The organism is Hymenobacter humi, assembly GCF_042665855.1.
GTDB lineage: Bacteria > Bacteroidota > Bacteroidia > Cytophagales > Hymenobacteraceae > Hymenobacter > Hymenobacter humi.
This window is the reverse complement of record NZ_JBHTEK010000001.1, coordinates 2,648,509-2,874,246: the sequence shown is the minus strand read 5'-3', so window position 1 is coordinate 2,874,246 and position 225,738 is coordinate 2,648,509. Positions and strand designations below refer to the sequence as shown.

Here is a 225,738-nt window from a genome sequence, read left to right as displayed (position 1 = left end):
ATCGCCTCGCAGTTCAACGACCCCGGCATGAACCGGCTGTACCGTGCCGTGCTGAAGATGCTGGAGAAGAAGACCGGCGCCACCTTCGCCTCCAGCCTTGAAACCAGCACTTCGGATTCGGAGAAGATTTACATCATCCCGCCGCACCGCACGCGCTACCTCTCCGAGATTGCCGAGACGAACCGCGCCTACGACCAGCGCGTGCGCGAGCAGGCTCAGATTGCGGAAGTAGCCGGTGCCTTTGCCAAGTTGGAAGAGCACTACCGCGCCGAGAAAAAGACGGCGACAGCACGGTGGAAGAGTTCAGCAAGAACAAGCAAACCCAGCTCCGCCGCCTCGACGCCGACAGCCAGGCCATTCTGGAAAACTGGGAAAGCACGCTGCAGAACTACCGCAACCCGGAGTACGTGTACTCGGTGCGGGGCAAGGAAATCCGGGTGCAGACGCACACCAAGTCGCTGTCGGGCAACATGATTCCGAAGGTGGCCACGCCGCGCTACACCGGCTGGGGCGACCGCCTGCGCTGGGCCATGCAGGAAAACTTCCCCGGCGAATTCCCCTACACGGCCGGCGTGTTCCCGTTCAAGCGCGAGGGCGAAGACCCCACCCGCATGTTTGCCGGCGAGGGCGGGCCAGAGCGCACCAACCGCCGCTTCCACTACGTGAGCATGGGCCTGCCGGCAAAGCGCCTGAGCACGGCCTTCGACTCGGTGACGCTCTACGGCGAAGACCCCGACCTGCGGCCCGACATCTACGGCAAAATCGGCAACGCCGGCGTGAGCATTGCCTGCCTGGATGATGCCAAGAAGCTCTACTCGGGCTTCAACCTGGCCAACCCCAGCACGTCGGTGTCAATGACCATAAATGGCCCGGCCGCCACGCTGGCCGCGTTTTTCATGAACGCCGCCATCGACCAGCAGTGCGAGCTATACATCAAGGAGCACGGGCTGGAAGCAGAAGTCGATGCCAAAATTGACCAGATTTACGCTGAGAAGAACCTAGCCCGCCCCCGCTACCAGGGCGAGCTACCCGACGGTAACGACGGCCTCGGCCTGATGTTGCTCGGCGTGACCGGCGACCAGGTGCTGCCGGCCGACGTGTACGCCACCATCAAAGCCAAGACGCTGACGCAGGTGCGGGGCACGGTGCAGGCCGACATTCTGAAAGAAGACCAGGCGCAGAACACCTGCATTTTCAGCACCGAGTTTGCGCTGCGCCTTATGGGCGACGTGCAGGAATACTTCATTCAACAGAAGGTGCGGAATTTCTACTCCGTGTCCATCTCGGGCTACCATATTGCCGAAGCCGGTGCCAACCCCATTACCCAGCTGGCCCTGACGCTCTCCAACGGCTTCACCTTCGTGGAATACTACGTGAGCCGGGGCATGAGCGTGAACGACTTCGCCCCTAACCTGAGCTTCTTCTTCTCCAACGGCATCGACCCCGAGTATGCCGTGATTGGGCGGGTGGCGCGCCGCATCTGGGCCAAGGCCATGAAGCTGAAGTACGGCGCCGACGCCCGCAGCCAGATGCTGAAGTACCACATCCAGACGTCGGGCCGCAGCCTGCACGCCCAGGAAATCGACTTCAACGACATCCGCACCACGTTGCAGGCGCTGTATGCCATCTACGACAACTGCAACAGCCTGCACACCAACGCCTACGACGAGGCCATCACCACGCCCACCGAGGAATCGGTGCGCCGGGCCATGGCCATTCAGCTCATCATCAACCGCGAGTTGGGCTTGGCCAAAAACGAAAACCCGCTGCAAGGCTCCTTCATCATCGAGGAGCTAACCGACCTGGTGGAAGAGGCGGTGCTGCTCGAATTCGACCGCATCACGGAGCGCGGCGGCGTTCTCGGGGCCATGGAAACCATGTACCAGCGCGGTAAAATCCAGGAGGAAAGCATGCACTACGAGATGCTGAAGCACACCGGCGAGTACCCCATCATTGGGGTAAATACCTTCCTCTCGTCGAAGGGCTCGCCCACGGTGGTGCCGGCCGAAGTCATCCGCGCCACGGAGGAGGAAAAGCAGTACCAAATCGACATGCTCACCCTGCTGCACCAGCGCAACGCCGACCAGGCGCCGGCGCGCCTCAAGCAGCTCCAGCAAGTGGCCGTGGCCAACGGCAACCTGTTTGCCGAACTGATGGAAACGGTAAAATACTGCTCGCTGGGGCAGATTACCAACGCGCTGTTTGAGGTCGGCGGCCAGTACCGACGGAATATGTAGGTTTCGTGTTTAACCTTATTCTGAATCGTTCAAAAATCCGTCAATTGACTATGTATCAAGCATGAAGGAATTCCATCTTAAAAGCTGGCTTGCAGGAATACTTTTAACAATAGCGCTTTTGCATGTAGTACTCTTTTTCACCCTAGTCAAAACAGCAGACAGGACAATATTTAACTTTTATACCCTAGTAGGCGGCTTCATATCACTGCTGGTATAATTCTAACTTTCATTCAGCTGAAATCAGTACGCGAACAAGCTGAATCAATTAAACAATCTGTTTCAAGATATAATAATATCCTTACGCTCGTAGAAGTATCCGGGCTTTATAATCTTCTTACTGAAGCTAGAGCATATATTATTAACCGTGAATTTAAAACCGGCCATCAGAGATTATCAACCTTAAAGCCAACCATCAGTACACTTTTAAATCGCATCAGTAGGCAAAATATTAAAATTGAGCAGCAAGAGGGCGAGCCTAGCTTAAACAACTTAATATTTGACTTTAGGCAAGATGTTCACAATTTGGATGTTAGCATTTTAAATAATGACAATTTTGAAAGTATCGATTTCACAATTGTCCTAAAGCACACCGATGATTTGCTAAACTATTTCTCAAATCTGACGGAAAACCTCAAATCCCTTGACAATGAATCTTGAAAACGTCGTTCTGCTCCTAGAACAATTAACCCAAAAGACTGAAAGCCAGAAATTGCTTTGGGAAAAAACCAGCAAAACCAATTCGTATAAAGCATCCCTAAAAACAGCAACAGTTTTAGTTACCGTCGATGACAGAAACAAAGCCATTACTGGAGCTCAAAATGCTACTTATTCTTTTACGATTTATGACGAGAATAATGACAAACTATTCGAGCGTAATGCAGGTGGAATATTCAGTATATTCCACCTTCCATCGAGTCTAGATGCTTCTATTGACGAGAAAATCATTTTGTTGTTCAACTCCATTGAAGACAGTAATGGTAGGAAAATAAGCCACATAATAGACGAATTAAGAGGTCTTTGATACCCGGTTTTTTTATTGAATTGCTTAATTAGCAAAAGTTACGCTCCGCCAAATTATATCCAAATTACCATCTTTAAAGCCCTGCTTTCCCAACCTTTGGAGGGCAGGGTTTTGCGCGTAAAGGCATGAGCAATACTATTACGCCTAGTTTCAAGGTGCTTCACTTGCATCGTGTTCCCTTACAAAGCAAACCCCCAACCTTTGCCGGCCCATGAAGCACCTTATTGACCTGGCCAGCTGGAACCGGCGCGAGCATTTTGCCTTCTTCTCTGCGTTTGAGGAGCCTTTTTCGGCCTGGTGGCCACCGTTGACTGTACCCGGGCCCTGGCCAAAGCCAAGCGACTCGGCGTCCCTTTTTCCTGTACTACCTGCACGCGGCCTTGCAGGCGGTGAACCAAGTGGAAGCCTTCCGCTACCGCATCGAGGATGGGCAAGTGTACTACTACGACCGCATCCACGCCTCGGCTACCATTGGCCGGGCTGACCAGACGTTTGGGTTTTCCTTTATTGAGCACCACGACGAACTGGCGGATTTTCTGCCGACAGCCAACGCCGAAATCGCGGCTGTGCAAGCCAGCGAGGGACTGCGCCTGAACGAGCAGACCGGCCGGCCCGACGTCATCCACTTCTCAGCCATTCCGTGGGTGCGCTTCACGGGCCTGAGCCACGCTCGCAGCTTCAGCCACCCCGACAGCTGCCCCAAGATTTCGGTGGGCCAGACCTACGTGGAAGGTGGGGCTACGCTGATGCCCGTTTCCGTCAACATTCACCACGGCCTGGCCGATGGCTACCATGTGGGGCTGTTTATGGCAGCTTTTCAGGAACTGTTGGGCTAAGGGCTTGAGAACGTCTAGCAGTGAAACTAAGAAAAACCGCCCGGAAGCTACAGCAGCTTCCGGGGCGGTTTTTCTCATGGAGTTTGCTAACCAATTTTGACCAATCGAGTGCTTACTTTTTCACGGTAGCGACGGGATGAGCCTGCTTTATGGCCTTTTCGTTGATTTGAGTTACCTGGCCGGCGGCAACCAGCCACTGGCCGCTTTTCTTGACGAGAACCATGGTTACCAGGTCCCGACTGGGGGCTTCTCTGTTCGTGCCCCGGTTAACGCCGTCGGGTGGGTACGCAGCCCCAATCGCCATTTCCTCGTTCGCCACTGCCACTTCCGGGGTTAGCATCCGCACGGTCGTGTTGGACGGTTTGAAGGGCACCCCCTTATACATCTTGAAAAGCTCCTCATGGCCCTTTATCAGCTGCGACTGGCCTTTCCAGTGCATCCCCACTGGGGTGATGAAGCTGATGTCCTTGGTGGTGTAGGTTGTCATTTCCTGAAAGCGGTGGTTGTTCAGGTTGGCGTCCCAATGAGCTACTACCGCCCGGATAGCCTTATCGTCGGCGGGCGCGAGCCTGGGCCGAGGCGAGATGACTGCATAACAAACCGCCGATGCTTAGCAACAATGTTTTCATGGCATTAAGGAAAAGGGTGAAAAAGCAATTGGCGGCCCTGGGCTACATGGCCGTAAAATCAATCTATTAAGTTTGAGCTGGTATGCCTCTTGCGGAGCTTACAGCCAGGAGGTTAGGCTTGGCTGCGTCATTATAATTTAGCAATATTTTTACATTAAACAAAATTAAATCAATTTCCATGTTAAGTTATTTAGGTTGAGCCTGGTGTACAGTCCTCTTCATTGTGTCATTTGGAAGTCGGTTCAGCCCTATTGCCAAACATCCACGGGCCCTTTGGCTTACTGAGTACTGTTAATTATTCATACGCCTGCTTTTCACATTCATGCATGACCATCACCATCGCCCAGCACTCTGCCCATCCCCTCACCGTCAACCGCCTCGGCTACGGCACGATGCGCCTCACCGGTCCGGAAATCTGGGGCGAGCCGGCCAATCGCGGGGAGGCGCTGGAGATACTCAAAACGGCGGTTGGAGCAGGCGTGAATTTTCTGGATACCGCCGACTATTACGGCGAAGATGTGACCAACCGCCTGATTGCGGAAGCCCTGCATCCGTACTGGCCGGGCCTGGTAATCTGCACCAAGGTGGGCGCCACCCGCCGGCCCGATAAAAGCTGGGTGCCCTACAACACGCCCGAAAACCTGCGGGCCAGCATCGAAAACAACCTGCGTACCCTCCGGCAGGAGCAGATTCAACTGGTGCATTTGCGCCTGATGGGGCACGGCGCGGTGCCGCTGGCCGAGCAGGCTCGGGGCCATGTTTGAGATGCAGCAGGAAGGCAAAATTCTGCATGTGGGCCTGAGCAACGCGACCCGCGCCGAACTGGAAGAAGGCCTGCAACTGGGCCCCATTGCCACCGTTGAGAACATGTACAGCTACGCCCAGCGCACCACCGTGCAGCTGCCCTACGGCGCCAACCCAGGCGGCGAAGAAGTGTTGGATTTGTGTGAGCAGCACGGCATTCCGCTCATTCCCTTTTTCTCGCTGATTCACGGCCTTCCCAAGGCCGGCGACAAGCTGGCGGCAGTTGCCAAAAAGCACAACGCCTCCGAAGCGCAGGCTCAACGTTGCCTGGCTGCTGCACAAGTCGCCCTGGATACTGCCGATTCCGGGCACGTCGAAGCTGGCGCATCTGCGCGAAAACCTGCAAGCAGCAGACATCCGGCTGAGCGCCGAAGACATGGCGTTTCTGGGCTAGGCGCGCCGGCCGTTATACTATTCCGTCTGTATTCATCGTTTGGCCGGCCACGGCGGAAGCATCCTTTCGCGTGCGCCGGGGTTGTTACCGAGTGGCAAGGCATTGGGTTCGGAAGCCTAACCGCGGGGCAGACAGGCCTTGCTATTTATAGAATACATGAAGGTCGACAATAGCGGAATTTTCGACAGGCGGTTAATTTAGTCCTTATGAAACGCAGCTTTTGGTATGGCATCGGCGCCCTGCTACTAGCGGGGACGTGCCCAGCAGGGCACTTGCAAGCTCAGTCCCTGTCGGGCGTGTGGCAGGGCGTAGAAACCGACACCGGCGAGCCCGACGCCGTGTGGCCGGCCGTGCTTCGGCTGCAGAAAAGCAAGGGCACCGACCTCTTTGGCGTGCTCTACCAGGAAGTGGGCGGGCAGCCCCACATCACGGTCACGTTTCAGATGCAGGGCAAGCGTACCGACAAGGGCATGCAGCTCGACCACATCCGCAAGCTCAACGAAACCGGCCGCACCCGCAACAGCTACTGGTGCGACGGCTCCATCACGTTCACCTACGACGCGAGCCAGGAAAAGCTGACCGGCCACGCCACCTACCGCCCGGTGGGCGATTGCGACGTGGGCACCTTCACGTTTTACCGCATCAAGCTGAAATCGCCGGCTACGGTGAAGGCCGGCACCGAAAGTACCATTCGCGTATCGGGCCGCAACGTGATGTGGTACGCCGACGCCGAGCTGAAGCAGCCGCTGAACACCGGCAACACCTACCGCACCCGGCTCAACAAAACCACCACCTTCTACCTCACGCAGGGCTACTACCCCACCAGCCAGAGCCCGGTGGTGCCCATCACCATCCAGGCAACTGGCACCGTAGCGAAGGCCACGCCCAAACCTGCGCCCCCAGCACCCGCCCCGCCACCTCCCGCGCGGCCAGATACCGTACGCCCCGATACCGCGCGGCCGGCGCCGGCGCCCCCGATTATCGCGCCTACGCCCGTGGTGCTGCCCACGGTGCTTTTCAAGGTGGGCACGCCCGAGCCTGCTGCCGGAAGGCCGCCCCGCCCTCGACCAGCTGGCCGCCGAGCTCAAGGCCCGGCCCGGCGTGCGCATTCGCGTTTCGGGCTACACCGACCGCGTGGGCGAGCACGACAAAAACCAGGTGCTCTCGGAGCAGCGGGCCACCGCCGTGAAGGACTACCTGGTGAAAGCCGGCGTGGAGGCCGACCGCATCAGCACCATCGGGTACGGCGACAGCCGCCCGCTTTTCACTTCGCCCAATGCGCGCAACCGGCGCGTGGAAGTGGAGGAAGTGAAGTAGCAAGGCCTGTATTTAGCTCAGATAGTGCCGAGCCCCCAAAGCCTTTTGGAATGTAGAGACGCATATTTGCGTCTGCTGGTCTCCGCTGTTCGCAATTGTCCGCAGGGTATGGTTCTACCACGAGACACAACTACGCGTCTCTATATCCTGATTGAGTCTCGGTGCCCCCAGCAACAATCAGCTACTCACAGCGCATGAAACCCGGTAGAATTATCACGTTTGCTCTTGCCCTGCTGGGCTGCGCCCGAACCGCAGCTCAGGCCCAAGCCGGCAGCCCCTGGATTAACAAGCAGTGCGCCGTGGTGCTGACCTACGACGACGCCATCGACGTGGACCTCGACAACGCCCTGCCGGCGCTGGACTCGGTAAAGCTGAGGGGCACCTTTTACCTGATTGGCTCGTCGCCGGTGGTGGCGCGCCGGCTCAACGAGTGGCGGCAGGCGGCCAAGCGCGGGCACGAGCCGGGCAACCACGCCCTGTTTCACCCGTGCGACGGCAGCCGGCCGGGCCGCGGCTTTGTCACGCCCGACAATGACCTGAGCAAGTACACCGTGAGCCGGGCCGTAAACGAAGTACGGGTCACCAACACCTTGCTCAATGCCATCGATGGCAAAACCAACCGCACCTTCGCCTACCCCTGCGGCGACCTAGCAATTGGCAACGTTCCGTTTTACGACCAGCTTAAAAACGACTTCGTAGCGGCCCGCGGCGTTACGTCCGGCCTCCAGGCGCCCGCCCAGGTCAACCTGGACAACATCAACAGCTACATGATAAACGGCCAATCGGGCCCGCAACTGATTGAGCTGGTGAAGCAGGCGCAGCAGTCGCACACGTTGGTGGTGTTCTTGTTTCACGGCGTGGGCGGCGGCCACAGCCTCAACGTGGACCTGCAGGCCCACCGCCAGCTGCTGCGCTACCTCAAAGCCCACGAAAAAGAAATCTGGGTAGCGCCCATGGTGGAGGTGGCCAGCAAAATCAAAGCGCTGCAGCAAGCTGAATCTGCCAAAAAGTAGCAGAACTTTACTCCTCCGCACCGGCTCAAGCGCAGCTGCTTTAGCTCAATTAGTTATTCCGTGAAAAAACTTCTCCTCGCCTCCGCCATCTTCTGCTCCTACGCCGCCTCGGCGCAAAAGCTTACTTCCACCGAGCGCAAAATCGTGGCTTCGGTGCAGCAGAACATGCCCCAGTCGGAGAAGCTGCTGGAACAGCTGGTCAACATCAACAGCGGCACGCTCAACGTGAAAGGTGTGCGTGAAGTAGGCACGGTGCTCCAGAAAGAGTTTGACGCACTGGGCTTCAAAACCGAGTGGGTGGCCATGCCCGAAACCATGCAGCGCGCCGGCCACCTGGTGGCCCAGCACAAGGGCAAAAAAGGCAAGAAACTGTTTCTGATTGGGCACCTCGACACGGTGTTTGAGCTGGACATGCCTTTCACCAAGTACACCCGGCTCAACGACTCGACCGCCACGGGCCAGGGCGTAAACGACATGAGAGGCGGCGACGTGGTGATACTGGCGGCCCTGCAGGCCCTGCAAGCCAACGGCCTGCTCAGGAATGCCGGCATCACGGCTTACTTCACCGGCGACGAAGAGCGCGGCGGCAAAGGCCCCGAAGCCCGCGCCGACTTCATTGCCCGGGCCAAGCAAGCCGACGTGGCCCTCGGCTTCGAAACCGCCACCAACCTGCACACGGTGGCTACCGCCCGGCGCGGCTCCAGCACCTGGCAGCTCAAAACCTTCGGCGCGGCGGCCCATTCCTCGGGCATTTTCAAGCCGGCGGTGGGTTACGGCGCCATCTACGAAGCCGCCCGCATCCTCAATTCGTTCCGCGAAACGCTGAGCCAGGAGCAATACCTCACCTTCAACCCCGGCCTGATGGTGGGCGGCTCGGAAGTGAATTACGACGAAGCCAAAGCGCGGGGCGAGGTAGTGGGCAAGACCAACATCATCGCGCCCACCGCCTCGGTTACCGGCGATTTGCGCTTTCTGACTGAAACCCAGAAAGAGGCCGCCCGCGATAAAATGCGCGCCATCGTGGCGCAGAACCTGACGAACACCAAAGCCGAAATCACCTTCTCGGACGGCCTGCCCGGCATGGCGCCCACCCCCGGCAACCAGAAGCTGGCCGCCCTGGCCGACCAAACCAGCCGCGACCTGGGCTACGGCCCCGTTGCGGCCGGCGACCCGGGCTCGCGCGGGGGCGGCGACATTTCCTACATCGCCCAGTACGTCGACTGCCTCGACGGCCTGGGCGTGTCGGGCAAGGGCGCCCACGCGTCCGGCGAAACCATCAACCTCAAGGAATTTCCGAAGCTAGTAGAGCGCGCCGCACTCATGATTTACCGCCTCACCCGGTAGTTGAGCCACGTTTTGCCCCACTTGAGCTAACTTATAAATCCCGTGACAATGTTGCCCAACGTGGACCCAGCACCCCACCGCCACTTCCTCATCCACAAGCCCTACGGTTGCCTTAGCCAGTTCGTCACCCAGTTTTCGGGCGAGGCTAAAAAGACCATGCTGGGACAGTTTTATGACTTCCCGGCGGGCACCATGTCCATCGGCCGGCTCGACGCAGACAGCGAAGGCCTGCTCCTGCTCACCACCGACGGCAAGGTGAGCGAGCACATTCGCAGCCGGAAAATCGAGAAAGAATATTACGCCCAGGTCGATGGGCTGATTGACGACGAGGCCCTGGCCCGGATGCAGGCCGGCGTGGAAATCGGCATTCACAACGAGAAGTACCAAACCAGCCCTTGCCGCGCCTTCCGGCTGGACCCGGCGCCGGGCTTCGCGCCCCGCTCCAAGAAAATCCGCGACGACCGACACGGGCCCACCAGTTGGGTGTCCATCACGCTCACGGAAGGCAAATTCCGGCAGGTGCGCAAGATGACGGCGGCCGTGGGCTTTCCCACGCTGCGGCTGGTACGGGTGCGCGTGGGCAGCCTGCACCTGGGCGCCCTGCAGGTGGGCGAGGTGATGGAGGTGGCCGGTTTCGAAGGTTAAGGATATGTTAAATAGGCTGCATGCATAACAATTTTAGCTCAACTTTCGTATCTTTGCACCGGAATTACCACTAGGCTATTTCACTTATTGATTATGAAAAAGAACACCGCCCTATCCGTTTCCTCGCTGCTGTTGCTGGGGGCGTAAGCTATCTGGCTGCCAAACTGGCCGACCTCGACCTGACTTTCGACTTTGCCGGCGACGACGACCACCACCACTATTGCTAAACGCTATTTTATCGGTATCCACTGTTAGTTGCCTATAAACTTGTAAAAAGCCCGGCCCATTGGCCGGGCTTTTTTGTTAAGAACCCGGCCATAACGGCCGGCCGCAGCGGTTCGGCGCGGCTTTTGGAACTTTGCCCCCGCAACGGCGTAACCCATTCACCTATTCTTTCACCGGCTGTGGGCGGCGCAGTGCCAGTCGCGCCCGCAGCTCAACTTACTCCTACCCTGCACATGAACCTCGATTCCCACCAAGCTCAGGTGAGCTACATCATTGGCCGCGACCTGGCCCGCAACTTTGCCCAGCAGGGCCTCGACCTGGACGTAGACACCCTGGCCGGCGCCCTGAAGGAAGGCCTGCAGGGCCTCCCCAGCCGCCTGACCCAGGAGCAAATGCAGGCCGCCATGCAGCAGCTGCAGGAGCAGATGGGCGGCGCCGAAGACGAAGACGACAACCAAAACCCCAACACCGTGAACAACAACAAAGCCGAAGGCGAAGCCTTCCTCGCCGAAAACGCCAAGAAGCCGGGCATCACCACCCTGCCCAGCGGCCTGCAGTACGAAGTGCTGACCCAGGGCACCGGCCCGAAGCCCAGCCTGAAGTCGTCGGTGACGACGCACTACCACGGCACCCTCATCAACGGCACCGTATTCGACAGCAGCTACCAGCGCGGCCAGCCCGCCACCTTCCCCGTCAACGGCGTAATTGCCGGCTGGACAGAAGCCCTGCAGCTCATGCCCGAAGGCTCGAAGTACCGCCTCTACATCCCCTCGGACCTGGCCTATGGCAAGCGGGGCGCGGGCCGCGACATTCCCGGCGACACCGCCCTCATCTTCGACGTGGAGCTGATTAAAGTAAATAACTGAGGGGCCGTGGTGGCGGGAGCAGCTTCCGCCGCCACGCGCACCGCGGCGCCCACCTGGGCCCGCCCCAGCAGCACCCTGGCTGTTTCTGAGCCCATGAAAGACCTCGAAGCCCAGCCCCCGCTGAACCATCTTTGCCCGTGGCCCCGGAATATTCTTCCGGGGCCGCTTTGCTGAGTACACCCCTCAGCGGAGGCTACCCGGAGCCCACCCCATTTCCTGAGCCGCTGCCGACCTTGCCCACCGTGCGCAGCGACGACGGCCGCGTGGAACTCTCCGATTCCACCCTCACCGTGCGCGGGCAGTCGTTTTTGCTGCTTGAGCTGGAGCGCGCCGAGCTCACGCCCGTGCGCTGGATACTTTGGTACCTGTTGGGCGGCCTGGGTTTGGCTGCGGTTATGATTGCCTTCCTGCAAAACTGGCTGCGCACCGGCCCCGCCATGACTGGCATGGCCCTCACGGCGCTGCTGCTGGCCTACGGCCACCGCGGCACCAACCGCCTGCGCCTGCACCGGCTGGGCCGCGAGATGCTCAACTTTGCCCTGCCCGGCGAAACCCCGCCCTGGCAGCGCCTGACCGCCGAGATAAACCGCCGCATCTTCCGGGTTCACGACCACGCCGCCCGCGAAGCCGCCGCCGTGCTGGCCGCCGCCGACGAAGCCACCCGCCAAGCTGCCCAGGCCGCTCAGGAGGCCGGGAACTTCGATAATTCCTCCGGATAACTCCCGGCCCAATAACCAGCCACACTCTCCGGAGCTGCGGTCACCAGCCGTTGCCGGCTCCGTGGCTGTTACCTTCGCCCGCCGAAATCCAGTACCCCACTCACGGCAGATTATTGCTATACCCCTACTATGGCCTCTAAAACTTCGCACACGGCCATTGCCGATGTGAGCACGGACTCGAAGCATTCCCACACTGCCATCTCCAGCGCGGGCCTGCTGATTGCCCTTGGCATTATTTACGGCGACATCGGGACCTCGCCGCTCTACGTGATGTCATCCATCATCAAGAGTGCCACCGTCCCCGATTTGATTGACTCGCACCTGGTGCTGGGCGGCATCTCCTGCGTGATTTGGACGCTCACGCTCCAGACCACCATCAAGTACGTGCTGCTCACGCTGAACGCGGACAACAACGGCGAGGGCGGCATTTTCTCGCTCTACGCGCTGGTGCGCCGCCGCGGCGCCTGGCTGTCGGCAGTGGCCATTATCGGGGGCGGCCCTGCTGGCCGATGGCGTGATTACGCCGCCCATTTCGGTGTCCTCGGCCATCGAGGGGCTCAAAGCGGTGTACCCCAGCCTCACGCAGGACATGGTGGTGTACATCGTGATTGGCATCATCGCGGCCCTGTTCTTTCTGCAAAGCTTTGGCACTCAAATCGTGGGCAAGGCCTTCGGGCCGATTATGCTGGTGTGGTTCAGCATGCTGGGGGTGCTGGGCATCACCTGGGTTTTTAAGAACCCCGTTATCCTGAAAGCCTTTAACCCCTACTACGCCTACGATTTGCTGGTGCGCTACCCGGGCGGGTTCTGGCTGTTGGGCTCGGTGTTTCTCTGTACCACGGGGGCCGAGGCCTTGTATTCGGACCTGGGCCACTGCGGCAAGGGCAACATCCGCATCAGCTGGACTTTTGTGAAGAGCACCCTGCTGCTCAACTACCTGGGCCAGGGCGCGTGGCTGCTGCTGCACGAGGGCGAGAAGCTCGACGGCCAGAACCCCTTCTTTGCCCTGATGCCGCAGTGGTTTCTGCTTATCGGCATTGGCATTGCGACCATCGCGGCCATTATTGCCTCGCAGGCCCTCATCACGGGCTCGTTTACGCTGGTGGCCGAGGCCATCCGGCTCAACATGTGGCCCAAGGTGAAGCTCAACTACCCCACCGACGTGAAGGGCCAGCTCTACGTGCCCAGCATGAACCGGCTGCTGCTCCTGGGCTGCATCGGGGTGGTGCTGTACTTCCGGGAGTCTACCAATATGGAAGCAGCCTACGGCCTGGCCATCACGCTCACCATGCTGATGACCACCATTCTGCTCACGGTGTGGCTGCGGTCCAAGAAGGTGGCCCTGCCGCTGGTCATTGCCTTCGCCACGCTCTACGGCCTCATCGAAGGCGCGTTTCTCATCGCCAACATGCGCAAGTTTCCGCACGGCGGCTGGGTGTCGCTGGCCATTGGGGGCACGCTGGTGGGCGTGATGTACGTCTGGCTCAAGGCGTTTTACATCAAGCGCCGCCTCACCGAATTTGTGCGCCTGGAGCCTTACGTGGACGCCCTGAAGCAGCTCAGCGACGACGAATCCATTCCGAAATACGCCACCCACCTCGTGTTCCTGACCTCGGCTGAGCGCAGCTCTGAGATTGAGCAGAAAATCATCTATTCCATCTTCCAGAAGCGCCCCAAGCGGGCTGATATCTACTGGTTTATCCACGTCGAGACCACCGACCAGCCCTACACCATGGAATACAAGGTGACGGAAGTAGCGTCCGACGACGTGTTCCGCATCAATTTCCGGCTGGGCTTCCGGGTGCAGCAGCGCATCAACCTCTACTTCCGCAAGGTGATTGAGGACCTGGTGCGCAACAAGGAAGTGGACATCACCTCGCGCTATGAGTCGCTTAGCAAGCAGCACGTTACCGGCGACTTCCGCTTTGTGGTGCTGGAGAAGTTCCTCAGCGTCGAAAACGACTTCCCGACCATGGAGAAGCTCGTGATGCAGGCCTACTTCTACATCAAGCAGTTCATTGCATCCGAAGATCAGTACTTCGGCCTGGATACGTCTTCGGTGAAGGTGGAAAAAGTACCCATGGTAATCGCGCCGGTAGCGGAGGTGGCTTTGAAGCGTATTCGGTAATCCAATAGCAGGTTATTCTCCGCCAATAAAACCGTCTGTCATGCTGAGCCTGCGAAGCATCTTATCACGTTCGCGGCGCTCGGGGAAATAAGTGGCACTGACGAAAGCAGCCGTGATAAGATGCTTCCTTCGTCAGCATGACAGATGGTAGGTTCAAAAACAAAAAAGCCCCGTGCTACCAGCACGGGGCTTTTTTGTGGCAGGCCATTAGCCTACTTCGTTGGGCCGAGCCAGCGAGCCAGCACGCGCTGCTGGGCAGCAGTTGGGCTGGCCACGGGCTGAATCTGGTATTTGCGGTCGGTATCGGCGATGGTCTTGAGCGTGATTTCGCGGGGCAGACCGTCGCGGCGAACCTGCAGCTTAATCTCCGTACCCACGGGGCTGTTGACGAGCTGCTTCATCGTCTCGTCGCCGGGAGCAGCGCCGTTGATGAGCAGTACCTCGTCGTTCACGTTCAGGCCCCCGGTCCAGGCAGCGCCGTCGCGCTTCACGGCCGCGACCAGCAGGCGGCCGGTGCGGTTCGAGAACGCCGCGCCCAGGGTCCCGTTCGGGTTCAGCGGCGACACGTTCAGGGCCAGGCCGGCGTAGCCCAGGGCCGTGGCGTAGTCCAGCGTTTTGGTGCCGTACACACTGTTCTGGAAGAACTCATCGTAGCGGCGGCCGGCCACCGTGGCCACGGCGTCCTGGAACTCCTTGTCGGTAAAGCCCCGGCCCGCCTTCTTGTAGTAGGTGTCGTAGAGCAGGCGGAACACGTCGTCGAGGTGCTTCTCGCCCTTGGTGGCTTCGGCAATGTTCAGGTCCAGTACCGCGCCAATTACCTCGCCTTTGCTGTAATAATCTATCTGGGAGTTGCGCGAATTTTCGTTGGGGCGGTATTGCTTAATCCAGGCGTCAAAGCTGGACTCGGCGGCCGACTGCACCTTGTTGCCAGGAGTATTCTCCACGCCGGCAATGCTCTCGCCGAGCTTGTTCAGGTATTCGTCGCGCGAGCTGTAGCCGGCCCGCTCGTTGATTAGCGCAGCGTAGTAGGACGTAATGCCTTCGCTTACCCACAGCATATGCGTGTAGTTTTCCTGGTCGTAGTTGAAAGGCCCCAGTGCCACCGGGCGAATGCGCTTCACGTTCCAGAGGTGGAAGTACTCGTGCGCAGCCAGGTTCAGGAAGGACTTGTAGCCGGCCTCGGTGTTGTAGGTTGTGCGCCCCACTTCCAGGGTGGTGGAGTTGAGGTGCTCCAGGCCGCCGCCGCCGCGCTCCAGGTTGTGCACGATGAAGAGGTAGCGGTCGAGCGGGTTTTGCCCCACCACGCGGTGGGCTTCCTCGCACACTTTCTTCAGGTCGGCCACCAGCTTGGCCTCGTCGGCCTGGTAGGTGCCGTACATGGCCACCTGGTGGGGCGTGCCATTAGCCGTGAATTCGAGCACCTTCTGGTTGCCGATTTCAATGGGCGAGTCGGCCAGTTCGTCGTAGCTGGCCGACTTGTAGGTGAACTTGCCCGTCCCGGGCTTCAGCGCGGTGCTCACCTGCGACCAGCCCGCGGCTGGCTGCACCACCACGGTGCTGCCCAGCATCTTGTTATCGGCCGGGTACATGAACACGCTGGTGCCGTTGAGGTAGCCGTGGTCGGCGTCAATAAACGAGGTGCGCACCGTCGCTCGAAGGCGTACACGCGGTAGCTCACCTGGAAGTTGGCCTGCTTGGGGTGGCGCACCCGCCAGGTGTTTTTGTTGAGCTTCTCCACCGCCAGGGCCTGGCCGCTGGCCGTGCGGGCCTGGAAGCCCTCCACGTTCTTCGAATACTCGCGCACCAGGTAAGAGCCCGGGGCCCACACGGGCATTTTCACGTCGGTATAGTCGGCCGGAAAGCCGCCCAACTCCATCTTCACTTCGAAGTAGTGGGTCTGGGGGGCGGGCATGGCCAGGGTATAGCGCAGCGTGGGCACCACGGCCGCCGGGCGGGCCTGGGCCGTGAGCCCGCCCGCCAGCAAAAGGGCCAGCGCCGTTTGGCAAAGGTGCATTTTTGAATTTCTGAGCATTTGCAATGTTATAAGATGAACCAAGGGCACAAAGTAAGCCCAGCGGGCTGCCTCCAACCTAGCAGATAGCTGGGCCGTTAGGAACTATCGTGGCGCCTGCTCTTGGCGCCAACTTTGCTCTGAATTGTATTATGCGTTACGTGTGGATGGTATTTGTGGGATTATTGGTGGCCATGGCCCTTGTGCTGCCGCGGCTCAATCGGTCGGCGCCTCCCGCCAAGCGCGCCATGTGGGCCAGGAGCAAGCCCGCAGCCCTGGCGGCTGAAGGGGTTTCGTCCTCGTTCACGGCGCTGCGCGAGGGGGCAAATGCTCCCCTGGCTGCCCGCGCCGACAGCGTTGTGGCGTTCGGGCTGGCGCAGCGGGGCACGCCCTACGTGTACGCGGGCACTTCTCCCCTCACTGGGTTCGACTGCTCGGGCTTTATTATGTACACCTTTGCCCGGTTCGGGGTGGATGTGCCGCATTCCACGGCCCTGCTCATCAACGTGGGCCAGCCCGTGGAACGCGCCGCAGCCCAGCGGGGCGACATCGTGGTGTTTACCGGCACTTCGCCCACCAGCACAACGCCAGGGCACGCGGGCATTGTGATAACCGAGCGCGGCGAGGTCCCGCTGCGGTTTGTGCACTCCTCCTCAGCCCGGCGCGAGTCGGGCGTAAAAGTGAGCCAGGTGGAGGGCACCGACTACGAGCGGCGCTTTATGCAGGTGCGGCGCGTGCTGGGTCCCGGCGCCATGCCCGCGGCCCGGCCCGGCGTCCGGCCGGGGGCGGCTCCTCGTAGCGCGGCTGCCATTGCGGCCTTGCCGGCCCGCACAGTGCCCGTGGAACCCGTAGCCGCGCCGGCCCCCACCCGACCCACCACCTTGCCCGTGAAGAAAGTGGCTAAATCTTCGGTGAAGAAAAGCCCCGCGGTGGCAGCCAAGAAGAAACCCGTGGCCAAAAAAGCGGTGGCCAAAAAGCCGGTGGCAAGGCGCAAGACGCCCGCCAAAAGGGCTCCTGCCAAAACCACCCGCAGCACAACAACGCGCAAGTAATTCAGCCCAAAGCGCCAGCACAAACGCCCTGTAACGAAGCGATGCCCGGCCTGCCTCTGCCGGCCCACTAAAGGGCGGCTGGGCAAACCGGGCATCTAATCCTTCAAATCTTACCAAGCGGCGAAACTGGGGTACAGTTCCGGCGTCCTAAGCGTAAGACCTGGCCGAATGTGGGCAGCCTTAGGAGCTACCCCACGAAGCTGTTGTTAGGCGCGTACTGCGGTGAAGCGTACGACATTCGACAGGCTTGGCAGGATTTGTTTGGGACTACTAGACATTTTGTACCTCCTTTCTTTACGTTCGACATAACACTCATTCGCGCGGCCCAGCACCTTAGGGCTGCTTGAATGAGGCCGTAGCACTCACTACTGGACGGTAAAGTTAATAGCCGGAAGTAAGGTTCAAAATCCAGGGCCATAATTTCCGGCAAACCGGCCCCCATTATGCCTTTATGGCTGATTTACAGCTATATTCTTTTCGCCTAATTTGAAATTTCCGCTAAGGTTTAGAGGGCCAGCTAGAACTTGGCCGTAAACTTGCCTATATGCCATCAAACGTTTGCGGTGCACGCTCCGAAAATTTTCCCTTACCTTTTCCTTCCAATCAAACCCCTTGCTCTTTAAGAAATGAAAAAAACCCTGCTCTTGCTAGTTGCCCTCGTGCTGGGCGTAGCCGGTATGGCTTCCGCCCAAACCATGTCTCCGCTTGGGATTTGGACCAACGCGGAGAAAAAGCCACGTTTGAAATTTACCGCTGCGGCAACAACCTCTGCGGCAAAATTGTGAGCCTCACCGTTCCAAACGACCCCGCCACCGGCAAGCCCAAGACCGACTCGCAAAACCCCGACCCGAAGCTCCGCAACCGCCCCCGCCTGGGCCTCGTGTTTATGCAGGGCTTTAAGTACGACGACGACAACAAGTGGGACGATGGCAAAATCTACGACCCCGAAAGCGGCAAGACCTACTCCTGCTACATGAAAATGGAGAGCGCCAATACCATGGAGGTGAAAGGCTACATCGGCTTTTCGCTCATTGGCAAGTCCCAGAGCTGGACCCGCGTAAAGTAAACGCCGCCCCGGTTGACCGGTACCATTTGCCCAGGCCGGCTCCCCATCGGGAGCCGGTCTTTGTTTGTAGCCGGCAGAAAAATGGCCGCCTCTCCCCTTGCGAGCCAGAAACTATTTACCCAAGCCCCTGTTCTGAATCGAATAACCGTCCACGTTTTGCTCAATTTCCTACAAAAACTGTTTCGCCCCCAGGCGGGTGCACCGGCCCAGTGGCACGCGGTGGCCCTCACGCCGGCGCAGGCGCAGCGGCACGCGCGCTGGGTGGAGCAGCAGGTGTTTCTCAACTGGCTGGGCCCCTACTTCAAGGCCTACCACCTGCGCAAAGGCGGGGCGGCGGGCACGCGGGGCTTTCAGGTGCAGTTGATGCAGGAAAGTGGCCGCCAGGGCGCCCTGCTCCTGTTCGACCCCAGCATCGGGCCCGGCAACTTCCGGCATTTCTATGAGCACCTGGGCGAGCGGCTGCTGGGCCTGGGCTACCACCGCGCCTGCGCCGACCAGTGCACCAAGCGCCACGACCACCACACCGAAACCGCGCTCAAGCAGCTCTTCAAGCCCAACCCCACCGACTGCCCCCACACCGGGCACTGCAACCAACGCTTCGGCTTGGTTACCATCGACTTGGTGGCCATGAACCTGCAGCCGCTGTTCATTCGCATCACCAGCAACCCCCTGCTCGAGCCCGGCTTTACGCCGGCGCACAGCTTTGATGAATTGTTGAAAGCGCTGCTGGAGGCCCCGCCGGCCGATGCCGCCGTGCAGGCCCGGATAAGCGAATACCACGATGTATTTTAGAGTCGCCTCGTTGCTGCTTACCCATCAAAAAAGCCGTCCCCTAGCAGGAACGGCTTTTTTGTTGAATGCAAACGGGCGTTTACTCCCGGATAAACCGGCCCTGGCCCAAAACCTCACCACTGGCGCCGAACACCCGCAGGTGGTAAAGCCCCGAGGCCAACCGGCTGGTATTGAGCTGTGGCTGAGACGCCTGCACGGGCTGGCGCAGCACCACGCGGCCCAGCACGTCGAGCACTTGAGCCGTGGCACTCCCGGCGGGCAGGTTGGCCGCCTGGAGCTGCTCGCGGGCCGGGTTGGGAAAGAACGTGAAGGGTAACTCATCCGCCTTGGGAAGCTGCAAAGTGTTGTCCCGGTTGAAAGTGGCGCCGCCAAAGTTGAGTATCCACTGGTCGGGGTCTACTTCCACGCCGGCCACGGTTCCGTTCACCGGGAATTGGTAGTCTTCCACCGGCTGGCCTTGGCGCAGCCGCACGGTTTTGGTGGTGCCGTCGGTGAATTTGAGCAGATAATCGACGTCCGTTTCAAAAAACGGGGTAACGGCCGGCACCGAGGTCGTTTCGGTCACCCGCAGCAAAAAGGTTGTGTCAAACTGGTTCCAGCGCACATTAAAGGTCGGGTAGCCCTTGCCCTTATACCATTGCTGAAAGAAATAGCCCAACGGCCGGCCCGCTTCGGCCTCAAACACGCGCTGCAAATCGGCGGTGCGGGCCGTGGAGCCGCGAAACTGGGTTTGGTACGTGCGCAGGGCCCGGAAAAACTTGGCGTCGTCGTTGAGCAGGTAGCGCAGCATGTGAATGACGCCGGCCCCTTTTTTATAGCTCAGCCGGGAGTCGAAGATGCGGCCCACGCTGGTGGTATCGTCCGCGTACACGCTGCCCGAGCTGGCCAGGGCCGAGTTGTGCGCGCTGTTCATCCAGGGCCGGGCGTTGGCGGGGTCAAAGGCCTGCAGCGAGAGGTACTCGCCATAGGAGGCAAAGCCTTCGTTGAGCCAGATATCAGCCCGCCTGGCGCAGGTCACGTTGTCGCCAAACCACTGATGGAACAGCTCGTGGGCCGTGAGCGTGAAGCTGAAGCCGTCCTGCGTGGTCATAGTCTGGTGCTCCATGCCGCCGAAGATGGGCGCGGAAGCGTGGCCGTACTTTTCGTCGGCAAAAGGATAGAGTCCGGCCAGCGCCGAGTAGTTTTCGATGAAGCCGGGCGTGAGGTCAATCTTGCTTTTCCAGTAGTCGAGGTAGCTTTGGTTGTACACGTAGTTGACCACGGCAATGCGCGGGCCGCCCGTGGGGTTGGCGTAATTGACGTACTCCACGTAAGGCGCCACCGACACCGAAATCAGGTAATAATCAATGGGGTGGCGGGATTTCCACTCGTAGCGGGCCTTGTTGCCGGGCAGCGGCACGGTGCGTACCAGCACGCCGTTGGAGCCGACCTTGTTGGGCAACGTGGTGGTCACCCACACGTCGGTGGAGTCGGCTTTGTCGGTGAGCACCTGCTTGCATGGGAACCACTCGTGCGCCGAAAAAGGCTCCGAGAGCGACCATGTCACGCTGTAGGGAAAGGTGGGCGCCCCGCTGTAGGTGTCGAGGTGCACCGAGCTGCGGGTGCTCAGCCCGTTGCCAATGGCGGCGGAGTTGCCGCTCGGCGCGGTACCGTGGTAGTAGATGCGGGCATCGGCCAGGGTATTGGCCGGGGCAAGTTGAGCCAGCTTGGCCGTGGCATCGGGCCCGGCGCGCCGGATGCCGGGCGACCTCCGGCCGTTGACCACCACCGAGTCGATGAGCAGCGTGGCCGTACCCGCCGGCGAGCCGGCCGGCGCCTGGTAGAGTTCAAAAGCCAGGGAGTCGAGGGCCTGGGCGCCCACCCGGATGCGCATCCACACCGAGCCGGCCACGTTCAGCGAGTTGTTTTCGAGGGCCAGGTCCAGCTTGTAGTACTTCACGTCGTACCGGTCCATTTTGCGGCGGTGCGGCACCGATGCCGTTGGGGACTGCAAGGCCGATTGCACCCGGGCCTCAGCACAGAGCAGGCCGGCATTTAGCTCAACCTGGCTCATGGCGCGGCCCGCGGCCGGCTTCGTGACCTGAGCCGCCTGCTGTGGGGCCGCCAGCAGCACCGTGAATAATAAAGCGTAGAAATAGGGGCGCATCGGGAAAAGTACGTTCACAACAATTCAATTTCCGGCCAAGTTAAGAAGCCAGGCCACGGGCCTTCGAAGGTAGGCTTAAGCGCCCCAATAGAAGGCCGACATCCCGCATTATGGTCGTGCTTCGGAACACTCGCCGCCGGCCAGAAGTTGACTTTAACATCCGTATATTTCGCCTTATTCCAGAATTAGTACGCTTATTTCGGTATCCAATGCCCTTTTGCCTTTTCCGGCCCGGTAGCCCGGCGCGGTTTGCTTTTCTGCTGCTGTGCTGCTGGCTGGCAATGGCGGGTACGGCCCGGGCAACGCACATCGTGGGCGGCGAGATGGAGCTGGTGCACACCACCGGCGACGCCTATACCCTGCAGCTCAACCTGTATTTCGACGCCGTGAATGGCAGCGCCACCGCCCTGGACGGGCAGCTCACGGCGAGCATCTTTGAGAAAGCCACCAACAAGCGCATGGCCAACGTGCTGCTGCCCTGGTCAGCAACACGTTTGTCAACTACACCAACCCGGCCTGCACCAAGCCCACGCTGAGCACTCGGAAGATGCTGTACAGCAAGACCATTACTCTGGCGGCCAACACCTACGACAGCCCCCAGGGCTACTACGTGGCCGTGGAGCGCTGCTGCCGCAACAGCTCCATCAGCAACATTGTGTCGCCCAACTCGGCGGCCCAAACCTTTTACCTGGAGTTTCCGGCCGTGGTGCGGCGCGGCCAGCCCTTTGTTGACTCCACCCCGCGCATTGCCCCGCCGCTGGCCGACTATGCGTGCATCAACGAGCTGTTTTACTACGACTTCGGGGGCCAGGACGCCGACGGCGACTCCCTGGTGTACGACCTGGTGACCCCGCTCAACGGGCATTCCGATTCCAACGAGCCCAAGCCCACCGCCGCTGACCCGGGCCCGTACCCGCCCATCACGTGGCTGCCACCGGCCCCCGCTACCCCGGGAGCGCCCGCGCCGCCTCCGCTTAGCACGCTCAACCAGATACCGGGCGCGCCTACGTTGAGCATAGCCCGGGCCACGGGGCGCCTCACGGTGCGGCCCACCAGCCAGGGCCTGTTCGTGTTTGGGGTGCGCTGCTCGGAGTACCGCAAGGGCGAGAAAATCGGGGAAGCCCGCCGCGATTTTCAGCTCATGGTCCTCACCTGCCCCACCAACACCAAGCCCAATCTGGCGGTGCTGCCCGCTCCTACTGGCAACGTACGCTACCGGCCCGGGCGCGACACCCTGCGGCTGGCCCCGGGCACGAACCATTGCGTGCGCCTGCGCTTCACCGACCCCGACCCCAACTCGCGCCTTACGCTGTCACTTAGCCCGGTCAATTTTTCGGGGGTAATGCCCAATTTCACAACGGCCTCCTCGGGCGCGGTGCGCATGGCCGGGGCGCCCGATACGCTCACGGCCACGCTGTGCTTTCCGGAATGCATGAACACGGCGGGCCGGGTGTTTCTGCTGGACGTGGTGGTGGGCGACGACGGCTGCAGCCTCCCCAAGCGCGACACAGTTCGGGTGGCCTTTGTGGCGGTGCCGCCGCCCAACTCCGCGCCCACCATTGCCACCACGGCGGGCCCGGCCCTGCCCCTGCGCGTGCGTGTAGGAGACCTGGTGAGCTTCGAAGTGAACGGCGCCGACCTCGACGACCCCGTGCGCCTCGAGATGGCGGGCAAGGGATTCAGCCCCGCCGACCTCGGGGCCACGCTCTCGCAGGGCACCGTGGGCAACCAGCAGCGCGGCCGCTTCACGTGGCGCGTCGATTGCCGGTCCGTAAGCAGCGACTCGGTGCGCACCTTCGAATTTACGGCGGCCACCTCGCCGTGCAGCACCCGGGAGGCAGTCACGGTGTCGGTGCCCGTCATTATCCAATACGCCAACCGGGCCCCGGCCCTGCTTTCTGACTTACCACCGCCCAGGCCCGGCGAGGCCATTCCGGTGGTGGAGCTGCCGCTGGGCCGCGTGTTCACGGCCACGTTCACCGGCACCGACCCGGACCGCGACGGCCTCATGCTCACGGCCACCGGCACTACCGAAGACGGCAAAGAAGGCTTTGATTTAACCACGGCCGGCATGCGGTTCGACACCCGGAATGGCTCGGGCGTGGCCAACGGTACCTTCACCTGGGACGTGAGCTGCCTGGCCGCCAACCTGCACCGCAGCCTGGTGGTGACCTTTCGGCTCATCGACGCCACGTGCACACCGCTGCCGCAGTTTCAGCGCGTGCGTCTGCAGGTGAAAAGCCCCGACTCGCTGGCTGTGAAGCTCTACAACGTCATCACGCCTAACCGCGACGGGCTAAACGACGAATTTAAGTTACCCGACCTGCCGCCCAATTTCTGCGACGTGCAGTTCACCAACATCAAAATCTTCTCGCGCTGGGGCCAGCAGGTATTTGAGTCGCCAAACCGGGATTTCCGCTGGCCCGGCCAAGGCACCGGCGGCCTCTATTACTACTACGTCACGTACACCGACGGACGCAAGTATCGGGGCTGGCTGGAAGTCAGGCCGTAAGCAATGCCCCGGGTTCGGTCTTTGGCCCAACCAAAAAGAGGCGCCGCTAAGCATGCTTAGCGGCGCCTCTTTAGCTCAACTCAGTACGGTTTCCCCTAATACATAAACAGGAACACGGCAAACAGCACGACCCACAGGATATCGATGTAGTGCCAATAGGTGCCCAGCAAACCCAGTTGGCGCCGATGGTAGGGGTTGCGAATGAAAACCAGGGTGCGCACGGCGTCGCGGTCGGCGTGCATGACGCGCAGCAGCAAGGCCAGCAAAAACAGCATGCCGCCCAGCAAGTGGGCCACGTGCAGGGCCGAAATCAGGTAAATAAACTGGCCGCTGCTGCTGCTGGCGGCACCCTGAAACGGCACTCCGCTCGTCATCACTCGCGCCAGCCCAGCACCTGCAGGCCCGCAAATATGCAGCCCAGCACCAACGTGGCCCCAAGGCAGCGCCCGAGGCTGCCCAGGTCATCCTGGGCGTAGAGGCGGGGCGCCTGCGCAATGGTGTAGCTGCTCACCACCAGCACGATAGTGCTCAGCGAAAAGTAGCGCGGCAGCGCGTGCAGGCCCGTGGGCACCCCGCTGCGCAGCCGGGCGCTCACGTACGCCACCACCAGCATCAGAAACATAACGGTGATGCCTAGCAGCGCCAGGTACAGCGCCATCGTCAGCGGAGGCATGCGCTCGATGCGGCCGAATGGCGAGGGACGCCGCCGGGCCCCAACCTGGTTTTTGTGTTCGTGTTCGGAGTTCATCGGGTGGGCAGAGGATGTACCCTACTCAACTAATCGCGGGGGAATTAGTTGCAGCTCCCACCGATTTGAACCGCCAACCTCCACAGCCCGGATGGCCTACCGAAAGAAGGAGCCAATTTTTCCCAGCACCGCGTTCAGGGTGATTTTGGGGGTGCGCTGTACGCCAAATGTGACGTAGGTTTTGCCCGCCACCCGCAAATCGAGCACCCAGCCCAGGCTCGCGGGCCAGGTCGTTGATTTGCTGCATGGGGTCGGGGCCCGGCGGCTTGGGCACTTTGGGCGTGCCGGGCGGCTTGGGCGGGCCGGCCGTGAGCTCGTCGAGCACCTGCTGGCTGGGAATATTGAGGATGAGGTAGGTGCCGGAGGCGGCAAGCTGCAGGGCGTGGCCGTTCCAGTGCACGACCAGCTGGGCCTCGATTTCGAGGGTACTAGGCACCTTGCTGGGAGGGGCTGGCCGGCAGTTGGGCTGTGGCAGTGCTCGCCGACTGCTCGCCGCGGGTGCGAATGCGTAGCGTGCCGTTCAGTTTCCAGGTGGCTGCCGAGCCGTTGGGGCTGGGCACCTGCACCTCCATTTGTTCGAAAGCGCAGCTAAGTTCCACGCCGCCCGAGAGCTTGTTGAGAAGAGAAGCGGCCGTATCGGCCCAGTTGGCAGCGGAAGAATCAGGCATGGGAGCGGGTGTTGAGGTTATAATGGCGAGTGTGGGTGGCGAAGCGCAAACGCCCCGGACAGCTGCAAAGTACGGCCCTGCGCCTGCTAACGCAACGAAAAGGCCGAGGTTGCCGGGCATGGTTCCGGCTTTTTTGCCGTGTACCTTGCCATTGATTAGCTTTTCCCGGATTTCTCCATGCTCCTTTCTCCCCTTCCGGCCGCGCTCACTGCAGCCCTGCTGCTCCTGACTGTGGGCGCCGGCCGGGCCCAGCCGGCGCCCGATACGGCGCGCCCGCCCCGGCCCGCAGACGTCTCCCTGCTCACCTTCGAGAAAATCGCGGCCGACTGCGCGCATCCGTTTGGGCTGCGTGAGGGCCAGCATCTGGAGTACCGGCTGCAGGATGGCAAAGGCAAAACCACCGGTACGTGGCGATACCGCGTGCTCAAAATCAGCACCGACACCAGTACGCCCAAAAAGTCCGACCCTGTTCAGACCACCAAGGTGTTGCTCAAAAGCGGCCTCTACGACCCCACCAACCACTTGATGGCCCAGCAGGACCTTACCTACTTCTGCCGCCGCGACACCACGTTTACCGATGGCCTGGGGCACATTAATTACGGCAGCCTGAAGTCTTTCCGCGACCGCCGCCTGGCTTACCAAGGCACGCCACTGGCCTGGCCCCACCAGCCGGCGGCCGGCAGCAACCTCGCCGATGGCGGCGTGGTCGTGCAGGTGAGCAGCCCCTCAGTGGCCATCGCCAAAGTCATAACCACCCTGCGCCAGCGCAAGGTGCTGGCGGGTGGCCCGGTGTCGGTGACGGTGCCGGCGGGCACGTTCAACTGCTACGCTGTAGAAAGCCAGCGCGAGGTTTCGACCGCCGCCCGGGCCGACCTCGTGCTCAAAAGCAGCGGCCGCGAAGTCGATTATTACGACCCGGCCGTAGGCATCATCAAAACCGAAACCTATGACAAGGGCGGCAAGCTGGTGCAAACCCGGGTGCTCACCAAGCGCTAGCCCTGCACCCTTGGCTCAACTAATCGAGGCCTAAATAATGGCCCAACCAGTTTCTCCTTGCGGCCCACGCAACAAGCTAAAGCCCTCGGTTTGGCCTAACACCACCACCGCGGTTTGGGCCGCTAGCGCCCAACCGGCCGGCGCCGACGTGGCGGGTGAAGTCAGCAGCTCGGTGGCCGAAGCCAGCACCAGCCGCCGAAGCGGCTTGCCCACCGCGCCCACCACCGCCTGAGCCGGCACATACCCTACTTGGCCAGTAGGCGTTTGCACCCGCAGCGAAGCGCCGTGCTGGCCTACGACCAGTAGCGGTAACTGCCTGGGCAGTCGCGCAATGGCCGGCAACGTTTTATCAATTCCCGGCATTTGGTGCAGCAGCGCTTCGGCCCGCAGGCGCACGAATTCGCCCCGGCGGTCGGGCCCTGCGGGCAGCGCCGAGAATGCCGCGGGCCGGCGCACAAAAGGAAACGGGTCGACGGCGCCCTGGCCGCTGCGGTAAATGCCAAAATGCAGGTGCGGCACGGTGGTGCGGGCATTGCCGGTGTTGCCCACTAGGCCCAGCGTGTCGCCGGCGCGCACCCGCTGGCCGGGCGTCACCAGCTGCTTGTCGAGATGGGCGTAGTAAATATGGTTGCGGTTGGCGACATCGGCTAGCCACACCACGCGGCCGCCAATGGGCGTTTCGCCGGTCCTGGTAATAAAGCCGGCAGTTGCGGCCACCACCGGGGTGCCGCGCGAAGCCATGATGTCGATGCCTTCGTGCTGGCGGGCGCCGGCGTCGCGGGCGGCTCCCCAGAAGCTGCCCACGGCGGCATCGGTCCGGCCCAGTACCGGGAAGATGCTCAGGCTGGGCTCACGGGCCACGCGCAAGGTGTATCGCCCGGCCGCCAGCAGCTCCGGCTGCACGCGCAGCAAGTGCTGCCCATCGGCATCGGCCTGGTACCGGAAGTCCAGGGCCACGGTATCGGCACTGGCCAGCGGCACGGGCAGGCGCCCAGGCACTACCTCAAAGGCATCCAGAAATACGCGCGCGGCGGCACCCGCGCCCAGGGAAAGCGTAACGTGCACCTGCTCGCCGGCCCGCACGGCATAGCAGTAGCTCGCCGCTCCGGGCTGCTCGGGGCGGAAATAGCCCGTTTCGGCAAAGGGAAGCGTTACGACCAGCGAATCACGCAGGGCCTGGTCGGCGGCCGCGAGCCAGGCGCGGCCGGCGGGACGGCGGTCGAGGCCCGCCTGCTTGAGCCTGGCGGGCATAGGCCAGGTGCGGGGTCGTTTTTGGAAGATGGCCTGCAGGCTCTGCTGCTTGCTGCAGGCGCTGAGTACCAGCACCGTTCCGCACACCAGCGGCCAAAACCATCCCCAAAGCGGCTGTTTCGCCAGCCGCTGAGTATTCTTATCCATCTTGATAACCATGGCTTTTAAACACCTTCGCGAGTCGGCTGGTTCGGAAGCCGCGGGGCCGCATCAGCCCAGCAACTCGCAGCCCTTCCCCGCTGCCCGAGCTGCCTGCCAGCTGCGGCAGCGGTAGTGCCTAAGCTGGGCTGCTACCTTTATGGCCCCGTTCCTGCCCAATCCTCTTGCCCATGAAGCTCATCGAATGCCCCCGCGACGCCATGCAGGGCCTGCCCGAATTCATACCCACCGCCACCAAAATCAACTACCTGAACGCGTTGCTTAAGGTGGGCTTCGATACACTGGACTTTGGCTCCTTCGTTTCGCCCAAGGCCATTCCGCAGCTGCGCGACACCGCCGAGGTGCTGGCCGGGCTCGATTTGACGGCCTCGAAAACCAAGCTGCTGGCCATCGTGGCCAACCTGCGCGGCGCCGAAACCGCCGTGCAGCACCCCGAAATCAACTACCTGGGCTTCCCGCTTTCGGTATCCGAAACCTTCCAGCGGCGCAACACCAACCAATCTACCGCCGAGGCCCTCACTGACGTGGCCGCCATGCATGAGCTGTGCGAGCGCACGGGCAAAACCCTCGTCGCCTACCTCTCCATGGGGTTTGGCAACCCGTATGGCGATGCCTGGAGCCCGGAAATAGTGATGGATTTCACGCAGCAGCTCGCGGCTATGGGCGTCCGCATCGTGGCGCTTTCCGATACCATTGGGGCATCCTCGGCGGCCACCATTGCCCCGCTTTTCTCCGCCCTCATCCCCGCTTTTCCGCACATCGAGTTTGGGGCGCACCTGCACACCACCCCCACCACCTGGCACGAAAAAGTGGCCGCCGCCTACGAGGCCGGCTGCCGCCGCTTCGACGGGGCCATTGGCGGCATCGGCGGCTGCCCCATGGCCGCCGACCAGCTCACCGGCAACATGGCCACCGAAAACCTGCTCAACTTTCTAGCGGAAGTTGGGCTGGAATCCGGGCTGGATTTAGCCGCATTTGCCCGGGCGCGGGAGGAGGCAGCTGGCGTATTTGCGTTTCATTAATACCTGATTCCATGGGCGCTACCGCCGACATCTTCATCCCCTGCTTTGTCGACCAGCTGTACCCCGCCACTGCCCTGAGCATGGTGAAGGTGCTGGAGCGCGTGGGGGTCACAGTGAACTACAACCCCAACCAGACGTGCTGCGGCCAGCCGGCTTACAACGCCGGCTATCACCCGCAAAGCCGCAGCGTGGCCGGGAAATTCCTGCAGGACTTTGCGGCCCCGTCCGAAGCGCCGCGCTACGTGGTGAGCCCGTCGGCCTCATGCGTGGGTATGGTCCGCAATAGCTACTCCGAGCTCTTTGCGGGCACGGCGCAACTCAGCGCCTGCCAGGCCGTGCAAGGCCGCACCTATGAACTAACCGAATTTTTGGTGGACGTGCTGGGCATCACGGCCATCCCCGGGGCCCGGCTGGATGGCAAGTACACCTACCACGATTCCTGCTCGGCTCTGCGCGAGTGCGGCATTCGGGCGGCCCCGCGCCGCCTGCTCGACGGCGTAGCGGGTCTAGAACGCATCGAAATGGCCGAAACCACCACCTGCTGCGGCTTTGGGGGCACGTTTGCCGTAAAATTCGAGGCCATTTCGGTGGCCATGGCCCAGCAAAAAGTAGAGCACGCCCTCGACACCGGCGCCGACTACCTAGTGAGCACCGACGTGAGCTGCCTCATGCACTTGGAAGCCTATATCAGGAAAGAGCAGCTGCCGCTCAAATGCCTGCACATCGCCGATGTGTTGGCCAGCGGCTGGTAAGCTCAGCCACCGCACCGCAAAAGAGCGGGGCGGCTCCACGCTCCCGTGAGGCCGCTCCGCTTGAGGTCATTGTAGCTCTAGTGGCTGAGTGGTTAGTTCGTCACGACCAGGCGCGAGTTCTGCGTGCCGCAGCGCACCACATAAACACCGGAGCTGAGCCCCGCCACCGACAGCGCAGCCGTGCCATCGGCCTGCACCGGCGCATTGGCTACCGCTGCCCACCCATATTGAAGAGCTGAATACTGGCGCTGCGTGCGCCCTGCACCAGGACAGTAGCGCCAGCCAGCGCCGGGTTAGGGCAACTTGCAGAGCGCCGAACTCTACGGATTCAGCCCAATCTCCCGACAAAGTAGCCACCGGTGAGTACGACGCTTTGCCGTCGGTATCGACCTGGCGCAACCGGTAATACACCGTGTTAACCGCGTAGCGGGCCAGGTTAGGGTCGGTGTACTGGTAGGTCTGGGCCTGGCTGCTGTTGCCTTTCCCTGACACCTGGCTCAACTCCGTGAACGCACGGCCGTCGTGGCTGCTTTCGATGGCAAAGAAGGCGTTGTTTTTCTCCGAAGCCGTAGCCCAACGGAGTACAGCGGCGGTTCCCTGCTGCTCGGCCGTGTAGCGGCTGAGCACCACCGGCAGCGGGGCAGCCGCACGGCTTTCGAGCGCACCAATATTGCCGGTGGCAGAAAGTTCGGGCGTGGGGTTGCCCACAAAATCGCGCGGACCGGGGCTGACGTTGAACTCAGCCTGCAGGTTGAGGGCAGCGCCCAGCACCGGGGAGGCGGGCAACGGCGAATAAGTGGCGGAGCTGCCCAGCAGCCTGCGGGTCGGCGCTCACGCCGGTAGCACGACCATTGGAGAGTTTTTCCTGCCCGGTGGCGGCGCGCCAGGCGTCCAGGTCGGCAAAGCTTGCGCCGCCCCACTGCATCACCATGGGGGCGCCGCTGCTCCAGTAGAGGTTGCCCTCCATCCGAAGACCGGAAGTGGTAACGCTCGTGACCAGGGGCATGCCGTCGGTGGTTTTCAGCACGTTGTTGCGCAGGGTGATGCCGCTTACGTCGCCGCTCATCACGTACAGGGCGCGCGGATACGAGCCGTTTGCGGGACGGCTTACCAGCACGGTGTTGTTGTGAATAGACGCCCGCTGTATGCCGCCGTTCGAGCCCGAAGACCACAGCGTAATGGCACCCTGGTTGTCCTTCTGGGCGTCGTTTTCGCTCACGTTGTATCGAATGGTCAGGTCCGTCATCGGCGGTGCCCCCGGGTATTGGGCCAGCAGGTAGCCCGGCCCGCCGTTGTCGTGCGAGTAGTTGTACTGCAGGATGGAGTTGGTGCAGCCGCCGTCGATATCGAAGCCGCCGCCGTCTTTGGTGGTGCCCGAGCTGTTGTGGTGCGACTCGCAGTTTTGAATCACCAGATTGTTGCAGCACCAGCCCCAGATGCCCACCGGCCCACCGCTTTGGTTGGCGTTGAGCCAGCCGTTGTGGTAGGCCTCGCACTTTTCAATCAGGGCGCCGTCGATGCCGGAGAGCACGATGCCGTTGCCGGTGTGCGTGTTCGTAACATCGGTGCGGCCCGAGTTGTCGTAGGCCTTGCAGTTGCCCACGTACCAGTCGTGGTGGGCGGCCAGGCTTTCGGCGTAGGACGCCAGGCCGGCTTCGCCGTTGGCGTAGGTGTTGCAGTTCGTGATGCGGACGTCGGTGTAGCCGCTGGCACCTTTCCAGCTGCCGATGAGAATGCCCGTCTTCTGGTAGCCGCTCACCTCGAGGCTGTCGAGGCGCAGGTGGCGCAGGTGCGTGTCGGCGGTACCGATGTAAAATATTACCCCGAGCCTGCTGTTGGAAAGCCGGCCGCTGCCCACGAAGGCCAGGCGCCGCAGCTCAATCCCGGCGTTGTTTTCGCCATAAAACCCGAACGAAGTGCCGCTGGAAATCGTGGCCCGCCCGGCCCCGTACGAGCTCAGCACGATGGGCTGCGCCGGGGTGCCCTGGCTGGCGGCCTGCAGCCAGATGCCACCCTGAAAAGTTTGCCCGCCTTCGAACAGCACCCGGTCGCCGGGCTGCAACGTGGCGTTGTTGACGCGCGCCGTGCTGCGCCAGGCCGTACCCACGGAGGTCCCCGCCAGGGCGTCGTTGCCGGTTGAGCTTACATAGTAAGTTGCCGCTGCAGACGGAAATATAATTGACAACACAAGGAGTGAGAGAAGTATAATTTTCGCCATAATCTAACTATTGTGAAAAACTCGTTCACAAAGCTACACTAAGCGCATCTTATTAAAATATTAATATTTACTCAGCTTTTTTAGAATTAATCAAGAATATTCAAGGAATATAGTTCAAAAGACAATTTCAAGTAAGTTATGCCATGTAATTGCACTCCTTCGGTTTGAGTGCAAAAAGCGAAATAGCCGTATTTGCATTGATTTTGAGCCAGTAACCTCGACTTGGCAGCTTTGAGACAACGGCTCAGAAATCCGCATTACCAACCTTTTATACATTGCTGTATTTCAATCAATTGCTGACAACCAATTTCACTTTAAAGCTGTTCAAGATATAGATTTTATTATATAACTGTTTTGCGATTGAACCTGCTTTTCAAAAGGGCTTCCTTACGGCCAATCCTTCTCACACATTTAAGGTGCTCAGAAGCTCAGCGGTACTGCAATCCTTCCACGGCACCGGATATATCCTGGGGAAGCAGGCATCTTTGCGCCTTGCAACGCTTAAACGGGTTTCGACTGGCGTTGCGCTCCTTTCCTTGACCTCTTTTGTGCAGTACTATTTATCAGGCCGCCTCTCCCAGCATCTGCTGTGGCTGGCCTGTGTGGCTGGGGCAGTGGGGCTGCTGGCATCACGGGCAGTGGTGGCGCTGGCGCCCCTGGTGGGCTTCGCGGCCGTGCTGGCTAATCCTGACCTGAAGGCGTCCCTGCCCCGGTACTTCCGCAATGGCGCGGCCCTGCGAGCGGCAGCGTTGTACGGGTTTGTGGTGCTGAGCGGCGTGTATACCAGCGAGTGGGCTACCTGGCGCCACGAGCTGTACCGCGGGTTGCCGTGGCTGGCGGTACCGCTCGCTTTTACGCTGGCGGTGCCGCTAGGGCGCGGCAGCGCCTGGTGGTGGGCAGCGTGTTTGTGCTGGGCGCCGGGGCCGTGGGCCTCGCTACCCTGGGCCAGTACCTGATGGACCCGGCCCGCGCCAATGCCGCATTTGGCATTGGGCAGAACATGCAGTCCATCACGCTCATGTTCCACATCACGTTCGGCGTTATCCTGGCTCTGAGCTTTTTCTGGGGGCTGCTGTTGCGGCGAGAGGCGCTGGCAGCGCCGTGGCTGCGGGTGGCGCTGCTGGTAGCTGCGGCCGCGGCGGCCCTGGTGCTGCACGTGTTGGCGTACCGCACGGGGCTGCTGGTGTTTTATGTGGGGCTGCTGGCTTATGCGCTGCGGGCCCTGGGGCAGCGCCGCTGGGTATGGGGGCTGGCCTTGCTGCTGCTGCTGGGGCTGGGGCCGTGGGTGGCGTTCCACTCGCTCGAATCGGTGCGGCAGCGGGTCGATGCCACCTTGTACGACGTGGAGCAGTACACCCAGGGGCACGACCTCAACAACTTTTCGCTGTCGCGGCGGCTGGTGGCGGTAGAAACAGCCCGGGTCATCATCGCGGAGCACTGGCTCTTCGGAGTGGGCCCGGCCGATACCCAGGCGGCCATGCGTGAACAGTACCAGTGGCGGGACTTTGGCCTGCGGCCCGCCAATCGGGTAGAAGTGCACAACCAGTACCTGCAGGCCCTGCTGGGCGGCGGGCTGGTGGGCCTGGCGCTGCTGCTGGCCGTACTGCTGGGGCCTTTTGCGCAGGCCCGGGTGCGCCGCAACCCCTACATCGGCTTTTTTGTCCTCATCCAGGGCACTGCCATGATGGTCGACTCCGTGCTGGCCCTGCAAATTGGGCTGAACTTGTTCGTCTTCGGCTATGGCTTCCTGATAGTGGCAGAAGAAACAGCCAGCAACGTGACTGCAGCTGCTAATCAGCTGCCGTCACAAGTGCAGCCAGCGCCAATAGTTAGCACACGACGAGAGCGATAAGTTTCACGACCAATAGGTTTCAGAACGAACACTGCTAAAAACAAAGCCACCGTGGAGCAGCACCCATATGGCGGATGATGCTCCACGGTGGCTTTGTTTTTAGCTCAATATCAGCTCAATATCATCGAACCTAAAGTGCCTTTCTGATTCGGTCTTTCAGGCCCGGGGTGGCTTCGAGCAGCGGCAGGCGGACGGCAGCGCCACACACGCCCAGGGCTTCCAGCGCGGCCTTCACGCCCACGGGGTTGCTTTCTTCATACATGAGCGGGTTGAGGGGCAGCAGGCTGAAAAGGCCCTTGCGCGCGGCGGCAAAATCGCCGGCCAGGGCGGCGCGGGTCATCTCGGCAAAGCGCTTCGGGAAGGCATTGGCCAGCACCGAAATGATGCCTTCGGCCCCGCAGGCAATGAGCGCGGGCGTGAGAATGTCCTCGCCCGAGAGCAGCAGAAAATCGGCGGGCGTGCGGGCCGCGATGGCCAGGCACTGGTCCATGTTGCCGCTGGCTTCCTTAATGCCGATGATGTTGGGGTGCTGAGCCAAGCGCAACGTGGTTTCTGCGGTGATGTTGGACGCCGTGCGGCCGGGCACGTTGTACAGGATAATCGGCACGGGGCTGGCATCGGCCAGGCGCTGGTAGTGGGCAATGAGGCCGGCCTGGGTGGGCTTGTTGTACGCCGGGCTGGCCGAAAGCACGGCCACGATACCGTCCAGGTCGGTGGTGCGGAGCAGCGCCTCGGCTGCCGCCGTGTCGTTGCTGCCGATGCCGTATACCAGCGGCACCCGGCCGGCCACCTGCTCCTTGGCAATGCGCAGCAGCTCAGTTTTTCGGCCGCGGTGGTCGTGGGCGATTCGCCGGTGGTGCCGTTCACCACAAGGTACTCCACGGTGCCTTCGATGCAGAAATCCAGCAGGCGGCGCCATCCGGCGTAGTCCACCGCAAAGTCGGGGGTGAACGGGGTGACCAGGGCGACGCCCGTGCCGTAAAACGCAGGAAAGCGCGAGCCAGAGTTGTTCATGCAGGAGGTTAGGGGTTAGTTTTGTACAAAGGTAGGGGCGAGTCGCACGCGTCCGGCATGCCGCCGCTGCCTGCCTCACCCATTTTTTAGCTGCCTGCTCCGGCGGACGCGTGCGACGCGGCCCAACACCCATGAAACTTTCCTCTGCTTCCCTCCTGCTGGCTGCCCTCGCCGTGGCTGCCTGCGATTCCAAAACCGCCACTACCGGCGAATCGGCCGTGAGCGCCGCCACCCTCGGCAACGTAGCCGCCGCCCCGGCCGAGGCCGGTACTTCCGGCACGCGGGCCACCGCTACCGACGAGGCCAACGCCACGCCCGCGCCCGACCCCACCACCATTCCGGCCAGCAGCGCCGGCAATGCCGCCGCCATTCTAGCCCGGCCGCAGGTGCCCATCCTGTGCTACCACCAGATTCGCGACTGGACCGGCCGCGACTCCAAAGGCGCTAAGGATTACATCGTTCCCGTAGCTCAGTTCAAGGCCCAGATGAAGATGCTGGCCGACTCGGGCTACCATACCATCCTTCCCGACCAGCTCTTCGCCTACATGACCACGGGCGCCAAGCTGCCGAGCAAGCCCATCATGCTTACCTTCGACGACACCGACCTCGACCAGTTCACGGTGGCCCGCCCCACCCTGGAGCAGTACGGCTACAAGGCCGTGTACTTTGTGATGACCGTGAGCCTCGGCCGGCCCCGCTACATGAGCAAGGCCCAGGTGAAGCAGCTCTCCGACGAGGGCAACACCATCGGCTCGCACACCTGGGACCACCACAACGTGAAGAAATACCAGGGCCAGGACTGGGTGACGCAAATCGAGAAGCCCACCAAAACGCTGGAGGAAATCACCGGCAAGAAAATCAACTACTTTGCCTACCCCTTCGGCCTGTGGAACCCCCAGGCTTTTCCTGAGCTGAAAAAGCGCGGGTTCGTGGCTGCCTTCTCGCTGGCCGAAAAGCGCGACCAGAACGACCCGCTGTTTACCATTCGCCGCATCATTGCCAGCGGCTACTGGACGCCGCGCACCCTGCACAACAGCATCGAGCAGTCCTTCTAGCAAGCAGCAGCTCCACTTCTTTTGGGACAAGCCCCGGCCGTTTTCGGCCGGGGCTTTTTCGTGGAGCCCCCAGGGCCGGCAGCTCAATTATCACTTCCTCACTACCCGCCCCCAATAACCCAACAACGCAACTTCGGCCGGGCGCCTATGCAATAAATTCTGGCTTTTCTCAGCAAAAAAACCCGGCGCACCGGGCTTTTCTGCCGTAAGCGAAAGGATTAACCATCCGCTTAAGTTGATATGTCAAGAACTATAATCGTTTCTAACCGACTGCCTACCAAAGTCCAACGCACCGACGACAGCCTCACTTTCCAGCCCAGCGAAGGCGGACTGGCCACGGGGCTGGGCTCCATCTACAAGGCCGACGGCAACGTGTGGGTGGGCTGGCCCGGGCTGTTTGTGCAAGACGAGGCGGAAGAGGGCTATGTGCGGGACCAGCTGCTGGAAGACAGCATGGCCCCGGTGTTTCTGACGGAGACCGAAATCACGGACTACTACGAAGGCTTCAGCAACTCCACGCTGTGGCCCACCTTCCATTATTTCGCGCAGTTTGCCACCTACGAGGATGCGCACTGGCAAGCCTATGTGGCGGTAAACGAGAAGTTTTGCCGGGCGGTGCTGGCCCAGGCCGGGCCCGACGACACCATCTGGGTGCACGACTACCAGCTGCTGCTGCTGCCCGAAATGCTGCGAAAAGCCCGGCCCAACGCCACCATTGGCTTCTTCCTGCACATACCGTTTCCCTCCTACGAGCTGATTCGGGTGCTGCCCTGGCGCGAGGAGCTGCTGCGCGGCATGCTCGGCGCCGACCTGATTGGCTTCCATACCTTCGGCTACATGCGCCACTTTCTCAGTGCCGTGTCGCAGCTGCTGGGGATGCCCAACCAGAACGGGCAGATTGAGACGCCCACCCGCACGGTGGTGGTCGATGCCTTCCCCATGGGCATTGACTACCAGCGCTATGCCGAGGCCGCGGCGTCGGAGGCAGCCAAGGTGCACTTTGCGGAGTACCGCGAGGCCCTGCACGATGTGCGCGTCATCCTGAGCATCGACCGGCTCGACTACACCAAGGGCATTGCCCAGCGGCTGCGGGCCTTCGAGCAGCTGTTGCTGCGCTACCCCGAGTGGCGCGGCCAGGTGAGCCTGCTGATGGTGGTGGTGCCTTCCCGCGACCAGGTACCGGAATACGCATCCCTCAAAGTGGAAATCGACGAGCCTGGTGGGCCGCATCAACGCCCAGTACCGCACCATCGCCTGGAACCCGGTGCACTACTTCTACCGCTCCTTCCCGCTGGAGGAGCCTGGCCGCGCTCTACCGCATGGCCGAGGTGGCGATGGTGACGCCCATGCGCGACGGCATGAACCTGGTAGCCAAAGAGTTTGTGGCCTGCAAAGCCGACCTTTGCGGTGTACTCGTGCTCAGCGAGCGGGCCGGTGCGGCGCGCGAGCTCTCCGATGCCCTCATCATCAACCCCACCGATATCGGCCAGCTGACCGAGGCCCTGCACGAGGCGCTGGTGATGTCCGAAGAAGACCAGGCAACGCGTATGACCAGCATGCAGGCCCTGGTGCGCAAATACGATATTTTTGCCTGGACCAAGCTGTTTATGGACCGCCTGGAATACGCCAAAAAGCAGCAGCTCAGCCTGGCCACGGCGTTCCTTACCCCGGCCAATTCCCAACAGCCTGGTGCAGGAGTACCAGGCCGCCGGGCAGCGCTTGTTGCTGCTGGACTACGACGGCACCCTCGCGCCCTTCCACCCCAACCCCCAGCGCGCCCAGCCCGACCAGGAGCTGCTCCTGCTGCTTCGGGCCCTCACCGACAACCCCCAGAACCGGGTGGTCATCATCAGCGGGCGCGACCGGGCCACGCTCGAAAAGTGGATGGGCCACCTGCCGCTCGACTTCATTGCCGAGCACGGGGTATGGCTGCGCAAGGCCGGCGACGAATGGAGCCTGTTTCAGGAGCTGCGGGCCGACTGGAAGACGGACATCCGGCCGGTGCTGGAGCTGTACGTGAACCGCACGGCGGGCTCGTTTATCGAAGAGAAAGACTACTCGCTGGTGTGGCACTACCGCCGCGCCGATTCTGAGCTGGGCGCCAGCCGGGCCCGCGAGCTCACCAGTCACCTCACCTTCATTATCTCAAACACCGACTTGCAGGTGATGGAAGGCAACAAAGTGGTCGAAATCAAGAATGCCGGCATCAACAAGGGCACCGCTGCCGCCCGCTGGCTCAGCACCCACCAGCCAGATTTTATCCTGGCCCTGGGCGATGACCGCACCGATGAAGACACCTTCCGCGCCATGCCGCCGGAGGCGTACACCGTGAAAGTGGGCAGTGCGCCCCGCTCATCGGCCCGCTTCCACGTGCCAGGCACCCTGGACGTGCGCAACCTGCTGCGCAGCTTGCTGTAGGTTACCGCCCCAGTGTGCCTTCTGCACAAGCGGGCAGAATGATGAAAGTCCGTTCTGCTCAAATGGCGCCCGCGCAGCCGGTTGAACCTCACCCCTGGCCCCTCTCCAAAAGAGAGGGAGCCTGCCTTAACCAAAACAGAAAGCCCCAGTTCAAATTTGAGCTGGGGCTTTCTGTTTAAAATTGAGCTAAAGCTTGCTCCGCCGTGGCTCCCCTCTCCGTGGGAGAGGGGCCCGCCCCGTAGGTAGGGGTCACGTGAGGTTCTGCTGCCAGCGCGAACACAAGACGAGCAGACCCTTGCTTGCCGCTTACACGAAACCTGGACGGTCGAGCTTTTTGGCGATTCGGTAGGCCGCATTCATCAGCCCAACGTGGCTGTAGGCCTGTGGGAAGTTGCCCCACTGCGAGCCGGTTTTGGCGTCGACGTCTTCACTGAGCAAGCCCAGGTGGTTGGTGTAGCTGATGAGCTTTTCGAATTCCCGAATGGCGTCATCGGTGCGGCCCACCACGGCCAGGGCTTCCACGTACCAGAAAGAACAGATGAGGAACGTGGTTTCGGGCGTGCCGAAATCGTCGGCGTGGCGGTAGCGGTAAAACAGGCCTTCGGGGGTTTTGAGCTCCTTTTCCAGGGCTTCGAGGTGGCGGCGGGCGCGGTCGGAGGCCGGGTCGAGGTAGCCCATCAGGATGAGCTGCAGGGTGCTGGCATCGAGGTGCGGCGAGCCGATGGCGTTGGTGTAGGCGCCCAGGCTCCTCGTTGTAGCACTGCTCGATGCGGCGGGCCGCTTCCTCGTTGAGCTCCGTGGCCATGGCTTCCATCCCTTTGTTGCCCAGGGCCTGGGCCATCTTGCGGGCGGCGTGGCTGCCGGCCCAGTGAAACAGGTAGGTATAGCAGTGGTACTGCGCCAGGTTGCGGAATTCCCACAGGCCCGCATCGGGCATGTCCATGGTGGCCCGAATCAGGTTCAGGGCCTCGTACATCAGCGTTTCGGGGTTGGTGCGCTCGGGGTCCACAAAGCGCTGGTCGACGTAGAGCGGCAGCAGCGCAACCAGCACCTGCCCGTACACGTCGTTCTGCACGTGGGTGTAGGCGTCGTTGCCGATGCGCACGGGCTGGTTGCCCAGGTAGCCTTCCAAATCCAGCTCGTGCTCCACCAGCTCGAGGCCCCGCTGATGCCGTACAGCGGCTGGTACTTGCCCTTCACCTTGGTCGAAATGTTGGCGATGTAGTGGAAATAGCGCTCCATCTCCTCGAAGTGGCCGATGTTGTTGAAGGCCGTGAGGATGTAGTAGGTATCGCGCATCCAGCAGTAGCGGTAGTCCCAGTTGCGGGTGCTGCCGGGCGCCTCGGGCAGGCTGGTGGTGCTGGCCGCGATGATGGCGCCGGTGTCTTCGTACTGGTGCACCTTCAGGGCCAAAGCCGAGCGAATGACCTGCTCCTGGTAGAAGTTGCCGATGCTCATGCTTTTCACCCACTTGCGCCAATAGTCGATGGTGCTGCGCAGGAACCGTTCGGCGGTGCTTTCCAGCGGGGCTTCCAGCGGCGCGCCGTAGGTGAGCACCATGTACTTGGGCTCGTTGAGGGCAAAATCTTCCTCATCGAGCACGTACGTGAGCGGGATGTTGGTGGTGAGCCGGATTTCTTCTTCGACCCCCAGAAAAGCAATGTGGTTGGAGCTGCGCCGCCTGGTGAGTTGCTTGCTGCCGTACTCGCCCACCGGCTCGCAGGTCACGCGCACCCGGGGCGAGCCGCTCAGGGGCTCCAGCTTCCGGATAAACATGAGCGGCTTGTAGTACCGCTCGTACTGCGAAAAGCGCGGCGCATAGTCCGTGACGCGGTAGCGGCCGTCCACGGTGCTGATTTCGGTGCACAGCACGTTGGTGTTTTCCAGGTAATACTGGTCGGAAGTAAACGCACTGCCCGCCGCGGGCAGCACGCTGAATTCGCCACCTTTGCGCGTATCGAGCAGGCTGCCGAACACAAAGCTGCTATCGAAGCGGGGCCAGCAGAGCCAGGCCACTGACGTGTCTTTTCGGATAAGGGCGAGGAAGGCACAGTTGCCAATCAGCCCCATTTCATAGGTGTGTTTCGTCGGATTCGGCGTGGGCAGCAAGGTTTCAGCAGTCATACTATGCGAGCGGGTAAGTTGAAGGGCCTTCCTAAGCAGCACAGCCAGGAGGCACTAACCAAAAAGACCCGGCAGCCACCTGCCGGGTCTCTTAGAAATACGCCGGAATGCGGCCGGGGTTATTTATTCGTTAGTGGACGACCATTGCTGATGGTCCTGGGATTACGGGTTGCCGCTTTATCCTGCTGTCTGTCATGCTTCCTTCATCAGCCTGACAGACGTCAGAACACCTCTTTCAACAGAAGTTATTTAGCGCCCGCCGCTTTCAGGTCGCTGTAGCCGCCGGCGTTGGTAACGGCCCTGATGCCTAGCTCCAGCATCAGCGCCGAGGCGCGGCCGCTGCGGTTGCCCGAAGCGCAGTACACCACGTAGCGGCCTTGGGGGTCGAGCTTCCGGAGCTGCTGCTCAAAGTCGGGCGCCCGGAAATCCAGGTTTTGAGCGCCCTGCAAGTGGCCGGCGGCAAACTCGGCGGGGTGCGCACGTCGAGCACCGTGGCGCTGGGGTCGGTGAGCAGCTGGGTCGCAATGGCCACGTCCACGGCGGGCAACGGCGTAGCTACTTTGGCGTTCGGTTTGGAGCCAGGGCCTTTCGCCGCCGGGTCCTGAATGGCCACTTTCGATTGGTGGAGCACCACCACAAACGGGTAGTCGCCCTTCATCTTGCTGTAGATGGTGGCCTCGTAGTCGGCACCCTGGTAGCGCACGGCCTCGCAGCCGGGGCAGGTCACGGGCTGCGGGGCCAGCTTCTGGCTCTTGAGCTCGCTGCGCAGCTCCCGCACGCACGAGGCCTCGGTAGTTTTGAGTACCACGTCCTGGCCCGGGCGCTGGGCCCGTACCACGAGGCGGGATTCGGCCACGGTACTGCCCGCGGGGGCCGGCGTGGTCCAGGAAACTTCGCGCGAGGTTGGCGTTGAGCAGTTATACGTCCACTGCGGGAGGTGCTTGCTCACGGCTTGCGGCGTGGTCAGGGCCGTGGATTCGGCTCCGATGGCCAGCAGGTCGGAAAGGCTCAGGCACTGGGCCTGCACCGAAAGCGATGTGGCTCCCTGGCAAAGGAGCAACAACAATAAAGTAATAATTCGCATGGATGGGAAAATAGAGGTACAATATCGGCAATTAAGTCGGTAGACAAAAATTCAGCCGGATTTGCCAGACCCCTATAATCTCTGAAAAACACTATATTATCCACTCCCGGCCCTGCGTTGCGCCATTTCAATTTATTGAGCTAAAACTTAAAATAAAGAGCCTTGCAGGCCGGGCCCGGTCGTGGCTGGCCCAGCACCTTCTTCCGTAGCAGGTGCTTCGTCGGCTGCCGGCGCTTCGTCGGGGTTGGGCAGGAGGGCCATGAGTTCTGCCTCCGAAATAATGGGCACTTTCAGGGCCAGGGCTTTCTCGCGTTTGGCGGGGCCCATGTTGTCGCCGGCCACCAGGTAGCTCAATTTCTTGCTGATGGAGCCCGTGATTTTGCCGCCGTTGGAAATGATGAGCTGCTGCAATTCGTCGCGGCTGTGCTGCTCAAACACCCCGGAAATCACAAACGTGAGGCCCGCCAGCCGGTCGGAGGCCGGCACGGGGCTTCGCCGGTCACGGCGAGCTGCACGCCGGCCTGACGCAGGCGCTCAATCAGCTCAATATTCTCGGGCTGCCGGAACCAGTGGGCCGCGGCCACGGCAATCACCCCGCCTACCTCGGGCACGGCGGCCATTTCCTCGGCCGAGGCGGCCATCAGCGCGTCGATGGTGCGGTAGTGCGCGGCCATTTTCTGGGCCACGGTTTCGCCCACGTAGCGGATGCCGAGCCCAAACAACACCCGCGGAAACGGCACCTGCTTGCTGGCCTCGATGCCGGCAATGAGGTTGTCGATGCTCTTCTCACCCAGGCGCTCCAGCGTCACCAACTCGGGCCGGCGGGCGGGCAGGTCGTAGATGTCGGCCGGCGTGGTTACGATGCCCAGGTCGAAAAATCGGCCCACGGTTTCGGCGCCCAGCCCGTCGATGTTCAGGGCTTTGCGGGACACGTAGTGCTCGAGCCGGGCCTTGAGCTGGGGCGGGCAGCCGCGCTCGTTGGGACAGCGGAAATGCGCTTCGCCTTCGGGGCGCACCAGCGGCGAGCCGCAGGCCGGGCACTCCGTGGGGTATTGGATGGGCACGGCGTCGGCCGGGCGGGCGCTCAGGTCCACGCCCGTGATTTTGGGGATGATTTCGCCGCCTTTCTCCACGTACACGAGGTCACCAAGGCGCAAGTCGAGCAGGCCTATCTGATTGGCGTTGTGCAGGGTGGCGCGCTTCACCACGGTGCCGGCCAGCGGCACGGGCGTGAGCATGGCCACGGGCGTGACGGCCCCGGTGCGGCCCACGTTGTAGATAACCTCGTTGAGCCGGGTGCGGGCCGCTTCGGCGGGGTACTTGTAGGCAATGGCCCAGCGCGGGCTTTTGGCGGTGTAGCCCAGCTGGTCCTGCTGGCGCAGGTTGTCGACCTTGATAACGATGCCGTCGGTGGCCACGGGCAGCTCGTGGCGCTGCTTGGCCCAGTAATGCACAAAGTCCAGCACCTCGGCGATGTTGGCGCAGCGCCGCCAAGTATTGGACACTGGCAGGCCGTAGCGCGTGAGGGCCTCCAGGGCCTCGCTGTGGCTGGTGAAGTGCCGGCCCGGCGTGAGCAGCGAGTAGGCATAAAACCGCAGCTTGCGGGCTGCCACCTGGGCCGAGTTCTGCAGCTTGAGCGTGCCGCTGGCGGCATTGCGCGGGTTGGCCAGCAGGGCCTCGCCGTTCTGCTCGCGCTCGGCGTTGAGCTCATCAAAAACCGGCAGCGGCATAAATACCTCGCCGCGCACCTCAAAGTCGGTGGGCTGGTCGGGGCCGGGGCGCAGGGCCAGCGGCAGGGTCTTGATGGTGCGCACGTTGGCCGTCACCACGTCGCCGCGGGTGCCGTCGCCGCGGGTCACGCCCTGCACCAACTGGCCGTGCTCGTAGCTCAGGCTCATGGCCACGCCGTCAATCTTGAGCTCGCACACGTAGCTGTAGGGGGCGCCTTCCAGGCCGCGCTGCACCCGCTCGTCGAACTCGCGCAGGTCGTCTTCCGAGTACGTGTTGCCCAGGCTGAGCATGGGGTAGCGATGCACGGCCGTGGGAAACTGCTTGGTGATGGTGCCACCCACGCGCCGGGTGGGCGAGTTGGGCTGGGCCAGGTCGGGGTGCTGGGTTTCGAGCTGCTGCAGCTCGGCCAGCAGGTGGTCAAATTCCTGGTCCGACACCTCGGAAATGTCGTGCTGGTAGTACTGGTAGTTGAGGTGGTGCAGCCGCTCGGCGAGGGCCGCGATGCGCTGCTGCGCGGAAGAAGAATCGGACATGAGCAGGGAGCCGGAGGCGGCCAAACGGGTCGTTTTAACGGATAGCGCAAGCTACGCCAGCGCTTCAATACGGGTTGTAAAACAAAAAAGGCCACCCGAGCGGGCGACCTTTCTAGTACTGTCAAAATCAGCAGCTAACGGCTAGTCCTGCACCAAAACACCGTCGGCCATAAAAGTGAGCTGCTGCTCGTCCTTCGTAATAGCGGCCACGTCCTGAGCCGACTTGCCGGCGTCCTTGGCGTAGTGCTGCAGGTCGTCTTTGGTTACGGTGCTGCGGTGGGCCCAGCCGCTCACCACCACGTTGTGGCCGTTGAGGTCTTTGGGCACAAAGAAGGCGTAGTCCTTGAAGCGCACGCGCATTTCCTTGCCGTCGGCCGTGGGCAGGGTCATCCAGCAGCCTTTGGCCTGGCACACTTCTTTGGCCTTGCCCACCAGCTTAACTTGAGCTGAATCGCGGGTGCCGAGGGCCGTGGCCAGGGCGCTCATGGGCACGGCACCTTCGGGGCCGATGGCCGCGCCGTAGGTCTGGCCGGGGGTAGCAGGCGGCACGGCGGTGCTGGGGCCTTCCTCGCCCTCTTCCAGGCGCTCGGTCGAGTCGTTCTCATCGCCCGGAGGCACTTCGGAGTTGTGGCCCTGCACCTCTTTCTGCGACCCTTCTACCGGCAGCACCGGATTGATAGGAGCCGACGGCACGAAGCGGAAATAAAGCAGAATGACGGCCAGAACGGCTAAAAAAGAAAGCAGGTATTTCATAAAGCAGGAAAAGAGAATGAAGCAATAAGCAGCTACAGAGCCGAAGGTTAATGACAGAAACGAAGGTCCCTGCCCTATCGGCCCGCTACCAATTAATGGGCAATCACCACGGCTTTGCCCAGCTTGCGCACGTAGGCCATGCGGCGCTCGGACCCACCGGCGCCGGTAAAGTCGAAGGCCACCGTGGTGGGGTCTTCGCGCAGGGCCGACCAGGTTTTGGTGTCGACTTCGGCGGGCTGCTCGGTGCCGGCGGGCACCGCCGGCGAGCTAAAGCGGCCGTCGGCAAAGAAGGAATTCATGCCCTGGAGAATGGCAATTTCTTTCTCGCGCACGCTGGCGGCCTGCGGGTCGGCCAGGGCGGCTTCGGTGAGCAGCGCGCGCGCCGGCAGCACCTCGTGGCGCAGGGTGTCGCCCTTGCTGCTGGTCACGATGAGGTGGGCCTGGGCATTGAGCACGCGGGCCCCGCGCAGCTGCAGAATGAAATTATCCTTGGTGCTGGGGTCCGAAAACGTGTGGGTGGTGCTCACGGTGTTGAGCACCGTTTTGCTGCTGATGCGCGTACGGTCGCCGGCCGTGGGCGGCGTGTAGGTGGTACGCGGGTCCACCGAGGAGTTGCTCACCTCCCGCTCGGTGCTGACGCAGGAAGCAAGCTGAAGCGTAAGCCCCGCAGCTACCAGGGCCAGGGCAGGAAATTTCAGAGAAGAGGTTTTCATATAAAGGTGTGGCTCAGAAAGTAAATCGGCGCACGAAGGTAAGGTGGGAAAAAGCTGGGCAAATATTAACCCGTAATATTTCTATGGCCCCGCAACGGGCATTTTTACGCTAAAGCCTGAGCAATGGATTTGCAATTACGTCGAACCGCGTTCAGAACAGCCCAACTTCTACCCCCAGCAACCAGCGCGGCAGCTCGGGCCAGGCCGCGTAGCCTTCGCCAAACGCCGCCGACAGCCGGTAGCGCCCCACCAGCGCGTAGCGGTCGATGCCCAGGCGGGCGCCCACGCTGCCGGTCCAGCGCCGCAGGTACGGCAGGCCGCGCTCAGTGGTTTCAACGGAGCCAACGCCGGGGCCGGGCTCGTCTTCGGTGGTGTGCTGGGTGCCGGCCACCCAGCCGCCCCCGGCCAGCAGGTCGAGGTAGCTGCCCACGGCGTTGCCGCGGCGGCCGGCGTTCAGGCGCAGGCTCGCTTCGGAATACAGCTGGTGCAGGCCCAGCCGCTCGCGGCGGTGCAGCGCGGGCGTGGGCACGGTTTTTTGGGCATTTTGAGCCAGCTCGTAGCGCTGATAAGCATAGCCCAGGTCCAGGTTCAGGGCCACGGCCTGGGTGAGGCGAAACTTGAGCCGCCCGCCCGCGCGCAGCTCCGACGACCCCAGCCCGTAGCGCAGCCCCGCCCCGCGCCCTGCCGGGCCCGCCACCAGCCCATAGCCCACGTAGGCATGCCCAAAATAGCTGCGGTTGGGCCCAAAGGCGGTTTTCACCGTGTCGTCGGCCACGTCGGCCTGCACCAATACCTGCTGGGCCCGGGCACTGCCGGCCAGTACGCCAGCGGCCAGCAGCACGACTCCTGTACCCAGCAGCCGGGTTCGGCCCGTCACAATTACCAAGTAAAGCTTGCTCATTCCGAATACGTCCCGGTATAGCCTTTGAAATGAACCCGCAGCACCTCCCCGCCCTGCAGCAGGCGGCGGGGCACCTGCACTACCAGGCGCTGGCTCACGGCGCGGGTTTCGTAGCGGTGCAGCACGCCGCGGCGGTCGGCCAGGTTCCAGAATAGGTAGGCGGGGTAGTTGGGCTCGGGCAGCGGCGCTGCCGGGGCACTGCCGGCCGGCACGGGCTGCTCGCGCCCCACCGAAGGCACCGTTCCCACGGCCGGGCCCTTTGGGTCGGGTGCCAACGGGGTCACGTGTACGGCTACGTCGCTTTGCTCCACCATCAGCGGGAGCATTACCGCCGGCCGAAGCGCCGCCTCGGACCGAATAATGACGGCCACCAGACTGTCGTGAGGCACAAAGTCGAAGGTCGGCCCAACGGCCACGGGCGGCGGGGACCCGGCGGGCGGCGCGAAATGTGCGAAGCGCGGCCGGCCATAGCCGTGCGCATAGTCAAAATATGGGTACAGCTCGGCCGATTTTTCCAGTCCCTGAAAGAGCTGCATAGCCGTGAGCTGGCGGTGCTGCTGCCACAGGCAGGCCGCGAGCCCCGCCACCAAAGGCGCCGAAAACGAGGTGCCTTCCAGCCGCTCGTAGCCCTTGGGCGTGGTGGTGAGCACGATGCCGAAAGCGGCCAGGTTGGGCTTGGCCCGACGGTCGGCGGTGGGGCCGTAAGAGCTGAAATCGACGTGCAGGCCCGTTTCCGGGTCGAGCCCGCCGATGGCAAGCACCGAGTCGGCGTCGGCGGGCGTGCCGATGCGCACCCAGTCATTGTCTCCGTCGTTGCCGGCGGCGCTCACCACCAGTATGCCCTTGCGGGCGGCCAGGTTGGCGGCGCGCGAAACCAGGCTAAGGCGCCCGTTCATCTGCTCGGGAAAGTAGCGCTGCTCGGTGTAGGCCAGCGAAGAATTAATGATGTCGACCCCGAGGCGGTCGGCCCATTCGGCGGCAGCCAGCCAGGCTTCTTCCTCGGCGTAGCGCTCCCGGCCCAATTGCTCGGTGCGAGCCAGGAAGTATTCGGCGGCCGGGGCCAGCCCCAGGGCCGGGCCGGGCTCCCCACTGCCGGCCGGCAAGCGGCCGGCAAGGCAGCCCATGACTTCGGTGCCGTGGCTGCCGCCGGCGTACACATTCTCGCGGTTTTTCAGAAAGTCGTGCGTGGCGACAATCCGCTTACTTCTCACCAGTTCCTGGAAAGCCTCGTGCTCCGGCAGGCCCCGAAACCCAACGTCGAACACGGCAATGCGCAGCCCCGCCCGTCGAGGCCGGCAGCGCGTAGGGCTGCCCCTTCGAGGTGCGCAGTTTGGCGCCGCGCCAGCAGGTAGTCATTGGCCGAAATCGACTTGCCTGCCAAGGAGTTGAGCCGGTTTTCTGCGGCAGCTTTCGCCGCGTGCGTCGCAATTGAGCCAATAGCCTGAGGCCAGGCCACGACGCAAGCTATGCCAGGAAGCCGCCGCAATGCAGCGGCCTGCTCCGGCGTGGCCCGGCAAGCAACGGCATTGAACCAGCGGCTCACCAACGTCACGGTGTCGACCGCGACGCGCACCTGGGCCAGATAGTCGGGCCGCACAGGCAAGTCGGTGACCTCGAAAGCCGGCAAATTCTGGCGGGCGCGGCGGGCCTGGGCAGCGGGCGTAAAGTACCGCGCGGGGTTAAACCGGACGCCGGTTTTATCGGCAAAAGTCACCCAGTACCGCGCCGATTGGCCGGGGCCCGGGCCCTGCGCGACGGCCGGCATGGGCAGCCCAAGCAGCGACAAACCCGACAGTAAACAGAGCCAGTACCTTTTCACAATAATCGTCTTACGGCTTCCTTTTCTTCCTAAACCCTACCTCCGCCCGGACCTGCGCTGCCCCTACGCAAGCCAAATGAACCTGCCGAACCCACAAGTGGCTTTGGACAGGTTCATTTGGCTTGCGGTGAGCTTAAGCAGGCTTACTCCGGCAAAGAAGGTGGTTTTATCTCTTTTAAACCGCTTGTTAAGATAAGCGATTGTAAACCGCTGCTAAAGACCGTATTTACTTAGCAAATAAATTAGTGAGGCCATGCTGGCGCCGCCCAGCTCCAGCTCGCGCCGGTTCACTTTGTCGAAGGTATCGGCGGCGGTGTGGTGAATGTCGAAGTAGCGCTGCGAGTCGCCGTCGTACCCGATGAGGGCCTTGGGCTGCACGGCCGTTTTGAGGGGGCCGATGTCGGTGCCGCCGTGGCCGACGGTGAGGTCGGAGGCGTGGTAGGGCTTGAGCAAGGGGCCCCACTTGGCAAGCTTGGCCACAATGGCCGGCTCGGCCTCGGCGCTGAAGCCGCGGGGTGTGAACCCCCCATCGGACTCGATGGCCGCTAGGTGCTTTTCCTTGTTCTGGGCCGCCAGGCGGGCGTACTCGGTGCCGCCGCGGTTGCCGTTTTCTTCGTTCATGAACAGGACGGCGCGCACGGTGCGCTCGGGCTTCAGGCCGGCGGCGCGCAGCAGGCGCAGGGCCTCCATGCTTTGCACCACGCCGGTGCCGTCGTCGTGAGCGCCCTCGGCCAGGTCCCAGGAGTCGAGGTGCCCGCCTACGGTGATGATTTCATCCGGAAACTTCGAGCCCTTGATTTCGCCCACCACGTTGTAGCTTTTCTCATCGGGCAAGGTCACGCACTCCATCTGCAGCTCAAACTCCAGGTCCTTATTGGCCTTGAGCAGGAGGCTGAGCTTATCGGCCGCCAGGGTGCTCAGGGCGGCGCCGGGTACTTTGGGCACGGCCGGGTCATAGTTCATGGTACCCGTGTGCGGGTAGTCGTCGTGGGCACTGGTGAGCGAGCGCACCAAGGCGCCCACGGCCCCGCGCTTGCCGGCCTCAATTGCGCCAATGCGGCGCTGGTCGCCGGCGCGGCCGTAGGCCATGCCGGGTTCAATCAGCGCGTCGTCGAAGGGGCGGTTGTAAAACACAAACTTGCCCTTCACCGCCTCGTCGGGCAGCTTGTTGAGCCTCGTCGAAGCTGTGCACTTCCACCACGCCGGCTTTCAGCTTGCCATTGGTGCCTACCGAGCCGCCCAGGGCGCACACGGCCACCTTGATTTCCTTGCCTTTGTTGCCTACTATCTCGCCCCGCTCTTTCGAGCCGCGCACCCAGTGCGGCACCATCACCTCCTGGAGGTACACGCGGTCGAAGCCGGCTTTTTCCATGGTGATTTTGCCCCACTCCACGGCCTGCTGGGCCTGGGGCGAGCCCGACAACCGGCCCCCGATGGTGCCGGTGAGGTAGCGCAGGTTTTCGTAGCTCTCGCCGCGCAGCAGGGCTTCGTCGAAGATTTTGCGCAGGGCCAGCGAATCGGTGCGGTCTACCCGGTCGGCCATCAGGTCCATTTTGGCTTTTGCCTTGCGGGCAGCCCGCTGGGCGTGGGCTGGCGCCAAGCCCGCCAGTACGGCCGCAGCGGCCAAGGTAGTGCGGCGGCACCAAGCCGCTGAATTCAGGTTCGTCATATTGCAGAAGTAGTACCCCAAACGCCGGGGCTAAGCGCGAAAGTACGGGCCCAACCCGGCTACTAGCGCATGGGCACGGCCTTGGCCACCGGCGCGGCTTTTTGTTTGGCGCCGTAGTGCCGCACGGTTACCGTGGGCTGGGCGCCTTCCACCAAGCGCACCGTGAACAGATAATCGTACTCATTGTCGCCGATTTCCTTCACCGATGAGGTGCCTCCCATTGCCTCAATAAGCGGCAGCAGCGTATTGGAATGGCCCACCACGACTACCGTCTTACCCTTGTATTCCTGCTGAATACGCTGCACCAGTGCCGCATTTTCCTTTGGGTTGTACACCAGCGGCTCGAGCCTGGTGGCCGCGGCCAGCGGGGCCAGGGTGGAGCGGGTGCGCTTGGTGTCGGTGGTGAACAAGGCGGTCGGCCGGTGCTTGGCCAGCTGCTTGCGCAACGCCAGCGCACGTACCTCGCCTACTGGCGAAAGCGGTGGGTCGGCGAGGCCCGGGGTGGTATCTTTTTCGGCGTGGCGCACGAGGTACACCGTCGTCACGGCTGTTTTGGCATTGCCTCGCCCTTTCGCGGGCCCTTGCTGCGCGTACGCCACGGAACCACCCAGGAAACCGGCAAATCCAGCCAGCAAAAAAACCAAAGGGCAAGGCGTAATTTCATCTTGGAGAGGCTTGAAAAATTAATATGCCAGCAATTTAGGCTACCCGCAACAAAGCGCAGGAGCAGATGCTGGCCGGCACCATGAAGCAGGACGCCGGGTTGTGGCGCTATGGTGGCACGAGGTAGAGGCGCAATATTTTGCGTCTCGTCGTTGAACAGTCTTATTTCACCGATACAAGCCCAACGGCGCGGTCCTGGTCGTTCAACGACGAGACGCAAAATATTGCGTCTCTACCTCGTAATGGCAGCTCCACCGGGCCCTATTCAGCCCAACACTGAAGCTGCTTTAGCTCAACAAATTAGCCCAGGCTGGCGGGGCCGTAGTCGCCGGATGGCACGGGCTGGGGCGGCGTTTCCTCCACGGTGGCTTCGGGCAGCGGCATCTGCCACTGGGCGCTGAGCAGTTCCAGGCCGTGGTTGGCCGTGAGGTCGAACTTGCAGGGCACCACCGAAACGTAGTTGTGTGCTAGGGCCCACTCGTCGGTGTCCGTGCCGTGGTCGAGGTTTACGAAGGAGCCGATAAGCCAGTAGTACGGGCGCTGGTAGGGGTCGAGGCGGCGGTCAAACTCCTCCTGCCACTTCGCGCGGGCCTGGCGGGCCAGGCGCAGGCCGGCGATGGGCGTGTCCGAGTTTTTGGGGATGTTCACGTTCAGGGCCGTGCCGGGGGCACGCCATTTTCCAGGGCCTGGCGGCAAATCTGGCTTACCCATTCGGTCACGTGCGAGAAGTCGGCCTGCGGGCCGTACTCGCAGAGGGAGAAGCCGATAGCCGGCAGTCCCTCAATAGCCGCTTCAATAGCCGCCGACATGGTGCCCGAGTACAAAACGTTGACCGAAGCATTGGAGCCGTGGTTGATGCCGGACACCACCAGGTCGGGCGTGCGGTCTTTGAGCACGTAGTGCTTGGCAATTTTTACGCAGTCGGCGGGCGTGCCCGAGCATTCGTAGGCTTCCACGTCGGGCCCGAAGACCGGGTTTTTGGTGAGCCGCAGCGCCTGGCCGATGGTGATGGCATGGCCCATGCCCGACTGCGGCGCATCCGGGGCTACCACCACCACTTCGGCGCCCAGCGCCTGCACGATTTCTACTAAGTGGCGGATGCCCGGGGCAGTGATGCCGTCGTCGTTTGAAACAAGAATCAGGGGGCGGGAAGGAGTCATGAAAGCAAAGTAAGGAGAAAAGCGAATCGGAACCGGCCACAAAGGTAGGCCCCTCGCCTACCGTGTTGCGCTGGCAATTGTTTAGGTCCCCACCGACAGGTTTTGCTCGCGTGTGCGTAATTAGCCTCCGGAAACCGCCACCACTTTTTGCCTAACCGCATGATTTTCACCAACCGTTACCAATACCACAACCTGGGTTTGCTGCTGCTGCGCGTCGGCCTTGGGGTAATGTTCATGATACACGGCTTCCCCAAGCTGGCTGGTGGCCCCACGGCCTGGGCCGGCGTGGGCGGTGTAATGGACGTGCTGGGACTGGGCTTTGCACCCACCTTCTGGGGACTTCTGGCGGCGCTGGCCGAGTTTGGCGGAGGCCTGCTCCTGGCCCTGGGGCTGTGGTTCCGGCTGGCGTGCGTGGGCCTGCTGATTACCATGATAATGGCCACGGTAATGCACGTGAGCAAGGGCCAGGGATTCAATGAATACGCTCACGCCCTGGAATCGGCCTTTGTCTTTCTGGGCCTGCTCTTTGCCGGGCCGGGCCGTTATAGCCTCGACGAGCGGCTGTTCGGCAGCCGGCTAAGGTAGCCGCCTATAGTTGAGCCAAAAACTCCCCTCCTTACCAACCGAAGGTCAGCGAAGCTAAAGAGGGGATGTTCAGCCGCAAGGCCGAACGGGGAGGGTTGAGCCGTTGAACCGAAGGTCGGCGCAGCCAACGACACCCGCACGTCACCCCAACGATTCCCGCCCAAGTCGTTCGCCCATCATTCAAGGGCTCAACCACCCCAGTTGCCGCAGGCGCGGCAACGTCCCCTCCTCAACTAAGGAGGGGAGTTTTGTTCTTTTGTACCCATGCTTACCCTCTTGCTTGCTTCGCTACTGATGACCATCACCCCGCCAGCCGCCGAATGGCGCACTCCCTTTGAAAGCGGCGGCGGCAACACCACCGCCACCCACGCCGAATGCATCGGCTATTACCAAAAGCTGGCGGCGGCCTACCCCAAACAGCTGCACCTGGCCGAGGCCGGCCCCACCGACTCGGGCCAGCCCCTGCACGAAGTGGTGCTTTCGGCCGACGGCGACACCGACCCGGCCAGCACTCGCCGGAAAAACCGGCGGGTGCTGTTCATTCAAAACGGCATCCACCCCGGCGAGCCCGAGGGCATCGACGCGAGCATGATGCTGGCGCGCGACCTGGTGCAGCAAAAGTCTTTGCAGAAGCTGCTGGCCAACGTCACGGTGGTCATTGTGCCGGTGTACAACGTGGACGGCATGCTCAACCGCAACTCTACTACCCGCGTGAACCAGAACGGCCCGGCGGCCTACGGCTTTCGGGGCAACGCCCGGCACCTCGACCTTAACCGCGACTACATCAAGCAGGATTCGCGCAATGCCCGCTCGTTTGCGGGGCTGTTTCAGAAGTGGCAGCCCGATGTGTTCGTGGAAACCCACACCTCCAACGGGGCCGACTACCAGTACACCATGACCCTCATTGCCACCCAGCACAGCAAGCTGGCGCCGGCCCTGGGCCAGTACCTGCAGGGCCAGATGCTGCCGGCGCTGTACAAGGGCATGGAGAAGAAAAAATGGCCCATGACGCCCTACGTGGACTTTGAGGGACAAACGCCGGAAAGCGGCCTGCGGGCTTTTCTGGAAACGCCGCGCTACTCCACGGGCTACGCGGCGCTGTTTAACACCATCGGCTTCATGCCCGAGACGCACATGCTCAAGGCCTTCGCCCCCCGCGTGCACGCCACCTATGATTTCCTGAAAATCATGCTCGAAACGGTGGGGCAGCAGTCGGCGGCTATAGCCACGGCCCGCGCCGCCGCTGCGGCCGAGGTTACTGCCCGAACTACTTTCCCCTGGCCTGGGCCCTCGACGAAACCCAACACGAAACCGTGCAGTTCCGCGGCTACGAGGGCCGCACGAAGCCCAGCGAGGTGAGCGGCCAGCCCCGCCTCTACTACGACCGCGCCGCGCCTTTCATCCGGCCCGTGAAGTACTTCAACATCTACAAGCCCACCGTCACCGCGCGCCGGCCCACGGCCTACCTTATTCCCCAGGCCTGGGGCGAAGTAGTGGACATCCTGCGCCGCAACGGCGCCACGCTGGAGCCGTTGGCTCAGGACGTGACCGTGCCCGTGGAAGTGTATCACTTTGAGGACTACAAAACCAGCCCTCGCGCCTACGAGGGCCACTACCTGCACAGCCAGGTGAAGCTGCGCACCGCCACCGAAACCGTCACCTTCCACAAGGGCGACTTGGTGTGCTACCTCAGCGGCACGGCGCCCGTGCGCTACCTCTTGGAAACCCTGGAGCCCCAGGCTACCGACTCCTTTTTCGCCTGGGGGTTCTTCGACAGCGTGCTGCAGCAGAAGGAGCATTTCTCGGACTACGTTTTCGAGGACGTGGCCGCCGACCTGCTGCGCCGCGACGCCGCCCTGCGCCAGCGCCTGGAGACCCTCAAGCAGCAAAACCCGGCCTTTGCCAGCAACGGCCCAGCCCAATTGGAATGGGTGTACCTGAACTCGCCCCACCACGAGCCCGGCTACAACCGCTACCCCGTGGCGCGCTGGATGGGCCAGGGCGAGCTTAGGTCAAAATAATCGCCTCGCCACATAACCTTCCTTGCAAAATCAGGCATTCGTTTCCTGCAGGTTTTCTTCCGAAATAGCTGCCTGGTGCCTGGACCGGAACGAATCGTAGACCACCAGCGCAAGCAGCAGCCCAAACAGAATGAGCGACGAACCCTGCGTGCCAAAGTCCAGCCCGTTCTTGTCGGTAGGCTTGGTGAGCAAATCGCCAAACGTGGCCCCGAACGGCCGGGTGAGCACAAACGCCACCCAGAACAGCAGCACCCTCGAAATGCTGGTGAAGTAATAGGCCAGCACCAGCACCGCCAGCAGGCTGCCAATCAGCAAGGCTCCGCCGCCAAAGCCCAGGCCGGAATCATCGGCCAGGAAGTCGCCCAAAGCCGTACCCAAAGTATTGGACACTAATATGGCGGCCCAATAAAATGTTTCTCCGGTGCGGCTTTTTATCTCGTTGACGGACAGCGATTTTTCGCGCATCCACCACAGGCCCAGCACCGCCCCCAGCAGCGTCACCAATATCAGCGAGCCCGTGGCGTAGCCCAGGCCCAGAGTGCGGTCCATGTAGTCGGAAATGGTGGTGCCGGCCGTGCTGGTGGCCAGAATGGTAGCCCAGTACAAAGCCGGAATGTAGCGCGACACGGCCAGCTGCCCCAGCAGCACCAGCACAAAAAGCCGACGAGGATGAGCGAGTGGTGCCGTAGCCCACTTTCATGGTTTGGGCCAGCAGGTCGCCAGCGGTTTCGCCTAGGGTGGTGGCGCAAATTTTCATCACCCAGAACAAGAGCGTAACTTCTGCAATCTTCTTCATGCAAATAGTGGGGAAAGCGTGAGGCAGCCAGCCGCGCATTGGCTTTTTAGCGGCTGCCCCTCCTACGCAAAACCAGTCCCTTAGGCTGTTCCGCTTATCCGAAAGCTGCTATCATCGGATTGCACGCACCGTTTTTATACAACAGGGCCCCGGCTTCGCCAATTGGCGAAGCCGGGGCCCTGTGCAGTTGGGGCGATGTGAGCCTAGCGCCGGCGGCGGGGCTTCTCGTCTTCGTCCTCGTCGTCCTCATCCCCAAAGGTGGGCATGGTGAACATCGACGACAGCAGGTCCTTGAACTGCGCGCCCGAAGTGAGGCGGTTGCGCGAAATCAGGCTGTGCTCGGCCAGGCCGTGGAGCAGGAATTCCATCAGGAAATAGGTGTGCTCCGGCGTCTCGTTGGGGTGCAGCTCGGTTACGATGTCGCGCAGGCCGGGTACCTGGTCCAGGGCTTTGCGGTAGTCGGCGGTGCTGGCGTCGTGCAGCAGGTCGAGGGTATTGCCGCTGCCGAACCACTCCTGAATGGCCTTGTAAGGCGAAGGGCGGTTCTTGAGCTTCTTGGACTTGTCGGGGTCCGGGAAATACTGCAGGAACAGCGTGCGGATGGCTTTGCCCATCAGCTTTTCGGCTACAATGCCGGCGCCCTCCTGCTCACCTTCGTACACCACTCAACTTTGCCGGTGATGGCGGGCACGGCCGAAATAAAGTCGCCTACGCGGACGTAGGTGTTCTTTTCGCCGTTTACCAGCGCGCGGCGCTCGGCCCCGGCTATCACCTGCTCGTAGGCCGAGATGGTGAGGCGGGCCGATACGCCCGACTTGGCATCCACAAACTCGGAGCCGCGGGCCTCGACGGCCACCTGCTCCACCAGGTCGTGCACGATTTCGTTGCTGGTCACCATGCCCTTCTGCTCGTCTTTGATGCGGGCCTCCTGCTTGGTGATGCGCTTGCCGATTTCGATGCTCTTGGGGTAGTGCGTGATAATCTGGGCGTCAATCCGGTCCTTGAGCGGCGTCACAATTGAGCCGCGGTTGGTGTAGTCCTCGGGGTTGGCCGTGAATACGAACTGGATATCGAGCGGCAAGCGCACCTTGAAGCCGCGAATCTGGATGTCGCCTTCCTGCAGAATATTGAACAGCGACACCTGAATGCGGGCTTGCAAATCGGGCAATTCGTTGATGACGAAAATGCCGCGATGCGCTCGCGGAATCAGGCCAAAGTGAATCACCCGCTCGTCGGAATACGGCAGCTTGAGCGTGGCGGCCTTGATGGGGTCGGCGTCGCCGATGAGGTCGGCCACCGATACGTCGGGCGTGGCCAGCTTCTCGGTGTAGCGCGAGTCGCGGTGCATCCAGTCCACGGGCGTGTCGTCGCCTTTTTCGGCAATGAGGTTTTTGGCGAACACCGACAGCGGCTGTAGCGGGTCGTCGTTGAGCTCGGAGCCGGCCACCACGGGCATCCACTCGTCCAGTAAGTTTATCAGCAGGCGCGCAATGCGGGTTTTGGCCTGGCCGCGCAAGCCCAGCAGGTTGATGTGGTGCCCGGCCAGAATGGCGCGCTGCAGGTCGGGAATGACGGTTTCGTCGTAGCCAAAAATTCCCGGAAATACTTCCTCCTTATTGCGGAGCTTTTGAATCAGATTTTCCCGCAGGCTCGGCTTTCACGCTGCGGGTTTTATAGCCACTGGCGCGGAGCTGGCCCAGGGTCTGTATGGTTTCGTGCTTCATGGAGTGCGTTGAAGGGAAAAGGGTTTCCCGGGTAGTTTAACCGTGAAAGGGGGATGGAGGTTCAGGCGGGCACCCGCGGCCGCCGCGGCACGCGAAGCGGCCTGAGCTGCCGCGTCATCTATTGCTTACGGAAGAGGCACAAGATGTAGTTGCTGTAGTAGGGCTTCGAGGAAAGGCATTGGCTTAAAATCACGGCGCATAGCTAGCTCAACTATTGTTTTTTCATTAATAATTATTGTATTTTAAATAAAGACATGCTCTTCCACGCTGATAACTTTCTGTGATAACATGAAAACGCCCCTGCATATTCTTCCCCTTGCAAGCGGAATACTGGTACTGGTCGTGGCTGGATTGACAGCATTTATTAGCGTGCAGAGCGCGCCTCAACAGCAGGCTCCAGCGGTGGCAGCCGTACGCCCCAGCACCCCGAAACGCGTGCTGCAAGGCGAAAAAATAGTGACGGTAATGTGCGCGCATTGCCACCGAAACCCGTCGACCAATACCCTGGCGGGCCGGCCCATGCCCGACCTGGGCACCGACTTTGGCAAGCTGTATTCGGCCAACATCACGACGGACCCCAAATTTGGTATCGGTGATTGGACCGACCAGCAAATTGTGACCATGGTGCGTACGGGGGCAGGCCCCGACGGCCGCCTGCGCGTGGCCATGCCGCACTTTGCTTACCTGACTGATGAAGACGCCGCCAGTATTGTGGCCTTTTTGCGGTCAAATAATGCCATGGTGCAGCCCACCGCCGAGCCCAGCCACCCCCAGGAATTGTCGCCCCTGGGCAAGAACCTGCTCAAGAACGTATTGAAACCAACTCCCTTGGTCAAACATCTGGCCGATGCCCCTCCGGCGTCCCAACCCGTGGCGCTAGGTCATTACCTGGTGGTGGGTCGCTACCAGTGCTACTACTGCCATTCGCAGGATTTTAGCACCAACAACGAAGCCAAGCCCGAGCTATCCAAAGGCTTCTTAGGCGGCGGCCACAAAATGCTCGACGATGAGCTAAATCTGCGCGTGAGCCGCAACCTCACCATGGAACCCGAAACCGGCCTTGGCAAATGGAGCGAAGCGCAGTTCAGCAAAGCGGTGAAATTCGGCATGGCGCCGTCTGGAATTCTGCACACGCCCATGCCCAAGTTCTCAACCATGACCGACGATGAGGTACACGCCATCTGGGCCTACCTGAAAACCGTCCCGAAAATCAAGAACGCCACGCCGGAAGATGGCTCAGTTGGTACAAAGTAAGAATGGCAGTAAATGGAAGGGCAAAAAAACGTCATGCCGAGCGGAGCCGAGGCATCTCGCCCGCATCGTTAAACCTCACCCCCGGCCCCGGTTCGCTTGAGTCGCGAAGCCAAAAGAGAGGGGAGCCTGATGTAAACCAAAAGAAAAAGCCCCGGCTCAATTGAGTTGGGGCTTTTTGCTTAAAATTGAGCTAAACCTTGTGCCGTGGCTCCCCTCTCCTGGGGAGAGGGGCCGGGGGTGAGGTTCCGGCGGGCAAGATGCCTCGGCTCCGCTCGGCATGACGTTCAGCTTAGTTTCGAAATTAGTTTAACAGAATAAGCGTTTCAGAACACCGGCTTCAGTCCAGGAAGCTACAGCGTCTTGCGGCGGTTCTTTTTGTAGTCTTCGAACACCAGGTGGCCCAGGCCCTGCAGGCCACTATAATAGGCTTTGCCTTGGTTCACTTCGGTGAACTCCTCCACGAATTTCTGCAGATACGGGTCGGAGGTAATCATGAACGTGGTGATGGGAATCTTGACGCGGCGGGCGGCGGCGGCGATGTTCAGGGTCTTGTTTACCACCTTGCGGTCGAGGCCGAAGGAGTTTTTGTAGTAGCCGTTGCCCTCCTTCAGGCAGGTGGGCTTGCCATCGGTAATCATGAAAATCTGCTTGTTGGGCGTTTTGCGCTTGCGGAGCAGGTCCATGGCCAGTTCCAGGCCGGCCACGGTGTTGGTGTGGTAGGGGCCCACCTGCAGGTAGGGCAAGTCCTTCACTTCAATCTGCCAGGCGTCGTTGCCGAATACGATGACGTCGAGGAAATCCTTGGGGTACTTCTGCTTCACGAGCTCGGCCAGGGCCATGGCCACTTTCTTGGCCGGGGTGATGCGGTCTTCGCCGTAGAGAATCATGGAGTGTGAGATGTCAATCATCAGCACGGTGCTGGTCTGGGACTTGTGCTCGTTTTCGCGCACTTCCAGGTCGCCTTCGGTCAGCATGAAATCGTCGCCGTCCATGCCGTGGTTGAGCTGGGCATTGCGGATGGATTCCGACATCTGAATCTGCTCGAGCGAGTCGCCGAAGCGGAACTCGCGCAGGTCGGTGCTTTGCTCGTCGCCCTGCCCGGTGTGGGGCGTGCGGTGGTTGCCGGTGCTGCTCTTTTTCAGCTTGCCGAAAATCTCTTCCAGCGCTGACTTGCGGATGCCCTGCTCGGTTTTGGGCGTAATCTTGAACGCGCCCTTTTCCTGCTCGTTCTCATCGATGTAGCCCTTTTTCTTCAGGTCGTCGATGAAATTGCCCATGCCGTAGTTGTCGTCGGTGAGGCCGTACTGCTTGTCGAGCTCGTTGAGCCACTGCAAGGCCTCGCCCACGTCGCCGGAGGTGATGGTAACCAGCTGCATAAACAGCTTAAACAACGACTCAAAGCCCTTTTCGGGCTGGTCTTCGGGAACAAAATCGCGGAAGCGGAAGCCAACGGCCATAAGTATCGGATATCAGAGGATAGGCCCGCAAAACAACCGCCGCGCTGGCAATGTTCAATCCGCGGGCCTGCTTTCAGGCAGCCCTAGCTTAGCAATCCAATCAACTCCCCACTCCCATGAAAGCCATTTGGAACAACACGGTCGTGGCCGAAAGCAACGACACGGTGGTCATCGAAAACAACCACTACTTCCCGGCCGACTCCATCCGCATCGAATTCTTCGAGCAGAGCATCGCCCAAACCACCTGCCCCTGGAAAGGCCGCGCCAGCTACTACTCCCTGCGTGTCAACGGTGAGCACAACAAGGACGCCGCCTGGTACTACCCCGAGCCCAAGGAAGCCGCCCAGGAAATAAAAGGCCGGGTAGCGTTTTGGAAAGGCGTGAAGGTGGAAAAGTAAGCGAAGCAGGCCGACACAAAACAGAACGTCATGCTGAGCGGAGCCGAAGCATCTCGCGTGCAATAGTGACTCAGTCGTTTAACGATTTGATTGCTACCACACGCGAGATGCTTCGGCTCCGCTCAGCATGACGTTCCTTTACTTACGGCTCGCTTAGCTAATCCATTTGAACTTGTATTCGAGCTTGGGCACGGGCATGCGGTCGGCTACGCGGCGCAGGCGGTTGGGCAGGGCCATGATGTAGTCGCGGGCCTTTTCGGCGGGGCCGTTGAGGTCGGTGATGTGCTCGATTTTCCAGTCCTTGATGAGCGAATCGAGGATGTCGGTGTAGTCGGAGCTGGTGTACACGCCGATGCGCTGGGCGGCATCGGTGAAGTGGCCAAAGGTCTTGCCCATTTCGATGCCCATTTCGCGCATGTAGTGGGCGGGCATCACAATCTTCTTGCGCATCATGTCTTCGAAGGCCAGCATCATTTCGCTGGGGTCAACTTCGAAGATTTTCTCCACAAACGTCTTGTACACACGGGCGTGGCGGTTTTCGTCGCCCGCAATCATGCCGCACATTTTCGAAAGCTGGTCGTCGCCAGCCTGGCGGGCCGCCTGGCCCACGCGGCGGTGCGAGATGTTGGTGGCCTGCTCCTGGTAGCTGGTGTACACAAAGGCGCGGTACGGGTCGTGGGCGGTGCCCAGGTCGAAGCCGTCGTTGATGAGGTACTGGGTGCTCACCTCAAACTCGCGCATGTTCACGCGGCCCGAGAGGTAGAGGTAGCGGTTGAGCAAATCGCCGTGGCGGTTTTCCTCGGCGGTCCAGCCCCGAATCCACTCGGCCCAACCGTTGTTGGGGTCGCGGTTCAGGTCGTCGAGCCTCGTGAAACCAAGCCTCGTAGTTGGGCAGCGCCTCTTCGGTGATGGTGTCGCCGATGAGCACGGCCAGCAGGTCGTAGCTCAGGTTTTCGGCTTTGGCCCGCAGCTCTTTTACTTCATCAAAAAGGTTTCCTGGCGGGAGTCGGGCAGGAAATCGGCCGGCTGCCAGCTGTCTTCCACGCTCTTGAGGAAGGTGCCCATGTTCGATTTCAGGAAACCCTCCATGTGCTGGAGGACTTCGGCACGGGAAGTCATTGTGGACGAAAGCATAGAATGGGGCTCGAAAACGTGAGGTAGTTGGGAAGGAAACGCTTTTCCTGGGGCAAAGGTCTGCGGTTGGGGCGCGGGGCGGGGTATAAAATTATGGCATTACCCGTATGCAGCGGCTCATTTACGCGAAACGGCGCCCTTTCTGGCATCGCCCCGCGTGGTTGAGCTACCGCGAATCACCGCACCAGCGGCTGGTAAAACCGCAACGTGCTATCGGCCGCCAACCGCATTCCGGGCCGCAGCACCACGACCGGGCCCCTACCCGCCTCGTAGCGAAAGCGCCGGTTGAGCCACTGCGCCGTTTCTTCGGAAAGCAGCCATTTGGTGTCCTGCGAGAATTGAGCCAGGTAGCGCAGGCAGGCGTCCTGCCCCGCCTTGCCGGACAGCTGCCGGCGCAGCGCCGCCTGCGAGGGGTCGTGCGATTGCCAACCCGACAGCAGCAAGACCGGGCCCGCCCCAACGGAGTACACCCGAAACGGCGACAGGCTTTTGAGCAGGTCGTTGGTGCCCGCCATCACGCGAATGCCCCCGCCGTAGCTCGCTTTATTTCAGCCAAAGCCACTTCGTGCCGGTGCTGCTCCAGCCCCAGCACTTGCCGGCGGTGCAGAGTTTTGACCCCGTAGAGCAGCAAAACGACCAAGGCTAGCCCTAGCCCAGGCGGCGCCAAACCACGGAAATTGGGCGGGCTCCCCGGAGCAGAAAAGCCAGGTTGGCCAGCAGCCAGAAGTTGAGCAGCGGCAGCTCCAGCCGCGGCGGCAGCTTGAGCAGCCCGGCCAGCAGCACAAAGAACCCAGTGAAGCCAAGCTGCACCAGCCAAAACCACCCGTGCCGCCCCGGCCGTTGCCAGACCACCACGGCCATGACGGCCAAAGCCAGGAGCAGTGGGAAGTAGTCGCGCACCAGCAGCGCCAGGCGCTGGCTCAGCTTAGCGGGGAAAGTGCGGGCAAAGAAATACCGCGCATCAAAATGGTAGGCACGGCCCAACTGGCTCGGATTGACCACGGTGGAGTCGCCCATTATCCACAAATCGATGGCGGCGGTGCCCAGGCTGTCGGCGGTGGTACGGGGCTGGGGCTGCAGTTGCTCAAAGTCCAGGATGCGGGCAAAGGCTTTGTCGCGCATCTGCACCTGGGCTTCGGCGGGGGTTTGAAGCAGTGCGGCGGTGCCCGTTGCCAGCGCCAGCCCCACGGCCGCGCTCACTACCAGCGGCAAGGCCCGGCGCCATTGGCCGGCCAGCAGCAGTACTGCCGGCAAGGTGGCACCAAAGGCCAGCACCGCCAGGCTGGGGCGCATCAGCCAGGCACAAGCCAGCCCCAGCAATCCGACCAGCATTGGCGCCTTCTGGCCCGGGCGCTGGGCCGCAAACAACAGGCAAGCGCCGGCCAGCACCAGCGCTACCCGCACGTAGCTGAACCACAGCCAGTGCTCGAGCAGGGCAACTGCAAAAAACAGGGTGAGCACTGCCGCTAATTGCCCTGGCCGCAGATGCGGGCGCAACATGGTTTCGAGCACGGTAAATATCAACACCGTGGCCGCCCCCAAAAGCCCGCCCAACAGCACCCCAACCCACGGCACGCCGGGCGAGGCCGCGTACGCGGCCGCCAGCAAATGGCTCAATCCATGAAAATACAAGGGAACCGAAGCTACCGGTTTCAGGGCAACTACCCCCGAGAAAAGCCACGTGAGCGACGTGTCATCGCTTGCCTCATAATAACTACCCAGCCCGGCTATCGTGCCCAGAATCAGGACCAGGGGCAGCAAAAAACGCAACAGGACGTTGAAACGAAAAAGGCCGGGCACAGCAGCAGGAAAGAATAAACCGCGAAGAAACAGGGCGCGGCCTTATCGGGCCTGCCAGAACCTCATTTCAAGGGAAATACGCGTGGCGTCCTCATTCAAATTGGCGGCGGCACCGTGCAGCAAATAGGGAGAAAACACCAGCACTTCATCGGGCCCCGGATTGGGCCGAATGAGGTCGAGCGGACGGGTCGGGCGGAGCACGCCGGGCACGGTGAAGGGAATACCGTTATAAATAGCCCCGCCAACCGTTCGCTCCACCGCGTTTTCGGGCCAGTGGTGACTCCCGGGCACCAGGGTGAGGGAAGAGCGAACCGTGCTGCCAGCCACCGGGAGGTAAATATTTAAAGCATCTTGGTAGCGAGGGAGCCAGGCGTCGCGGTGCAAAGGGTTGTGGTCGGACCGGTGAGGCCGCACGATGCGCAGGTGAAAAACCGCCTCCCGCGTGTGCGGATTGTACGCCCGCACCGCCTGACCGCAGGCGGCGCTTACCAGTGCCTCCAGCAAGGCTGGGGCAATGGGGAGTTGGCTCAACTCGTAGGCTTTTGTTTGAGCGATGACCGCATGGTGAAGTTCAGGGTCGTCCCCCACGACGTGGTGGTAGCGGGTCACATCAAAATCTGACGCTACCGGACAGCCAGCGGCACGAAGGGCTTCGCGCAACAAATGCATGAGGCCAGCCTGGAGCTGGTTCTGCGCAGTGGGCGCCAGCCCGGGCACCACGGCAAAGCCCACCGCGGCCCAGGCGGCCCGGGCACTCAGGTCAACGTCCTGGGCCAGGAGAATGCTGTCGCTCGCGTCGGACTTGCGGGGCCCTTCCACTTGGTTGGTCAAAGACCGCCCGTTCGGGTGCAGATAGTCAAAAGACGCCGGGTCGGCTGGCTCCATAGCAATGCGAGGTGGGTAGCTCCTCTATATTATTCCCAAAAATAGCCCTTATAGCGTATACAAATGGCTCCAGCCTGCCAGGGCCCAGTCCAGCGGCGAGGGCGGGCCGGTTTGGCGCAGCAGCCGAAACAGCTCGCGGGCTTCGGCGTGGCGGTGGCGGCGCACGGCCTGGCGCAGCTCCCAGCGCAGGCGCGTGGCCAGCGCCCCGCGCTCGATTGGGCCGTTGGCCAGGGCCAGGGCCTTTTTGCACACTTCGATGGTGGAGGCCAGGTACGGGTCGTGGCGCTGGTAGGCGCGGCTGCTCATGCTGCGCGGGTGCTTGCGCTTGCGCGTAGTCACTTCGTTTAAATAAAGAAACTGCCACTCGCGGCTGGCCCGCACCCAGAAATCGAAGTCCTCATAAGCCAGCGTTTCGTCGTAGCCGCCCAGCTGGTCGAGGCAGGCGCGCCGCATCATCATGGTGGGCGTGCTGATGAAATAGCGGCGCAGCACCTCAGCAAACACCCAGCCGCTGGCCGGGCGCGGCAGCAGCTCCCCGTGGCTAGCCAGGCGGTGGTGCAGGCTCAGCAGTTTGCCGTCTTCGGTAATCGGCTCGGCGTTGGAATACACCACCCCGACCATGGGCTCGGCCGCCTGAAATGCGGCCACCTGCTGGGCTACACGGTTGGGCAGCAGCACATCATCGGTGGCGAAGTCAATGACGAAATCGCCGCTGCTTTGGCGAAAGGCCAGGTTGAAGGCCCGGCAATTGCCAAGGTTTTCAGGCAGCAGCAACAGTTTCCAGGTGGGGTGCCGGGCCGCGTATTCTTGCAGAATGGCGGGGCTGCCGTCGGTGCTGGCATCGTCCACCAGCCATACTTCCAGGTTGGGGTAGGTTTGGCTCAGAATGGAATCCAGGGCCTCGCGAACGAAGGGCGCATGGTTGTGGCACAGGGCTACGATGGTAACCAGAGGTGCTGCGCTCAATGAAGAATGAGGAGTGAAGAATGAGGAATTGGGCATAGGGCAATGGCGACAAAAGAGGGGAAGAAAAATTCTTCATTCTTCATTCTTCATTCTTCATTCTTCATTCTTCATTCTTAAATAAAAGCCCCCGCAGGCTATCAGCAGCAGCCCGTAGCGGCCGGCGTGGGCCAGCACCGCCCCTTCTAGGCCAAAGCGCGGCAGCAGCACTGCCAGCAGCGCCGCAAACACCGCCGCCGAGCCAGCCTGCACCACCACGTACGGCCCCGTCCGGGCTTTAGCGGTGAGCTGAAAAATAAAAATCCAGCTCAGGAACTTGGCCCAGTCGCCCAGCAGCTGCGGGGCCAGCAGCTGGCGGGCCTCCAGCAAGTGCGGCGCAAACAGCAGCGGCAGCAGCCAGTTGCGGCACGCAAAAATCAGCCCCAACCCAACCGCCAGCACGGGCGCCAGCAGCGCCAGCACGCCCAGCAGGTAGCTACGCGCGGCCCGGGGCTGCCCCGCCAGGGCCGCCAGCCGCGGGTAAAACACGCTGCTCATCACGGCTGCAAACACCATGGTGTAGTTGTCGGAGAGCTTGGCTACGGCCTGCCACAAGTCGGTGCGGGCCGGGCCAAAGGTGGCCAGCAGGTAGTCGCGCAGCACGTAGTCGACGGCTTTGCCAAAAAGCAGGGTACTCACCGCCATCAGCAAAAACTGGCTCAACCCGCGTAAAGCCGTCCGGCTGACCGGCGCGCCCAGCCGCAGGTGCTGCAGCAAACCGGCCCGGGCGGCCAGCACCAGGGCCGGCACCACCGTCAGGCCCTGCGCCAGCAGGTAAGAGGAGAGCACCACCGGGAGTGGAAAGTGCAGCCAGAGTGCCGCGCCTGCGCCTCCCGTGCCCAGCGCGGCCAGCATCACCGATAAAGCAATGTACGCCCGCAGCTTACCGGCCGCGAGCAGCGCCGCCCCCAGCAGCCCCTGGCCCGTGAGCAGCGCCGTGCCCACCAAAAAGGCCGCCACGCTGCCCCACCCCCAGCCCACCGGCCCCCGCACCGCCAGCAGCACGCACCCGGCCAACAGGATAGCGGCGTTGAGGCCGACGGCGGAGCCCAGCCACATGCGGTAGCGCGGGCTGCCAGGCTGCAGCGGCGCCAGGTACTTCAACAGGCCCACGTGCACGCCGTCGTTGGGCAGCGTGGTGAACAAGGCCATCAGGTTCTGAAATTGAGCCAACAGTGTGAGCCCGCCCGCCGGCGCCAGCGTCGCAAACAGCTTATTGAGGATGAGCGCGCCCGCCGCTCGCGCCCCCACCGCCACGCCCGTTCCCAGCGAGCTGCGCACAAAGCCCCGCCAGATGCTGATGGAAGGCGGCAGAGAAGTGGCAGGAGCTTTGAGCACGGGTGGCACGGCAATCAAACAATAAGGCCCGGCAAATTACGGCACCCTGAGTCCCGCCTGCTTCTCCGTTTCGTTGCTGCGGGGCTACTTGGAGCGGTTTCGGGGTCGTTGTACGGGCTGGCCCTCGCCTCGTAACCTCTCTAATGCCACTTTACCCTCCCTACAGCGTCTTTTCCCAGCTCAGGCGCAGGCCCGCCACACCGCCCAGGTGCCGCTTGAAGCGCAGCAGCGAGGCATTGGGCCCCGAGTCGAGCGTCGAGGTGCCCAAGTCGAGCGCGGCAATGCCGCTGGCGCGGGCAAAGGCATGCAGGCCTTCGTTCAGGAGCACCACCGGGCTCAGGCTATTGCAGCGCAATGGGCTGGCCGGGTAAAAATTATACAGCACGTTCTCATGCACCCGGATGGCTACCGTGAGCGCAGCCCACTCCCCATTGGGCTGCCGCACCGAGAACAGGAAATGCTCCCACGGGAACTTGCGAAACAGCTCCTGCACGCGCTCGAGCGGCAGCGAAAGCTCCTGGCCCCGCTCCTGCCGGCAGGCCTGGATAAAAGCGTAGGCCGCGGGCAGCAGAAACGGCGGCTCCTGCTCGAAATGCAGGCCGTAGCGGCGGCACTTGTGCAGCCGGCGGCGCTCCGAGGGGTGCAGGTGGGCTTCGTAGCCGCGGCCGGGGTCGAGATGGTAATTTTGCTCGGCCAGGGCAACGCGGTAGTGGCGCTGCCGCAGGGCCTCGGCCAGCACGGCGGCGCCTGCGGGGTCGTAGGCAAAGGGATAGCTGCGCAGGGCCAGCATCCGGATGCCGCGCTGCCGCAGGGCAGCTTCCGCCGCGTCCAGCAGCCTGGTGCAGCTGCGGTACCGATACGCCGGGCGCCATTTGCACGGCTCCGAATGGGGCCCGGGCGGGGCTGTGGGCTACGGCGCTATCGGCCGAAAGCGTGCAGTGCAGGCTGGGCCACGGTGCGGCCGGCCACGGGGTCTTCCAGATACAAGCTGAGTACCGGCCCGGCCGCGGCCTGCAGAGCCAGGTGCGCGGGCCGCAGGTACAGAAACGACTCGAACGCCAGCGGCAGGCGCGGTGCGGCCGGGCCGCCAGCCCCGCTTTCGGCCACCCACACCAGCAGCCCGGGCGGGGGCATTCGCACGACGGCGTCGGCGCTAACAAAGGAATCTGTTAATTTCAAACTTAAATTTCGTCGCTCTCCCGACAAAGTACGGCACAGAACCGGCGCTAGGCCAGCGTTCCGGCCCTCCCATGCCGCGGATGCCTGCCCGTGGGCGGCATCCTGGCCGGGCGGCCGGGCGTATGACGCCCCAAGCGGCTGGTCCGCTTCTTTCATTTCCATCGCGCATGACCCCCACCAATTCTGTTCCCAAAGCCGTGCCGGACCAATCCGTTGAGCTGGACCCTGACGCCATGGAAGGCCCCGGCTACGGCATTACCGACCGGGAGGCCATCAAGCAGGCCCGCCAGCAAACCCAGACCCTGGGCCAGCGCCCCGGCGCGCTCATGGTGAAGGAAGGCGCCCTGCCGCCGCGCCTTTTCCTGATTTCGTACGACGAATCGACCCTTACGGAAGCCGAGTACCAGAACTACGACGACCTCTGGGCCAGCTTTCAGAGCCACCCCGAGCTCAAGCACTGGATAGACGTGCGCGGCTACGGCGACATTGGGCTGATGGAGCGCCTCCGGGACGACTTCGACCTGCACCCGCTGCAGATGGAAGATGTGCTCGGGGATTTCCAGCGGGCCAAAGTGGACATATTCGGCGACAACCGGCTGTTTCTGGTTTCGCGCATGACGGACTTTACTTCCGACCTGGAAATCGACGACGACCAGCTCTCGCTCTTCACCGGGCCCAACTACGTGCTCAGCTTCCAGGACGATTACGAAGACTGCCTCGACTCGCTGCGCGCCCGCCTGCGCAGCAACTTCAGCCAGATGAAGCGCAAGTCGTCGCTGTACCTGGCCTACGCCCTCACCGACGTCGTCATCGACCATTACTTCCCCACCATGGCCGCCATCGGCGACTACATCGAAGGGCTGGAAGAGCGGATTTTCTCGGAGCGCCGCGAGCGCCGCATGCTCAACCGCATTCTGCGCATCAAAAAGGACATCGTGCGCTTTCGGCGGCTGGTGTACCCGGAGCGCGACAAAATCTCTGAAATCCTGCGCATGCCCGAAGAGGTGATGCCCGACGAAATCAAGCTCTTTTTCAAGGATGCCTACGACCATGCCATGCAGGCCCTGGACCTGGCCGAAAGCTACCGCGAAAACATCACCAGCCTCACCGAGCTATTTCTCTCGGACCAGAGCAACCGCATGAACGAGGTAATGAAAGTGCTGACCATCATCAGCGCCATTTTCATTCCGCTCAGCTTCGTGGCCGGCGTGTACGGCATGAACTTCCAGCGCGAAGCTCCGCCCGCGGGCCCTAACCCGCTCAACATGCCCGAGCTGTATCAGCCCTGGGGCTATCCCGCCGTGCTCGGCCTCATGGCCCTGATGGTGGTGGGGCAGCTGTTCTACTTCTGGCGCAAAGGCTGGCTCTCAAAGCAGCGTTAGCCATGTGGCAAAGAGCCTCACCCCTAGCGCCTCTCCGGTGGAAAGGGGGAGCCAGCCGATTGTAGCGCGGACTTTTAGTCCGCGTCCGCGTGCCGTTTGGGTGTCGTTCGGGTTTCCGCCGGGGACGCGGACTAAAAGTCCGCGCTACGTACGCGCCACCGGAGATGGGCCGGGTATGAGGCCCTACCATGCACAACGATTATGAATCTGTTATAGCTGCCCCCTTACCTTCGCTACCCGCTCGGCTACCGTGCCGCTGACCAAGGTGTAGGGAATTCTATAAAAGTCGAGCTGCATGAGTATCATGCCGTGCTGGAAGCTGCGCAACGCCTCCGGCCCCCGCCAGCCGTCCTGCTCGAAGGGCACGGTGGGCGCGCACACAAACGTGTGGGCATACCGCTGCCCGCATACGGCCGCCATGGCCTGCAGCGTGGGGTCGCAGCGGTGGAAATAATAGTAGGAATACAGTGCGGTGGTAGCGGCATTGGTGTCGCAAAACAGCACCCCGCGGGCCTGGGCCGCGGCTTCATCTTCCAGCTCGGCGTGGCGCCGGGCTATGTAGAGCAGGTCTTCGTAGTCGAGGTTGCCGTGCTTTTGCTCGTGCAGGGTGCGGCCGTACTCGGGCACCCACGTGGTATCAAAGGCTTCGGCCAGGGCCGCACACAAGGTCGATTTGCCACTGCTTTCGGCTCCCAGCAGCACCACCCGCGGCACCGGGCCGGGCGGCACGGCACCCAGCTGCGCCGCTACCAGCGGGTGCAGGTATTGAGCAAATTGAGCTGGATTGTCGCGCACCAGCGTGCCCGATACGGGCACTTGCCGACGGGCCGCATCTACCGTCACGTGGGCCGCGCCCAGGTGTTCGGCAAAGCCCGGGCCGTACGCCTCGCTGCTGAACACCACCGCTACCCGAATGCCCTGGCGGCTCAACCACTGCCGCACGAATTCCCGGTGCGTGCTGTCGTCGGCTGCGTCTGGCGTCACGCCGTCAGCTTCGGCCGTGAGGGCCACTATGCGCAGCGGCGTGGCCCCGATGCGCGGCCCGTCGGCCAGGCTCGTCGCCCCGGTACAGGTCGCGCAGCCACTGGGCGCGCGTGGCGGCCGGCATGGTGCCCGAGTCGGGATTGGCATACACCAGTACCACCAGCTCGGCTACCTGCGCGGCGGCGGTTTCGAGCAGGAGCCTGGTGGCCGCGGTGGGGCGGCCAGAACTTGCCCACCACCAGGCCCGTGGAAAAAGAACTATTCATGAGCTAAACCCGACATCGCGCACCGGGCAGAAAAAAGAAAAGTTGAGCTACGGCAGCGCCACTTTGAGCTCGGTGCGGCGCGGCTCGGGGCCCACCAGGCGCACCAGGCGGTAGCTGTCGGTGGTGGCGTCGTAGGCGAGGCCTATGCCCGTGCCGGTGCTCGGCAAGGGGTCGCCGCCCAGCAAGCGGCCCTGCCCGTCGTACAGAAACACCTGCCCCGGCCCGGTCTCCGTCACGGCCACCACGAGGCGTCCTTTTCCAAAGTCAAAGAACTGCACGGGCTTCATGCCCGAGGTCACGAAGCGCTGGGTGAACAGCGGCGCCGGCCGCCCGGGCAGGTATACGTCGAGCCTGGTTGCCGTCTTCGCGCGTCACCACGAAGGTGCGGCCCTGGGCGTCGGGCACAAGGCGAAAGCGGGCCGTGCGGCTCCAGGTTGCCACCCGCTTCCGGGTGATAATGTCGCCGCTCAGGTTGAAGGTCACCAGGCTCGCCGTGCTGGTTCACGACGGTGAGACGGGTACGGCCCAGCGTGGTACCGGCCTGCACCAGTACGTCGCCGGCCAGCCGCCCGCCCACGCTCAGCGGAAAGCCGGGAAACAAGTTGCCCTGCCCATCGAAAGCGTACACGTAGCCGTTTTGGAGGGGCACCAGCACAATATCGCGCCCGTTCACGCTGAGCAAGGCGGGGTTGCCGGCCAACGGAAAATCGAGGCGCTTGGGCTGCCAGCCGGGAAACAAGCTGCCTTTGGCATCGAGCAGCATCAGGGCATTGCCGGCCGTGGTGGCCAGCAGGCGGGCCGGGGCGCCGGTGCGGCTGCCGGGGGCGGCCAGCAGCTTGGCCACGCGCACCGAATCGGGCAGGTTGAGCGGAAAGGGCAGCACATCACGGCCGTCGTTGGCGAGCAGGTGCAGGCGGTGGCCGGCGCCCAGCAGCAGGCCGCCCGGCACGCCGCCGCCGCTGGGCAGCAGCCCCACTCCCACGGCCGGCCCCGCCAGCGTATCCGACCACGTTACGGTGTTGTCGGCGCTCACAAAATGCAGCACCCGGGCCGAATCCTGGACCACTACGGCGGGAATGCGCGTGCCCATGGCCGGCAGCAGCGTAGGCCGGCCCACCAGCGGGTATTTGAAGGTGAGCACCCGGCCATTGGCCGCCGCGCCGCCGGCCACGGTTTGGGCCGGGCCCAGGTCGGGGTGCCGGAGCAGGAGCTGGGTAAAATACTGGGCCTCGGGGGCACGCTCGTTTTCGGCCGGCACCAGCGCAGCGCTATCTGGGGAAAGCGCTTAAACAAGGCCTCGTTGCGCAGCAGGCCCGCCCGCCGCTCCTCGGTGAGGGCGCCCAGCAGCGCATTCCAGCTGTTGCGGGTGTCGATGAAGACGCTGAGGCGGGCGCGGGGCAGCGTTTCCTGCAAAAAGAAACCTGCGACGGGGTTTGGGCCCAGGTACGGCCGGCCACCACGTCGGCCAAATATCCGTTCAGGGTTTGCTCGTCGGACAGTACCAGGTAGTTGCCCACCAGCACGCCGGCGCCCGGGCGGGCCTCCACGGCGTAGGGCTGGGCGGGCTCCAGCAGCGGGCCCAGCACGGCCTCTTCGGGAAAGCCCACGGGATTTATCTGGTAGGGCCCCACTTTGGTGAAGGCCGGCGAGCTGCCATAGAGCCGGCGCAGGCGGCCCAGCCACTGCGCGGTGCGGGCCGGTTTCGGGCAGCGCACAAACCCCAGGCGGCCCGGCCGGCTGCTGGCCGCACTGGCGGCCAGGTAGCACACGGCCATCTCGCCGCCGAAAGTGGCGCGCAGGCTGTCTAGGCCCGCACTACGCCCCAGTGTATCGGGTGCAAAGCGCCGGGGCGCCTGGGGCCAGGTCCGGGCTGGGTTGGCGCCGAGGTGCAGCAGCATGGCTGTGCGGGTGCTCATCAGGTCGCGTAGGCCCAGGGGCTGGGCGGGCTGGCCGCGCAGGCGCTGCTGCAGCGTGCCTCTGGCCGTTTCGGGGTTCGAGAAGCCTTGCAGGCCTGGGCCCGGCTGCCGGCCAGCTTCAGGCCCAGCAGGCCTTCTGAAACCAGCCCGGCGAGCTGGTCGAACTGCCCATGGGCATCGCGCCGGAATAGCACGTCCAGAAATTGCGGCAGGCGCCGGTAGTTCACCATCAGCGATGCGTCCAGGCCGCGCAGCTTCAGTATATCGGTAGAGCCGAACGCTGCCAGTACGGTCGGCGCATCGGGGTGGGCCAGCCGGCGCACCACGGCTTCTATCAGTCCCGGGCTGGCACTCACCAGCAGGTGGTTGCGGTAGTTGAATACCGTGAGGCTGAACTCGCTGCGCCGCTCCGTGAGCACGGTGAGCTCCTGGTCTTCGTAGTCGCGGGTGGCGAGGCGGTACCGCTCGTCGCGGCCCAGGGTTTCGAGCAGGCTCCGCACCTGCCGGTACTCGCTCACACGGGTCAGGGGTATCTGGTAAAGCACGTCAAACTCACCAGGCCCCGTGACGTGGAGGGAGGTAATGACCAGCTTGCGGCCCAACAGGGCCAGCAGGCCGCTGCGCCGCCGGCTGCTGCCGCCGGTCAGGCTATCGGCCAGGGCCAGGTGCCCGGCGCCCTGCTGGAAGTAGCGCACGGCGGTGAGGTTGTCCCAGAGGTCGGTTTCCTGCAGGTGGCGCACCAGGGCGGGGTGGTCGTGCGTGCTTACCACCAGCACCGCGTCGTTGGGCACCAGGGAATACGGGTCTACCGGTGCGGCCGCGAGGGTGCGCCGGTAATAGACATAAGTGGCCAGCGCCAGGAGCAGAAGCAGCGCCGTGTATAACGCCAGGTGCTTTCGGGACATGCGAAGGGAAGCGGATGACGGGCGACGAAAGTACGGCGTAAGGCAGGTTGCGGCTGCTACCCAGCTCAACAGCACCGCCAAAGACGGGCCTAAAGTCCCGAATATCCCCTGGGCGAGGGTGAGATTTCGCCCGCTGGCCCAGCCCTAAGAACGAAGTAGAGACGCAATATTTTGCGTCTCATCGCTGAACAACACCCACGTGGCGCACACGACAAGACGCAAAATATTGCGTCTCTACCTCGTTTCACAGACAAAACAAACTGACTATTTCTAGGAGCCTATCCAAATAGGATGTAAAATGAAACGTCGTGCATTATCTGGCGTCCGCTGGTCGAATCTAACGCCGGCGAAGCCAATCCACCGCTTCGGCTGTCATCCTGAGCAGCGCGATGGACCTTCTCACGTTTGCACGAATCGTTGAGCCGTGAGAAGATGCTTCGCAGGCGGACGCCAGATGAGCATGACAACCGATTGAGTTTAGTACTGGGGTAAAGATGCTTCGACAGGCTCAGCATGACGGCCTGTTATGTTTGGACACGCTCAAAGTTGAGCCAGCCCAACTGGCAGAAACCTGTGAGATAAGGGAAAAACCGGAATTAAGCCGCGGCCAAATTCAGGGTTTTACGGTCGCGTTTCGCGGGGCCCGCGGTCCACGGCGGGGCTTTTGCTTTTCTTTGACAAAAATCTTTGTTTCCCTATGACCGAACCTCAACCCTCACAACCTCATTTTCAACGGGCCATCACGCTCTTCGATGCCATTATGCTCGTCACGGGCAGCATGATAGGCTCGGGCATCTTCATCGTCTCGGCCGACATTGCCCGGCAGGTGGGCAGCGCCGGCTGGCTGCTGGTGGTATGGCTGCTCACCGGCTTCATCACCATGGCCGGCGCCATCAGCTACGGCGAGCTGGCCAGCATGTTCCCCAAGGTGGGGGCAGTACGTGTACCTGCGCGAGGCCTTCGGGCGCCTCACGGCCTTCCTTTATGGCTGGACGTTGTTTCTCGTCATCCAGACTGGGGTGATTGCGGCCGTGGCCGTGGCCTTCGCCAAGTTTACGGGCGTGCTGGTGCCGTATTTCAGCGTGAAGAACGTGCTGTTTCAGGCCGGCAGCTTCGAGTTCAGCAGCGTGCAGGCTGCTGGCCATCATCCTCATCATCGCCATCACGGCGCTCAACGCGCAGGGCGTGCGCACCGGCAAGCTCATTCAGAACGTGCTGGGCAGCACCAAGCTCATTGCTTTGGGCCTGCTCATTTTGTTCGGCGTGGCCCTGGGCATGAACCACGAAGCCATTCAGGCCAACTTCGCTGACCTCTGGTCGGCCACCCGCTCGCCGGCTCCCGGCGTGAGCGGCCTGGCCGTGCCCATCAGCGGCAGCGCCCTGGTCATTGCCATCGGCATGGCCATGACCGGCTCGCTGTTCTCGTCCGACTCCTGGAACAACATCGGCTTTGCCGGCGAAGAAATCCAGAACCCTGAGCGCACGCTGGTGCGCAGCATGGCCATCGGCACGGCCATCGTTACGGCCCTCTACATCCTAATCAACGTGGTGTACCTGCTGGTGCTGCCGCTGCACGGCTCGCCGGAAGCCACCACCCTGGCCGGCCGCGGCATTCAGTACGCCGCCGACGACCGGGTAGCCACCGCCGTGGCCGAGTCGGTACTGGGTAAGGCCGGCGCCTACATCATGGCCGTGCTCATCATGCTCAGCACCTTCGGGGCGAATAACGGCATCATCCTGAGCGGCTCGCGGGCTTATTTTGCCATGGCCAAAGACGGCCTGTTCTTCCCCAGCCTAGCCCGGCTCAACGGCGCCGGCGTGCCCGGCCGCGCCCTCTGGGCCCAGTGCCTGTGGGCCTGCCTGCTCTGCCTGAGCGGCTCCTACGGCCAGCTGCTCAACTACGTGATGTTTGCCGTGATTCTGTTTTACGTGGTTACCATTATCGGCATTTTTGTGCTGCGCCGCACCCGTCCCGAGGCGCCCCGCCCCTACCGCGCCTGGGGCTACCCGGTGGTGCCGGGACTGTACATCCTGCTGGCCAGCGCGTTCTGCATCATCCTGCTCATCGCGCCCGACACCGCCGAGTTCTCGCGCCGCGGCCTGGGCCTGGTGGCGCTGGGGCTGCCGGTGTACTTCCTGTTTGGCCGCGGTTTTGGCAAACGCTCGCAAGCCTAGCTCTATTTCCCCGACGCACTTCGCACAAAAAAGGCCTCCGCAGGGAGGCCTTTTTTGTGTCAAAATGTGCCGGTATGCGCGGCAGATAACTAGCGACGCTTTTTGCTGGCTTTGGCGCGGGGCGTGAGGGTCACGTTCACGGGCTTGGAGCCGCTCACGCGAACAATTTCGTCGTCGTAGCCGCCGTAGCCAAAAATCAGGCTGTGGTCTTCGCCGCCGGGTACTTCGATGGAGTAGTTGCCGTTGGCGTCGGTGCTGGTGCCTTTGCTGCTGCCTTTCACCAAAACCGTGGCGCCTACCAACGGGCGGCCGTTTTCATCGAGAATGCGGCCGGCCATCGTGACGTTGGCGGGTGCGGCGGGCTCGGGAGCCGCCGCCGGAGCTTCGGCTACGGGCTCGGGAGCCGGGGCGGGCGCGGGGGCGGCTTCCGTAACCGCAACAGCTGCTGGAGCCGCGGCCGGGGCTTTGGCAGCTACCACGGGCTTGGCCGCGGTTTTGGGGGCGTCCTCCTCCTCTTCCTCAGGCGTGGCCGCCGGAGCAGTCTTGAGGCCGGCGGCAATGCTATCGGCCGAGGTCGGGGCCGTGGCGGTCACGGCGGCATCGTCGAGCATGAACGTCGGCGTCACCGACGCCATGCCGCTGCCGCCGCCCTTGGGCAGGGCCACGTAGCCCACCACCAGCGCCAGCACCACCGCTACCAGCACGTACATCAGCCGGTTGTTGCCGCCCGACATCACGTCTTCGTCCTGCGCTTCGAGGTTGGGGTCGTACTGTTCTTGTTCAGTTTTGGGTAAATTTTCTGAATTCATAATTTCTATTTGAGGTTTTTGAAGGGAAATTAAAGCGGTTGTGAGCTGGCCAGTCCTTACAAAATTCAGAGTGGCAACAATGCCCCGCAAGTTAAGCTTTTGCCGGGTTATCCGCTTTCACGGTCGAGTTTTTTCGCAAGCACCAAAGTATGCACAGTCCTGCTGAGGCACCGTACCTCGTAAATACAGAAGCGGGGCCGGCGCGCAGGCAAAATACCTGGGTGCCGGCCCCGCTTCACGTGGGGTCGAGTATTAGCTCAACTGGCCTTACTCGTCGCTGATGGATTCGTTGCGGCCGGCAGGCGTGGGCGCGCCGGTAGCAGTTTTTTCGCCGAAGGGTTGGTCGCGGGTGCGCAGGTTGTGGTCCAGGCTCGATGCTGCCCTCGGCCTCGAAGCCGGGGCCCTGGGCCTGCTCGCCGGCGGCGTGGTGGTCGTTGCCACCCTGGGGGCTCGTTTCGGAGCCGCCAATGTGTAGGTTACCGAGCTGGTCTTTCTGGTTGTCGCGCTGGGTGTAGCCGTTGGCGCCGGTGTTGCGGGCAGCCGAGGGGTCGTTGCTGGCTTTGTTGTTGCTCTGGTCCTGCTTATAGGCTTTCTGCCGCTCCAGCTCTTCGTTTTTCGGGAAGTTCTTGTTTTCGGTAATGTCGGCGTTTTCGCCCTCGTTCGGGTCGGTTCCGTCGCCGGAGATATTGTCGGGAATCATAAGTAGTGGCGCTAAAGTGGTGGGATGCTAGTGTTCACAGGCTTACGCAACCCCAGCCATTCCGTTACGAAAAAGCCGGGCGCGTTACCCGCCCCGGCTTTTTCGCTGGCTCAACCACAGTTTAGCTCAACTTCTTGAGCTGGCTTATTTCTGGCTGTTCAGGGCCCAGTCGTAGGAGTAGTATTCCACGCTATAGGTGGCCGGAATGGTCTTGCCTTCCCGGAACTGGTTGACGTACGCCACGCCGGTTTTGCCACTAGCCTTAAAGTCGGCCTCGTACCATTTGAAAATCTGGGACAGCTGCACCTTCCGGGCCTGGTCGTCGACCCGAATAAAGGCCGGGTCCTGCAGCACTTTCCGGGCCTGTGCCGTGAGCTGGGCATCGAGCGAGGTGGCGGCGTAGGCGGTCCGGCTCAGGCGGGGGCAGCCTTTGGCGGCGCACACCAGCGCGAAGTGCACCCGCGGGTCGGCGTAGGGCTGGCGCAGCTTTTTGGCTTCCAGGTCGTTCAGCGTCAGCTTTTCGCCGGCCACGCTCACCAGGTTTTTATCGAAGAAGCCCGGCACTTTCTCTACCGATGCCAGCGGATAGCGCGCCACTACTTCGCCAATCACGAGCAGGTTGTAGGCGTTCAGGTAAAACGCTTCGCGGTCGGCGGGCCTGGCCGCGGCCGCATCGAATGCTTCGACGCGCAGGAGCAAGCCCTGCAGGTCTGCCGGGTTGCGCTTGATGGCGGCGTAGTTGACATTGCCACTGGCATCCACATACTTACTTAAAAAGGCTGATGTGGCTGCCGGAAAGCTGGCCGGAGGCGGCGTGGCCAGGGCCGCTCCACCGGGCAGGGCCAACAGCCCAAGCGCAGCGGCAAGCGTGAAAAAGCGGCGCAAATCCATAAGGAAGGTCATAAGCGTAAATTCAGGCAAGCGTAACAACTGACGCGTTGGAAGGTTGACACGTCGGCTGGTCAATCATTGGGCCACAAACGTAGGCAGCCCCGCTGCCGGATTGTGCGTCGGCCCCGGCTACATTTGACGGGTTGCTTCTCTTTCTTTGACTTATAACTACAACCATGCATCTGGTTATCATCGGCAACGGCATTACCGGCGTGACGTGCGCCCTGGCCGTGCGCCGGCTGCAGCCCGATGCCCGCATCACCATCGTCTCGTCGGAAAGCGCACACCACTACTCGCGCACCGCGCTGATGTACGTGTACATGGGCCACCTGCGTCCGCAGGACATCAAGCCCTACGAAGACTGGTTCTGGGACGAAAACCGCCTGGGCCTCGTGCACGCCACCGCTACGGCCCTCAGCACCGATGAAAACCTGCTGACCCTCGACAACGGCACCACCCTCAGCTACGACCAGCTGCTGCTGGCCACCGGCTCGGAAAGCACGCGCTACGACTGGCCCGGCCAGGACCTGGCCGGCGTGCAGGGCCTCTACAATCTGCCCGACCTTGAAGCCATGACCCGCGACACCCACGGCATCAGCCGCGGCGTGGTGGTGGGCGGCGGCCTCATCGGCGTGGAGCTGGCCGAAATGCTGCACAGCCGCGGCATCGAGGCCGTGGTGCTGGTGCGCGACGCCCGCTACTGGGGCAACGTGCTGCCGCCCGAAGAAGCCAACCTAATAGACCGCCAGTTTCAGGAAAACCACGTGCCTGTGCGCTACGGCACCGAGCTGCGCGATATTCTGGGCGACGCCCGTGGCCGGGTGCGGGCCGTGGTGACCTCTGCCGGCGAGGAAATTCCCTGCCAATGGGTGGGGCTGGCTACCGGCGTGACGCCCAACCTCGCCCTGGCCAAAACCGCCAATCTGGAAAACGACCGCGGCATCTTGGTCGATGAGTACCTGCGCACCAGTGTGCCCCACGTGTACGCGGCCGGCGACTGCGCCCAGCACCGTAGGCCCGCCGCCGGCCAAGTGCTCATCGAGCAGCTCTGGTACACCGGGCGCATGCAGGGCGAAACTGTGGCCCACACCATTTGCGGGCAGCCCACCCCCTACCGGCGCGGCGTGTGGTTCAACTCGGCCAAGTTCTTCAACCTCGAGTACCAGACCTACGGCCAGGCCCCGGCCGGCCCCACCCCGGGCCTGGAAAGCTTTTACTGGGAACATCCCTCGGCCCGGGCGGCGTTTCGCGTATACTTCCGCCAGGAGGCGCCCCACGCCGTGGTTGGGTTCAATGCCCTGGGGCTGCGGCTGCGCCACGACGTATGCGAACGGTGGATAGAGCAGCGCACGCCAGTGGCCGCCGTGCTGGCTCACTTGGGCGCGGCTAATTTTGACCCGGAGTTTTTTCCGCAGCACGAACCGGCCATGGTGGCGGCGTTCAACCACCAGTTTCCTCAGCAACACGTCACGCTGAAGCAGAAAAAGGCCTGTTTGCCCGCTTCACTCACTAGCATTTCTTCCGTGGACTTATCCAAACTATACCGCCCTTCGGCCCTCAACAGCTTCCAGTTCATCGCCCTCACGGGCCTGCTGATGAGTGCCGGGGCGCATTTGATTCTGCACTTTTTTGTGCGGCACACTCCCGCCGGCTTCAACTGGCTCTACGTCTGCTGGGCGGGCTTTTACGTGGTCGGCACCCTCATCAACCTGTTTGGCAAGCCCGACGAGCCGCACGAGCATCACCATTAAGCCTCGGCTCATTACTAAAAGACCGTCATGCAGAGCGCAGCGAAGCATCTTGCCCGCTTCGTTGAGCTAGCATTAATTACTACTGCGGTAAAGTTGCTTCGCTGCGCTCTGCATGACGGTCATACACGTGATGGTCATCTATCAGAATAGGCCTCTTATTTTATCCAGCTCAATAGGATAGCCCAACTACCTGGATTTAAAATTCACCAATGACCCCAACGCTCGCCACGCCGCCACTACCCGCTACCTCCTGGGCTGAAAAGCTTACGCTAGCGGTAGTAGCCGGCGGCTTGCTGGCCCTGCTCCTGGCCCTGGCCGATGCCGACCTGGACCGCCAAAAAACCTGGCTGTATCTGGCCCTGGGGCTGGTGAGCGCAGGCACGCTGGCCTGGAGCTGGCTGAAGTTTGGCCAACACCCGGCGGGGGTGCAGCAGAACAATCTGTGGCTGCGCTCCAGCACTGGGCGCGGCGCGGTGGCGTGGGTCACGGGCCTCGTGCTCACGGGCTTCTACGTGGTGCTCTATTGGTACAGCGGCGATAACGGCCAGGGCAACTTCGGCCTGCTCAACAACCTGGTGCACGGCCTCGACGGATTCAGCCAGTGGCTGCGCGCCCGGCCCGCCGACCAGTGGTTCCTCTACGGCACGTTCTACACCCTGGCCATCTTGGTTATGGGCGGCCGCGCGCTCTGGAAATACCGCCACTCGCGCTACCAGCTTATCCGCACCGGCTCGGTGATGTTCTTTCAGTTGGGGTTTGCCTTTATCATCCCCGGGCTGCTGCAGTTTTTCCAGCAGCCGGAGTATTATTTCAGCTACTTCTGGCCGCTGAAGTACGATTACCTGTTTCCGGGCACTGTCACTTCGCTAGTTCAGAATGGCGGCCTGGGCGTGTTCATGGTGTTTTGGGGCGCGGTGATGTCGTTTCTGGCCACGCCGGTGCTCACGTATTTATACGGCAAGCGCTGGTACTGCTCCTGGGTGTGCGGCTGCGGCGGCCTGGCCGAAACCGCCGGCGACCCCTACCGCCAGCTCTCCGACAAAAGCCGCGCGGCCTGGCGCTGGGAAGTGCGCCTCATCTACCCCATTCTGGCCATCATCACCGCCATCACCGTGCTGCTGTGGGTCAATTTTGCGATGAACAGCACCCTGCTCGGCGAAGTGGGCAACGTGGCGGCCAGGTGGTACGGCTTCGCCATCGGTGCCGTGTTTTCGGGCGTGATTGGGGTGGGCTTCTACCCCATTCTGGGCTCGCGGGTGTGGTGCCGGTTCGGCTGCCCCATGGCGGCCTACCTGGGCCTGCTGCAAAAGCACTTCTCCCGCTTCCGCATCAGCACCAACGGCGGCCAGTGCATCAGCTGCGGCAACTGCTCCAACGTGTGCGAGATGGGCATCGACGTGAAGCAATATGCCCAGCGCGGCGAGCCCATCATCCGGGCTTCGTGCGTGGGCTGCGGCCTGTGCAGCACCGCCTGCCCCCGCGGGGTGCTCAACCTGGAGAATGGCCCGCGCGAAGGCCGCTACCAGGGCTCGCAGCTTATACACGCGGACTCGCTGCGGATTCTATAGTACACGCTGCTTCAAATGCAGTTCTATCATGCGGGTGTCTTCGTCGCTCCAAACGAAGTTTCGAATGTTGTCTACTCGAATTACCGTTAATCCATCAGGCTCGCCATATTCAGTGTAGCACTGTAGCAACACTTCTTGCTCCGTAAGCTCACGTACATACCCATACAAATCTGCTCCCACCTGAGTAGACAAAAACACGAGTTGCTGCAATTGCATTGCACGGGTTAGTAGCAACGGGATAGTCAGGTATTCCTGCTCCATGAAAGCTGGCGATTTGATTCCGGCGTACACTTTGTCAAGGTTGTTCTCCTTAAGTTCAATGTTTCGGATGTAGCGGTCATCGAAGTCGAGTTGGAAAACTTCCTCCATGTGGTAAGACTGAATTCCTGTCTGCATTCCATCCCGGTTAATCACGCGCAACATGATTATTTCGTCGCTGTAATTGATGACGTAACCCACTGAAAATCTTCCATCGGACTGGCTGGTTCGTACTCCCAAAAGGCGCTTTTCATTCTGAGCACGCTTTAAAATTTCAACAAACAAACCGGACATATCAGAAAGGAATTAGTAAGTGATTTTAAATATGGCCAAAAGTGGGTTGAGGCCAAAATCATTAGCGCAATAGTACGACAAGGCGTCAATGACATCTACATATTCAAGTAAGCATTAATCAACTTCCCCGTACTGGCGCGAGTTTAGCGCAGCGTAACTCGTGTCAACCAGTGATGTGGAGGTTGTACCTCCACTGCCGCGCAGCGGCAAGGCAGCACCGCGCCATGAGGTTGTGCTAATGCACCGTTCTAAAGCGAGGCGCAGCCTCGCCCGAATGTGAAGTCACGAGTTACGCTGCGCTAAACTCGCGCCAGTGATGGGGCCGCGTAAACACGTCATTAAAGGAGTTCACGAAACTCATCTCCAACACAGGGTTTTCTGTACTTAACTAACTGAACCAGTTTTCTGAACTCAATCTGAACGGTGAAGCGGGTTTGCAGAGCTTGTCGGCACCTACAAGTAGCGGTTCAGGGAAACGAGCCAAATATTAGTACAAGCGGGCGCCGGGTTCCACACCCGCGAGAGGACGCAAGGCTGTCGCTGCCGCTTGGCCCTCCGCCTCAGAAATCCTGCAAGTAAGGGGTCATGTCCAGCGGCAGTTCGCGTTGGTGGCCGTTTTCTTGAATCGTCCGGATGAACAAGTTGCTGTTTCTTTTCAAGACCATCACGATGCCGTTCGAGCGGTGCAGGGTCGAGACGTTGAGGACGTAGTAGCGGACGTTGCTTTTTTCGTCGCCTGCTTTCGGATAATGAATTTCCGCCCGGCCGGACTGGCCATCAACCTGGTAAACAGTATAGTTGCTGTAGAGGAAATACCCATTCATCACTTTACTCGGCACGGCTTTTAAGTCGTCCAACAAAAAAGATTTTGCGGCCTTGCTTTTCGCAATGGACGGCTGCAGCTGCGCCATGTTCACGGGCACCAAAGACGTTAACTCCTTGCTCACCAAATCAAATTGGTACGGTCCGTGGGGGTCGTACTGGTGGTGGAACATCAGGTTAAGAAACGCCAGCGGGCGGGTGGGGTCGAGGTTCAACCGGCCGGTTATTGCGAAGGCGTTCAATTGGGACTCCCTTTTCCACCCGCTGGCTGCCGAATCCCGCGAGTAGATTTCCATCACCCGGGGCTGGCCCCGCACCAGCGGCGAAGAAGTGCCAAAGTCCGCGGCCATGAGGGCGAAGAGTTTGCCGTCTCGCGGCGTGATAGCCACGTCCGCGAGGAACGGTTTGGCTTCCAGTAAGTTGGTAATCGACGCGCCGTCTTCCGGAATCGACGCCACGTAATTGTGGTACGTGTTGTTGACGCCTTGGGCGTAGACACACTAGAGGCTTTTGCCATCGGCGGCATGGGTTAGCCCCGGATGACGCCCGTTTGGGGGCAAAAACGGGGTAATGGCCGCCGTGGTCAAGTCGAACTTGTAGACCCCGGTTTTGCCGTTATAGAAATAAGCAAACAACATTTCCGCGTCCGAGCGCGCAATCACATGACTGTAAAACGTTCCGACCCGTTGCCCATGGGCCCCAGCCAGCGTCGAGAAGAAGGCCACGGCGGCCAGAAGGGAGCGAAGGAACGGCATGACAAAGGGAAAAGGGCGGAAACCGGGGCCGCACCACGACGTGCGAGGGAAGCAAACTTAGGGCGCAGGAAGCCCCCGCACCAGGCGTTCGGGCACGGTTCCCGACGTTCCCCTCGACCTTTATCCCCTCGCCAATCGTTTCCCTTCAAGGACTTACGGGTGCAGAAAAGGACATTAGCCCTGGCGGCGTTGCGGGGGCCGCGGGCGCCAACCCCGGGAGGGCGACCACCAGGCTCCTCGTCAGGGTCAAGCACGCCCCTGCGCCGGGCCAACTCTTGGTTAAGGGAAACGGTGGTTTAAACAAGCAAAAGCTACTTGCCATGGCAACAACGGTTCTCAATGGCAGAGAGATTGAATCACAGTCCGGGCCACCAAGCCCTACTTCAAAAACGCCAGCAGCGCCTTATGAAACTGCGCCGGTGCCTCCAGGTGCGGAATATGGCCCACCTTGTTTAGCTCAACCAGCTTGGCACCTTTAATCTGGGCGGCGGTGCGACGGCCCAGGGCTGGGTACTGCCCCATTTGCGCCAGCACTTTGGGGTCTTTTGTCAGGCCTTTGCCCACCACGGTACGGTCTTCCTGCCCGATGATGAGCAGCGTGGGCACCGTGAGGCGGCTGAACTCATAGCTCACCGGCTGCTGGTAAATCATGTCGAAGGTGAGGGCGTTGGCGCGGGCTACTTTCGGGAAGTCGGGGCTTTTGGTTTGAGCGGCCAGGGGCAGCAGCCACTGGTCGTGGGCTGTGGGGTAGCCATTGGGGTAGTAGGTTGCGTGGTACTTGCGGATGCTGGCTTCGGTGCTTTTGCGCTCGGTAGCTTCGGCCTGGTCGATGCTCTGGAACGGCACGCCTACGCGGTAGTCTTCCAGCCCAATCGGGTTTTCGAGCACGAGCTTTTCGGTGGTTTCGGGGTACATCAGGGCGAAGCGGGTGGCGAGCATGCCGCCCATGCTGTGGCCCAGGACGACGGCCTTTTTAACGCCCAGTGTATCGAGCAGGTGCCGGGTGTTGCGGGCCAGCCTGGTGGAAGGAATAATGGATGTCGGCCTTGTCGGATTTGCCAAACCCAATCTGGTCGGGCACCACTACCCGGAACCCGGCCGCCGTCAGGGCCTTGATGGTTTCGCGCCAATAGGCTCCGAAGAAGTTCTTGCCGTGGAGCAGCACCACGGTGCGCCCGTTGGCTTTGGTAGCGGCCGGCACGTCCATGTAGGCCATGCGCAGGGCCTGGCCCTCCAGCTTCAGGGGCAGCACCTTCACTGGAAAGGGATACTCGTAGCCGTCGAGGATAGCATTGAGCACAGCAGGTTGAGCTGAAGCAGAAGCAGCTACCAGCAGCAAGGGTAGCAGGAGCAATAAGAAACGAGGCATAAGTTGATAGGTAGTGGACTGCCTACTACGCAGATGCCTAGTCTATGCTCAATTCACGGCTTGAAAGCGGCGCATTATTATCAGGGCTATTACCATCGATAGATAAGACATGTTCCTCAACAAAACACAAGAACGTCATGCTGAGCCTGTCGAAGCATCTCGACCGCGCAACTAATCTGATTTGGTATTGAGGTAGAGATGCTTCGACAAGCTCAGCATGACGTTCTTTTTTGTACCAAGGCTACTTCAGGAACAAGTCTATACTTTAATCACACCTGTCATGCTGAGCAGCGCGAAGCATCTTCTCACGGCTCAACGATTCGTTCGAACGTGATAAGGTGCTTCGCGCTGCTCAGCATGACAGACGATTAAGTGAGATGGTGAAGAGGTAGAGGTTCCTGGCCTCACCGACGTGCGGTTGGGCCAGCGCATCGTGACAGGCGGCTACTCCCAATGAGCCAGCCCTACGCCGGCAGTCCCTGCAGCACCTCTTTGGTTTTGCTCACGTGGTCGGTAGCGCCGGTCAGGGAGTTGAAGATGTACTGAATGACGCCGTTTTTGTCAATCACGAACGTGACGCGGCCCGGCAGCAAACCCAGCATGGCGCGGGGCACCTCGTAGAGCTTGCGTACTTCGCCGTTTTCATCGGCCAGCAGCTGGAAAGGCAGGTTGTGCTTGGCGGTGAATTTCTGGTGCGACTTCTCGCTGTCGGAGCTGATGCCCACCACTTCGGCGCCGAGGTCTTTAAAATCTTCGTACTGGTCGCGGAAGCTGCAGGCTTGGGCTGTGCAGCCGGGGGTATCGTCTTTGGGGTAGAAATAAAGCACCACGTGGCGGCCCCGCAATTGGGAAAGGCGGAAGGTTTCGCCGGTGGTGGTTTTGAGGGTAAAATCGGGAGCGGTTTGGCCTACCTGCAGCATGGTTGAGTTGATGAAATACAGCCGCAAAGCTGCGGCACCGCGCTGCTTTACGGCGGCGGCGGCATCTTTGTGTCCCGGTTAGCACATGCGAGCCGCACTTATTGTTTGCGGCGGCCCGGCTCCGCTCCTCTTTCATGGCTCCGCCCCGCATTAGCGTCATCATTCCGGCTCACAACGAGGCCAAAGCCATTGGGCTGGTGCTGGCCGAAATTCCGGTCGGTCTGGTGCAGGAAGTGGTAGTGGTAGACAATAATTCGACCGACGACACCGGCACCGCTGCCTGGGCGGGCGGCGCCACCGTGCTGCGCGAGCTCCGCCCCGGCTACGGCTACGCTTGCCTGGCCGGCATGGCCTACGTGTTTGGCAAAGCTCAATCCGAACAGCCCGACATCGTCGTATTTCTCGACGGCGACCACTCCGATTACCCCGAGCAGATGCCCGAGCCTGCTGGCGCCGCTGCTGGCCGGCGCCGCCGACATGGTCATTGGCTCGCGGGCGCTGGGGGTGCGGGAGCGCGGCGCGCTGTTGCCCCAGCAGCGCTTCGGAAACTGGCTGGCCTCGCGGCTATTGCGCCTGCGCTATGGCGGCACCTTTACTGACCTGGGGCCTTTCCGGGCCATCCTCGCTCCTGCCCTCCTTGGCCTGCACATGGAAGACAAAACCTACGGCTGGACGGTTGAGATGCAGGTGAAAGCCGCCCGCCAGGGCCTGCGCACCGTGGAAGTGCCCGTGCGCTACCGCAAGCGCATCGGCACCAGCAAGGTATCGGGCACGGTGCGCGGCACGCTCGGGGCCGGCTACAAGATTCTGTGGACCATTTTTCGGTACTGGTAAGCCCGCTCGCCTTCTCGCTCCTGTTACTTTCAGGCAATCATATTCCGTGTTTTTGGTCTTCTGTTTCTGTTCCTGATGCCGTTGCTGCCCCTTTTGCTTGTGGCGCTGTACGGGTTGTGCCTGCTCTTTATCGTCTGTTTCAGCCTGGGCCAGTGGCAGCTCACGCGCCTGGCCCGGCGCGCTTATGCCGCGCCGCCGGCCCTACTACCGCCCGCGCCGGCAGAGTGGCCCCGCGTGACGGTGCAGCTGCCGATCTATAACGAGCAAAACGTGGTGGAGCGGGTGATTGACGCCACCGCCGCGCTCGACTACCCGGCCGACCGGCTGCACATTCAGGTACTCGACGACTCCACCGATGCCACCATTGGGCTAGCGGCTGCTCGCGTGGCCCACCATACGGCCCAGGGCCTGCGCATCAGCCACGTGCGGCGGCCCAACCGTGAGGGCTACAAAGCCGGCGCCCTGCGCCACGGCCTGGAGGAAACCGACGGCGAGTTCATCGCCATTTTCGACGCCGACTTTGTGCCCACGCCGGACTTTCTGCGCCGCACCATCCCGTACTTTTTGCAGGATGAAAACGTGGGCGTGGTGCAAACCCGCTGGGGCCACCTCAACCAGGAAGAGTCCATGCTCACGCGCCTGCAGGCGTTTGGCCTCGACGCGCATTTTCTCATCGAGCAAGTGGGGCGCACCTTCGCCGGGTTCTTCATCAATTTCAATGGCACGGGCGGCGTTTGGCGCCGCAGCTGCATCGCCGATGCCGGCGGCTGGCACACCGACACCCTCACCGAAGACCTGGACCTGAGCTACCGCGCCCAGCTACGCGGCTGGCGCTTCGTGTACCGCCCCGAAATTGTGGCCCCCGCCGAGCTGCCCGCCGTGATGGACGCCCTCAAGTCGCAGCAGTTCCGCTGGACCAAGGGCGCCGCCGAAACCGCCCGCAAGCACCTGGGCACCGTGTGGCGCTCGCAGGAGCCGCTGGCTACCAAGCTGCAGGCCAGCTTCCACCTGCTCAACAGCAGCGTGTACGTCGTCATCATGCTCATGGCGCTGCTGAGCGTGCCGCTGGTGTTTGTGCGGGCCGACTACCGCGAGTTCCGGCTGGTGTTTCAGCTGGCGTCGGTGTTTTTGCTGGGGTTTGCGCCGCTCATTTATTACTATTACACGGCGTGGCGGCTGGCGCGGCCCCAGGGCGGGGCGCAGCTGTACCCGGGGTTCTTTTTGCTGTTTCTATCGGTGTCGATGGGCCTGGCGCTGCACAATTCCCGGGCCGTGATTCTGGGCTGGCTGGGGCAGCGTACGCCATTCGTGCGCACGCCCAAGGCCGGCACCACTACCAAGACCAAGCGGCGCTACCGCACCGGTGGCATTGGGCCGCTGGTGGTGATTGAGGGTTTGCTGGCCGCTTATTTTGCGTTTGGCCTCGGGGCCGGCGTGTACTTCGGCGATGCCGGGCTGCTGCCGTTCCACACGCTGCTCACGTTTGGCTTTGCGGCCGTGTGCTATTATTCGGTGCGTCACGCCCGGTAGGGCCACCCCATTTCGCTTGTTCCTTGGCTGTCCGGCTTCCTTCTTTTTCTCAACTTGCGGCGCTGCTGGTTTCGGGCGCGGCTTATGCGGGCCTGGCGTATGCCACCCCGCGCGCCGAGCTTGGGCAGTTAGTTGGGCTGTTTGCGGTGGCGCTGCTGGCCTATGCCTGGCTGCTGCGCAGCCGGCTGCCGTGGCACTGGGGCGTGGGGGCCGCCCTGCTCTTCCGGCTGCTGTGGCTGCCGGCCACTCCGGCTTTGTCCGACGACGTTTACCGCTTTCGCTGGGACGGGCTTTTGGCATCCCATGGGGTCAATCCCTTTCAGTTTCGGCCCGATGAAATCATCGCCGACGGCGCCCGTAAGGCTTTTCAAAACGAGGACACCCGCAACCAGGTGCTGCCGGAATTGCAGGAGTTGTATCGCAAAATCAACTCGCCCCATTACTACTCGGTGTACCCGCCCGTGTGCCAGTATGTGTTTGCGGCCGCGGCTTGGGCGTTCCCCTCTTCCGATACCGGGTTTGCCGTAAGCCTGCGGGTGCTGATTCTGGCCGCGGAAGTGGGCATTGCCTGGCTGTTGGCGGCCCTGCTGCCGGCCTTGGGGATGCCAGTTGAGCGCGGCCTGCGGTATTTGCTGCACCCACTGGTCATCGTTGAGCTGACTGGCAACCTGCACTTCGAAGGCCTGGTTGTGTTTTTCCTGCTGCTAGCATTGTGGCTGCTGAGCCGGGGCCGCTGGGCGGTTTCGGCGGTGGCGCTGGGGCTGGGTGTGGCTACCAAGCTGCTGCCGATGTTGGCCCTGCCCCTGCTGGTGCGGCGGTTGGGCTGGCGCCGGTTTGTGGCGTACGCGGCCGTGAGTCTGGGCACGCTTGGGTTGCTGTTCGGCCCATTTCTTTCCGTCGAATTATTCGTCAACATCAGCCGCAGCCTCAACCTGTACTTCCGCAGCTTTGAGTTTAATGCGAGTGTGTATTACCTGCTCCGCCCCGTTGGTATCTGGCTTACCAGCTACAACCAAATTGCCCTGATTGGGCCTGCCCTGGCGCTTCTCAGCGGGCTGCTGGGGCTGTACTTAGCGTGGCGCGAGAAGCACCCGCGCCTGGCCTCGCTGCCCCAAACGCTGCTGCTCATGCTCACGGCGTATTATGCCCTGGCCACCACTGTGCACCCCTGGTACCTCACGCTGCTCATTGGGCTGAGCGCGCTCTCGCGCTTCCGCTACCCCTTGGTGTGGGGCGGCATGGCGGTGCTTTCGTACGCGGCCTACCGCAGCAGCACCTACACCGAAAACTTAGCGCTTATAGCCTTAGAATACGCCGTCACCTTCGCGGTGATTGGGCTGGAACTCTACCAGGCCAGCGTTTCCTCAGACATTTCAGACCCGATAGAAGCCGCCTCGGTCAAGTAGCGCTGACTTCTCTTGTTTCCAGCCGGAGCCCATGGCTACTACTGGTTCTGGGCGCGCCACATGGGAAGGTCGTCTACCGTGTCCACATCGCGGAGCTCGGGCAGCAAAGCCACGCGCTGACCCTGCCGCTCGGCATCGGCCACGGTATCGGCCAGCACAGTCTCGGTGCTCCAGGCCTTGTTTTGGAACAGCTCGGGTTGGGGCTGGCGTAGGCCCAGCAGGTAGTAGCCGCCGTCGGTGGCGGGGCCCAGCACCACGTCGTGGCTGCTGAGCAGGTCGAAGGCCTGAGTTAAATGGTCGGAGCTCAAGCCGGGGCAGTCGGTGCCGATGATGGCCACCCGCTCGGCGCCCGCGGCAAAGCGGCGGCGAATGCGGCCGCCATGCGTTGGCCCAGGTCGCCGGTTTGCTGGCAGCGCGCAGCCATTTCGGGCCAGTGCTGCGCCTCGGCCGGCGTGGGCTCGGGGCCCGCGGTGCCGGCCAGCCAGACCGTGGTGGGCACGCCCGATGCAACTATCGCGCTGCGCGTAATGCCCAGCAATTCCTGGTAGATGGCCAGTGCTTCCTCGACGCCTACTCCCGCAGCCAGCCGGGTTTTCACCTGGCCCAACGCGGGCACCCGGGCAAATACCAGCAGGTGAGCACCCGGCGCGGTCTTTGGCTGGGCATCGTTCTGTGGCTTACTCATATACTTTGCGTCCATTCTTCAGCCACGGGCTCCATAGCACGGAGTACGGGTGCACGTTTTGGGTACGGCCCTGGGAATTGTACACGGGGTAGCCCTGGTTCACCCACTCAAACAGCCCGCCGTACAGGTTGCGGACATTCTGAAAACCCAGGGACTTGAGCCGCTCGCCCAGCCGCTCGCTGCGGTAACCCACCGAGCAATACACCACCACGGGCCGCTTGCGGTCCACGCCCACAAACTTCTCCTGGGCCAATGAATCGAAGTTCACAAAGCGGGCGCCTTGCAAATGGCTGACCTTGAACTCGGCCGGGGCCCTTACATCCAGCAGCAGCGGCCCCGCTGGCCGGCTCAACTCCTGCGCCAGCGCCGCGGGCTGCACCGTGGGCACGGTGTTGCGGTACAGCGTCTGCAGCAGGCGGGCGTAGGTGGGGCTGGTGGCGCCGGCTTTGCCAGGGTCGGCCTGGCCACAGGCGCTCAGCGCCATCAGGCTGAAGCAGGTAAGGGCGGCGTGTTTTAAAGACATGTAGCTAAAGGAGAAATTGAGCTGAACGCTGCTGAACAAGCCACTAGAAACGAATGCATCAGCCCCACCGCAACAGCTCAACGCGGGATTAGGTGCGGCGCACGTGAATGCTCACCCGCTCGCCTTCTTCGGAGGTGGTGGGCAGCACGTCGATGCGGTCGGCTTCGTCGAAATAAGCCGCCAGGCCACGCACAATGCCCACCGCCAGCCCGCTCATGCGGCGGGGCGAGACGTATTCTATCATCGCTCGTTGGGGCCCAGGCGGGTCACGTCGAGCACGGGCGGGGCGTTGTCGGCGTGCTCTTTGCGCACCTGCTTGTGCATGGTCTGCTCGGTGTTCTCTATCATTTCGAGGGTTCGCCACCCGGGCTCCACCAGTTTCTGATACATGTACATGAGGTCGGGCACCAGGTATTCGCCAAACTTCTCGTGCAGCTCGCCGGCCGAGAGGCCGGTCATCTCGGCGGCGTGGCCCACCAGGGCATACACGTGCTCGTCGGGGTACACCGATTTGTGGTCAAACTCCACGTTTTCGAGCCCGGAAAGCTCCACGAGCTTTATCCACGTGCTGTGGTCGTACTGGGTTTGCACGTAGCGTTTCAGCAGCATGATGATGGAACCGTGCATAGGATAGAAATTAGAGATAGAGTGTAAACAAAATTACCGCCTGCCGGCCGGGTGGGCTAACAGGCGGTAATACTACGTCGCCATTCCGGAGTATGCGAGCGGCAAAGCCAGAGCCTTGCCCCCCGCCGTTTGGTTAGGGCCTAGATATTGCCGACCACCGTCATGGTGCTCAGGGTGGGGTTCACGCTGCCGCCTTCGGGCTCCACGGTCATGGCAAAGGCCTGGGCGCTGGCGATGTCCTTCATGGGCTGCAGGCCCTGGCCGGTGGCCGTGGAGGCCATGAGCATGCCGGCATCCACGGGCTTGCCTTTGTCGAGGGCCCACAGCCTGGTACTGCTTGCCGGCGGGAAGGGCGGGCAGGCTTTTCACGTCGACGTACACCTTGTGCGTGGCGGGGTTGTAGAGCACGCGGGCCTTGGCCGAGGGCGCAGTCTTGGTGCCGGCCAGCGCCACGGCGCGGAACTCGTCGTTGCGCAGCACTTCGTTTTCCTGGCGCAGGGCGCCGAGCTGCCGGTTTATTACGGTGCTGGTTTGGGCAAAGCGGGCCTGGTCGTTTTGCAGGGCCACGAGGTCGGCGCTGGCGTCTTTCCAGCGGGAGTAGAACAGCGCGTTGGCCCCCAAACTCAGGATGAGGGCGACCGAGGCGGCCATGGCCCAGCCCGAGCGGCTAGCCGGAGCGGCGGCCACCGGCGCAGTCGACATGGGCCGCACTACCGCTTCGTGGCTGGTAGCAGCGGGTTGAGCTGAAATGACAGGCGCCGCGGGCGCCTGGGCCTGAGCCACGGCGTCCACATCGGCCCGCAGGGTGCTGGCGGGCTTGGCCGAAATCTGGGCCATCACATTGCCCAGCACGCGCTCCCGCATGCCGGCGGGCGGCGTGATGGCGTGGGCTTCGGCATAAAAGCCCAGCGCCGCTTGTGCTTGGTCCAACTCCTCCCGTACCTCGGGATGGCTGGCGGCTTGTGCTTCCACGGCCGCCTGTTCGGCGGGCGAAAGCTCCCCGAGAGCGTACTGCTCCAGGATGCCCGATTCTATATATTCTTGGATGTTTTCCACGGTAGGTTCAGCGAATAAGTTTGCTCAGGACTTTGATGGCAGTGCGGGCCCGGGTTTTCACGGTTCCGAGTGGAATGTTGAGTTCCTCTGCCACTTCACTCTGGGTGAAGCCCTCGAAATAAAGCAGGTCGATAATCTGGCGCTGTTCGGGAATCAGTTTTTGGGTAATTTCCTGCAAGCCAATGTGCTCGGGGCGAAAAGTGGTGGGCGCGGCCTGGCGCTGCGCCGTCAGACTATCGTCCAGTCCCTGGGTGCGACTACCTACGCGGTGCTGCCGTGAGCGGATTCTATCGATGCTGAGATTTCGGCAAATATTGAGCACCCAGGTGAAGAGCCGCCCCTTGCTGGAGTCGTAGGTGGCGAAGGCGTGCCAGATTTTGACCAGCGCCTCCTGCAGCACGTCTTCGGCCTCGTCTTCGGCTTTCACAATGCGGAAGATGACGCCGTAGAGGGCCGCCGAGTACCGTTCGTAGAACAGCGTCATCGCCGATTCGTCGCGGGCCTGCAGCCGCCGAACGAGTTCGGCCTCGGCGGCGGGTGGTAAGGAGATAAGGGAGGTATCGGGCACGGGAGTGTCAGAAAGTGAAGAATGGTACCGGAACCGGCGCCATGCGAAGCGCACGAAAATACAGTGTGCGTTGCAATTGTGGATTTGTGGTTCAGGCCAGCGTAACCGAACTACCCCTATATAAGTTGAAGTGATAAGCAAAGGCCTCCATCCGTTCAGCTTAATGGCCTTGGCTGCGGAGGTAATCTCTTTGCCGCATCGCCCATTTTTCTGCTCTGCCCACCCCCTCGTTTCCTCCGTCATGCCCATCGAATCCTACAACCCCCACACCGGGCGCGTGCTCCGCACGTTTCCCGCTTTCACCTGGGTTAAAACCGAGCGCATCCTCGACCAGGCCCACCGGGCTGCGGCCAAGTGGCAAACCACTTCGTTTGCCCACCGCGCCGATGTGCTGCGCGCCGCCGCCGCCCTGCTCCGCGAGCGGCAGGACGAGCCTGGCGCGCATCATGGCCCTGGAAATGGGCAAGCCCGTGACCGACGGCCGCGCCGAGGTGCTGAAGTGCGCCGCCTGCTGCGAGTACTACGCCGAAAACGCCGAAAAATTCCTGGCCGATGAAATCGTGAAGACCGACGCCAGCCGCAGCTTCATCAGCTACCAGCCGCTGGGTGTGGTGCTGGCCGTGATGCCCTGGAACTTCCCACTCTGGCAGGTGGTGCGCTTTGCCGCCCCGGCCCTCATGGCCGGCAACGTGGGCCTGCTCAAGCACGCCTCCAACGTGCCGCAGTGTGCCCTGGCACTCGAGCAGATATTCCACGACGCGGGCCTGCCGCCGGCCTGCTTCCGCACCCTGCTCATCGGCTCCGACCTGGTGGAAAAGCTGCTCACCGACGACCGGGTGCGCGCCGCTACGCTCACGGGCAGCGAGGCCGCCGGCGCCTCAGTAGCGGCCATCGCGGGGGCCCAAATCAAGAAAACCGTGCTGGAGCTCGGCGGCTCCGATGCCTTTATTGTGCTGGCCGATGCCGACGTGGCCCTGGCCGCCAAAACCGCGGCCCAATCGCGCATGATAAACAGCGGCCAAAGCTGCATTGCCGCCAAGCGCTTCATCGTGGAAAAGCCCGTGCTCCGCGAATTCATCGACCAGATGAAAACCCACCTGCTGGCCATGCGCCCCGGCGACCCGCTGGACGACTCCACGCAATACGGCCCCCTGGCCCGGCCCGATTTGGCCGACGAGCTCACCAAACAAGTTGAAGACTCCGTGGAGCAGGGCGCCAAAGTTGAGCTGTTTGGGGGCCAGGCCAAGCCCCACACGGCCCTCTTCCGCCCCATGATTCTGTCGAACATCAAGCCCGGCCAGCGCGCCTACGCCGAAGAGCTATTCGGCCCCGTGGCCCTGATTCTGGAAGCCAAAAACGCCGAAGACGCCGTGCGCCTCGCCAACGACTCCCGCTTCGGCCTGGGCGCCGCCATCTGGACGGCCGATGTCGAGCACGGCGAAGAGCTGGCCCGCCACATCGAAAGCGGCGCCGTGTTCGTCAACGGCCTGGTAAAGTCCATGCCCGAGCTGCCCTTCGGCGGCGTGAAAAAATCCGGCTACGGCCGCGAGCTGTCCTACCTTGGCATTCGCGAGTTCGTGAACCAGAAATCGGTGTGGATAGGCAAGGCAGAGCCCGTGAAGGATAAGACGGAGTAAGTTGAGCCTGGGTTAGGTTGAGCTGGTATAAGTTCGGTTGACCTTGAGCTAAACAAAAAACCAGAACGTCATGCTGAGCTTGTCGAAGCATCTTTACTGAAGATGCTTCGCAGGCTCAGCATGACAAACGACTGAGGTTAGTACTGCGGTAAAGATGCTTCGACAAGCTCAGCATGACGTTCTTTTCTTCATGACCTTACTCTAAAAAGCCTTCATCTCTGAACGCCCTCTCAAAAACACTCTAGCAATACCCCAGCAGCTTGTACGTTAGCCAGCCGGCGATTTCGTGCAGCAGGATGCTTAGGTTTTTCAGGGGCTCGGGGCTGGGCAGCAGCCAAAAGTCGGGCGTAGGCCGGCGGTCCTCACTCAGAAAGCCGGCCGGAAACGGCACGGGACGCAAGCCCACTTTCTCGAAGCAACCCAACGCCCGCCGCTCGTGGAAGGCGGACGTGACTAGCACGAGGGACTTGATATCGGGGTGCGCGGCCAGCAGGCGCTTGGTGAAAGAGGCGTTTTCGCGGGTGTTGCGGCTTTGGTCTTCCACCAGGATGGCGCGGTTGGGCACGCCGGCCAGGCGCAGCAGCGTAGCCAGGTCGGCGGCTTCGGTGTGGGCTTTCTCCAGCACGGCGCCAGAGCCGCCTGAGATGATGATAACCCGCACGCGGCCCGCCCGGTACAGCCACAGCGCATTGGTCAGGCGGTCGGCGCCATGCTGGAGGTACACCCGGTCGTGCGGCGACTTGTCGACTTCGGTGATGCCGGTGAGCAGCACGGCGGCGTCGGAGCGGGAAGGCAATGCCGACAGCGGCACCGGCGGCCGTTCCCAGGCCAGCAGCGCCTCGTTCACCAGGGCCGTGTTCGTGCCCACGAGTAGTAGCACCAGAGCCGCCAGCAGCCATTGGCGCTGGCGGGGCTGCCGGGCCAGCAGGGCCGCGAGCAGCAAAGCCAGCAGCCACACCGTGGGCAGCAGCACAACGTCAAGAAACTTGGAAAGCAGAAAGAACATCGCCAAAAATACGGCGATGCCGCAGTTAGGCGGTGTGCGACTTGAAGGCGCGCAAACGGTCAAGTTGAGCTACCATAGCCGCCGGGGTGTCGCAGGTTTCGCACTCCAGGAGCCGGCCCTGGCAATAGCTCACAAAAAACGGCGCTTCGCGTTGCGCCATCATTAGCTTGGCCACGGGGTTTTCGTCGGAGTTGAGCCGGACAAACAATATGCCCTGATAAGCCTGGTCATCAGCCACCTTTCGGAACCCCGGGGCCAGCAGGCCGCACGTGGCGCAATCTTCGGCGGTGAACTTGGCAAAGACCTTGAGCCGGTCGTGGGTGTATCTGCGCAAGCCTTCGTCGTTGGTATCGATTACAGCCGAATTGATTAGATTTTCTATCATGAAGAGGTGGCTCAGCAGGGAGAATGAGTTATACGCAACCGGACCTCTACAGTACCGGATTGCGAATAATTCCACCCTCCCGCTGCGCACTTAGGATTTCTTGGGCAGCATCAGCTCGCGGATGTACTTCACCGGGGCGCTGCCATAGCTCAGAAACTGCTCGTGGAAGGCTTTCAGGTTGAAATTTTTGCCTTGCTGCTTTTTCAGCTCCTCGCGCAGGGCGTAGATTTCGGTGTAGCCCGTGAAGTAGCTGCTCAGCTGCACCTGGCTCAGGGTGGCGCGCAGCCACTTGCCGCGGGCTTCGGCCTCTTCCTGGAAGCCGTCGCGCCGGAGCAGGGCCACCACGTCTTTCTCACTGGCGTCGTCCACCTGTATCATGTGGTCGATGACCGTGTTCAGGGTCACGCGCATGTTCCACTTATCCCAGAGCAGCCACATTTCGTCGGAGTTGTTGCCGTAGCCGTTTTCCAGCATCATGCGCTCGGCGTACACGGCCCAGCCTTCTATCATGGCGCCGTTGCCGAAGATGCTTTTCACCAGCGAAGGCGAGCGGTTGGCGTACACCAGCCTGCGTGTAGTGACCCGGAATGGCTTCGTGGATGTTGAGGATTTGCAGGGTGTAGTCGTTGTACTCGCGCAGGTAGCTTTCGGCCTGGGCGGCGGTCCACTCTTTGGGCAGGGGCTCCACGTTGTAGTAGGTGTTGGCGCCTTTGTCGTAAGGGCCGGGGGCCGAGATGCTGGCGCCCGCGCCGCTGCCGCGCATGTAGAGCGGGGTTTCGCGCACCACCAAGGGCTTGCTGGGGTCCTGGGTCAGCAGGTTGTGCTCGTTCACGAAGGCCACCAGCGTCGGAATCTGGCGCTTCACGGCATCCACGAAGCCGTCGCGCGGGGCGTGCTTCAAGGTGAGCTGATTAACCACGGCGGTAATCATGGCCAGCGTGTCGGCCGGGGCTTTCTGGCCGGGCAGGTACTTGGGGTACAGGCGGGCGGCCCGCACGGCCATGTCGTGCAGCAGCTCGGCCTTGTGCTTCAGGGCCTGCTCGTACACCTCGCCGGCCGTGAAATGCGACTGGATGTCGTAGGCAAATTTCTGGTCGAAAAGGGTCCGGCCGATGCGGAACGAGCGAAACGTCTTGGCGGATAGTACGTCCTTTTTCAGGAAGTCCATGTAGCCCTGCACCGCCTGCCGGGTGCTGGCAATGCGGTCGGTCAGCGTCTTTTTCTCCTGGGCGGTGAGCCCGGATTTGCGCACCGAATCCGCCAGGGCCGAGCCGAAAACGGCCAGGCCGCCGGCATTTTGCTTGAGGGCCAGCTCGGTGTGCTCCTTGGTGGGCGTGCTGATGTTGGCCCGGGCCGCGGCGTAGTACTCGGCCGCGTGGCTGATTTTGTCGGAGATGTTGCGCAGGCGCCGGTCGAGGCGGTAGTGGCGGCCGTTGAGCAGGTCGCCCACCGAGGCGCCGAGGTTGTAGCTGGCGGGGTTCCACTGCCAGTTCTTGAGCGTGTCGGCGTACCAGCGCTGGGCGCGCAGGCTCGTTGCGCAGCAGGCGCAGGTCAATCTGGTTGTTGGGCGAAAGGCTGTCGAGCGAAAACTTGCCCAACGCCGCGAGATATTGCTGGCTGAACGCGGCATCACGCTGGCGCTGCGCGGCGTCGGGGATGAGCAGCAGCGAGTCGTACTTATGGTAGCCCTGATACGACGCAGCTTCGGGGTTTTGGCGCCACAGGGCCTCAATAAACCGACCTTTGAAGGCATCAAACCGCTCGTCGGCGCCGGCGCCGGTGGCCGCGGTGGTTCCGGCCGCGTTGGTGTTTGTGGTAGTCGTCTTAGAATTATCGGCCTGGGAACAGCTGGCCACGGCCAGCGCCAGCAAGGGCAAGTAGCAAAGTTTCATGCAAAGAATTGAGCTAATGGTGGGAAGGCAGCGTGGAGCCAGAAGATTCACTTTAAGGGCCGTCGGTGATGCCGGGTCTGCAAAGACTAGCAGACGCGTTGGCAGCACAGATGGCCCGGCAAGATGAATGGTCGTGCGGCACGCCCTTGTGCCCTGTGACCAAACCAATCGGGTGCAGTAAAGGAACAGTTTAAATTCGAAACGATGCACTGCCGGGCCGTAGGTTTGCCTCCGCGCTAACCACTTCCGTACAAGCTGCTCATTCCCTCCCGACTTTGCCCATGAACACTTCTTCCCGCATCGAACACGACTTCTTGGGTGAGCGCCAGCTACCCGACACGGCCTACTACGGCATCCAAACCTTGCGCGCCCTCGAGAACTTCGCCATCACGGGCATTCCCATCAACACCGAGCGCCTGTTTGTGCAGGCCCTGGCTTTCGTGAAAAAAGGCGCCGCCCTGGCCAACCGCGACCTAGGCGTGCTGCCGGCCCCCATTGCCGAGGCCATTGTGGCGGCCTGCGACCGGGTAGCGGCCGGCGAGTTCGACAACCAGTTCTTGACCGACATGATTCAGGGCGGCGCGGGCACCTCCGTGAACATGAATGCCAACGAAGTCATCGCCAATGTGGCCCTCGAAATCATGGGCCACGCGAAGGGCGAGTACCAGTACTGCCACCCCAACAACCACGTCAACTGCTCGCAAAGCACTAACGACGCCTACCCCACCGCCTTTCGCATTGCGCTCAACAACAAGCTGGTGGGCTACCGCGAAACGCTGGGCCTGCTGGCCGACGCCTTTGCGCAAAAAGGCGTAGAGTTTCAGAACGTGCTCAAGATGGGCCGCACCCAGCTGCAGGACGCCGTGCCCATGAGCATGGGCGACGAGTTCCGGGCCTTCGCCACCAACCTGCGCGAGGAGCTGCTGCGCATCGACGATTCGCGCAGCCTCATCAACGAAATCAACATGGGCGCCACGGCAATCGGCACCCGCGTGAACGCCCCCGCCGGCTACCCCGAGCTCGTGACCGAGCACCTGCGCACCATCACCGGGCTCAACCTCGTGCTGGCCGGCGACCTCATTGAGGCCACCGTCGACACGGGCGCCTACGTGCAGCTCTCCGGCGTGCTCAAGCGCACGGCCGTGAAGCTCTCCAAAATCTGCAACGACCTGCGCCTGCTGTCGTCAGGCCCGCGCTGCGGGTTCTTCGAAATCAACCTGCCGCCGCTGCAGCCGGGCTCGAGCATCATGCCCGGCAAGGTAAACCCCGTGGTGCCGGAAGTGGTCAACCAAACTGCCTTCTACGTCATCGGGGCCGACCTCACGGTGACCATGGCCTGCGAGGCCGGCCAGCTGCAGCTCAATGTGATGGAGCCGGTGATTTCCTTCGCCCTGTTCACCTCCATTTCCTACATGACCAACGCCTGCCGCACGCTCAACGAAAAATGCGTGGTGGGCATCACGGCCAATGCCGAGCACACGGCAAACCTGGTGCGCAACAGCATCGGCATCGTCACCCAGCTCAACCCGGTTATTGGCTACGAAGCCGCCGCCGAAATTGCCAAGGAAGCCCTGCGCACCGGCAAATCGGTCTACACCATCGCCGTGACGGAGCGCGGGCTGCTTACCCAGGAAAAGTGGGACGAGATTTTCACGTTCGAAAACCTGATTCGTCCGGTATTCATTCAGTAATGCGTGATTTTTAGCGCTGCTGTTCTGTTCCACAGCTTCCTGTTAATCAGTTTATCCAACGTTTTATAATCGGCTTGTTTATTTAATTTCGGGCGGCTCAATCTGCCTGCTTCTTTCCCTACCCGCTATGACTTGCTTTCGCCTACTCCTACTCGCCGCTTTGCTGGGGCTCGCCGGCCCGTCCGTGGCCGCCCGGGTCGATACCGTCGCCATTGCCAGCGCGGCCATGAAGAAAACCTACCGCGCAGCCGTGGTGCTGCCGGCCAGCTACGCCAAAAACAAGAAAGCCTCCTACCCCGTACTGTACCTGCTGCACGGGGCGTATGGCCACTTTTCCGATTGGCTGACTCAAACGCCCAACAAACAGCTGGTGCAGTCCCTGGCCGACCAGCACAACCTGATAATTGTGATGCCCGAGGGCGAAACGTTCAGCTTCTACCTCGACAGCCCCGTGAACCCCACCAGCCAGTTCGAAACCTACCTCACCAAAGAAGTGATTTCGGCCATCGACGGCTCGTACCGCACCATCCGCGACCGCAAGGGGCGCATCATCACGGGCCTGTCGATGGGCGGTCACGGCGCCCTCTACCTCTCGGCCCGCCACCCCGACTTGTACAGCGCCGCCGGCAGCATGAGCGGCGCGCTGGATTTGATGACCATCAACCGCAAGCTCTCGCCGGCCGACGCCGCCCAGCGGGCCAAGCTCTGGGCGCCCATCCTGGGCTCCGAAATCGAAAACCCGGCCGTGTTCGCCTCCAATTCGGTCGTCAACCTGGTCGACCAGATGCACCGCAATGGCTTGCCGCTGATAATAGACTGCGGCGTCGACGATGGCCTGATTGACATCAACCGCGAAGTGCACCGCCGCCTGGTGTACAACCACACCCCGCACGACTACACCGAGCGCCCCGGCGCCCACACCTGGGAGTACTGGCAAAACGCGCTGCCGTACCGCTGCTGTTTTTCCAGCAGGTGCTGAAGGCCAATGGAGCCAAAGTGCTGTAGGAGCAGCGGCTGATTTCAGCTCAATTTTAAGGACCAGTCAGAAACTACTCACCTTCCCGGGGTGAGCAAGGCCCCGTCGTGTTTCAGGTACTGGAAGAGGCTTGCACTATAGAAAGTAGGCGCCCCGCCTAAGCTCGACTGGAACATGCGGGCCGAATCAACGTTTGCCTGCTGGCAGCGGCCGCTTTGGCACGCTGCTTATCCAGCTCCAACTTTGATATCTACGGTGATGCCCACTCAGCACTTGCACGAAGCCGAATTCAGCAACACGCTGGTCGACAAATTGCGCGGCGAAATAGCCGCCGACAACCGCCCGCGCCAGGTGGCCGGCTACACGTATTCGCGGGTAGAGCCCACTCCCGTGCGCGACCCGCACCTGCTGGCCTGGTCCGACGACCTGGGCGCCTACCTCGGCCTGGCCCGGCCCGCCGAGCGCGGCCCCACCGTGGATGCGCTGGCCGGCAACCTCGTGACCGACACCATGAAGCCCTTTGCGGCGCGCTACGCCGGCCACCAGTTTGGCAACTGGGCGGGCCGCCTGGGCGACGGCCGCGCCATTTCCCTGGGCGAGCTCGTGGCCACCGACGCCAGCATCTGGGAAATCCAGCTCAAGGGCGCGGGGCCCACGCCCTACTCGCGCCGGGCCGATGGCCGGGCGGTGCTGCGCTCCTCCCTGCGGGAATTTGTGTGCAGCGAGGCCATGCACTACTTGGGCGTGCCCACCACCCGCGCCCTGAGTTTGGTGGGCACCGGCGACACCGTGGTGCGCGACATGTTTTACAACGGCAACGCCAAGCCCGAGCCGGGCGCCATTGTGGCCCGAGTGGCGCCTACCTTCATCCGGTTCGGCAATTTCCAGATGATGGCCGCCGCCGGCGAGCCTCGATAACCTGCGCGACCTGGCCGACTACGTCATCACGCACCACTACCCGGAGCTGGGCGTGCCCTCGCCGGCCGTGTACGTGCAGTGGTTTGAAGAAATCTGTCGCCGCACGGCCGTGATGGTGGCCCACTGGATGACCGTCGGCTTTGTACACGGCGTGATGAACACCGACAACATGTCCATCCTGGGCCTCACCATCGACTACGGCCCCTACGGCTGGCTCGAGCCCTACGACCCCGACTGGACCCCCAACACCACCGACTTCAGCTACCGCCGCTACGCCTTTGGCCAGCAGCCCCAGATTGCGCTCTGGAACCTGGCGCGGCTGGCCGAGGCGCTGGCGCTGCTCGTCGCCGATGTCGAAGTGCTGCGGCCCGGCCTCGATTTGTACGTGAGTGCGTTCGAAAGCACGCGCCAGGAAATCATGCTCCGCAAGCTGGGCCTCACCGCCCTGCACCCCACGGAAGACGCACGCCTGACCGGCGACTTGCACGAGGCGCTGGCCGAGGCGGAAGTCGACATGACCATTTTCTTCCGGCAGCTTTCGCACATCGCCCCGGCCCTGGTAGCCGCGCCCGAGCAGGAAAGCAACCGGTTTCAGGAGCTGCTGGCCGCCGCGACTTACGTTCCGCTGCCCAACCCGGCGCACGCGCCCTTGCTCCAGTGGCTGCAGCGCTACCTGCAGCGCCTGCGCCAGGAAACAAACTCTGAGGCGGCCATCAAAACCCTGATGCTGAGCGCCAACCCTAAGTACGTACTGCGCAACTACCTGGCCCAGAACGCCATCGAAGCCGCCGAAAGAGGCGACCTGACGTACCTGAATAACCTCATGGAAGTGCTAAAAAACCCTTACAGCGAGCAACCCGAGCACGAGGAGTTTGCCGCCAAACGCCCCGACTGGGCCTGGGATATGCCGGGCTGCGCCACGCTTTCTTGCAGTTCCTAAGTTTCCTTAACATCTCAAACAACACTAAGAATCAGGAGCTTCAAAATCAGTTCAATTTCCGATACCAGAGCTGGGCTATTCATTGATTTGCCGAATTGCTCTTAGATAATTTCAGAAAAGACCTTCGTTGGACTACGGAGGTCTTTTTTTGTAGCCCGGTATAACCCGCAGCCTTTCCTACTTTCGCCTTCATGCGCTCCTCTATCCTGCTTTTATCCCTGGCTCTGCTGGCCTGCTCGCAGCAGCCCGAAACTGCCACCCAGCAACCCACTGCCCCGGCCAGGTCGACTCAGGCCGTCCCCTCTCCTTTTCCCGAAACCTTCGAAACGGGCAGCAAGGGGGCTTACAGCGAAGCCGATGAGCCCCTGGCTACCGGTTCCTGGCGCTTTGCCGAAGCCCTGGTGGGCAGTAGCGCCCAGGACCATAAAAGCGGGGAGCGCGCGGCCCGCCTGCACAACCTGGGCCGCATCCGCATGAATTTCGACGCCGCGCCTGGGGTGCAGCGCATCACCATCAGCGCGGCGGCCTACGGGCAGGACGGCCCCAGCACCTGGGAGCTGTGGCTGAGCCGCGACGGCGGCCGCAGCTACGCGCGCACCGGCCAGCCCGTCGAAACCAGCGGCCCCAAACTGGTACCCCATGTGTTCGCAGGTGTAGCCAACGAGCCCATCCGCCTGGAAATCCGCAAAACCAGCGGCCAGAACAGCCGGCTCAACATCGACGACATCCGGCTGGAAACGGCCAAAGGGCCCGCCGTGGCGGTGAGCACAGGTGCCACCGGTGGCTATTTCGAAAACCGTAATTCAACGCAGCCAACCGCTCCGGGCCAGCCCAACTCGCGCACTTCCCATCCCAGGCCGGGTACCGGTCAGGCATCGGCCCCCGCGGGCTCGTTCGCCCCCTCAACATCCGAAGACAACCTGGCCCTGGGCAACCCCAGCGGCGCCACCTCTGACCCCGCCAACGCCAACAACTACCTGCTGGTGCACCCAGAATTCACGACAGGCTACCACGCCGCGCGCGGCATCCCCACGTGGGTGAGCTGGCACGTGGGCCGCGGCGACCTCGGCCAGGCCCCGCGCCAGAACAACTTCCGCCCCGACGCTGCCCTGCCCCGGCAGTTTTACCAGGTCGCGCCGGCCAGCTACTCCCGCTCCGGCTTCGACAAAGGCCACAACTGCCCCAGCGGCGACCGCACCAGCGACCTCGATGCCAACTCGGCTACCTTCCTGATGACCAACATGGTGCCCCAGGCCCCGCACAACAACCAGCAAACCTGGGCCCACCTCGAAGAATATGGCCGCTCGCAGGTGCAGCGCGGGCAAGAGGTGTACGTCATCATGGGCAGCTACGGCCGCGGCGGCACCGGTGCCAACGGCTTTGCCCAAACCCTGGACCAGGGCCGCGTAACCGTGCCCGCCCGCATCTGGAAAGTCATGGTAATCCTCCCCGAAGGCCAGAACGACCTGCAGCGCCTCGGCTCTGACCCCAGCGTACGCGTGCTGGCCATCGACACGCCCAACGACAACGCCGTGAATCCCGACTGGCGGCAGTACCTCACTTCCGTCGACAAAATCGAAGCCGCCACCGGACTTGATTTGCTCAGCGCCTTGCCTCAAAACACCCAGGCCCGCCTGCAAAAGCTGGTGGATAGCGGCCGGGCGGAGTAGCGCGGATTTTTAGTCCGCGAGTTTTTTCAAACTACCCATTTTACTCGCGGATTAAAAGTCCGCGTTACGATGCACCGCCTTCTTACTTACCTCATAGCCATGGTGTGGCTGGCCAATGGCTTGCTTTGCAAACTGCTGGCGTTGGTACCCCGGCACGAGGCCATCGTGGCCCGCATTCTGGGGCCAGCCCACGCAGGGCTACTCACTCGCCTGATTGGACTGGCCGAAATCGGCATGGCGGTTTGGGTTATCAGCGGCGTGAAGAGACGTTGGTGTGCGGCGGCGCAGATTGCGCTCATTCTCTCGATGAATGCGCTGGAAACCTGGCTGGCGCCCGACCTGCTTTTGTGGGGCCGCGCCAATGCCTTTTTTGCTGGACTGTTCTGCTTGCTCCTTTATTACCATACCTTTGGCTCAGCCCGTCTCTCACCGCGCTGACCACCGAATGCTCTCTTGGCTGAAGACCCACCCTTTTGCGGTGGAAGCGTTTTTTGAGCACTCGCTAGTTCTCACCTTCGCCGCGCCGCTGGCCGAAATTCAAGCCTTGCTCCCCGCCCCGCTGGTAGCCGACACGTTCGACGGGCGCTGGGGCTTTGTGGCTGTGGCCCTGGTGCAAACGCGCCACTTACGGCCCAAGGGCTTCCCACAGTGGCTGGGCCAGGATTTTTATTTGATTGGGTACCGCGCTTTCGTCCGCTACCCATCGCCCACCGGCAAGCGACTGCGCGGCCTGTACATCCTGCGGTCCGAAACCGACAAAACGCGCATGTCCGTGCTGGGCAATGTATTTACCCACTACCGGTACCAAACCACGGACATTGCCCGGGAGGAAACCGCTGGGCGCTTCGCGGTGCACTCCCGGCAGTCGGACTTTGCCGTTGCCCTCGTCGCGCCGGGCCCGGAGGTTTCGCTGCCGGCGCAGTCGCCCTTTGCTACCTGGCACGAAGCCCGCCGCTTCGCCGGGCCGCTGCCGTTCACCTTCTCAGCCGACGCGGGTTCTTCGCGCATGCTGATAGTGGAAGGCGTGCGCGAACATTGGGAGCCGCAACCCGTGGCCGTCCTCAACTACCGGGTTGGCTTTTTTGACCGCTACCATTTCAGCAGCCTGGTTCTGGCCAATGCCTTCGCCCTGCGCAACGTGCCTTACTCCTGGAAAAAGGACGCACCGAAATATGGAACCGCTAAGAAAACCGCTCCAGGGCCTGAGGAATGTCGTCTGCTTCAACTGGCACTTTTACCTCCTTGCCTTGGGCTTTGCGCTGAGCCTGGGAATGCTCTGGATAAGCGGCCCGCCGGCCATTCAAAGCTACGCCGGCCTGTTGCTTGGGCTGGTGCTGGTCCCGGCGCTGAGCTCCCTGGCCGTTTCGGCTTACGTGTACGATTTTTCTGATTTATACCAGTTGGGCTGGCTGCCCTGCGCCCCCGCTGCTGGCTCCCGCCTGATGAGCGTGAGTGCTGGGTTCGATGAAATCAGCGCCGTGCTCCAGCTCAAATACGCTCCTGAGCAACTGCTGGCCGTTGATTTTTACGACCCTGCCCGGCACACCGAGGTTTCCATCAAGCGCGCTCGCCGGGCGCATGCACCATTTCCTGGCACCCGCCAGGTTGATGCCCGCGCGGCCCTCCCGCTAGTCGACAACTCGATTGACCTCACGTTCGCCTTTCTGGCCGCGCACGAAATTCGGGATGCAAGCGAACGCGCAGCTTTCTTCCGGGAAGTACGGCGGGTCACAAAAGCAGACGGGCACATAATAGTGACCGAGCACCTGCGCGATGCCGCTAATTTCCTGGCCTACACGATTGGTTTTTTCCATTTTCATTCGCGCTGCGCCTGGCTCTCCACCTTCCGCAATGTCGGACTACAAGTGGAGCAGGAAATAAAAATCACACCCTTCATCACCTCGTTTATCCTGAGCAAAAATGGAACTGCAGCTTAAGCTCATTGGCTTTTTATTGGTCATCCTGGCAGTGCTGCACGCCGCTTTTGCACGGTATTTCAACTGGCGCCACGAGTTTGCGGCCGTGAGCTTAATCAATCGGCAGATGATGTACGTGCACACGTTCTTCATCGCGTTCACGGTCCTGCTGATGGGCCTGCTTTGCCTAAGCTCCGCGGGCGAACTCATCAGCACGCCACTCGGCCGCAAGCTTGCGTTGGGCTGCGGTGCTTTCTGGCTGGCCCGCCTGCTCGTGCAGTTCTTTGGTTACTCCGCCGTTTTATGGCAGGGAAAGCGGTTTGAAACCGTCGTACACGTCACCTTTTCCGTGCTCTGGGCCTATTTAAGCGCTGTTTTCGTACTTATTGGGCTGGGTTGAGCCAAAAAGCGGCCCGGCTAAAAGCGGTGCGTCAGGGAAAGGCCACTACCACCTATTTTCCCTGGAAAAGAAACCACTCCCACTGCTGTGCGGCTGGCTTTATCCATGTTGCGGTGGTGGAGCAGATTCCAGGTACTCAGCGCCAGGGTGGCCGTGCCAGCCCCGATGTTTACAACTGAAACGGTGCGCTCCGGGGCGTGCGATACGCCAGCAGTAGGGTTCCACCCAATGCCGTAATGCGGCTTTTCGTCGGCGGGCAAATGGAAGGCGCCCATCATCACTTGCCCGGCTCCGCTGAGCAGGCCCACGTAGCCCGCGCCGCGTCCCACTCCCGGCAGGTTGAACTGGCTGGCGTTGGCAACGCCCAGCATGGTGTTAAAGCCGCTCCACACCGCCGTACCCACGGCGTAGCGGGTAGCTACCGGCTCCACGTTTTGCGCACTCGCACCGGGGCTTGATAGCCGTAAGTGGGCTGAATCAGGGCGCACTCCTGCTTGGTGAGGCCCGAAGTCTGCACCCATTTGGCCAGCGCGGGGGTGCGCATATCAGCAATCAGGTCGTATTGATGGGCTTTGTTGATGCGTTCGGCCACGGGGCGGCCGACGGTTTGGGCTACCAGAAAGCCTACGGCGCACAGGCGGCCGTCGCGGTCGATGAAGCACGGCCGGCGCTCCCCGGGGTGGTCGTAGTTGCGCGGAAACACGCCGGCAGTCCAGTAGGTGTGGAGCAAATCGAGCACGTGGGCGCGGCGCTGAGCCAGCGCGGGGCTCAGGCCGGCAGTCGGGCTGTGGCGCAACAGCCGCTCGGCATATGCCAGGTGGGCCTGCACCCGGGCGTCGTCGTTGGTGCTGGCGGTGGGCTGCTGGCCCGTGGCGGCCACGTAGCCCGCATTGCCCACGAGGGTGTTCACCTGGTCGGTGGCAAGGGGAGCGGGCTGTTGCTGGCAGGCGCTGAAGCTCAAACCCAGCAGCAGAAAGGCATAAAGTTTTTTCATAGAGGTAGCGGGGCATTTTGCACGGGAACATCCCGTGTTTGTGCCTGACCGCCAACTCTACGCTAAAGTTGCACGCATTATTGAGCTAAGTATGCAAAACTGAAGTGGCCTCAGGTTTCCGTCAGCACGGTCTTGAAGCCAGCCAGGGTGCCGTCCGCAGTGCGGCCCAGCGCATAGGCGTGCACCTGCGGCCCGGTGCCCACGCGGTACACTTTGGTGCCGTCCAGCTCCTGCTTCATAAACATCTGCAGGGCCTTGTAGCGGTTGGCCAGTTTTACGTCGCCCAGCACGCCGTCATCGGCCGTGTGGTTGCGCAGGAATTGGGTGAGCTCCACGGTCTCTACTTTGGTGCCGGCGGGCTCGCCCATGGCCTTCAGCAACGCGGCATCCGATAGCTCGCCACCGGGGGCAGCATACGCCACGGCTTCCAGCGGGGCATCCGATTCGCTTATGAAAATCAGGCCGTCCACCTGCTTTTTCAGCTCCGGTGGCACAGCGGCTCCGGAGGTGGCACCTGCGCTGGCTTTTGCTTCGCTCAGGCCGCTGCCTCCTCCACTTTGGCTGCGATGGCCGCCGCCAGCTCCTGCATGCGGGCCTCGGGCACTTTGATTTTGGGGTTGGCGAAGTTCATGTCCGACACCTTGTTCATCGGGATGAGGTGGATGTGCGCGTGCGGCACTTCCAGCCCAATTACCGCCACGCCGATGCGCTTGCACGGCACGGCGGCCTGTACCCTTTGGCCACACGCTGAGCGAAAGCGTGCAGCGCGGCCAGCTCATCCGTCGGCAGGTCGAAGATGTAGTCGATTTCCTTCTTGGGAATCACCAGCGTGTGGCCTTCCACCAGGGGCGTGATGTCGAGAAAGGCCAGGTGGCGGCCGTCTTCGGCTACCTTGAACGCCGGCAGCTCGCCGGAAACGATGCGCGAAAAAATAGAAGACATTTTTTAGCTGTTAGCTGATGGTTTTAGCTGTTAGCTTTTAATCGCAACAACTTAAAGCCGTTCTGAGAGCGTGAAAGATACCGCGAATAACGACAAAAGGCCCCTACTTTCCAGCAGAGGCCCTTCATTGCAAAGCTAACAGCTATCAGCTAAAGGCTAATAGCTCAATAAATACTATCGGCTGATTTCCAAAATCTGAAACTGCAGCTTGCCAGCCGGTACAATGATTTCGGCCGTGTCGCCAGCCGATTTGCCCAACAGGCCTTTGCCGATGGGCGACTTCACGGAGATTTTGCCGGCGGCCAGATTGGCTTCTTCCTCGGCTACCAGCGTGTAGTCGAGCACCATGTTGTTTTTCAGGTTCTTGAGCTTCACCTTGCTCATGATGAGGACTTTGGTGAAGTCCATGTTCGTCTCGTCGATGACGCGGGCATTGCCCACTACTTCTTCGAGCTTCGAAATCTTGAGCTCCAGCAACCCCTGGGCATCCTTGGCGGCGTCGTATTCGGCGTTTTCGCTCAGGTCTCCTTTGTCGCGGGCTTCGCGCAAATCTTCGGCAGCTTTGGCCCGGCCCCGGACTTTCAGGTCCTGGAGTTCCTCCTTCAGTTTTTGCAGGCCCTCGGGGGTGTAATAGTTGATGGTGGACATGATGGATGTAGCGGCTGGTGGGTTTGGCTAAAAGCAAGGAGAACGGCTGGCACTGCCAACCGTTCTCCCTCCTTAGGTTCACAGCAAAGATACGCAAAATGGGTTAGCTCCCTGCTACTGCCCCTTGGGGGCGCTGCCGAAAAGCCGCAATCTTGCGCACCAGCACCTCGTTGATGCGGGCGTAGCTCTGGTGCGTCCAGCCGCCGATGTGGGGCGAAAGCACGACGTTAGTGCCGGAAGCGAGAAAATCGAACGTCTGCTGCTGTTCGTGGGAAAGCGTGCCAAGCCGTTCATTTTCGAGCACATCCAGGGCCGCTCCGCGTACCTTGCCGGCCTGCAGCGCCCGCACCAGGGCGGCCTGGTTCAGCACTTCGCCCCTGGCCGTATTGAGCAGCCAAATCGGCGAGGTAAAGCCCGCGAGCAGGCGTTCGTCCACAAAATGATGGTTGGCCGGCGAATACGGAATGTGCAGGCTCAGCACCTCGGCGCGGGCCTGCAGCTCAGGCAGACTCACCAGCTTCGCGTAGTCATCGGCCGCACAGTTTGGGTCAATGTCGTGGGCCAGCACGGTGCAGCCAAAGGCGTTGAGTCGCCGCGCAAACGCCCGGCCCATATGCCCATAGCCCAGCAGGCCAATGGTTTTGCCGCCGATTTCCTCGCCCCGATTGGCTTCGCGCTGCCACTGGCCCTGGCGCACTTCGTGGTCGGCCCGGGCAATGTTGCGAAACAGCGCCAGCAGCAGGCCCACGGCGTATTCGCCCACGGCATCGCGGTTGCCCTCGGGCGCGTTGAGCAGCGTGACGCCGGCCGTGGTCATGGCGGCCTCATCAATATTATCGACTCCGGCGCCGGCCCGGGCCACGTAGCGTAGCTGTGGGCCGTGGGCCAGCAGGTCGGCCGTCACGCGCAGCTTGCTGCGTACCATCAGGCCCTCGTAGGGAAAGGCTGCGAGGGCAGCGGGTACTTCGGCGGCCGTCAGGGTCGGTTGATAAGAAATGGGCACCCCAATGGCTTGCAGCATCTCATGCAGCGACGGGTGCATCTCGTCGACTACCAGGCAGGTATTCACCATTTGCTAGCTTTTGTCAAGTTCGAATCAAATCGTGGAACTCTGTTTCCACACAGTTGATGTAGCGCTTTGTTAAACTCCATTTCAGTCAGCGGACCGAGGATGTTTCTGCGTGCCACCTCGCGGTCAGCTGTACCGCTCATGCGGGCAATGTAAAACTGAGGCGTGGTGCAAACGGCTCTCATAATGATGCATTTCTCATTAAATCCTGCTTCAACTACCTGACAGTTAAAAAGCGCATCAGCTAAGCCAAATTCTTCATCATCAAAATGAAGGTACCAAGCTCCGGAATCAGGCTCTGTCTCATCCAGATAATAATGCCCAATCAAATGCTTGGTCTCGTATTCATCGCCCCAAAAACAACCTGAAAGCAATAGTAGCGGCATAAACAGAGTCAAAGCTTTATAGAGCTTCATTTCAAAAGTTATGAGCTTGGCTATTCCGCAAAATCATTTAAATCGATGTCGGGCAAAGCGGCACTCAAGCCCGCGTTGTGCTGCCCAATCCGCTGAGTCAGCCCAACAAATTCGGCCACACCCAATTGCTCGGCCCGCTTCTCGAAAATGGCATCTGTCGTCGCCTCCGGCGGCAGGCCGAAGGGCTTCAGCGCATTGCGCAGGGTTTTCCGGCGGGTTTGGAAGGCCTGCTTCACAACGCGAAAAAACAGCTTCTCGTCGCAGTCCAGGTGCTCGGTTTCGTTGCGGGTAAGGCGCACCACGGCCGATTCCACTTTCGGTGGCGGCACAAACACGTGCGGCGGCACCGTAAACAGGTACTCGATTTTATAGTAGGCCTGCAGCAGCACGCTCAGGATGCCGTAGGTTTTGGAGCCGGGCGGCTCGGCCAGGCGTTGGGCTACTTCCTTCTGAATCATGCCCACCACTTCGCGCACCTGCTGGCGGTTGGCCAGCACCTGGAAAAATATCTGGCTGCTGATGTTGTAGGGGAAGTTGCCGATGATGGCCAGCAGCTGTCCGGGGAACATGGTGCTCAGGTCCTGGCGCAGGAAGTCGGTGGCGTAGATACGGTCGGCCAGCGCCGGGTAGTGGGCCTTTAGGTATGCCACCGACTCGGTATCGATTTCCACCACGCTGGTCTGGTAGGCCGGGTTTTCCAGCAGATACTGCGTGAGCACCCCCATGCCGGGCCCGATTTCGAGCACCTGGCCCACGCCATCGGGCAGCTGCAGGGCAGCCACGATGCGGCGGGCAATGTTGGGGTCGGCCAAGAAGTGTTGGCCGAGGTGTTTTTGGGGCGAACGGTATTCACGGTGGAGCTATTTAGTAAGAAACAAGATGCGGTGCCGGGCCGGCTCAACTCAAGGCAGGCGCCAGCCCAACAAGGCTAGTACGCAAGGAATCAAAGCAGTTTACCGAGACGGTAGCGCTGCTTCGAGGGGCTCAGCATGACGTTCCTATGCGTTCTGTCAAAACCTCGCCACCTAAACAGTACCTTGCGGCCTCAAATCTACGGCCTTCACTCCCGCTCATGTCCCTAGCCCTTGCCCACGTGGCCGCCGCGCCGGCCCATTCTTCGCAGGTATTCATCCTGTCGCACGGCACTACTGCCCTGCCCGCCGGCGCCGTCGGCGACCTTTCGGCCCAGGCCCAGCAATACGTAACCGCGGCCCTCGCCGACGACCAGAAGCTCGTTCACCTCAACCACTTCAGCCATCACCACTTCTTTGTGGTGCTCGCCAACAAGCCCACGCCCGAGCAGGTGGCCGAGGCCCTGCGCCGCAGCGGCCACGCCCTGCACGCCCAGCTCAAGAAAGAAAAAGTAGCCGAGCTCTACATTCACAACCTGAGCGACACCCCCGACGCCGCCCTGCAGCTCGCCGAAGGCTTGGCCCTGAGCGCCTACCAGTTTGAAGGCTACAAAACCGACGAGAAATCGCGCAAGGCCCCCAGCCTGACCACCGTTTCCATCGTCGGAGACGCTGCCACGCCCCAGGAAGTAGCCGCGCTCGACGGCCTGCTGCAAGGCGTGTTCCTGGCTCGCAACCTGGTCAATGCCCCGCTCAACAAGCTCAACGCCATCCAGCTGGCCGAGAGCATCGCCACCGCCGGCGACGAAGCCGGCTACACCACCGACATCCTCGACCTGCCCAAAATCGAAGCCCTGCGCATGGGCGGCCTGCTGGCCGTGAACCTGGGCTCGCCCGAGCCGCCCACCTTCAGCATCCTGGAGTGGAAGCCCACCGGCGCCCAAAATGCCAAGCCCTATGTGCTGGTAGGCAAAGGCGTGGTGTTCGACACCGGTGGCCTCAGCCTCAAGCCCACGCCCAACAGCATGGACATGATGAAGTGCGACATGGCCGGCGGCGCGGCCGTAGCCGGCACGCTCTATGCCCTGGCCAAAAACAACGTCCCGCTGCACGTCATCGGCCTGGTACCCGCCACCGACAACCGCCCCGGCGGCCTGGCCTACGCGCCCGGCGACGTTATTACCATGCACAGCGGCCTCACCGTTGAAGTAAAAATACCGACGCCGAAGGCCGCCTGCTCCTCGCCGATGCCCTGAGCTTCGCCAAGAAATACAACCCCGAGCCTGGTTATCGACTTGGCCACGCTCACCGGCGCCGCCGTGCGCGCCCTGGGCACCGAAGCCTCGGCAGTGATGGGCACCGCCGATGCCGCCACCAAGGAGAAACTTACCGCTGCCGGCTACCGCGTGCACGAGCGCCTGGTAGAATTCCCCTCTGGGACGAGTACGCCGACCACATCAAGTCCGACATCGCCGACCTGAGCAACCTAGGTAAGGGCGAGGCCGGCCAGATTTCCGCCGCCAAGTTCCTGGAGCGCTTCGCCGAAGCCTACCCCTGGCTGCACCTCGACATCGCCGGCCCCGCCTTCCTCACCGCAGCCGAGAGCTACCGCGGCAAAGGCGGCACGGGCACGGGCGTGCGCTTGCTGTATGAGTTCCTGACTAAGCAGCTGGCTAAATAATGGAGATGACAATTGTCATCCCTGAGTACAGTAGCTCGACAGGTATAAGGTATCTGTGGAGCGACGGTTTTGAAATAAAGGTTGAAGTAGTGGATAATGAAGTTGTTATCACCGGAAACCAAGCAGGACTGAAATCATTAGCAACTCACCTTCTGACCTTAGCTCAAGATAATGTACCCAGTGGATGTCATGTGCATTATGACGAGCACAATTCACTCGAAGCCGGTTCTAAAGACTTAATCTTAGCGCTTAGCTAAAAGCACGCAATACAATAATGCCCCCTCCCTTCCCCGCTTAGGTTTTTCGGTCGGCGACCTTGCCGGCATCGGTCCCGAAGTCATTTACAAAACGCTGCTCGACGAGCGGCTGCTCAGGATTTGCACCCCGGTCGTGTATGGCACCGCCACTGACCTCTTCCACGACTTCCCGGTTGCCCCTGATGCCGAGCCTCTCATGTTTCGTCAGCTGCGCGACGCCGCCGATATCGCTCCCGGCCGGCTCAACGCCGTGACCTGTTGGGAGGAGGATTTTGTCCTCGCGCCCGGCAAGCCTCGCCCGCCACGGGCCAGGCTGCCCGCGAAAGCCTCTTGGCCGCCAGCCGCGACCTCAAAGCCGGCAAGCTCGATGCCCTCGTCACGGCGCCCATCAGCAAGGACAACACCCAGGCCGACGACTTCCGCTACCCCGGCCACACCGAGTTCCTGACCACGTTTTTCGGAGCGCCAGAGAGCCTGATGTTCTTAGTGGACGAAGGGGGCTGCGCATTGCCACCGTCACGGGCCATATCCCGCTTAAAGATGTGCCCGGGCGCCTTACTACGGAGCTGCTGCGCACCAAAATCACCCTGCTGCTTAAGTCGCTCACGCAGGATTTCGGCATTCTCAAGCCACGTATTGCCGTGTTGGGTCTTAACCCTCACGCTGGCGAAAACGGCCTACTGGGCAGCGAAGAAGGCGACACCGTGGCGCCCGTCATCCAGCAGTTTGCCCAGGAAGGCCACCTGGTCTTCGGCCCTTTCCCGGCCGATGGCTATTTCGGCACTCAGCAATTTCGGCAGTTCGACGCCACCCTGGCGCTCTACCACGACCAGGGCCTGATTCCTTTTAAGCTGATGGCTTTTGAGCGCGGCGTAAATTTCACGGCCGGGCTACCGGTGGTGCGCACCTCCCCGACCACGGCACCGCCTACGGTCTGGCCGGGCAGTTCAAGGCCGACGAATCGTCGTTCCGCGCGGCAGTGTACCTGGCCTGCGAGGTGTGGCGGCAGCGCTGGGAAGACGCCCAGCCGCGCTCGGCCCGCTAGGAACAGCTCAAGTTTTCAGGGCACCATTAACGCTGGAGCAACGTATAGAAGCCAGCGCAATTTGCCGGAGAACAGCTGACCATCAGTGCAAAAAAGGCCCTTCCCGGCCGAAACTGCTCAGAAAGTTGGGCTTATCTTTTGGCAAAAAGCGGGAATTTCACTACTTTTGCCCCCTGCTATCAAGCCGACCGTGAAAAAGAAAGCCAATACGACCTCAATCTTGCCAAGCTGGCGCTGAAAACGCACCATTTTGAGTTTGAGCTGGGTCCCGACTTTTTCGCCTTATTCGACCAGCCCCTGGTGGAGCAAGGCAATTTGCACGCCGATGTTGAGCTAATCAAAACCGAACGGCTCCTCACCCTGAATTTTCACATCACCGGCACCGTGCGCCTGACCTGTGACCGCAGCCTCGACGAGTTCGACCAGCCGCTGGACATTGAGGAGCAGCTGTTGGTGCGCTTCGGCGATGAGAACAAGGAGCTGGACGACAACGTGCTGCAAATCACGCCCGAAACCCAGTCCTTGCCGCTGGCGCAGCACCTGTACGACTACATTGGCCTGGCGCTGCCCATGAAGAAGCTGCACCCGCGCTTCCAGGACGAAGCCGACGACAACCCTGACGCTCCCACCAAGCTCATCTTCAGCACCCGTCCTGCCGATGATGCGCCCGATGACGACGAGCCGGCCGACCCGCGTTGGGCAGCCCTGCGCAACCTGAATTAACCCGTCAGCGCCGCGAGTCGCTCCCTCTACTCCCAACTCATAATTTAAAACTCATAATTCATAATTCCCCATGGCTCATCCTAAGCGCCGCACCTCTTCCTCCGTTCGCGATAAGCGTCGCACGCACTACAAGCTGACCCCGAAGGCCGTTACCTTGTGCCCCAACACGGGCGAGCTGCACCTGCGCCACAAGGCCTATGTAGTAGACGGCGACCTGTACCACAACGGCCAGCTGGCCATCAAAAACTACTCGAAGGTGAGCTCTGCTCCCGCTGCCGATACTACGGGCGACGACGAATAGCGCGTCAGGTTGTTACTTCGCGGTACCTTACGGTCCGGCTTCGCTCCTTTTTAAGCCAGCGGGGCCGGACTTGTAGTTACTACCCTATCTCCTGACCTCCCCAAACACCTCCTACATGAAAATAGCCCTCGACGCAATGGGCGGCGATTTCGCCCCCAAGCCGCCGTGGCGGGTGCCCTGCTGGCCGCCGAACAACTTGCCGGCCGGGCCACCATCGTCCTCATTGGTCAGGAAGACGCCGTGCGCCCCTGCTCCAAGCAGCGGGTTCTGCCGCCGACGTCCTCGAATTCGTGCCGGCCACGCAGATTATCGAAATGGCGGAGCACCCGGCCAAAGCCTTTCAACAAAAGCAGGATTCCAGCATTGCCGTGGGCTACAAGCTGCTCCTGGCTGGCGAAGTTGAGGCGTTTTGCTCGGCGGGCAATACCGGCGCCATGCTCGTCGGCGCCATGTTTACGGTGAAGGCCGTGCCCGGCGTTATTCGCCCGGCCATTGCCAACTTCGTTCCCAAGCTCAAAGACAAGTTTGGCATCCTGCTCGACGTGGGCGCCAACGCCGAGTGCAAGCCCGAAATGCTGGAGCAGTTCGGCGAGCCTGGGTTCGCTCTACGCACAGTACGTGCTGGGCATCGACAAGCCCAAAGTAGGCCTGGTGAACCTGGGCGAAGAGGAAGGCAAAGGCACGCCCGTCACGCAGGCTGCGCACCAGCTTCTGAAGGCCAACCCGCACATCAACTTCGTGGGCAATATTGAAGGCCGCGACATGTTCAACGAGAAGGCCGACGTGGTGGTAGTCGATGGCTTCACGGGCAACATCCTGTTGAAGATGGCCGAGTCCATCTACGAAATGATGGACGAGAAGCAGATTCACGACCCGTTTTTCGACAAGTTCAACTACGAGGCCGTGGGCGGCTCTCCCATTCTGGGCATCAACGACAACGCCATTATCGGCCACGGCCGGAGCACGCCGCTGGCCATCTGCAACATGCTGGTGCAGGGCTTCAATATGGCGCAGTCTGGGATTGTCGAGCAAATAAAAGCTACATTTAAGTCATAAACCTTGCTTTCGGCGATGGGGAAAACTTCCGGCCCCGGCCGGATTTTTTAACCCTGCGGGGGTCCGCTGCCGATTTCGTGTACGCGAAATGGTTGCGCTTTTTTCGGCACCCATGCCCATTTCTCGCTTGCCCCGCCTACTTTTGCCCGTATGAAGATTACTGCTGCCATCACCGGCGTGGGCGCTTATGTGCCCGAATATGTGCTTACCAATGCTGAGCTTGAAAAGCTGGTGGATACCACCGATGAGTGGATTACGTCCCGCACCGGCATTAAGGAACGCCGCATATTGAAGGGTGAGAATCAAGGTGCCTCCGTTATGGGCATTAAAGCAGTCCAGCAACTGCTGGACAAAACCGGCACCAACCCGCAGGACATCGACCTGCTGATTTGCGCCACCACCACGCCCGACGTGCTGTTTCCGGCCACGGCCAACATCATTTCCAACGGCGTGGGCATCACCAAGGCCTTTAGCTACGACTTGAACGCAGCCTGCTCCAGCTTTCTGTTCGCGCTGGCTACGGGCTCGCAGTTCATTGAGGCGGGCACTTACAAGAAAGTAATTGTGGTGGGCGCCGACAAGATGTCGTCCATCGTGGACTACACTGACCGCGCCAACTGCATCCTCTTCGGCGACGGTGCCGCTGCGGTATTGCTGGAGCCCAACACCGAAGGCTACGGTCTGCTCGACCACGTGCTGCGCACCGACGGCAGCGGCGAGGCCTACCTGCACCAGAAAGCCGGCGGCAGCCGCCGCCCCCCGTCCCACGCCACCGTAGATGCCAAGGAGCACTACATCTACCAGGAGGGTGCCACGGTGTTCAAGTTTGCCGTGAAAAGCATGGCCGATGTGGCCGCGCAGGTAATGGAGCGCAACCACCTCAGCAAGGACGACGTGGCCTGGCTGGTGCCCCACCAGGCTAACAAGCGCATCATCGACGCCACGGCCAACCGCATGGGCGTGGGCCCCGAGAAGGTAATGCTCAACATTCACCGCTACGGCAACACTACCAACGCCACCATCCCGCTGTGTTTGGCCGACTACGAACGCCACCAAGCGCGGCGACAACCTGGTGCTGGCGGCTTTCGGCGGCGGCTTCACCTGGGGCTCCATCTACATCAAATGGGCGTACGATGGCGATAAAGTAGCCAAGCAATAGCTGTTAGCGACTAGCTATTAGCCGTTAGCTTTGTTCTTTCTTAACCCTGTAAGTTTAAACGATACTGCGGCGCAGCAAGCTGCAGCAAACCCCTTAAAATTCCCCACAAAAGCTAATAGCTAACGGCTATCAGCTTAAAGCTTAACAACCATGGCATCAACCGCCGATTTTCGCAACGGCCTCGTCCTTAATTACAACGGCGAGTTGCACGTCATCACCGAATTCCAGCACGTGAAGCCCGGCAAAGGCCCCGCCTTCGTGCGTACCAAGCTGCGCAACATCAAGACCGGCCGCGTTATCGACAACACCTTCAACGCCGGCGTGAAAGTGGAAACGGCCCGCGTAGAGCAGCGCCCCCACCAGTTCATTTACAAGGACGACTACGGCTTCACTTTCATGGACACCAGCACGTTTGAGCAGATTGTACTGCCCGACGCCATGGTGCCCTTTGCCGACCTCATGAAGGAAGGCCAGGAAGTAACCATCCTGATGCACGCCGAAACCGAGCAGCCCCTCACCGCCGAGCTCCCGACCACGGTTGAGCTGGTGGTGACGTACACCGAGCCCGGCCTGAAAGGCGACACGGCCACCAATACCCTGAAGCCCGCCACGGTGGAAACCGGCGCCCGCATTCAGGTGCCGCTGTTCATTGATACCGATACCAAAATTCGGGTCAAGACCAGCGACTACAGCTACGTCGAGCGCGTAAAGTAGCCTTTATTAAGCTGTTAGCCGATAGCAATTAGCTGTTAGCTGACGCTCCACAAAAGCTAACAGCTAGCAGCCAACAGCTAGCAGCTAACCAAGATGTCAAATACGCCCAAAAAGGACGCTGCCATGAAAGCCAAAGAAATACAGGAGCCTGCTCGATTTTATCGCCAAATCGGGCCTAAACAAGGTCAACATCGAAACCGAGGAATTTAAGATTTCGGTGCAGCGCGACCCCAACACCAAGCAGGTCGTCAGCATGTCGGCCCCCGCACACTCCCACGCTCCTGGCCCGGCAGCCGCTGCGCATGCTCCCGCGCCGGCCCTGGCTGCGGCTCCTGCTGCCGCGCCCGCTGAAGCATCCAGCAGCAGCCACAAATCGCTGAAAGCGCCCATGATTGGCACCTTCTACCGCAGCAGCGGGCCCGACGCTCCGGCCTTCGTGCAGGTAGGCGACATGGTGGAGAAAGGCCAGGTTATCTGCATCATCGAAGCCATGAAGCTGTTCAACGAAATCGAAGCCGAAGAAAGCGGCCGCATCGTGAAGGCCCTGGTGGAGAACGCCACCCCGGTGGAGTACGACCAACCGTTGTTTTTGATTGAGTAGCACCGTTTTGAATGAAGGATGAAGAATGAGGAATGAGGAATTGGTCGTTCGGTCAATTCCTCATTCCTCATTCTTCATTCCTCATTTTTTATTTCTAACTCCCACCCAATGTTCAAGAAAATACTCATCGCCAACCGGGGCGAAATTGCCCTGCGCATTATCCGCACCTGCAAGGAAATGGGCATCAAAACGGTGGCCGTGTACTCAACTGCCGATAAGGAGAGCCTGCACGTAAAGTTTGCCGACGAAGCCGTATGCATCGGCCCGCCCGCATCGGCCAAGTCGTACCTGAGCATGCCCACGCTGATTTCGGCCGCCGAAATCACCAACGCCGACGCCATCCACCCCGGCTACGGCTTCCTGAGCGAGAACGCCGAATTCTCGCGCATCTGCGCCGAAAACGGCATCAAGTTCATCGGGGCTTCGCCCGAGATGATAAACCAGATGGGCGACAAGGCCACGGCCAAAGCCACGATGATTAAGGCCGGCGTGCCCTGCATTCCGGGCTCGGTGGGCTTGCTTGAATCGGTGGAGCAGGGCAAGAAAATCGCCAACAAAATCAAGTACCCGGTTATCCTGAAGGCCACGGCCGGCGGCGGCGGGCGCGGCATGCGCATCATCCACTCCGACGACGAGTTCCAGAAAGCCTGGGACGACGCCCGCACGGAGTCGAAAGCCGCCTTCGGCAACGACGGCATGTACCTGGAGAAGTTTGTGGTGGAGCCCCGGCACATTGAGGTGCAGATTGTGGGCGACCAGTTCGGCCACGTGTGCCACCTCTCGGAGCGCGACTGCAGCATCCAGCGCCGCCACCAGAAGCTGGTGGAAGAGGCTCCCTCGCCGTTCATGACTGACTCCCTGCGCGAGAAGATGGGCAAAGCGGCCATTGCCGGCGCCTCGGCCATCGGCTACGAAGGCGTGGGCACGATAGAGTTTCTGGTAGATGCTAACCGCGACTTCTACTTCATGGAGATGAACACCCGCATCCAGGTGGAGCACCCCGTGACCGAGGAAATCATCAACTACGACCTCATCAAGGAACAAATCAAAGTAGCGGCGGGCATCCCGATTTCGGGCAAAAACTACTTCCCGAAGATGCACGCCATGGAGTGCCGCATCAACGCCGAGGACCCGCGCAACGGCTTCCGCCCGGCGCCGGGCCGCATCACCACGCTGCACATTCCCGGCGGCCACGGCGTGCGCGTTGATACGCACGTTTACGCGGGCTACACCATCCCGCCCAACTACGACTCGATGATTGCCAAGCTCATCACCGTGGCCCAAACCCGTGAGGAGTGCATCGTAAAGATGAAGCGCGCCCTGAGCGAATTCGTGGTAGAAGGCGTGAAGACGACCATCCCCTTCCACCTGGCGCTGATGGACAACGCGCAGTTCAACGAAGGCAATTTCACCACGGCATTTCTGGAGCAGTCGTTTGATTTCTCGACGATATAAAGCCTGTTTAAAAATCACAAAAACGCCTCGCTACTTTAGCGGGGCGTTTTTCTTAATGCTTAGCTCTGGGCTAAAGTATAGTGGACATCCGAAGCTTTGGCTCAATTTCGACTACTTCTCAACCTTTCTGAAAAAATGAACCGTCGGTTTCAGTTTGTACCTAAGGCTCTATTTTTTGCCACAATAATTGGCAGCGGAACTACCCTATTTGGCTGTGCAGAATCCTGCAATGGCAACATCGAAACCACGGTGCTCTATGCCAAGCCGGGGCCGAATGCAAAAGGCCGCTCTATCTACGTCAACGTGGTGAACAAGCCAGACCTGGGCATCAAGCAGCGCCTGATGTACGAGGGCAAGGAATTCGGCACTTTTGAGCACGTCGTCGTCATCAACGACCCCACCAACCGCTTTGCCTCGAACCGCACCATTTGCTTTTCGAAGTTTCGAAAGGAAGCGGCTACTTCTGGCGGCGATTTAACCGAAGAAGGCCTGCCCGTCATCACCGTCGAGTAGCGCCCGTTGAGCTGAAAACAGAGTGTTGCCGGTTTACTTCGATACTTGTTGGCCACGCTTTCGATACACTGCTGCTGGATGAAAAAATACTTATTGCTTGGCATATTGTTGAGTGGTGCTCTGCCGGCCCTCAGCCAGGGACGAGATACCGCTTTCGCCGTACACAAGCTGTTTCGCCAGAAACGCGGCAGCGCCAAGGGCATGGAGGCGGTGAAGGACAGTGCGGCAAGCAAGGCACTGTATGCCCAACGTGTGGGCAGGCCGCTCACCGCGCAGGAAGTCCGCCAGGACGTACTGGCGGGTGCGGCGTTCAGTATTGCGGGCATTTCGAAAGCCAGTTTCTACAGCGCCGAGAACGAAGCAGCCATCATCAGGCGCTACCACGACGGCTGGTCTATTCCGCCCGTTGTTCGGCGCAAGCTGAAGCGCAGGCACTTCCACCGGACCACCCGCGATGTCCTGAATCCGTAACACCGATTTGAACGCCTCCGCCGCTTCGCGTCGGGGGCGTTCAGCTTTCTGGCTACCTTTGCCCCACCAAATTCCCATCCCACCCTTAATTCCCAAAATACCCCTCCTTTATGGCACGAGTGGAAATGACGATGCCCAAAATGGGCGAAAGCATCATGGAAGGCACCGTCCTGAAATGGCTCAAGCAAGTCGGCGACAAAATTGAGCAGGACGAATCAGTGCTGGAAGTGGCCACTGACAAAGTTGATACCGAAGTACCGGCCATTTACGCGGGCGTGTTGCAGGAGATTTTGGTGCAGGAAGGCCAGGTAGTAGCCGTAGGCGCGCCCATCGCCGTGATGGAAACCGATTCGGCAGCTGCTGGCGCCCCTGCCGCTGCACAAGCCGCACCCGCCCCTTCCAGCAACGGCACTCGTCCCGACGCGGGCGTGGCCGAAGTTCCTTACCTCCCCGAGCCCGGCGACCCGCAAGCGGCTCAACAAGCTGCCATAGCAGCCGAGCACCAGCCCGGCCGCTTCCTCTCGCCCTTAGTGTTGAGCATTGCCCGCGAGGAAGGCGTAAGCATGACGGACCTGGAATACCTGCCCGGTACCGGTAAGGAAGGCCGCGTGACAAAAAAGACATACTCGACTACGTGGCCAACGGCAAGCCGGCCCTGAATGCTGGCGCGGCCAAAGCTCCGGTTGCTGCTCCTGCGCCGGCCCCGGCTGCACAGCCCCAGCCGGTAGCTACGCCTGCCCCTGCCGCACCCGCCGCAGCGGCCAGCCCCAAAGCCGCTCCGAGCGTGAGCGGCGGCCAGGAGCTGATTGAGATGGACCGCATGCGCAAGATGATTGCGCAGCGCATGGTGGACTCGAAGCGGATTTCGCCGCACGTGACCAGCTTTGTGGAGGCCGACGTGACCAACCTCGTGAACTGGCGCAACAAGCACAAAGACGCCTACAAGAAGCGCGAGGGCGAAAACCTCACCTTCACGCCCATCTTCATCCAGGCCGTGGCCCGCGCCATCCAGGACTACCCGATGATAAACGTGTCGATTGACGGCGACTACATCATCAAGAAGCGCGACATCAACATCGGTGTGGCCGTGGCCCTGCCCAGCGGCAACCTCATTGTGCCAGTCATCCACAACGCCGACCAGCTCAACCTGAACGGCTTGAGCAAGAAGATGAATGACCTGGCCAACCGCGCCCGCGCCAACAAGCTCACGCCCGCCGACCTCGAAGGCGGCACCTACACCCTCAGCAACGTGGGCTCGTTCGGCAACGTGATGGGCACGCCCATCATCATGCAGCCGCAGGTGGCCATCATGGCTGTGGGCGCCATCAAGAAGAAGCCCGCCGTGATTGAGACGCCGCAGGGCGACCTGATTGGCGTGCGCCAGTTCATGTTCCTCTCGCACAGCTACGACCACCGCGTGGTCGACGGCTCGCTCGGCGGCATGTTCGTGCGCAAAGTGGCCGACTACCTTGAGCAGTTCGACCCGAACACGGCTATTTAACGCGTGACCCTAAACCTTTAGAACGTCATGCTGAGCGTAGTCGAAGCATCTCACCTGTGGTAGTAACTCAATCGATTGGTTTACTGCAGCAGGCGAGATGCTTCGACTACGCTCAGCATGACGTTCTTTTTCATTTTGCCTATTCATGAAAAACGCTATTGTACTCGGGACGCTGGTGCTCGCCTTAGCCCTCATCGGCTATTTATACTACCGGCTCTCGAACACCGAAAAGGCGCTGCAATTGTCCGAGCAGCGCTTTACGGACTGTGAGAAAGTGACCTTCCAGCTCCAGAATCAATTGGCCACTTTACAGAAGCAAGAGGCTGAAAGGAAATCGAAATAGAGAAAGTTGAGCTAAAGCGAAAAGCCCCTTCCTGCAACAGGAAGGGGCTTTTCGCTTTAGCTCAACTTGCGCTTACAGTGCCTGCAGGGCTTGCTCCAGCGCGGTTATTTTCGCTTCGGCGTCGGCCAGCTTCTGGCGCTCGCGTTCCAGCACGTCGGGCTTGGCATTCTGAGCAAATTTTTCGTTGCCCAATTTCTTCTGCACCGATTCGCGGAAGCCCTGGGCATACTCCAGCTCTTTCTCCACGCGGGCGCGCTCGCCGGCCAGGTCGATGTGACCTTCGAGCGGGATGAAGAACTCGCTGCCGCCCTGCACGAAGCTTACTGAAGCGGCCGGGCCGGCGTCGGCCAACGTGACTTCGGATATGCTGCCCAGCTTGCGGATGATGCCGTTGTACTCGGTCAGCAGCGCGGGCTCGTCGGTCTTGGCCACCAGCGCCAGGGGCTTGTTGGGGCCGATGTTCTTCTGGTTGCGCACGGTGCGGATGCCGGCCACGATGGCCAGGGCCTTGTCCATGTTGGCCAGAATCTGGGCCGAATCGGTGGGAGCCGATGCCTTGGGCCAGGGGGCCACGGTCACGTAGTCGCGCGGGCCGCGCTCGGCCAGGCTCGTGCCACAGCTCTTCGGTGATGAAGGGCATGAAGGGTGCAGCAGCTTGAGCAGCGTTTCGAGGTAGGCCGTGGTGTGGCGCAGGGTTTCGGCGTCGATGGGGTGCTGGTAGGTGGGCTTCACCATTTCCAGATAATTGGCGCAGAAATCGTCCCACACCAGCTTGTACACCGTCATCAGCGCGTCGCTCATTCGGAACTTCTCGAAATGGTCGTCGAGCTCCACGATGGCAGCCTGCAGCTTGGCGTTGAACCACGTCACAGGCTTCTCGTTTATGAAGGGCAGGGCGGCGTCTACCTCCCATCCCTTCACGAGGCGGAAGGCGTTCCAGAGCTTATTAGAGAAGTTGCGGCCCTGCTCCACCAGCTTGATGTCGAACAGCAAGTCGTTGCCGGCCGGGGCCGAAAACAGCATGCCGGTGCGCACGCCGTCGGCGCCGTACTGAGCGATGAGCTCCAACGGGTCGGGCGAATTGCCGAGCTGTTTACTCATTTTGCGACCCTGGGCGTCGCGCACGATGCCGGTGAGGTACACGTTTTTGAACGGCACTTCCTTGCGGAATTCCAGGCCGGCCATAATCATGCGGGCCACCCAGAAGAACAGGATGTCAGGGCCCGTCACCAGGTCGTTGGTCGGATAGAAGTAGTTGATATCGGCATTGTCGGGGTCTTTGAACCCATCGAATACCGAAATCGGCCAGAGCCACGACGAAAACCAGGTATCGAGCACGTCCTCGTCCTGGCGCAGGTCGCTCAGCTGCAGGTCGTGGTTGCCGCTTTGGGTGCGGGCCTGCACCAAGGCTTCCTCCTCGGTGAGGGCCACCACGAAGGTGCCGTCGGGCAGGTAGTAGGCCGGGATTTGCTGGCCCCACCAGAGCTGGCGCGAGATGCACCAGTCGTGCACGTTCTCCATCCAGGCCCGGTACATGTTCTTGAACTTGGGCGGGTGCAGGCGCACGGTGTCGTTTTCGACCACTTCCAGCGCGGGCTTGGCCAGGTGCTCCATTTTCAGGAACCACTGCAAGCTCAATTTTGGCTCAATTACCGCCTTGGTGCGCTCCGAGGTCTGCACGATGCTGGCGTACTCTTCGATTTTATCGAGCAAGCCGGCCTCCTGCAAATCCTTGGCGATTTGCTTGCGTGCCGCAAACCGGTCCTGGCCTACGTAGAGCACCGCCTTCTCATTGAGCGTGCCGTTGTCGGCCAGAATGTCGATAACGGGCAGGTTGTGCTTCACGCCAAGCTCGTAGTCGTTCAGGTCGTGAGCAGGCGTCACTTTCAGCGCGCCCGTACCGAATTCCACCGACACGTACTCGTCGAAAATCACGGGGATTTCGCGGCCCAGCAGCGGAATGCGCACGGTGGCTCCGGCCAGGTGGGCGTAGCGCGGGTCGGTCGGGTTTACGGCCACGGCCACGTCGGCCATGATGGTTTCGGGGCGCGAGGTGGCTACGGTGATGTAGTTTCCGGTTTCTGGTTTCTCGTTGCTGGTTGTGTGTTGGGCTTCCGAACCAGAAACCGGCAACGAGGAACCAGAAACCACTTCATACCGCAGGTAGTACATCTTGGCCTGCACGTCTTTGGCTATCACCTCCTCGTCGGAGATGGCGGTGCGGCCTTCGGGGTCCCAGTTCACCATGCGCACACCGCGGTAAATCAGGCCTTTCTTATACAGGTCCACGAATACCCGGAGCACGGCTTCGGTCAGGTCGGGCTCCATGGTGAAGCGCGTGCGGTCCCAGTCGCAGGAGGCGCCCAGCCTGCTTGAGCCTGCTCCAGAATAATACCGCCGTATTTCTCTTTCCAGTCGAAGGCGTGGCTTAGAAACTGGTCGCGGGTGAGGTCCTGCTTCTCAATGCCCTGCTCCTTGAGCTGGGCTACTACTTTGGCTTCGGTGGCGATGCTGGCGTGGTCGGTGCCGGGTACCCAGCAGGCCTCTTTGCCCTGCATACGCGCGCGGCGCACCAGCACGTCCTGAATGGTATTATTCAGCATGTGCCCCATGTGGAGCACCCCGGTCACGTTGGGTGGCGGAATGACAACGGTGTAGGGGACCTTCTTGGGATTGGGTGAGGCCTTGAAAAAGCCCTGCTCCTGCCAACGCTGGTACCATTTGGCTTCAACGTCGGTGGGCGAATAGGTGGTGGCGAGGGACATACAGGATGTAGCAAAAAGCAGAAGCTGCAAAAATAGGCATTAGAAACCCGGGCCCCGAAAAAGAACCGCCGCGCTTTCTACTCCAGCCCAACTCGACAGGATTATCTCCTAATGTTTAATTGTTTTCATGGAATCTTCATCTCCGATAGATTCCACTTCTTATATCCTCTACCCGACTCATTACCAACGTCTTAAAACTCAAGCAAAAACGGTTTTTATCCCTGTAAATGAGCTTATTAACTTAAGCAGAACCGTCAAGGCACTACCCTTCTGACCTCTTTCCGTTTATTGTCAGGAAGTTGTCGCGACAAAGGAGGAAGCAGTAGGTTTAATCTCCTCTTTGTAACTTCCAAAAAATATTCCGGCTAGCCTCGGCAGTTGCTACACTCTCCTTTCAAGCTGTGAAGACCCTCTTTTCTTTTTTTAAGCCTGTCCCGGCTGTTTCTATTCCGGCCGCAGCCCCTACTAGTTTGGGCACTGTACGCATTGGCATGGGGCAGTTGTTGGTGGAAGGAGGTGAGCCAGCCCGCAATCTGGCCCGGGCGGTGGAACAGATTGCCCAAGCCGCTACCGAAAAGTGCGACTTGGTGCTGCTGCCCGAAACCCTGGATTTTGCCTGGACGCACCCCAGTGCGCTGTACGAAGCCCAACCCATCCCTGGCCCTTTCAGCGACCAGCTTTGCCAGGCAGCAGTCGAGCATGGCATCTACGTATGCGCAGGTCTCACCGAGCGCGCCGCTGATGGCCGCAACTACAACGCCGCGATACTTATTAACCCGCAGGGCGAAATCATTATCAAATACCACAAAATCAACCTCCTTTCGGTGGAACAGCCCTTTTATGCGGTGGGCCAAACCCTGAACGTGGTGGACACGCCCCTGGGCAAAATTGGGGTAAACATCTGCGCCGACAACTACATCGATGGCTTAGCCATTGGCCACACATTGGCCCGCATGGGAGCCGAATTTATCATTGCGCCTTCGTCGTGGACCGTTGATTATTCCATTACCGAAGAACACGACCCCTACCAGGAGAAGTGGGTTCGCCCTTTCTCGATTTTGGCCAAGCTTTACAACGTGGTGGTGGTGGGTACTACATCGGTGGGCTACATTGTGGGCGGCCCCTACGAAGGCAAAAAGCGTGGGCTGCTCCCTGGCAGTCGATGCCAATGGCATTCAAGCTCAGGGAACATTCAATGAATTTGCCGGTCAACTCGTAGTGGCCGAACTGGCCCGGCCCCACCGCCCGGAGCGCGGCACCGAAATCGGAGTTATGCTCCAGGCCAAGGGTTACCGGTTCGACCAGCTGCCGTAAGATTTTAGTTTCCTTGTTTCTCGTTCTTCCTTATTCTACCCTTTAATATTTCTTACATATATACCAACCACGTTGATTACTCAGTCCTCCCCTGCTGAAGTTGCGAAAACGATTCCTGCGCCCGGGAGTCCCCATTACCAGCGCTGTGCTCGCTGCATCATGGATACCACGGCGCCAGGCATCACTTTCGATGAAGCCGGGATTTGCAACTTTTGTGACCTGCACGACCGGCTCGAAAGTGCTTTTCCTTTAGGCGAGACGGGCCGGGCTACCGTGCAGCGGCTGGCGGATGACATGCGGCGGGCCGGCCGGGGCAACCGCTACGACTGCGTGGTGGGCCTGAGCGGGGGCCGCGACAGCACCTACACCCTGTGGTACTGCGTCACGCAGCTGCACCTGCGGCCCCTGGCCGTGCACTTCAACGATGGGTTTGGCAACCCCGTGGCGGGCGAAAACATGCTGCACACGTGCCGGAAGCTGGGCGTGGAGCTGCGTACCATCACCTCCGACTGGCGTGAGTCCAAAGACCTGAAAATCGCCTTTTTGAAAGCTTCCGTGCCCGATATGGAAGAAGGCACGGACCTCGGCATTGCTACTTCGCTCTACGGGGTGGCCGCCAAGGAAAATGTGCGGCACGTGGTCATTGGCCAGTCTTTCCGTACCGAAGGCATCGCTCCGTTGAGCTGGAATTATTTGGATGGCAAGTACTTGCGGGCCGTGCACAAGCAGTTTGGCACCGTGCCGCTGCGGCGCTGGCAGCCCGCCGACCCGGGGTTCAATCTGGGGGTGAAGGAGATGTTCTATTACGCGTTTGTGCGGCGCATCAAAACGGTTACCCTCCTGTATCATCTCGACTATGTGCGCAGCGAGGTCGATGAGCTGCTTTTGCGGGAGCTGGCGTGGCAAAACCCCGGGGCTCACTACTTCGACGACTTGTACCAGAGCCTTATTTATTACCTGAACCGGGTCAAGTTCAACATCGACCGCCGCCTGTTCAACTACTCCGCCCTGGTGCGGTCGGGGCAAATGAGCCGTGAAGTAGCCCTGGACCGTGTTTCCCGCATCAATTCCATCGAGGATGAATCGGTAATCATGCTTTGCATCAAGCGCCTGGGGCTCACCCGGGCCGAATTTGAGGCATTTGTGGCAAGCCCACCCAAAACCTTCCACGACTACCCTAATAATTACCAGGTGCTCCAGCTGCTGCGGTGGCCCATCAAATGGATGAGCCGGCTCAACCTCATCCCCGAGTCGGCGTACGACAAATACTTTAACTGCGGGACTTAACCTGCCAAAAAAGCCCTGCCGGTACCGGCAGGGCTTTTTTGTAAGCGGGTAAATATCGGTTACGCGGCGATGTGCAGCCAGTCTTTCTTTTCCAGAAGGCGCTCGCGAGTTTCGCGGTAGTCCGGGTCGTCCACGCAGCAATCGACGGGGCACACGGCGGCGCACTGCGGCTCCTCGTGGAAGCCCACGCACTCGGTGCATTTATCGGACACGATGTAGTAGTACTCATCCGACACGGGCGTTTGGGGAGCGGTGCCGCTCACCACCGCGCCGTCGGCCGTGGCCACCTCCTTCAGGGTGGTGCCATCGGCCCAGCGCCACTGGGCACCGCCTTCGTAAATCGCATTATTGGGGCATTCCGGCTCGCAGGCACCGCAGTTGATGCACTCGTCGGTTATCATGATGGCCATGGGGCGTCGGGGGTCAGGTAGTGAGGGGAAACCAAAGTAGAACTGGCCGGCTTTACGTAAAACGCCCGGCCGGCGCCGTTCTTTGGGCTGGCAAAATTAACCAACAACGGCTGGGTTTGCATGGTTTCGCCCAATTTTGCCGGGTATTTGTCCGCTCCGGCGCCGCATACGGCCGCCGGGACCCTCTTTCTTCGCATGAATCAATCCGAACGTTTATCAGCTTTTGTAGCCCTGGGCCAGCGCCTCGCCACCCTGTCGGCCGACGAAATCACGACCCTCGCCGCCCGCGCCCGCAACCAGAACGCCTGGTTTGACGAGCCCAGCGTGCGGGCCGCCTTTGCCGGCCTGGCCCACCTGCTGGCCGAAGCTCCCCTGCGCCACTGGGCCGCCCGCTACCCGCCCGAGCCCACCACCGTGCACCAGGTGGGCGTGGTGATGGCCGGCAACATCCCCATGGTGGGCTTCCACGACCTGCTGTGCGTGCTGCTGAGCGGGCACGTGCTGCTGGCCAAGCTCAGCGCCGACGACACCGTGCTCATGAACTGGCTGATGGAAGAACTGATGCGCATTGAGCCGCGCTTTCGTGAGTTTATCCAAATCCTGCCGCGCCTGAACGCGGCCGATGCCTTCATCGCCACCGGCTCCGATAACACGGCCCGCTACTTTGAATTCTACTTTGGCAAAAAGCCGCACCTCATCCGGCGCAACCGCACCAGCGTAGGCGTGCTCACCGGCCAGGAAACCAGCGCCGAGCTGGCTCAACTTGGGCCGGACATTTTCCAGTACTACGGCCTGGGCTGCCGCAACGTGAGCAAGCTGTTTGTGCCCACGGATTATGATTTTGTGCCCCTGCTCGATGCCCTGCAGACCTGGGAAGGTGTAATCCACCACCACAAATACAACAACAACTACGACTACAACAAGAGCATTATGCTCGTAAACCGCGTGCAGCACTTCGACAACGGCTTCCTGCTCCTGCGGCCAAGCCAGATGCTGGTGTCGCCCATCTCGGTGGTGCATTACGCCGAGTACTGCAGCGAAATTGACCTGGTGGACCAGCTCACCGACGTTGCGGCCCAAACGCAGTGCGTGGTGTCGGCAGCCGGTCGGTTTGCGGGCAGCTTGCCCTTCGGGCAGGCCCAGTCGCCGGCAGTCGACGAATACGCCGACCGGGTCGACACGATGGAGTTTCTGGCGCAGCTACCGTAGCGATTTTTTCAAAAAGAATAGACTGATATGGCTAATTTTCGTTGTAGGATGGGCCAGGGGTGTGTTTACTTCGGGCTTTTCCTACAATTCGTTTAACCCTTTCGCCATGTCCTTTTTGCCCTCCTCTCCGACCGTTGAAATCGTTGAAAAAGAGGATATAGACAACCTGCAATTCGGCCACGACGACGTGCTTACCGACCCCGAAGCCCGCCAGCGCCGCCGCGCCGATGCCGACCGCGCCGCCACCCTCGGCAATGCCTACCACGGCAAGCTCGATATCTATTTCCAGACCGCCGACGGTGCCACCAAGCGCATGGCCACCACCGTCTGGGCCGCCGACGCCGACCACCTCACGCTCAAATCGGGGGCTTCGCTGCCGTTGCGCGCCGTGCTGGGCTTCGACTTTTATTAGCGTATTATTGCCTCTCCGGGCTTAATCTGCTAACTCCATGAATATTATTTCGACGCTTTGGGGCATCGTGGCGCTGCTTTTGGCCGTGCTGGCGCTGTTTCCCTTCCTGGGCTGGGCCAACTGGTTTATCCTCGTCTTCGCGGTAATCGGCCTCATCATTGGGGCCTTTGGCCAGCGCAAAACCGGCATGCTGCTCAATGGCGTGGCCATTCTGCTGGCCTGCTTCCGCCTGTTCATAGGCGGTGGCATTATATAAAAGCGCGGCCAGCCCAATTGGGCTGGCCGCGCTTTTTAATCAGCTCAAGCTGCTACTCTCTGCGGCTTAAAGTCGCTGCAGCGTGCGCTCAATCATGGCGTCTACAATGGCGCCCGCGTTTTCGGCAAACTCGCCGGTGGCGCGGTTCGCCACAATGGCATTGAGCGAAAGCACCTCGTGGCCCAGCAAGCGGCCCAGGGAGTAATAGCCCGCGGTTTCCATCTCAAAGTTGCTTAGGCGGAACAGGCCCTCAGCGCTCTGGTGGCGGAAGTTCTGCAGCCGGGCGATGTAGTCGGGCTGGCGCAAATCGAGGCGCAGGCTGCGGCCCTGGGGCCCGTAGAAGCCCGGGCAGGTGAGCGTGTTGCCCATCACCATGCCCGCTCCTACCTGCTCGCGCAGCAAATCGTCGCCACGCACTACGTACGGGGCAAACGGCAAGCCCAACGACTGCTGCAGTTCGGTGGCGATTTCGGTTTCCAGGCCGGTTTCCATCAGGGGTAAAACTGCATGAGGCTGTCTAGGCCCACGGCGTGCTCGGTGGCCAGCATGGTGCCAATGGGCACGTCGGCCTGCAGGCTGCCGCTGGTGCCCAGCCGGATGATGCGCAACTTGAGCCGCTCGGCTTCGGGGCGCACCGTGCGCGACATGAAGTCGATGTTCACCAGCGCATCGAGCCTCGTTCATCACGATGTCGATGTTGTCGGTGCCCATGCCCGTGCTCAGCACCGTGAAGCGCTTGCCGCGGTAGTAGCCCACGTGCGTGACAAACTCGCGGTGGGTGGTTTCGAATTCAATGGAATCAAAATGCCGGCTCACCTGCGCCACCCGGCCGGGGTCGCCCACGGTCAGGATGGTGTCGGAAATGTGGTCGGGCAGCAAATTGAGGTGGTAAATACTGCCGTCGGGATTCAGGATGAGCTCGGAAGATTGTATCATGGCGGGTGGGTGGGGTCGGTAAGGGGTAAGCACCAAGCAAGGCGCATTGGGCTAAAAAGGCCGCCCGCATAAAATACGCGCGGCCTTATTCATTCAAATACCTGCTTCAGGCTTTATACGAGGCGAGGCCCTGGGCGGGGTTATAATGGTTGCTCAACTTGGGGTAAGCCCCGGTGCCATCATAGGGGCGCTTGTCGGGGTGCGCGGCGCAGGCTTCGGAGCAGGCGCCCTGCAGCTGCTCGCCGCAGGCTTCACAGAGCGGCAGGTGGGCGTTGCAGTGTGGGTTAGCGCAGTTCACGAGGCGGTTGCTGGGCTCCTGGCAGTGCTGGCAGCGCGAAATCACGGTCGGGTTCACGCGGTTTACGTCCACGGCCACGCGGTTGTCGAATACGTAGCACTGGCCGTCGAAATCTTCGCCGCCGGCCTCGATGCCGTACTTGATGATGCCGCCGTGCAGCTGGTACACATTTTCGAACCCCTGCTCGAGTAGGAAGGCGCTGGCTTTTTCGCACTTCACGCCACCGGTGCAGTAGGTCAGAATCTTCTTGTCCTTGAACTCCTTGAGCCGCTCTACCCGCTCGGGAAAGTCGCGGAAGTTTTCCATGTCCAGCGTCACGGCGTTTTTGAAGCGGCCGAGATTGTACTCGTAGTCCGAGCGCACATCAACCACCACCACGTCGTCGCGGTCTTTTAGGGCCTTGAATTCTTCGGGCGACAGGTGCTGGCCGGTCTTCTCGTGCGGCCGCACGTGGCGCAGGCTGCTGTGCACGATTTCGGGCTTCACGCGCACGTGCAGCTTCTGAAAGGTGTGCGCCGGCACGTTGTCAACCTTAAATTCCAGCGCTGCAAAACGTGGGTCGGCCTTCACGGCAGCCATGTAGCGCGCGCAGTTCTCGGCCGTGCCCGATACGGTGCCGTTCAGCCCCTCGGCTGCCACGATGATGCGGCCGCGCAGGTCCAGTTCCAGGCAAAAGCGGTGATGCTCCTCCCGGAACTGCTCCGGGTTGTCGAGGGGCGTATAGCAGTAATAAAGAAGAACTTGATACATCTTAATGAAAAATGAGAAATGAAGAATGAGGAATTGAGAACGGCCAGGTTGAGCCAATTCATCATTCCTCACTCTTCATTACTAATTAAACCTTAACAGCGGGGTTGCCAAAAACAGTTTGACCGTTGGGAACATCGGCCACAACTACGGAACCAGCCCCGACGCGGGCCTTGTCGCCGATTTTAACGCCGGCCACCACCACGGCTCCCGCTCCGATGAAGGCCAGGCTCGCCCACTTTCACATCGGCGCCCAGCAGCGCGCCGCTGCCCAACTGCGCAAAGTCGCCCACCGTGGCGCGGGCTTCCACCACGGCGTTGGCGCCCACCATGCAGCCATCGCCGAGGGTGGCGGTAGCGGCCACCACGGCGTTGGGCCCAACGTAGTTGCCGTGGCCCAGGGTGGCGTGGGGCGCCACGCTGGCGCGCTGGTGAATGGCGTTGACGGGCACGGCTTCGTACTCGGTGCGCAGCATCTGGGTGAGGCTGCGGCGGCTGGCGGTGTCTTCCGTGGCCACAAATACTTCGCACTTCTTGCCCAGGAGCTTGAGCAGCTCGCCGTCGTCGGTGTTGCCCATCACCGGCACATCAAGCAGTTCGGTTCCTTGCAGCGTTTTATCGTCGTCGAGCAGGCAGTACACCACCACTTCGTTGGATAGAAATGCATCGAGGGCAGCAGTGCCAACCGTTTGGGCACCAAGGATGATAACGGGATTTTCCATAAAAGGCATTGTCAAATAGGCGTTCGCGCGTCCGGAAAAATGGCCGTAGCAGCAGCTGAACGAGAGGCAAAGTTACGCTACCGGCCGGGCCGGTCTTTCAGGCAAGCGGACATCCGGCTTTCGCCGCGCGCCTAAGCCCACCCAACGGAGCGCAGCCCCTGCATAATCGTTCTGCAGCACCAGCAGCAGGAAAAACGGCAGCAGCTCGTTGCGGTAGCGGTTCAGCGAGCCGAAGTTGGGCGTAGTTAGCCCAATAAGTGCGGCAAGAATCAGGCAAAAAACCACTAGCCCGACGCCTAGTCCAAAGGGCAAGTGGCCCAGCCGGCCCTTCACTGCCGCAACTATTGCAAGCACGAACAAAGCCAGCAGCCCAATATTCTCAAGGCCTGCGGCCACAAAAAGAGGCTGCCAGGATTCGCCAAGCCAAGGCCGAGTCAGCGCGTTTGCCGCGGCCAGCGGAGCATGCGCGGCAATGCTCTCAAGGGTAGGACGCAGGTCGGGGTATTCGAAATGAGGCTTCCCAGCGGAGTGCGCTACTTCGTGCGAATACACTCGAATCACCTGGTTGGTGAATTTATTCACGCTAAAAGCAATGCTGACCTTGGGAGCCATCCACGCCCCTGCCCCCAGCACCACAGCCAGCACGGCCACTTGTGCCCAGCGCTGTCGGGCCCAGCCCTGCCGCTCCAACCAATGCCCTAGCGCCACCCCGCCGAGTACTCCCAACAGCGGCAGCGCAAAAAGTACCGCATCTGAAAGTGCAGCAGCGCCAAGACGGCCGTGCCCAACCACCAACCGGCGCTCTGCCAGCCGGACTGCTTTTCAGCTACCGGTTTACCATAAAGCTTGCCCAGCACTTGAGCGGTAAGCCAGGCGCCACTGCCCAGCAACACCGCTTCCTTGCTAATGCTCGTGGCCCAAAACCAAACCGAAGGCCACAACAAAAAGGCCACCACCCCGGCTCCGGCTGGCGTGCGGGGCAGCACATCGGCCAAGCACCGCACCAGCCGCCAGCACCCCACAAACGCGAACAAACTCAGATAAAGGCCGTTGAGCCAGCCCAGGCCCAGCGAACCCAGGTTGAGCACGGCCAGCAGCTTCACAAAAATCCAGGTATTGGACATGTTCTGGTAAACCGCATCGTAGCTGCCCATCGGAATCACGGTCACTGCCTTTGTGAGCGTAAGCCATGCCTGGGATGGGTTGGCCCAGAGCTGGTTCGTCACTAGGCGGCTCAAACCGTTCATGAACTCCGCGTCGAGTTTCGGGGGCAGCTCTTTGCCACACCTACACCAATCCGCAGCCCGAAGCCCAGCACCAGGGCCCAACGCCACCAGCCTGTGCCGGCCCAGCACCACTGCCGCCACAGCCACGGCAACAGCACGGCCAGCAGGCCGGCATTAAGTAAAATGGCCAGTGCTACTTTCACCGGGCGACGCGGGGTTGCTGCAGCAAGCGGCTACCGATGGCGCAGTGCAGGCAGCGGCGGGGGCGCAATAGCTCTTGTGCAGGGACAACAATCCTTGCGAATCGGCAGCAGTGCGGTGGGCAAAAGCCAGGGCCTCGTACACGTCGGTAAACTGGTTGTGCTCGGCCGGCAGCTCGCTGAGCAAGGCCACCGAGCTTTCTACCAATGCGGGCTGGCCCACGTGCCGGGCATAGGCCACGCGCAACGGAACCACCACGTTGGTGATAAGCAAATCGATGCTGCTTTTGCCCAAGGAGGGCACCTTGCCGGGGCGGCCCGGGCGGAAGTGCGTGCGCCAGTAGGCGGGCGCCGGGGCCTGGAAAAACTCGGTGAGAGCCGCCACGCTTTGCGCCGTCAGCAGCGCATCGAAGAGCGCGGGGCGGGCATGCAGCAAGCCCGCGAGCTGGCCCAGCCGCACCGGAGGAAAATTAGCCGGCCGCAGCCGCAGGTAGTTCCACTCGTGCACGAGCAAGGCCGCGGGGCCTAAGCCGTATTTATGGCGCAAGAACTCGTGCTCCTGCTTCAAGTCCTGGATGTACTCATCGGCCACGGTTTCCTCATTATCAGCCAGGAATCCGGCCTGCCCAAACAGTAGGGCTTCGAGCTGTCGCTGGTCGTGGCGATGGCGGCGGAGCACCGCTAAGGGCACCGCTTTGGCCAGCCGGGCCAGGGGCTCGCCGTTCTTTTGGAAGCCGAAGGCAGCCATAAGGGCATGGTAGGCGGTGGCTTCCCAGTCCTGCCCGAGGTGCTGATGCAGGGTCATGATAACGTCGGCTTTGGCTTCCACGCGCTCCAATAAGGCGCGTTCCGTCATCATGGTTTTGGTGATTTCGGGCACCAGGTTCAGCAGCGGCGCACACGGTAGCGGAGCCACTACCGGCGCTTCTACCAGGGCCTGGTAGCGGGCCAGCAGCTCGGGCAGCAGGCGCGGCTGCAGCGCCAGGGCCGGGATGAGGCTGCCGTTGGTGCGGGCCACGTCGGCATCGTGGCTGCCCACTACGTGCAGGATTACCTGGTCGTACTTCTGGTCGGTCTGGTGGCTGTGGCGGGCCCAGTCGGAAGAGCGCAGGTGGATTTCCACAGCGCCGTTCCACTCCACCTCGCCCAGCCGCAGGCGGGCATTCAGGAAGTCGGGGCCGGCGTCGGCGTTGCGGTGGCCGGGGCGCAATACCTGGATATCCTCGCCGTCGGCGGTGCGCAAATCCGTCTTGTCGAAGTACTGGTGCTGCCAGACGTAGTGGAGGAAATCTTCGCGCATGGGGTAAAATTAGTTGTCAGTTGGTAGTTGTCCGTCGTCCGCACATTTACGTGACCCCTCTCCATAAAAAAACGGCCCGCTTCGGAAGAAACGGGCCGCTCAACGCTGCCAGCCTGGCAACTGAGAACGAGTAACGAACAACTACAGCTTACCGCAGGTCCACCACCTTCACGCCCTTGTACTTGGCCTTGTCGAAGGCAAACGTGTTGGCATCAACTGGAGGGTTGGGCTGAAACTTCTTGATGAGGAAGGTGTACTGGTTGCCGTTCTTTTTGAACATCTGCCAGCTTTTCACCGAAGCATCCTTTTTGCGCACTTTCAAGCGCACTTTGAACACGTCGTTCTGGCGATTTTCGGGCGATAGCTCAATGACGTCGATGTCTTCGCCGGCTTCCTTCACCTGCTGCACATACGAATACTTGTACCCTTTTTTATACATCGTATAAATCTGGGACGGCGACATTTCCTGCATGGCCGGGTCAGAATCCGAGATATTTACCTCGTTTTCATTCTTCAGGTACGTCCAGGTGGTCGTGCCATTGTTGATGACTTCCTGGCCGCTGAGTTTGAGGCGGAACTTCTGGCCGCTCACCAGAATATCGCCGTTGATGTTCTGCTTCACCTTGGCGCTGGGGTTTTCCAGCGTCTGCGTAAAATTGGCCTGGAAGGCTTTTAGCGCCTGGTATTTGGCGCTCATCTGGTCGAGGATTTTACCGGCTTTGGGGTCCTGCTGGGCGGCGGCGGGCAGTGCCAGCGAGGCGGCGAGCAGCAGCAGGGAGAATGTTTTTTTCATTAGGTGGGGTAAGAACTGAAGCGCCTGTAATACGCTACGAGGGCCTGATACGGATTCCGTTTAACAAACGACCGGCCAAAGTGCTACTGCATGGTCAGTAAAACCAAAAACTTTAACAGAAAATTGCCGCAGGCCCCACCTAAAGCGTTGGGCCTGCGGCAACTTTCTGTTAATTACTTGCTCATGCTATTGAGGAGCTGTTCGAGTGGTATTCGTCCGGAATGAGTACGTCGCGGGCCTTGCTGCCTTCGAACGGGCCCACGATGCCGGCGTGCTGGAGCTGGTCGATGAGGCGGCCGGCGCGGTTGTAGCCCAGCTTGAGCTTGCGCTGGAGCAGGCTGGTGCTGCCCTGCTGGTGCAGCACGATGCAGCGGGCCGCGTCCTCAAACATGCTGTCGCGCTCGGTGGGGTCCATGTCCTCGTTGCCGCTGCCGGCGTCGCCGTCGGCCCCGGCCACTTCGGGCAGCATGTAGGCGTCGGAGTAGCCCTGCTGCTCGCCGATGAAGTCGCAGACGCGGTCCACCTCGGGCGTGTCGATGAAGGCACACTGCACGCGAATCAGGTCCGAACCGGCCGAGAATAGCATGTCGCCCTGGCCGATGAGCTGGTCGGCGCCGCCGGTGTCCAGGATGGTGCGCGAGTCAATCTTGCTGGTCACCTTAAAGGAAATCCGGCAGGGGAAGTTGGCCTTGATGATGCCGGTAATAACGTTCACGCTGGGGCGCTGGGTGGCCACGATGAGGTGTATACCGATGGCGCGGGCCAGCTGCGCAAGGCGGGCGATGGGCGTTTCCACCTCCTTGCCAGCCGTCATCATCAGGTCGGCCAATTCGTCGATTACCAGCACGATGAAGGGCAGGAAGCGGTGGCCTTTCTTGGGGTTGAGCCGGCGCTCGACGAACTTGTGGTTGTACTCCTTCAGGTTGCGGCAGCCGGCTTCCTTGAGCAGGTCGTAGCGCCGGTCCATCTCCATGCACAGCGAGTTGAGCGTATTCACCACCTTCTTCGTGTCGGTGATGATGGCCTCGTCGGTGTCGGGCAGCTTGGCCAGGTAATGGCGCTCAATCTTATTGAAGATGCTCAATTCGACCTTCTTAGGGTCGACGAGCACGAACTTGAGCTGGGCCGGGTGGCGCTTGTAGAGCAGCGAGGCCAGAATCACGTTCAGGCCCACCGACTTGCCCTGGCCCGTGGCACCGGCCATGAGCAAGTGGGGCATTTTGGCCAGGTCGGCCACAAACACTTCGTTGGTGATGGTGCGGCCGAAGGCGATGGGCAGGTCCATTTCCGAGCGGGCAAACTTCTCTGAGCCCAGCACCGATCGGATGCTCACCATCTCCTTCTTGGTGTTCGGCACCTCAATACCGATGGTGCCCTTGCCCGGGATTGGGGCAATGATGCGGATGCCCAAGGCGGCCAAGCTCAAGGCAATGTCGTCCTCCAAAGCCTTGATTTTGGAGATGCGCACGCCGGCTTCGGGCACGATTTCGTACAGCGTCACCGTGGGGCCGATGGTGGCCTTGATGCTGGCGATGCTGATGCCGTAGTGGCCCAGGGTCTCGACGATGCGGTCCTTGTTGGCCTCGAGTTCTTCCTTGGTGACCTGGGCCTTGGCCTGGCCGTAGTCGTTGAGCAGCTCCAGGGTGGGGAATTGGAAGCGGGGCAGGTCCAGCGTGGGGTCGTAGTTCACGTTGGGCATGGCGTCGGCGTCCTCGTCTTCGTCGGCCACGGCGGCGATGTCCGCGCCCGCGTTGGGGTCCAGGTCGTCGCGGCCGGGCGTGGTGAGAGTGAGGTCGGGCATCTCGCGCTTCTCGGGCTTGGCGAGCGGCGTGTCGTTATCTGCCAAATCGGCCAGCGATAGCGGCGTGGGAATGGTGGAAGCCGGCACACTTGGGGCTTCTTCCTGAGTCGGCATTTCGATTGAGAATGCCGGGCCGGAAGTCACGAGCGGAATAGCAGCGGCAGCCGCAGAAGCCGTGGCAGCTACTGGTGCAGCGGCTGCACTGGCCACGCTCAAAGCCACACCAGCACCCAAGCGGGGCGCGGGCTCAAATTCCTTTGCAACGGGAGCGTCTTCGGGTTCGTCGGCATCGAGCGCCAGGGCAGGTTTGGCAGCAGCTTGAGCACCGCCAGCAGCTACAGTAGCAGTTGAGCTGGCGGCCGATTCCTGTGCTGCCGTTCTGGCTTTTACAGCAGGTACGACAACTGCTACCGGAGCAGGGGCCGCGGCCTGCTCGGCGGCAATTTCGGCTTCAATTTCGGCGTCTTCATCGGCGTCGTCTTCCGTGCCGAGGCGGCGGAAGTTGGCCAGGTTGATGCTCGTCACATTGAAGAAGAACACCACAAACGAAATCAGGGCGAAGGCCAGCAGCAGCACCGTGCCCCAGCCAATGAGGCTGTCGAGCCAGGAGGCCGTCTCAAAACCCACGCCGCCGCACAGGAAATCTAGGCGGTGCGCCAGGGGCGGGTCGGCCCCCGGCGCGGCCAGCGATACCACCACGTAGCCCAGCAGAATGCTCAGCCACGCCATGGTGAACAGGCCCAGCGCCAGCACGTAGCTAACCGAACCCTTGGCCGACCGGAACACAATTTTATACCCCAGGAAAAACACGACGGGAATGAGCGCAAACGACGCAATGCCAAACAGCTTGTGAATGAACAGCTGCGCGGCCCAAGCCCCGAGCAGGCCCAGCCAGTTGCCGGATTCCTGGCCTGCTTCTTTGAGCGGAGTAGTGCTCAGGCCCGCCACCACGCTCTGGTCGGCGTGGCCCGTAAATAGGAAAGAGGTGAAGGCGATGGTGAGGTACAAGCTGCCCAGCAGCAGGCCAAACCCGATGAAGAGGTGGAACCGGCGGTCGCGCAGCAGCGCCAGCACGTTGCTCAGGCCCGGCAAAGGCCCTCGCGGGCCGCGCGGCGGCTTGGGTGGCTTTTGTGGCGGGGCTGCCCGAGCCGCTTTGGGAACGTTGGTGGCTGCCGGACGGGGCTCGGGCCGCACGGGGGCGGGCTCGGGTGCAGGGCTGGCCGGACGGGGCTCGTTGCGCCGGGGCTGCCGAGGGTCGGCGGGGCGGTTGGCAGAGGTGCCGGAGGAGGGGTTCTTGTAACGATTATCTGCCATTCGACGGAAGCATAAAGGCCAAATTTACGCAATGCGGGCTTGAAAACGGGCAGTAGAAAGGTAAACTTACTGTCCACTTTGAACCAGCTCAAGTTAGCCATTCCCAGGTTGAGCCAACTGCTCCGTAAGGCCGGCCATAAACGCAGCGCCCAGCTCAGAAATGCGCAAGAACTTAGCAATCAAGCTCCACCGGCCAGCCCAACGCAGGCGGTGGCCGGAACCGGCCCGCACATTTCACACTCCACTCCTCCCCTCTCCTAGCTGCGCGGGTGAAATTCGGTGATGACCTGCCGCAAATAATCGCGGTCGAGGTGGGTATAAATTTCGGTGGTGGTGATGCTGGCGTGGCCCAGCATTTCCTGCACCGCGCGCAGGTCGGCGCCGCCCTCGATGAGGTGGGTGGCAAAGGAATGGCGCAGGGTGTGGGGGCTGATGGTTTTGCGCAGGCCGGCCTGCTCGGCCAGTTTCTTGAGCGTAGTAAACACGGTGATGCGCGAAAGCGGCCGGCCCCGCTGGCTCAGAAACACCACGTCTTCGGCGCCGCTCTTGATGTCGAGGTGCCCGCGCACGCCGCTCAGGTAGAAGTTCAGGTGCTTCAGGGCCTCGCGGCCGATGGGCACCAGCCGCTCCTTGTTGCCCTTGCCCACCACTTTCACAAAGCCCTGCTCGGCGTACATGTTCGACAGGCGCAGGTCGCACAGCTCACTCACGCGCAAGCCCGAGGAGTACATCACTTCAAGCAGCGCCCGGGCCCGCAGGCCCTCGTCGGTGCTCAGGTCGATGACGGCCAGCAGGCGCTCAATTTCGGGGTAACTCAGGGTGTCGGGCAGGTGGCGGCCGGTTTTGGGCGCTTCCAGGGTGTCGGTTGGGTCCAGCTTGAGCAGGTCTTCCATGATGAGGAAGTTATAGAAGGCCTTGAGGCCCGAAAGCGTGCGGGCCTGCGAGGTGGCCCCGAGGCCCAGGCCCTGCAGCGTGGCCAGAAACTCCCGTAGCACGGCCGTAGTCACCTGGGTGGGGCCGGCGTGCACCTGGGCCAGCACCAGAAACTGCTGCAGCTTGGTGACGTCGCGGACGTAGGCCTCCACCGAGTTGGGCGAAAGCGACTTTTCGAGCCGCAGGTAGCCCTGAAATTGTTTGATGGCAACGGGCCAAGTCATGTCTTCGGGATTTGTAACGCCCAAAGAACGGCACGGGTGGTGGTAAAGAACAGAATGAGGCTGCTCATCAGCGCGTACCGCTGTGCCTGTCGAGGTAGCTCAATAATGGTGCTGGTCACGCTGTGGCGCGAGGCATCTTATCCCCGCAGAACGACTTGGGCGTGAAAAGATGCTTCGTGCCTCAGCATGACACACAGCTTGAGGCAGGCAGATGTCTGAGTTGCCCTAGCTTATTGAGCTACTCCAGCTCAACTCCAAATGACGTTCTGTTTTACTGCGGCGTTGGACGTTCTTTGCAGCCTCACCGAATCACCTCTCTGCTTACATGGACGTCCTTATCCTCAACGGCCCCAACCTGAACCTGCTGGGCCGCCGCGAACCCGGCATTTACGGCAACCGCTCGTTCGAAGACTTTTTCCCGGAGCTCGAAGCCGCCTTTCCCGGCCTCAGCCTGTTCCAGTTTCAGTCCAACCACGAAGGCGCGATTATCGACAAGCTGCACGAAATCGGGTTTACGCACCACGGCATCGTGCTCAATGCCGGCGGCTACACCCACACCAGCGTGGCCCTGGCCGATGCCGTGGCCGCCATTGCCGCGCCCGTTGTAGAGGTGCACCTGAGCAACTTAGCAGCCCGTGAGGAGTTCCGGCAGAAAAGCCTGCTGGGCCGGCATTGCGCCGGGAGCATCAGCGGGTTTGGGCTGGAAAGCTACCGCCTGGCCTTGCAGTGGTTCGTAAATCAGGAGCCCAAGCGCGTCGGATTTCGGGTCTGAGACCGACCTTTGCCCTTATGTATACCTTCAATCCAGGCCCCTCGGCCGTGTACCCCGCCGTTCGCCAGTACCTGACCGATGCATTCGATGAAGGCTGGCTTTCGGCCCCTCATCGGAGCGAAAAAGTGACCAGTCTGGTGCGCCAGACCGTGACCGACCTCAAAAACAAGCTCAATGTCCCCCAGGACTTTACCGTCCTGTTCACCAGCTCGGCCACCGAGTGCTGGGAAATCCTGGCCCAAAGCCTGACCCCGCGCCGCAGCTTCCACCTCTACAACGGCGACTTCGGCGAGAAATGGCTGAAGTACGCCAAGTCCCTGCGCCCCGCCAGTTCCGGCGTCTCCTTCGGCATCGACGACCTCCCCGACATCGCCTCCTCCCCTTCTCGGGCGAGGACACCGACCTGGTGTGCATCACGCAAAACGAAACCAGCACGGCCACGCAGCTGCGCGAGGGCTTCGTCCTGAACCTCTACAACCGCCTCGGCGGGGCCATGCTGGCGGTAGACGCTACCAGCAGCCTCGGCGGCCTGAACCTGAAGTACATCAAGGCCGACGTCTGGTTTGCCTCGGTGCAGAAATGCTTCGGGCTGCCGGCCGGGCTCGGCATCCTCATCCTGTCGCCCAGGGCCGTGGCCCAGGCCCGCATCGTGAACGACCGGGCGCACTACAACGCCCTGCCGGCCATGATGTCGCAGATGCTCAACTTCCAAACCAACTACACGCCCAACGTGCTCGGCATCTACCTGCTGAGCCGCGTGCTGGCCGACCGCGAGCCCATCAAAAACGTGCACCAGCACCTGGCCGACCGTGCCCAGAAGCTCTACGACTTCTTCGAGCAGGCCACGCCCTGCAGCCGCTCATCACCAATCAGGAAACCCGCTCCACCACCGTCATCGGCCTGAAAGGCGACGCCGCCACCATCGAGGAAATCAAGCGCAAAGCCGTAGAATCCGGCCTGTACCTGGGCAGTGGCTATGGCCCCCTGAAAAACACGACCGTGCGCATTGCCAACTTTCCCGCCGTACCCGACGCCGCTTTTGAGTCGCTGGTGCATTTTTTTGCCAAGGAATTCCCAGGATAAGAACGAACAAACTCCCCTCCTTTTTTAAGGAGGGGACGTTGCCGCGCCCGCGGCAACTGGGGTGGTTGCCCTCGTTGAACGATACCCGAACGACTGGCGGCAGAACGACGCAGACAGCTTTGTTCCGGTGTCGTTCAACGAGGGCAACCACCCCGTTTGAGCTTCAGCTCAAACATCCCCTCCTTAAAAAAGGAGGGGAGTTTTTTGTTCTTCTGGCCCTGCCTGCCCTTTCCATCTGCTCCCATTCCATGATTCATCTGTTCACCGACGGCTCGGCCCGCGGCAACCCGGCCCCGGCGGCTACGGGACCATTCTGCGCTACGGCCCGCACGAAAAAGAGCTTACCCAAGGCTTTCGGCTCACCACCAACAACCGCATGGAGCTGCTGGCCGTCATTGTGGGCCTCGAAGCCGTGACCCGACCGGAGCTACCTATCCGCGTGGTGTCCGACTCGAAGTACGTGGTGGATGCCGTGGAGAAAAAGTGGGTTTTCGGCTGGGAAAAGAAGCCCGACTTCGGCAAGAAGGCCAACGAAGACCTCTGGCGCCGGTTTCTAAAAATCTACCGCCAGCGCAAAGTCAGCTTTCATTGGATAAAGGGCCACGCCGGCCATGCCGAAAACGAGCGCTGCGACGTGCTGGCCGTGCAAAGCGCCACGGGCAAAGGCTTGCTGGTGGACGAAGGCTACGAGGCCATCGTGAAAGCGTCGCTGCTCTAGCCGCGCCATGCCCAACGACTATTTCCAGTTCCAGCAGTTCCGCATCGAGCAGCACCAGTGCGCCATGAAAGTGAGCACCGATGCCTGCCTACTGGGTGCGGCCACCGACCTGCGCGGGGCCACCCACCTGCTGGACGTGGGCACCGGAACCGGCCTGCTGGCCCTCATGGCCGCCCAACGCCACGCCGCCACCGCCATCGAGGCCATTGAGATTGACGAGGCCGCCGCGGCTCAAGCCACCGCCAACGTGCAGGCCAGTCCCTGGGTGGGCCGCATCCGGGTACACTCGCTGAGCTTGGCCGAATATGCAGCCACGCAGCCCGCGCCCTTTAGCCATATTATCTGCAATCCGCCGTTCTTCCGGCAGTCCATGCCTTCGGCCGACTGGGCGCGCAATAATGCCCGGCACGTGAGCGTCGCCTCGCTTTCCTTCGAAGAGCTGGCGCGCTTCGCGGCCGATTTTTTATTGCCTGACGGCACGCTCACGGTGCTGCTTCCTCCGCCCGAGATGGCGCATTTTGAGCAGGCCGCGCTGGCCGCAGGCTTGCCGGTGGTCGGCCGGCTGGCGGTGCGGCACCGGCCGGGCGGCCGCGTTACCCGGCACATCAGCCGGTTTCAGCGCAATGCCACGCCGCTGGAGGAGCGAGAGCTGCTGATTCATTCCGACACCGGCACTAACTATTCTGATGAGTTCCGGCAATTGCTGGCCGGGTTTTACCTGGCTTTTTTAGGCTTTAAAGCTTATTTGAAAAGACACCAGGAAGAACGTCATGCTGAGCGCAGCCGAAGCATCTCGCGTGCCGTCACTAAACCACTCGTTAGCTACGCTGACCTAAGGTTCAACGGTGCGAGCGAGATGCTTCGGCTGCGCTCAGCATGACCGCCTACTAAGATAGGCTTTAGAGGACTGATTCCCTCCCGGCTGTAATGGTTGGACAAACTCGCGCTGGGGCGCAATTGAGCTAAAACCGCTTCGCAGAAAGCATCTCAAACCAATGAATCCAGTAGTAGGCCTAGCTTTTCGCGGTGCAGGCTGTTGAGCAGGTCGGTTTCGAGCGTATCGAATTCAGCTGCGGCGTAGTGTCGCTGCACTCGCCCGGCTACCAGCACGGTGATTTCATCCCCCGTTTCGGTGAGGGCGCCCAGGATGTGCGAGGTCAGCAGGATGCCGGTGCCCCGGGTGCGGAGTCGCTGCAGGATTTCCTTGAGCAGCAGGTTGGCTTCCAAATCCAGGCCGTTGAAGGGCTCGTCTAAAATCAGGTAGTCGAAATTCTGCACCAGCAACGCCAACAGGGCCAGCTTCTTGCGCATACCGGCCGAATATTCGTCGGCGTATTGGTCGAGCGGCAGTTCCAGCAAGCGGTTCCAGCCGGCAAAATCTACCAGCGCCCGGCCGCGCGCCTGCAGGCAGAATTCCAGGTACTCGCGCCCGGTGAGGCGGGGATAGAAATACGGGTCGTAGGGCAGCATTCCGGTCTGCTCGCGCAAGGTCCGGCCGGTGGTGTCGCGCACGGAACCCGTAAATTCGGTTTCGAGGCCGTAGAGACAGTTGAGCAAGGTGGTTTTACCGGCCCCATTGGCGCCCACCAGCCCGTGGATGGTGCCAGGCCGCAGGGTCAGGCTGACGTCGTGCAGCACCACGTGGCTGCCGTACGCTTTGCGCAGGTTCTTTACTTCCAGCATCAGTCAGGAATTAATGGAGTATGCGGCTGGCCCAATTCTCGCCGGAGCCGCCGCTGGCTTTGCCAGATTAGCCCGCCCACAATGGCCAGTAATAGCGGCGGATACACGGGGTTGGCGGGCAGTGCCACGGCCACGCCCACCAGTAGGGCCTGGCTGAAGCGAATGTGCAGGGCATTGGGATAGAAGGCGTATTTGGTCAGAATAAGCAGCGCGACCAGCCCCAGCCACGCCATCGCTACTGCCATTGCGCCGCCCAATCCAGCCGTAGTGCCGGCCAGCAGCCATAGGAAGGGTGTGGCCGTGAGCGCCGCATAGCTCAGCCCAAGCAGCAGCCGGCGCCGCAGAAACTGCCCCAGCGTACGTGCTGCCAGCACCAGCATGGTGTGAGGCTCCGGCACGCCGTAGCAGGCCATCAGCACCAATAGCCACCCGCCCAGGGCCAGCACCGGCGCTAACGGCGAGCCATGTTGCCAGAGGGCGCCCGCTAGCAGCACTGGCCAAGCCCAGCCGCCTCTACGCATGCCGCTCACCCACTCAAACGCCTCGCTCCGAAACAGGCTCCGGGGCTTGTGGCGCGTGCTTTGGGCTTCGCGGGCGGGCGGCACCGCAGCAACTGCCGGAGCCAGAAGCAGCGTGAGTGCCGCCGCTGCCCAATCGTCGAGAAGCATTAATACCATGGCCACCGGCAGGGCCCACAGCGCATACTCCAGGGCAAGCCAGCGGCGGAAAGACGGCGCACTTATCGCTAAAAAACGCAGGTCGCCCCGCTGCCGATGGGCCGAGGCAAGCAACAGGAACACCACCACGGGCACCGCCCATTGCCCCCTCGGGCTTCCGGCCGCCAGCACCAGCGCCCTTCCCACCACAATGAGTAGTACCGGCACCAATAGCGCCAGCCGCACCCAGCCAACCTCCCACAGCTGCCGGCCGATGAGGCGCCGGCGCATAATGAGGTAGGCGCGAAATGCGTGCATAGGCAAGCTCAACGGATGGGAGACAAACGTATTGCCTTGCGGCTGAAGTCTAGCTCTCTTCTTCGGTGAAGATGATGCCGTACTCCGCTGCCAGGCTCGTCGAGTATCGGCTCGTATAAAGCGGCTTGTACGGGTATCAGCACGCCGCGCTGCGCCACCTCGCCCCGAGCCAAGCGACGCACGGCCATGCCCAGGGGCAGGCCCACGGTTTTGGCCATGCCGGTGTGGGTGGCATCGTCGCCCACTACGGCCAGCGACGAAGTGAGCCGGCGCGACTCGCTATCCAGCTCAAACTCGAACTGGTGCTGCATCACAATCAGGTCGTGGTCGGTGGGCTGGAGCTGCCACTTTTCGCTCAGCAGGCGCTCGAGCAATTGAGCTGGCGTGGCGTGGGCGTGGCCCACGGGCCGGTCCGAGAAGATGCCCAGCCAGTTCAGACGGCCCATTTCCTCGCCGGTGGGGTCCAGGCCCAGGTAATTAGCCAGGCGCAACGCCAAGTCAAGATTCGGCAGGCGGGCGACGGGCAAGTAAGCCTCAATCAGCTGCGCCCAGGTCATGGTTTCGGGATTTTCCAGGTTCACCGAGTCATCCGTAAGCCCCAGGCGGACCAGGGCGTGCCAGGCCGCGCAGTAGCCCGGCCGGCGCAGCGTCCCGCGCAGAATGGTGGGAATATCCTCCAGTCCATACGGCGCCCGGTAGCTGAGCGAGTCCCGGTTGGCGTAGCCCTCAAACTCGCCGTAGCCGGGCACGGCCAGGGTTTCGGTGCGGGCAAACAGCTGCTGGTACGGGATAAAGCGCGGATGCCCGTGCTCGAGGTATTTGGCGGTGCTTTGGCCGGCCAGCACTACGTTGCGCGGGTTCCAGGTGAACTTGTACTTCCAGGGATTGTCGCCCTCAGCCGCGGGGGCGAGCAAGCCACCGCAATAGGACTTGAAGGAAGTGAGCCGCCCGCCCCGGGCCCGAATGTGCTCGATGGCGCGCATGGCCGACATGTGGTCGAGGCCGGGGTCGAGGCCGCACTCCATGAGCAGCGTCACGCCGGCGGCCTCTGCATCGTCGTGCAGCGCCCGTATCTCCGGGCTCACGTAGCTGGCCGTGGCCAGGTGCCGGCCCTGCCGCACGCAGGCCCGCGCCACCACCGGGTGCAGCATAGCCGGCAGCATGGAAATAACCACCTCGGCCTGAGCCACCAGCTCTTCCAGCAGCGTTTCGTCGGCCAGGTCGAACGGCACGGCCCGGGCGTACTCCGAATGCGCGGCCAGCACGGGGGCCAGGTGGGCCGGGTTGGCATCGGCCACGGTCAGAAACCAGTTTTCGGTGGGCGCGTGGCGCAGCAGGTACTGAATGAGGGAAGAGGCCGAGCGGCCGGCCCCCAGCAATAGTAAGCGGGTAGTCATGCGGCAAAAGTACACGGGCTGGCGGCTCAACGAGGAATTGAGCTGGCTTAGCGGCATTGAGGCCGCAGGCGCATAAAGTGCGCGCTACAGATTACCTTCGCCGCCCCTTAGTCCCACTTCATGGCCCGCATTTCCCGCAAGCAGTTCATTTCATACGACGAACTGGATTCTGCCACCGACCTCACCGCCGCCGAGCAAGCCACCTGGCAAGCCGCCCGCGATGCCACGGGCCATGCGTATGCGCCGTACTCGGGGTTCCACGTTGGAGCGGCCCTACTGCTGGCCGACGGCACCATTTTTCGAGGCACCAACCAGGAAAACGCGGCTTACCCCTCCGGCCTCTGTGCCGAGCGCACCGCCCTGTTTGGGCTGGCCGCCAGCCAGCCGCAGCACGGGGCCATTGTGGGCATGGCGGTGGCGGCCCGGCCCATCGGCGGCGATTTTGGCCCGGCCCTCCCCTGCGGTGCCTGTCGCCAGGTGATGCTGGAATACGAAGCCCGCCAGGGGCGGCCCATTCCGCTGCTGCTGCCCAGCCGGGCCGGCACCATCCTGCGCTTCAAATCGCTGTCGTCCCTGATGCCGTTCAACTTCTCTGCCGACGACCTGCCAGTGCTGTAAGCGCTGCGCAGCTTTCCTCCGCCTCCGTCGCGGCTCCACTTTTGCGTCCATGACGGAACATCACCTCGCCGTTACCCGCACCGCTCGCTACTATCAGCTGGGAGAGCTTTCCGCGCAGACCAAGCAGGTGTGGTTTGTTTGCCACGGCTACGGCCAGCTGGCGGCATACTTTTCGCGACACTTCGCTTTCCTCTCCGAAGCCGACCCCGATACCGTCGTAATTGCCCCCGAGGGACTTTCCCGGTTTTACCTAAGCGGCAATGGCGGCCGCGTGGGCGCCAGCTGGATGACGCGCGACGACCGCCTGCACGAAATCGAGGACCACATCGGCTTCCTCAACCAGCTGGCCGGGCACGTACTGGCCGCCTGCCCGGCCGATGTACAAGTTACCGTTTTGGGATTCTCGCAGGGTACCGCCACGGTCAGCCGCTGGCTCACCCGGGCGCGCTTCCGCCCAGCCCAACTCATTCTGTGGGCCGGCAGCTTCCCCGAAGATATTGAGCCGGCGACGGCCTCCCGCCTCCTGCAAGGGCTTGAGCTAACCCTGGTAATCGGCACCGACGACGAATACATCTCCGTCGCACAAGCAACGCAGCAGCATGAACAGCTTCAGCAGCTGGGCGCCGCGGCCACGCTCATTACTTTCGACGGAAAGCACGAGCTGAACCGCGCCATTTTAGCTCAACTCGTAAGCGCAGGAAGCGAATAAGCCTGCGCTTAAGCGCTGCGCCGCCAGCCGGGTTACTTCCGGACGATGGTGGTAGCGGCGCCCTGCGTCCCGGCCAACACCAGCACCTCGGCAATGGTGACGTGCGGCGGGCGGGTCACCATAAACACGATAATATCGGCCACGTCTTCGGGCCGGAGCGGCTCGAAGCCCTCATACACCTTAGCCGCCCGGGCCTCATCGCCCTTGAAGCGCACCTGCGAAAACTCGGTTTCCACGGCTCCGGGGTTCACTTCGGCCACCCGCACGCCGGTGGGCAGCAGGTCGAGCCGCATGGTTTTGGTGAGCATGGCCACGGCCGCCTTGCTGGCGCAGTACACGTTGCCGTTAGCGTAGGCTTCGTGGCCGGCTACCGAGCCCACGTTCACAATAAAACCGGTTTGCCGGGCCGTCATACCCGGCAGCAAGGCGTGCGTGATGTTGAGCAGGCCGCGCACGTTGGCGTCCAGCATCTGGTCCCAGTCGGCCGGGTCGCCGCTCTGAATGGGCGCCAGGCCGTGCGCGCCGCCGGCGTTGTTCACCAGCACGTCGGGCGCCTGGAGCTCGGCGGGCAGCGTGGCCACGGCCGCCTGCACCGCCGCCCGGTCGCGCACATCAAACGCCAGAATATGCACCGGCGTCGGGGCGAGTTGAGCCGCCAGTTCCTCGAGCCGCTCGCGCCGCCGGCCGGTTACCACCAGTTGGAAACCCGCCCCGGCGAGTGCCACCGCCGTAGCCCGCCCAATACCCGACGAAGCGCCGGTGATAAATGCTGTCCGCATGAAAAAGAGATAAAACTGCTGCTGACGGGTGCGCCAGGCTAGTTCTGGATGTTGATGTATAGCGTCACCGAATTGGTGCTGATGCTCTGCAGGCTGCGGCTGAACACGTTGTTGTCCTCCACCAGCAGATTGCGCAGGCCGTGCGAAAAGCGCAGCTCCGGCGCCAGCTTAAACAGCGGATAGAACAAGTCCAGACCCACGCCATACTCCACAGTGAGGTCGGTGTTCAGGGCCTGCGCCTGGTTGCGCAAGGGGTCGCTGCGGCGCTTGCTAGCCGTGAGGTTGGGGCTGAGGCCGGCAATCATGTACATGCGCGTGTTGCGCCGGCGCTCCGACTGGTACTTGAGCAGCAGCGGAAACTGCACCACCGTGCTGGTTACCGTCTGCGTCACGATGGAGTCCGGATTGGGGTAGCCCCGCGGCCGGAACTCCACGCGCCGGGTCAGGAACGTGACGCCAGGCGCAAACCGGAATATGAAGGGCGAAACCGGCTTGCCCAGCCGCGCGTCGCCAATGAATCCCACCGTCAAACTGGGGCTCACCACCGCGTTGGCGGTGATATTCTGGTTGTTGATATAGGCCTGCGACTGCTCGATGGTAAACCGCGAGCCGCTGAAGCCCAGATACATGCCCGGATGAAACCACCGCTCGTCGTAAGCGGGCAGGTTGTCCACGGTAACGGACTTGACGTTGCCGCCCCGGCCTTTGTTGGCCTTCGAACTGGCCCGGCGCTGGGCCTGGGCCGCCGTGGGCAGCAGGAGTACCACCAGGCCCAGCAGGGCCAGTCGTTTTACTTGTGCGCCGTGTAGATGGAGCTGATGCCGAATGTGAGTGGTTGCCATGCAGGTTCTTTAAAACCGACTTTGGTCAGAATAGCCAAAAAGTCGGAGCCGTCGGGAAAGGCCTGCACCGAAGCAGGCAGGTAGGTATATGCCGATTGGTCTTTGGAAATCAACTTGCCAAAGACCGGCAGCACCCGGCGGAAGTAAAAATTATACGCTTGCTTGAGCGGAAACGCCGTGGGCTTGCTGAATTCAAGAATAACGAGCTTGCCGCCCGGCCGCAGCACGCGCAGCATCTCGGCGAGGCCGGCCTCGAGGTGCGCAAAGTTGCGCACGCCAAACGAGGCCGTCACCGCATCAAACTCGCCGTCCTGGAAGGGCAGGTTTTCGGAGTCGCCCAGGCTCAAGCTGAATGCGGTGGCCGAGCCCCTTGGCGGCCAGCTTGCGGCGGCCCACTTCGAGCATGCCTTCCGAGATGTCCACGCCCGTCACGTGCGCATCAGCCGCAGCCGTGCGCAGGGTTTCAATGGCAAAGTCGGCGGTGCCGGTGGCAATGTCCAGGATGCGCGCCGGGCGTAGCTCTTTGAGCTCGTCCACGGCCTTGCGCCGCCAGTAGATGTCGGTGCCAGCGCTGAGGAAGTGGTTGAGAAAATCGTACTTGCCCGCGATGGAGTTAAACATCTGGGCAACCTGCGATTTCTTATCGGCGGAATTGTCTTTGTAAGGTACTACGGCCATGAGCGGGCGCAAAGAACGGAAGTGAAGCGAGAAAATTGTTCTCCCCCAACGCCCAACGGGGCAGGTTTGTTAATCTATTAGGCAGAAAAGGGGGCCCATTGGCCCCGCCAAGGCCATAAAAAAGCGGGCCGGACAAATTGCCCGGCCCGCTCCCCTATCTAAAGACCAGAGCGACTACTCTACTTTGGTCTTGATTTTGGTCTTGTCGCCAGTAGCGTCTTTGGCTTTGCCATCCAATTCACCGTCTTTGGTCTTGGTCTTGGTGTCGCCTTCGGGGCTCTTGGTTTTCACCTTCACTTTGTCGGAGTCCTCGTCCACTTTGGTTTTCACCTTGGTGCCGTCCTCCATTTTCACCTTGCTCTTGCCGGGAACCAGCGGAGCAGCAGTACCGGTGGTGCCAGTGCTCGTAGAGTCGGTAGTGGTGGTCGTAGTAGTGGTGCCAGCGCCGGTAGTGCCTGCGCCGGTGGTACCGGTGGCGGGCATGCTCTGGCCTTCAGCCAATACAGGCTTGAACTCAGCACGACGGTTGAGCTGCATGTTCTCGGGCGAATCGTTCGGGGCGGCCGGACGACGCTCACCATAGCTTACGGTGGTCATGCGGGTCTCGGCAATGCCCTGCTTCTTGAGGTAGTTGTAGGCAGCCTCAGCACGGTTCTGGCCCAGTACCATGTTGTACTCGTCGGTGTTGCGCGAGTCGCAGTGGCCTTCAATCGAGATGTTGATGCCGGGCGTAGCGAGCAGGGTCTGGGTCAGCGCGTTCAACTGCGTGATAGACTCCGGACGCAGCTTGTACTTGTCGGTATCGAAGTAGATGCTCTTGTAGGCCACCATGCTGGTGGTGTCGATGTAGTTCACGTAGAAGTTCTTCGTGATGGTCGTCGAGTCGTTCGTCGACACCGGCACGGCGAATTCCTGCGTTTCGATGTTCTGGCCGTCCTTGCTCACGGCTACCTGATAGGTACGGCCCGAAAGCACGGCTACCTGGTAAGCACCGTCGGGCTTGGTGATATCGCGGAAGCTCAGGGCCGTCTTGTCGGCCTGGGCACCGGTGAACACCACTCAACTCCGGGGATAACGCTGGTGCTGTCTTTCGACGAGAACACCTTGCCCTGGATGATGGCGTTTTTGATGTAGTTGATGGTGTAGATGTCCTTCTCGCCGTAGCCACCGATGCGGTAGGAGCTCAAGTAAGCGTACGAGCCATCGGGAGCCAAACGGTAGTAGGAGTCATCGTCCGGCGTGTTCACGGGGTAGCCCAGGTTCTCGGCCTGGCCCCAGCGGCGGGTTTCGGCGTTGTACTCCGACTTGAAGATGTCGTAGCCGCCCATGGTGTTGTGGCCGCGCGACGAGAAGTACAGCGTCTTGCCGTCTTTGCTCAGGTACGGGCTGTCGTCGTCGTACTTGGTGTTGATAGCGCCACCGAGCGACTTGGCGGGACCAAACTCACCGTTCACGTCCGTGCGGGTCGAAACGTACAGGTCGAGGGTTCCGTCTTCAGAGTAGCGACCGGTCGAGAAATACAGCGTCAGGCCATCCTGGGTGATGTGGGCATCACCTTCGTACGACTTGGAGTTGATGTTGCTGCCCAACGGTTTGGGAGCCGTCCATTCGCCGCTGGCACCGCGCTCGGAGACAAAGATGTCGCCGTTGTTGTCGTTGCGGTACATCAACAGCTTGGTGTCGTTGTCGAACAGCTGGGTCGAGGCGTCGTGGCCTTTGCCGTTGAGGGCAGCGCTCAGCGAGCGGGGCTTCTCCCAGTTTTCGTCGTCGACGCGCTTGGTTTCGAAGATGTCTTCGTAGTATTCGCCGTCGGCGGCAATGCTCTTGTTCTTCTTGTCGCTGGGCTTGCCGGATGCACCGGTTACGTTTTCGCCACGCGAGGTGAAGAGCAGGATTTTGTCATCGGCCGAAATTACCGGGCTGTGCTCCGAGAACTGCGTGTTGATGGTGGGGCCCAGGTTCTTCACGAAGATGTCCTTGGGCGAGTTGAACAGCACCTTGGCGTTCTTGCTGTGCTGAATCAGCTGCGCCAGTTCTTCCTTGCGCTGGTCGTTCTTCTTCAGCGTGGTGTTGTACGCTTGGAAGTGCGCCACGGCCTCGTCGAAGTTGTAGTTGAGGTGGTCGACCCGGCCGAGCCAGTACTCCACGTCTTTCGAAACTTTCGGCTTCAGCTTTTGCGCCTTGTAGATGTAATCGCTGGCCTTTTCCTTGTCGAACGACATGTAGGAAATACCGGCGTTAAACAACGCTTTGGCATTGTTCGGGTCTTTGGCGAGCACTTTCTCGTAGAAAGGAAGAGCGGCGCGGTAATTTTCCTGCTCGAAGAACTTGTTGCCGGTCTTGAGGTCCTTACGCGTGCTTTGCGCCTGGGCCGGGGTGGCGATAGCGGCGGTGAGGGCAACGGCGCACGACGCTTGCAGTAACCTTCTGGATAAGTTGTCCATTTGAGGAGATGTTTGAAAAAGAGAAATTTCTGAAGGGTTTGTAAGAGGAAGGCGCCGCGTATTAATAATGGCAGCGGGCGGTATTTGGGGCCTTATACTGAAAAAATGCAGCAGGGTTAGCCTTAATGCGGGTTTGTAGAGAAGGTAACCGTACCAACACTGTTCAGCTTGGCGCGCTACGCCGCGTCAAAGGCAGTGCCTAGACGGGCAAAGATAGGTTTTTTGCTTACTAAAAGCGGTTTTTGGCAAGATTTCGGCCATTCAGGAGGGCGCAATTAAGGCAGCAGCGGCCGGCTGGAAGGGCAGGCATACCGCGCAAATATAGACGCACCAATGAAATAGCTATCAATTCCTAGGTTTTTATTTATTGAACCGCCCCTTCGTTTAAGATGTAATTTTGCAATTCGTTACCAACTGTATTTTACCTGCCAATCGATGATTATTCGCGATGCCCGTTTTCTGACCAGCAATTCCCGAGCCGACCTGTGCCCCGAGCCTACGCTGCCCGAATACGCTTTTATTGGCCGCTCCAACGTGGGCAAGTCTTCCCTTATTAATATGCTCACGGGCCGCAACGGCCTGGCCAAAACCTCGGCCTCGCCCGGCAAGACCCAACTAATCAACCATTTCGTAATTAACGACGAGTGGTTTCTGGTCGATTTGCCCGGTTACGGCTACGCCAAAGTGAGCAAAACCTCGCGGGCAGAATGGGCGCGCATGATTAATTACTATCTGCGCCATCGGCCCAATCTGATGTGCGTGTGCGTGCTCATTGATTCGCGCCACGCCCCGCAGGCCGCCGACCTGGAATTCATGGAAAAGCTCGGCGAAGAGGGCATTCCGTTTGTGATGATATTTACCAAGACGGACAAGCAATCGACGGCGCAAACCAAGGCGTTGGTAACCGATTACCTGAAAAAGATGAGCGAAATCTGGGACGAGCCTGCCCCGCTACTTCCAGACCTCGGCCGAAACGGCCCTGGGCCGCGACGAAGTGCTCAACTTTATTGCCGAAGTAAACAAAGAATGGGTGGCCGGGTCCGAAACCAAAGCTTAGATTGGCCCCGAAATTGCCTACGGCGGCTCGGCCTGCGTAAGGCACTTTCCGCCACGTTTCACTGTACCTTATTTAATATGACGAAGACCCCATCTATTTCGCAGTGGGCCCTGGGCCTGCTGCTGGCGGCCGCCGCTCCTGCCGCGGCCCAAACCGCTCCTGCCCAACAAGGCACCGGCATTGCGTCGGCCGGCAAGGTGATTCCAGTGGCCGAGTACTACGAAGGCGGCCAGGAGGCCATGTACGCCTTCATCGCCAAGGAGCTGAAGTACCCGCTCATGGCCAAGCGCAACCGCATTCAGGGCCAGTGCATCGTCAGCTTTACCCTGAACCCCGACGGTACTTTATCGGGCGTGAAGCTGGTGAAGCAGGTGGGCGGCGGCACCGGCGAAGAAGCCCTGCGCGTGGTGCGCCTGCTCAAGTTCAAGAAGCCGGAGTACCCCATTCTCACCAGCTTACCCATCGTGTTCAAGCTGGGCGTGACGGGTTCGAACGCCACGGGAGGAGAATAAAGCGTAATTTTGGATGAGGAATGACGGACAGGGGTGAAGAAGTGGGCTGCGGCCCGCCTTCACTCCGGGTTCTTTGTTCCTCATTCTTCATTTCATACCCAACAAGATGCCTTACGAATTGCAAGAGTTGGCCGCCATCAGCGGCATGCCCGGTCTGTACCGCTTAGTGCGCGCCGCGCGCCACGGCGTGCTGGTGGAAAGCCTCGACGAGAAAGCCACCCGCACCCTGGCCCCCGCCCGCAACAAAGTGTCCCTGCTGTCGGAAATCTCCATTTATACCCAGGACCCCGAGCAGACCGTGCCCCTTACGGAAGCGTTCGAACGCATTTACAAAACCCACGGCGCCACGGCGCCGGTAACGTCCAAATCGAGCGAGGGCGAGCTGACCGACTTCATGGCCAGCGTGATTCCCGATTACGACCGCGACCGGGTGTACCTGTCCGATATTAAGAAGCTGGCCAACTGGTTTGGCATCGTGAGCAAGCACGTTCCCTACCAGGAAGCCGCTGCCGATGAAGCCCAGGAAGAATCGACTGACGTCGCCCCCAAAGCCAAGCGCAAATCGGCTAAAGCTGACACGGAGCCCACCGCCGACGAGCCCCTGAGCACCGGCGGCTTGATTCCCGAGGCCGACGAAGCGCCAGAAGCGCAAGGCAACCCCGAGGCCGCGGCTGCGGCCAAGAAGCCCCGCAAGAAGGCCGAATAGCTCTCATTAATCTGCCACAAAAAAGGCCGCTCCTGAATCAGGAGCGGCCTTTTTTGTGGCTAAAACTTACTGCTATTTGGCGGTCACCGGCTTGGGCTGTTTTTCCTTGGTCAGGAAAGCTTCGGCCTCTTCTACCAGCTCTTTGCTGCCGATGAAGATGGGGCAGCGCTCGTGTGGGGTTTTTGGCTCAATTTCCATGGTGCGCTGGTGGCCGTTGGAGCTTTTGCCGCCGGCTTGCTCCACGATGAAGGCCAGGGGTTGCACTCGTACATGAGACGCAGCTTGCCCTGGGGGCTTTTGGCCGTAGCGGGATAAATGTAGATGCCGCCCTTGAGCAGGTTGCGGTGGAAGTCGGCCACCAGCGAGCCAATGTAGCGGGCTGAGAAGCTGAGCTCCTTGCAGTGCTTCACAAACGCCGTGACGCCGGGCGAGAAGGAGTCGGAGCTGCCTTCGTTGATGGAGTAGATGTTGCCGCTTTTGGGCGTGATGATGTCGGGGTGCGAGAGAAAGAATTCGCCCAGCGAGTGCTCGTAGGTGAAGCCGTTCACGCCGTTGCCGGTCGTGTACACGAGCATGGTGCTCGAGCCGTAGATGACGTAGCCGGCGGCTACCTGGTGGGTGCCGGGCTGCAGGCAGTCTGCAGCGGTGCCTTCGCGGCCGGTGGGCGACACGCGGCGGTAGATGCTGAAAATGGTGCCGATGCTCACGTTCACGTCGATGTTCGACGAGCCGTCGAGCGGGTCGATGGCCACCACGTACTTGCCTTGGTTGTTGCCGGTCTGAATCATCTCGTCGTCTTCCTCCGAGATGATGGTGCACACCTCGCCGCCGTTGCGCAGGGCCCGGATGAAGCGGATGTTGGCGATGACGTCGAGCTTCTGCTGGTCTTCGCCCTGTACGTTGCGGTTGCCGTACGCGCCGGCAATGTCGATGAGCCCGGAGCGGTTGATTTCGCGGTTTACAATTTTAGCCGCCAGCGCGATGTCGCGCAGCAGCTGCGACAATTCTCCCGTGGCGTAGGGAAAATCCTCCTGCTTGCGCATGATGAAACGGTCGAGGGTAGTGCCAACGGGCAGGGCCAGTTTGTTGTGGTCCATAGAAAATAGCAAGAAGCGGAATGAAGGGCGGGAATCCAGAGCAAAGCTACTCTTTGGGGGCCGAAATTTTATGGTTGGCAGCAATCGAGCACTTATGGTTGGACTTATACATTCCGATAAATGAGCTTAGTCAAGAGACCTTAATACAAGTTTTTGGGCCAGGCTCGACAATGCCTGCCGGCTCTCCTACCTTTGCTCGCCATGGAAAATGTGCTGGTTTATAAGTTTGGCGGAGCGTCGGTGCGCGATGTGGCGGCCATCCGGAATTTGGCCGGAATAGTGGCGCGCTACGGCCGCCAACAGCCGCTGCTCGTGGTGGTGTCGGCCATGGGCAAGACCACCAACGCGCTCGAGGAGCTGTTTCAGCTGGCCTACAGCGGCCAGGATTACACCGCGCAGTTAGCTCAACTCAGCACGTTTCATCTTAGCGTGGCGGCGGAGCTAGGCCCCACCGTTGAGCAACCGCCAGCGGATGCCCCGCAAGCCCCAACCCTACCTGAGCTGCTGACGCAGCTAGCCGACCAGCTGGCCACGGTGGGCCACGGCGACTACGACCGGCAGTACGACCAGATAGTGAGCTTTGGCGAGCTGCTGGCCACTTGCATTGTAGCGACGGCCATCGGCGCGCAGTGGCTCGACTGTCGCCCCCTCATCCGCACGGACCACACCTGGCGCGAAGGCCGCGTGGATTGGGCCACCACCGAGCGCCACATTGCGGCCGCCCTGCCCTCACTCCTGGCCCAGGGCCCGGTACTGACCCAGGGATTCTTGGGGGCACGGCCGGCGGCGCTACCACCACGCTGGGCCGGGAAGGCTCCGACTACACGGCGGCGATTTTTGCCTACTGCTTGCGAGCCGAAAGCGTGACCATCTGGAAAGACGTGGCCGGCCTGCTCAACGCCGACCCCAAGCTGTTTCCGGACACCGTGCGCTATCCCGAAATCAGCTACCGCGAAACCATCGAAATGGCCTACTACGGCGCCTCGGTCATTCACCCCAAAACGCTGAAGCCACTGGCCGACCGCGGCATTCCGCTACGGGTGAAGTCCTTTGTGGACCCCGAGGCTGAGGGCACGCTCATCCACGAGTGCCAGCACCCCACGCTGGCGCCGGCCTTCATTTGCAAGCCTGACCAGTGCCTGCTGTCCTTCGAAAGCAAAGACTTCGCTTTTATTTCGGAAGAAAACCTGGAAGTGATTTTCGGCGGTTTGGCGCAGGCCAAGCTGAAGATTAACCTCATGCAAAACTCCGCGCTCAGCTTTTCGGTGTGCACCGATTTTTCGGAGCGCCGCGTGGGCAAGCTGCTGGACTTGCTGCGCGAGCAGTTCAAGCTGCATTACAATACCGGCCTGACGCTTTACACCATCAAAAACTACGACGCGGCCAGCATTACCCGGCTCACGCAGGGCAAGCGCCTGTTGCTGGAGCAGCGCACCCGCGGCACGTTTCAGTTTGTGTGCCAATCGTAGCGCGGACGTTTAGTCCGCGTGTTTCCCCAACTATCTATCCACTCGCGGACTAAAAGTCCGCGCTACATCCCACCGCATGGAATTCATTCTCGTCACTCCCCAGGCGCGCCCCGGGGTCGCCCTCATTCAGCTCAACCGGCCCAAGGAGCTCAATGCCCTCAACCTGCAGCTGATGCTGGAAATCCGCGACGCGCTCAAGGCGCTCGACGAGGACGATGCCGTGCGCGTGGTGGTGATTACGGGCAATGAGCGGGCATTTGCGGCCGGCGCCGACATCAAGCAGATGGCGGGCAAGTCGGCCATCGACATGCTCATTACCGACCAGTTCAGCACCTGGGACCAGATTCGCAAGTTCCGGAAGCCGCTGATTGGCGCCGTATCAGGCTTCGCGCTGGGCGGCGGCTGCGAGCTGGCCATGACCTGCGACATGCTGGTAGCATCGGAAACGGCTCAATTTGGCCAGCCCGAAATTCGCATCGGCACCATGCCGGGCGCGGGCGGCACCCAGCGGCTCACCCGCGCCGTGGGCAAGGCCAAGGCCATGGAAATGGTGCTCACCGGCGAGTTCATTTCGGCGCAGGAAGCGCACCGGGTGGGCTTGGTGAACCGCGTAGTGCCCGTGGGCCAGTACCTGGAAGAGGCGTACCGCTTGGCGGCCAGCATCGCGGCCATGTCGCCGGTGGCGGCCCGCCTGGCCAAGGAATCGGTGAACCGCGCTTTTGAAACCCACCTGGACGAGGGCCTGCACTTCGAGCGCAAGAACTTCTACCTCACTTTCGCCTCCGAAGACCAGAAGGAAGGCATGGCCGCTTTCGTCGAAAAGCGCAAGCCGGATTTCAAGGGAAAATAGAAGTGCTGAGGGTTAAGGGTTGAATGTCAGGGTTGGATTAACCCTGGTTTCAGGTTATTCTTACCAACTCTGCCTTCAGCCCGTACAACTCCACATTTAACCCTCAACACTCAACACCCCTTAAATGGCAGTTCTCGTGGGCAAGCGCGCCCCTTCCTTTAAAGCCACCGCCGTCATCGATGGTACCTTCGAAGAAGACTTTTCGCTGGACCGCTACCTGGGCAAAAAGCACGTCTTGTTTTTCTTTTACCCCGCGGATTTTAGCCTCGTGTGCCCCACCGAAGTTCTGGCGTTTCAGGACCGCCTGGATGAATTTGAGCGCCGGGGTGTGGCCGTAATCGGCTGCTCTACCGATTCGCAGTATGCACACCTGGCCTGGCAGCTCAAGCCGCGCGACAAGGGGGTATTTTTGGCGTGAAGTACCCGCTGGTGGCCGATGCCACCAAAACCATTTCGGCCAATTACGACGTGCTCGGCGGCCACTACGACTACAACGAGCAGGGCGAAATGACCTACGTGGGCTCGCCCATGGCCTACCGCGGCCTGTTTCTTATTGACCGGGACGGTATTGTGCGCCACCACTCGTCAACGACCGGCCCCTGGGCCGCAGCCTCAACGAAGCCCTGCGCATGATAGATGCCTTGCAGCACTTCGAGAAAAACGGCGAAGCCTGCCCCGTTGATTGGGAAGCCGATTCTACAATTTAACCGCGGCCATAATCCTAGGCTGAGCCGGTAGTGCGTAATTTTGGGCCTTGCTGTTCCTCTACGATATTGCCCTGGGCCTTTATGGCCTGCTGCTGCGCCTGTTGGCTCCTTTTGTACCCAAGGCGGCAGCCTGGGTAGCCGGCCGGCGCGGGCTGCTGGCGCACATTCGCGAAACCCTGGGGACGGACGCGGCCCCGCGGGCATGGTTTCATTGTGCATCGCTGGGCGAGTTTGAGCAAGGCCGCCCGCTAATCGAGGCGTACCGGCAAGCCCATCCGGACACAAAAGTGGTGCTCACGTTCTTCTCGCCTTCGGGCTACGAAATCCGCAAGAACTGGCCGGGGGCAGATTATATCTTCTATTTGCCGCTCGATACGCGTCGCAATGCCCGCGCGTTCTTAGACGCCGTGCGGCCCCAACTGGCGGTGTTCGTCAAGTACGAGTTCTGGTACCATTTCCTGAACGAGACCCACCGGCGCGGCATCCCGGCCGTGGTGGTTTCGGCCATATTCCGGCCCGACCAGGTGTTCTTCAAGCCCTGGGCCGGCTTCTTCCGCCAGATTCTCACGCGCTTCGCCCACATCTTCACCCAAACCGAAGCTTCGGCGGCACTGCTTCGCGGCATTGGGCTCACGCAGGTGAGCGTGGCCGGCGATACCCGGTTTGATACGGTGGTGGCTACGGCGGCAGCTCCTCCCCGCTCGCTGCCCGTGGTCGAAGCCTTCGTGGCCGACGGCGCGCCCGTGCTGGTGGTGGGCAGCAGGCGGCCCGAAGACCTGCCCGCCCTGGCCCCCGTCATTCGGCGGCGCCAAAACGAACTGCGCGTGCTGGTGGCCCCCCACGAAATCACCGAAACCAACCTGCAGCTCGTAGAAAAAGCCTTTCCGGGCCAGGTGGTGCGGTATTCGCAGGCCGATGCCAGCACGGTAGCCCAGGCCCGCGTTTTGCTTTTCGACAACATCGGCTTATTGAGCCAGCTCTACCGCTTTGGCACCTACGGCTACATCGGCGGTGCTTTCGGCAAGGGCCTGCACAACACGCTGGAGGCCGCGGCTTTCGGGCTGCCGCTGTTTTTTGGGCCTACGTACGCCAAGTTTCAGGAAGCCATCGAATTGGTCGAATTAAAGTGCGCTTTTCCGGTGCACAACGCCGAGGAACTCGAAACCGCCTTCGCGCCCTTATGGCACAGCGAGCCGGCCCGCGTGCAGCTGCAGCACGACCTGCTGGCCTACGTACACGGCCGCGCCGGCGCCACCCGCACCATCATGGCCGCCCTGCCCGGCCTCACTGCCACCTCATGACCCCGGATAGCTCTTCCCAACTTAGTCCCAACGCCTTGCTGCACGGCACCGTGGTAAAATCCACCGGCTCCTGGTACATCGTGCGCGGTGCCGAAACCGGCCAGCTCTACCGCTGCCGGCTGCGGGGCAAATTCAAGATAAAAGGCCTGAAGGTGAGCAACCCGCTGGCCGTGGGCGACCACGTGGAATTCACAGTGGAGGCCCAGGGCGAAGGCGCCGCGGTTATCTCGCACATCGTGCCGCGCCGCAACTACATCATCCGGCGCTCGGTGCACAAAACCGGGCACTCGCACATCGTGGCGGCCAATCTGGACCAGGCGCTGCTGGTGGTCACGCTGGTGTCGCCGGCCACTTCCTTTGGGTTTATCGACCGGTTTCTGGTCACGGCCGAGGCCTACCACGTGCCGGTCACGCTGCTGTTCAACAAAACCGACCTGTACGATGCCGACGGGTTTGAGTACCAAGCGGAAATCGCGGGCATGTACGCCAGCCTGGGCTACCCCAGCCGCACCTGCGCCGCCACCACGGGCGAAGGCGTGGCCGAAATCGACCAGCTGCTCGACGGCAAAGTGAGCCTGCTGGCCGGCCACTCCGGCGTGGGCAAGAGTACCCTCATCAACGCCCTGGTGCCCGACCTGGACCTGAAAACGGCCGAAATCAGCGAGTTCTCGGACAAAGGCGTGCACACCACCACCTTTGCCGAGATGCTGGAAGTGCGCCCCGGCACCTTCATCATCGACACCCCGGGCATCAAGGAATTGGGCCTCGTCGATATGCCGCCCGCCGAATTGGCCGGCTACTTCCCCGAAATGCGCGCCCTGCTCAACCAGTGCCGCTACCACAACTGCCAGCACACCCACGAGCCCGGCTGCGTCGTGCGCGAAGCCGTGGACCAGGGCCGCATCGCGCTGCCCCGCTACGACAGCTACCTGAGCATGCTGGCCGGCGAAGACAACCGGCATTAGCGCTGCACTTAATGAAGAATGAGGAATGAAGAATTGGCCGTTGAGCTAATTCTTCATTCCTCATTCCTCATTCTTCATTAACAGAAATGGCTACTTGTCCAGGGGCAGGATTACGCCGTCGATGACGTGGGTCACGCCGTTGCTCGAAATCACGTCGGCAATTTGCACAGTGGCGGGGGCGTCTTTGCCGTTGCTTACCATCACGGCGCCGTCTTTCACGGAAACGCGCAGCTTCTGGCCGTTCACGGTGGTCAGCTCCTGGCCGTCTTTCAGGTCGGCAGCCACGAGGCGGCCGGGGATTACGTGGTAGGTGAGCACGCCGGCGAGCTTGGCTTTGCTGGCGGGGTCCATCAAGCCGGCTACGGCGCCTTTGGGCAGCTTGTCAAACGCAGCGTTGGTGGGGGCAAATACCGTGAAGGGGCCGGGGCCGCTCAGGGTTTCGGCCAGGCCGGCCTGTTTCACGGCGGCTACCAGCGTGCTGACGCTTTTGGCGGCGGCCGCATTTTCTACGATGTTTTTGTCGGCCGTCATGGCCACGCCGTCTACCATCACGCCTTCGGGCTTCGCCATGCGGGCCGAGTCGCCGGCCATAGCAGCTACCGAATCGGCAGGGTTGGCGGTGGTTTCAGTTTCGGTGGTGGCAGTCTTATCGGTGCCGCAGCTGGCCAGCATGAGCGAAGTGGCCAATGCAGCCAGCAGGGGAGCGAATTGCTTTTTCATGAAAAAATGGGAGGTGAAAGCGTGTGGTAAAAAATGGTTTGGTGTAAATATGCCGATGCGGCGGTTGAGCTTACGAAGCAACAAACCCCTTTGGATGTTTCGCTACGCCAACTCATTTCTTACCTTCGTCGTTACGTAAGCACCACGGTGTTTCCGTCACATTATTTAAGCTGCAAATTCCGCACTACATGAAAACTGCTGAAATCCACACCAAGAAAGGTGTCATGAAAGTTGAGTTTTACGAGCAGGACGCTCCCAAGACCGTTAAAAACTTCATCGACCTGGCCGAAAAAGGCTACTACGACGGCCTCAAATTCCACCGCGTCATCCCCAACTTCGTGATTCAGGGCGGCTGCCCCAACACCCGCGCCGGCGCCAAAGGCGTGCCCGGCACCGGCGGCCCCGGCTACAAAATCGACTGCGAAACCACCGGCAACAACCAGTACCACGAGCGCGGCGCCCTGAGCATGGCCCATGCCGGCAAAAACACCGGCGGCTCGCAGTTCTTCGTGGTACACGACCGCCAGAACACTGCCCACCTCGACCGCGTGCACACTGTGTTCGGCAAAGTGGTAGAAGGCGTCGAGGTTATCGACCAGATTCAGGCCAACGACGAAATCGAGAAGATTGTAGTGAAAGAAGCCTAAGCTTCCGCCTATTGTCATCCTGAACGCAGTGAAGGACCTTATCACGCTAGAACAAGTCGTTCCGGCGTGATAAGGTCCTTCACTGCGTTCAGGATGACAGAAGCTATTTCTTTGCAGGCGTTGGGTTCTCAATCTCCCGCACCAGCTCCCCGTACCAGCCCTCCCCATACTTGCGAATGAGCGGGTCTTTCAAAAACTGGTACACCTTCACGCCCAGCGTACCGCCAAAGGCGCAGGCCGGATTGCAGATGCCCCACCGGTCGTAGTTGAGGGCGTCGAAGCCGTCGTACTTGGTGATGCGGATGGGGTACAGGTGGCAGCTGATGGGCTTTTTGAACGTGGTGGCGCCGGCCAGGTAGGCCTGCTCAATACCACACTTCAGGATGCCGCGCTCGTCGTAGAGCGCGTAGGCGCACTCCTTGTCGTCAATTGTTGTTGTGCTGAAGTCGCCTTCCCAATCCTTGATGTACAGGCCCTGGGCCTCGATGGCCGCGCGGCCCGCATCGGTGAGGAAGGGCTTGATGTTGGCGTATTCCTGCTCCAGAATCTTGAGCTCGGGTTCTTCGAGCGGCGCGCCGAGGTCGCCCTCCACGCAGCAGGCGCCCTTGCAGGCTTCGAGGTTGCAGACGAAAAAGTTGTCGGCGATGTCGTCGGAGATGACCGTTTCTTGAATAATAATCATTAGTACAAAGATAACCCCGACCGCGGGGCTAGAAATTCATTGGGCCCCCTACCCGGTGGGCCGTATCTTTGTCAACCGCCCAAAAGGCGGCTTAATTCGCAGATGGCACTAGATTATTTATCCCTCCTCAATCCGTCGCAGGCCGCCGCGGTGATGCAAACCGAAGGCCCGTGCATGATTATCGCCGGTGCCGGCTCGGGCAAAACCCGGGTGCTCACCTACCGCATTGCCAACCTGCTGGAAAAGGGCGTTGACCCGTTCAACATCCTTGCCCTCACCTTTACCAACAAGGCCGCCAAGGAGATGCGCGCCCGTGTTGAGAAGGTGGTTGGCCCCGCCGCCCGCAACCTCTGGATGGGCACTTTCCACTCGGTGTTCGCCAAAATCCTCCGTTCCGAAGCCGACAAGATTGGCTACCCGCGCAGCTTCACCATCTACGACACCCAGGACTCGAAAACCCTGATTGGGCAGATTGTGAAAGAGCTGGAGCTGGATGACAAGCTCTACAAGCCCAGTCTGGTGCTGGGCCGCATTTCGGCGGCGAAGAACAAGCTGATTTCAGTGAACCAGTACCTTAACGACGCGGCCATCAAGGCCGACGACGAAGCGGCGCTCCGGCCCAAGATTGGGGTGCTCTACCAGCAGTACCAGCAGCGCTGCTTCAAGGCCGGCGCCATGGACTTCGACGACCTGCTCTTCAACACCAACGTGCTGTTCAAGGAGCACGTCGACGTGCTGAACAAGTACCAGAACATGTTCCGGTTTGTGATGGTGGACGAGTACCAGGACACCAACTATTCGCAGTACCTGATAACGCGCAAGCTGGCGGCAAAAGAGCGGAACATCTGCGTGGTGGGCGACGACGCGCAAAGCATCTACGCCTTCCGGGGCGCCGACATCACCAACATTCTCAACTTCGAGAAAGACTACCCCGAACTCCAGGTCTTCAAACTGGAGCAGAACTACCGCTCCACCAAGAACATCGTGTGGGCCGCGAACTCGGTGATTAAAAACAACCAGGCGCAGCTGCGCAAGGACGTTTTTTCGGAGAACGAAGACGGCACCCTGATTGAAGTCCTGAAAGCCGCTTCCGATAACGAGGAAGGCAAGCTGGTGGCCAATTCCATCTACGAGGACAAGATGAATGGCCACTTGTCTTATGACAACTTCGCCATCCTGTACCGCACCAATGCGCAAAGCCGCGCGATGGAAGAAGCCCTGCGGAAATTAAATATTAAATACAAAATCGTTGGCGGCCTGTCGTTTTATCAGCGCAAGGAAATCAAAGATTTGGTGGCCTATCTGCGCCTGACCGTTAACCAAAACGACGAGCAGGCGCTGCGCCGGGTAATCAATTACCCCAAGCGCGGTATTGGTGACACGACAATTAGCAAGCTGATTACCACGGCCGACGAGAACAACCACACGCTGTGGGAAGTGGTGGCCAACGCCGACCAATTCCTGGCCGCGCGGGTGTCGAACCCAGTGGTGGGCTTTGCCGAGAAAATCAAGAGCTACATGGTGATAGCCGCCAAGGAGGATGCCTTCGAAGCCGCCAAGTTCATCGCCAAAAACTCGGGCATGCTCGAGGAGTTGTACGCCGACAAGAGCATCGAGGGCCTCTCCCGCTACGAGAACATGCAGGAACTGCTCAACGGCATCAAGGAATACGTCGACGACCCCGAGCGCGAAGACAAGAGCCTTGGCGCTTTCCTGCAGGACATTGCCCTGGTAACGGACTCCGACCTGAAAGACGCTGCGCAGGAAGGCGAGGCCGTGACGCTGATGACCATACACTCGGCCAAGGGCCTGGAATTCCGCAATGTGTACATCGTGGGCATGGAGGAAAACCTCTTCCCAAGCCAGATGATGATTACCTCACGGGCCGACCTCGAAGAAGAGCGCCGACTGTTTTACGTGGCCATCACGCGGGCCGAGAAAAAGCTCACGTTGAGCTACGCTACCTCGCGCTACCAGTGGGGCAACCTGCGCAGCTGCGAGAAAAGCCGCTTTCTGGATGAGATTGACCCGCAGTACGTCAACTTCAAGTTTGCGACCGGGCCGGGCACGGGCGAGTCGCCGTTTCAGCACGTATTTGAGCGCCGCTCTAACCTAATTCCAACTGCCCCGCGTAAGGTGCAAGCCACCAAGTACGTGGCCCCGGCCGACTTCACTCCTTCCGACACGTCCAAGCTGCAAAGCGGTCAGCGCGTGGAGCACGCCAAGTTTGGCTTCGGCGTCGTGAGCCAGCTGGAAACCCAGCAGGGCACCACCAAAGCCACCATTCAGTTCGAAGAAGTGGGCGAAAAAGTGCTGCTGCTCAGTTTCGCCAAGCTGCGGGTACACTAGCTGTCCACGTTGGGCTGAACCGCTGCTGTTTCGCCAGCGCCTTCTGTCATGCTGAGCCTGCGAAGCATCTTCTCAGGTCAGAACTACTTGTTGGGCCGTGATAAGATGCTTCGCAGGCTCAGCATGGCAGACGAATGGGTCACAAGCACGGTGGTGTTGCTTCGGCGTTGTGCACGACCACCTAATATTTTACCCTGCTGAGCCAACCAGAACCGTATCTTTGGCCTGAGCCCCGGCGCTGGCTGGACGCTCCCATTGTTTTTTATGACCGACCTCACCACCCTGCCCTTCCACCTGCAACTGCTGGTGCGCGAATACGGGCACAGCACCTACCAGCTCATTCAGGGCCTGGCCCAGATTGAAGACCTGGCCGAGCGCACCAAGCGGGCCGGGCAGATTGTCCAGCTCATGCTCCGACTGCAGCCTTCCTTGCGCGAATTGCCCGAGGTGCAAACCCGCCTCTGGAACCACCTCCACGCCATGGCCGGCGAAGAAGTAACGCTGGATGCTCCCGTGCCGCTGCGCAGCCTCACCATACGCACCGAGAAGCCCACCCGCGTCCCCTACCCCCGCCAGGCGCCCAAGCTGCGGGCCTACGGCGCAGCGGTGGAAGCGCTTATTGCCAAGGCCCTGACGATTGAGGACCCCGCCGAACGCGAGCAGGCCACCGTGCAGATTGGCCGGACGATGAAATTCCTGTACCGCCAGCACAACAAGGAAAACGCCAAGGACGTGACCATCCTGCGCCATTTGGGGAACTCTCCGGTGGCCAGCTCCGCCTCGACCCGGCCGTGGTCGACAGTGAAAACCTGTTTGAGATGCCGGCTGGTACCGGCCGCACACCAGCCTTTATCGTGCCCCAACCCCAGCAGCGGGAAGGCCGCGAACGACGCGAAGGACGCGACAACCGCGAAGGCCGCAACGGCGGCTTTGGCAACAAGGGCGGCAAGAAACGCAAAAAAGGCCGCCAGGAACCCCAGCAGCCTCCGCAGTAACTTTTTGGCTTGAGAATCCGCTACATTATGCGCCCGGTTCTCAAGCCCTGTTTTCCTATTCTTTATCCCATAAGCTAACAGCCAACAGCGGTTAGCTCACAGCTCAATTTTACATGGCTGCATTTGAAGTACGCGGTGGCAAAGCCCTGCGCGGTGAAATCACGCCCCAGGGCGCCAAAAACGAAGCCCTCCAGATTCTCTGCGCGGTATTGCTGACGTCCGAGCCGGTCACCATCAGCAATATTCCGGACATCCGCGACGTCAACAAGCTGATTGAGCTGCTGCGCGACTTGGGCGTGAAAGTGGGCAAGCTAGCCACTGACACCTACGTGTTCCAGGCCGAGAACGTGAACCTCGACTACATGGACACACCCGAGTTTGTGGCCCAGGCTGGCGCGCTGCGCGGCTCGGTCATGATTCTGGGCCCCATGCTGGGCCGCTACGGCCGCTGCCAGTTACCCAAGCCCGGCGGCGACAAAATCGGCCGCCGGCCGATGGACACCCACTTTCTGGGCCTCGAGAAATTGGGCGGCAAGCTTACGCTGGAAGGCTTGGACTTTTACCGCATTAAGGCCGACGGCAAGCTCAAGGGCACGCACATGCTGCTCGACGAAGCCTCGGTAACGGGCACGGCCAACATTCTGATGGCCGCGGTACTGGCCGATGGTGTCACGACCATCTACAACGCGGCTTGCGAGCCTTACCTGCAGCAGCTGTGCCGCATGCTGGTGCGCATGGGCGCCAACATCCAAGGCATCGGCTCCAACCTGCTCACCATCGAAGGCGTGCAAAGCCTCGGCGGCACCGAGCACCGCATGCTGCCCGACATGATAGAAATCGGCTCCTTCATCGGCCTGGCGGCCATGACGGGTTCCGAAATCACCATCAAAAACTGCCAGATTCCGCAGCTGGGCCTTATCCCGGATACCTTCCGCAAGCTCGGCATTCAGCTGGAGTTTCGGGGCGATGACATTTACATCCCGGCTCAACCCCACTACGAAATCTCCACGTACCTCGACGGCTCCATTCTCACGGTGAGCGACCACACGTGGCCGGGCTTCACGCCTGACCTGCTCAGCATTGTGCTGGTAGTGGCTTGCCAGGCCAAGGGCACGGTGCTCATTCACCAGAAGATGTTTGAGAGCCGCCTGTTTTTCGTGGACAAGCTCATCGACATGGGTGCCCAGATTATTCTCTGCGACCCACACCGCGCCACGGTTATCGGCCTGGACCAGCGCACGCGCCTGCGCGGCATCACCATGACCTCGCCCGACATTCGGGCTGGCGTGGCCCTGCTCATCGCCGCCCTCTCGGCCGAAGGCAAAAGCACCATTGAAAACGTGGAGCAGATTGACCGCGGCTACCAGAATATCGACCAGCGCCTCACCGCCCTCGGGGCTGATATTCGGCGGCTATAAAAATGGCATGCATTAAATACCAAAAACGCTGCTGCTAACCCTGAAGGTTTTGCAGCAGCGTTTTTGGTTTATAAAACCTCAGTGCATTATTGTTATTATGCTATATTTGAAGGCAAAACACATTTAATCTGAGTGTTGAATACAGGCTTAGCTGCTATAATTTTCAACACATTACTGATTTTCACCTCTAGCATGAAAGTTATTTTAATAGTAATAGGCATAATAATTTTAACAATTGTAGTTTTTGTTATCTATAGAGTCGTGATTATAAAACGACAAAGCAGCAAACTGAATGCTCAACGCTTTGACAGAATAGAAGAGCTTTACAATAAACTGGAAAGTGGACATCCTTTGGTTGAACAAGACATCTTGCCTTATGCAGAAAATTTACTAACAAGAGAGACCACATTTCAATTGTTAAGCGACCATAACAAGACGCACATTTTCCCGAAAGAGTATCATACACTTATCAGAGGTGCGGAAAGTTCCCTTGCAAATTGGCTGGAATTCCCAACAGAACTTGATGCTTGTCCCGATAATATTGAACACTTAGAACGAGTAACGTGGGACTTTGATGGAAAGAATAACTTAGTTCATTACGAGGTTTTCAAATACAGAATGAATGAACCTCACTGGGCAGCTAAAGACGGATGGATATTAGGTGTAGTTGGGCCGTACTTTGACGACAGCAAACCCTATGACATTCCCCAAGCAACTTTTAGTCGTACGAGCAGCAAACTAGACGAAGTAACACCGTATGAAGAGGCCAAATGGGTGCATGAAAATATTTCAATGCAACGATAGTAAAAGCGCATAACGTTAACATAAAAAGAGCCGCTGCTGAAATATCAGCAGCGGCTCTTTTTATGTAACCTAATAACTGCCTTTAGTCAATCACCAAATCCACCAGCGCATTCACAATGGACAGCGCGATGCTGAACAGCAGGGCGTTGAGAAGGCCGTGCACGTCGAAGCTGCTCATCAGGAAATCGGCCAGCTTCACAATGATGACGTTGATGACCAGCAAGAACAGGCCGAGCGTGAGCACCGTGATGGGAAAGCCCAGAATCTTGAGAATGGGCTTCACCACGGCGTTGAGCAGGCCCAACACCAGCACCAGAATGGCCGCGCTGCCGACGCCGCCTAGTACCACGCCAGGCAGTACCATGCTCAGGCCGTAAACCAGCACCGCAGTAAGAATGAATTTGAGAATAAAGCCTAACATGGGCAAAAAAGGGGTTGAGGTGAAAGAAGCTTACTCGGCCACCTCCATGCCCTTGGCAACGAGGCGGCCTTGAGATACGGCCATCCAGTTGCAAAGTTGGTAGAGCAGGCGCGCGCCCACGATGCCGTTCCAGTCGGTGTCGCCGGGGGCCACCTCGTTCAGGTCGCAGCCGATGATGGTGATGCCGGCCCGCACGATGGAGCGAATCAAATAGGTAGCTTCCTCAAACTCCAGGCCGCCGGGCACGGGCGTGCCGGTGCCTGGGCACAGTTTGGGGTCCAGCCCGTCGATGTCGAAGCTGATGTACACCTTGGCAGGAAGTTGAGCTATGATTTTGCCGCACACCTTTTTCCAGGACTTCTTGGCAAACTTCTCTTCGCTCAGAAAGCGCTGGCTAAACAGCGCCACCCGGCCGTTGGACGTGGCAATGTACTCCGCCTCCTGCTGGCACATATCACGGATGCCTACCTGCACCAGCTTTTTCACCTGGGGCAGTTCCAGCGCGTTGTGCATGATGCTGGCGTGCGAGTACTTGAAGCCCTCGTAAGCGGGCCGCAGGTCGCAATGCGCGTCAAACTGCAGAATGGCAAACTCTTCGTGGCGTTCGGCCAGCGCGTGCAGGTAGCCTAGGGGCGTGCTGTGGTCGCCGCCCAGCACCACCACGCCTTTGCCCTCGTCGAGCAGGGCGCCGGTTTTCTCCTTGAGCCACTTCACCATTTTGGCGCCTTCGGTGGTCACCTGCGCGGGCACTCCGCCGTGTTTGGCGTGGCCGTCTTCGGGCTGGCCGGCTTCAAGCCAGGTGATGTAGTCGGCGGCTTGCGGGCGCAGCTTGTTGCTGGCCGCGGCAATGGTTTCGTCCTCGTCTTCCATGGCGAGGCCCAGCTTCCAGGCGTCGGGCAGGTCCGGGTCGTACAGGTCCACTTGCAGGGACGCCTCGTGGATGGCGGCGGGCCCCTGAGCGGTGCCGGCACGGTAGCTCACCGTCACTTCCCACGGCACGGGCACCACCACCACCTGCGCTTCCTCGGGCGTGAAAGGCAGGCCAAACAGCCCACCGGCCGCATCGCCGGGCGCGTTGGGGTCGAAAGAAGCTATTTTATTTGCCAGAGCGGCATTGGTCTTAGACATGAGATTGGGCGCTTGAAGGTGTAATAAAAACCAAGGCCGCCAAACGGGAAAATCCGCTGGCGGCTTTAGAGTGAAAGTAGTTGAGCAACCAGCTCCAGCTAAGCCGACATCTGGCTGCCCAGGAAATCGTAGCTGCGAATAATTTCCAGGATTTTGGTGAAAGTAGCCCGGTCAAAAAACAGCATCAGCGGCAGCTCCACCATGTTGTCTTTATCCGAGAACTGGGTGATAACCGAGAAAATCAGGGGCTGCACTGGTGCTGGGGCAGCAGGCCCTGCATGATTTCGGCAATATCGCCGCGCGGGGCCGTGGGCGGCGCGCCGTAGATGTTGGCTTTCAGAATGTTGGCCAGCTGCGTGACCAGGGCACCCGTGATGATATTGCTGATTTCGAGCAGCAAAGATTCCTGTAGCTCGTTTACTTCCAGCGACTCGGGCGCATTCATGCGCAAGCAAACCCGGGAAAGCCGCTGAATGTGCTGGCCTGAAAAGAACATCAGCGTCGTGCCGTTGAAATCGCCGCGAATGTCGGACTGAATGGGAACGTGCTGGGACTGGTACTCGCGCACCCGCACCAGAATATCGTCGCTGACGAGCAAGTCGATGTTCGGCACTTCCAGCAACACCCGTTCCTGGGCAATAACGGCGAACGAATCGGCGGCGCGGGCCAGGCCAATGTTCAAAATCTCGCGGATTATATCACGCTCTAAGTCGGTCATCGATAAATCCATAACGTCAGAATAGGGGAAGTGCAGCTGCGAGTACTGAGGTGAGTAAAAGGAGAGTTTAGGGCCGTTTGTTTAGAAACAAACGGGTGAGGGCAGGCACATCGAGTACGAGGCACACCTGCCCGCTGCCGAGCAGCGTTACTCCCCCAAATAGGTCAATGGTATCCAACGGCTTGCTGAGTGGTTTGATAACGATGTTCTGCTGGCGCATAAATCGGTCGACCACCAAGCCCAGGCGGCGGTTATTATAGGTGACCACCAGCACGTGCTGGGGGCCGGTCATGTCGTCTTTATTGGCCGGGGGCAATGGTTCGTCGCCCTCGTCAAAAAGCAGCTGGCGCAACGGCACCAGCGGCACCGCCTGTTCGTGAAAGTGCGTAACGAGCACGCCGCCCACTACCGAAATCTGCCCGGGATGGAGCGCCAGTACCGTGTCAGTGTGCATGAGCGGCACCGCGTAGGGCCGCTCGTCTACTTCCACCAGCAGGGCGCCCTTCACGGCGATGGAAGTCGGAAGCACCAGCGTAAACGTGGTGCCCTGCCCAAGCTCCGACTCCACTCGCAGCTGGCCGCCCAGGGAGTCGAGCGCCAGCTTCACCACATCCAGCCCCACGCCGCGGCCCGAGATGTCGGTCACTTGTTGGGCCATGGAGAAGCCCGGCTCGAAGAGAAAAGCCCACACGGCCTTTTCGTCCAGCTTGGCGGCCGCTTTGGCGGTGGTCAGGCCGCGCTCCACGGCTTTGCGGCGCACGGCTTCGGTATCGATGCCGCGGCCGTCGTCGCGCACCTGAATCAGCACATCGTCGCGCTCGGTCAGGGCCGAGAGGGTAAGTTGGCCCACGGCGGGCTTGCCTGTTTTGAGACGCTGCTCGGTGGTTTCGAGGCCGTGGCTGACGGCGTTGCGCACCAGGTGCAGCAGCGCGTCGGTGATGATTTGCAGAATATTGCGGTCAATCTGCACGTCCTGCCCGCTCATGGTCAGCTCAACCTGCTTGTCTTCCACGGCGGCCACGTCGCGCACCACCCGCGGAAACTTATTGAGCAGTACCCCCACGCCTACCAGGCGCGCATCCATCACGCTGTACTGCAAGTCGTCGGAGATGCGGAACAGGTGCTGGGCAGTGGCGAGCAGAGCGGGATTGTCGAGCTCCTGCGCCAGGGTCATGATGCGGTCACGGTCAATCACCAGTTCCCCTACCAGGTTCAGGAGGTTGTCGAGCTTCTTGACCTGGATGTACACCAGGTCCGAAAGCTCCATTTTTTTGTTGGATTCCTCGTCGGTATCCACAGTTTCCTCGTCCTCCAGCACGGGCTCTTCGCCGCGCACCAGCCGGTCAAGGTTGTCGAGCAAATCGGTGGCATCGGGCAGGGCCTCATTGGCACCCACGGCCCGAATCATATTGCCCAAGGCATCGACCCCGGCAAAAACCACCCGAATCAAAGGTCCACTAAACGTGCGCTCCTGGTCCCGAATGAGGCCAAACAGGGTTTCGAGGTGGTGGGCTACTTCGCCCAAGTCCGTGAAGCCCATCGCCCGTGCGTTGGCCTTCAGGTTGTGCATGAGGCGGAACAGCTCGTTGAGCGCCGGGCCCGCGTTCGGGTTACGCTCCAGCTCGCTCAGGTGCCGGCTCATGGAGTCGTAATACTCCAGGGCTTCGGCCATGAACAGCTCCCGGTACTCCTGGTCGCGCGTTTTCATCGGCCGTAGTTCATGTTTTCAACCATCTCACAATCCGACGCGCGCACGCTTGCACCATCCTTTCCGACGGAGAGCTGCCTTACAACGGAAAGCTGAAACCGCACCTTACGCCGTCTGTTCGGTAGCGCCATTCTGCAGGGCGGCTCCAACAATCTCCAGCACCTTCTCTTCGGAGAAAGGCTTCACGATGTACGCGAGGGCTCCGTTCTCGATGGCCTCGTTCACTATCACCTCCTGCCCTACCGCGCTGCACATCACCACCTTAGAAGACGGCTGAATCTGGCGGAGGCTCTTGAGCACGTCCAGCCCGGTGTTGTCGGGTAGAATCACGTCGAGGGTGATGAGGTCGGGCTCAGTCGAAGCGGCCATTTCCAGGGCCTGAGCCCCGTTGGCGGCTTCGCCTACTACCTCATAGCCCGCGTCGGTGAGCATGTTCTTGAGCATCGTGCGCATGTAGAATGAGTCGTCGACGATGAGAATGCGCTTGTTCATGGTATTGGAAGACATAGAGATAAATCAATTTTATGGCCGAGCTATCACACCCGGGACCACCTTGTACGGGCTGGACGCTACTAAGATGCCACTTTGCCCGGCAGCCGCATCACCTCGCTTGGGGTGAGCAGCTTACGCATGTCGAGCACGATGATGATGCCGCCTTCCGGCAGCTTGGCAATGCCTTCGAGGTACTTGTCGCGGGTGCTGGAGTCCTGCACGAACTCAGGCGCCGGCTCAATCTGGCTTAGGGGCAGGGTGAAGGGCCGGGGCACTTCGCGCACCATCAGGCCCAGGGTATAGTCGGCGGCTTCCACGGCCACGGTGTAGCTGCGCTCGGGCAGCGGCCGCCCGGCAGGCCGCAGCCGAAACCGCTCTTCCAGGTCGATGATGGCAATGATGTCGCCGCGCAGGTTGGCAATGCCCTTGATGAAGGGCGGCGTTTTGGGCATGCGCGCCACTTCGGGCGTCACGGTCACCTCCTTCACCTGTTCGATGCGAATGCCGTAATCCTCATCGCCCAAACGGAACACGATGAGCTGCACCAGTTCGGCGGGCTTCGCCCGTTCGGCTTTGGGGGCGGGTGAGGCTAATTCAATCTCGGCCATATACTTTGTGGTCAGTACTTAGGAGTCAATAAGCAAGGGCGAGTAGTCGGCACATCCAGGCGGGAAGACTCCCTACTGGTGCAGGCCGGCTACTCGCTCCTGGTTACTTGGCTTTGGCTTTTGATTTGGAAGCGTTGTCCTTTTCGGCTTGGCCGTTTTGCGGACCTTTGCCGTTTTTAGGCGATTCAGATTTGGCTTTCGCCGCGGCCTGCCGGGTGGCGGGCGCTGCTGGAGCCGGCGATGGGGCCGAAGCTTCGGCTGCAACCGGGCGCAGGCGCCGCTCGGGGCGGGCTGCCCCTGGGGCAGGCGCCGCAGCAGCGGCCGCTACCCGGCCGTTGCGGGGCGCAGTGCCATTGCGGCGGGTGGTTTCGGCCGGCTCGGGGCTGCTTCGCTGCGGGACTGCGTGCGGCGGGCGGCCACGCCATTCTGCGGCGCGGGGGCATAAGACTCGCGGCTCCGGTAGGTTTCCCGGGCACTGGTCCGGCGTACCGGCAGCGGCGCGGGCTCCGGCTCGTAGGTGCTGAGCTGGAAGGTTTCCAGGCCGGCCTGGAGGTCATCGGCAATGTCGGTAAGGCGCTGCGAACTGGTGGTGAGCTCTTGCATGGCCGTCGATAGCTGCTTAGCGGTACCCGCGACTTGTTGCGTACCCGTTGCCGTCTGTTCGGCAATGGCTACCACTTCTTCCACGTACTTCACTACGTCGCCAATCGAGGTTTTCTGTACCTCGGTAGCCGTGAGAATGTCGCGCGAGGTGCGCAGCGTTTCGCCCGAGCTGGTCGCAATGTTCTTAAAGGCCGAGCTGGCTTCGAACGTGGCGTTCTTCCCTTTGAGTACTCGGTTTTCCATGGTCGAAATAGCGGTTGCGGCCGAGGTGGTGTCCTTGCGAACGTCCTCTACCAGCGTGGCAATTTCGTTGGCCGACTTGCGGGAGCCTTCGGCCAGCTTTCGGATTTCCTCGGCTACTACTGCGAAACCACGGCCGGCTTCCCCGGCGCGGGCGGCTTCGATGGCGGCGTTCAGAGCCAGCAGGTTGGTTTGCGAGGCGATGTCGGTAATCACGCCCAGCGACTTGCTGATTTCACCCGACCGGGTACTCAGTACTTCAATGGTGCGCGAGGTTTGCGAAGCGGCGCTGGATATCTCTTCCATGTTTTTCACCACTTCGGCCACCGTTTTCAGACCCAGCCTGCGAGGTCTGCTCACCCAGGATAGCCGATTTGTTCACCACGTCGGCCTTGTTGGCGGTCTCCTTCGTGGCCTGCATGATTTCTTCAATCAGCTTAAAGGCCTGGTCGGTTTTCAAAGCCTGGTTCTGAGCGCCTTCGGCCATTTGCTGCATGGCCAAGGCCACATCGACGGTTACGCGACTCATTTCCTGGCCTTTGCCGGCCATTTCTTCCGAAGATGTACCCACAATCTGCGACGAGTCGTTGATTTCGCCGAGCAGGCTCGTTCAGGTTCTCCACGGCGAGGTTAAGGGCGTTGGACATGGCCAGGATGTCGCCCGTGGTGGGCACTTCTACGCGCTGGGTCAGGTCGCCTTCCGAGATTGCTCGTACCACGCGGCTCACTTCCAGTACCGGCGAGGCAATGGATTCGAGCAGGGCGTTGAGCGTGTCCACCAGTTCTTTCCAGGAGCCCGACACGCCGCCCACGGTGGCGCGTTCGGTCAGCTTGCCTTCCACACCGGCCACTTTCGCCACGCGGCTTACTTCGACGGCGAGGCGGTTCAGGTCGTCCACCATTCGGTTGATAGTGTCGGCCAGCTCGGCTACTTCGCCTTTGGCTTGCAGGGTCAGTTTCTGGGTCAAGTCACCCTTCGATACCGCGGTTACTACTTTCACAATGCCCCGCACCTGCGTGGTGAGGTTCGATGCCATGTAGTTTACGTTGTCGGTGAGTTCCTTCCACACACCAGCCACGCTGGGTACCGAAGCCTGACCACCCAGCTTGCCCTCGGTGCCCACCTCTTGCGCCACGCGGGTTACCTCGCCGGCGAAGATGTTCAGGGAGTCCACCATTCGGTTCAAGTTGTCTTTCAGGTCGAGCAGCTCGCCGTTGACGTTTACCGATACCTTCTGGCTCAAGTCGCCGCGCGATACGGCCGTGGCCACGTTGGCAATGTCTCGCACCTGAGAGGTCAGGTTGCTGGCCATCGTGTTTACGTTGTCGGTGAGGTCTTTCCAGGTGCCGCGTACGTTGGGCACTTTGGCTTGGCCGCCCAGCTTGCCTTCAGTACCTACTTCGCGGGCCACGCGGGTTACTTCGTCACCGAAGGTGTTCAGGGAGTCCACCATTTCGTTGAGGTTTTCCTTCAACTGCAGCAGCTCACCGCGCACGTTAACCGTGATTTTCTGGCTCAAGTCGCCTTTAGCAACCGCGGTTGCCACGTTGGCAATGTCGCGCATTTGCGAGGTCAAGTTCGAGGCCATTGTATTCACGTTGTCCGTCAAATCTTTCCAGGTTCCGCTTACGCGGGGCACGTTGGCCTGACCGCCCAGGATACCCTCGGTGCCCACCTCACGAGCCACCCGAGTTACCTCGCCGGCGAAGATGTTCAGGGAGTCCACCATCTGGTTAAGGTTGTCCTTAAGGTCCAGCAGTTCGCCTTTTACGTCTACCGTAATCTTCTGGCTCAAGTCACCTTTCGATACGGCAGTAGCTACGTTGGCAATGTCTCGTACCTGCGAGGTCAGGTTGCTCGCCATCGTGTTTACGTTGTCGGTCAACTCCTTCCAGGTACCACCTACGCGGGGCACCACGGCCTGTCCGCCGAGCTTTCCTTCCGTTCCTACTTCGCGGGCCACGCGGGTTACCTCGTCACCGAAGATGTTCAGGGAGTCCACCATCTGGTTGAGGATGTTCTTCAACTCCAGGATTTCGCCCTTCACGTTTACCGTCATCTTCTGGCTCAAGTCGCCGCGGGCTACGGCGGTTGCCACGTTGGCAATGTCTCGTACCTGCGAGGTTAGAGCCGCGGCCATGTCGTTTACGTTGTCGGTGAGGGCTTTCCATACACCGGCCACGTTGGGCACGCTGGCCTGACCACCCAGCTTACCCTCCGTTCCTACTTCCTGCGCCACACGAGTTACCTCGCCGGCGAACAGGTTCAGGGACGCCACCATTTGGTTCAGGTTCTGCTTGAGCTGCAGGAATTCACCTTTTACATCGACGGTTACCGTCTGCGTCAAGTCGCCTTTGGCTACCGCCGTTGCTACGTTGGCAATGTCACGTACCTGGCTGGTAAGGTTACTAGCCATGTAGTTTACGTTGTCGGTCAAGTCTTTCCACACACCAGCCACGCTGGGCACGGAGGCCTGACCACCGAGGCGGCCTTCGGTGCCTACTTCCTGAGCCACGCGGGTTACCTCGCCGGCAAACAGGTTGAGCGAGTCCACCATCTGGTTCAGGTTCTGCTTGAGCTGGAGCAACTCGCCTTTTACATCGACGGTTACTTTCTGGCTCAAGTCGCCTTTGGCTACCGCGGTTGCTACGTTGGCAATGTCCCGCACCTGACTTGTCAGGTTGCTGGCCATGTTGTTTACGTTATCCGTCAGGTCCTTCCACACGCCGGCCACGTTTGGCACGCTGGCCTGACCGCCGAGCTTCCCTTCCGTTCCCACTTCCTGAGCCACGCGGGTTACCTCGCCGGCAAACAGGTTGAGCGAGTCCACCATCTGGTTCAGGTTCTGCTTCAGCTGCAGGAATTCGCCTTTTACATCAACCGTTACCTTTTGGGTCAAGTCGCCCTTGGCTACGGCAGTTGCCACGTTGGCAATGTCTCGTACCTGAGAAGTCAGGTTCGAGGCCATGTTGTTTACGTTGTCGGTCAGGTCTTTCCAGATGCCGCCTACGTTGGGTACGCTGGCTTGTCCACCCAGCTTGCCTTCGGTACCTACTTCCTGCGCCACACGGGTTACCTCGCCGGCGAAGATGTTCAGGTTGTCGATGGTTTTGTTGATGGTCTCGGCCATCAGCTTGAAGTCGCCCGATACTGGAATCTGGAAGCTTTCGTCCAGATTACCGCGGCTGATGTTCTTCAATACCTTACCTACTTCCAATACCGGAACGGCGATGCTGTCCACCAAGCCGTTGATGTTGGTAAGCATGTCGCGCCAGAAGCCCGCGGCGCCATCGGCCGAAGCGCGGGCCTTCAGGTTTCCTTCTACCCCGGCCACCTTGGAGATGCGCGACACCTCGCCGCCTACCCCGCCAATCATTTCCACCATGGAATTGTAGGCTTCGGCGATTTCGGCGAAGATGTCGTCGTTCTGCTTGGTCAGGCGCACCGACACGTCGCCTTTTTGAAGGCGTCGAGCGCGTAGAGCACGCGGTTGAGCTGGTCATTGACATAGCCCGGGTCCTGGGTATCGACCGAACCGCGCGAGCCGCCCTTTTTGCGGGTCAGGTCGTTGTTGGTACGAACGAAGTCAAGAGCCGAAACGGCTCCGGCGTCCGGCTTTCCACCGATGACATCGGCCGTCGCGTCTGTCGCGGGGGAGCGACGCGGCTTAGATTGCGGAGTCTTGGGGGAAGCCATATAATATAGGAATCAAGCTGATGAAAGGAGGGCAAAGTTGGAAAGGCGAAGTACGGGTAAGAACCCGGAATAAGCAAAGATACACCGCTGTGCTAAGCGAATGAACTCCCCTATCCCGCGGCCCTGTTTCAAGGGGCGCCGCGCGGCCTTGTAAATGGGAGTTGCCTTGCCGCCAGGAATTATCCGGCATCTTTGCGGCCAATTTCAACATTTCCCTACGGCTGGCCGTTTCACTTCCCACCGCCTGCTTTCGCCTGCCGTTTCCCTTTAGCTGCCCACATGGTCAAGAATTTAGTTATCGTCGAGTCGCCGGCCAAGGCCAAAACCATAGAAGGCTACCTCGGCCAGGATTTCGTGGTGCGCTCCAGTTATGGGCACGTGCGCGACTTGCCAAAGGACAATAATGCCATTGATATAGCCAATGGTTTTAAGCCCACTTACGTGGTATCGCCCGACAAACGCGAGCTGATTGCCCAACTAAAAAACTTTCCAAGGAAGCCGAAATGGTCTGGTTGGCGAGTGACGACGACCGCGAAGGCGAAGCCATCAGGCGGCACCTGGCCGAAACCCTGAACCTGCCCGGCGCCAAGACCAAGCGCATTGTATTCCGCGAAATCACTAAAAGTGCTATTCTCGGCGCCATTGCCAACCCGCGCGAAGTCGACCAGAACCTGGTGAATGCCCAGCAGGCCCGCCGCGTGCTCGACCGCCTCGTGGGATTTGAGCTGAGCCCCGTGCTCTGGAAAAAGTAAAGCCGGGCCTCTCGGCCGGCCGGGTGCAGTCGGTAGCCGTGCGCCTGGTGGTGGAGCGGGAGCGCGAAGTCGCTCATTTCTTGTCTACCAGTGCCTACCGCATCGTGGCCCGCTTCGATGCCGGCCGCGGCGCCGTGCTCGAAGCCGAACTACCCACTCGTTATAAGGTACGGGCCGAAGCTGAGGCGTTTTTGGAGCGCTGCATCGGGGCCACGTATCAGATTGAGAGCCTCGACAAGAAGCCTGGCAAGCGCAGCCCGGCTGCGCCGTTCACTACCTCTACCCTGCAGCAGGAAGCCTCGCGCAAGCTCGGCTTTTCGGTGGCCCAGACAATGAGCGTGGCTCAGAAGCTGTACGAAGCCGGTAAAATCAGCTACATGCGGACCGACTCGGTGAACCTCTCGCAGGAAGCCATGGCGGGCGCGCAGGCGGCCATCACGGCATCCTACGGCGCCGCGTATCACCACACCCGCACCTTCAAAACCAAGTCGGCTTCGGCCCAGGAGGCCCACGAAGCCATTCGGCCCACCGACTTCAGCGCCGTAAAAGCGGGCTCCGATGCTTCGGAGCAGCGCCTGTACGACCTGATTCGCAAGCGCGCCATGGCCTCGCAGATGTCGGAAGCCGTGATTGAGCGCACCACGGCCGTTATTGGCATCAGCACGCAGCCGGGCACCACGTTCACGGCTACCGGCGAGGTTATCACCTTCGAGGGCTTCCTGAAAGTGTACGCCGAGAGCAAGGACGACGAAGACGAGGAAGAGGACGCCAAAGACGGCGAATCGAGCTTCTCGCGGGGCTTGCCGCCGCTGAACGTGGGCCAGGTTTTGCCCCTGCAGCGGCTAAGCGCCACCGAGCGGTTTTCGTCGCCCCCGGCGCGCTACACCGAGGCTTCGCTGGTGAAGAAGCTCGAGGAAATGGGCATCGGCCGGCCTTCGACCTATGCGCCTACCATTAGCACGGTGCAAAAGCGCGGCTACGTGGAGAAAGACACCCGCGAGGGCAAGGAGCGTGCTTTCCACGTGCTCACCTTGGACGGCGGCGCGGTGAGCACCGAAGTCAAAACCGAGAACTACGGCGCTGAAAAAGCCAAGCTGTTTCCCACGGATACGGCCATGGTGGTGAACGACTTTTTGGTGGAGCACTTCCCCGTGATTGTGGACTACCAGTTCACGGCTAAGGTGGAAGACGAGTTCGACCAGATTGCCAACGGCCTGGAGGACTGGACCCAGATGCTGACCGGCTTCTACGGCAAGTTCCACGCGACCATCGAGGCCGGGCAGGACATCGAGCGCAGCACCCTGGGCAGCACCCGCGAAATCGGCGTGCACCCCGAGACGGGCGAGAAAATCACCGCCCGCTTGGGCCGCTATGGCCCCTACGTGGCCCTGGGCGACACCGAAGGCGAAACCAAGCCCGCCTACGCCAACCTGCGCAAAGGCCAGTTCATCGAAAGCATCACGCTGGAAGAAGCGCTGGACCTGTTCAAGCTGCCGCGCGTGGTGGGCGAGTTTGAAGGCAAGGACATGACGGCCAACCTGGGCCGCTTTGGCCCTTATGTGCGCCACGACAGCAAGTTTTCTCCCTCACCAAGGAGCAGGACCCGCACACCATCACCGCTGAGGAGGCCGTGACCCTGATTGAGCTAAAGCGCAAAACCGACGCCGAGCGCCTCATCAAGTCCTTCCCCGAAAACCCTGATATACAGGTATTGAACGGTCGTTTCGGCCCCTACATCGTGGCGGGCAAGAAGAACGTTAAAATCCCCAAAGGCGAAGAGCCCACCGAGCTGACGCTGGAGCGATGCCAGGAGCTGGCCGATGCCACGCCCGACAAGCCTGCCAAAGGCGGCCGCTTCGGCAAGAAGGCCGCCCCCGCCGCCAAGGAGGAAAAAGCCGACACGCCGGCCAAGAAAAAGCCGGCCGCCAAGAAGCCCGCAGCGAAGAAAAAACCAGCCGCTAAATCGGCCACCAAACCCGCTGCTAAAAAAGCGCCGGCCAAGGCAAAATAAACCTGGGTCTAAATACGTTAGGTCCGCAATATTGAGATGTAAAAGCCCGCTTCGTGCGGGCTTTTTCGTACCCTGCGACCGATGACCAAGCGCGTATTTATTCCTCTGGCCGCTCTTGCGCTACTGGCCTGCGCCAACCCGAAACCGGCAGAATCAGCTCAACCCGGCACATCTGCTGATGATTACAGAGAGCAGCCGCCCACATCACTGCTTAGCCGGCCGCCGGGCTTGAAGTACCTGTGGCTGCCCACGCCGCCCCAGGCCCGACAGTCGTTGGCGGTGCGCTTTCCGGCTCCGGCCGGGTGCCAGCGCATACCCGTGGCAGCGGGCTCCTGGGGCGAGTGGCTGCGGTGGCTGCCGCTACAGCCGGCCGGCACCGTGGCCCGCACCTACCTCGGCGCCCGCAAGGCCCGGCAGGAAGTGGTGGCGGCCGTGGTCAACATCGACACCGGCACACAGGACCTGCAGCAATGCGCCGACGCCGTTATCCGCCTGCGGGCCGAGTACGTCTTCAGCCATGACCCCAACAAGGTGCATTTTCACTTCACCACGGGCTACGACTTCTGGTTTTCCGACTTTGTCGCGGGCAAGACCTTTAAGGTGGTGGGCGAAGAAGTTCTCCCCGCCAAGCGGCCCGCCGAACTACCCACGCACGCGGCGCTGGCGCGTTACCTCATCCCCACATTCGGCTACGCGGGCACGCTCTCGCTCAGCCGCGAGCTTGCCAGCAAGCCGCTGGGCGCGGTGCAGCCGGGCGACGTGCTCATTCATGGCGGCGCGCCGGGCCATGCCGTGCTGGTAGTGGACGTGGCCGAAAACATGAAGACCCACCGCAAGTTTATGCTGCTGGCCCAGAGCTACATGCCGGCCCAGGACATGCACCTGCTGCAACCCGACGAAGGCCGCAGCGCCTGGTTTGCGGTAGACACAGAAAGCGACATCCTGACTACGCCAGAATGGGACTTCGGGGCGGATGAGCTCAAGAGCTTTTAGGCTGCGAGCCGGGCCTGTTCCCTACCCTTTCTGGTCATCTTCTGGTCGTCGCTCTGCTACCGGTGAGGCTTGGCGGTCACTTTGCCGAAACGGTAGTTGAGCTAATGCGCCGGTGCTGGGATTACACGCCCAGGCCAGCAGTCCAGCTGACCAGAAATTAATTAGCTCAATTTCAAATAGCTCAACCAGCGACGATGCTGGCCGGACTCAACTCCGAGAAGTGCTGGATGATGCGGTCAGCGTGGCGCAGGTCCTGGCCCGCTGAGTGCGGGCTGGCGTAGCCGATGCAGTAGATGCCCGCTGCCTTGGCCGCCGTCACACCGTTGGCGGAGTCTTCGATGACAAGACACTCGGCCACGGGCGTTTCGGCCAGGGCCGCCGCGTGCCGGAAGATGGCCGGGTCGGGCTTGGAGCGCACAAAGTCTTCGCCGCTGACGACGTGCGTGAAATACGGCCCCAGCGCAAACCGCTGGAACACCCGCGCAATGGTCGCCTTCGACGCCGACGACGCCACCACCAGGCGCACGCCGTGGGCCCGCAAGTTTTCGATGAGCGCGCGCACGCCCGGCAGCAGGTCGAGGTCGGCATCTTCGTCGAAGAGCTGATTAAACACGGCGCGCTTGCGCAAGAGCAGGCTTTCCACGTCCTGGGTTAAGCCGTATTCCTGCTGCAGCCGCTGAAACACGTTGCGCGTTGAGCCACCCAGAAACGTCGCGTATTCGGCCTCGGTAATGGCCAGGCCCAGCTCGGCAAATTGTGTGAAGAAGGCGCGGTGATGCAGGGGCTCGGTGTCGATGATGACACCATCCATGTCAAATATTACAGTGCGAATCATAGGGCGGGCTCGTGGCGGCGTAGCAAAGGTACCCGCCGCCTGGCTTCGCCTGCGGCTTAGCTCGTGTTTGTTCGGGCCCGCCGCATATGCGGGCATTTTGCGTTGCTTTGTGCGCTTGCCTGGCGCCCCGGCGGTACCCCGGGAGCCGGTTTTAACGTTTCTAGCTGTTCATGCTTATTTTACTTCTGCTATGTCTGCCACTAAACACCTCGTTGTGCTCACCGGCGCCGGCGTTTCGGCCGAGTCGGGCATCCGCACCTTTCGCGATTCCAACGGCCTCTGGGAAAACCACCGCGTGGAAGACGTCGCCTCGCCCGAAGGCTTTGCCCGCAACCCCGCCCTGGTGCTCGATTTCTACAACCAGCGCCGGGCGCAGGCCCGCACCGTGGAGCCCAACGCGGCCCACCTGGCCCTGGCCGGCTTCGAAGAGGCACCGGGCTGGCGCGTCACCGTCATCACGCAAAACGTGGACGACCTGCACGAGCGCGCCGGCTCTTCCGAAGTCATCCACTTGCACGGCATGCTGAACAAGATGCGTTCTATTAAAAACGAAACGCTGGTGTACGAGTGCCCCGGCGACATCCGGGTGGGCGACCTCGCCCCCGACGGCGGGCGCTGCGCCCCCACATCGTGTGGTTCGGCGAGCTGGTACCCCTGATTGAGCAGGCCGCCGAAGTGGCCGGCACGGCCGATGTCCTGCTCGTCGTGGGCACCTCCCTGCAGGTATACCCCGCCGCGGGGCTGCTGCACTACGCGCCCACCAATTGCCCCGTCTACGTCATCGACCCACACCAGCCTGCGGCTGGCCGGCGCGGGGTGCGGTACGTGGCCGAAGCCGCCACCACGGGAGTGCCCAGGATTTTGAGGGAGCTGGCCGCGGAGTAAGGGCGCTATAGCCCAACTTGAGCAGGAATAAAGCACAGGCGCCCAGGGTGGCGTCGCTGCTTTTTATTCACCTAAATATTCCAGGTCTGCATACCGCAATAGCAGCTGCTGCAGAGGCGTAGCTGCGCCGCACAACCAAGGGTTGGGATTTTCGCGTACCTATTGCCCTACTTTTCGGGCTAAAGGCCGTAAGACACGATATATCTCACTGTTTATGCATCGTTTTTTACCGTTCTTACTGGCCGGGGGCCTATTGCTGGCTGGTTTTGCGCACGCGCAAGTATCCCAGCCGGCTCACACGGTGTTCCTGTTGGGGAACACGGCCCAGCCCAACTTGCCCGCCGAACGCCTCCGGCAGCTGCGCCAAACCCTGGAGCAGCAACCCGGCCCGTTCACCGTGGTTCACCTGGGCGACATCGTGAGCAACACCGGGCTGGCGGCCAAAGGCGACTCGGCCCTGGCCCAGGCCGACCGCAGCCGCGCCGATGCCCTGATTGCCCTGGTAAAAGGCCTGCCCCAGGGCAAAATCTACTTTCTGCCCGGCGATAAGGACTGGGCCAACTCCGGCCCGGCGGGCCTGAAAGCCGTGCGCCGCCTCGAGAAGTACATCGAAAAGCAGCTGCCCGGCCAAAATGCCTTTCTGCCCACCAACGGCTGCCCCGGTCCCGAAGTAGTAGACGTGGCCCCGCTGGTGCGCCTGGTGGCCATCAACACCCCATGGTTTACGCACCCCTTCGACCGCCCTGAGGCCCCGGACACCGACTGCAAAACCCTCACGAAAGAGGAATTCCGCGAGCAGCTGCAGGACATTATCGCCGACACCAAGGGCCGTAACCTGCTGCTCGTGGGCCACCACCCCGTTCTGAGCAACGGCGTGTATGGTGGCAGCCAGCCCCTCTCGCGCCACCTCAGCCCGCCCGTGCTCGGCACTATCTACGCTGCTTACCGCCAGAACGTGGGCTCCCCGCGCGACCTCGCCAACCCGCGCTACCAGGAGCTGCGCAAAGAGCTGCTGAATACCCTGCAAAGCAACCCCGGCGTGGTGTACGCCGCCGCGCACGACTATAGCCTGCAGCTCACGCCCTTTCAGGGCAACTACCACCTGGTGAGCGGTAGCTTTGCCGAAAACCAGCACGTGGGCCCGCAGGGCGCGGCCCTCTACAGCAAAAGCGAAGACGGCTATTCTACCCTGGAATACTACGCCGACGGCACGGTGAAAACGCATTTTTACACCTTCGGGGCCGCCGCGGAACCGGTAAAGGAAGCTTTCACCACCACGTTGTTCCGCTCTGCTTGCGTGGCCAGTGCGGGCACGCAGGCCCCCGTCAATCCTTTCTTGTCCGACTGCCCCGGCGCGGCCAAAACCGAGGCCGAAGCCAAGCCCGATGCGCCCTTCCAGCCCACTACGACCGTGGTGCCCGGCCCCGAATACAAAGGCACTGGGGCGAAGCGCTTGTTCCTGGGCAGCAACTACCGCTCGTCGTGGCTGCAGCCCGTGGCCGTGCCCACGCTGGACCTGGCCACCGAGAAAGGCGGCCTGCGCCCTTACGGCAAGGGCGGCGGCCGCCAAACCACGTCCCTTAAGCTCATTGCGGCCGACAGCTCCGAGTACGTGTTCCGCTCCGTAGACAAGGACGTAACCCGCATTCTCCCGCCCGAGCTGCGCAATTCGGTAGCGGCCGATGTGCTCCGCGACATCACGGCCACGGCCCACCCGTACTCGGCACTGGTCACCGGCGCGCTGCTCGATAAGACCGATATTCTGCACGCCCGGCCCCGCCTGTTTCGCCTGCCCGACAACCAGCAGGCTCGGCCCCTACCGCGAGCAGTACGCCGGCCTGCTCGGCACCCTCGAAGACAGCCCCAAGGACCCCAAGCCCAACCTGCCCGGCTTTGGCAACTCCGATGAGGTAACCCGCAGCTTCAGCTTCTTCCGCAAGCTGTATAAAGACAACGACAACCGCATCGATGCGCCCGCCCTGGCCCGCGCCCGCGCCTTCGACATGCTGGTGGCCGACTTCGGCAAGCACGAAGACAACTGGAAGTGGGCCGGCTACAAACAGGCCGATGGCCGCGTGCTCTACCGCCCCATCCCGCGCGACCGCGACCAGAGCTTCACCCTCTGGAATGGCCTGCTCACCTACCTCGCCAACCGCGAGTGGGCCGTGCCCAGCATCGAGGATTTCCAGGAAGATTTCCACGACCTGAAAAGCCTCAACTGGCCGGCTCGCCACCTCGACCGCTTCCTGCTCCAGGGCCTCAGCCGGGAGCAGTGGCAGGAGGCCGCCAAGTACCTGCAGGCCCGCCTCACCCCCGCCGCCATTGATGAAGCCACTGCTAAACTACCTGCTGAAATTCAGACCTTATCTGGCAACGACCTCAACCGTAAGTTAAAGTCGCGTATTCAGAAATTGCCAAAGGCGCTGGATGACTACTACCTTTTGCTGGCCAAGCGGGTCGACGTGGTGGGCAGCAATAAAGGCGAGGTGTTTCTGGTGAACCGGCTGCCCACGGGGCAGGTGCGCGTCCAGATGTTTGACCGCGCCAAAGAGGGCGACGGGCCCAACGGCGCGGCCCTTTTTGACCGCACGTTTCAGCCCAACGAAACTGAGGAAGTGTGCCTGTACGGCCTCGACGGCCGGGACATATTTACCGTTACGGGCGAGGGCGGCAACCACAGCATTCTGGTGCGCGTCATCGGCGGCGACGGCAAGGACCGGATTGCCGACGACTCGCGTGCGGGCGGGCTGCGCTCCAAAACCAAGGTGTACGACGTGCCCGATACCGACCTGAAACTGGGGCCGGAATCGGACAACCGCACCAGCACCCGAGTAGGTGTGAATGCCTACGACCGGGAGCAGTTTGAGTACAACACCTACCGGCCCAGCATCGGCCTGGGCTACAACCGCAACGACGGCTTCACGGCCAGCGCGGGCGTCACCTTTCTGCGCCCGGGCTTCCGCAAGCCCGGCTACCAAAGCCGGTACTCCATCAACGCCGAAGCCAGCACGGGCGGGCAGCGGCAGCTCACCGTGGGCACCCGCCACCGCTACGCCATCGGCAAGGTCGATGCCGGCGCCGAAGCCAGCTACGGCAACTTCTTTCCCTACTACAATTTCTTTGGCCTGGGCAACAACACCACGCTCGACCAGGACCAATATGACAACAAGTTTTACCGGGCCCGGTACCGCGGCTTCACGCTCAACGCCTTCCTGGAACGCACGTTTTGGCAGCGCAGCCTTATCCGGGTGGGCCCGGCTTTCGAGTACTACGTCACCGACTTTGCGCCCGCCAGCTACCTGGGCTCATTGGAAACAACGCCCGGCACGGAACAGATTCGGCCCAATTCCAGCCTGCAGCGCCTGGTTGGGCTAAATGCCGTGTTGGACCTCGACCTGCGCGACCGCCAGGCATTTGCCCGACACGGCGTGCGCCTCCGGGCCCAGCACGAAACGTATCGCCAGCTCTCGGGCCCGCAAAGCACCTTCGGCCTCACGCAGGGCTTTGCCGAGTACTACGGCACGGCCAAGCTGCTGCTCCCCATCACGCTGGTGGTAAAAGGTGGCGGGGCCAAAAACTACGGGCCGAGCCAGGACATTCCCTTCTACAAGTTCACTTCCCTGGGCTTGCGCGAGGGCCTGCGGGGCTACTACCGCAACCGCTTCAACGGCGACGCCAGCCTCTACTACAACACTGAGTTGCGCGTGGCGTTGGGCCAGGTCAAGAACGGTTTTCTGCCTTTTTACTACGGCATCTTTGGCTTCTACGACCAGGGCCGGGTGTACTACCAGGGCAATTCGCCCGACGGCTGGCACTCGGGCTACGGCGGCGGATTTTACATCGCGCCAGTGGTAGAAACCCTGGCTTTTTCCATCTCCTACCAGCAGTCAAAGGAAAGCACGCTCCTCCAGTTTGGGCTGGGCTTCAACATCGACAAGTAGCGCAGCAAGTGCGGCTTGTGGAAGCTTACGGATTCGTGTGTTCCCCGATTGTGGCTCAATATAATAGTTCAAGTCGCGAGCGGTCTGCTTGCGTCATCCCAGGAGTTTGCTCGGGGCGCGGACGCAGCATTTTGTAGAGGCTGGCCACGTGACTGAACAGCACCACCGGCACAATGAACGCCGGCAGCCACACAAAGGGAAAGCGCATCACGGCCACGTTGGGCTGCTCGAAGGCTAATTGCTGCGCGGGTGTTGGGGCCGCGAGCAAGGCCAGTCCCACAATATTGGCCAGCAGGGCCAACGACGCCACGTGCCACGCCAGCAGCCAGCCCCGGCCCAGCTGCTGGCGGCGCAACAATCCTTCCACCACCAGCGCCGTGAGTCCCGCCAGAATGTCGAAGTTGCGGCCTTCAAACGTCATCAGCTCAGGCACCAGGCGGTATGCCGCCAGGGCATACAAGCCCAGGCTCCACGCCCACCCGCACCACGCTGATAGCTGCCAAATCGGCCATTGGCAAGCGCGTTATCCAGCGGCGACCCCGTGCCGAAACCATAACAGCCACCATCAATAACACCGCGGGCAGAATGGCGCCCACTACCAGGCGCGGCGGCAGCGCCTCAAGGTGCGTTTGGTAGAAGCCGGCCACCGCCAGGGCAGCCTGCACGGCCAGCCAAACTCCGGTGAGCAGCCAGTATCGCAGGGGTTCCCGCCAGCCCGGCATACGGCTCGGCCCAACAGCAAGGCCGTTAGCCCCGTACAGCCTACGAAGAGCGCACCAATCCAGGCCGGAACCGGTGCATTCAGATATTCCAGATTAGCTGCGGGCATATTGCAAGGGCGCCAGAAAAGGATTGGCGGCCCAATGTACTGCCCGTAGCCATTGTGCCGTAATTTCGTACTTATGAATTATCCGCTTCGCAAACTTGCCGCCATCGATATAGGGTCAAACGCTGTTCGGTGCCAGATATCGGCGGTACTTTATTACGAAGGACGCTACCGGCTCAAGCGCGTGGAGTACGTGCGCTTTCCCATGCGTCTGGGCGAAGACGTGTTTGCCTCCGGTCAGATATCGCCGGCCAAAGAAGAAAAGTTTGTCAAGTTTCTGCACTCGCTGAAGCTGCTGATGGAGGTGCACGAAGTCTGCCACTACCTGGTGTGTGCCACGTCGGCCATGCGTTCGGCCAGCAACGGCGCGGCCATCAAGGCCCGCGTGCATCGGGAGTTGGGCATGGACATCAAGGTGATTGACGGCCAGGACGAAGCCTTTTTCATCAACCGCGTCATCGAGCACCTGCTCGAAGACAACAAGCACTACCTACACATCGACGTGGGTGGCGGCAGCACCGAGTTCAACATCTACCACGACCGTCGCAAGGTGGCCGCCCAGTCGTTCGAAATCGGCTCAATTCGCCGGATGCAGCAGGAAGAAAGCGGCGACGCCAACACCGAAGCCCAAGCCGAGCTCTGGGCCCGGATGGAAGCCTGGGTGCGCGAGCACGCCCGCAAGCACCACGTCACCCGCGCCATCGGCACGGGCGGCAACATCAACAAAATCTACAGCCTCTCGCCGGCCGCGCCCAACAAGCCCATCACCAAGCGCAGCATCGACACCATCCTCACGCGCCTCTCCGGCCTGAGCATGGAGCAGCGCGTGAATGTGGCCATGCTCAACCCCGACCGGGCCGATGTCATCGTGCCGGCCGGGCATATCTACCTCTCGGCCATGGAATGGGCCGGCATTAACAGCATGCTCGTGCCCGACATTGGGCTAAAAGACGGCATGCTGCAGTCCCTGTTCGAAGACTTCTTCGACGAGCTCAACCCGCATCCGGAGACCGGCCATCCTGCTCACTTGCCTGTACCGGCCATGCAGAACCATCCGGCGGAGATGGAGTAAGCAGCGGAACCTCACCCCCGGCCCCTCCCCAAAAAAGAGGGGAGCCACGGCACAAGGGTTAGCTCAATTCCGAAAGTAAAAAAGCCCTGGCTCAATATTGAGCGAGGGCTTTTCATTTGATTCCTTCACGTCAGGCTCCCCTCTCTTTTGGAGAGGGGCCGGGGGTGAGGTTGCTACGCCCTAACTCGGAACGACCAACTCCCCCACGCCTTCCTCGTCGATGTGTCCAACGGGCGTGGCATCGTCTTCGCACACCTCTATCTCCTCGTGCTCGCCTTCGCCGAAGGCATCGTCGCCGGCGGCTTCGCTGGCTTCGAGCGCGGCCTGGGCAGCGGCTTCTTCTGCGATGCCGAGGGCTTCGGCTACGTCGAGGCGGCGCTGGGCTTGTACGTCGAGCAGGGCGAGCATGCCTTCGGGAGTGGCCGTGGCGAGCTGGGCTTCATCGCGCCGGAAGAAGTCTTTGTGCACGTTTACCACCGGCTCGCCGGGGGCGGGGTGCTGGCGAATGTAGGCGCCGTCCTCCCGCATCACGTAGCTATTTTGATTGTCCATCATATTCATCATCAGAATATTGATGGCTTCTCGTTTAAGCTGCGGATTAACAATCAGGAACAGCGCTTCGATGCGCCGGTCGAAGGAACGCACCATGATATCGGCCGAGCCGGCGTACACCTTGGCATCTCCCCCGTTGTGGAAATAGAAGAGGCGCGTGTGCTCCAGATACTCGCCCACAATGCTCCGCACCTCGATGTTGTCGCTCAGGCCCGGCCGCCCCGGCCGCAGGCAGCAGATGCCGCGCACCACAAACCGGATGGGCACGCCAAACTTCGCCGCCTTGTAAAACTCATCGATAATTTCCTTGTCCTCGAGCGAATTCATCTTCATCACGATGCCGCTCGGCAGGCCTTTTTGGCGTACTTCACTTCCTCCCGGATGAGGTGGATGAGTTGCTGGCGCATGTCTTTGGGCGCCGTGATCAGATACTCGTAGTCGTCGGGCTGCGAGTGGCCGGTGATGACGTTGAAGAATTCCGACACGTCGTGGCCGTACACGTCGTTGGTCGTGAGCAGGCTCACGTCGGTGTACAGGCGCGAGGTCTGCTCGTTGTAGTTGCCCGAGCCGATGTGCACGTAGCGCGTCACCTTCTCCCTTCCTTGCGGATAATCATGAGCAGCTTGGTGTGCGTCTTGTACTTGCTCACGCCGTAAATCACGAAGCAGCCGGCCTTCTCCAGCCGGGCGCCTTCGCGGATGTTCTTCTCCTCGTCGAACCGGGCCTTTACCTCAAACAGCACCGACACGTGCTTGCCGTTTTCGGCCGCCTTCAGCAGCGCGGCCGACACGCGGGAGTCATCGGCTAGGCGGTAGATGGTTTGCTTGATGCCCAGCACGTGCGGGTCGACGGCGGCCTGCTCCAGCAGGCGCACCATGGGCTCGATGCTGTTATACGGGTGGTGCAAGAGCACATCGTGCGTCTTGAGGTACTCAAACATGTTTTCCTCGGCGCCATCGGGCAGGCTGAGGGGCGCCACGCTCGAGGGCAGCTTGGGCGTCTTGCCCCGGAAAGCAGGGTGCTTCACTATCTGCCACAAGCCCTTCAGGTCGATGAGGGAGTTGATGACGAAGACGTTGCCGTTGTCGATGTTCCACCGCTCGCGCAGCACGTTCATGAGAACCGGCGAGGCGTTGGGCTCCACTTCCACGCGCACCACGCGGCCGCGCTTGCGGGTTTTCAGCCCAACCTGAATTTCCTTGATGAAGTCGTTGTCGATGTCGTCGGACTCTTCCAGCGTGAAGTCGCCGTTGCGGGTGATGCGGAACAGGTTGGCCGCCACAATCTCCACGTTGCGGAACAGGCGCGGGAGGAACTCGCGCACCACCTCTTCGATGGGCACAAAGATGACCTTGTCCTTGCGCGTGAGCTCAAAGAAGCGGGTCAGGTTCTGGGGAATCTGAACGAAGGTGAGCCGCTCCTGCCCTTTTTCGGCCTCGCCATCCAGCCCAATGGCCAGGCCATTGCCAATGCGCGTGACTACCCCAAAGATGAGCATCTGGTTCATCATCAGCGGGAAGCCGTGGTAGGCGTCGTACACCATCGGCGTGAGCAGCGGAAACACGGTGTTCTTGAAAAAGCCGTCCACCTTCTTCACTTCCAGCTCCGTGAGGTCGGCCATCCTCAGGATGTTGAAGCCGTTCTTCTCGAAGTTGGGCCGCAGGCTCGTTCAGATAGGTCAGGCTCTGGTCGTTCACGAAGCGGTGCGCAAAGTCCAGCAGCTTACGCCGGAAGGGCAGCTCCCGCAGGCCCGAGTAGTCTATCCGCTCCTTGCCGTAGTCCAGATAGTTGTACAGCGAGCCCACCCGAATCATGAAAAACTCGTCCAGGTTAGAGCTGGTGATGGCCAGAAACTTGAGCTTATCGAAGATGCTGCGGCTGGGGTCCTGCACCTGGTCGAGCACGCGGTAGTTAAAGCGCAGCCAGCTCAGGTCGCGGCTGATGTACTTGCTTTTGCGAATGAGGTCGGCAGACTTGAAGAGCTTCATAGTGGATAGGAAAGACAGGGCAAAATACGGCGAAACGGCCCCGGGTAAGCTATTTTACAAGGAAATAAGGGCCGTGGCTTCGATTTCAACCAGCAACCGCGGGTCAATCAGCGCCTTAACTTCAACCATGGACGTCGCCGGCCGGATAGCGCCAAAGACCTCCCCGTGCGCTCGCCCCACGGCTTCCCACTGGGTGATATCGGTAACGTACATGCGCGTGCGCACCACATCTTGAAACGACGCACCGGCCTCAGTTAGTGCCGCCCCAATTTTTTCCAATATTCGCTTGGTCTGGGTATAAGCATCGGCGCCCGTCACGGCGTCGCCGTCCTGGGCCGTGGTGCCGGCCACTTCTACCACGTTGCCCACGCGCACGGCCCGCGAGTAGCCCACGATATATTCCCAGGGAGCGCCGGAAGAAATCAGCTGTCGCATAAGATTTATAAAAGTTAATTCGCACCAAACCAGGCCGTCATGCTGAGCGCAGTCGAAGCATCTCTACCGCGGAAGTAATCCAAACGAGAGGATTTACTGCTGCAGTAGAGATACTTCGACTGCGCTCAGCATGACGGCTTTTAGAAAAGTGAACAAAAAGAAAAGGCCCGCTTTGCAGCGGGCCTTTGCAGTGGCGTGGGGCTTACACGTCCAGTTTCGCGTACTTGGCGTTGCGTTCAATGAAGTCGCGGCGGGGCGCTACTTCGTCGCCCATCAGCATCGAGAACAGGTGGTCGGCTTCGGCGGCCGATTCTACCGTTACCTGCTTCAGGGTGCGGGTCATGGGCTGCATGGTGGTGGTCCAGAGCTGCTCGGCGTTCATTTCGCCAAGACCTTTGTAGCGCTGCACGTTCACCGTTTCGGGCTTGCCGCGGCCGAGGTCTTCCTGGGCCTGGCTGCGCTCCTCTTCGGTCCAGCAGTAGCGCTCTTCCTTGCCGCGCTTCACGAGGTAGAGCGGCGGCAGGGCAATGTAGATAAAGCCCCGGTCCACCAGGCTCGCGCATATAGCGGAAGAAGAAGGTCAGAATCAGCGTGCGGATGTGCGAGCCGTCGATGTCGGCGTCGGTCATGATGATGACCTTGTGGTAGCGCAGCTTGCTGAAGTTCAGCGGGCCCGATTCGGTACCGTCGTCGTCGGTCGTGAAGGCCAGCGACTTGCGCTCGTTGAAGCTCACGCCCAACGCGGTAATCATGTTCTTGATTTCCTCGTTTTCCAGGATGCGGTGCTCCTGGGCTTTCTCCACGTTCAGGATTTTACCGCGCAGCGGCAGAATGGCCTGGAAGGCGCGGTTGCGGCCCTGTTTGGCGGTGCCACCGGCCGAGTCGCCTTCGACGAGGTACAGCTCGCAGATTTCGGGGTCCGACTCCGAGCAGTCCGCCAGCTTGCCCGGCAGGCTGTTGGAGGAGAGCACGCCCTTGCGCTGCACCATGTCCTTGGCCTTGCGGGCGGCGATGCGGGCCTTAGCAGCCAGAATCACCTTCTCCATGATTTTGTTGGCCTGGTTGGGGTTCTCCTCCAGGTACTCCGTCAGGATTTCGCCCACCACCGAGTTCACGGCGCCGCTCACTTCGGAGTTGCCGAGCTTGGTTTTGGTCTGGCCTTCGAACTGGGGCTCCTGCACTTTCACCGAGATTACGGCCGTGAGGCCCTCGCGGAAGTCGTCGCCGGTGATTTCCACCTTGGCCTTTTCAAACAGCTTGTTCTTGTCGCCGTAGGTCTTCAGCACCCGCGTCACCGCCGAGCGGAAGCCCGCCACGTGCGTACCGCCTTCGATGGTGTTGATGTTGTTGACGTAGGAATAGACGTTTTCCTGGTACGAGGTATTGTACTGCAGGGCCACTTCCACGGGCGTGCCGCCCTTCTCGCTTTCCACGTAAATGGGCTCGGCCAGCAGCGAAGGGCGCTGCTCGCCGTCGAGGTACTGCACGAAGTCGCGCAGGCCACCGGTCGAGTAGAACTCTTCGCCGCGGAACTCGCCGTCGGCCAGCTTTTCGCGGCGGTCGGTGAGGGTGATGCGGATGCCTTTGTTCAGGTAAGACAGGTCGCGCAGGCGGCCGGCCACCGTGTCGTAGCGGTATTCGGTTTCGGTGAAGATGCTGGCGTCGGGCAAGAACTGCACCTCGGTGCCGTGCTCCTCGGTGTCGCCCACTTCCTTCACCGGGTACTGCGGGAAGCCAATTTTGTATTCCTGCTCGTACTTGTGGCCGTTGCGGCGCACGGTCACTTTCAGGTCGGTGCTCAGCGCGTTCACGCAGCTCACGCCCACGCCGTGCAGGCCACCGGATACTTTGTAAGAGCCTTTGTCGAACTTGCCGCCGGCGTGGAGCACGGTGAGCACCACTTCCAGGGCCGACTTGCCTTCTTTGGCGTGCCAGTCCACCGGAATGCCGCGGCCGTTGTCGCGCACGGTGATGGAGTTGTTCTCGTTGATGGTGACGTTAATCAGGTCGCAGTGGCCGGCGAGGGCTTCGTCAATCGAGTTGTCGACTACTTCCCACACCAGGTGGTGCAGGCCTTTCATGCCGGTGTCGCCGATGTACATGCTGGGCCGCTTGCGCACGGCCTCCAAGCCTTCAAGTACTTGAATGCTGTCGGCCGAATAGTCCGACTGTGCCATTTTCTCTTTCGTTTCGCTCATGTAGGCGGGATTAAATCAGGTCGTAAAACAGCCCTTCGGGTTGCTAGGTACTGAACAATCAAAAGTACTTATTTAATCCCATTTAAGCGAGATTTTGCGGTTTTTATCCCTGTAATTTTTTATTTTCTAGCCATCGTGCGCAAGCTGGCCACGGCCTCCCGGCATTTCCAAAAACAAGGGCGCAGAAAAAGGCCCACCCGTGCTGGAATGGGCCTTTTTCCTCAGATTTCAAAGCACTTAGTTCAGCTCAATTTCTCAAGGTATTGAGCCAGCAACTGAGGATTTAACCAAGGGCCCGTGCGCTCAGGGCGTCATACCTCATTAATTTCATTTTTCAGAGTTGATAGCCAGCGCTGCTGGTTCCAAAACCGAATCACGGGCCTGCATTTTGCCCATAGCCGCCAGCAGGCTCGTACGAATGCAGCCGGGCCGCGTGGTCGTAAATGTGCGACACGGCCAGCAGCTCATCGACCTGAGTGTCTGCCACAAATGCTTGCAGCCCTTGCTGTATGGTGGCGGGCCCGCCGATGTAGGAGTAAGCCATCATGTGGCCCACGGCCTCGGCTTCCATCTCGCTCCACAGGCCGCGCATGCTGTCAACGGGCGCCTGCAGCGGCTTGGTGGTGCCCCGAATAACGCCGAGAGCAAACTGGAAAAAGGACGTGGCCAGGCGCTGGGCTTCCGCGTCGGTGTCGGCCGCAATCACGTTGACGCACGCGGCAGCATAGGGCGCGGCCAGGTGCTCCGACGGCCGGAACGTGGTGCGGTACACCTGCAGCGCCGCCTCCAGGCTGCGTGGGAGCAAAATGGCTGGCAAACGCAAACGGCAAGCCCAATATCCCAGCCAGCTGCGCGCTGTAGGTGCTGGAGCCCAGCAGCCAGATGGGAATGTCTAGGCCTTCGCCGGGCACGGCCCGCACCTTATTGCCCCGGTTTTCGGCCGACAAGTACGCCTGCAGCTCCTGCACCAGGCTGCGGAAAATCGACGGCCGCTCCGGGCCCATCGCGCCGCAGGGCGCGGGCGGTGAGCGGGTCGGTCCCGGGCGCACGTCCCAAGCCCAAATCGATGCGACCGGGGTACAGCGAGGCCAGCGTGCCGAACTGCTCGGCCACCACCAGCGGCGCGTGGTTGGGCAGCATGATGCCGCCCGAGCCCACCCTAATGGTGGACGTGCCCCCGGCAATGTGCCCAATTAAAACGGCCGTGGCCGAGCTGGCGATGCTGGCCATGTTGTGGTGCTCAGCCAGCCAAAAACGCTTGTAGCCCAATTGCTCGGCATGTTGAGCTAAATCCAGGCTGTTGCGAAACGTATCGGCGGCGGTTTTCCCTTCGGTGATGGCGGCCAGGTCTAAGACCGATAACGGTATCTGTGAAATATTCTGTGGCATCGAATTAGGCATAAGATGCTACAACTGCCCGCCGGGGACGGATGTTCACTTACGCACTGCATTGCCGGACCCACAGGCAGGCGCGCAGATCTATTTCGACGCTATGGTGACTTCAGCAGGCGGCAGGCCCTGGGCAGTGGCGCGCAGCGTGAGCGGGCCGGCCTGGGGGCTCGACTTGATGATGACCAGGCAGCGGCCCTGCCAGGTTTTGCGCTCGGGGCGCTGGTAGCTTTCGGTGCTGATGGGGTTGGCGTTGCCTACGCCCACGATGGTGCCGGGGCCGGTGAGCGCAAACTGCAGCCCTACCTCCGCCTTGGGATTGCGGACGCCTTGTTTGTCCAGCAGGCTCAACGGTCACGTAGCTCAAGTCCTGGCCGTTGGCGGCGATGGTGGTGCGGTCGGCCGTTAGCTTTAGTTGCGTGGGGGCTGCGGCCGAGCGCACCGGCTACGCCCACCTTTTTGTTGCCCTTGTAGCCCACGGCCTGCAGCACCCCGGCCTGGTACGGCACCGACCAGCTGGCCCGGAACTTGGTCGTGCGACTGGTGGGGCGGCTGCCCAGGGAGCGGCCGTTGAGCAGCAGCTCCACCCGCTCGCACGAGGAATACACCTCGACCTGCAACGGCTTGTTTCCTGGCCCGGCCAGGTCCAGTCGGCCACGGCATCGTCCCACTCCCACTTGCTCCACTCCTGCTTGTCGGGGTTTTTCGGAAACGACGGCGTGGGCGGCTGCACGAACACCGACACCTGGTTTTCCTTCCACAGCGCATCGCGGTAGTACGACTGCGGCCGCTTCCAGCCGCAGATGTCCAGGTCGCCGCAGAAGGCCAGGTTCCAGGGGTAAAATCGCTGCTCCTGCCAGTACCCGAGCCAGCCGATGCTGGCCTCGCCGATGTAGTCCATGGCCGTCCACACAAAGTCGCCAATCACGTAGGGGTGGTCCACCACGTCCATCCAGCTGCCAAACGCTTCGAGCGGGTACGACTCAGCGCCGTACATCACCCGTTGGGCCACGCGGGCGTGGTCCTTGGCATAAATCGCAGCCTGGTGGTGGTCGCCACCAGCCGCGTAGTTGTAGCCGGCCACCTCGAGCGCGCCGAAAAACGGGTCTTTGTCGGGGTTCAGGCCGTTCACGGCGGCGGTGATGGGCCGGGTGGGGTCCAGCCCCGGATGTAGTCGCCCAGCATCTTGGCCGTTTTCACGCCTGCGGGCTTGCCGCGCTCGGGTATCTCGTTGCCTAGGCTCCACATGATTATGGAGGGGTGGTTGCGGTCGCGCCGCACCATGCTGGCCACGTCGTGCTGCCACCACTGGTCAAAATATAGATGGTAGTCGTAGGGGTTTTTGGGCTCGCGCCAGGAGTCGAAGGCCTCGTCGATGACCAGCATGCCCAGGCGGTCGCAGGCGGCGAGCAGCGCGGGCGCGGGTGGGTTGTGGGAGCAGCGCAGGGCATTGTAGCCGCTGGCTTTCAGCAGTTCCACTTTGCGCTCCTCGGCCCGGTCGTAGGACTTGGAGCCCAGCGGGCCGTGGTCGTGGTGAATGCAGCCGCCCTTGAGCTTCAGCGGCTGGCCGTTCAGGCGAAAGCCGTTTTGGGCATCGAATGAAATGGTGCGCACGCCGATGGGCGTTTCCACCTGGTCGACCACGCGCCCGCCCTGGCGCACTTCGGTCAGGGCCGAGTACAGATACGGCCGGTCCACGGACCATCGCTCGGGCGACTTGATGCTTAGGCGCTGGGCTACGTCTACCGTCGCGCCGGCGGCCAGCGCTTGGGCCGATTCTGTTTTGGCTACTTCCTGGCCCTTGGCGTTGCGAATGCGGGTAACGAGCATCACCTCGGCGGCTTGGGCACTGGCGTTGCGCAGCGTGGTGGCGGCGCGCACTTGGGCCGCGGCCGCCGTGACCTCGGGCGTGGTAAAGCTGGTGCCCCACTGGGCCACGTGCACCGGCGCCCGGGCCGTGAGCCACACGTGCCGGTAGATGCCCGAGCCGGAGTACCAGCGGCTGTTAATGCCCTCGTTTTGGACCTGCACTGCCAGTACGTTGGTGACCCCGGGCTTCACCAAGTCGGTCACGTCGTACCAGAAGCTGGTGTAGCCGTACGGGTGGCGGCCCAGGGACTGGCCGTTGACCCAGACCTCGGCGTTCATGTAGACGCCCTCAAACAACAGCTGCAGGCGTTGGCCGGCCGGGCCTGCGGGCAGCGCAAACGTCTTGCGGTACCACCCGGTGCCGCCCGTGGTAAAGCCGCCATTGGCCTGGCTGATGGCATCGGGGTTAAAGGCGAGACGGTGCTGGGCAGGTCTTCGATGCTCCAGTCGTGGGGCAGGTCCACCGGCCGCCAGGCCCCGTCGTCGAACCCAGGACGCTCAGCGCCCTGAGCTCCGCCGCGGTGAAAGCGCCAGTCGGCATCGAACAAAACCGGCGTGCCCGGCGCCGATTGGGCGTGCGCGGCAGTGAGCATAAACAGCAAGGCGAAAAGGCTAAAGATTGATTTCACAGGGCAGGAAAAGGTGTTGGCTGGCCGGTTGAGCTGGAATTTCCTGGCAATACTGAGAAAGGCTGCCATGCGCGGGCCACAACAAAGGTGTAATCGCCAGAAATTGAGCTGATTTCAGCCGGTTTCTGGCAGTTGTCGAACTCAAATATAGCCGGGCCTCGGATTCCCCGGTGCTCACTTTTTCTTGCTCTACTCGCATGCTTGTTTCTCATGATGCTTCAGCCGCTGCCGGATTCCAGAAAACAAAACCGGCTTCAGCCAGCATACATTCTTGCGCTATATGGTTGGAGTCCCGCAAAGCCCAAGCCGCCCGGTTGGACTGTCACACCCAGGCAAACTTCAAACCGAATAGGCTACGCCGATTATGAATAACGTTGCTCAACTGCCTCTCATTCTGTACCTTGTTTGGAAGTTGAATCATTTCAACTTTTACTTTTCATCTTTCCCCATGAATAAGCTCTTCCCTTGGCGTGCCGCGTTCCTGTGGCTGTTTCTATTGCCGCTGCCGGGCCTGCGAGCCCAAACCCGACCGTTCGAGTGGCAGACCTGGCCAAGCTCACCGGCCTCTCCGACCCGCAGTTTTCGCCCGATGGCAAAAGCATCGCCGTGGTCGTCTCGAAGCCCGACTATGCCGACAACCGCTTTTATACCAGCCTGATGCTCGTGTCGGTGGCCAACGGCTCGCAGCGCACCGTCGCGGAGCGGCGTAGCGGGCTGACCCAGCCCCGGTGGTCGCCCAGCGGCCGCGAGCTGGCCTTTCTGGCCAAAACCGGCACCGGCAAAGACTCCCTGCCCCAGCTCTACATCCAGACCATGCCCAGCGGGGAGCTGCGCCAGGTGACGCGGACCCGCAAGGGCGTGCAGCACTACGCCTGGCGGCCCGACGGCCAGGCCCTCGCCTACGTCACGGCCGATGCGCCCTCCAACGCCGCCGGCCCGCCCGACAAAGGCTACGACGCCTTCGAGGTGGGCAACAACGACTTGTTTCTGACCGCGGCCCCTACGCCCTCGCACATCTGGCTGGTGCCCGCGGCCGGCGGGCTCCCAAGCGCCTCACTTCCGGCGCCTGGAGCCTGCCTGTCACCATTCCGCCAGGGGCGCCCTCCTCGCCCCTGTCCTGGAGCCCCGATGGGAAGCTGCTGGCCTTCGTGCAAGTGCCCACGCCCCATTCCGGCAACAGCAACCAGCGCACCATTCAGCTGCTGGACGTGGCCACCGGCGCCATCCGCCCGCTCACGGGCCGCAAGATGCTGGAAGGCTACCCGTCCTTCTCGCCCGACGGCTCACAGCTGGCCTACTGGTACCCGCGCCAGGGCAATACCATGAACATCAACGAGGTATGGGTGGCGCCTGTGTCGGGCGGCGAAGGCAAGGACCTGACGCCCACGCTGGACCGCGACGTATTCCGGTCTATCTGGATGCCCGACGGCAAGTCCCTGCTGCTGGGCGGGCTCGACGGCAACCGCACGTCCCTGTGGCTGCAGCCAGCCAAGGGCGGCGCGGCCCGCAAACTGGCGCTGGGCACCATCAGCCCCAACTGGTCGTTTTGGGTCGACGTCACCGTGGGGCGCAAGGGCCAGCTGACCTTTATCGGCACCGACCCCGGCCAGCCGGCCGAGCTGTTTTACATGGCCTCCACGTCGGCCAAACCCAAGCGACTCACCGATTTCCACCGCGAGGTGAAAACGCTGCAGTTGGGCAAGGCCCAAACCCTCACCTGGCAGTCGGACGGCGTGACGAACGACGGCGAGCTGACGTATCCGGCCAACTACACCCCGGGCAAAAAATACCCCTTGGTGCTCGTCATTCACGGCGGGCCCACGGCTGCATCCACGGCTACTTTCTCGTCGCTGTCGCAGCTGTTTGCGGGGCGCGGCTACTTCGTATTCGAGCCCAACTACCGCGGCAGCGACAACCTGGGTAACGCCTACAAAGCCGCCATTTACAAGGATGCCGGCGCCGGCCCCGGCCGCGATGTGATGGCGGGCCTGGCTCAGGCTCAAGCGCAGCGGCATAGTCGACACCAGCCGCATCGGCGTAAGCGGCTGGTCCTACGGAGGGTACATGACCGTGTGGCTGCTGGGCCATTACCCCAACGCTTGGAAGGCGGCCGTAGCCGGCGCCTCCGTCACCGACTGGATGGACCAATACAACCTGGGCGACAGCAACATTCAGCGGGCGGCCGCCATCGGCCCCTCGCCCTGGCTCAGCGAGGAAAACACCCGCGCCTACCAGGAGCAGTCGCCCATTACGGCCGCCAATCGCATCCGTACGCCCACCCTCATTCTGGCCAATACCGGCGACCCGCGCGTACCAATCACGCAGTCGTACAAGCTGTACCACGCGCTGCAGGACAACGGCGTGACTACAAAGTTCATAGCCTGGCCCGTGGCGGCCCACAACGCCAGCGACCCCGTGCGGCAGCGCGAGCGCAACCGCTTCTGGCTGGACTGGATGGACACCTACCTGCAGCCCGAAGGGCGCCCGGCCCCCGCTCAATCGAAGACCAACTAAGTTGAGCTAAAACAGAGTCCCCGAAGGTGCTTCTTCTGCTGAGGAAGCACCTTCGGGGACTCTGTTTTAGCTCAATATGCTAGTCGATGAAATCCATGCTTGGCATGCCAATGGGAGCCCCGGGAGGCATTTCCACGGCGGGCGCGGGCGTGAACTTGTTGGGCTCCGCGCGGAACTGCTCGATTTGCGACAAGCCGAACAACACGTTGGCTTGCTGGGCGCCCTTGCTCCGTTTGGCCTGGGTGCGCATCCACTTTTCCAGGCCTTCTATGGCTACCAGGGACTGTCCGCGCACGCTGGCTGCCGCCCGGGGTTGGCCGCGAGCTGCAAGAGGTGCTGCAGAGTTAGGTTGTTGACTACGGTTTGCAGGGCGCCGGCATAGCCGGTTTCGGGCCGCGCGCGCCAGGTGTTGGCCAGTAATTGCTCGACCACGGGCTGAAAACCGGGCTGCTTGCTATCGCGGGCCTGGTATTCAATGAGGCGCGCGGCCCGCTGCGGGTTCAGGACAGCCGCAATGGTGGGGCCGGCGGCCGCTTCGGCCGCGGCCAGTGGGTCGAACGTGGGCCCGGTGTAGCGCCCGAAGGTTTCCAACGTAGCCGGGTAGCCCGAGGGCCGGGGCGGAATCTTGGCAATCAGCGCCTCGGGCAGCTGCAGCGCGGCCGGCGTGATGGTCGCGAGCAGGGCATTGAAGGCCTGCCACTGCACGGCGGGGTCCACCATCTGGGTGGGGGCCTGCCCGTCGTTTTTCACGGCGTGGGTGAAGTACTGCCCCCCAAGGACTTGGCCACGGCTTCTACCTGGTAGCGGTGCAGCAGGTACATGGGCACCAGCACTTCTTCCAGCGTGGCCATGGGCGACTCCGCGCGAATGGCTTTTTCGGAGAACTTGTCCAGCACTTGCCGCCGCACCTTCATCAGCGAGTTCAATTGGGCTACGGGGTCGGTGCCGTCTTCCCACTGGTTGGCGGCCGGGTGCGCGTAGCCGCCGATGTCGGGAATAAATCGGTGGCCCTGCTGCAGGGTTTCCTGCATGATGGCGTTGAGGGCGGCGTTTTCGTCGGTGTCTTTCGGGAATTGCTGGTAGCCCCAGGTCACGGCGCGCTTGTCCCAGCTGCCGATGCCCGTGGCGTAGGCCTGCGATATATCCAAGCTACCGTCGGGCTGCAGGCTGAACCTTGGGAACGGATAATCCATCACCGAAGCCCGCTCTTTGGTGCTGGCCGTGAAGTTGTGGTGCAGCCCCAGCGTGTGCCCAATTTCGTGGGCCGAGAGCTGCCGAATGCGCGCCAAAGCCAGCTGCTCCATCTGGTCGGGCACGGGCTTGCCGTCTTCGTAGGGCTGCAGCAGGCCTTCGGCAATGAGGTAGTCCTGCCGGTGCCGGTCAGCGCCCAACGACACCACGCCCTTGAGGATTTCGCCCGTGCGCGGGTCCACGTAATTGTACCCGTACGAATACGCCCGGGGCGAGCCTGAGCGGTTTATCCAGTTCACCATGTTGTACCGGATGTCCATGGGGTCGGCCCCCACCGGCAATTCTTTGATTTGGAAACCATCTTTAAAGCCGGCCGCCTCGAAGGCCTGGTTCCACCAGGCGCCGCCTTCCAGCAGCGCTTTTTTGATGCTGGCCGGCGCGCCCCGGTCCACGTAGTACACAATGGGCTTCACGGCTTCGCTGATGGCCGCCGTGGGGTCTTTCTTTTCGAGCCGGTGCCGCACGATGAACCGCTGCGCCAGGGGCTGGCTCATGGGCGCGGCAAAGTCCAGGTAGCTGAAGTCCTGGAAGCCGGAACGGGGGTCGAACTTGCGGGGGCGGAATCCCTTTTCCGGCAGCTCAATAAACGCCTGGTGCATCTGCACCGTCACGGCGCTGGGGTCCGGCGCCAGGGAGTTGTCGGCCCCACGGCCGGCTGCGCTCGTGAACGTGACCATGGCTTCGAACTCCGAGTTTTTGGGGAAGTTGCGGGTATTTTCCAGGAACACGGCCGAGCGCAACTCGTCTACTTTGTACACGATGGGCGGCCCGCTGCCCGGCCCGCCCATGAGGCTGGCGCCGGGGCCCTGGTAGCCGCGGCTGCCCAGTCCTTCGGCGATTTTCTGGCTGTCGCGCACCAGAAACGGGGTCAGGTCGAGCAGCACTTTGGTGCCCTGGGTGGCCACTGGCGCAAACCCCCAAATGACGGACTTGGCAAATGCGTTGTCCACCGCGCGCTGCTCGTCGGCGTTGTCGGTCACCGCCCGGTACTCGTAGTTAGGCTGCACGAGCAGCACCTTCCCGCCCACCTTGATAAACTTGACGATGTTGGCGCTGCTCTGGCCCCGCTCGATGCCTTTGCCTACGCTGCTGGCCAGCGAGCCGAAGTACAGAAACTCCTGGTCGAAGCGCTCGACTTCCAGCAGGATTTTACCGGTTTTCGGGTCGTAGTAAAACGGGAAGTAACCGTCGAATTTCTGCAGGCCCTTGGTCATCGAGGACAGCGCGCCGGCCGGCTTGGCTGCAGCCGCGGATTTGGTGGTTTTGGCGCCGGGCGCGGTTCGTTGAGCTACTGCGGCCGGAGCGCACAAGGTAAGCAGGCCAAGCAATACCGGAGCAAATGGCTTTTGTAAATGTTGTTTCATTTTTCGGAAGTGAGGGCGCGGTTTGCGTTGGGCAAGGTTACAATAAAAGGGCCCAATAATTTGCCTGAAGAGGCCACAACCCTGAAAATCCACCCCGCAGGGCCAGGAACCGCCGGCCTGAGCCACCGCTCCGTACCGCCCCTCCGGCAGCAAGCTTACTGTGGCTCAATATGCACGAGCACATCGTACACGGCCGGCTTTTGCTGTAGGATGACCTCCTTCACCTGGTGCGCGATGTCCGCGCGCGGTTGGTCAGGGGTTCAACCATGGACGCGATGGGCGTAGGCAACTGGCTACCAAGCGAAAAACCCAACCGTAGGGTGCGCCCGGCGCGGATATTATGAGGTGGACATAGCCGCTTCTGGCTTTGTACATGGCCCCGGATAAAATTGAGCCAGCTTCGGAATCGGGCGGAAACGGCAGAACAAAAACGGCGGCCCACAGGCCGCCGTTTTTCATTAGACTTGTTCCAAAAAACAAGAACGTCATGCTGAGCGGAGCCGAAGCATCTCGCGTGTGGCAGTAACCCAATCGTCTATCGTGTTGAGGCACGAAGCATCTTCTCACGGCTCAACGATTAGTTTGTCGGTGAGGAGATGCTTCGTGCCTCAGCATGACAGCGGACTAGGATTAGTTGCGCAGAGATGCTTAGCTACGCCTACCTCCGGTTTGACAAGCGGACGCCAGATGAAGCATGGCCGTTCTTTTCGCGCCAAGGCTGATTCAGCAACCAATCCATTCCATTAAAACTCCATCGGCACTTCCATCAGCAGGATTTCGGCGTTGCTGTCGGCCTGGATGGTTAGGGTGTCGGTTTCCCAGACACCCAGGCCGTCGCGGCGGTGCAAAGCCTCGCCGTTGATGGTCACATCGCCTTCCAGCACAAACGCATACACGCCGTTGCCGGGCTTCTTGAGCTGATAATCGGTGCGGAAGCCCTGGTCGAGCCTGGCCCAGGTGAAACCACGCGTCCTGATGAATCCAGACGCCATGGTCGTCGGGCGAGGGCGACACCACTTGCAGGAGCTTGTTGTGCCGGTCTTCGGGCCGGAAGCTCTGCTGGGCGTAGCGCGGGGCTACGTTTTCCTGGTTGGGGAACACCCAGATTTGCAGGAACTTCACTTCCTTGTCGCGGTTGTGGTTTTTCTCGCTGTGGGCCAGGCCCGTGCCGGCGCTCATGATTTGCACGTCGCCCTGCCGAATCACGGCCTGGCGGCCAGTCGTGTCCTGGTGCTCCAGGTCGCCGGAAAGCGGAATGGAGATGATTTCCATGTTGTCGTGCGGGTGCTTGCCGAAGCCCATGCCGCCGGCCACGGTATCGTCGTTGAGCACGCGCAAAGCGCCGAAGTGCATGCGCTCGGGGTTCTGGTACCCGGCAAAGCTGAACGTATGGTAGGAATTGAGCCAGCCGTGGTTGGCGTGCCCGCGCGTGGCGGCGCGGTGCAAAACGGATTGTGCCATCGAAAGAAACAGGAAGCGGTGTGAAAGAAGGGGCCGGCCCGTACGTGCCGGGCCGGCAGAATTGGGCCGAATTAGGCTTGCTTCACCAGCTGGATTTCGGCGAGGAGCTTGATGTCGTCGCTCACCACCACGGAGCCGGCTTCGGTGACGGCGCTCCACGTGAGGCCGAACTCCTTGCGGCTAATTTTGCCCTCGACGGTGAAGCCAGCCTTGGTCTGGCCGTAGGGGTCTACCACGATTCCGCCCAGCTCAACCTTCACAGTCAGGGCTTGGTCACGCCGCGAATGGTGAGGTCGCCGTGCAGGTTGGCGGTGTCGTCGCTGGTTTTTTCAAACTGACGGCCCACGAAGCGAAGCTGGCCGTGGGTTTCGGCGTCGAAGAAATCAGCCGACTTGAGGTGGGTGTCGCGCTGCTCGTTGTTGGTGCTGATGGAGTCCACATCGGCGGTAAAAACGATGGAAGACGCCTTGGTGAAGTCGTCGCCTTCGGTCACGACTTCCACGTCGAACGTCTTGAAATGGCCGGTGACGGTGGTAATCATCAAGTGCTTCACTTTGAACTGCACTTCGCTGTGGGTGGGGTCTACTTTCCAGGTGGTTGCCATGATAAGAAGGGGTTATGGGTTGAAATTGAAAACGAATTGCGAAACCAAATTGAGCTGCCTATGTGGAAGCCCAATACGTATCGGCATTACAAATGTACATACATTCAATGTACATACATAGTTCATGGCAATTAATTTTCGTTTCAGCTGGTGAGTCAGGACTTCATCGTCCCGACGCAATGGCCTGCTAAGCCAGCGAGTTCATAGTCGGATTGTTATCTTACCCTCCTACTTCCTTATTCGCGGCCACTGGTCCGCTGAACCGGATGCTTCACTCCGAGCCGCACATCGGCCCGAGCCTCAATCTGCCCCGCCATGCCCCCATCAGCTCCTGCTCTCCAATGGCCCGCGCTCCCGGCCGATTCCTGGACCGCCACGCGGCAGACGCTGCACCTGTGGACCCAGATGGTGGGCAAAACCAGGCTGGCGCTCAGTCCCATGATTAACCATTGGTGGCAGGTGCCGCTGTACGTGACGCCCCGCGGCCTGTCCACTGGCCCCATGCCCTACCCTGAGGGCTCCTGCGAGGTCGTGTTTGACTTTCACCAGCACCGGCTCCTGCTGCACACCAGCGCCGGGCGCACCCTCGAAATGGAGCTGGCGCCCCGCTCCGTAGCCGACTTTTACCAGCAGTACCGTGCGCTGCTGCGCGACGCCGGCATCGCCGTGAAGCTCTGGCCGGTGCCCGTGGAAGTGGAAGACACCACGCCCTTTCCCAAAGACCAGCGCCACCGTGCCTACGACCGCGCCGCCGTGGAGCGGTTCTGGCAAGTGCTGGTGCAAGTAGATGGGGTGCTGAGCGAGTTTCGGAGCCGGTTTATGGGCAAGTGCAGCCCGGTGCATTTCTTCTGGGGCAGCTTCGACTTGGCGGTGACGCGCTTTTCGGGCCGGCCCGCTCCCCGCACCCCGGCGGCCTGCCCAACCTTGCCGATTGGGTCACCCGCGAATCCTACTCGGCCGAGCAGAGCGCCGCGGGCTGGTGGCCCGGCGGCAACGGCCAGGAAGCGGCCTTCTACAGCTATGCCTACCCCGCCAACCCGGCCCTGGCCCAGGCCGCCATCCGGCCGGCCGAAGCATTTTACAGCTCCGAAATGGGCGAGTTTTTCCTGCCCTACGAAGCCGCCCGCCTGGCTGCCGACCCTCGTGCGACTGTGCTCGACTTCCTGCAAACCACCTACGAAGCCGCCGCCAACCTGGCCCACTGGGACCGCCCGGCCCTGGAGCGCGGCCATTCCCAGGGCGGCAAAAGTCCCGCCCGGTAACGACCACGCGGCCGCCCAGTTCTGGCGCAGCGCCCTTAGTTTCTGCACTCAAGCCCCGAGCTTCAACGCCGAGCTCTATATGGGTAAGTTCTAACTAGGCCAGTTTAACCCCTGGCCCGAGGTGTGCGTGGGCACTCCCCGTGAGGAAACCAGCCAGGACATCATCCGGCTGTAAGCAACGCCGGGCACTCCGGAAGCCGTGCGGCAGAAAATCTCTCAGCCCTTTTTCGCGGCCAAGCCCATAGGAGAGGCACAGGCCTGTCTTGTGGTTGAATTGTCGCTTCATCGAGCGGGGTCAACAAGGAATCCTTGTAACATCTAGCCCAAAACGGGTATAGCACAAAAGATAATGTATTGAAAAACAGAATGTAGCGCACGCCGCAAAGTGCTATTAATCAGCAATACTGGGTTCGCCTAGCGTCGTATTTGTGATATCAACTAAAACACACAGAAATTTAATAAATTTTCTGAGTATATGTCTGTTTTTTCACAGAAAGGTTGTATGTTTAGGCTCGTATTTAAACTCCTTGTCCATGGAAGTGCGCACGCGGATTGCAACTTATCTGGTCCGAATCGGCCGCGCCGACGGTTCGCGCCAGGAGGATTGGGATGTGGCGCAAGTGGCGTACCTCACGGCGCGGCACTTGCTAAAAAACATTTAACCAATCCCGATTTCCCCGAAGAACTGACCATGGCCATTCATGCCGCCAGTGAAGACTTGCGCCAGTGCGGTGCCTTGCTACACGACTGGTCGACCACCCAGGCCCAGGCCGAACGGGTCTTGCCGGTGGTGCTCCGGGTACTCCAACAGCTCAAGGAGCTGCGCGGCAGTGCTGACGTGAGATAAATCCCATTATCGAGAACCACTTCACTTTTTAAATTCTAACTCTTTTCACCTATCACCTCATGAGAAACGCTTTCGACCAAGCCTACGATGCTTATGTTGCCCGCAAACAAATGGAGCGCCAACTGCAGCTGCTTCAACTTCGGCAGGAATTGGCGGCCTCGGCCCGCGTCCGCGCGCTGCCCCACCTCGATTCGTTGAAACGTCACCTTAAGCCTTCCCGGAGCCAACAAACTCCACAGCAATAGTGGAGGACCTGAGCAAAGCCCCGAGCGTTGGGGTGATGCAACCCTAACTCTGCTCGTGCCAAGGGCCCCGTTTTTTGGGCCTGCCGTGAATTTTCCCTGACTTGCAAAAAGTGCCTTGAAACTAAAAAAGCCCTCCGCTAAACGCGGAGGGCTTTTTTAGTAGCCACAGTAGAGCCACAACGGTGCCAACATTTGGCCATTTGTTGGCACCATTGGCCACAAAAAAGCCTCTCAGTGGACCTGAGAAGCTTTTTTGCATCGAACGGAAGTGGCCCCGTTTGGATTCGAACCAAAGACCGACTACTTAGAAGGTAGTTGCTCTATCCAGCTGAGCTACGGGGTCGAAAACGGGGTAAACAAATGTCGGGGTGGCAGGATTCGAACCTACGACCTCCTGCTCCCAAAGCAGGCGCGATACCGGGCTACGCTACACCCCGAAAAAAATAATGTTGAGTTTAGAAAACTACCTACTGGGTGGAGCCCCAACGGGAAGCTTTCGCAACCCAACATTATAGTGGAGAGGGGGATTCGAACCCCCGGTAACCTTTAGAGCTACGGCAGTTTAGCAAACTACTGGTTTCAGCCACTCACCCACCTCTCCAGGCTGGTTTCGCTTCCGTTCGAAGCGGGTGCAAATATACGGGCGGAACTCAAAAGGCCACACTTTAGCTGAAAAATTTATCTTTGAGCCCCCTTGAAGCGGGACAACCGCCGGGCCGGTGGCTACTTTGTGCTTTGCTTTCTACTTGTACTCCAATTGCTAACCTGGGCGTATCCTAATTTCTTGCTCGTGGGGCTGGCCGCCGCTTTGGCCCTGCTCCTGCTGCTGGCGCACTTGCGGCGGAGCAGCCGCCTGGGCCGGGCCCTAGGCAGCCGGGCCCGGCACCGGGGCTGGAAGCTGGCGCTGCGGGTGCTGGCGGGCGCGGCGTTGCTGGCGGCGGCCTTGGGCCCGGCGCTGGGCGTAAGCCAGCAGCCAGTGCGCACCGCCGGCAAAGACGTGTGGCTGCTGGTGGACGTGTCGCGCTCCATGGATGCGCCCGATGTGGCCCCTACCCGACTGCTGCGGGCCCAGGCCGAGCTGCAGCAGGCTGGTGGCACAATTTCCGGCCGACCGGCTCGGGCTGGTGGTGTTCGGCGCCGACGCCGTGGTGCAATGCCCCTCACCTACGACCAGGAGGCCGTGCAGGTATTCATCAGCACGCTGCGAACCAGCCTGCTGCCCAGCGGCCCCACTACCCTGCGGGCCCCGTTGGAGCTGGTACTGAGCCGCCTGGCCCCGAGCCCAGTGGCCGCCCCCGCTGGCACCGCCCCGCTGCCCCGGGCTACGACACTGGTGGTGGTGAGCGATGGCGAGGACTTCGGGGAGAACCTGGAGCCGGTAATGCAGGCGTTGGGCCGCACCGGGGCACGGGTGTACACGGTGGGCGTGGGCACGAAGGAGGGCACTAAAATCCCGAAAGCCGGGGGCGGCTTTGTGAAAGATGCCCGGGGGCAGCTGGTGGAAAGCCGCCTGCAGGAAGGGCCGCTGCTGCAGCTATCGGCCCAAACCGGCGGGCAATACGTGGAATTAAATAACAAGCAAAACGGCTTCGGGCCGCTGCTGCGGTCGCTGCGCACCATGCAGGGCGCCGTGGAGCAGGTGCGCACCGTGCCCGTGGCCGATAATCGCTACCGCTATCCATTGGCGGCGGCCTTGCTGCTGCTGGCGCTCGATATTGCCCTTACCGTTACCATCATTCGCCCATGAAATACCTCGTGCTCCTGGTATTGGCACTCAGCCCGCCCACGTGGAAGCTGCTGACCTGGGTGCACGACCGCAATACGGCCGTAGTCGCGGGCACCGCTGCGTATAAGCGCGGCGATGCTGCCCGCGCCGCCACCGCTTTCGAAGCGGCCCTGACCGCCAAAGCGCGGCGCGCTCCCGACCCGCGCCTGGTGCTCAACCTGGCCCACGCCCAGACCCGGGCCGGGCTGCCGGGACAGGCCCAAGCGACCTATGCGCGCTTGCTAACCGGGACCACGGCCGAGCTGGGCAGTGTGGCCCGCCAGCAGCTCGCCGTACAGGCCGCGCAGCAAGGCGAAATAGCTCAGGCCCTCACCCTGCTGCGGCAAGCGTTGCTGCTCGACCCCAAAAACAGCGGCGCCCGCTTCGATTATGAGGTACTGAGCGACTACTTAACTCAACGTCCCAACATGCCCAAAATTCCAGAGCCCAAGCCGCAGCCCGGCACCTCCAAGCCCAAGCCTTCGCCCGAGTCAGAAAAAGACGGGCCGGAAAAGAACCAGCCGGCTGAAAAAGCGGGCACCGACCGCAAGGGGCAGGTGAACGACCAAAACGCTGCCCCGCCGGCTCCCAACACGCCGCCTGAGCAACGTCCCGACCCGGCCGGCCAGGCCGACAACCGCCAGCCCAATCGGGCGCCGGGCAAAGCAGCGACAGGTGGCAGAGCGCCGGGTACAGGCGCCCCACAGCCCGTGGCCAGCGGCGAAGCGCCCGGCACCCAGCGGGGCCTCGACCGCAGCGCTGCTTCCCCAACCCTGCCGCCAACGCCCGCGGCAGCCGCCCCGGCACCGATGCCGCCACGCCCGCCGACGTGCGCCTGCAAACCCAGCGCGAGCGGCTCGAAGCCATGAACCTAAGCCCGGCCCAAGCCCGGCAGCTGCTCGAAACGCTGCGGGCTCAAGAGCAGCAGTACCTGCAGCAGCTCACGCGGCCTGCCGCCCAGAAGCCTGACCCTAGCAAGCCGACGTGGTAATTGCAGCTTCGGAACAAGGCAGTTAGGCTGCCAACCAAACATTCCGAACGAACGTTAGGCTGGCTACCTTTCGGGGGTTCTAAATCCGTACTTTTGTGGCCTGATTGAACCTCCCACCCAACCCTTTTACCATACCTCGTATGCAAACCAAAGAAGTTGTCATTATCTCTGCCGTCCGCACGCCAATTGGCTCATTTGGCGGGGCCCTATCGTCGTTGTCGGCCACCGAGTGGGTGCCATTGCTTTGAAAGGCGCGCTGGAGAAAGCCGGCGTGGCGGGCTCGGAAGTGGAGCAGGTGATTATGGGCAACGTGATTTCGGCTAACCTCGGCCAGGCTCCGGCCCGCCAGGCCGCCAAGAAAGCCGGCCTGCCCGACACCGTGGAGTGCACCACCGTAAACAAAGTGTGCGCTTCGGGCTCGAAGGCCATCATGTATGCCGCCCAGGCCATCATGCTGGGGCAGGCCGATGTGATTCTGGCCGGCGGCATGGAAAGCATGAGCAACGTGCCCTACTACCTCGACAAAGCCCGCTTCGGCGCCAAGTACGGCCACGGGCAGATGATAGACGGCCTCGTGCGCGACGGCCTCTGGGACCCCTACCACGACTACGCCATGGGCAACGCGGCCGAGAACACGGCCAAGGAAATGGGCATCACCCGCGAGCAGCAGGATGCTTTCGCCATCGAGAGCTACACCCGCAGCGCCGCTGCCGCCAAAGCCGGCAAGAAGAAAGACGAAATCATCCCCGTCACTATCGAAAGCCGTGGCAAAACCACGGTAATTGAGGACGACGAGGAGTACCTGAAAGTTGACTTCTCGAAAGTACCCGGCCTGAAGCCGGCCTTCATCAAAGAAGGCGGCACCGTGACCGCGGCCAACGCCTCAACGCTGAACGACGGCGCTGCTGCCGTGCTGCTCATGAGCCGCGAGAAGGCCGATGCTTTGGGCCTCACGCCCATAGGCCGCATCCTGGGCTTCGCCGATGCCGAGCAGGCGCCGGAGTGGTTCACAACCTCGCCCGCCCTGGCCATTCCCAAGGCGTTGAAGAACGCCGGCAAAACGGCGGCCGATGTGGATTTCTACGAAATCAACGAGGCTTTCTCGGTGGTGAGCCTGGCCAACAACAAGCTGCTCAACCTGGAAGGCACCAAGGTGAACCCTTACGGCGGCGCCGTGAGCCTGGGCCACCCGCTGGGTGCTTCCGGCGCGCGCATCGTGACCACGCTGATGAACGTGCTCAAGAACGAAGGCGGCAAAATCGGCGTCACCGGCATCTGCAACGGTGGCGGCGGGGCCAGCGCCATTGTGGTGGAGCGGCTGTAAGCAGCCCAATTAGCCATTAGCTCAAGAAAGCCCCATCGATACTCGGTGGGGCTTTTTTGGCTCGAATTTTAGTTAACCCCTACCGTCGCACGGAAAAACCATTTCCTGCGTTCTTGCGCCTATGAAATATTTATTGCCATTTTTTCTGTTGCTGCTGGCCTTGCCGTCGCACGGCCAGCGCCTGCGTCGGTTCGTGACGTATTACGACTCCACGAAGGTGAACAAGCGGGAAGTGTACACTGCCCTGGTAGCCGCCGACACCGTGCCGCAGGGCACCTACCGGCGCTACTACCGCAACGGCAAGCTCGAGCAGCAAACCAGCTTCAAGCAAGGCAAGCGCGACTCGGCCTATGTCGAATTTCACCCCACCGGCAACCGGCGGCTCGAAACCACTTACCGCGACGGCGTGCGGCAGGGCCCCTTCAAAACGTACTACGACAACGGCAAGGTGGCCCAAGAAGGCCTGTTCGAGAACGACGAGCCCAACGGCGAGCTGACCTTCTACCACCCCGATGGGTCGGTGAAGCTGCGCACCACGCTCGCCAAAGGCCAGCCCAACGGCGCCCTCAAAGCCCTGTACCCCGACGGCAAGACCCAGGCCGAAATCGCCTACGTGGACGGGCAGCCCAACGGCGCGGTGAAGTTCTTTACCCCAACGGCGCGGTGCAGAGCGAGGGCGAGTTTACCCGCGGGCTGCTGTCGGGGCCGTACAAGACGTATTACCCCAACGGCCAGATTGAAAACGAAGTGTTGGCCGACAAAAACGGCCGCGGGCGCTACCGCAGCTACTACCAGAGCGGCAAGCTCCAAACCGAGAGCACCTACGCCCCCGCCCCGCTGGTGCAGCGCCCCGTGAAAAACCCGCTCGGCGACGACCTAACCAAGCGCGTGGCCCCGCCCACCGGCACCAACAACCTCGACGGCCCCTCGACCAGCTACTACGAAAGCGGGCAGGTGAAAACCAAAATAACCTACCGCAGCGGCGTGCCTACCGGCCACGCCCTGGAATACTTCGAAAACGGCAACCTGCGCGAGGAAATTGACTACAGCAACAACGGCAAAGACCGCAAAATCACGCGCTACCACGACGTGGCCGGCAAGCTTCCGCAGGCCGAGGAGCAGTACAAGAACAACAAGCCCTCCGGTACCTGGAAAGAGTTTTACCCCGATGGCAAGACGCCCCGCAAGACCGAAACCTACGGCCCCACGGGCCGCCTGCTCGGCGACCGAATCACCTACTTCGATAACGGCCAGGTGCAAAGCCGCCAGCCCTACCTGAATGGCTTCATGGCCGGCATTGCCCAGGAATATTTCCCCTCGGGCAAGGTGCGCAAGGAAACCACTTACGTGCGCAGCGTGCTGCTGGGCCCTTCCGCGAGCTGCGCGAAGACGGCACCCTGGCCGTGAGCGGGCAGTACCGCAACGGCAAGCAAAGCGGCGTTTGGACCTACTACAAAGAGGACGGCAAAACGGAGGCCCGCTCGGTCACCTACCGCAACGGCCAGGCCGTGGACCCCGTGAAGCAAGCGGCGAAGCCCCGCGTACCGGCCAAACGCAAGTAAGCCGCACGTTAGCTCAACTTTGGTGGGGCTCTTGAGCCGCTAAATCAGACGTATTTCTAAAAAGCCCGGACCCAATGGTTCGGGCTTTTTTTATTTTCTGGCAAAAAGATGCTGAATCAGGCAACCGCGAAATCAGGAGCTGCATCTTCAAAACCGAGCACGCTCACCTACCTTGGGGCGCAAAGCGAAGGCTGAATAATTTTTTCAGCCAATTACTCACTGATTTTCAAACACCAACAAATCTCAAAGCTTGGCTTACTGAAAATATTTTGCAACAGTACCTTGCTTTACAAAGTACCTGCTTTACTTTTGTTCTGTTCAAAGCCCAGTAGCTGAGCTAAGCGTGTACCGGACATGACCCGCTACCCAGCTGCTTCAAACTTCACTCACCGGAGTTCGGGCGCTGAGCTTCTCACCTCACCAGCGGAACCGCGGCCGCTGACGACCTGAGTTGCCGCAGCACCCACCCCACACCTCTTTTCTGCACCATGAAAAACTTCGTCACCCTCCCCGCCCAGTCTCGCCTTAACAGTGCTTTGTGCGGTTTGGCAATTGTTTCACTGCTGCTCCCGCTGGGTGCGGCGGCACAAACCGCGGGCCCCGGCAGCGTGAGCGGCAGCCTAGTGGAAGAAAGCACGGGCCAGCCCGTTCCTTTCTCCGACGTGCTCCTGCTCCGCGCCGCCGACTCTTCGTTTGTAGCCGTGGCCCAAACCTCGGATAAGGGCGCATTCAAAACCGCTTCGCTCCCGCTCGGCACCTACCTCCTGCGGGTGCAGGACCTCAACTACAAAGCCTTGCGCCGCCGCTTCACCCTGACGGAGGCCACACCGGCAGCTCAATTTCTGGGCTTGAAAATGACTCCTGCTTCGGCCACCAAACTCAGCGAAGTGGTGGTAACCGGCGAGAAAGCCACCGTGGTGGAAGAGCTGGGCAAGCGCGTGATAAACGTGGAAAAAGACCTGGGCAGCGTGGGCGGCACGGCGGCCAACGTGCTGCAAAACGTGCCCTCGGTGAGCGTGGACGTGAACGGCACCGTGAGCATGCGCGGCACCTCAAACGTGACCATCCTCATCGACGGCAAGCCGGCCGGCGTGAGCAATGGGGGTGGCGGTGGCGGCCAGCGCCTCGACCAGATTCCGGCCTCGCGCATTGCCCAGGTTGAAGTCATCACCAACCCTTCGGCCAAGTACGATGCGGCCGGTGGTGGCGGGGTCATCAACCTCATTACCAAGAAGGAAACCAAGAACGGCACCAACGGCACCGCCGCGCTGAACGTGGGCACCGGCAACAAGTACAGCGGCAACCTGAACCTGAGCCGCAAGCAAGGCAAAGCCACTTGGTCGGCGGGCTACAACGGCCGCGACGTGACGTACTGGAGCCGCGGCCACTCGGAGCAAACGGCCCTGCTGGGCACGGCCGAAAAGCCCCAAACCGTGCGCACCACTCAGGTGGGCGCCGGCAACGAAGTACACCGAAACCACAACGTGCGGGTGGGCGTGGCCCTCGAGTTGCCCAAAAACCAAAGCCTGAGCCTGAACGTGGCGCCCGGCACCGAAGTAAACCTGGAAGGCGAAGGCCAGCAGCTGACCCAGCAAACGGGCACCAACCCCGTGCAGTACGCCCGCGGCCGCCAAGACCTCGACGTAAACGTGAAGCTGCTCAACTACGACGGGAACTACCGCCGCACCTGGGAGGCGCACAAAGGCCGCGAGCTGACGGCCAACTTCGGCGGCGTGGTGATTGACGCCAACGTGCCGGTGGTGCAGCGGCAGTACGCCGAAGCGGGCTCGGCCCAGGTAGCCCAACCCGGCACCCGGCAGCAACTGAGCCTCTTGGGCAACATTCAGTTTGGCCAAGTTGACTACACGCACCCTGGCTGCAGGCAAAGGCCGCCTGGAAATGGGCGTGAAAATGGAGCGGCAGGCCCAGAAGGGCGCCAATGAGTTTGGCTACGCCAGCAACGAGAGCCGCCCCAACGACTTCCAGGACGACCCCAACCGCTCGCTTACTTACACCTCGGAGCAGTTGGTACCAGCGGCATACGTAACGGTGCAGCGCCCCCTCGGCCCCAAGTGGAACGCCCAGGCCGGCCTGCGCTCGGAGTACACCATCCTCAGCGGCACCGTGCAGGGCGGGGCGGCCATTGCCCAGCGCGGCAGCCTCAACCAGGACTACCTCAACTTCTTCCCCTCGGCCACGCTGAACCGCGAATTTGGCAAGGAGCCCGGCCAGAACCGCCTGCAGTTCAGCTACGCCCGCCGCCTCAACCGGCCCAACTTCATGCAGCAGCGCCCCTGGCCATTTACCAGGACCCGCGCAGCTACCGCCTCGGCAATCCCCGCCTGCGGGCCGAGTACAGCCACAATATTGAGTTGGGCCACCAGCTGAACCTGGGCCAAGCCACCATCACCAGCACCGTGTTTGCCCGCATCACCACCAACTCCATCCAGCGCCTGCGCTTCATCGACACGGTGGCTACCCGCCTGGCCGGTCCCAGCGCCGGCTTGGTCACGGCCGAAACCTTCCTGAACGTGGGCCGCACCACCAACCTCGGCGCCGAGTTCAGCCTCAACCAGCCGGTGGCCAAGTGGTGGCGCCTGAATGCCAGCACCTCCATCTACCGCGCCCAGATTGCCACCAATGGCATCGGCACCAACCGCCAGGCCCTGGTGGGCACCCTGCGCCTCACCAACAACTTCACCATCCGCCCCACGCTGGACGTGCAGCTGAGCGGCAACCTGCGCTCGGCCTCGCTCACGGCTCAGGGCCGTCAATTGGCTCAAGGCCAGATGGACATTGCCCTGCGCCAGCGCCTGTTCTCGGACCGTGCCGCCCTCACCCTCCGCGTATCGGACCTGCTGAACACCCAGCAGTACCGCAGCGAAATCGAAACCGACGCCCTGAGCAGCTACCGCTACGCCAAAGACGAAAGCCGCGTGGGCTGGCTGGGCTTCACCTGGTACATCGGCGCCAGCAAGGCCAAGCCGGGCCGCATCGAGGCCGCGCCCCAAGGCGGTGGCGGCTTCGGCGGCTGAGTTAGTTGAATTTTTATTGCCACCCCGCTTTTCTCTCCTTCTTTCTGCAAAAAAGCCCCGTCGTCGGTCAGTCCGGCGGCGGGGCTTGTTGTTGGGGCTGGGACAAGCCCCGCGCCTACCTTTGCACCCGTCATGCAAAAACCTAGTATTCCGAAAGGCACCCGCGACTTTGGGCCAGCCCAAGTGGCGCGTCGCCAGCACATTTTCAACGTTATCCGCCGCACCTTCGAGTCGTTTGGCTACGCTCCGCTCGAAACGCCGACGCTGGAGAACCTCTCGGTGCTCACCGGCAAGTACGGCGACGAAGGCGACCAGCTGCTGTTTAAAGTCCTGAACTCCGGCGACTTCGCCAAAGACGTAACCGCTGACGACCTGGAGATTGGCTCCAAAGCCCTGCTGCCCAAAGTGGCCGAAAAAGGCCTGCGCTACGACCTCACCGTACCCTTTGCCCGGTACGTGGCCATGAACCGCGGCACGCTCACCTTTCCCTTCAAGCGCTACCAGATGCAGCCCGTGTGGCGCGCCGACCGCCCCCAGCGCGGCCGCTACCGCGAGTTTTACCAGTGCGACGCCGACGTGGTGGGCACCGACTCGCTGCTCTGCGAAGCCGAAATCGTGCTGATGATGGCCCAGGTCCTGAATGGCTTGGGCCTGCACGACTTCACCATCAAAATCAACCACCGTGGGGTGCTGCGCAACATTTACCAGGCCCTAAACGGCGAAGGCCGGGAGTCGGATTTGTTCGTGGCCATCGACAAGCTCGACAAAATCGGGCGCGACGGCGTGACCCGCGAGCCTGCTCGACCGCGGCTTTTCGGAGGCCACCATAGACACGCTGTTTGAGCTGCTGACCACCCAAGGCGACTACGAAGAGAAGCTCATGCGCCTGCTGGCCGGCTTCGTAACGGCCGGCGTGGAGCCCGACGGCCCCCGCCCCAGCAACGGCCAGGAAACCGACGACCCCCAGGCCGATTACCGCGGCCTCACCGAGCTGGCCACGGTGCGCGACTTGCTTACCGCCTCCGGCTTCAAGCAGTTTGACCGACTGGAGTTCGACCCCACCCTGGCGCGGGGCCTCTCCTATTATACGGGCTGCATCTTCGAAGTAAAGATTAACAACGTGCTGATGGGCAGCGTGAGCGGCGGCGGGCGCTACGACAACCTCACCGGCAGCTTCGGCCTGCCGGGTGTATCGGGCGTGGGCTTTTCGTTTGGCGTGGATCGCCTGTACGACTGCCTTGAAGCGCTGGACTTGTTCACGGTGACGGCCGAGACGCCGACTCGCTGCCTGCTCACGCACTTCGACCCGGCCAGCGGCCGGGCCGCCCTGCCGCTGCTGGCTCAACTTCGGGCCGCGGGCATCCCGAGCGAGTTGTACCCCGACGTGAGCAAGCTGCAGAAGCAGTTCAAGTACGCCGATGCCAAGGGCATTCCGCTGGTGCTGGTATTGGGCCCGGAAGAGCTGGCGGCCGGCGTCGTAAAAATCAAAATCATGAAAACCGGCGAAGAAAAAGTGCTGCCCATCGGCGAAGTTGTAACCGCGTTGACGGCGGAATAGCCCAACAATTCGCCTAGTGGAAAGCCTGTCCAAAAATCCCCTCCCTGGCAAGGAGGGGATTTTTTTGGTTCTTTGCAGCCACCCCCATTCACCCCACCCACCCCCTCAATGCCCACCCACACCATTTCGCCCACTCAGCCCCTCACCCTGGCCGAGCCTGGCGGCCCTGCTCGCCGATGGCCGGCCCGTCGCCCTAAGCGACGACGCCAAAACGCGCATCGCCACCTGCCACAGCTACCTGCACCAACGCCTGTCCCACGACAACTCGCCCATTTATGGCATCAACACCGGCTTTGGCTCGCTTTACAATGTGAGCATCGCCCCCGAGGCCCGCGCCCAGCTGCAAGTCAACCTGATGATGTCGCACGCCTGCGGCACCGGCGCCGAAGTGCCCGGCAACCTCGTGCGCCTCATGCTGCTGCTGAAAGCCCAAAGCCTGAGCTACGGCCACAGCGGCGTGCAGGTGGCCACCGCCGAACGCCTGGTGGCCATGTACAACCGCGAAATGCTGCCCGTGGTGTACGAGCAAGGCTCCCTAGGCGCCAGCGGCGACCTAGCCCCTTGGCGCACTTGTGCCTGCCGCTGCTGGGCCTGGGCGAAGTGAACTACCAGGGCTACCGCCTGAGCGCGGCCGACGCCATGAGCCTGTTTAGTTGGGCGCCGCTCACGCTCCAAGCCAAAGAAGGCCTGGCCCTGCTCAACGGCACGCAGTTTATGCTGGCCTACGCCGTCGATGGGGTGCTGCGGGCCCAGCGCCTGGCCGCCGCAGCCGATGTTATTGGCGCCCTTTCCACCGAGGCATTCGGTGGTTGCGCGGCGCCGTTTAACGAGAACCTGCACCGCATCCGGCCCCACGCCGGTCAGGTACTAGTAGCCCAACGCATACGCACGCTGCTGGCCGGCTCGGAGCTGCAAACGCAGCCCCGCGTGGCAGTGCAGGACCCCTACTCGTTCCGCTGCCAGCCCCAGGTGCACGGCGCCAGCCGCGACGCCCTGAGCTACGTAGCCCAAGTGGTCGAAACCGAATGCAACTCGGTGACCGACAACCCCAACATCTTCCCCGACGACGACCAGATTCTGAGCGGCGGCAATTTCCACGGCCAGCCCTTGGCGCTGGCGCTCGACCACTTGGCCGTAGCCGTGGCCGAGTTAGGCAGCATTTCGGAGCGCCGCACCTATCAGCTCATTTCCGGGCAGCGCGGCTTGCCCACTTACCTGGTGGCCGAGCCGGGCCTCAATTCAGGCCTGATGATTCCGCAGTACACCGCGGCCGGCATCGTGAGCCAGAACAAGCAGCTGTGCACGCCCGCCTCCGTCGATAGTATTGTGAGCAGCAACGGCCAGGAAGACCACGTGAGCATGGGCGCCAATGCCGCCACCAAGGCCCGCCGCGTCATCGAAAACGTGGAGCAGGTTTTGGGAATTGAGCTGATGACGGCCGTACAGGCGCTGGCTTTCCGCCGGCCAGGCCGTACCTCCGCCGCCCTGGAGCAGGTGGTGGAAGCGTTTCAGCAGGAAGTGAAATTCGTGGGCCAGGACCGGGTGCTCTACCCCGACCTGCACCGGGCCGCCGCCTTCGTCCGTAAGTTTGACTGGCAATAAAAGCGCGGCCTTGTCGTGAACCGGGTTTCAAGCCTGGTTATCAGATAATCCTGCTGCCTGAATTTTGCATGTCGCGTTCGGCATCCTGCCCGTGCCGCGTTACGAGTGCTGCTTATGAAGCTGGTGAATTGCTGCGTTTTATTGTTGACCCTCTGGCTGATGACAAGCGGAGCGCGCGCTCAAAGCTGCGCTTCGCCCAACCCACCGGCCTGCACATTTCGGGCTATCGACGTGGCGACGGGCCAAGCAGTGGAGGCATTCTGCGTGGGCCGGCGCGTACGGTTTGAGCAATGCGCGGGCCGCAACATCCCGACTGCGCTGCTTTTCTATGGCGTGTTGCAGGGCTCCGGCACCACGTTTCTGCCCTCCTGCAGCCCGCCCAACCCGTTTAACTACGAATACACACCCACGAAAGCGGATTTGGGCACAGTAACGGTATCGGAGCTGGCGAATGCTGTAGCCGGCGGCACCGGCGCGCCTTCTACCTACTACGTCCGCACCTTTCGGGTGTACGATACCGCGCCGCCGGCCTTCACCGTAGCGCCCTGCCCCAGCAGCTCGGCTTTGGTAACTGTGACCGATGCGGCCTACGACAGCTACACCGTGCAGGTAGGCACGGGGGCGCCCCAAGCCATTGTTCGCAACCAGCCCACCGTAGTTGCCGTGCCCAACGGGGCCACCTCGGTAACGGTGCGGGGCCAGTATGCCGCTACTGGCTTGTGCGAAGGGTCGGCCACGCAGACCATTGCGCCCCTGGCACCAGCCCAGGTGCCAACCCTCACCCGACTCACGCTGCAGGGCCCACTACCGGGCGGCACGGCCGCGCTGGAAGTGAGCCAGCTGCCCCCGGCTACCGCTACACCCTGCAGCTAGCCGATGCCGGCGTGCCGGGCGGCTACCGCTCCGTTGCCAACGTAGCCCCCGGCAGCAGCACCATTACGCTGCCCGGTGCCGCAGCCGGCTGCTATCGCCTGAGGCGCACCGACCCTTGTCGGCTTGATTCTGCCTTTTCCCCGCTGCTCTGCACCTTGAGCTTGTCCGCCAGCTCAACTGCCGGACGCAATCAACTGCTGCTCAGTGGCAGCGCAGGGCCGTACAGCGTGACTAGGAATAACCAGCCTTTAATGGGTTTTACCGTGATACCCGGCGGCCTAGAAGACCCCAACGTGGATTGCGGCACCACCTATACCTACCAGGTGACAGCTTTCCAACCGGGTGGCGGCACTTCCGTTTCCAATACGGTGTCCATTACGACTCAGTCGGCCGTGGCGCCGGCCACTCCGCGCCTGGTCGCCAGTTTCAATCTGCGCAATGTAGTTGAGTGAGGCCTTTCTCGGCCAGCGGTGCGGCCTTGCCTAAAGGCAGCAAATTGAGCTATCGGCGTACGGCGGGGACTAATGCCCCAGCGGATTTCGGCACAGTGGCCGGCACTCAGGTTCAGCGGGATTCTACGGCTTTAGCTCAACTTCTCGCTGACCGTCCCTGCTACACGGTGCGCCTCGCAGACGTGTGTGGCAACACTTCCCCGGAAAGCTCGCCCGCTTGCCCGGCGCTGCTTACGGCCACTGCGGCCGACCCGGATGGCACCACTGCCACCCTTAGCTGGACGCCCTTTACCGGCCCCGACCCCAGCGTTCCGGCCGGTTACGTCCTGCAGCGCGTCACGGCGACCGGCTCCGTGCTCAGCACCGTGTCCGTAAGCGGCAGCAGCTATACCGACCTAACCCCACCCTCCGACAACCAGGTGCTACGCTACCGCCTTCAAATCAGCGGCGCCGGGCTGCCGGCCGGTACGTTTAGCTATTCCAACCTTGCCGTCGTGGCGCGGCCGGTGCGCCTGGCCATTCCGACGGCCTTCACGCCCAACGGCGACGGCCTAAACGACGTACTGGAGGTTAAAGGGAAATACCTGCGGAACTACACCTTTGTGGTGGTCGACCGCAACGGGCTGGAAGTGTTTCGCGGCACTCAGCGCAGCGAGGCCTGGGACGGCACCATCAGAGGGCATGCCCCGGTACCGGGCGCTTACGTGTGGCGTTTTCAGCAGGTGAGCGAAGCCGGCCAGCCGTTTAGCGCCACGGGCTCAGTTACCATTTTGAAATGACCGCAAGGCGCGCAACCAGGCCGGTTGTTACCCGGGAATAAGCTGAAGCAACATCTTTCAGCACTTTCCCGCCCTTCCCTTGTTCACTACTAATTAACACCTGATACCTACGATTATGGCATTCGACCTCACCGGGATGATGGGCAAAGTGAAAGAGCTGCAGGACAAAATGCAGCAGGCCCAGCAAGAAATTCAACACATTACCGCCACGGGCGAAGCGGGCGGCGGGCTGGTGCGCGCCACGGCCAACGGCCACCGCAAAATCCTGAAACTGGAAATCGACGAAACCCTGCTCACACCGCAAGACCGCGACATGCTGGCCGACCTGGTGGTAGCCGCCGTGAACAAAGCCCTCGACGAAGCCGCCGAGCAGGCCCGCCAGGAACTGCAGCGCAAAACCAGCGGCCTGATGCCCAACGTTCCGGGCCTCGACCTGAGTGGTTTTGGAGTCTAGGGCGCCCCGTGCCGGCGCCTGCGCCGACGTCGCCATTGTTATTCTGAACTGGAACGGCGCAGGTTTCCTGCGCCGTTTTCTGCCCGGCGTCATCACCCATGCCGACGGCGCCCGCGTTATCGTGGCTGACAATGCCTCGACCGATGACTCGGTGGAGCTCCTCGCCCGCGACTTTCCCCTGGTAGAATTACTCCTGCTCGACCGCAACTTCGGCTTTTGCGAAGGCTACAACCAAGCCCTGGCCCAGGTCGACAGTGAGTTTGTGGTGCTGCTCAATTCCGATGTGGAAGTGACGTTGGGCTGGCTGCGCCCCTTGCGTGGCCTGCTGGAAGCCAGCCCCCGCATTGCCGCCGTGCAGCCCAAAATTCTTGCCCAAGCCGACCCCACGTACTTCGAATACGCCGGCGCGGGCGGCGGCTACCTCGACCGGCTGGCTTACCCTTTCTGCCGCGGCCGCCTGTTCGACACCCTTGAGAAAGACCAGGGCCAGTACGACGATTCCCGCCCCGTGGCCTGGGCCAGCGGGGCGTGCCTGCTGGTGCGCCGCTCGGCTTGGCAAGCCTTGGGCGGGCTGGAGCCGACCTTTTTCGCCCACATGGAGGAAATTGACTTTTGCTGGCGCCTTTGGAATGCCGGGCACGAAGTATGGTACCACGGCGGCACGGCGGTGCACCACGTAGGCGGCGGCACCTTGCCCAAAACCAATCCCCGCAAAACCTACCTCAACTTCCGCAACGGCTTGGCCTTGCTCTATAAAAACGCGGCTCCAAGCGAGGTACTCGCTGCCATGCTCCAACGGCTGGTGCTGGACGGCGTAGCGGGGTTGCGCTTTTTAGCGGGGGGCAATTTGGTGATTTCTGGGCCGTCATCAGAGCCCATTTCAGCTTCTACAACAAGCTGGGCTACTGGCGCAAGCAGCGCCGGAACGCCCAGCCGCACTTGCGGGTGAAAGACCGGGCCGGGGTGTACGCGGGCAGCCTGGTGTGGGCCTACTTCGCCCAGGGCAAAAAGAAGTTCTCCGAGTTGGGCCTGAAATAGGAACGGTTAAAACGCAAAAACCCGCTTCCTGGACTGGGAAGCGAGTTTATTGTTCTATTTACCCGTACTTATTTCCAGATTACAAATCCCAAACCGTGCTGCGCTGCTGGCGCATGGCCCGGCGCACGTTCATCCAAAACGCGCCGGCGAAGTACAGCACGATGGGCGAGCCAAAGGTGAAAAACGACGCGTACACAAACGACAGCCGGACGCTGCGCGTGCTAAAACCCCATTTCTGAGCCAGGGCGGAGCACAAACCAAAAGACTGCGTTTCGAGGTAGTCGGTGAAGCGTTTCATGGGCGGTAGCGGCTAGCGAAAAACGTATTCTCTGTGCTAAGATAAGGCTTTGGACGAGCTAGGCCAAGGGCAGTAACGTATTTTTGCCCGCCTAGGCCCGACTAATTCAGGGACTCTTACGTTTGTAGGAGTAGTTTTCGTTTTCCAGGCTTGCGCTTATTGATGATAAATTTCTCGCGGCCCTTGGCCCATGGGCTCTTGGCAGCCACTCTTTTTTGTCGGCCTGTGCCCTGCCCCGGGTGCTGAAACAGGCCGAAACCGGCCGCACGGTGGTGGCCCGTCCCACGCCGCTCACCGCTTCGGGCGAGAACGTGCCGTTTGAGGTAATTGCCCGCGTGCCCGCCCAGCACCTGCGCAAAGGCGTGTGCTACGAGCCTGCTGCTGCGCTACCGCTACGAGCACGGCTTGCGTGAAGACACCCTCGGCCGGATTTCCTTCACGTCGGGCAACTACGTGTACGACGACGAGAACAAGGGCCACTCATGGCTACCCAGAAGTTCAGCTTTCCCAACACGCCCGGCCGCAACCCCGGCGAGCTGCTGGCCCACGCCCAGGTGCGCGAGCTGAAAAAGAACGGCCGCGTGCTGCGCGCCACCGACGACGTGCGCGTGGCCCGCGGCATTGCCGACCCGGCCCGCCTCGTGACTCGCGAAGACACTGTGCTGACTTTCCTGCCCGAGCGCACCGACAACAACATGAGCGGCACCCGCGTGCTGCCGTTCTTTTTTGACGAAGGCCAGTGGTTTATCCGGGGCTACCTAGGCACCAATGTGCAGGCCCTCGAAGACCTCATCGATGCCAACCAGCGCACAAAGCAGGTACTCATCATTGCGGGCCACTCGCCCGACTCCGTCGATGCCCACAACCGCCTGCTGGCCAGCAAGCGCGTGCGCATGCTGCTTTACTACTACAAGCAGCGGGTGAAGAACTTCTCTTATCTGAACAAGGTCCAGGACATTCGCTTCGACACCTTGGCCTACACCCGGCGCTGGGACACCTTCCTGAGCAAGGTGATGACCTCGGCCCTGAAACCCGAGCAGATGGACTCGGTGGTGAGCATCATCAACGACACCAAGGGCAGCTTCGAGCAAAAGGAGAAAGCCCTGCACAAGCTCTCGTACTTCGATTACATCGAGCAGTACATCTACCCCGTGCTGCGTTTCGGCACCGTGGCCGTGACCTACGACGCCCCCAAGCGCTACGATTCGGAAGTGTACCTGCTCTCGAAAAAATCGTTGACAAGCAAATCGAGGCCGACGCCCTCATGCCCGAGGAGCTGCGCTACTCGGCTACGCTCACGCCGCTGCTGGCCGAAAAGCAGCGCATCTACGAAACCGCGGCCGCCAATACCAATAGCTGGGAAGCCTTCCACAACCTGGGTGTGGTGCTGCTGCAGCGCGCCGAGAAAGAGCCCACCGAGAAGATTCGGAAGGCCTACTACCGCCGCGCTGCAGTCAACTTCACCCTGGCAGCCCACCGCAACCCCACGGCCGAGTTCTTCTACCACGCCGCCACCGCCTACCACCGCGCCGGCGACCGCCTCGAAGC

215 protein-coding genes, 3 tRNA genes and 33 pseudogenes (2 of these 251 cut by a window edge) are annotated in these 225,738 nt (G+C 61.3%); 124 read left to right on the top strand and 127 right to left on the bottom strand.

Translation table 11 applies throughout. The annotated features are described in order from the left end of the window. The 4 genes and pseudogenes from ACFQT0_RS16170 to ACFQT0_RS16155 form a co-directional block, all read left to right on the top strand. A pseudogene (locus ACFQT0_RS16170) lies at positions 1-196 on the top strand (cobalamin-dependent protein) (its annotated part extends 1,179 nt beyond the left edge of the window); the annotation flags it as partial. A gap of 208 nt (positions 197-404) precedes the next feature. Continuing rightward, positions 405-2,237: pseudogene (locus tag ACFQT0_RS16165) on the top strand (methylmalonyl-CoA mutase family protein); the annotation flags it as partial. A 646-nt stretch (positions 2,238-2,883) separates the two neighbouring features. Continuing rightward, positions 2,884-3,258, top strand: a complete 375-nt coding sequence (locus tag ACFQT0_RS16160; RefSeq protein WP_380204280.1) for a hypothetical protein — start codon at positions 2,884-2,886, stop codon at positions 3,256-3,258. Positions 3,259-3,647: 389 nt separating this feature from the next. Further along, on the top strand, positions 3,648-4,094 hold the full coding sequence (locus ACFQT0_RS16155; RefSeq protein ID WP_380206047.1) for a CatA-like O-acetyltransferase: 447 nt from the start codon (positions 3,648-3,650) through the stop codon (positions 4,092-4,094). A 112-nt stretch (positions 4,095-4,206) separates the two neighbouring features. Here the strand turns inward: ACFQT0_RS16155 and ACFQT0_RS16150 are convergent, their stop codons facing one another. Further along, positions 4,207-4,638: an SgcJ/EcaC family oxidoreductase gene (locus ACFQT0_RS16150; protein WP_380206046.1), complete on the bottom strand. Its 432-nt coding sequence runs from the start codon at positions 4,636-4,638 to the stop codon at positions 4,207-4,209. A 411-nt stretch (positions 4,639-5,049) separates the two neighbouring features. On the opposite strand from ACFQT0_RS16150, the gene ACFQT0_RS16145 reads away from it, so the two are divergent. The 9 genes and pseudogenes from ACFQT0_RS16145 (at position 5,050) to ACFQT0_RS16100 (ending at position 14,178) form a co-directional block, all read left to right on the top strand. Then, a complete protein-coding gene (locus tag ACFQT0_RS16145; RefSeq protein ID WP_380204278.1) occupies positions 5,050-5,487 on the top strand; it encodes an aldo/keto reductase in 438 nt (145 codons plus the stop codon). Then, positions 5,480-6,094 carry an aldo/keto reductase gene (locus ACFQT0_RS31690; protein ID WP_449272072.1) on the top strand — a complete coding sequence of 205 codons (615 nt, stop codon included), beginning with the start codon at positions 5,480-5,482 and terminating at the stop codon, positions 6,092-6,094. The genes ACFQT0_RS16145 and ACFQT0_RS31690 overlap by 8 nt, the downstream gene beginning before the upstream one ends. A gap of 33 nt (positions 6,095-6,127) precedes the next feature. Next, a complete protein-coding gene (locus tag ACFQT0_RS31685) occupies positions 6,128-7,294 on the top strand; it encodes a hypothetical protein (RefSeq protein WP_449272071.1) in 1,167 nt (388 codons plus the stop codon). Positions 7,295-7,432: 138 nt separating this feature from the next. After that, on the top strand, positions 7,433-8,251 hold the full coding sequence (locus tag ACFQT0_RS16125; protein ID WP_380204276.1) for a polysaccharide deacetylase family protein: 819 nt from the start codon (positions 7,433-7,435) through the stop codon (positions 8,249-8,251). A gap of 60 nt (positions 8,252-8,311) precedes the next feature. After that, on the top strand, positions 8,312-9,595 hold the full coding sequence (locus ACFQT0_RS16120; protein ID WP_380204274.1) for a M20/M25/M40 family metallo-hydrolase: 1,284 nt from the start codon (positions 8,312-8,314) through the stop codon (positions 9,593-9,595). A 48-nt stretch (positions 9,596-9,643) separates the two neighbouring features. Beyond that, positions 9,644-10,240: a pseudouridine synthase gene (locus ACFQT0_RS16115; RefSeq protein WP_380206043.1), complete on the top strand. Its 597-nt coding sequence runs from the start codon at positions 9,644-9,646 to the stop codon at positions 10,238-10,240. Positions 10,241-10,644: 404 nt separating this feature from the next. Further along, complete coding sequence (locus ACFQT0_RS16110) at positions 10,645-11,331, top strand: FKBP-type peptidyl-prolyl cis-trans isomerase (protein WP_449272070.1); 687 nt, start codon at positions 10,645-10,647, stop codon at positions 11,329-11,331. Positions 11,332-11,573: 242 nt separating this feature from the next. Then, positions 11,574-12,050, top strand: coding sequence for a hypothetical protein (locus ACFQT0_RS16105; RefSeq protein ID WP_380204272.1), 477 nt, complete (start codon positions 11,574-11,576; stop codon positions 12,048-12,050). A 129-nt stretch (positions 12,051-12,179) separates the two neighbouring features. Continuing rightward, positions 12,180-14,178: pseudogene (locus ACFQT0_RS16100) on the top strand (KUP/HAK/KT family potassium transporter). Between the two features lie 212 nt (positions 14,179-14,390). Here the strand turns inward: ACFQT0_RS16100 and ACFQT0_RS16095 are convergent. Continuing rightward, a complete protein-coding gene (locus ACFQT0_RS16095) occupies positions 14,391-15,557 on the bottom strand; it encodes a M61 family metallopeptidase (protein WP_380206041.1) in 1,167 nt (388 codons plus the stop codon). Positions 15,558-15,665: 108 nt separating this feature from the next. Then, positions 15,666-16,054, bottom strand: a pseudogene (locus ACFQT0_RS16090) (M61 family metallopeptidase); the annotation flags it as partial. Between the two features lie 287 nt (positions 16,055-16,341). Between ACFQT0_RS16090 and ACFQT0_RS16085 the strand changes: the two are divergent. The 4 genes from ACFQT0_RS16085 to ACFQT0_RS16070 all read left to right on the top strand — a co-directional run bounded on the left by ACFQT0_RS16085 (position 16,342) and on the right by ACFQT0_RS16070 (position 19,099). Beyond that, positions 16,342-17,241, top strand: coding sequence for a C40 family peptidase (locus ACFQT0_RS16085; protein ID WP_380204271.1), 900 nt, complete (start codon positions 16,342-16,344; stop codon positions 17,239-17,241). Between the two features lie 626 nt (positions 17,242-17,867). Beyond that, positions 17,868-18,026: a hypothetical protein gene (locus tag ACFQT0_RS16080; RefSeq protein ID WP_380206171.1), complete on the top strand. Its 159-nt coding sequence runs from the start codon at positions 17,868-17,870 to the stop codon at positions 18,024-18,026. After that, entirely contained in the window at positions 17,954-18,307 is a 354-nt protein-coding gene (locus tag ACFQT0_RS16075) for a DUF2147 domain-containing protein (protein ID WP_380204269.1), read from the top strand. Before ACFQT0_RS16080 ends, ACFQT0_RS16075 begins: the two co-directional genes overlap by 73 nt. Positions 18,308-18,463: 156 nt before the next feature. Beyond that, complete coding sequence (locus ACFQT0_RS16070) at positions 18,464-19,099, top strand: hypothetical protein (RefSeq protein ID WP_380204267.1); 636 nt, start codon at positions 18,464-18,466, stop codon at positions 19,097-19,099. A gap of 79 nt (positions 19,100-19,178) precedes the next feature. Here ACFQT0_RS16070 and ACFQT0_RS16065 read toward each other — a convergent pair whose 3' ends face one another. Next, on the bottom strand, positions 19,179-21,245 hold the full coding sequence (locus ACFQT0_RS16065) for a M1 family aminopeptidase (RefSeq protein WP_380204265.1): 2,067 nt from the start codon (positions 21,243-21,245) through the stop codon (positions 19,179-19,181). 209 nt (positions 21,246-21,454) lie between these two features. Between ACFQT0_RS16065 and ACFQT0_RS16060 the strand changes: the two genes are divergently transcribed. Continuing rightward, complete coding sequence (locus tag ACFQT0_RS16060) at positions 21,455-21,781, top strand: hypothetical protein (protein ID WP_380204263.1); 327 nt, start codon at positions 21,455-21,457, stop codon at positions 21,779-21,781. Between the two features lie 11 nt (positions 21,782-21,792). Beyond that, the gene (locus tag ACFQT0_RS16055; RefSeq protein ID WP_380204262.1) at positions 21,793-23,757 is read left to right on the top strand and encodes a gliding motility-associated C-terminal domain-containing protein; all 1,965 of its coding nucleotides are present in this window, start codon (positions 21,793-21,795) and stop codon (positions 23,755-23,757) included. A 95-nt stretch (positions 23,758-23,852) separates the two neighbouring features. Here ACFQT0_RS16055 and ACFQT0_RS16050 read toward each other — a convergent pair whose 3' ends face one another. The 4 genes from ACFQT0_RS16050 to ACFQT0_RS16035 are packed head-to-tail and all read right to left on the bottom strand — an operon-like array spanning position 23,853 to position 25,173. Then, entirely contained in the window at positions 23,853-24,131 is a 279-nt protein-coding gene (locus ACFQT0_RS16050) for a hypothetical protein (RefSeq protein ID WP_380204260.1), read from the bottom strand. Continuing rightward, positions 24,131-24,505 carry a hypothetical protein gene (locus tag ACFQT0_RS16045; RefSeq protein WP_380204258.1) on the bottom strand — a complete coding sequence of 125 codons (375 nt, stop codon included), beginning with the start codon at positions 24,503-24,505 and terminating at the stop codon, positions 24,131-24,133. Before ACFQT0_RS16045 ends, ACFQT0_RS16050 begins: the two co-directional genes overlap by 1 nt. A gap of 25 nt (positions 24,506-24,530) precedes the next feature. Then, a complete protein-coding gene (locus ACFQT0_RS16040) occupies positions 24,531-24,941 on the bottom strand; it encodes a hypothetical protein (RefSeq protein WP_380204256.1) in 411 nt (136 codons plus the stop codon). Next, complete coding sequence (locus ACFQT0_RS16035) at positions 24,934-25,173, bottom strand: hypothetical protein (RefSeq protein WP_380204254.1); 240 nt, start codon at positions 25,171-25,173, stop codon at positions 24,934-24,936. Before ACFQT0_RS16035 ends, ACFQT0_RS16040 begins: the two co-directional genes overlap by 8 nt. Positions 25,174-25,350: 177 nt before the next feature. Between ACFQT0_RS16035 and ACFQT0_RS16030 the strand changes: the two genes are divergently transcribed. Then, on the top strand, positions 25,351-26,169 hold the full coding sequence (locus tag ACFQT0_RS16030; protein ID WP_380204252.1) for a TapB family protein: 819 nt from the start codon (positions 25,351-25,353) through the stop codon (positions 26,167-26,169). Positions 26,170-26,199: 30 nt separating this feature from the next. Here the strand turns inward: ACFQT0_RS16030 and ACFQT0_RS16025 are convergent, their stop codons facing one another. Next, positions 26,200-27,567, bottom strand: coding sequence for a M23 family metallopeptidase (locus tag ACFQT0_RS16025; RefSeq protein ID WP_380204250.1), 1,368 nt, complete (start codon positions 27,565-27,567; stop codon positions 26,200-26,202). 182 nt (positions 27,568-27,749) lie between these two features. Here ACFQT0_RS16025 and ACFQT0_RS16020 point away from each other — a divergent pair, with 182 nt between their 5' ends. Together ACFQT0_RS16020 and ACFQT0_RS16015 are read left to right on the top strand one after the other, a co-directional pair. Beyond that, positions 27,750-28,601, top strand: a complete 852-nt coding sequence (locus ACFQT0_RS16020; protein WP_380204248.1) for a hydroxymethylglutaryl-CoA lyase — start codon at positions 27,750-27,752, stop codon at positions 28,599-28,601. 11 nt (positions 28,602-28,612) lie between these two features. After that, positions 28,613-29,353: a (Fe-S)-binding protein gene (locus ACFQT0_RS16015; protein ID WP_380204246.1), complete on the top strand. Its 741-nt coding sequence runs from the start codon at positions 28,613-28,615 to the stop codon at positions 29,351-29,353. A 66-nt stretch (positions 29,354-29,419) separates the two neighbouring features. On the opposite strand, the gene ACFQT0_RS16010 is transcribed toward ACFQT0_RS16015, so the two are convergent. Together ACFQT0_RS16010 and ACFQT0_RS16005 are read right to left on the bottom strand one after the other, a co-directional pair. Further along, entirely contained in the window at positions 29,420-30,139 is a 720-nt protein-coding gene (locus ACFQT0_RS16010) for a hypothetical protein (protein ID WP_380204244.1), read from the bottom strand. After that, entirely contained in the window at positions 30,093-31,538 is a 1,446-nt protein-coding gene (locus tag ACFQT0_RS16005) for a right-handed parallel beta-helix repeat-containing protein (RefSeq protein ID WP_380204242.1), read from the bottom strand. Before ACFQT0_RS16005 ends, ACFQT0_RS16010 begins: the two co-directional genes overlap by 47 nt. 581 nt (positions 31,539-32,119) lie before the next feature. Between ACFQT0_RS16005 and ACFQT0_RS16000 the strand changes: the two genes are divergently transcribed. Together ACFQT0_RS16000 and ACFQT0_RS15995 are read left to right on the top strand one after the other, a co-directional pair. Beyond that, on the top strand, positions 32,120-32,527 hold the full coding sequence (locus ACFQT0_RS16000; protein ID WP_380204240.1) for a hypothetical protein: 408 nt from the start codon (positions 32,120-32,122) through the stop codon (positions 32,525-32,527). Next, positions 32,464-33,423 (top strand): O-antigen ligase family protein, encoded by a 960-nt coding sequence (locus tag ACFQT0_RS15995; RefSeq protein ID WP_380204238.1) that lies wholly within the window; start codon positions 32,464-32,466, stop codon positions 33,421-33,423. Before ACFQT0_RS16000 ends, ACFQT0_RS15995 begins: the two co-directional genes overlap by 64 nt. Before the next feature lie 130 nt (positions 33,424-33,553). Here ACFQT0_RS15995 and dapA read toward each other — a convergent pair. Beyond that, positions 33,554-34,437: pseudogene (dapA, locus tag ACFQT0_RS15990) on the bottom strand (4-hydroxy-tetrahydrodipicolinate synthase). A 131-nt stretch (positions 34,438-34,568) separates the two neighbouring features. On the opposite strand from dapA, the gene ACFQT0_RS15985 reads away from it, so the two are divergent. The 4 genes and pseudogenes from ACFQT0_RS15985 (at position 34,569) to otsB (ending at position 37,910) form a co-directional block, all read left to right on the top strand. Beyond that, entirely contained in the window at positions 34,569-35,492 is a 924-nt protein-coding gene (locus ACFQT0_RS15985; protein ID WP_380204236.1) for a polysaccharide deacetylase family protein, read from the top strand. 240 nt (positions 35,493-35,732) lie between these two features. Then, positions 35,733-36,833 (top strand): trehalose-6-phosphate synthase, encoded by a 1,101-nt coding sequence (locus tag ACFQT0_RS15980; RefSeq protein ID WP_380204234.1) that lies wholly within the window; start codon positions 35,733-35,735, stop codon positions 36,831-36,833. Beyond that, positions 36,812-37,054 (top strand): annotated as a pseudogene (locus ACFQT0_RS15975) (trehalose-6-phosphate synthase); the annotation flags it as partial. The gene ACFQT0_RS15980 and the pseudogene ACFQT0_RS15975, both read left to right, overlap by 22 nt. A gap of 127 nt (positions 37,055-37,181) precedes the next feature. Further along, a complete protein-coding gene (otsB, locus tag ACFQT0_RS15970; RefSeq protein WP_380204232.1) occupies positions 37,182-37,910 on the top strand; it encodes a trehalose-phosphatase in 729 nt (242 codons plus the stop codon). Positions 37,911-38,216: 306 nt separating this feature from the next. Here the strand turns inward: otsB and ACFQT0_RS15965 are convergent, their stop codons facing one another. From ACFQT0_RS15965 to surE, 15 genes and pseudogenes are all read right to left on the bottom strand, one after another. Next, positions 38,217-38,588, bottom strand: coding sequence for a glycoside hydrolase family 15 protein (locus ACFQT0_RS15965; protein ID WP_380204230.1), 372 nt, complete (start codon positions 38,586-38,588; stop codon positions 38,217-38,219). Between the two features lie 133 nt (positions 38,589-38,721). Then, a pseudogene (locus ACFQT0_RS15960) lies at positions 38,722-38,994 on the bottom strand (glycoside hydrolase family 15 protein); the annotation flags it as partial. Next, a complete protein-coding gene (locus ACFQT0_RS15955) occupies positions 38,886-39,980 on the bottom strand; it encodes a glycoside hydrolase family 15 protein (protein ID WP_380206040.1) in 1,095 nt (364 codons plus the stop codon). The gene ACFQT0_RS15955 and the pseudogene ACFQT0_RS15960, both read right to left, overlap by 109 nt. Positions 39,981-40,279: 299 nt before the next feature. Beyond that, a complete protein-coding gene (locus ACFQT0_RS15950; protein WP_380204228.1) occupies positions 40,280-40,816 on the bottom strand; it encodes a rhodanese-like domain-containing protein in 537 nt (178 codons plus the stop codon). 449 nt (positions 40,817-41,265) lie between these two features. Further along, positions 41,266-41,604: a BRCT domain-containing protein gene (locus ACFQT0_RS15945; protein WP_380204226.1), complete on the bottom strand. Its 339-nt coding sequence runs from the start codon at positions 41,602-41,604 to the stop codon at positions 41,266-41,268. Continuing rightward, on the bottom strand, positions 41,565-43,382 hold the full coding sequence (gene ligA / locus ACFQT0_RS15940; protein WP_380204224.1) for an NAD-dependent DNA ligase LigA: 1,818 nt from the start codon (positions 43,380-43,382) through the stop codon (positions 41,565-41,567). Before ligA ends, ACFQT0_RS15945 begins: the two co-directional genes overlap by 40 nt. Positions 43,383-43,523: 141 nt before the next feature. Then, positions 43,524-44,135 (bottom strand): DUF4920 domain-containing protein, encoded by a 612-nt coding sequence (locus tag ACFQT0_RS15935; protein ID WP_380204222.1) that lies wholly within the window; start codon positions 44,133-44,135, stop codon positions 43,524-43,526. Positions 44,136-44,227: 92 nt separating this feature from the next. Further along, positions 44,228-44,848 (bottom strand): hypothetical protein, encoded by a 621-nt coding sequence (locus tag ACFQT0_RS15930; RefSeq protein ID WP_380204220.1) that lies wholly within the window; start codon positions 44,846-44,848, stop codon positions 44,228-44,230. A gap of 151 nt (positions 44,849-44,999) precedes the next feature. Then, positions 45,000-45,725, bottom strand: a complete 726-nt coding sequence (locus tag ACFQT0_RS15925) for a hypothetical protein (RefSeq protein ID WP_380204218.1) — start codon at positions 45,723-45,725, stop codon at positions 45,000-45,002. Between the two features lie 20 nt (positions 45,726-45,745). After that, positions 45,746-47,014: a S8 family serine peptidase gene (locus ACFQT0_RS15920; protein WP_380204216.1), complete on the bottom strand. Its 1,269-nt coding sequence runs from the start codon at positions 47,012-47,014 to the stop codon at positions 45,746-45,748. Further along, complete coding sequence (locus ACFQT0_RS15915; protein ID WP_380204214.1) at positions 46,957-47,535, bottom strand: hypothetical protein; 579 nt, start codon at positions 47,533-47,535, stop codon at positions 46,957-46,959. The genes ACFQT0_RS15920 and ACFQT0_RS15915 overlap by 58 nt, the downstream gene beginning before the upstream one ends. A 246-nt stretch (positions 47,536-47,781) precedes the next feature. Next, positions 47,782-48,717 (bottom strand): M20/M25/M40 family metallo-hydrolase, encoded by a 936-nt coding sequence (locus tag ACFQT0_RS15910; protein WP_380204212.1) that lies wholly within the window; start codon positions 48,715-48,717, stop codon positions 47,782-47,784. Continuing rightward, complete coding sequence (locus ACFQT0_RS15905) at positions 48,665-49,237, bottom strand: hypothetical protein (protein WP_380204210.1); 573 nt, start codon at positions 49,235-49,237, stop codon at positions 48,665-48,667. The genes ACFQT0_RS15910 and ACFQT0_RS15905 overlap by 53 nt, the downstream gene beginning before the upstream one ends. 62 nt (positions 49,238-49,299) lie before the next feature. After that, a complete protein-coding gene (locus tag ACFQT0_RS15900) occupies positions 49,300-49,836 on the bottom strand; it encodes a phosphoglycerate mutase family protein (RefSeq protein ID WP_380204209.1) in 537 nt (178 codons plus the stop codon). Between the two features lie 364 nt (positions 49,837-50,200). Further along, a pseudogene (surE, locus tag ACFQT0_RS15895) lies at positions 50,201-51,060 on the bottom strand (5'/3'-nucleotidase SurE). Between the two features lie 159 nt (positions 51,061-51,219). Between surE and ACFQT0_RS15890 the strand changes: the two are divergent. From ACFQT0_RS15890 to ACFQT0_RS15880, 3 genes are all read left to right on the top strand, one after another. After that, positions 51,220-51,645, top strand: a complete 426-nt coding sequence (locus ACFQT0_RS15890; RefSeq protein WP_380204207.1) for a DoxX family protein — start codon at positions 51,220-51,222, stop codon at positions 51,643-51,645. Between the two features lie 264 nt (positions 51,646-51,909). Next, the gene (locus ACFQT0_RS15885) at positions 51,910-53,004 is read left to right on the top strand and encodes a M14 family metallopeptidase (RefSeq protein ID WP_380204205.1); all 1,095 of its coding nucleotides are present in this window, start codon (positions 51,910-51,912) and stop codon (positions 53,002-53,004) included. Further along, positions 52,959-53,666, top strand: a complete 708-nt coding sequence (locus ACFQT0_RS15880) for a hypothetical protein (RefSeq protein WP_380204203.1) — start codon at positions 52,959-52,961, stop codon at positions 53,664-53,666. Before ACFQT0_RS15885 ends, ACFQT0_RS15880 begins: the two co-directional genes overlap by 46 nt. Positions 53,667-53,696: 30 nt before the next feature. On the opposite strand, the gene ACFQT0_RS15875 is transcribed toward ACFQT0_RS15880, so the two are convergent. Together ACFQT0_RS15875 and ACFQT0_RS15870 are read right to left on the bottom strand one after the other, a co-directional pair. Next, positions 53,697-54,320, bottom strand: a complete 624-nt coding sequence (locus ACFQT0_RS15875) for a COG4705 family protein (protein WP_380204201.1) — start codon at positions 54,318-54,320, stop codon at positions 53,697-53,699. A 345-nt stretch (positions 54,321-54,665) separates the two neighbouring features. Next, positions 54,666-56,186: pseudogene (locus ACFQT0_RS15870) on the bottom strand (sigma 54-interacting transcriptional regulator). A 435-nt stretch (positions 56,187-56,621) separates the two neighbouring features. On the opposite strand from ACFQT0_RS15870, the gene ACFQT0_RS15865 reads away from it, so the two are divergent. Then, the gene (locus ACFQT0_RS15865) at positions 56,622-57,440 is read left to right on the top strand and encodes a c-type cytochrome (RefSeq protein WP_380204199.1); all 819 of its coding nucleotides are present in this window, start codon (positions 56,622-56,624) and stop codon (positions 57,438-57,440) included. A 350-nt stretch (positions 57,441-57,790) separates the two neighbouring features. On the opposite strand, the gene ACFQT0_RS15860 is transcribed toward ACFQT0_RS15865, so the two are convergent. Further along, entirely contained in the window at positions 57,791-58,897 is a 1,107-nt protein-coding gene (locus ACFQT0_RS15860) for a vWA domain-containing protein (RefSeq protein WP_380204197.1), read from the bottom strand. A gap of 116 nt (positions 58,898-59,013) precedes the next feature. On the opposite strand from ACFQT0_RS15860, the gene ACFQT0_RS15855 reads away from it, so the two are divergent. Further along, positions 59,014-59,295 (top strand): DUF427 domain-containing protein, encoded by a 282-nt coding sequence (locus ACFQT0_RS15855; protein WP_380204195.1) that lies wholly within the window; start codon positions 59,014-59,016, stop codon positions 59,293-59,295. 153 nt (positions 59,296-59,448) lie between these two features. On the opposite strand, the pseudogene ACFQT0_RS15850 reads toward ACFQT0_RS15855, so the two are convergent. The 8 genes and pseudogenes from ACFQT0_RS15850 to ACFQT0_RS15815 form a co-directional block, all read right to left on the bottom strand. Then, a pseudogene (locus tag ACFQT0_RS15850) lies at positions 59,449-60,384 on the bottom strand (acyl-ACP desaturase). A gap of 221 nt (positions 60,385-60,605) precedes the next feature. Continuing rightward, positions 60,606-60,947 carry a hypothetical protein gene (locus ACFQT0_RS15845; protein ID WP_380204193.1) on the bottom strand — a complete coding sequence of 114 codons (342 nt, stop codon included), beginning with the start codon at positions 60,945-60,947 and terminating at the stop codon, positions 60,606-60,608. A gap of 130 nt (positions 60,948-61,077) precedes the next feature. Further along, positions 61,078-62,229 carry a hypothetical protein gene (locus ACFQT0_RS15840; RefSeq protein ID WP_380204191.1) on the bottom strand — a complete coding sequence of 384 codons (1,152 nt, stop codon included), beginning with the start codon at positions 62,227-62,229 and terminating at the stop codon, positions 61,078-61,080. 42 nt (positions 62,230-62,271) lie between these two features. Next, positions 62,272-63,114, bottom strand: coding sequence for a phytanoyl-CoA dioxygenase family protein (locus tag ACFQT0_RS15835; RefSeq protein ID WP_380204189.1), 843 nt, complete (start codon positions 63,112-63,114; stop codon positions 62,272-62,274). A gap of 48 nt (positions 63,115-63,162) precedes the next feature. Then, on the bottom strand, positions 63,163-64,116 hold the full coding sequence (locus tag ACFQT0_RS15830; RefSeq protein ID WP_380204187.1) for a glycosyltransferase family 2 protein: 954 nt from the start codon (positions 64,114-64,116) through the stop codon (positions 63,163-63,165). 57 nt (positions 64,117-64,173) lie between these two features. After that, a complete protein-coding gene (locus ACFQT0_RS15825) occupies positions 64,174-65,454 on the bottom strand; it encodes a hypothetical protein (protein WP_380204185.1) in 1,281 nt (426 codons plus the stop codon). Positions 65,455-65,614: 160 nt separating this feature from the next. Then, on the bottom strand, positions 65,615-66,244 hold the full coding sequence (locus ACFQT0_RS15820) for a hypothetical protein (RefSeq protein WP_380204183.1): 630 nt from the start codon (positions 66,242-66,244) through the stop codon (positions 65,615-65,617). 128 nt (positions 66,245-66,372) lie between these two features. Further along, the gene (locus ACFQT0_RS15815; protein ID WP_380204181.1) at positions 66,373-66,588 is read right to left on the bottom strand and encodes a hypothetical protein; all 216 of its coding nucleotides are present in this window, start codon (positions 66,586-66,588) and stop codon (positions 66,373-66,375) included. A 212-nt stretch (positions 66,589-66,800) separates the two neighbouring features. Here ACFQT0_RS15815 and corA point away from each other — a divergent pair, with 212 nt between their 5' ends. Further along, the gene (corA, locus tag ACFQT0_RS15810; protein ID WP_380204179.1) at positions 66,801-68,015 is read left to right on the top strand and encodes a magnesium/cobalt transporter CorA; all 1,215 of its coding nucleotides are present in this window, start codon (positions 66,801-66,803) and stop codon (positions 68,013-68,015) included. Between the two features lie 210 nt (positions 68,016-68,225). On the opposite strand, the gene ACFQT0_RS15805 is transcribed toward corA, so the two are convergent. From ACFQT0_RS15805 to ACFQT0_RS15780, 6 genes are all read right to left on the bottom strand, one after another. Next, positions 68,226-69,026: an AAA family ATPase gene (locus ACFQT0_RS15805; RefSeq protein ID WP_380204177.1), complete on the bottom strand. Its 801-nt coding sequence runs from the start codon at positions 69,024-69,026 to the stop codon at positions 68,226-68,228. Then, on the bottom strand, positions 69,004-69,150 hold the full coding sequence (locus ACFQT0_RS15800; RefSeq protein WP_380204175.1) for a hypothetical protein: 147 nt from the start codon (positions 69,148-69,150) through the stop codon (positions 69,004-69,006). The genes ACFQT0_RS15805 and ACFQT0_RS15800 overlap by 23 nt, the downstream gene beginning before the upstream one ends. A 162-nt stretch (positions 69,151-69,312) precedes the next feature. Then, entirely contained in the window at positions 69,313-69,564 is a 252-nt protein-coding gene (locus tag ACFQT0_RS15795; protein ID WP_380204173.1) for a hypothetical protein, read from the bottom strand. Then, positions 69,561-70,523, bottom strand: coding sequence for a hypothetical protein (locus ACFQT0_RS15790; RefSeq protein ID WP_380204171.1), 963 nt, complete (start codon positions 70,521-70,523; stop codon positions 69,561-69,563). The genes ACFQT0_RS15795 and ACFQT0_RS15790 overlap by 4 nt, the downstream gene beginning before the upstream one ends. 10 nt (positions 70,524-70,533) lie before the next feature. Next, complete coding sequence (locus tag ACFQT0_RS15785) at positions 70,534-71,181, bottom strand: hypothetical protein (RefSeq protein ID WP_380204169.1); 648 nt, start codon at positions 71,179-71,181, stop codon at positions 70,534-70,536. Continuing rightward, entirely contained in the window at positions 71,181-72,086 is a 906-nt protein-coding gene (locus ACFQT0_RS15780; RefSeq protein WP_380204167.1) for a hypothetical protein, read from the bottom strand. The genes ACFQT0_RS15785 and ACFQT0_RS15780 overlap by 1 nt, the downstream gene beginning before the upstream one ends. A gap of 697 nt (positions 72,087-72,783) precedes the next feature. Between ACFQT0_RS15780 and ACFQT0_RS15775 the strand changes: the two genes are divergently transcribed. Both ACFQT0_RS15775 and ACFQT0_RS15770 read left to right on the top strand, forming a co-directional pair. Next, positions 72,784-73,365: an amino acid permease gene (locus ACFQT0_RS15775; RefSeq protein WP_380204165.1), complete on the top strand. Its 582-nt coding sequence runs from the start codon at positions 72,784-72,786 to the stop codon at positions 73,363-73,365. Beyond that, on the top strand, positions 73,272-74,261 hold the full coding sequence (locus ACFQT0_RS15770; protein WP_380204163.1) for an APC family permease: 990 nt from the start codon (positions 73,272-73,274) through the stop codon (positions 74,259-74,261). Before ACFQT0_RS15775 ends, ACFQT0_RS15770 begins: the two co-directional genes overlap by 94 nt. Before the next feature lie 89 nt (positions 74,262-74,350). Here ACFQT0_RS15770 and ACFQT0_RS15765 read toward each other — a convergent pair whose 3' ends face one another. The 3 genes from ACFQT0_RS15765 to ACFQT0_RS15755 form a co-directional block, all read right to left on the bottom strand. Further along, positions 74,351-75,070: a carboxypeptidase-like regulatory domain-containing protein gene (locus tag ACFQT0_RS15765; protein WP_380204161.1), complete on the bottom strand. Its 720-nt coding sequence runs from the start codon at positions 75,068-75,070 to the stop codon at positions 74,351-74,353. Between the two features lie 235 nt (positions 75,071-75,305). After that, a complete protein-coding gene (locus tag ACFQT0_RS15760; protein WP_380204159.1) occupies positions 75,306-75,770 on the bottom strand; it encodes a hypothetical protein in 465 nt (154 codons plus the stop codon). Between the two features lie 144 nt (positions 75,771-75,914). Continuing rightward, on the bottom strand, positions 75,915-76,673 hold the full coding sequence (locus tag ACFQT0_RS15755; RefSeq protein WP_380204157.1) for a DUF547 domain-containing protein: 759 nt from the start codon (positions 76,671-76,673) through the stop codon (positions 75,915-75,917). Between the two features lie 164 nt (positions 76,674-76,837). Here ACFQT0_RS15755 and ACFQT0_RS15750 point away from each other — a divergent pair, with 164 nt between their 5' ends. After that, a complete protein-coding gene (locus ACFQT0_RS15750) occupies positions 76,838-78,412 on the top strand; it encodes an NAD(P)/FAD-dependent oxidoreductase (RefSeq protein ID WP_380204155.1) in 1,575 nt (524 codons plus the stop codon). Positions 78,413-78,621: 209 nt separating this feature from the next. Further along, a complete protein-coding gene (locus tag ACFQT0_RS15745; RefSeq protein ID WP_380204153.1) occupies positions 78,622-79,980 on the top strand; it encodes a 4Fe-4S binding protein in 1,359 nt (452 codons plus the stop codon). On the opposite strand, the gene ACFQT0_RS15740 is transcribed toward ACFQT0_RS15745, so the two are convergent. From ACFQT0_RS15740 to ACFQT0_RS15715, 6 genes are all read right to left on the bottom strand, one after another. Beyond that, positions 79,975-80,532: a hypothetical protein gene (locus tag ACFQT0_RS15740; RefSeq protein ID WP_380204151.1), complete on the bottom strand. Its 558-nt coding sequence runs from the start codon at positions 80,530-80,532 to the stop codon at positions 79,975-79,977. The two genes, ACFQT0_RS15745 and ACFQT0_RS15740, sit on opposite strands and share 6 nt — an antisense overlap. A 560-nt stretch (positions 80,533-81,092) precedes the next feature. Continuing rightward, a complete protein-coding gene (locus ACFQT0_RS15735) occupies positions 81,093-81,812 on the bottom strand; it encodes a hypothetical protein (protein WP_380204149.1) in 720 nt (239 codons plus the stop codon). A 42-nt stretch (positions 81,813-81,854) separates the two neighbouring features. Continuing rightward, entirely contained in the window at positions 81,855-82,109 is a 255-nt protein-coding gene (locus ACFQT0_RS15730; protein WP_380204147.1) for a hypothetical protein, read from the bottom strand. 378 nt (positions 82,110-82,487) lie between these two features. Beyond that, positions 82,488-83,171, bottom strand: coding sequence for an alpha/beta fold hydrolase (locus tag ACFQT0_RS15725; protein WP_380206039.1), 684 nt, complete (start codon positions 83,169-83,171; stop codon positions 82,488-82,490). Then, positions 83,083-83,478: an alpha/beta fold hydrolase gene (locus ACFQT0_RS15720; protein ID WP_380204145.1), complete on the bottom strand. Its 396-nt coding sequence runs from the start codon at positions 83,476-83,478 to the stop codon at positions 83,083-83,085. Before ACFQT0_RS15720 ends, ACFQT0_RS15725 begins: the two co-directional genes overlap by 89 nt. 464 nt (positions 83,479-83,942) lie before the next feature. Then, on the bottom strand, positions 83,943-84,398 hold the full coding sequence (locus tag ACFQT0_RS15715; RefSeq protein ID WP_380204143.1) for a peroxiredoxin: 456 nt from the start codon (positions 84,396-84,398) through the stop codon (positions 83,943-83,945). A 134-nt stretch (positions 84,399-84,532) separates the two neighbouring features. Between ACFQT0_RS15715 and ACFQT0_RS15710 the strand changes: the two are divergent. From ACFQT0_RS15710 to ACFQT0_RS15700, 3 genes and pseudogenes are all read left to right on the top strand, one after another. After that, positions 84,533-85,232: pseudogene (locus ACFQT0_RS15710) on the top strand (glycosyltransferase family 2 protein). Between the two features lie 75 nt (positions 85,233-85,307). Further along, entirely contained in the window at positions 85,308-86,762 is a 1,455-nt protein-coding gene (locus ACFQT0_RS15705) for a cellulose synthase family protein (RefSeq protein ID WP_380204141.1), read from the top strand. A 23-nt stretch (positions 86,763-86,785) separates the two neighbouring features. Continuing rightward, positions 86,786-88,168: a glycosyltransferase 87 family protein gene (locus ACFQT0_RS15700; protein ID WP_380204139.1), complete on the top strand. Its 1,383-nt coding sequence runs from the start codon at positions 86,786-86,788 to the stop codon at positions 88,166-88,168. A gap of 38 nt (positions 88,169-88,206) precedes the next feature. Here the strand turns inward: ACFQT0_RS15700 and ACFQT0_RS15695 are convergent, their stop codons facing one another. The 7 genes from ACFQT0_RS15695 to ACFQT0_RS15665 all read right to left on the bottom strand — a co-directional run bounded on the left by ACFQT0_RS15695 (position 88,207) and on the right by ACFQT0_RS15665 (position 91,627). Next, a complete protein-coding gene (locus ACFQT0_RS15695) occupies positions 88,207-88,506 on the bottom strand; it encodes a TIGR04282 family arsenosugar biosynthesis glycosyltransferase (RefSeq protein ID WP_380204137.1) in 300 nt (99 codons plus the stop codon). Then, positions 88,473-88,853: a hypothetical protein gene (locus tag ACFQT0_RS15690; RefSeq protein ID WP_380204135.1), complete on the bottom strand. Its 381-nt coding sequence runs from the start codon at positions 88,851-88,853 to the stop codon at positions 88,473-88,475. The genes ACFQT0_RS15695 and ACFQT0_RS15690 overlap by 34 nt, the downstream gene beginning before the upstream one ends. Continuing rightward, a complete protein-coding gene (locus ACFQT0_RS15685) occupies positions 88,846-89,376 on the bottom strand; it encodes a rhodanese-like domain-containing protein (protein ID WP_380204133.1) in 531 nt (176 codons plus the stop codon). The genes ACFQT0_RS15690 and ACFQT0_RS15685 overlap by 8 nt, the downstream gene beginning before the upstream one ends. Positions 89,377-89,464: 88 nt before the next feature. Then, a complete protein-coding gene (locus ACFQT0_RS15680; RefSeq protein ID WP_380204131.1) occupies positions 89,465-89,620 on the bottom strand; it encodes a hypothetical protein in 156 nt (51 codons plus the stop codon). Further along, on the bottom strand, positions 89,617-90,003 hold the full coding sequence (locus ACFQT0_RS15675) for a heme NO-binding domain-containing protein (protein WP_380204129.1): 387 nt from the start codon (positions 90,001-90,003) through the stop codon (positions 89,617-89,619). The genes ACFQT0_RS15680 and ACFQT0_RS15675 overlap by 4 nt, the downstream gene beginning before the upstream one ends. Positions 90,004-90,075: 72 nt before the next feature. Beyond that, the gene (locus ACFQT0_RS31680; RefSeq protein WP_449272069.1) at positions 90,076-91,059 is read right to left on the bottom strand and encodes a hypothetical protein; all 984 of its coding nucleotides are present in this window, start codon (positions 91,057-91,059) and stop codon (positions 90,076-90,078) included. A 7-nt stretch (positions 91,060-91,066) separates the two neighbouring features. Continuing rightward, entirely contained in the window at positions 91,067-91,627 is a 561-nt protein-coding gene (locus ACFQT0_RS15665) for an RNA polymerase sigma factor (protein WP_380204125.1), read from the bottom strand. A gap of 241 nt (positions 91,628-91,868) precedes the next feature. Between ACFQT0_RS15665 and ACFQT0_RS15660 the strand changes: the two genes are divergently transcribed. Further along, positions 91,869-92,183, top strand: a complete 315-nt coding sequence (locus ACFQT0_RS15660; protein ID WP_380204123.1) for an aldehyde dehydrogenase family protein — start codon at positions 91,869-91,871, stop codon at positions 92,181-92,183. Then, the gene (locus tag ACFQT0_RS15655) at positions 92,074-93,264 is read left to right on the top strand and encodes an NAD-dependent succinate-semialdehyde dehydrogenase (protein ID WP_380204121.1); all 1,191 of its coding nucleotides are present in this window, start codon (positions 92,074-92,076) and stop codon (positions 93,262-93,264) included. The genes ACFQT0_RS15660 and ACFQT0_RS15655 overlap by 110 nt, the downstream gene beginning before the upstream one ends. 241 nt (positions 93,265-93,505) lie before the next feature. Here the strand turns inward: ACFQT0_RS15655 and ACFQT0_RS15650 are convergent, their stop codons facing one another. The 4 genes from ACFQT0_RS15650 to ACFQT0_RS15635 form a co-directional block, all read right to left on the bottom strand. Then, positions 93,506-94,270 (bottom strand): YdcF family protein, encoded by a 765-nt coding sequence (locus ACFQT0_RS15650; protein ID WP_380204119.1) that lies wholly within the window; start codon positions 94,268-94,270, stop codon positions 93,506-93,508. Positions 94,271-94,295: 25 nt separating this feature from the next. Next, positions 94,296-94,655, bottom strand: coding sequence for a thioredoxin domain-containing protein (locus ACFQT0_RS15645; protein WP_380204117.1), 360 nt, complete (start codon positions 94,653-94,655; stop codon positions 94,296-94,298). A 90-nt stretch (positions 94,656-94,745) separates the two neighbouring features. Beyond that, on the bottom strand, positions 94,746-95,192 hold the full coding sequence (locus ACFQT0_RS15640) for a DUF885 family protein (RefSeq protein ID WP_380204115.1): 447 nt from the start codon (positions 95,190-95,192) through the stop codon (positions 94,746-94,748). Then, positions 95,074-96,210 carry a DUF885 family protein gene (locus ACFQT0_RS15635; protein ID WP_380204113.1) on the bottom strand — a complete coding sequence of 379 codons (1,137 nt, stop codon included), beginning with the start codon at positions 96,208-96,210 and terminating at the stop codon, positions 95,074-95,076. The genes ACFQT0_RS15640 and ACFQT0_RS15635 overlap by 119 nt, the downstream gene beginning before the upstream one ends. A 188-nt stretch (positions 96,211-96,398) precedes the next feature. On the opposite strand from ACFQT0_RS15635, the gene ACFQT0_RS15630 reads away from it, so the two are divergent. The 9 genes and pseudogenes from ACFQT0_RS15630 (at position 96,399) to ACFQT0_RS15585 (ending at position 105,058) form a co-directional block, all read left to right on the top strand. Further along, the gene (locus tag ACFQT0_RS15630) at positions 96,399-96,536 is read left to right on the top strand and encodes a hypothetical protein (protein ID WP_380204111.1); all 138 of its coding nucleotides are present in this window, start codon (positions 96,399-96,401) and stop codon (positions 96,534-96,536) included. Between the two features lie 292 nt (positions 96,537-96,828). Beyond that, entirely contained in the window at positions 96,829-98,238 is a 1,410-nt protein-coding gene (gene aspA / locus ACFQT0_RS15625; protein WP_380204109.1) for an aspartate ammonia-lyase, read from the top strand. Between the two features lie 127 nt (positions 98,239-98,365). Then, positions 98,366-99,217: an alpha/beta hydrolase gene (locus ACFQT0_RS15620; protein ID WP_380204107.1), complete on the top strand. Its 852-nt coding sequence runs from the start codon at positions 98,366-98,368 to the stop codon at positions 99,215-99,217. 255 nt (positions 99,218-99,472) lie between these two features. Continuing rightward, positions 99,473-101,072: pseudogene (locus ACFQT0_RS31675) on the top strand (protein adenylyltransferase SelO). A 191-nt stretch (positions 101,073-101,263) separates the two neighbouring features. Further along, positions 101,264-102,742, top strand: coding sequence for a DNA/RNA non-specific endonuclease (locus ACFQT0_RS15605; protein ID WP_380204101.1), 1,479 nt, complete (start codon positions 101,264-101,266; stop codon positions 102,740-102,742). Positions 102,743-102,811: 69 nt separating this feature from the next. Further along, positions 102,812-103,180 (top strand): DoxX-like family protein, encoded by a 369-nt coding sequence (locus ACFQT0_RS15600; RefSeq protein ID WP_380204099.1) that lies wholly within the window; start codon positions 102,812-102,814, stop codon positions 103,178-103,180. Positions 103,181-103,187: 7 nt separating this feature from the next. Further along, positions 103,188-104,132: a DUF2071 domain-containing protein gene (locus ACFQT0_RS15595; protein WP_380204097.1), complete on the top strand. Its 945-nt coding sequence runs from the start codon at positions 103,188-103,190 to the stop codon at positions 104,130-104,132. Next, positions 104,116-104,679 carry a class I SAM-dependent methyltransferase gene (locus tag ACFQT0_RS15590; RefSeq protein ID WP_380204095.1) on the top strand — a complete coding sequence of 188 codons (564 nt, stop codon included), beginning with the start codon at positions 104,116-104,118 and terminating at the stop codon, positions 104,677-104,679. The genes ACFQT0_RS15595 and ACFQT0_RS15590 overlap by 17 nt, the downstream gene beginning before the upstream one ends. Next, on the top strand, positions 104,663-105,058 hold the full coding sequence (locus ACFQT0_RS15585) for a hypothetical protein (RefSeq protein ID WP_380204093.1): 396 nt from the start codon (positions 104,663-104,665) through the stop codon (positions 105,056-105,058). The genes ACFQT0_RS15590 and ACFQT0_RS15585 overlap by 17 nt, the downstream gene beginning before the upstream one ends. A gap of 17 nt (positions 105,059-105,075) precedes the next feature. Here the strand turns inward: ACFQT0_RS15585 and ACFQT0_RS15580 are convergent, their stop codons facing one another. From ACFQT0_RS15580 to rsmA, 9 genes and pseudogenes are all read right to left on the bottom strand, one after another. Continuing rightward, positions 105,076-105,489 carry a hypothetical protein gene (locus tag ACFQT0_RS15580; protein ID WP_380204091.1) on the bottom strand — a complete coding sequence of 138 codons (414 nt, stop codon included), beginning with the start codon at positions 105,487-105,489 and terminating at the stop codon, positions 105,076-105,078. Then, a complete protein-coding gene (locus ACFQT0_RS15575; protein ID WP_380204089.1) occupies positions 105,477-106,052 on the bottom strand; it encodes a hypothetical protein in 576 nt (191 codons plus the stop codon). Before ACFQT0_RS15575 ends, ACFQT0_RS15580 begins: the two co-directional genes overlap by 13 nt. A gap of 110 nt (positions 106,053-106,162) precedes the next feature. Beyond that, the gene (locus ACFQT0_RS15570; protein WP_380204087.1) at positions 106,163-106,546 is read right to left on the bottom strand and encodes a nuclease A inhibitor family protein; all 384 of its coding nucleotides are present in this window, start codon (positions 106,544-106,546) and stop codon (positions 106,163-106,165) included. Positions 106,547-106,587: 41 nt separating this feature from the next. Then, complete coding sequence (locus tag ACFQT0_RS15565) at positions 106,588-106,752, bottom strand: hypothetical protein (RefSeq protein ID WP_380204085.1); 165 nt, start codon at positions 106,750-106,752, stop codon at positions 106,588-106,590. Then, positions 106,743-106,994, bottom strand: coding sequence for an HIT family protein (locus ACFQT0_RS15560; RefSeq protein ID WP_380204083.1), 252 nt, complete (start codon positions 106,992-106,994; stop codon positions 106,743-106,745). The genes ACFQT0_RS15565 and ACFQT0_RS15560 overlap by 10 nt, the downstream gene beginning before the upstream one ends. A gap of 174 nt (positions 106,995-107,168) precedes the next feature. Further along, a complete protein-coding gene (gene greA / locus ACFQT0_RS15555) occupies positions 107,169-107,642 on the bottom strand; it encodes a transcription elongation factor GreA (RefSeq protein WP_380204081.1) in 474 nt (157 codons plus the stop codon). 103 nt (positions 107,643-107,745) lie between these two features. Then, a complete protein-coding gene (locus ACFQT0_RS15550; protein ID WP_380204079.1) occupies positions 107,746-108,714 on the bottom strand; it encodes an NAD(P)-dependent oxidoreductase in 969 nt (322 codons plus the stop codon). Then, positions 108,708-109,127 carry a hypothetical protein gene (locus tag ACFQT0_RS15545; RefSeq protein ID WP_380204077.1) on the bottom strand — a complete coding sequence of 140 codons (420 nt, stop codon included), beginning with the start codon at positions 109,125-109,127 and terminating at the stop codon, positions 108,708-108,710. Before ACFQT0_RS15545 ends, ACFQT0_RS15550 begins: the two co-directional genes overlap by 7 nt. Positions 109,128-109,147: 20 nt before the next feature. After that, positions 109,148-109,963: pseudogene (rsmA, locus tag ACFQT0_RS15540) on the bottom strand (16S rRNA (adenine(1518)-N(6)/adenine(1519)-N(6))-dimethyltransferase RsmA); the annotation flags it as partial. 164 nt (positions 109,964-110,127) lie between these two features. Between rsmA and ACFQT0_RS15535 the strand changes: the two are divergent. From ACFQT0_RS15535 to ACFQT0_RS15465, 15 genes and pseudogenes are all read left to right on the top strand, one after another. Continuing rightward, a pseudogene (locus ACFQT0_RS15535) lies at positions 110,128-111,659 on the top strand (leucyl aminopeptidase family protein). A 5-nt stretch (positions 111,660-111,664) separates the two neighbouring features. Beyond that, positions 111,665-111,916 carry an Imm32 family immunity protein gene (locus ACFQT0_RS15530; protein WP_380204075.1) on the top strand — a complete coding sequence of 84 codons (252 nt, stop codon included), beginning with the start codon at positions 111,665-111,667 and terminating at the stop codon, positions 111,914-111,916. A 258-nt stretch (positions 111,917-112,174) separates the two neighbouring features. Further along, positions 112,175-112,351, top strand: a pseudogene (locus ACFQT0_RS15525) (4-hydroxythreonine-4-phosphate dehydrogenase PdxA); the annotation flags it as partial. 107 nt (positions 112,352-112,458) lie between these two features. Then, complete coding sequence (locus ACFQT0_RS15520; protein WP_449272068.1) at positions 112,459-113,040, top strand: 4-hydroxythreonine-4-phosphate dehydrogenase PdxA; 582 nt, start codon at positions 112,459-112,461, stop codon at positions 113,038-113,040. A gap of 59 nt (positions 113,041-113,099) precedes the next feature. Then, on the top strand, positions 113,100-113,684 hold the full coding sequence (locus tag ACFQT0_RS15515; protein ID WP_380204073.1) for a YceD family protein: 585 nt from the start codon (positions 113,100-113,102) through the stop codon (positions 113,682-113,684). Between the two features lie 70 nt (positions 113,685-113,754). After that, positions 113,755-113,985 carry a 50S ribosomal protein L32 gene (gene rpmF, locus ACFQT0_RS15510; RefSeq protein WP_068194512.1) on the top strand — a complete coding sequence of 77 codons (231 nt, stop codon included), beginning with the start codon at positions 113,755-113,757 and terminating at the stop codon, positions 113,983-113,985. Between the two features lie 115 nt (positions 113,986-114,100). After that, positions 114,101-115,041 (top strand): annotated as a pseudogene (gene plsX / locus ACFQT0_RS15505) (phosphate acyltransferase PlsX). 150 nt (positions 115,042-115,191) lie between these two features. Then, positions 115,192-116,200 (top strand): annotated as a pseudogene (locus ACFQT0_RS15500) (beta-ketoacyl-ACP synthase III). Between the two features lie 150 nt (positions 116,201-116,350). Then, a complete protein-coding gene (gene efp / locus ACFQT0_RS15495; RefSeq protein WP_380204071.1) occupies positions 116,351-116,914 on the top strand; it encodes an elongation factor P in 564 nt (187 codons plus the stop codon). Between the two features lie 148 nt (positions 116,915-117,062). Further along, positions 117,063-117,515 (top strand): acetyl-CoA carboxylase biotin carboxyl carrier protein, encoded by a 453-nt coding sequence (gene accB, locus ACFQT0_RS15490; RefSeq protein WP_380206038.1) that lies wholly within the window; start codon positions 117,063-117,065, stop codon positions 117,513-117,515. A 108-nt stretch (positions 117,516-117,623) separates the two neighbouring features. After that, positions 117,624-118,970, top strand: a complete 1,347-nt coding sequence (gene accC, locus ACFQT0_RS15485; RefSeq protein WP_380204069.1) for an acetyl-CoA carboxylase biotin carboxylase subunit — start codon at positions 117,624-117,626, stop codon at positions 118,968-118,970. Positions 118,971-119,219: 249 nt separating this feature from the next. After that, positions 119,220-119,483, top strand: a complete 264-nt coding sequence (locus ACFQT0_RS15480) for a hypothetical protein (protein WP_380204067.1) — start codon at positions 119,220-119,222, stop codon at positions 119,481-119,483. Between the two features lie 78 nt (positions 119,484-119,561). Further along, the gene (locus ACFQT0_RS15475) at positions 119,562-119,954 is read left to right on the top strand and encodes a hypothetical protein (protein WP_380204065.1); all 393 of its coding nucleotides are present in this window, start codon (positions 119,562-119,564) and stop codon (positions 119,952-119,954) included. Between the two features lie 110 nt (positions 119,955-120,064). Further along, positions 120,065-121,455 (top strand): annotated as a pseudogene (locus ACFQT0_RS15470) (dihydrolipoamide acetyltransferase family protein). A 145-nt stretch (positions 121,456-121,600) separates the two neighbouring features. Continuing rightward, positions 121,601-121,798 carry a hypothetical protein gene (locus ACFQT0_RS15465; protein WP_380204063.1) on the top strand — a complete coding sequence of 66 codons (198 nt, stop codon included), beginning with the start codon at positions 121,601-121,603 and terminating at the stop codon, positions 121,796-121,798. A gap of 72 nt (positions 121,799-121,870) precedes the next feature. Here ACFQT0_RS15465 and ACFQT0_RS15460 read toward each other — a convergent pair whose 3' ends face one another. Continuing rightward, the gene (locus ACFQT0_RS15460; protein ID WP_380204061.1) at positions 121,871-124,126 is read right to left on the bottom strand and encodes a valine--tRNA ligase; all 2,256 of its coding nucleotides are present in this window, start codon (positions 124,124-124,126) and stop codon (positions 121,871-121,873) included. Further along, on the bottom strand, positions 124,111-124,563 hold the full coding sequence (locus ACFQT0_RS15455; protein ID WP_380204059.1) for a class I tRNA ligase family protein: 453 nt from the start codon (positions 124,561-124,563) through the stop codon (positions 124,111-124,113). The genes ACFQT0_RS15460 and ACFQT0_RS15455 overlap by 16 nt, the downstream gene beginning before the upstream one ends. A gap of 491 nt (positions 124,564-125,054) precedes the next feature. Here ACFQT0_RS15455 and ACFQT0_RS15450 point away from each other — a divergent pair, with 491 nt between their 5' ends. Next, positions 125,055-125,762, top strand: coding sequence for a carbon-nitrogen hydrolase family protein (locus ACFQT0_RS15450; protein ID WP_380204057.1), 708 nt, complete (start codon positions 125,055-125,057; stop codon positions 125,760-125,762). 187 nt (positions 125,763-125,949) lie between these two features. Next, on the top strand, positions 125,950-127,164 hold the full coding sequence (locus ACFQT0_RS15445) for an N-acetyl sugar amidotransferase (protein WP_380204055.1): 1,215 nt from the start codon (positions 125,950-125,952) through the stop codon (positions 127,162-127,164). A 59-nt stretch (positions 127,165-127,223) separates the two neighbouring features. On the opposite strand, the gene ACFQT0_RS15440 is transcribed toward ACFQT0_RS15445, so the two are convergent. Continuing rightward, entirely contained in the window at positions 127,224-127,574 is a 351-nt protein-coding gene (locus tag ACFQT0_RS15440; RefSeq protein ID WP_380204053.1) for a 4Fe-4S dicluster domain-containing protein, read from the bottom strand. 195 nt (positions 127,575-127,769) lie between these two features. On the opposite strand from ACFQT0_RS15440, the gene ACFQT0_RS15435 reads away from it, so the two are divergent. The 3 genes from ACFQT0_RS15435 (at position 127,770) to ACFQT0_RS15425 (ending at position 129,451) form a co-directional block, all read left to right on the top strand. Then, positions 127,770-128,783: an acyl-CoA reductase gene (locus ACFQT0_RS15435; RefSeq protein ID WP_380204051.1), complete on the top strand. Its 1,014-nt coding sequence runs from the start codon at positions 127,770-127,772 to the stop codon at positions 128,781-128,783. Positions 128,784-128,889: 106 nt separating this feature from the next. Beyond that, positions 128,890-129,195 carry a hypothetical protein gene (locus tag ACFQT0_RS15430; protein ID WP_380204050.1) on the top strand — a complete coding sequence of 102 codons (306 nt, stop codon included), beginning with the start codon at positions 128,890-128,892 and terminating at the stop codon, positions 129,193-129,195. 37 nt (positions 129,196-129,232) lie between these two features. Continuing rightward, on the top strand, positions 129,233-129,451 hold the full coding sequence (locus tag ACFQT0_RS15425; protein ID WP_380204048.1) for a hypothetical protein: 219 nt from the start codon (positions 129,233-129,235) through the stop codon (positions 129,449-129,451). A 66-nt stretch (positions 129,452-129,517) separates the two neighbouring features. Here the strand turns inward: ACFQT0_RS15425 and ACFQT0_RS15420 are convergent, their stop codons facing one another. The 10 genes from ACFQT0_RS15420 to xerD all read right to left on the bottom strand — a co-directional run bounded on the left by ACFQT0_RS15420 (position 129,518) and on the right by xerD (position 139,945). Continuing rightward, positions 129,518-130,387, bottom strand: a complete 870-nt coding sequence (locus tag ACFQT0_RS15420) for a nucleoside phosphorylase (RefSeq protein ID WP_380204046.1) — start codon at positions 130,385-130,387, stop codon at positions 129,518-129,520. A gap of 106 nt (positions 130,388-130,493) precedes the next feature. Next, a complete protein-coding gene (gene trhO, locus ACFQT0_RS15415) occupies positions 130,494-131,435 on the bottom strand; it encodes an oxygen-dependent tRNA uridine(34) hydroxylase TrhO (RefSeq protein WP_380204044.1) in 942 nt (313 codons plus the stop codon). Between the two features lie 85 nt (positions 131,436-131,520). Beyond that, positions 131,521-131,631 (bottom strand): hypothetical protein, encoded by a 111-nt coding sequence (locus tag ACFQT0_RS15410; RefSeq protein WP_380206037.1) that lies wholly within the window; start codon positions 131,629-131,631, stop codon positions 131,521-131,523. Further along, a complete protein-coding gene (locus ACFQT0_RS15405; RefSeq protein ID WP_380204042.1) occupies positions 131,618-132,154 on the bottom strand; it encodes an acetyltransferase in 537 nt (178 codons plus the stop codon). The genes ACFQT0_RS15410 and ACFQT0_RS15405 overlap by 14 nt, the downstream gene beginning before the upstream one ends. Before the next feature lie 72 nt (positions 132,155-132,226). Beyond that, on the bottom strand, positions 132,227-132,880 hold the full coding sequence (locus ACFQT0_RS15400; RefSeq protein ID WP_380204040.1) for a hypothetical protein: 654 nt from the start codon (positions 132,878-132,880) through the stop codon (positions 132,227-132,229). Further along, positions 132,853-133,527 (bottom strand): hypothetical protein, encoded by a 675-nt coding sequence (locus ACFQT0_RS15395; protein WP_380204038.1) that lies wholly within the window; start codon positions 133,525-133,527, stop codon positions 132,853-132,855. Before ACFQT0_RS15395 ends, ACFQT0_RS15400 begins: the two co-directional genes overlap by 28 nt. A gap of 27 nt (positions 133,528-133,554) precedes the next feature. Next, positions 133,555-134,880, bottom strand: coding sequence for a DUF2851 family protein (locus ACFQT0_RS15390; RefSeq protein WP_380204036.1), 1,326 nt, complete (start codon positions 134,878-134,880; stop codon positions 133,555-133,557). 148 nt (positions 134,881-135,028) lie between these two features. Beyond that, entirely contained in the window at positions 135,029-135,673 is a 645-nt protein-coding gene (locus ACFQT0_RS15385) for a LolA family protein (RefSeq protein WP_380204034.1), read from the bottom strand. 181 nt (positions 135,674-135,854) lie between these two features. Next, positions 135,855-138,788: an FtsK/SpoIIIE family DNA translocase gene (locus ACFQT0_RS15380; protein WP_380204032.1), complete on the bottom strand. Its 2,934-nt coding sequence runs from the start codon at positions 138,786-138,788 to the stop codon at positions 135,855-135,857. 257 nt (positions 138,789-139,045) lie between these two features. Further along, on the bottom strand, positions 139,046-139,945 hold the full coding sequence (gene xerD, locus ACFQT0_RS15375; RefSeq protein ID WP_380204030.1) for a site-specific tyrosine recombinase XerD: 900 nt from the start codon (positions 139,943-139,945) through the stop codon (positions 139,046-139,048). 325 nt (positions 139,946-140,270) lie between these two features. On the opposite strand from xerD, the gene aroQ reads away from it, so the two are divergent. The 5 genes from aroQ (at position 140,271) to ACFQT0_RS15350 (ending at position 143,398) form a co-directional block, all read left to right on the top strand. Beyond that, a complete protein-coding gene (gene aroQ / locus ACFQT0_RS15370; RefSeq protein WP_380204028.1) occupies positions 140,271-140,717 on the top strand; it encodes a type II 3-dehydroquinate dehydratase in 447 nt (148 codons plus the stop codon). 17 nt (positions 140,718-140,734) lie between these two features. After that, positions 140,735-141,184, top strand: coding sequence for an aminotransferase class V-fold PLP-dependent enzyme (locus tag ACFQT0_RS15365; protein ID WP_380204026.1), 450 nt, complete (start codon positions 140,735-140,737; stop codon positions 141,182-141,184). After that, on the top strand, positions 141,124-141,621 hold the full coding sequence (locus tag ACFQT0_RS15360) for an aminotransferase class V-fold PLP-dependent enzyme (protein WP_380204024.1): 498 nt from the start codon (positions 141,124-141,126) through the stop codon (positions 141,619-141,621). Before ACFQT0_RS15365 ends, ACFQT0_RS15360 begins: the two co-directional genes overlap by 61 nt. 414 nt (positions 141,622-142,035) lie before the next feature. Further along, the gene (locus ACFQT0_RS15355) at positions 142,036-142,518 is read left to right on the top strand and encodes a ribonuclease H family protein (protein ID WP_380206036.1); all 483 of its coding nucleotides are present in this window, start codon (positions 142,036-142,038) and stop codon (positions 142,516-142,518) included. 7 nt (positions 142,519-142,525) lie between these two features. Beyond that, a complete protein-coding gene (locus ACFQT0_RS15350; RefSeq protein WP_380204022.1) occupies positions 142,526-143,398 on the top strand; it encodes a tRNA1(Val) (adenine(37)-N6)-methyltransferase in 873 nt (290 codons plus the stop codon). Positions 143,399-143,505: 107 nt separating this feature from the next. Here the strand turns inward: ACFQT0_RS15350 and ACFQT0_RS15345 are convergent, their stop codons facing one another. The 3 genes from ACFQT0_RS15345 to ACFQT0_RS15335 are packed head-to-tail and all read right to left on the bottom strand — an operon-like array spanning position 143,506 to position 146,572. Further along, on the bottom strand, positions 143,506-144,201 hold the full coding sequence (locus tag ACFQT0_RS15345; RefSeq protein ID WP_380204020.1) for an ABC transporter ATP-binding protein: 696 nt from the start codon (positions 144,199-144,201) through the stop codon (positions 143,506-143,508). Further along, on the bottom strand, positions 144,201-145,175 hold the full coding sequence (locus tag ACFQT0_RS15340; protein ID WP_380204018.1) for a hypothetical protein: 975 nt from the start codon (positions 145,173-145,175) through the stop codon (positions 144,201-144,203). Before ACFQT0_RS15340 ends, ACFQT0_RS15345 begins: the two co-directional genes overlap by 1 nt. 8 nt (positions 145,176-145,183) lie before the next feature. After that, complete coding sequence (locus tag ACFQT0_RS15335; protein WP_380204016.1) at positions 145,184-146,572, bottom strand: saccharopine dehydrogenase C-terminal domain-containing protein; 1,389 nt, start codon at positions 146,570-146,572, stop codon at positions 145,184-145,186. A gap of 120 nt (positions 146,573-146,692) precedes the next feature. On the opposite strand from ACFQT0_RS15335, the gene ACFQT0_RS15330 reads away from it, so the two are divergent. After that, entirely contained in the window at positions 146,693-147,190 is a 498-nt protein-coding gene (locus ACFQT0_RS15330; protein ID WP_380204014.1) for a cytidine deaminase, read from the top strand. 49 nt (positions 147,191-147,239) lie between these two features. Next, positions 147,240-147,899 (top strand): alpha/beta hydrolase, encoded by a 660-nt coding sequence (locus ACFQT0_RS15325; protein ID WP_380204012.1) that lies wholly within the window; start codon positions 147,240-147,242, stop codon positions 147,897-147,899. Between the two features lie 32 nt (positions 147,900-147,931). Here the strand turns inward: ACFQT0_RS15325 and ACFQT0_RS15320 are convergent, their stop codons facing one another. From ACFQT0_RS15320 to ACFQT0_RS15300, 5 genes and pseudogenes are all read right to left on the bottom strand, one after another. After that, on the bottom strand, positions 147,932-148,678 hold the full coding sequence (locus ACFQT0_RS15320) for an SDR family NAD(P)-dependent oxidoreductase (RefSeq protein ID WP_380204010.1): 747 nt from the start codon (positions 148,676-148,678) through the stop codon (positions 147,932-147,934). Between the two features lie 38 nt (positions 148,679-148,716). Next, positions 148,717-149,520: a type IX secretion/gliding motility protein PorT/SprT gene (porT, locus tag ACFQT0_RS15315; protein WP_380204008.1), complete on the bottom strand. Its 804-nt coding sequence runs from the start codon at positions 149,518-149,520 to the stop codon at positions 148,717-148,719. Next, positions 149,469-150,198: pseudogene (gene ubiE / locus ACFQT0_RS15310) on the bottom strand (bifunctional demethylmenaquinone methyltransferase/2-methoxy-6-polyprenyl-1,4-benzoquinol methylase UbiE). The gene porT and the pseudogene ubiE overlap by 52 nt, the downstream one beginning before the upstream one ends. A gap of 174 nt (positions 150,199-150,372) precedes the next feature. Next, positions 150,373-151,254 (bottom strand): OmpA family protein, encoded by an 882-nt coding sequence (locus ACFQT0_RS15305; protein ID WP_380204006.1) that lies wholly within the window; start codon positions 151,252-151,254, stop codon positions 150,373-150,375. Continuing rightward, positions 151,218-152,642, bottom strand: coding sequence for a hypothetical protein (locus tag ACFQT0_RS15300; protein ID WP_380204004.1), 1,425 nt, complete (start codon positions 152,640-152,642; stop codon positions 151,218-151,220). The genes ACFQT0_RS15305 and ACFQT0_RS15300 overlap by 37 nt, the downstream gene beginning before the upstream one ends. 435 nt (positions 152,643-153,077) lie before the next feature. Here ACFQT0_RS15300 and yihA point away from each other — a divergent pair, with 435 nt between their 5' ends. After that, on the top strand, positions 153,078-154,211 hold the full coding sequence (gene yihA / locus ACFQT0_RS15295) for a ribosome biogenesis GTP-binding protein YihA/YsxC (protein ID WP_380204002.1): 1,134 nt from the start codon (positions 153,078-153,080) through the stop codon (positions 154,209-154,211). Between the two features lie 106 nt (positions 154,212-154,317). Next, positions 154,318-154,917, top strand: coding sequence for a DUF5606 family protein (locus tag ACFQT0_RS15290; protein ID WP_380204000.1), 600 nt, complete (start codon positions 154,318-154,320; stop codon positions 154,915-154,917). A gap of 72 nt (positions 154,918-154,989) precedes the next feature. Here ACFQT0_RS15290 and fbp read toward each other — a convergent pair. Next, positions 154,990-156,014, bottom strand: a pseudogene (gene fbp / locus ACFQT0_RS15285) (class 1 fructose-bisphosphatase). Between the two features lie 201 nt (positions 156,015-156,215). On the opposite strand from fbp, the gene ACFQT0_RS15280 reads away from it, so the two are divergent. The 8 genes from ACFQT0_RS15280 (at position 156,216) to rsgA (ending at position 161,306) form a co-directional block, all read left to right on the top strand. Next, positions 156,216-156,881 (top strand): amino acid kinase family protein, encoded by a 666-nt coding sequence (locus ACFQT0_RS15280; RefSeq protein WP_380203998.1) that lies wholly within the window; start codon positions 156,216-156,218, stop codon positions 156,879-156,881. Next, the gene (locus tag ACFQT0_RS15275) at positions 156,779-157,483 is read left to right on the top strand and encodes an amino acid kinase family protein (protein ID WP_380206035.1); all 705 of its coding nucleotides are present in this window, start codon (positions 156,779-156,781) and stop codon (positions 157,481-157,483) included. Before ACFQT0_RS15280 ends, ACFQT0_RS15275 begins: the two co-directional genes overlap by 103 nt. 76 nt (positions 157,484-157,559) lie before the next feature. Continuing rightward, positions 157,560-158,333, top strand: a complete 774-nt coding sequence (locus tag ACFQT0_RS15270) for an enoyl-CoA hydratase-related protein (protein WP_380203996.1) — start codon at positions 157,560-157,562, stop codon at positions 158,331-158,333. A 124-nt stretch (positions 158,334-158,457) separates the two neighbouring features. After that, complete coding sequence (locus ACFQT0_RS15265) at positions 158,458-158,751, top strand: redoxin domain-containing protein (protein WP_380203994.1); 294 nt, start codon at positions 158,458-158,460, stop codon at positions 158,749-158,751. Beyond that, positions 158,748-158,966, top strand: a complete 219-nt coding sequence (locus ACFQT0_RS15260; protein ID WP_380203992.1) for a redoxin domain-containing protein — start codon at positions 158,748-158,750, stop codon at positions 158,964-158,966. The genes ACFQT0_RS15265 and ACFQT0_RS15260 overlap by 4 nt, the downstream gene beginning before the upstream one ends. Beyond that, positions 158,963-159,040, top strand: a complete 78-nt coding sequence (locus tag ACFQT0_RS15255) for a hypothetical protein (protein WP_380206034.1) — start codon at positions 158,963-158,965, stop codon at positions 159,038-159,040. The genes ACFQT0_RS15260 and ACFQT0_RS15255 overlap by 4 nt, the downstream gene beginning before the upstream one ends. Positions 159,041-159,087: 47 nt before the next feature. Next, positions 159,088-160,341: a 3-deoxy-D-manno-octulosonic acid transferase gene (locus ACFQT0_RS15250; protein WP_380203990.1), complete on the top strand. Its 1,254-nt coding sequence runs from the start codon at positions 159,088-159,090 to the stop codon at positions 160,339-160,341. Beyond that, on the top strand, positions 160,338-161,306 hold the full coding sequence (gene rsgA / locus ACFQT0_RS15245) for a ribosome small subunit-dependent GTPase A (RefSeq protein WP_380203988.1): 969 nt from the start codon (positions 160,338-160,340) through the stop codon (positions 161,304-161,306). The genes ACFQT0_RS15250 and rsgA overlap by 4 nt, the downstream gene beginning before the upstream one ends. Before the next feature lie 90 nt (positions 161,307-161,396). Here rsgA and ACFQT0_RS15240 read toward each other — a convergent pair whose 3' ends face one another. Then, positions 161,397-162,026, bottom strand: a complete 630-nt coding sequence (locus tag ACFQT0_RS15240; RefSeq protein ID WP_380203986.1) for a fasciclin domain-containing protein — start codon at positions 162,024-162,026, stop codon at positions 161,397-161,399. A 188-nt stretch (positions 162,027-162,214) separates the two neighbouring features. On the opposite strand from ACFQT0_RS15240, the gene ACFQT0_RS15235 reads away from it, so the two are divergent. Beyond that, a complete protein-coding gene (locus tag ACFQT0_RS15235) occupies positions 162,215-162,673 on the top strand; it encodes a peptidylprolyl isomerase (protein WP_380203985.1) in 459 nt (152 codons plus the stop codon). 103 nt (positions 162,674-162,776) lie between these two features. Here the strand turns inward: ACFQT0_RS15235 and ACFQT0_RS15230 are convergent, their stop codons facing one another. Beyond that, complete coding sequence (locus tag ACFQT0_RS15230) at positions 162,777-163,355, bottom strand: DUF3109 family protein (protein WP_380203983.1); 579 nt, start codon at positions 163,353-163,355, stop codon at positions 162,777-162,779. A gap of 102 nt (positions 163,356-163,457) precedes the next feature. Between ACFQT0_RS15230 and ACFQT0_RS15225 the strand changes: the two genes are divergently transcribed. From ACFQT0_RS15225 to ACFQT0_RS15210, 4 genes are all read left to right on the top strand, one after another. Further along, positions 163,458-165,704, top strand: a complete 2,247-nt coding sequence (locus tag ACFQT0_RS15225) for an ATP-dependent helicase (RefSeq protein WP_380203981.1) — start codon at positions 163,458-163,460, stop codon at positions 165,702-165,704. Between the two features lie 264 nt (positions 165,705-165,968). Continuing rightward, on the top strand, positions 165,969-166,712 hold the full coding sequence (locus tag ACFQT0_RS15220) for a DUF4290 domain-containing protein (protein ID WP_380203979.1): 744 nt from the start codon (positions 165,969-165,971) through the stop codon (positions 166,710-166,712). A 100-nt stretch (positions 166,713-166,812) separates the two neighbouring features. After that, complete coding sequence (murA, locus tag ACFQT0_RS15215; RefSeq protein ID WP_380203977.1) at positions 166,813-168,117, top strand: UDP-N-acetylglucosamine 1-carboxyvinyltransferase; 1,305 nt, start codon at positions 166,813-166,815, stop codon at positions 168,115-168,117. 192 nt (positions 168,118-168,309) lie between these two features. After that, entirely contained in the window at positions 168,310-168,921 is a 612-nt protein-coding gene (locus ACFQT0_RS15210) for a hypothetical protein (protein WP_380203975.1), read from the top strand. 82 nt (positions 168,922-169,003) lie between these two features. Here ACFQT0_RS15210 and ACFQT0_RS15205 read toward each other — a convergent pair whose 3' ends face one another. The 11 genes from ACFQT0_RS15205 to ACFQT0_RS15155 form a co-directional block, all read right to left on the bottom strand. Further along, the gene (locus tag ACFQT0_RS15205; RefSeq protein WP_380203973.1) at positions 169,004-169,342 is read right to left on the bottom strand and encodes a phage holin family protein; all 339 of its coding nucleotides are present in this window, start codon (positions 169,340-169,342) and stop codon (positions 169,004-169,006) included. 30 nt (positions 169,343-169,372) lie between these two features. Further along, positions 169,373-170,470: an agmatinase family protein gene (locus ACFQT0_RS15200; RefSeq protein WP_380203971.1), complete on the bottom strand. Its 1,098-nt coding sequence runs from the start codon at positions 170,468-170,470 to the stop codon at positions 169,373-169,375. A gap of 98 nt (positions 170,471-170,568) precedes the next feature. Then, positions 170,569-170,724 (bottom strand): hypothetical protein, encoded by a 156-nt coding sequence (locus tag ACFQT0_RS15195; protein WP_380203969.1) that lies wholly within the window; start codon positions 170,722-170,724, stop codon positions 170,569-170,571. Continuing rightward, a complete protein-coding gene (locus ACFQT0_RS15190; protein ID WP_380203967.1) occupies positions 170,712-171,200 on the bottom strand; it encodes a chemotaxis protein CheC in 489 nt (162 codons plus the stop codon). The genes ACFQT0_RS15195 and ACFQT0_RS15190 overlap by 13 nt, the downstream gene beginning before the upstream one ends. A gap of 55 nt (positions 171,201-171,255) precedes the next feature. Beyond that, the gene (locus ACFQT0_RS15185; RefSeq protein ID WP_380203965.1) at positions 171,256-172,896 is read right to left on the bottom strand and encodes a chemotaxis protein CheA; all 1,641 of its coding nucleotides are present in this window, start codon (positions 172,894-172,896) and stop codon (positions 171,256-171,258) included. Positions 172,897-173,001: 105 nt separating this feature from the next. After that, positions 173,002-173,403, bottom strand: a complete 402-nt coding sequence (locus ACFQT0_RS15180) for a response regulator (protein WP_380203963.1) — start codon at positions 173,401-173,403, stop codon at positions 173,002-173,004. Between the two features lie 65 nt (positions 173,404-173,468). Further along, the gene (locus tag ACFQT0_RS15175) at positions 173,469-173,996 is read right to left on the bottom strand and encodes a chemotaxis protein CheW (RefSeq protein WP_380203961.1); all 528 of its coding nucleotides are present in this window, start codon (positions 173,994-173,996) and stop codon (positions 173,469-173,471) included. Between the two features lie 324 nt (positions 173,997-174,320). Further along, the gene (locus ACFQT0_RS15170; RefSeq protein WP_380203959.1) at positions 174,321-175,145 is read right to left on the bottom strand and encodes a methyl-accepting chemotaxis protein; all 825 of its coding nucleotides are present in this window, start codon (positions 175,143-175,145) and stop codon (positions 174,321-174,323) included. Next, positions 175,099-175,299 carry a hypothetical protein gene (locus ACFQT0_RS15165; protein ID WP_380203957.1) on the bottom strand — a complete coding sequence of 67 codons (201 nt, stop codon included), beginning with the start codon at positions 175,297-175,299 and terminating at the stop codon, positions 175,099-175,101. The genes ACFQT0_RS15170 and ACFQT0_RS15165 overlap by 47 nt, the downstream gene beginning before the upstream one ends. After that, the gene (locus tag ACFQT0_RS15160; RefSeq protein ID WP_380203955.1) at positions 175,277-178,291 is read right to left on the bottom strand and encodes a HAMP domain-containing protein; all 3,015 of its coding nucleotides are present in this window, start codon (positions 178,289-178,291) and stop codon (positions 175,277-175,279) included. The genes ACFQT0_RS15165 and ACFQT0_RS15160 overlap by 23 nt, the downstream gene beginning before the upstream one ends. Further along, entirely contained in the window at positions 178,276-178,536 is a 261-nt protein-coding gene (locus ACFQT0_RS15155; RefSeq protein WP_380203953.1) for a hypothetical protein, read from the bottom strand. Before ACFQT0_RS15155 ends, ACFQT0_RS15160 begins: the two co-directional genes overlap by 16 nt. Before the next feature lie 279 nt (positions 178,537-178,815). Here ACFQT0_RS15155 and topA point away from each other — a divergent pair. Both topA and ACFQT0_RS15145 read left to right on the top strand, forming a co-directional pair. Further along, a pseudogene (gene topA, locus ACFQT0_RS15150) lies at positions 178,816-181,299 on the top strand (type I DNA topoisomerase). An 81-nt stretch (positions 181,300-181,380) separates the two neighbouring features. Further along, positions 181,381-182,292, top strand: coding sequence for a DUF4846 domain-containing protein (locus tag ACFQT0_RS15145; RefSeq protein ID WP_380203951.1), 912 nt, complete (start codon positions 181,381-181,383; stop codon positions 182,290-182,292). A gap of 181 nt (positions 182,293-182,473) precedes the next feature. On the opposite strand, the gene ACFQT0_RS15140 is transcribed toward ACFQT0_RS15145, so the two are convergent. After that, positions 182,474-183,127 carry an HAD family hydrolase gene (locus ACFQT0_RS15140; RefSeq protein WP_380203949.1) on the bottom strand — a complete coding sequence of 218 codons (654 nt, stop codon included), beginning with the start codon at positions 183,125-183,127 and terminating at the stop codon, positions 182,474-182,476. 190 nt (positions 183,128-183,317) lie between these two features. Here ACFQT0_RS15140 and ACFQT0_RS15135 point away from each other — a divergent pair, with 190 nt between their 5' ends. The 3 genes from ACFQT0_RS15135 to ACFQT0_RS15125 all read left to right on the top strand — a co-directional run bounded on the left by ACFQT0_RS15135 (position 183,318) and on the right by ACFQT0_RS15125 (position 187,953). Then, entirely contained in the window at positions 183,318-183,785 is a 468-nt protein-coding gene (locus tag ACFQT0_RS15135; RefSeq protein ID WP_380203947.1) for a Sir2 family NAD-dependent protein deacetylase, read from the top strand. Further along, the gene (locus ACFQT0_RS15130; RefSeq protein WP_380203945.1) at positions 183,758-184,012 is read left to right on the top strand and encodes a hypothetical protein; all 255 of its coding nucleotides are present in this window, start codon (positions 183,758-183,760) and stop codon (positions 184,010-184,012) included. Before ACFQT0_RS15135 ends, ACFQT0_RS15130 begins: the two co-directional genes overlap by 28 nt. A gap of 1,682 nt (positions 184,013-185,694) precedes the next feature. Further along, positions 185,695-187,953, top strand: a complete 2,259-nt coding sequence (locus ACFQT0_RS15125; protein WP_380203943.1) for a hypothetical protein — start codon at positions 185,695-185,697, stop codon at positions 187,951-187,953. A 55-nt stretch (positions 187,954-188,008) separates the two neighbouring features. On the opposite strand, the gene ACFQT0_RS15120 is transcribed toward ACFQT0_RS15125, so the two are convergent. Then, the gene (locus ACFQT0_RS15120; RefSeq protein ID WP_380203941.1) at positions 188,009-188,386 is read right to left on the bottom strand and encodes a hypothetical protein; all 378 of its coding nucleotides are present in this window, start codon (positions 188,384-188,386) and stop codon (positions 188,009-188,011) included. Next, the gene (locus tag ACFQT0_RS15115) at positions 188,379-188,675 is read right to left on the bottom strand and encodes a hypothetical protein (protein WP_380203939.1); all 297 of its coding nucleotides are present in this window, start codon (positions 188,673-188,675) and stop codon (positions 188,379-188,381) included. The genes ACFQT0_RS15120 and ACFQT0_RS15115 overlap by 8 nt, the downstream gene beginning before the upstream one ends. Positions 188,676-188,855: 180 nt before the next feature. On the opposite strand from ACFQT0_RS15115, the gene ACFQT0_RS15110 reads away from it, so the two are divergent. Then, positions 188,856-189,851, top strand: a complete 996-nt coding sequence (locus tag ACFQT0_RS15110; protein WP_380203937.1) for a Ppx/GppA phosphatase family protein — start codon at positions 188,856-188,858, stop codon at positions 189,849-189,851. A 180-nt stretch (positions 189,852-190,031) separates the two neighbouring features. On the opposite strand, the pseudogene ppk1 reads toward ACFQT0_RS15110, so the two are convergent. From ppk1 to ACFQT0_RS15070, 8 genes and pseudogenes are all read right to left on the bottom strand, one after another. Beyond that, positions 190,032-192,391, bottom strand: a pseudogene (ppk1, locus tag ACFQT0_RS15105) (polyphosphate kinase 1). Between the two features lie 54 nt (positions 192,392-192,445). Continuing rightward, positions 192,446-192,826, bottom strand: a complete 381-nt coding sequence (locus ACFQT0_RS15100; RefSeq protein ID WP_380203935.1) for a RidA family protein — start codon at positions 192,824-192,826, stop codon at positions 192,446-192,448. Between the two features lie 202 nt (positions 192,827-193,028). After that, positions 193,029-195,024: pseudogene (gene gyrB / locus ACFQT0_RS15095) on the bottom strand (DNA topoisomerase (ATP-hydrolyzing) subunit B). A 373-nt stretch (positions 195,025-195,397) separates the two neighbouring features. Next, positions 195,398-196,413, bottom strand: a pseudogene (locus ACFQT0_RS15090) (LLM class flavin-dependent oxidoreductase). Positions 196,414-196,503: 90 nt separating this feature from the next. Next, positions 196,504-196,764, bottom strand: a complete 261-nt coding sequence (locus ACFQT0_RS15085) for a hypothetical protein (protein WP_380203933.1) — start codon at positions 196,762-196,764, stop codon at positions 196,504-196,506. Continuing rightward, positions 196,761-197,000: a DUF4982 domain-containing protein gene (locus ACFQT0_RS15080; protein ID WP_380203931.1), complete on the bottom strand. Its 240-nt coding sequence runs from the start codon at positions 196,998-197,000 to the stop codon at positions 196,761-196,763. The genes ACFQT0_RS15085 and ACFQT0_RS15080 overlap by 4 nt, the downstream gene beginning before the upstream one ends. Positions 197,001-197,541: 541 nt before the next feature. Further along, positions 197,542-198,615: a glycoside hydrolase family 2 TIM barrel-domain containing protein gene (locus ACFQT0_RS15075; RefSeq protein ID WP_380206033.1), complete on the bottom strand. Its 1,074-nt coding sequence runs from the start codon at positions 198,613-198,615 to the stop codon at positions 197,542-197,544. Next, positions 198,558-198,911: a hypothetical protein gene (locus ACFQT0_RS15070; RefSeq protein WP_380203929.1), complete on the bottom strand. Its 354-nt coding sequence runs from the start codon at positions 198,909-198,911 to the stop codon at positions 198,558-198,560. The genes ACFQT0_RS15075 and ACFQT0_RS15070 overlap by 58 nt, the downstream gene beginning before the upstream one ends. A gap of 537 nt (positions 198,912-199,448) precedes the next feature. Between ACFQT0_RS15070 and ACFQT0_RS15065 the strand changes: the two genes are divergently transcribed. The 3 genes and pseudogenes from ACFQT0_RS15065 to ACFQT0_RS15055 all read left to right on the top strand — a co-directional run bounded on the left by ACFQT0_RS15065 (position 199,449) and on the right by ACFQT0_RS15055 (position 201,425). Next, the gene (locus ACFQT0_RS15065; RefSeq protein ID WP_380203927.1) at positions 199,449-200,237 is read left to right on the top strand and encodes a TolB family protein; all 789 of its coding nucleotides are present in this window, start codon (positions 199,449-199,451) and stop codon (positions 200,235-200,237) included. Beyond that, positions 200,159-200,908 (top strand): annotated as a pseudogene (locus ACFQT0_RS15060) (S9 family peptidase); the annotation flags it as partial. The gene ACFQT0_RS15065 and the pseudogene ACFQT0_RS15060, both read left to right, overlap by 79 nt. Before the next feature lie 16 nt (positions 200,909-200,924). Further along, complete coding sequence (locus ACFQT0_RS15055) at positions 200,925-201,425, top strand: alpha/beta hydrolase family protein (protein ID WP_380206032.1); 501 nt, start codon at positions 200,925-200,927, stop codon at positions 201,423-201,425. Positions 201,426-201,504: 79 nt separating this feature from the next. On the opposite strand, the gene ACFQT0_RS15050 is transcribed toward ACFQT0_RS15055, so the two are convergent. The 4 genes and pseudogenes from ACFQT0_RS15050 to ACFQT0_RS15030 all read right to left on the bottom strand — a co-directional run bounded on the left by ACFQT0_RS15050 (position 201,505) and on the right by ACFQT0_RS15030 (position 206,105). After that, positions 201,505-201,720, bottom strand: a complete 216-nt coding sequence (locus ACFQT0_RS15050; RefSeq protein WP_380203925.1) for a hypothetical protein — start codon at positions 201,718-201,720, stop codon at positions 201,505-201,507. Further along, positions 201,699-203,890 (bottom strand): annotated as a pseudogene (locus ACFQT0_RS15045) (zinc-dependent metalloprotease). The gene ACFQT0_RS15050 and the pseudogene ACFQT0_RS15045 overlap by 22 nt, the downstream one beginning before the upstream one ends. Positions 203,891-204,763: 873 nt before the next feature. Next, positions 204,764-205,501: a pirin family protein gene (locus ACFQT0_RS31670; RefSeq protein WP_449272067.1), complete on the bottom strand. Its 738-nt coding sequence runs from the start codon at positions 205,499-205,501 to the stop codon at positions 204,764-204,766. A 71-nt stretch (positions 205,502-205,572) separates the two neighbouring features. Next, positions 205,573-206,105 (bottom strand): annotated as a pseudogene (locus ACFQT0_RS15030) (YceI family protein). A gap of 315 nt (positions 206,106-206,420) precedes the next feature. Here ACFQT0_RS15030 and ACFQT0_RS15025 point away from each other — a divergent pair. The 3 genes and pseudogenes from ACFQT0_RS15025 to ACFQT0_RS15015 all read left to right on the top strand — a co-directional run bounded on the left by ACFQT0_RS15025 (position 206,421) and on the right by ACFQT0_RS15015 (position 208,214). Then, a pseudogene (locus ACFQT0_RS15025) lies at positions 206,421-207,367 on the top strand (DUF5996 family protein). A 533-nt stretch (positions 207,368-207,900) separates the two neighbouring features. Next, positions 207,901-208,029 carry a hypothetical protein gene (locus tag ACFQT0_RS15020; RefSeq protein WP_380203923.1) on the top strand — a complete coding sequence of 43 codons (129 nt, stop codon included), beginning with the start codon at positions 207,901-207,903 and terminating at the stop codon, positions 208,027-208,029. Positions 208,030-208,058: 29 nt separating this feature from the next. Beyond that, positions 208,059-208,214 (top strand): hypothetical protein, encoded by a 156-nt coding sequence (locus ACFQT0_RS15015; protein WP_380203921.1) that lies wholly within the window; start codon positions 208,059-208,061, stop codon positions 208,212-208,214. Positions 208,215-208,728: 514 nt separating this feature from the next. On the opposite strand, the gene ACFQT0_RS15010 is transcribed toward ACFQT0_RS15015, so the two are convergent. The 3 genes from ACFQT0_RS15010 to ACFQT0_RS15000 all read right to left on the bottom strand — a co-directional run bounded on the left by ACFQT0_RS15010 (position 208,729) and on the right by ACFQT0_RS15000 (position 209,060). Continuing rightward, positions 208,729-208,802: transfer RNA gene (locus ACFQT0_RS15010), tRNA-Arg, on the bottom strand. A gap of 20 nt (positions 208,803-208,822) precedes the next feature. Continuing rightward, a tRNA-Pro gene (locus ACFQT0_RS15005) sits at positions 208,823-208,896 on the bottom strand. Positions 208,897-208,974: 78 nt separating this feature from the next. Next, a tRNA-Ser gene (locus ACFQT0_RS15000) sits at positions 208,975-209,060 on the bottom strand. Between the two features lie 189 nt (positions 209,061-209,249). On the opposite strand from ACFQT0_RS15000, the gene ACFQT0_RS14995 reads away from it, so the two are divergent. The 16 genes and pseudogenes from ACFQT0_RS14995 to ACFQT0_RS14920 all read left to right on the top strand — a co-directional run bounded on the left by ACFQT0_RS14995 (position 209,250) and on the right by ACFQT0_RS14920 (position 223,803). Further along, positions 209,250-210,206, top strand: coding sequence for a hypothetical protein (locus tag ACFQT0_RS14995; protein WP_380203919.1), 957 nt, complete (start codon positions 209,250-209,252; stop codon positions 210,204-210,206). Continuing rightward, positions 210,203-211,093, top strand: a complete 891-nt coding sequence (locus ACFQT0_RS14990; RefSeq protein ID WP_380203917.1) for a hypothetical protein — start codon at positions 210,203-210,205, stop codon at positions 211,091-211,093. The genes ACFQT0_RS14995 and ACFQT0_RS14990 overlap by 4 nt, the downstream gene beginning before the upstream one ends. After that, complete coding sequence (locus ACFQT0_RS14985) at positions 211,054-211,215, top strand: hypothetical protein (RefSeq protein ID WP_380203915.1); 162 nt, start codon at positions 211,054-211,056, stop codon at positions 211,213-211,215. Before ACFQT0_RS14990 ends, ACFQT0_RS14985 begins: the two co-directional genes overlap by 40 nt. A 140-nt stretch (positions 211,216-211,355) precedes the next feature. Beyond that, a pseudogene (locus tag ACFQT0_RS14980) lies at positions 211,356-212,539 on the top strand (acetyl-CoA C-acyltransferase). A 121-nt stretch (positions 212,540-212,660) separates the two neighbouring features. Beyond that, positions 212,661-213,008: pseudogene (locus ACFQT0_RS14975) on the top strand (toxin-antitoxin system YwqK family antitoxin); the annotation flags it as partial. A 194-nt stretch (positions 213,009-213,202) separates the two neighbouring features. Then, positions 213,203-213,946 carry a toxin-antitoxin system YwqK family antitoxin gene (locus ACFQT0_RS14970; protein ID WP_380203913.1) on the top strand — a complete coding sequence of 248 codons (744 nt, stop codon included), beginning with the start codon at positions 213,203-213,205 and terminating at the stop codon, positions 213,944-213,946. Continuing rightward, positions 213,943-214,101, top strand: coding sequence for a hypothetical protein (locus ACFQT0_RS14965; protein WP_380203911.1), 159 nt, complete (start codon positions 213,943-213,945; stop codon positions 214,099-214,101). Before ACFQT0_RS14970 ends, ACFQT0_RS14965 begins: the two co-directional genes overlap by 4 nt. A 608-nt stretch (positions 214,102-214,709) precedes the next feature. Continuing rightward, on the top strand, positions 214,710-216,044 hold the full coding sequence (locus tag ACFQT0_RS14960) for a TonB-dependent receptor (RefSeq protein ID WP_380203909.1): 1,335 nt from the start codon (positions 214,710-214,712) through the stop codon (positions 216,042-216,044). Further along, positions 216,001-217,136 (top strand): annotated as a pseudogene (locus tag ACFQT0_RS14955) (outer membrane beta-barrel family protein). Before ACFQT0_RS14960 ends, ACFQT0_RS14955 begins: the two are co-directional and overlap by 44 nt. 132 nt (positions 217,137-217,268) lie before the next feature. Next, positions 217,269-218,694: pseudogene (hisS, locus tag ACFQT0_RS14950) on the top strand (histidine--tRNA ligase). Between the two features lie 16 nt (positions 218,695-218,710). Further along, a pseudogene (hutH, locus tag ACFQT0_RS14945) lies at positions 218,711-220,296 on the top strand (histidine ammonia-lyase). Positions 220,297-220,527: 231 nt separating this feature from the next. After that, complete coding sequence (locus ACFQT0_RS14940; RefSeq protein ID WP_380203907.1) at positions 220,528-221,169, top strand: hypothetical protein; 642 nt, start codon at positions 220,528-220,530, stop codon at positions 221,167-221,169. Positions 221,170-221,432: 263 nt separating this feature from the next. Further along, positions 221,433-221,621, top strand: coding sequence for a hypothetical protein (locus ACFQT0_RS14935; RefSeq protein WP_380203905.1), 189 nt, complete (start codon positions 221,433-221,435; stop codon positions 221,619-221,621). 167 nt (positions 221,622-221,788) lie between these two features. Next, positions 221,789-222,400 carry a T9SS type B sorting domain-containing protein gene (locus ACFQT0_RS14930; protein WP_380203903.1) on the top strand — a complete coding sequence of 204 codons (612 nt, stop codon included), beginning with the start codon at positions 221,789-221,791 and terminating at the stop codon, positions 222,398-222,400. A gap of 115 nt (positions 222,401-222,515) precedes the next feature. Further along, the gene (locus ACFQT0_RS14925; RefSeq protein WP_380203901.1) at positions 222,516-222,854 is read left to right on the top strand and encodes a YbaB/EbfC family nucleoid-associated protein; all 339 of its coding nucleotides are present in this window, start codon (positions 222,516-222,518) and stop codon (positions 222,852-222,854) included. Continuing rightward, a complete protein-coding gene (locus ACFQT0_RS14920) occupies positions 222,844-223,803 on the top strand; it encodes a glycosyltransferase family 2 protein (protein ID WP_380203899.1) in 960 nt (319 codons plus the stop codon). The genes ACFQT0_RS14925 and ACFQT0_RS14920 overlap by 11 nt, the downstream gene beginning before the upstream one ends. A 168-nt stretch (positions 223,804-223,971) precedes the next feature. Here ACFQT0_RS14920 and ACFQT0_RS14915 read toward each other — a convergent pair whose 3' ends face one another. After that, positions 223,972-224,190, bottom strand: a complete 219-nt coding sequence (locus ACFQT0_RS14915) for a PspC domain-containing protein (RefSeq protein WP_046242767.1) — start codon at positions 224,188-224,190, stop codon at positions 223,972-223,974. 215 nt (positions 224,191-224,405) lie between these two features. Here ACFQT0_RS14915 and ACFQT0_RS14910 point away from each other — a divergent pair, with 215 nt between their 5' ends. Then, positions 224,406-224,603 (top strand): hypothetical protein, encoded by a 198-nt coding sequence (locus ACFQT0_RS14910; RefSeq protein WP_380203897.1) that lies wholly within the window; start codon positions 224,406-224,408, stop codon positions 224,601-224,603. A 69-nt stretch (positions 224,604-224,672) separates the two neighbouring features. After that, positions 224,673-225,738: the 5' portion of a hypothetical protein gene (locus tag ACFQT0_RS14905; RefSeq protein WP_380203895.1), read on the top strand. 95 nt of this gene lie beyond the right edge of the window; the window shows 1,066 of its 1,161 coding nt (coding positions 1-1,066); it begins with the start codon at positions 224,673-224,675; the stop codon falls past the right edge of the window.

Coding starts and splice junctions, on each gene's coding strand:
- ACFQT0_RS16160 (WP_380204280.1), top strand. CDS start 2,884: ATGAATCTTGAAAACGTCGTTCTGCTCCTAGAACAATTAACCCAAAAG.
- ACFQT0_RS16145 (WP_380204278.1), top strand. CDS start 5,050: ATGACCATCACCATCGCCCAGCACTCTGCCCATCCCCTCACCGTCAAC.
- ACFQT0_RS31690 (WP_449272072.1), top strand. CDS start 5,480: ATGTTTGAGATGCAGCAGGAAGGCAAAATTCTGCATGTGGGCCTGAGC.
- ACFQT0_RS31685 (WP_449272071.1), top strand. CDS start 6,128: ATGAAACGCAGCTTTTGGTATGGCATCGGCGCCCTGCTACTAGCGGGG.
- ACFQT0_RS16125 (WP_380204276.1), top strand. CDS start 7,433: ATGAAACCCGGTAGAATTATCACGTTTGCTCTTGCCCTGCTGGGCTGC.
- ACFQT0_RS16115 (WP_380206043.1), top strand. CDS start 9,644: ATGTTGCCCAACGTGGACCCAGCACCCCACCGCCACTTCCTCATCCAC.
- ACFQT0_RS16095 (WP_380206041.1), bottom strand. CDS start 15,557: ATGTACGGCACCTACCAGGCCGACGAGGCCAAGCTGGTGGCCGACCTG.
- ACFQT0_RS16085 (WP_380204271.1), top strand. CDS start 16,342: ATGCGTTACGTGTGGATGGTATTTGTGGGATTATTGGTGGCCATGGCC.
- ACFQT0_RS16080 (WP_380206171.1), top strand. CDS start 17,868: ATGAAAAAAACCCTGCTCTTGCTAGTTGCCCTCGTGCTGGGCGTAGCC.
- ACFQT0_RS16065 (WP_380204265.1), bottom strand. CDS start 21,245: ATGCGCCCCTATTTCTACGCTTTATTATTCACGGTGCTGCTGGCGGCC.
- ACFQT0_RS16060 (WP_380204263.1), top strand. CDS start 21,455: ATGCCCTTTTGCCTTTTCCGGCCCGGTAGCCCGGCGCGGTTTGCTTTT.
- ACFQT0_RS16055 (WP_380204262.1), top strand. CDS start 21,793: ATGCTGTACAGCAAGACCATTACTCTGGCGGCCAACACCTACGACAGC.
- ACFQT0_RS16050 (WP_380204260.1), bottom strand. CDS start 24,131: ATGACGAGCGGAGTGCCGTTTCAGGGTGCCGCCAGCAGCAGCAGCGGC.
- ACFQT0_RS16045 (WP_380204258.1), bottom strand. CDS start 24,505: ATGAACTCCGAACACGAACACAAAAACCAGGTTGGGGCCCGGCGGCGT.
- ACFQT0_RS16035 (WP_380204254.1), bottom strand. CDS start 25,173: ATGCCTGATTCTTCCGCTGCCAACTGGGCCGATACGGCCGCTTCTCTT.
- ACFQT0_RS16030 (WP_380204252.1), top strand. CDS start 25,351: ATGCTCCTTTCTCCCCTTCCGGCCGCGCTCACTGCAGCCCTGCTGCTC.
- ACFQT0_RS16025 (WP_380204250.1), bottom strand. CDS start 27,567: ATGGATAAGAATACTCAGCGGCTGGCGAAACAGCCGCTTTGGGGATGG.
- ACFQT0_RS16020 (WP_380204248.1), top strand. CDS start 27,750: ATGAAGCTCATCGAATGCCCCCGCGACGCCATGCAGGGCCTGCCCGAA.
- ACFQT0_RS16015 (WP_380204246.1), top strand. CDS start 28,613: ATGGGCGCTACCGCCGACATCTTCATCCCCTGCTTTGTCGACCAGCTG.
- ACFQT0_RS15985 (WP_380204236.1), top strand. CDS start 34,569: ATGAAACTTTCCTCTGCTTCCCTCCTGCTGGCTGCCCTCGCCGTGGCT.
- ACFQT0_RS15980 (WP_380204234.1), top strand. CDS start 35,733: ATGTCAAGAACTATAATCGTTTCTAACCGACTGCCTACCAAAGTCCAA.
- ACFQT0_RS15965 (WP_380204230.1), bottom strand. CDS start 38,588: ATGGGCTACCTCGACCCGGCCTCCGACCGCGCCCGCCGCCACCTCGAA.
- ACFQT0_RS15955 (WP_380206040.1), bottom strand. CDS start 39,980: ATGGGGCTGATTGGCAACTGTGCCTTCCTCGCCCTTATCCGAAAAGAC.
- ligA (WP_380204224.1), bottom strand. CDS start 43,382: ATGTCCGATTCTTCTTCCGCGCAGCAGCGCATCGCGGCCCTCGCCGAG.
- ACFQT0_RS15935 (WP_380204222.1), bottom strand. CDS start 44,135: ATGAAATACCTGCTTTCTTTTTTAGCCGTTCTGGCCGTCATTCTGCTT.
- ACFQT0_RS15930 (WP_380204220.1), bottom strand. CDS start 44,848: ATGAAAACCTCTTCTCTGAAATTTCCTGCCCTGGCCCTGGTAGCTGCG.
- ACFQT0_RS15905 (WP_380204210.1), bottom strand. CDS start 49,237: ATGACGAACCTGAATTCAGCGGCTTGGTGCCGCCGCACTACCTTGGCC.
- ACFQT0_RS15890 (WP_380204207.1), top strand. CDS start 51,220: ATGATTTTCACCAACCGTTACCAATACCACAACCTGGGTTTGCTGCTG.
- ACFQT0_RS15885 (WP_380204205.1), top strand. CDS start 51,910: ATGCTTACCCTCTTGCTTGCTTCGCTACTGATGACCATCACCCCGCCA.
- ACFQT0_RS15860 (WP_380204197.1), bottom strand. CDS start 58,897: ATGGCCGTTGGCTTCCGCTTCCGCGATTTTGTTCCCGAAGACCAGCCC.
- ACFQT0_RS15855 (WP_380204195.1), top strand. CDS start 59,014: ATGAAAGCCATTTGGAACAACACGGTCGTGGCCGAAAGCAACGACACG.
- ACFQT0_RS15835 (WP_380204189.1), bottom strand. CDS start 63,114: ATGGAGCCAGCCGACCCGGCGTCTTTTGACTATCTGCACCCGAACGGG.
- ACFQT0_RS15830 (WP_380204187.1), bottom strand. CDS start 64,116: ATGCCCAATTCCTCATTCTTCACTCCTCATTCTTCATTGAGCGCAGCA.
- ACFQT0_RS15820 (WP_380204183.1), bottom strand. CDS start 66,244: ATGCTGGCCCTGCGCAGCTATCCCTTTGCCTACGACCCCGCAGGCGCC.
- ACFQT0_RS15815 (WP_380204181.1), bottom strand. CDS start 66,588: ATGCCCCCGCCCGGGCTGCTGGTGTGGGTGGCCGAAAGCGGGGCTGGC.
- corA (WP_380204179.1), top strand. CDS start 66,801: ATGACCCCCACCAATTCTGTTCCCAAAGCCGTGCCGGACCAATCCGTT.
- ACFQT0_RS15785 (WP_380204169.1), bottom strand. CDS start 71,181: ATGAGCACCCGCACAGCCATGCTGCTGCACCTCGGCGCCAACCCAGCC.
- ACFQT0_RS15780 (WP_380204167.1), bottom strand. CDS start 72,086: ATGTCCCGAAAGCACCTGGCGTTATACACGGCGCTGCTTCTGCTCCTG.
- ACFQT0_RS15775 (WP_380204165.1), top strand. CDS start 72,784: ATGACCGAACCTCAACCCTCACAACCTCATTTTCAACGGGCCATCACG.
- ACFQT0_RS15765 (WP_380204161.1), bottom strand. CDS start 75,070: ATGAATTCAGAAAATTTACCCAAAACTGAACAAGAACAGTACGACCCC.
- ACFQT0_RS15760 (WP_380204159.1), bottom strand. CDS start 75,770: ATGATTCCCGACAATATCTCCGGCGACGGAACCGACCCGAACGAGGGC.
- ACFQT0_RS15755 (WP_380204157.1), bottom strand. CDS start 76,673: ATGACCTTCCTTATGGATTTGCGCCGCTTTTTCACGCTTGCCGCTGCG.
- ACFQT0_RS15750 (WP_380204155.1), top strand. CDS start 76,838: ATGCATCTGGTTATCATCGGCAACGGCATTACCGGCGTGACGTGCGCC.
- ACFQT0_RS15745 (WP_380204153.1), top strand. CDS start 78,622: ATGACCCCAACGCTCGCCACGCCGCCACTACCCGCTACCTCCTGGGCT.
- ACFQT0_RS15740 (WP_380204151.1), bottom strand. CDS start 80,532: ATGTCCGGTTTGTTTGTTGAAATTTTAAAGCGTGCTCAGAATGAAAAG.
- ACFQT0_RS15730 (WP_380204147.1), bottom strand. CDS start 82,109: ATGCCGTTCCTTCGCTCCCTTCTGGCCGCCGTGGCCTTCTTCTCGACG.
- ACFQT0_RS15720 (WP_380204145.1), bottom strand. CDS start 83,478: ATGCCTCGTTTCTTATTGCTCCTGCTACCCTTGCTGCTGGTAGCTGCT.
- ACFQT0_RS15715 (WP_380204143.1), bottom strand. CDS start 84,398: ATGCTGCAGGTAGGCCAAACCGCTCCCGATTTTACCCTCAAAACCACC.
- ACFQT0_RS15705 (WP_380204141.1), top strand. CDS start 85,308: ATGCCGTTGCTGCCCCTTTTGCTTGTGGCGCTGTACGGGTTGTGCCTG.
- ACFQT0_RS15690 (WP_380204135.1), bottom strand. CDS start 88,853: ATGAGTAAGCCACAGAACGATGCCCAGCCAAAGACCGCGCCGGGTGCT.
- ACFQT0_RS15685 (WP_380204133.1), bottom strand. CDS start 89,376: ATGTCTTTAAAACACGCCGCCCTTACCTGCTTCAGCCTGATGGCGCTG.
- ACFQT0_RS15680 (WP_380204131.1), bottom strand. CDS start 89,620: ATGATAGAATACGTCTCGCCCCGCCGCATGAGCGGGCTGGCGGTGGGC.
- ACFQT0_RS15675 (WP_380204129.1), bottom strand. CDS start 90,003: ATGCACGGTTCCATCATCATGCTGCTGAAACGCTACGTGCAAACCCAG.
- ACFQT0_RS15660 (WP_380204123.1), top strand. CDS start 91,869: ATGCCCATCGAATCCTACAACCCCCACACCGGGCGCGTGCTCCGCACG.
- ACFQT0_RS15655 (WP_380204121.1), top strand. CDS start 92,074: ATGGCCCTGGAAATGGGCAAGCCCGTGACCGACGGCCGCGCCGAGGTG.
- ACFQT0_RS15650 (WP_380204119.1), bottom strand. CDS start 94,270: ATGTTCTTTCTGCTTTCCAAGTTTCTTGACGTTGTGCTGCTGCCCACG.
- ACFQT0_RS15645 (WP_380204117.1), bottom strand. CDS start 94,655: ATGATAGAAAATCTAATCAATTCGGCTGTAATCGATACCAACGACGAA.
- aspA (WP_380204109.1), top strand. CDS start 96,829: ATGAACACTTCTTCCCGCATCGAACACGACTTCTTGGGTGAGCGCCAG.
- ACFQT0_RS15620 (WP_380204107.1), top strand. CDS start 98,366: ATGACTTGCTTTCGCCTACTCCTACTCGCCGCTTTGCTGGGGCTCGCC.
- ACFQT0_RS15605 (WP_380204101.1), top strand. CDS start 101,264: ATGCGCTCCTCTATCCTGCTTTTATCCCTGGCTCTGCTGGCCTGCTCG.
- ACFQT0_RS15600 (WP_380204099.1), top strand. CDS start 102,812: ATGCACCGCCTTCTTACTTACCTCATAGCCATGGTGTGGCTGGCCAAT.
- ACFQT0_RS15595 (WP_380204097.1), top strand. CDS start 103,188: ATGCTCTCTTGGCTGAAGACCCACCCTTTTGCGGTGGAAGCGTTTTTT.
- ACFQT0_RS15585 (WP_380204093.1), top strand. CDS start 104,663: ATGGAACTGCAGCTTAAGCTCATTGGCTTTTTATTGGTCATCCTGGCA.
- ACFQT0_RS15575 (WP_380204089.1), bottom strand. CDS start 106,052: ATGAAAAAACTTTATGCCTTTCTGCTGCTGGGTTTGAGCTTCAGCGCC.
- ACFQT0_RS15560 (WP_380204083.1), bottom strand. CDS start 106,994: ATGTCTTCTATTTTTTCGCGCATCGTTTCCGGCGAGCTGCCGGCGTTC.
- greA (WP_380204081.1), bottom strand. CDS start 107,642: ATGTCCACCATCAACTATTACACCCCCGAGGGCCTGCAAAAACTGAAG.
- ACFQT0_RS15550 (WP_380204079.1), bottom strand. CDS start 108,714: ATGGTGAATACCTGCCTGGTAGTCGACGAGATGCACCCGTCGCTGCAT.
- ACFQT0_RS15545 (WP_380204077.1), bottom strand. CDS start 109,127: ATGAAGCTCTATAAAGCTTTGACTCTGTTTATGCCGCTACTATTGCTT.
- ACFQT0_RS15530 (WP_380204075.1), top strand. CDS start 111,665: ATGACAATTGTCATCCCTGAGTACAGTAGCTCGACAGGTATAAGGTAT.
- rpmF (WP_068194512.1), top strand. CDS start 113,755: ATGGCTCATCCTAAGCGCCGCACCTCTTCCTCCGTTCGCGATAAGCGT.
- efp (WP_380204071.1), top strand. CDS start 116,351: ATGGCATCAACCGCCGATTTTCGCAACGGCCTCGTCCTTAATTACAAC.
- accC (WP_380204069.1), top strand. CDS start 117,624: ATGTTCAAGAAAATACTCATCGCCAACCGGGGCGAAATTGCCCTGCGC.
- ACFQT0_RS15475 (WP_380204065.1), top strand. CDS start 119,562: ATGAAAAAATACTTATTGCTTGGCATATTGTTGAGTGGTGCTCTGCCG.
- ACFQT0_RS15465 (WP_380204063.1), top strand. CDS start 121,601: ATGAAAAACGCTATTGTACTCGGGACGCTGGTGCTCGCCTTAGCCCTC.
- ACFQT0_RS15460 (WP_380204061.1), bottom strand. CDS start 124,126: ATGGAGCCCGACCTGACCGAAGCCGTGCTCCGGGTATTCGTGGACCTG.
- ACFQT0_RS15455 (WP_380204059.1), bottom strand. CDS start 124,563: ATGTCCCTCGCCACCACCTATTCGCCCACCGACGTTGAAGCCAAATGG.
- ACFQT0_RS15450 (WP_380204057.1), top strand. CDS start 125,055: ATGGGGCAGTTGTTGGTGGAAGGAGGTGAGCCAGCCCGCAATCTGGCC.
- ACFQT0_RS15440 (WP_380204053.1), bottom strand. CDS start 127,574: ATGGCCATCATGATAACCGACGAGTGCATCAACTGCGGTGCCTGCGAG.
- ACFQT0_RS15435 (WP_380204051.1), top strand. CDS start 127,770: ATGAATCAATCCGAACGTTTATCAGCTTTTGTAGCCCTGGGCCAGCGC.
- ACFQT0_RS15430 (WP_380204050.1), top strand. CDS start 128,890: ATGTCCTTTTTGCCCTCCTCTCCGACCGTTGAAATCGTTGAAAAAGAG.
- ACFQT0_RS15425 (WP_380204048.1), top strand. CDS start 129,233: ATGAATATTATTTCGACGCTTTGGGGCATCGTGGCGCTGCTTTTGGCC.
- ACFQT0_RS15420 (WP_380204046.1), bottom strand. CDS start 130,387: ATGATACAATCTTCCGAGCTCATCCTGAATCCCGACGGCAGTATTTAC.
- trhO (WP_380204044.1), bottom strand. CDS start 131,435: ATGTATCAAGTTCTTCTTTATTACTGCTATACGCCCCTCGACAACCCG.
- ACFQT0_RS15405 (WP_380204042.1), bottom strand. CDS start 132,154: ATGGAAAATCCCGTTATCATCCTTGGTGCCCAAACGGTTGGCACTGCT.
- ACFQT0_RS15390 (WP_380204036.1), bottom strand. CDS start 134,880: ATGCGCGAAGATTTCCTCCACTACGTCTGGCAGCACCAGTACTTCGAC.
- ACFQT0_RS15385 (WP_380204034.1), bottom strand. CDS start 135,673: ATGAAAAAAACATTCTCCCTGCTGCTGCTCGCCGCCTCGCTGGCACTG.
- ACFQT0_RS15380 (WP_380204032.1), bottom strand. CDS start 138,788: ATGGCAGATAATCGTTACAAGAACCCCTCCTCCGGCACCTCTGCCAAC.
- xerD (WP_380204030.1), bottom strand. CDS start 139,945: ATGACTTGGCCCGTTGCCATCAAACAATTTCAGGGCTACCTGCGGCTC.
- aroQ (WP_380204028.1), top strand. CDS start 140,271: ATGGACGTCCTTATCCTCAACGGCCCCAACCTGAACCTGCTGGGCCGC.
- ACFQT0_RS15365 (WP_380204026.1), top strand. CDS start 140,735: ATGTATACCTTCAATCCAGGCCCCTCGGCCGTGTACCCCGCCGTTCGC.
- ACFQT0_RS15350 (WP_380204022.1), top strand. CDS start 142,526: ATGCCCAACGACTATTTCCAGTTCCAGCAGTTCCGCATCGAGCAGCAC.
- ACFQT0_RS15345 (WP_380204020.1), bottom strand. CDS start 144,201: ATGCTGGAAGTAAAGAACCTGCGCAAAGCGTACGGCAGCCACGTGGTG.
- ACFQT0_RS15340 (WP_380204018.1), bottom strand. CDS start 145,175: ATGCACGCATTTCGCGCCTACCTCATTATGCGCCGGCGCCTCATCGGC.
- ACFQT0_RS15335 (WP_380204016.1), bottom strand. CDS start 146,572: ATGACTACCCGCTTACTATTGCTGGGGGCCGGCCGCTCGGCCTCTTCC.
- ACFQT0_RS15330 (WP_380204014.1), top strand. CDS start 146,693: ATGGCCCGCATTTCCCGCAAGCAGTTCATTTCATACGACGAACTGGAT.
- ACFQT0_RS15325 (WP_380204012.1), top strand. CDS start 147,240: ATGACGGAACATCACCTCGCCGTTACCCGCACCGCTCGCTACTATCAG.
- ACFQT0_RS15320 (WP_380204010.1), bottom strand. CDS start 148,678: ATGCGGACAGCATTTATCACCGGCGCTTCGTCGGGTATTGGGCGGGCT.
- porT (WP_380204008.1), bottom strand. CDS start 149,520: ATGGCAACCACTCACATTCGGCATCAGCTCCATCTACACGGCGCACAA.
- ACFQT0_RS15300 (WP_380204004.1), bottom strand. CDS start 152,642: ATGGACAACTTATCCAGAAGGTTACTGCAAGCGTCGTGCGCCGTTGCC.
- yihA (WP_380204002.1), top strand. CDS start 153,078: ATGATTATTCGCGATGCCCGTTTTCTGACCAGCAATTCCCGAGCCGAC.
- ACFQT0_RS15290 (WP_380204000.1), top strand. CDS start 154,318: ATGCCTTACGAATTGCAAGAGTTGGCCGCCATCAGCGGCATGCCCGGT.
- ACFQT0_RS15280 (WP_380203998.1), top strand. CDS start 156,216: ATGGAAAATGTGCTGGTTTATAAGTTTGGCGGAGCGTCGGTGCGCGAT.
- ACFQT0_RS15270 (WP_380203996.1), top strand. CDS start 157,560: ATGGAATTCATTCTCGTCACTCCCCAGGCGCGCCCCGGGGTCGCCCTC.
- ACFQT0_RS15265 (WP_380203994.1), top strand. CDS start 158,458: ATGGCAGTTCTCGTGGGCAAGCGCGCCCCTTCCTTTAAAGCCACCGCC.
- ACFQT0_RS15255 (WP_380206034.1), top strand. CDS start 158,963: ATGATAGATGCCTTGCAGCACTTCGAGAAAAACGGCGAAGCCTGCCCC.
- rsgA (WP_380203988.1), top strand. CDS start 160,338: ATGACCCCGGATAGCTCTTCCCAACTTAGTCCCAACGCCTTGCTGCAC.
- ACFQT0_RS15240 (WP_380203986.1), bottom strand. CDS start 162,026: ATGAAAAAGCAATTCGCTCCCCTGCTGGCTGCATTGGCCACTTCGCTC.
- ACFQT0_RS15235 (WP_380203985.1), top strand. CDS start 162,215: ATGAAAACTGCTGAAATCCACACCAAGAAAGGTGTCATGAAAGTTGAG.
- ACFQT0_RS15230 (WP_380203983.1), bottom strand. CDS start 163,355: ATGATTATTATTCAAGAAACGGTCATCTCCGACGACATCGCCGACAAC.
- ACFQT0_RS15225 (WP_380203981.1), top strand. CDS start 163,458: ATGGCACTAGATTATTTATCCCTCCTCAATCCGTCGCAGGCCGCCGCG.
- ACFQT0_RS15220 (WP_380203979.1), top strand. CDS start 165,969: ATGACCGACCTCACCACCCTGCCCTTCCACCTGCAACTGCTGGTGCGC.
- murA (WP_380203977.1), top strand. CDS start 166,813: ATGGCTGCATTTGAAGTACGCGGTGGCAAAGCCCTGCGCGGTGAAATC.
- ACFQT0_RS15210 (WP_380203975.1), top strand. CDS start 168,310: ATGAAAGTTATTTTAATAGTAATAGGCATAATAATTTTAACAATTGTA.
- ACFQT0_RS15205 (WP_380203973.1), bottom strand. CDS start 169,342: ATGTTAGGCTTTATTCTCAAATTCATTCTTACTGCGGTGCTGGTTTAC.
- ACFQT0_RS15200 (WP_380203971.1), bottom strand. CDS start 170,470: ATGTCTAAGACCAATGCCGCTCTGGCAAATAAAATAGCTTCTTTCGAC.
- ACFQT0_RS15190 (WP_380203967.1), bottom strand. CDS start 171,200: ATGGATTTATCGATGACCGACTTAGAGCGTGATATAATCCGCGAGATT.
- ACFQT0_RS15185 (WP_380203965.1), bottom strand. CDS start 172,896: ATGAAAACGCGCGACCAGGAGTACCGGGAGCTGTTCATGGCCGAAGCC.
- ACFQT0_RS15180 (WP_380203963.1), bottom strand. CDS start 173,403: ATGTCTTCCAATACCATGAACAAGCGCATTCTCATCGTCGACGACTCA.
- ACFQT0_RS15175 (WP_380203961.1), bottom strand. CDS start 173,996: ATGGCCGAGATTGAATTAGCCTCACCCGCCCCCAAAGCCGAACGGGCG.
- ACFQT0_RS15170 (WP_380203959.1), bottom strand. CDS start 175,145: ATGGAAGAGATATCCAGCGCCGCTTCGCAAACCTCGCGCACCATTGAA.
- ACFQT0_RS15155 (WP_380203953.1), bottom strand. CDS start 178,536: ATGGCTTCCCCCAAGACTCCGCAATCTAAGCCGCGTCGCTCCCCCGCG.
- ACFQT0_RS15145 (WP_380203951.1), top strand. CDS start 181,381: ATGACCAAGCGCGTATTTATTCCTCTGGCCGCTCTTGCGCTACTGGCC.
- ACFQT0_RS15140 (WP_380203949.1), bottom strand. CDS start 183,127: ATGATTCGCACTGTAATATTTGACATGGATGGTGTCATCATCGACACC.
- ACFQT0_RS15135 (WP_380203947.1), top strand. CDS start 183,318: ATGTCTGCCACTAAACACCTCGTTGTGCTCACCGGCGCCGGCGTTTCG.
- ACFQT0_RS15125 (WP_380203943.1), top strand. CDS start 185,695: ATGTGCTCCGCGACATCACGGCCACGGCCCACCCGTACTCGGCACTGG.
- ACFQT0_RS15115 (WP_380203939.1), bottom strand. CDS start 188,675: ATGCCGGGCTGGCGGGAACCCCTGCGATACTGGCTGCTCACCGGAGTT.
- ACFQT0_RS15110 (WP_380203937.1), top strand. CDS start 188,856: ATGAATTATCCGCTTCGCAAACTTGCCGCCATCGATATAGGGTCAAAC.
- ACFQT0_RS15100 (WP_380203935.1), bottom strand. CDS start 192,826: ATGCGACAGCTGATTTCTTCCGGCGCTCCCTGGGAATATATCGTGGGC.
- ACFQT0_RS31670 (WP_449272067.1), bottom strand. CDS start 205,501: ATGGCACAATCCGTTTTGCACCGCGCCGCCACGCGCGGGCACGCCAAC.
- ACFQT0_RS15020 (WP_380203923.1), top strand. CDS start 207,901: ATGGAAGTGCGCACGCGGATTGCAACTTATCTGGTCCGAATCGGCCGC.
- ACFQT0_RS15015 (WP_380203921.1), top strand. CDS start 208,059: ATGGCCATTCATGCCGCCAGTGAAGACTTGCGCCAGTGCGGTGCCTTG.
- ACFQT0_RS14990 (WP_380203917.1), top strand. CDS start 210,203: ATGAAATACCTCGTGCTCCTGGTATTGGCACTCAGCCCGCCCACGTGG.
- ACFQT0_RS14925 (WP_380203901.1), top strand. CDS start 222,516: ATGGCATTCGACCTCACCGGGATGATGGGCAAAGTGAAAGAGCTGCAG.
- ACFQT0_RS14915 (WP_046242767.1), bottom strand. CDS start 224,190: ATGAAACGCTTCACCGACTACCTCGAAACGCAGTCTTTTGGTTTGTGC.